This is a genomic window from Mucilaginibacter antarcticus, assembly GCF_042686155.1.
Classification (GTDB): domain Bacteria; phylum Bacteroidota; class Bacteroidia; order Sphingobacteriales; family Sphingobacteriaceae; genus Mucilaginibacter; species Mucilaginibacter antarcticus.
In genome coordinates, this window is sequence record NZ_JBHUON010000008.1 from 1 (window position 1) to 184429 (window position 184429).

Annotated in this window: 126 protein-coding genes and 1 tRNA gene; 50 read left to right on the plus strand and 77 right to left on the minus strand. The window is 44.0% G+C overall.

The annotated features are described in order from the left end of the window. Positions 1–128: 128 nt before the first annotated feature. A complete protein-coding gene (locus tag ACFSYC_RS08400; RefSeq protein ID WP_377125658.1) occupies positions 129–1703 on the minus strand; it encodes a trypsin-like peptidase domain-containing protein in 1575 nt (524 codons plus the stop codon). A 190-nt stretch (positions 1704–1893) separates the two neighbouring features. Between ACFSYC_RS08400 and dapF the strand changes: the two genes are divergently transcribed. From dapF to ACFSYC_RS08425, 5 genes are all read left to right on the plus strand, one after another. Continuing rightward, positions 1894–2679 (plus strand): diaminopimelate epimerase, encoded by a 786-nt coding sequence (dapF, locus tag ACFSYC_RS08405; protein ID WP_377125661.1) that lies wholly within the window; start codon positions 1894–1896, stop codon positions 2677–2679. A 117-nt stretch (positions 2680–2796) separates the two neighbouring features. Further along, positions 2797–5688, plus strand: a complete 2892-nt coding sequence (locus ACFSYC_RS08410) for a DEAD/DEAH box helicase (RefSeq protein ID WP_377125664.1) — start codon at positions 2797–2799, stop codon at positions 5686–5688. Positions 5689–5800: 112 nt separating this feature from the next. Further along, a complete protein-coding gene (locus tag ACFSYC_RS08415; RefSeq protein ID WP_377125667.1) occupies positions 5801–7255 on the plus strand; it encodes an SDR family oxidoreductase in 1455 nt (484 codons plus the stop codon). Further along, entirely contained in the window at positions 7252–8196 is a 945-nt protein-coding gene (locus ACFSYC_RS08420; RefSeq protein WP_377125670.1) for a TIGR01777 family oxidoreductase, read from the plus strand. Before ACFSYC_RS08415 ends, ACFSYC_RS08420 begins: the two co-directional genes overlap by 4 nt. Before the next feature lie 35 nt (positions 8197–8231). Further along, entirely contained in the window at positions 8232–9539 is a 1308-nt protein-coding gene (locus ACFSYC_RS08425; protein ID WP_377125673.1) for a cryptochrome/photolyase family protein, read from the plus strand. A 13-nt stretch (positions 9540–9552) separates the two neighbouring features. Here ACFSYC_RS08425 and ACFSYC_RS08430 read toward each other — a convergent pair whose 3' ends face one another. From ACFSYC_RS08430 to ggt, 4 genes are all read right to left on the minus strand, one after another. Next, complete coding sequence (locus tag ACFSYC_RS08430) at positions 9553–10473, minus strand: FKBP-type peptidyl-prolyl cis-trans isomerase (protein WP_377125676.1); 921 nt, start codon at positions 10471–10473, stop codon at positions 9553–9555. Positions 10474–10555: 82 nt separating this feature from the next. After that, positions 10556–11092 carry an FKBP-type peptidyl-prolyl cis-trans isomerase gene (locus ACFSYC_RS08435; RefSeq protein WP_377125679.1) on the minus strand — a complete coding sequence of 179 codons (537 nt, stop codon included), beginning with the start codon at positions 11090–11092 and terminating at the stop codon, positions 10556–10558. Between the two features lie 87 nt (positions 11093–11179). Next, positions 11180–11626: a MarR family winged helix-turn-helix transcriptional regulator gene (locus tag ACFSYC_RS08440; protein WP_377126014.1), complete on the minus strand. Its 447-nt coding sequence runs from the start codon at positions 11624–11626 to the stop codon at positions 11180–11182. Positions 11627–11686: 60 nt separating this feature from the next. Beyond that, entirely contained in the window at positions 11687–13363 is a 1677-nt protein-coding gene (gene ggt, locus ACFSYC_RS08445) for a gamma-glutamyltransferase (RefSeq protein ID WP_377126017.1), read from the minus strand. A 116-nt stretch (positions 13364–13479) separates the two neighbouring features. Here ggt and ACFSYC_RS08450 point away from each other — a divergent pair, with 116 nt between their 5' ends. Then, positions 13480–13977 (plus strand): hypothetical protein, encoded by a 498-nt coding sequence (locus ACFSYC_RS08450; RefSeq protein WP_377125682.1) that lies wholly within the window; start codon positions 13480–13482, stop codon positions 13975–13977. 100 nt (positions 13978–14077) lie between these two features. Here ACFSYC_RS08450 and ACFSYC_RS08455 read toward each other — a convergent pair whose 3' ends face one another. Beyond that, positions 14078–17821, minus strand: coding sequence for a S8 family serine peptidase (locus ACFSYC_RS08455; RefSeq protein ID WP_377125684.1), 3744 nt, complete (start codon positions 17819–17821; stop codon positions 14078–14080). Positions 17822–18236: 415 nt separating this feature from the next. Between ACFSYC_RS08455 and ACFSYC_RS08460 the strand changes: the two genes are divergently transcribed. The 3 genes from ACFSYC_RS08460 to ACFSYC_RS08470 all read left to right on the plus strand — a co-directional run bounded on the left by ACFSYC_RS08460 (position 18237) and on the right by ACFSYC_RS08470 (position 30245). Beyond that, positions 18237–23360 carry a T9SS type A sorting domain-containing protein gene (locus tag ACFSYC_RS08460; protein WP_377125687.1) on the plus strand — a complete coding sequence of 1708 codons (5124 nt, stop codon included), beginning with the start codon at positions 18237–18239 and terminating at the stop codon, positions 23358–23360. 20 nt (positions 23361–23380) lie between these two features. Further along, on the plus strand, positions 23381–23578 hold the full coding sequence (locus ACFSYC_RS08465) for a hypothetical protein (RefSeq protein ID WP_377125690.1): 198 nt from the start codon (positions 23381–23383) through the stop codon (positions 23576–23578). 118 nt (positions 23579–23696) lie between these two features. Further along, positions 23697–30245 carry a putative Ig domain-containing protein gene (locus ACFSYC_RS08470; RefSeq protein ID WP_377125693.1) on the plus strand — a complete coding sequence of 2183 codons (6549 nt, stop codon included), beginning with the start codon at positions 23697–23699 and terminating at the stop codon, positions 30243–30245. A gap of 49 nt (positions 30246–30294) precedes the next feature. Here the strand turns inward: ACFSYC_RS08470 and ACFSYC_RS08475 are convergent, their stop codons facing one another. Continuing rightward, positions 30295–31035, minus strand: a complete 741-nt coding sequence (locus ACFSYC_RS08475) for a DUF4136 domain-containing protein (RefSeq protein WP_377125696.1) — start codon at positions 31033–31035, stop codon at positions 30295–30297. Between the two features lie 218 nt (positions 31036–31253). Between ACFSYC_RS08475 and ACFSYC_RS08480 the strand changes: the two genes are divergently transcribed. Continuing rightward, positions 31254–32543, plus strand: coding sequence for an HAD-IB family phosphatase (locus ACFSYC_RS08480; protein WP_377125699.1), 1290 nt, complete (start codon positions 31254–31256; stop codon positions 32541–32543). A 3-nt stretch (positions 32544–32546) separates the two neighbouring features. Here the strand turns inward: ACFSYC_RS08480 and ACFSYC_RS08485 are convergent, their stop codons facing one another. From ACFSYC_RS08485 to prfB, 7 genes are all read right to left on the minus strand, one after another. Beyond that, positions 32547–33023 carry a universal stress protein gene (locus ACFSYC_RS08485; RefSeq protein ID WP_377125702.1) on the minus strand — a complete coding sequence of 159 codons (477 nt, stop codon included), beginning with the start codon at positions 33021–33023 and terminating at the stop codon, positions 32547–32549. 373 nt (positions 33024–33396) lie between these two features. Then, positions 33397–34302 (minus strand): alpha/beta hydrolase, encoded by a 906-nt coding sequence (locus tag ACFSYC_RS08490; protein WP_377125705.1) that lies wholly within the window; start codon positions 34300–34302, stop codon positions 33397–33399. 14 nt (positions 34303–34316) lie between these two features. After that, on the minus strand, positions 34317–35249 hold the full coding sequence (locus tag ACFSYC_RS08495; protein ID WP_377125708.1) for an alpha/beta hydrolase: 933 nt from the start codon (positions 35247–35249) through the stop codon (positions 34317–34319). Positions 35250–35268: 19 nt separating this feature from the next. Next, a complete protein-coding gene (locus ACFSYC_RS08500) occupies positions 35269–36024 on the minus strand; it encodes a LytR/AlgR family response regulator transcription factor (protein ID WP_377125711.1) in 756 nt (251 codons plus the stop codon). A 10-nt stretch (positions 36025–36034) separates the two neighbouring features. Continuing rightward, a complete protein-coding gene (locus ACFSYC_RS08505) occupies positions 36035–37774 on the minus strand; it encodes a sensor histidine kinase (protein ID WP_377125714.1) in 1740 nt (579 codons plus the stop codon). Positions 37775–37804: 30 nt separating this feature from the next. Beyond that, positions 37805–39229, minus strand: a complete 1425-nt coding sequence (locus tag ACFSYC_RS08510) for a TlpA family protein disulfide reductase (RefSeq protein WP_377125717.1) — start codon at positions 39227–39229, stop codon at positions 37805–37807. Between the two features lie 233 nt (positions 39230–39462). Continuing rightward, positions 39463–40552, minus strand: a protein-coding gene (gene prfB, locus ACFSYC_RS08515) for a peptide chain release factor 2 (protein WP_377125720.1) whose coding sequence is annotated in 2 segments (ribosomal slippage) — positions 39463–40491 and positions 40493–40552 — 1089 coding nt in all. Because the reading frame shifts where the segments join, the coding sequence is not laid out codon by codon here. A gap of 163 nt (positions 40553–40715) precedes the next feature. On the opposite strand from prfB, the gene pgi reads away from it, so the two are divergent. Continuing rightward, a complete protein-coding gene (pgi, locus tag ACFSYC_RS08520) occupies positions 40716–42362 on the plus strand; it encodes a glucose-6-phosphate isomerase (RefSeq protein WP_377125723.1) in 1647 nt (548 codons plus the stop codon). Between the two features lie 83 nt (positions 42363–42445). Here the strand turns inward: pgi and ACFSYC_RS08525 are convergent, their stop codons facing one another. From ACFSYC_RS08525 to ACFSYC_RS08545, 5 genes are all read right to left on the minus strand, one after another. Further along, positions 42446–43528, minus strand: coding sequence for a glutaminyl-peptide cyclotransferase (locus ACFSYC_RS08525; RefSeq protein ID WP_377125726.1), 1083 nt, complete (start codon positions 43526–43528; stop codon positions 42446–42448). Continuing rightward, the gene (locus ACFSYC_RS08530; RefSeq protein WP_377125729.1) at positions 43525–43899 is read right to left on the minus strand and encodes a YraN family protein; all 375 of its coding nucleotides are present in this window, start codon (positions 43897–43899) and stop codon (positions 43525–43527) included. The genes ACFSYC_RS08525 and ACFSYC_RS08530 overlap by 4 nt, the downstream gene beginning before the upstream one ends. Continuing rightward, entirely contained in the window at positions 43899–45827 is a 1929-nt protein-coding gene (gene dnaG / locus ACFSYC_RS08535) for a DNA primase (RefSeq protein ID WP_377125732.1), read from the minus strand. Before dnaG ends, ACFSYC_RS08530 begins: the two co-directional genes overlap by 1 nt. Before the next feature lie 348 nt (positions 45828–46175). Next, positions 46176–46589 carry an EamA family transporter gene (locus tag ACFSYC_RS08540; RefSeq protein WP_377125735.1) on the minus strand — a complete coding sequence of 138 codons (414 nt, stop codon included), beginning with the start codon at positions 46587–46589 and terminating at the stop codon, positions 46176–46178. A gap of 224 nt (positions 46590–46813) precedes the next feature. After that, positions 46814–47683, minus strand: coding sequence for a DMT family transporter (locus tag ACFSYC_RS08545; RefSeq protein WP_377125738.1), 870 nt, complete (start codon positions 47681–47683; stop codon positions 46814–46816). A gap of 185 nt (positions 47684–47868) precedes the next feature. Here ACFSYC_RS08545 and asnS point away from each other — a divergent pair, with 185 nt between their 5' ends. Together asnS and ACFSYC_RS08555 are read left to right on the plus strand one after the other, a co-directional pair. Continuing rightward, a complete protein-coding gene (asnS, locus tag ACFSYC_RS08550) occupies positions 47869–49305 on the plus strand; it encodes an asparagine--tRNA ligase (protein WP_377125741.1) in 1437 nt (478 codons plus the stop codon). A 257-nt stretch (positions 49306–49562) separates the two neighbouring features. Then, positions 49563–52820, plus strand: a complete 3258-nt coding sequence (locus ACFSYC_RS08555) for a S41 family peptidase (RefSeq protein WP_377125744.1) — start codon at positions 49563–49565, stop codon at positions 52818–52820. Between the two features lie 97 nt (positions 52821–52917). On the opposite strand, the gene ACFSYC_RS08560 is transcribed toward ACFSYC_RS08555, so the two are convergent. The 6 genes from ACFSYC_RS08560 to ACFSYC_RS08585 all read right to left on the minus strand — a co-directional run bounded on the left by ACFSYC_RS08560 (position 52918) and on the right by ACFSYC_RS08585 (position 60812). Next, a complete protein-coding gene (locus ACFSYC_RS08560) occupies positions 52918–53844 on the minus strand; it encodes a hypothetical protein (protein ID WP_377125747.1) in 927 nt (308 codons plus the stop codon). Positions 53845–53959: 115 nt separating this feature from the next. After that, positions 53960–55144: a M20 metallopeptidase family protein gene (locus ACFSYC_RS08565; protein ID WP_377125749.1), complete on the minus strand. Its 1185-nt coding sequence runs from the start codon at positions 55142–55144 to the stop codon at positions 53960–53962. Further along, positions 55137–55613: an SPOR domain-containing protein gene (locus ACFSYC_RS08570; protein ID WP_377125752.1), complete on the minus strand. Its 477-nt coding sequence runs from the start codon at positions 55611–55613 to the stop codon at positions 55137–55139. The genes ACFSYC_RS08565 and ACFSYC_RS08570 overlap by 8 nt, the downstream gene beginning before the upstream one ends. Before the next feature lie 107 nt (positions 55614–55720). Then, the gene (secA, locus tag ACFSYC_RS08575; protein WP_377125755.1) at positions 55721–59032 is read right to left on the minus strand and encodes a preprotein translocase subunit SecA; all 3312 of its coding nucleotides are present in this window, start codon (positions 59030–59032) and stop codon (positions 55721–55723) included. Between the two features lie 150 nt (positions 59033–59182). Beyond that, positions 59183–59983, minus strand: coding sequence for a hypothetical protein (locus tag ACFSYC_RS08580; RefSeq protein WP_377125758.1), 801 nt, complete (start codon positions 59981–59983; stop codon positions 59183–59185). A 13-nt stretch (positions 59984–59996) separates the two neighbouring features. Next, positions 59997–60812, minus strand: a complete 816-nt coding sequence (locus tag ACFSYC_RS08585) for a hypothetical protein (RefSeq protein ID WP_377125761.1) — start codon at positions 60810–60812, stop codon at positions 59997–59999. An 82-nt stretch (positions 60813–60894) separates the two neighbouring features. Here ACFSYC_RS08585 and purD point away from each other — a divergent pair, with 82 nt between their 5' ends. Beyond that, complete coding sequence (gene purD / locus ACFSYC_RS08590; protein ID WP_377125764.1) at positions 60895–62169, plus strand: phosphoribosylamine--glycine ligase; 1275 nt, start codon at positions 60895–60897, stop codon at positions 62167–62169. Positions 62170–62255: 86 nt separating this feature from the next. Here purD and ACFSYC_RS08595 read toward each other — a convergent pair whose 3' ends face one another. From ACFSYC_RS08595 to ACFSYC_RS08635, 9 genes are all read right to left on the minus strand, one after another. Continuing rightward, on the minus strand, positions 62256–63080 hold the full coding sequence (locus tag ACFSYC_RS08595) for a DUF4349 domain-containing protein (RefSeq protein WP_377125767.1): 825 nt from the start codon (positions 63078–63080) through the stop codon (positions 62256–62258). Between the two features lie 229 nt (positions 63081–63309). Then, positions 63310–64212: an ATP synthase F1 subunit gamma gene (atpG, locus tag ACFSYC_RS08600; protein WP_377125770.1), complete on the minus strand. Its 903-nt coding sequence runs from the start codon at positions 64210–64212 to the stop codon at positions 63310–63312. A gap of 119 nt (positions 64213–64331) precedes the next feature. Next, positions 64332–65909: a F0F1 ATP synthase subunit alpha gene (atpA, locus tag ACFSYC_RS08605; RefSeq protein ID WP_377125773.1), complete on the minus strand. Its 1578-nt coding sequence runs from the start codon at positions 65907–65909 to the stop codon at positions 64332–64334. A 37-nt stretch (positions 65910–65946) separates the two neighbouring features. Beyond that, positions 65947–66492 (minus strand): ATP synthase F1 subunit delta, encoded by a 546-nt coding sequence (atpH, locus tag ACFSYC_RS08610; protein ID WP_377125776.1) that lies wholly within the window; start codon positions 66490–66492, stop codon positions 65947–65949. Positions 66493–66573: 81 nt separating this feature from the next. Next, positions 66574–67080 carry a F0F1 ATP synthase subunit B gene (atpF, locus tag ACFSYC_RS08615; RefSeq protein ID WP_377125779.1) on the minus strand — a complete coding sequence of 169 codons (507 nt, stop codon included), beginning with the start codon at positions 67078–67080 and terminating at the stop codon, positions 66574–66576. Positions 67081–67167: 87 nt separating this feature from the next. Continuing rightward, positions 67168–67374: an ATP synthase F0 subunit C gene (gene atpE, locus ACFSYC_RS08620; protein WP_377125782.1), complete on the minus strand. Its 207-nt coding sequence runs from the start codon at positions 67372–67374 to the stop codon at positions 67168–67170. Between the two features lie 45 nt (positions 67375–67419). Continuing rightward, on the minus strand, positions 67420–68547 hold the full coding sequence (atpB, locus tag ACFSYC_RS08625) for a F0F1 ATP synthase subunit A (RefSeq protein ID WP_377125785.1): 1128 nt from the start codon (positions 68545–68547) through the stop codon (positions 67420–67422). A gap of 32 nt (positions 68548–68579) precedes the next feature. Next, complete coding sequence (locus ACFSYC_RS08630) at positions 68580–68960, minus strand: hypothetical protein (RefSeq protein WP_377125788.1); 381 nt, start codon at positions 68958–68960, stop codon at positions 68580–68582. Next, positions 68953–69192, minus strand: coding sequence for an AtpZ/AtpI family protein (locus ACFSYC_RS08635; RefSeq protein WP_377125791.1), 240 nt, complete (start codon positions 69190–69192; stop codon positions 68953–68955). The genes ACFSYC_RS08630 and ACFSYC_RS08635 overlap by 8 nt, the downstream gene beginning before the upstream one ends. A 71-nt stretch (positions 69193–69263) precedes the next feature. Here ACFSYC_RS08635 and porW point away from each other — a divergent pair, with 71 nt between their 5' ends. The 3 genes from porW to uvrC all read left to right on the plus strand — a co-directional run bounded on the left by porW (position 69264) and on the right by uvrC (position 76311). Further along, positions 69264–72185, plus strand: coding sequence for a type IX secretion system periplasmic lipoprotein PorW/SprE (gene porW / locus ACFSYC_RS08640; protein WP_377125794.1), 2922 nt, complete (start codon positions 69264–69266; stop codon positions 72183–72185). After that, positions 72182–74419 (plus strand): penicillin-binding protein 1A, encoded by a 2238-nt coding sequence (locus ACFSYC_RS08645; protein ID WP_377125796.1) that lies wholly within the window; start codon positions 72182–72184, stop codon positions 74417–74419. Before porW ends, ACFSYC_RS08645 begins: the two co-directional genes overlap by 4 nt. 83 nt (positions 74420–74502) lie before the next feature. Continuing rightward, a complete protein-coding gene (uvrC, locus tag ACFSYC_RS08650; RefSeq protein WP_377125799.1) occupies positions 74503–76311 on the plus strand; it encodes an excinuclease ABC subunit UvrC in 1809 nt (602 codons plus the stop codon). Between the two features lie 104 nt (positions 76312–76415). Here uvrC and porN read toward each other — a convergent pair whose 3' ends face one another. The 11 genes from porN to ACFSYC_RS08705 form a co-directional block, all read right to left on the minus strand. Continuing rightward, positions 76416–77402 carry a type IX secretion system ring subunit PorN/GldN gene (porN, locus tag ACFSYC_RS08655; RefSeq protein ID WP_377125802.1) on the minus strand — a complete coding sequence of 329 codons (987 nt, stop codon included), beginning with the start codon at positions 77400–77402 and terminating at the stop codon, positions 76416–76418. A gap of 19 nt (positions 77403–77421) precedes the next feature. Further along, positions 77422–78951, minus strand: a complete 1530-nt coding sequence (porM, locus tag ACFSYC_RS08660; protein ID WP_377125805.1) for a type IX secretion system motor protein PorM/GldM — start codon at positions 78949–78951, stop codon at positions 77422–77424. Positions 78952–78996: 45 nt separating this feature from the next. After that, a complete protein-coding gene (gene porL / locus ACFSYC_RS08665; RefSeq protein ID WP_377125808.1) occupies positions 78997–79806 on the minus strand; it encodes a type IX secretion system motor protein PorL/GldL in 810 nt (269 codons plus the stop codon). A gap of 47 nt (positions 79807–79853) precedes the next feature. After that, entirely contained in the window at positions 79854–81200 is a 1347-nt protein-coding gene (porK, locus tag ACFSYC_RS08670) for a T9SS ring complex lipoprotein PorK/GldK (RefSeq protein WP_377125812.1), read from the minus strand. A 264-nt stretch (positions 81201–81464) separates the two neighbouring features. Next, entirely contained in the window at positions 81465–82223 is a 759-nt protein-coding gene (locus tag ACFSYC_RS08675) for a uroporphyrinogen-III synthase (RefSeq protein WP_377125815.1), read from the minus strand. A gap of 24 nt (positions 82224–82247) precedes the next feature. Further along, entirely contained in the window at positions 82248–83183 is a 936-nt protein-coding gene (locus tag ACFSYC_RS08680) for a DUF4271 domain-containing protein (RefSeq protein WP_377125817.1), read from the minus strand. Between the two features lie 117 nt (positions 83184–83300). Beyond that, on the minus strand, positions 83301–84110 hold the full coding sequence (locus tag ACFSYC_RS08685) for a hypothetical protein (protein ID WP_377125820.1): 810 nt from the start codon (positions 84108–84110) through the stop codon (positions 83301–83303). Between the two features lie 87 nt (positions 84111–84197). After that, positions 84198–86264, minus strand: a complete 2067-nt coding sequence (locus tag ACFSYC_RS08690; RefSeq protein WP_377125823.1) for a hypothetical protein — start codon at positions 86262–86264, stop codon at positions 84198–84200. 37 nt (positions 86265–86301) lie between these two features. Next, positions 86302–87276 carry an ROK family protein gene (locus ACFSYC_RS08695; RefSeq protein ID WP_377125825.1) on the minus strand — a complete coding sequence of 325 codons (975 nt, stop codon included), beginning with the start codon at positions 87274–87276 and terminating at the stop codon, positions 86302–86304. A gap of 12 nt (positions 87277–87288) precedes the next feature. Beyond that, a complete protein-coding gene (locus ACFSYC_RS08700) occupies positions 87289–88671 on the minus strand; it encodes a sugar porter family MFS transporter (RefSeq protein WP_377125828.1) in 1383 nt (460 codons plus the stop codon). 67 nt (positions 88672–88738) lie between these two features. Beyond that, entirely contained in the window at positions 88739–89764 is a 1026-nt protein-coding gene (locus ACFSYC_RS08705) for a LacI family DNA-binding transcriptional regulator (RefSeq protein ID WP_377125831.1), read from the minus strand. Between the two features lie 123 nt (positions 89765–89887). Here ACFSYC_RS08705 and hemW point away from each other — a divergent pair, with 123 nt between their 5' ends. The 3 genes from hemW to ACFSYC_RS08720 all read left to right on the plus strand — a co-directional run bounded on the left by hemW (position 89888) and on the right by ACFSYC_RS08720 (position 93106). Then, positions 89888–91009, plus strand: a complete 1122-nt coding sequence (gene hemW, locus ACFSYC_RS08710; RefSeq protein ID WP_377125834.1) for a radical SAM family heme chaperone HemW — start codon at positions 89888–89890, stop codon at positions 91007–91009. A 457-nt stretch (positions 91010–91466) separates the two neighbouring features. After that, a complete protein-coding gene (locus tag ACFSYC_RS08715) occupies positions 91467–92009 on the plus strand; it encodes a fasciclin domain-containing protein (RefSeq protein ID WP_377125837.1) in 543 nt (180 codons plus the stop codon). Between the two features lie 221 nt (positions 92010–92230). Beyond that, positions 92231–93106, plus strand: coding sequence for a carbohydrate kinase family protein (locus tag ACFSYC_RS08720; protein WP_377125840.1), 876 nt, complete (start codon positions 92231–92233; stop codon positions 93104–93106). A gap of 60 nt (positions 93107–93166) precedes the next feature. Here ACFSYC_RS08720 and ACFSYC_RS08725 read toward each other — a convergent pair whose 3' ends face one another. Next, complete coding sequence (locus tag ACFSYC_RS08725; RefSeq protein ID WP_377125843.1) at positions 93167–93448, minus strand: GNAT family N-acetyltransferase; 282 nt, start codon at positions 93446–93448, stop codon at positions 93167–93169. Positions 93449–93640: 192 nt separating this feature from the next. On the opposite strand from ACFSYC_RS08725, the gene ACFSYC_RS08730 reads away from it, so the two are divergent. The 7 genes from ACFSYC_RS08730 (at position 93641) to ACFSYC_RS08760 (ending at position 100916) form a co-directional block, all read left to right on the plus strand. Then, positions 93641–96448 carry an outer membrane beta-barrel family protein gene (locus ACFSYC_RS08730; RefSeq protein ID WP_377125846.1) on the plus strand — a complete coding sequence of 936 codons (2808 nt, stop codon included), beginning with the start codon at positions 93641–93643 and terminating at the stop codon, positions 96446–96448. Positions 96449–96459: 11 nt separating this feature from the next. Further along, the gene (locus ACFSYC_RS08735) at positions 96460–97230 is read left to right on the plus strand and encodes a GLPGLI family protein (protein ID WP_377125848.1); all 771 of its coding nucleotides are present in this window, start codon (positions 96460–96462) and stop codon (positions 97228–97230) included. 152 nt (positions 97231–97382) lie between these two features. After that, complete coding sequence (locus tag ACFSYC_RS08740; protein WP_377125851.1) at positions 97383–98216, plus strand: ABC transporter ATP-binding protein; 834 nt, start codon at positions 97383–97385, stop codon at positions 98214–98216. Further along, complete coding sequence (locus ACFSYC_RS08745; RefSeq protein WP_377125854.1) at positions 98213–99058, plus strand: TlpA family protein disulfide reductase; 846 nt, start codon at positions 98213–98215, stop codon at positions 99056–99058. The genes ACFSYC_RS08740 and ACFSYC_RS08745 overlap by 4 nt, the downstream gene beginning before the upstream one ends. Before the next feature lie 6 nt (positions 99059–99064). Next, positions 99065–99847 (plus strand): hypothetical protein, encoded by a 783-nt coding sequence (locus ACFSYC_RS08750; protein ID WP_377125857.1) that lies wholly within the window; start codon positions 99065–99067, stop codon positions 99845–99847. Between the two features lie 3 nt (positions 99848–99850). After that, on the plus strand, positions 99851–100237 hold the full coding sequence (locus tag ACFSYC_RS08755) for a GntR family transcriptional regulator (protein ID WP_377125860.1): 387 nt from the start codon (positions 99851–99853) through the stop codon (positions 100235–100237). Further along, the gene (locus tag ACFSYC_RS08760) at positions 100224–100916 is read left to right on the plus strand and encodes a hypothetical protein (RefSeq protein ID WP_377125863.1); all 693 of its coding nucleotides are present in this window, start codon (positions 100224–100226) and stop codon (positions 100914–100916) included. The genes ACFSYC_RS08755 and ACFSYC_RS08760 overlap by 14 nt, the downstream gene beginning before the upstream one ends. Before the next feature lie 87 nt (positions 100917–101003). On the opposite strand, the gene ACFSYC_RS08765 is transcribed toward ACFSYC_RS08760, so the two are convergent. Next, positions 101004–102248, minus strand: coding sequence for a sugar MFS transporter (locus tag ACFSYC_RS08765; RefSeq protein ID WP_377125866.1), 1245 nt, complete (start codon positions 102246–102248; stop codon positions 101004–101006). 225 nt (positions 102249–102473) lie between these two features. Between ACFSYC_RS08765 and ACFSYC_RS08770 the strand changes: the two genes are divergently transcribed. After that, positions 102474–104375 (plus strand): hypothetical protein, encoded by a 1902-nt coding sequence (locus tag ACFSYC_RS08770; protein ID WP_377125869.1) that lies wholly within the window; start codon positions 102474–102476, stop codon positions 104373–104375. An 81-nt stretch (positions 104376–104456) separates the two neighbouring features. Continuing rightward, a complete protein-coding gene (locus ACFSYC_RS08775) occupies positions 104457–106691 on the plus strand; it encodes a glycoside hydrolase family 95 protein (protein ID WP_377125872.1) in 2235 nt (744 codons plus the stop codon). Positions 106692–106718: 27 nt separating this feature from the next. Here ACFSYC_RS08775 and ACFSYC_RS08780 read toward each other — a convergent pair whose 3' ends face one another. Then, positions 106719–107114, minus strand: a complete 396-nt coding sequence (locus ACFSYC_RS08780) for a GxxExxY protein (protein WP_377125875.1) — start codon at positions 107112–107114, stop codon at positions 106719–106721. Between the two features lie 258 nt (positions 107115–107372). On the opposite strand from ACFSYC_RS08780, the gene ACFSYC_RS08785 reads away from it, so the two are divergent. From ACFSYC_RS08785 to ACFSYC_RS08815, 7 genes are all read left to right on the plus strand, one after another. Beyond that, on the plus strand, positions 107373–108467 hold the full coding sequence (locus ACFSYC_RS08785; RefSeq protein WP_377125878.1) for a carboxypeptidase-like regulatory domain-containing protein: 1095 nt from the start codon (positions 107373–107375) through the stop codon (positions 108465–108467). A gap of 1 nt (position 108468) precedes the next feature. Next, entirely contained in the window at positions 108469–109575 is a 1107-nt protein-coding gene (locus ACFSYC_RS08790) for a carboxypeptidase-like regulatory domain-containing protein (RefSeq protein ID WP_377125881.1), read from the plus strand. A gap of 30 nt (positions 109576–109605) precedes the next feature. Further along, positions 109606–110724 (plus strand): carboxypeptidase-like regulatory domain-containing protein, encoded by a 1119-nt coding sequence (locus ACFSYC_RS08795; protein WP_377125884.1) that lies wholly within the window; start codon positions 109606–109608, stop codon positions 110722–110724. A gap of 147 nt (positions 110725–110871) precedes the next feature. Beyond that, positions 110872–112017 carry a putative sensor domain DACNV-containing protein gene (locus ACFSYC_RS08800; RefSeq protein WP_377125887.1) on the plus strand — a complete coding sequence of 382 codons (1146 nt, stop codon included), beginning with the start codon at positions 110872–110874 and terminating at the stop codon, positions 112015–112017. 136 nt (positions 112018–112153) lie between these two features. Beyond that, positions 112154–113305: a TlpA family protein disulfide reductase gene (locus ACFSYC_RS08805; protein WP_377125890.1), complete on the plus strand. Its 1152-nt coding sequence runs from the start codon at positions 112154–112156 to the stop codon at positions 113303–113305. A 79-nt stretch (positions 113306–113384) separates the two neighbouring features. Further along, entirely contained in the window at positions 113385–115136 is a 1752-nt protein-coding gene (locus tag ACFSYC_RS08810) for a sensor histidine kinase (protein ID WP_377125893.1), read from the plus strand. Beyond that, positions 115133–115876, plus strand: a complete 744-nt coding sequence (locus ACFSYC_RS08815; protein WP_377125896.1) for a LytR/AlgR family response regulator transcription factor — start codon at positions 115133–115135, stop codon at positions 115874–115876. The genes ACFSYC_RS08810 and ACFSYC_RS08815 overlap by 4 nt, the downstream gene beginning before the upstream one ends. Before the next feature lie 84 nt (positions 115877–115960). Here ACFSYC_RS08815 and ACFSYC_RS08820 read toward each other — a convergent pair whose 3' ends face one another. The 4 genes from ACFSYC_RS08820 to ACFSYC_RS08835 form a co-directional block, all read right to left on the minus strand. Beyond that, positions 115961–116386 carry an SRPBCC family protein gene (locus ACFSYC_RS08820; RefSeq protein WP_377125899.1) on the minus strand — a complete coding sequence of 142 codons (426 nt, stop codon included), beginning with the start codon at positions 116384–116386 and terminating at the stop codon, positions 115961–115963. A 21-nt stretch (positions 116387–116407) separates the two neighbouring features. Further along, entirely contained in the window at positions 116408–116851 is a 444-nt protein-coding gene (locus ACFSYC_RS08825; RefSeq protein WP_377125902.1) for an SRPBCC family protein, read from the minus strand. A gap of 32 nt (positions 116852–116883) precedes the next feature. Then, complete coding sequence (locus ACFSYC_RS08830) at positions 116884–117216, minus strand: ArsR/SmtB family transcription factor (protein ID WP_377125905.1); 333 nt, start codon at positions 117214–117216, stop codon at positions 116884–116886. A gap of 277 nt (positions 117217–117493) precedes the next feature. After that, positions 117494–118285: a basic secretory protein-like protein gene (locus ACFSYC_RS08835; protein ID WP_377125908.1), complete on the minus strand. Its 792-nt coding sequence runs from the start codon at positions 118283–118285 to the stop codon at positions 117494–117496. Positions 118286–118488: 203 nt separating this feature from the next. On the opposite strand from ACFSYC_RS08835, the gene map reads away from it, so the two are divergent. From map to ACFSYC_RS08850, 3 genes are all read left to right on the plus strand, one after another. Beyond that, positions 118489–119253: a type I methionyl aminopeptidase gene (gene map, locus ACFSYC_RS08840; protein ID WP_377125911.1), complete on the plus strand. Its 765-nt coding sequence runs from the start codon at positions 118489–118491 to the stop codon at positions 119251–119253. 285 nt (positions 119254–119538) lie between these two features. Next, positions 119539–121734, plus strand: a complete 2196-nt coding sequence (locus ACFSYC_RS08845) for a hypothetical protein (protein WP_377125914.1) — start codon at positions 119539–119541, stop codon at positions 121732–121734. A 327-nt stretch (positions 121735–122061) separates the two neighbouring features. Then, positions 122062–122592, plus strand: coding sequence for a hypothetical protein (locus ACFSYC_RS08850; protein ID WP_377125917.1), 531 nt, complete (start codon positions 122062–122064; stop codon positions 122590–122592). Between the two features lie 379 nt (positions 122593–122971). Here ACFSYC_RS08850 and ACFSYC_RS08855 read toward each other — a convergent pair. Next, a tRNA-Ala gene (locus tag ACFSYC_RS08855) sits at positions 122972–123045 on the minus strand. A gap of 236 nt (positions 123046–123281) precedes the next feature. On the opposite strand from ACFSYC_RS08855, the gene ACFSYC_RS08860 reads away from it, so the two are divergent. Both ACFSYC_RS08860 and ACFSYC_RS08865 read left to right on the plus strand, forming a co-directional pair. Beyond that, entirely contained in the window at positions 123282–124604 is a 1323-nt protein-coding gene (locus tag ACFSYC_RS08860; RefSeq protein ID WP_377125920.1) for a PAS domain S-box protein, read from the plus strand. Beyond that, positions 124601–125395 carry a sensor histidine kinase gene (locus tag ACFSYC_RS08865; protein WP_377125922.1) on the plus strand — a complete coding sequence of 265 codons (795 nt, stop codon included), beginning with the start codon at positions 124601–124603 and terminating at the stop codon, positions 125393–125395. The genes ACFSYC_RS08860 and ACFSYC_RS08865 overlap by 4 nt, the downstream gene beginning before the upstream one ends. A gap of 47 nt (positions 125396–125442) precedes the next feature. Here ACFSYC_RS08865 and ACFSYC_RS08870 read toward each other — a convergent pair whose 3' ends face one another. From ACFSYC_RS08870 to ACFSYC_RS08910, 9 genes are all read right to left on the minus strand, one after another. Then, entirely contained in the window at positions 125443–127005 is a 1563-nt protein-coding gene (locus ACFSYC_RS08870) for a sensor histidine kinase (protein WP_377125925.1), read from the minus strand. Between the two features lie 238 nt (positions 127006–127243). Next, a complete protein-coding gene (locus ACFSYC_RS08875) occupies positions 127244–128071 on the minus strand; it encodes a PAS domain-containing protein (RefSeq protein WP_377126020.1) in 828 nt (275 codons plus the stop codon). Positions 128072–128379: 308 nt separating this feature from the next. Continuing rightward, positions 128380–130161 carry a RagB/SusD family nutrient uptake outer membrane protein gene (locus ACFSYC_RS08880; protein ID WP_377125928.1) on the minus strand — a complete coding sequence of 594 codons (1782 nt, stop codon included), beginning with the start codon at positions 130159–130161 and terminating at the stop codon, positions 128380–128382. 24 nt (positions 130162–130185) lie between these two features. Continuing rightward, complete coding sequence (locus ACFSYC_RS08885) at positions 130186–133485, minus strand: SusC/RagA family TonB-linked outer membrane protein (protein ID WP_377125931.1); 3300 nt, start codon at positions 133483–133485, stop codon at positions 130186–130188. A gap of 239 nt (positions 133486–133724) precedes the next feature. Further along, complete coding sequence (locus ACFSYC_RS08890; RefSeq protein WP_377125934.1) at positions 133725–134537, minus strand: hypothetical protein; 813 nt, start codon at positions 134535–134537, stop codon at positions 133725–133727. A 35-nt stretch (positions 134538–134572) separates the two neighbouring features. Continuing rightward, positions 134573–135616, minus strand: coding sequence for a PorP/SprF family type IX secretion system membrane protein (locus tag ACFSYC_RS08895; protein ID WP_377125937.1), 1044 nt, complete (start codon positions 135614–135616; stop codon positions 134573–134575). After that, the gene (locus ACFSYC_RS08900; protein WP_377125940.1) at positions 135568–136539 is read right to left on the minus strand and encodes a T9SS type B sorting domain-containing protein; all 972 of its coding nucleotides are present in this window, start codon (positions 136537–136539) and stop codon (positions 135568–135570) included. Before ACFSYC_RS08900 ends, ACFSYC_RS08895 begins: the two co-directional genes overlap by 49 nt. A gap of 20 nt (positions 136540–136559) precedes the next feature. Next, complete coding sequence (locus ACFSYC_RS08905; RefSeq protein ID WP_377125943.1) at positions 136560–137249, minus strand: hypothetical protein; 690 nt, start codon at positions 137247–137249, stop codon at positions 136560–136562. A gap of 36 nt (positions 137250–137285) precedes the next feature. Next, positions 137286–138389 carry a hypothetical protein gene (locus tag ACFSYC_RS08910; protein ID WP_377125946.1) on the minus strand — a complete coding sequence of 368 codons (1104 nt, stop codon included), beginning with the start codon at positions 138387–138389 and terminating at the stop codon, positions 137286–137288. A gap of 504 nt (positions 138390–138893) precedes the next feature. Between ACFSYC_RS08910 and ACFSYC_RS08915 the strand changes: the two genes are divergently transcribed. The 3 genes from ACFSYC_RS08915 (at position 138894) to ACFSYC_RS08925 (ending at position 143548) form a co-directional block, all read left to right on the plus strand. Continuing rightward, a complete protein-coding gene (locus ACFSYC_RS08915) occupies positions 138894–139919 on the plus strand; it encodes a LacI family DNA-binding transcriptional regulator (RefSeq protein WP_377125949.1) in 1026 nt (341 codons plus the stop codon). A gap of 114 nt (positions 139920–140033) precedes the next feature. Beyond that, positions 140034–142631, plus strand: coding sequence for a glycoside hydrolase family 38 C-terminal domain-containing protein (locus tag ACFSYC_RS08920; RefSeq protein ID WP_377125952.1), 2598 nt, complete (start codon positions 140034–140036; stop codon positions 142629–142631). 41 nt (positions 142632–142672) lie between these two features. Then, positions 142673–143548: a sugar phosphate isomerase/epimerase family protein gene (locus ACFSYC_RS08925; protein ID WP_377125954.1), complete on the plus strand. Its 876-nt coding sequence runs from the start codon at positions 142673–142675 to the stop codon at positions 143546–143548. A 543-nt stretch (positions 143549–144091) separates the two neighbouring features. On the opposite strand, the gene ACFSYC_RS08930 is transcribed toward ACFSYC_RS08925, so the two are convergent. After that, entirely contained in the window at positions 144092–147379 is a 3288-nt protein-coding gene (locus tag ACFSYC_RS08930) for a glycosyl hydrolase (RefSeq protein ID WP_377125957.1), read from the minus strand. Positions 147380–147846: 467 nt separating this feature from the next. Between ACFSYC_RS08930 and ACFSYC_RS08935 the strand changes: the two genes are divergently transcribed. Next, the gene (locus ACFSYC_RS08935) at positions 147847–153186 is read left to right on the plus strand and encodes an Ig-like domain-containing protein (protein WP_377125960.1); all 5340 of its coding nucleotides are present in this window, start codon (positions 147847–147849) and stop codon (positions 153184–153186) included. 810 nt (positions 153187–153996) lie between these two features. On the opposite strand, the gene ACFSYC_RS08940 is transcribed toward ACFSYC_RS08935, so the two are convergent. The 9 genes from ACFSYC_RS08940 to ACFSYC_RS08980 all read right to left on the minus strand — a co-directional run bounded on the left by ACFSYC_RS08940 (position 153997) and on the right by ACFSYC_RS08980 (position 165820). Continuing rightward, positions 153997–155172, minus strand: a complete 1176-nt coding sequence (locus ACFSYC_RS08940) for an MFS transporter (protein WP_377125963.1) — start codon at positions 155170–155172, stop codon at positions 153997–153999. Between the two features lie 120 nt (positions 155173–155292). Next, positions 155293–156108 (minus strand): phosphatidylinositol-specific phospholipase C/glycerophosphodiester phosphodiesterase family protein, encoded by an 816-nt coding sequence (locus ACFSYC_RS08945; RefSeq protein ID WP_377125965.1) that lies wholly within the window; start codon positions 156106–156108, stop codon positions 155293–155295. A 238-nt stretch (positions 156109–156346) separates the two neighbouring features. Continuing rightward, a complete protein-coding gene (gene recA, locus ACFSYC_RS08950; RefSeq protein ID WP_377125968.1) occupies positions 156347–157360 on the minus strand; it encodes a recombinase RecA in 1014 nt (337 codons plus the stop codon). A gap of 108 nt (positions 157361–157468) precedes the next feature. Then, complete coding sequence (gene nth, locus ACFSYC_RS08955; RefSeq protein WP_377125970.1) at positions 157469–158230, minus strand: endonuclease III; 762 nt, start codon at positions 158228–158230, stop codon at positions 157469–157471. 98 nt (positions 158231–158328) lie between these two features. Further along, positions 158329–158520, minus strand: a complete 192-nt coding sequence (locus ACFSYC_RS08960) for a hypothetical protein (RefSeq protein WP_377125972.1) — start codon at positions 158518–158520, stop codon at positions 158329–158331. 176 nt (positions 158521–158696) lie between these two features. Further along, positions 158697–159470 carry a GLPGLI family protein gene (locus tag ACFSYC_RS08965; RefSeq protein WP_377125974.1) on the minus strand — a complete coding sequence of 258 codons (774 nt, stop codon included), beginning with the start codon at positions 159468–159470 and terminating at the stop codon, positions 158697–158699. Positions 159471–159475: 5 nt separating this feature from the next. After that, positions 159476–162133 carry a TonB-dependent receptor gene (locus tag ACFSYC_RS08970; RefSeq protein WP_377125977.1) on the minus strand — a complete coding sequence of 886 codons (2658 nt, stop codon included), beginning with the start codon at positions 162131–162133 and terminating at the stop codon, positions 159476–159478. A 103-nt stretch (positions 162134–162236) separates the two neighbouring features. Next, positions 162237–163019, minus strand: a complete 783-nt coding sequence (locus tag ACFSYC_RS08975; RefSeq protein WP_377125980.1) for a GLPGLI family protein — start codon at positions 163017–163019, stop codon at positions 162237–162239. An 8-nt stretch (positions 163020–163027) separates the two neighbouring features. Continuing rightward, positions 163028–165820 (minus strand): TonB-dependent receptor, encoded by a 2793-nt coding sequence (locus ACFSYC_RS08980; protein WP_377125983.1) that lies wholly within the window; start codon positions 165818–165820, stop codon positions 163028–163030. 122 nt (positions 165821–165942) lie between these two features. Between ACFSYC_RS08980 and ACFSYC_RS08985 the strand changes: the two genes are divergently transcribed. Together ACFSYC_RS08985 and ACFSYC_RS08990 are read left to right on the plus strand one after the other, a co-directional pair. After that, positions 165943–167049 (plus strand): toxin-antitoxin system YwqK family antitoxin, encoded by a 1107-nt coding sequence (locus ACFSYC_RS08985; RefSeq protein ID WP_377125986.1) that lies wholly within the window; start codon positions 165943–165945, stop codon positions 167047–167049. Between the two features lie 23 nt (positions 167050–167072). Beyond that, on the plus strand, positions 167073–167498 hold the full coding sequence (locus ACFSYC_RS08990) for a hypothetical protein (RefSeq protein ID WP_377125989.1): 426 nt from the start codon (positions 167073–167075) through the stop codon (positions 167496–167498). Here ACFSYC_RS08990 and uvrA read toward each other — a convergent pair. Then, positions 167495–170377, minus strand: coding sequence for an excinuclease ABC subunit UvrA (gene uvrA, locus ACFSYC_RS08995; RefSeq protein ID WP_377125992.1), 2883 nt, complete (start codon positions 170375–170377; stop codon positions 167495–167497). The genes ACFSYC_RS08990 and uvrA overlap by 4 nt on opposite strands. Before the next feature lie 331 nt (positions 170378–170708). On the opposite strand from uvrA, the gene ACFSYC_RS09000 reads away from it, so the two are divergent. Together ACFSYC_RS09000 and ACFSYC_RS09005 are read left to right on the plus strand one after the other, a co-directional pair. Continuing rightward, the gene (locus ACFSYC_RS09000; protein WP_377125995.1) at positions 170709–171293 is read left to right on the plus strand and encodes an RNA polymerase sigma factor; all 585 of its coding nucleotides are present in this window, start codon (positions 170709–170711) and stop codon (positions 171291–171293) included. 164 nt (positions 171294–171457) lie between these two features. Beyond that, positions 171458–177334 carry an alpha-2-macroglobulin family protein gene (locus ACFSYC_RS09005; RefSeq protein WP_377125998.1) on the plus strand — a complete coding sequence of 1959 codons (5877 nt, stop codon included), beginning with the start codon at positions 171458–171460 and terminating at the stop codon, positions 177332–177334. Positions 177335–177598: 264 nt separating this feature from the next. On the opposite strand, the gene ACFSYC_RS09010 is transcribed toward ACFSYC_RS09005, so the two are convergent. Both ACFSYC_RS09010 and ACFSYC_RS09015 read right to left on the minus strand, forming a co-directional pair. After that, complete coding sequence (locus ACFSYC_RS09010; protein ID WP_377126001.1) at positions 177599–179866, minus strand: aconitate hydratase; 2268 nt, start codon at positions 179864–179866, stop codon at positions 177599–177601. A 198-nt stretch (positions 179867–180064) separates the two neighbouring features. Beyond that, on the minus strand, positions 180065–181633 hold the full coding sequence (locus ACFSYC_RS09015; RefSeq protein WP_377126004.1) for a serine/threonine-protein kinase: 1569 nt from the start codon (positions 181631–181633) through the stop codon (positions 180065–180067). Between the two features lie 231 nt (positions 181634–181864). Between ACFSYC_RS09015 and ACFSYC_RS09020 the strand changes: the two genes are divergently transcribed. Then, positions 181865–182095, plus strand: a complete 231-nt coding sequence (locus tag ACFSYC_RS09020) for a hypothetical protein (protein ID WP_377126007.1) — start codon at positions 181865–181867, stop codon at positions 182093–182095. Between the two features lie 72 nt (positions 182096–182167). Here ACFSYC_RS09020 and ACFSYC_RS09025 read toward each other — a convergent pair whose 3' ends face one another. Next, positions 182168–184153, minus strand: a complete 1986-nt coding sequence (locus ACFSYC_RS09025; protein ID WP_377126009.1) for a DUF3732 domain-containing protein — start codon at positions 184151–184153, stop codon at positions 182168–182170. Further along, positions 184153–184429, minus strand: a 277-nt coding sequence (locus ACFSYC_RS09030) for a hypothetical protein (protein WP_377126011.1), incomplete at its 5' end; no start/stop codon positions are given. The genes ACFSYC_RS09025 and ACFSYC_RS09030, both read right to left, overlap by 1 nt.

Here is a 184429-nt window from a genome sequence, read left to right on the forward strand (position 1 = left end):
ACAAGATAAATATTTGATATTCAGATATCTATATCAAATAAAACCAAATCCTTCAAAACAAAAAAGTCGGAAGATTAATCTTCCGACCATGACTGGCAATGAGCCGGCTTTTTGCGTTTAAATTAATCTTATCTGGTTAACTGAAACCTGTTGTTAAAAGCTACCCCATCGGCATCACGGCCACTGATAAGTATTTGGCCATCTCTGATGCTGCTCATCGCTTTATCAACGTCTTGGATAGAGTTAATAGGTTGTCTGTTTATGCTCGTGATCACTGAACCTACTGACATTTCCAAATCGGCAAACATACCACCGGGGCGTATCTGGGTAACCTTAACACCACTGTTTACACGTAGCTGTGCTTTCTCTGTTGTAGTAAGCGGAGTGAAACTTGCGCCTAACTTGTTGTATAGCTCAGCTGTAGACTTTGTACTGGGAGCTGCGCGCACTTCTTCCGCATCAGCTTTAAGGGTAATGGTAAAGTTTTTCTCTGCACCGTCACGTAAAACACTTACTTTGATCTTATCGCCAGGTTGTAAACGACCAACACGCTCTTGTAAGTCTGACGACTCAAACACCGGCTTGCCTTCTACTTTGCTTATAACGTCGCCCTTAAGCAAACCTGCCTGTTCGCCCCCACTGCCTTTTAATACTTCGTTAACATATAAGCCCGAATTAGCTTTGATGTTTAATTGCTCGGCAGCATCAGGGTTAAGCTCGCGGAATGATACACCTATATAACCGCGTTTAACCGCACCATACTTCTGTATATCATTTAACACTTTGCGGGCAAGGTTCATCGGTATAGCAAAACCATAACCTTCGTAAGAGCCGGTGTGCGAAGCTATGGCAGAGTTAATGCCTATTAATTCGCCGGCAGTATTTACCAATGCGCCGCCGCTGTTACCCGGGTTGATAGCAGCATCGGTTTGTATAAAAGACTCAATCCCTTTACTTACACGTGCCTGTTCTGGCTGCGCTTGTCTGCGCATACGGCCCCCAAACGGATTAGCATTTTGTTCATCGTCTTCGCCACCTTCTGATCTGCCCAATATACCAATGCCACGGCCCTTAGCACTCACAATACCCGCGGTAACTGTTGATGTTAAGTTAAAAGGGTTACCAACTGCCAACACCCACTCGCCCACCCTAACATCGTCAGAGTTGCCCATTTTTATAACGGGCAGATTACTGCCTTCAATTTTTATCAGGGCCAGGTCTGTATTTGGATCTGTACCAATTACTTTAGCCTTAAACTGGCGGTGATCATTTAGCGTGATTTCGATTTTATCGGCCTTAGCTACCACGTGGTTATTGGTTACAATATATCCATCAGGCGAAATAATAACACCCGATCCTGATGCCATTTGCGGCTGGGCCTGGCGCTGTTGCCCACGCTGGCCAAAAAACTCTTCCATCAATCGCTGCGCCTGGCTTTGTTCAGAACTCACACTCGCTGACGCATTGTAAGTGGTACGTATAAATACAACGGCTGGTGTTACCGCCGCCGCCGCTTGTGTAAAATCAAGCTGGCCTGCCGATGACATAATAGCAGGTGCCATTTTGTTGTTTGCAAAGTAAACTTCCTGCTTCTCATCAAGGCTCATGTTGCTGGCATACTTGTTTTCAACCAGTTTGTAGGTACCCAGCGCCATGGCGCCACCTACAATTGCTGTTAGTAAGGTTAAACCTATCTTTTTCATATTACTTTTAGATTATTTAATCTCTTGAGTTTATAACTACTTTTGCTATTCAAATTTAATACCATTAAGACGGTATAAGCAACAATAAGTTATTGTAAGTTATGTTAAAAAATGTTAAAATTAAACATACGGGCGTCGGGGATGTTTGGCCGACCAATTGCCTTATTACTGTTACAAATAATAAAACATCGTGAAATTGCATTTTTATAAATATCAGGGAGCCGGCAACGACTTTATTTTAGTTGACAACCGCCAAAAGATTGTTAATCACCACAATGCACAGCTACTAGCGCAATTATGCGACCGCCGTTTTGGTATTGGTGGCGATGGTATTATGTTTTTGCAGGCTAAAGAAGGGTATGATTTTGAGATGGTTTACTATAATGCCGACGGCCAACCAAGCAGCATGTGCGGCAACGGCGGGCGCTGTATTGTAGCCTTTGCAAGATTTCTTGGTGTAACTGGCCAGGAGACTGAATTCCTGGCAGTTGACGGCCCGCACCATGCCAAAATTTCAGAAACTGGCGATTGGGTGAGCCTGCAAATGATAGATGTAGATACTATTCATAAAGACGCTGATGCTTACGTATTAAACACCGGCTCGCCGCACTATGTGGCTTTTGCAGATAATTTGCAGGATAAAAATGTGTTTGCTGATGGTCATGCTATCCGTAACAACGACACTTATAGAGCTAACGGCATCAACGTAAACTTTGTCGAACCACACCGCGAAGGATACTTTGTGCGCACTTTTGAACGCGGTGTAGAAGATGAGACTTATGCCTGCGGCACCGGAGTAACGGCCGTAGCCTTAGCCATGGCCAAACATTACAACAAAACCGGCAGCATTGAAACACCTATAAAAGTATTAGGCGGCGATTTGAATATCCGATTTAACTATGATGGTAATGCCTTTACCGATATCTTTTTGGAAGGGCCTGCTAAGTTGGTGTTTGAGGGAGATCTGGAGATTTAAGCTTTCACCTCTATTGTTAATAATTATTTAACGTCATACGTTTTTTATTAAGACAAATTCTGTTTACGTTTGAATTTTTTCTCGTCCTAGCTTCTCTTATATTTTCTTCAGAAGCTTATGTTACGCGTTGATAGTTCAAAACCTTGCCAAGTAATATACTCAATTGCCCGGCACGAGTATCTGGGCTATGTTATTGAGCCACACGTAGTACAGCTAAATCCAAATGGCGAATTTTCGCTAACCCACCAACGTCTTTTTTCAAATACAGCTACCGAGTTTGCACCCTGCATAGATGAAACAGACATCAAACTCATCAAACTATTAGAGGAAATTGAGCAGGGCCATGTCATTAAAAAGTTTCATAAAAAGGCTATCCGTCCTTCGGAGTTTTTCTCGAAGATATTTAATGATCAGCTTTTTGAAGTCATACGCCCTAAAATTGAGAAGCGCATGGCAGACGCGCTTAACTTGCTTGATAATAAACAGATATACCTCATGAGCAAGGAGGGCTATCCCGCGGAGCGGAAGTTAAAGATAGCCGACAAAATAACGACTGTACTCTTTCACTTTAGGCGCGACGCAGAGGAGATTCGCTACTTCCCTACCCTTAAATACCAGGGCATGCGGATCGAGTTTATGTTTAAAAATGCCGAGATCATTTGCAACCACCCCGCCTGGATGTTAATGGACGATACCCTTTATTATTTCGACAAAGAGATTGAGGGCAAAAAACTGCTTCCGTTTTTAAACAAAAGGTACATCGCCGTCCCACGATCGACAGAAAGACCATACTTTGAGAAATTTGTCGCCCCACTGATAGAAAAGCACAACGTTTACGCCGAAGGTTTTACTATAGATACCGAAAAACATGAGGCTACCCCTGTGTTGAAACCCATTTATGTTGAGGGAGGCACCTCGCAGCTGCAGTTGTACTTTAAATACGCCGGTTACATTTTCCCTTACGGGGATGGCCGGCATATTTCTGTACGGATGGATGTAGATGGCGATAACTACACGTTTCACCGCATAAAACGCTCTGTAACCTGGGAAAAAAACAAGTTGACGCAATTAGAGGGATTGGGCTTGCAGACTGCGTCATCCTTATTCCAAAATTTGGAGGTGATACATCACGATGACGACACCAACCAGTCGCATTCTATATTTGAATGGCTCAATCAGCACCACGATCAGCTACTTGCCCAGGGCTTCGAAATTGAACAACCCGAAGGACAGAAACGCTATGTTTTTGGCACCAGCAAAATAGACCTTGAGGTGAGTGAAGATAACGACTGGTTCGACATTAATGCCTTTGTCTATTTTGGGCCATACCGCATACCGTTTATCCAGCTAAAGAATCATATCCTTAACCATAAAAAGGAGTTCACCCTGCCGTCTGGCGAAGTAGCTATTATACCTGAGCAGTGGTTTGCGCAATACGGTAACCTGCTACACTTTAGCGAGGGTGGCGACCAGATCAAACTTCGCCGCCATCACCTGGGCCTGGTTAACGACCTTGCCGGCGAAATGGCCGAGGTTACCATGACGCGCAAGCTGCAAAAGCTAATGGACTTCGAACAACTGGACGAGGTGGCTGCCCCAGAGAACTTTGCAGGCAGCCTGCGGCCTTATCAGCAGGCGGGTTACAACTGGTTCCACTTTTTAAAGAACTTCCATTTTGGTGGTTGTTTGGCCGATGATATGGGTTTGGGTAAAACCATACAGACACTATCGCTACTGCAAAAACACAAAGAAGATACCGAGGCCACCGGCGCAAAAGCCACATCGTTGGTGATTATGCCAACATCGTTGATTTATAACTGGCTTAACGAGGCAAAAAAGTTTGCACCACAATTAAGGCTAATGGTGCATACCGGCACATTCCGTTATAAGTCTGCAGAGGTTTTCAAAAATTACGATGTGGTCATTACCACGTATGGCATCAGCCGCATAGATATAGAATTACTTAAAGGCTACTATTTTGATTATGTAATACTGGATGAAAGCCAGAATATTAAAAATCCATCATCTAAATCATTCCAGGCGGTTAAGCAGCTAAAGTCCAGATTTAAGCTGATACTGAGCGGTACACCGGTAGAAAATTCGGTGAATGACCTTTGGACACAGATGTCGTTCATCAATCCCGGCTTGTTAGGTACCCAGCAATATTTCATGAATGAGTTTGTAACGCCTATTGAGAAAAAGAAGGACGAAGAAAAGGCCCGCAAACTACAGGCATTGATAAAACCCTTCGTGCTTCGCCGTACCAAAGAACAGGTAGCAACTGAACTACCGCCGAAAACCGAAAACTTGTTTTACTGCCAAATGAGCGAAGAACAGGCATCTGTTTACGAAGAGGTAAAATCAGAATACCGCAACGAGTTGTTAAAAAGCCTGGAAGACGGCACATTTGCCAAAACGCAGATACAGGTATTGCAGGGGCTTACTAAGCTACGCCAGATAGCCAACCACCCCTACATGATAGACCAAGACTATGAAGGCGACTCGGGTAAATTTGAAAACGTTACGCATACGCTTAATACTGTATTAGAAGGTGGGCATAAAGTGCTGATATTCTCGCAGTTTGTAAAGCAGTTAAGCATATACCGCAAACACTTTGACGAGAAGCGCATACCCTATGTATACCTTGACGGCGCTACCCAAAACCGGGGCGATGTGGTGAAGCAATTTCAGGAAGATAAAAACACCCGTGTGTTTTTAATCTCCATAAAAGCCGGTGGGGTGGGCCTTAACCTTACCGAAGCGGATTACGTTTTCATACTTGACCCATGGTGGAACCCGGCCGTTGAGCAACAGGCTATTGACCGTACGCACCGCATCGGCCAAACCAAAAACGTATTTATCTATAAGTTTATCACCAAAGACACCGTCGAAGAAAAGATCCTGGCTTTGCAACAACGCAAGCTCAGCATGTCCCGCGCGTTGATCACTACCGAGGATAGTTTTATTAAGTCTCTGTCGGCGGACGATATCAGAGAAATATTGGGGTAATGTGGACGCCTGAACAGACGCTGTGTTCGCAACTGAAAACATTTAGAGTTGCAGGTTGTATAACCTTCATCTCAAATTAAAACACCCTACCCTTGTTTTATGTTACTCCTGCATGAAAGTACTTCTTGCAGGCGCTAACGGCTACATCGGCACACGGCTCATCCCGGTTTTGCTGGAGAAAGATCATGATCTGGTGTGCCTGGTGCGTGACAAGCGGCGCTTTGATTCACAGAGTGATTTCAGCGACAAGGTAAGCCTGATAAAAGGGGATTTGCTGAAAGAAACCACGATCGACGCTTTTCCGAAAGATATTGATGTGGCGTATTACCTGGTGCATTCTATGTCGCAGGATAAAAACTTTGCTGAGTTGGAAGCAAAATCTGCAGAAAACTTTGTGAAGCAGTTGGACAAAACCCATTGCAAGCAGGTTATCTTTTTGAGTGGTATCACTAATGACGATAAGCTTTCAGAACACTTAAAATCGCGCCGGCATGTAGAGGATGTGTTGCGCGAGGCCAAGGCAGAGCTTACCGTTTTGCGGGCGGCTATTGTTATTGGCTCAGGCAGTTCATCGTTCGAAATCATACGAGACCTTACCGAAAAGCTGCCTGTCATGACGGTTCCTCGCTGGGTGCACACCAAGTGTCAGCCAATCGCTATCCGCGATGTATTGGGCTACCTTGAAGGCGTAATGGATAACAAAAAAGCCATAGGTAAAACCTTTGATGTTGGTGGGCCTGATGTTTTGAGCTTTAAAGATATGATGTTGGGGTATGCCAAAGCGCGTAAGCTAAAAAGACGGTTTATTACAATACCGTTCTTGTCGCCTAAATTGTCATCCTATTGGCTATACTTCATTACCTCGGTAAGTTATTCGCTGGCTCAGAGCTTGGTTGATAGCATGAAGAACGAGACCATCATGAAAAACCATGACATTGATGCTGTTGTTAAACGTAAATGCCTTACCTACAAAGAAGCGCTTGAATTGGCTTTTGAAAAAATTGAGCAAAACTCTATTGTATCCAGCTGGCGCGATGCCTTGAACAACGGCTACCTCACATCTGATTTTATGGACCAGATAAAAGTGCCGCAACATGGCACTGTGAATTATAAGGTAAGTACCGACATTGATAGCGATACTAAGGAAGTGTGGGACAATATTATGGCTATCGGCGGTGCCCGTGGCTGGTACTATTGGGACTGGATATGGCGCATTCGCGGGTCTATTGACCGCATAGTGGGCGGCGTTGGCTTACGCAGAGGGCGTACCAGCAATATCACCATATCTAACGGCGATGTAATTGATTTTTGGAGGGTGTTATTGGTTGATAAACCTTGCAAGCGCCTGTTACTATATGCCGAAATGAAATTACCGGGCGAGGCCTGGCTGGAGTTTAAAATAACCGAAGAAAAAGGTGAGAAAAAGCTAAGCCAAATTGCTACTTTCAGGCCCAATGGCTTATGGGGACGTTTATACTGGTACACCATGTTTCCGTTCCATTTATTTATATTTAAGGGGATGGCTTTGCAAATTGTAAACTTTAAAATACTACCTGCTAAAAAATGAGCAAGCATATATTATTAACGGGCGGCACAGGTTTAATAGGTCGTAAACTTACCGAAGCCCTATTAAGCAAGGGCTACCAGGTTAACCATCTAAGCCGCAGCCCCGGCAAACACCCGGGTGTAAGTACTTTTTTGTGGGATGTTAACAAAAACCAGATAGACGATAAAGCACTTAACGGCGTAGATACCGTTATACACCTTGCGGGCGCCAATGTGGCCGAAGGGCGCTGGTCGCAAAAACGTAAAGAGGAGATCATTAAAAGCCGGACTAAATCCATCGCCCTCATTTATAATACCTTAAAAAATCGCGCTCACAAGGTAAAAACAGTGATTTCAGCATCGGGCACGGGCTATTATGGCGACCGTGCCGACCAGCTGCTTCCTGAAGACAGCGCGCCGGGCACAGATTTTTTGGCCAACGTTTGCCTGCAATGGGAGCACGCCGTTGATGCCGGCGAAAGCTTTGGCCTGCGCATTGCAAAACTACGCACAGGCGTAGTGCTTGATGCCAACGGGGGCGCACTAGTGAAAATAGCCGGCCCTGTTAAGTGGGGCGTGGGCGCCCCCCTGGGCAGCGGCAAACAATGGATGCCATGGATCCATGAGCAGGATGTTATTGACATGTACGTTTACGCGGTAGATAATGACACTATTAGCGGCGACTACAACATGGTTGCCCCACAGCCTGTCACTAATAAACAGCTCACCCAAGCTATAGCTAAAGTGTTACACCGCCCCCTGTGGTTGCCTGCCATACCTGCCTTCGCGCTTGAACTTGCACTTGGTGAAATGAGCGCCATGGTATTAAACAGCACAAAAGTATCGGCACAAAAAATTGAAGATGCCGGGTTCAAGTTTAGTTACCCTACATTGGTCTGGGCGTTAACAGGTATTTACAGCCCAAACCAAACCTTCCCCGGTGGGAGTCTTAAACAAACATAATGCAGTCTGTCTTACCGCAGAGATTAGAGAGCTGAATGAATAATAAAACAACCATCTTCTGGTTCAGGCGCGATTTGCGATTGGATGATAACGCGGGGCTATACCGAGCTTTAAAAAGCGACAACCCCGTATTGTGTCTTTTCATTTTCGACCCGGCGATACTTGACCAATTGGATGACAAGCAAGACGCCCGCGTGACCTTTATTTATGATACTACAAAAAATCTGCAACAGGAGCTGGAAAAGCATAACAGCAGCTTGTTGGTATTGTACAGTACGGTTGAGATGGCCTGGCAGCAAGTTTTAAAAGATTACGATGTTGCAGCCGTATATACCAATCATGATTATGAGCCTTATGCAAAAAAACGCGATGAAGCTGTGGCCGAACTTCTAACAAGACACGGTATCAGCTTTAATACTTTTAAAGATCAGGTAATTTTCGAGAGAGCCGAAATAACTAAAGATGATGGCAAACCCTATACTGTTTTTACACCATACAGCAGAAAATGGAAACAAAAGCTGAACGATTTTTATCTTAAATCATACCCCACCAGGATATATTTGAAGCACCTGCTTAAAACGGCTCCGTTACCTATGCCTACCCTACAAGACATCGGATTTAAACGAAGCCTACAAACTATTCCCGATAAAAATTACGAACCCTATATTATTGACTACGCTGCAAAGCGCGACTATCCGGCTATAAAAGGCACGACACGCATAGGTATCCACTTGCGTTTTGGCACCGTGAGTATCCGCAAGGCGGCCACTTATGCGAGTGAGGTGCACGAGAAAACTTGGCTCAATGAACTGATATGGCGGGAGTTTTATATGATGATCCTGCACCATTTTCCGCAGACGCAAGATCATGCCTTTCGCCCCGAATATGACCGTATCAAATGGATCAATAACGAGAAGCATTTTGAAGCCTGGTGCCAGGGCAAGACCGGTTACCCGCTGGTTGATGCCGGCATGCGTGAGCTAAATGCGACCGGCTTTATGCATAATCGCGTACGTATGTTAACAGCCAGTTTTTTAAGTAAGCATCTGCTGATAGACTGGCGCTGGGGCGAACGTTACTTTGCCTCTAAATTGTTAGATTATGAAATGGCCAGCAATGTTGGCGGCTGGCAATGGGCAGCGGGCTCGGGCACAGACGCGGCGCCATATTTCCGGATATTTAGTCCGGACGCGCAGACTAAACGCTTTGACCTCAAAATGGAGTACATAAAAAAATGGGTTCCTGAGTATGCTGACTTCAGCAAGTATCCAAAACCCATTGTAGATCACGCCTTTGCGCGCGACCGTTGTTTGAGCGCTTTTAAAGAAGCTTTGAGTAAATAAATATAGCCAATTATTAGTTAACGGCTATTACCTGCACTTCAAACCTGATAATGCTGTTTGCAGGTATAGCCCCATTTGCAACCTTGCCATAAGCTTTTGCCGATGGTATAATAAAAGTAATTAAAGAACCTGCCGTGGCATGTTTCTTTAAACCCGCACGTACACCTGCAATTAAACTCGGTATTTCAAGCACTGTACCGCCCGCATTGTTATATTGGTCTACAATAGTACCATTAAGCAATCTGGCGGTGTAGGTAACGCTTATAGTGCTATTTTCTGTAATAGGCACCGTACCGGTTCCGGGGGTGCGTATGTTATAAAAGTAGCCATCGGGGTCTTCAAATACTGACGAACCCAGGTTACTGTTGGCAATAAATTTCTGTATGGCAATTTTATCATGCTGCGCCTGATTATCAACAACATGGATATACAGATCAAGACTCTGGTTTCCTGCTATACGGCCTGCAGAAACCGAGCTACTGCCTGAACCTGCACCGGCAACCCCATAATCCAAACGCGACGGAATAATTACCCGTATACTGCCGCCTTTGCGTTTTAACAGATCATGCACAGCTCGTTGCACACCTATAACGCCAAAACCGAGCGGAAAGCCAGTATTGGCAATCTGCCCAGCAAAACCCTGGTAATGATTAGCTACGGTATCTGTCGACGCATATTTTCCGTCTATACTTTGTACAGTGTAAACTATAGCAACATTATCAGAATATTCAATCGGCGCCCCTATGCCCGGCGAGATAGTTTTGTAAAACATCCCGCTTGTATCGCGCGTTAAACCACTTACCCCATTAACTGTCATGTATGTCTGTATCTGCTCATCATCATACTCATTTAGTGTAAGCTCGTTTTTGTCTTTACGACATGATGCCAGGGCAATTACTGTAAAAAATAAAAATGTAAAAGTGGTTTGTTTCATTTTGTAATATATATTTAGCATAAGCTGCTATTGCAACTTTTACGCTTTAAAAGCTTATTTATTTCATCCCTAACGGGATAGTTTAATTTTTTATATCAAATAGCTCAATCTCAAAATCAAGCACCGCGTTTGCCGGTAACCCGTTTTTAAAATCAAACGCTAAGCCTAATTGTGGCTGCGCAGCCGGCCCATAAGCATAACGCGATGGTACCAGTAATCTTACAACGCCTCCGCGTTTAGCTTTCGGGATACCTAATTGCCAACCCAGTATAATGGTCTGCAAAGCAACCTCGGGATGAAAATCATTTGTTTGTGCAAACAGCTTTCCTGTGGTTAATAACCTGCCCGTGTAACCTATTACCACCCTGGTTGATCTGGTAAACAAATCATTACCGCTGCCCGGAGTAACCGTAACGTAATAAACACCAGAGGTATCTATTTTCGTTGCCTTCAAAGTTGGATTAGCCGCCAGGTAGTCGGCTACTATTTTATCATCTATAACTTTTTGCGCATTGTAAGCCGCCACCCCACTGTCGTTTGACTTGCCACAACCAGCTACAAAACAAGCTAAAAACAATATAATTAATGCCGCCTTATTCATATCACTTCCAAAGGGCAAATTTATTCTTTTATAATTCAAAAACAGCAGCTTAACATTTTTTAACACTTTAAAAAACGAAGGGTTAATTAACAAGGGCTTTATAGACTATTTATCAGGGGTTTCGGGCTTGTAATTTAGCGTTAGCTGATTGATTTTTTTTAGCATATCAATCAGGTACTGCTTATCAGCCTCATTAATATGGGCGTTAAGATAATTATTAAACTCTTTTACCACAGCGCGTGCCTGTTGGCGCTTTTCTTTACCTAATGTGGTTAAGTATATTTTTACAGATCGCTTATCTCCCTGGTTTGATTCGCGGTATATCAGTCCGGTTTCTTCCAACTGATTGAGCATACGGGACAAACTGGTTGATTTTAGCCCCAACAAAGCGGCAGCTTGCGACACTGTTGTACCCTCAGTCTCGTCGATATTAATAAGCAGATAGCCGATGGATTGCGTGATGCCAAAATCAGTTACCAGGGCGTTATAGCGGTTTGCAACGGTTTGCCACACTATTTTTAAAAAATAGTCAACGGTTTCCTGATGTTTTATGTGCGATGGCATATTAAAAACTAAAAAGTTCTACTACGCAAGTATACAAATTTTACGACACTACCAACCCATTGCGGCGTCATCACCGCGGGGGTCGGCACCGCCGCTATAGCCCTTCCCGGTTTTTAAAATAGCATCCACCCGTCCAATAACGCTGTTATCTTTTATCAGGTAACCTTTCTTTTCCAATTTAATCCGGGTATCGGTACTTAGGGCGCCCCGCTCGCTATCTACCTGTTCTGGCAGCCATTGGTGATGAAAACGTTTGGCGCTAACCGCTTGCTGTACCTCCATATCAAACTCTATAACGTTTAGTATAGTCTGATAAACCGATGTTATGATGGTTGATCCGCCCGGTGTACCTACCACCATAAACAGCTTGCCGTTTTTAGCAACAATAGTTGGCGTCATAGACGATAACATGCGTTTACCCGGCTGTATGCTATTGGCTTTGCCGCCGATTAGGCCGTACATATTAGGTATGCCCGGTTTTGAACTAAAGTCATCCATTTCGTTATTTAGTAAAAAGCCCCCACCGCCGACAAATATTTTTGAACCATAGCTACCGTTTAATGTAGTGGTAATAGCAACGGCGTTGCCCGCTTTGTCTACTATAGAAAAGTGTGTGGTTTGGTCGCTTTCATAACCTTTAAAAATACCTGGCTGTATGCTGCTGCTTGGCGTAGCGGTATCCCAACTAAAATTGCTCATACGTTTTTTTATGTATGTGGTTTGCAATAAGCTATCAACCGGCACTTTATAAAAATCAGGGTCGCCAAGATATTTAGAACGGTCAGCATATACCCTGCGCTCAGCCTCAACCATTAATTGCACGGTCGAATCAGCGTTAAATCCCCACCTGCGTAGCGGATATTTCTCTACCGACTTTAAAAGCTGCATCAATGCTATGCCACCACTTGATGGTGGCGGCATGGTGATAATAGTATAGTCTTTATACCTTCCGGTTATAGGTTTGCGCCATATAGAATGGTAGCTGGCAAGGTCGGCTTTTGATATTAGCCCATTTCCCGTCTTCATTTCGGCAACTATCGCGTCGGCAGTTTTACCAGCATAAAAGCCTGCACGGCCCTTGTCTCGTATTAGTTGAAGCGTTTTAGCCAGGTCTGCCTGCACCAATATATCACCGGCAACCCAGTTTGTGGCCTTAAGCAAGTAATTTTTACCGGGATTGCTCTTAATAAATGTGTTACGGGTGCTGTTTAGTTCGTTAGCCAACCTATCTGTCACTTTAAACCCATTGGCTGCAAGGTTTATAGCAGGCTGTACCAGGGTGGCCCAGGGTAACTTGCCAAATTTTTTATGCGCCGACACCATACCGTCTACCGATCCGGGCACGCCCGAAGCCGCGGGGGTGGCAAGGCTCATATTGTTAATGATATTGCCGGCGGCATCTAAATACATATTGGCAGAAGAAGCACTTGGTGCTTTCTCTCTAAAATCAAGCGTACCGGTAAGCCCGGTTGCCGCCCTGTAAACCATAAAGCCACCACCCCCAATATTGCCCGCAGACGGATGCACGACAGCCAGCGCAAACTGTACTGCTACGGCAGCATCTACCGCGTTGCCGCCTTTCTTCAAGATGTCTAGGCCAACCTTGCTGGCATCCGGGTAAGCGCAAACCACCATTCCGTTTTGGTAGCTTTTGCCGGGTATTTGGGCAGGTAAAGAATGGGTTAATACAACGCCAATCAACAGAAAAACAAACCTTTTTTGCATACTCATCAATATCGTTAACAAGTAACTAAGCTAAAAAATATCAGCTTCATTTTATCAAACTCCGGCGGCAAATCTTTGTTAATAGCATAATTAAGATATCACAACGTTATACTATCATGAAAACATCAACTTATAAATTACTTATTACAGCCATTTTGTTTTTAGGTGCTTCGCGATTACAGGCACAGGATTATAAATGGGCGGCCGGCCTAAAGTTTGGCGGTTACGAAAATGGCATCTCGGGAAAGTACTTTATTGACAATGCTACCGCCCTTCAAGGCCTGATAGGTTTTCGTGACCATGGCGTGGTATTTACCGGCTTGTACGAAAATAACCACACCGCTTTTGAAGTGCCTGAGCTTAAATTTTATTACGGTTTTGGGGCGCACATAGGTTCTGCAGGACAGGGCATTTACCGCACATTTAACGGCAGCGACCGCTTTTACGAACGCCCGCAACTACTGTTAGGCTTAGATGGGGTTGTTGGCCTTGAATACCAGATCCCCGAAACACCAATTGCCGTAAGCGTAGACCTTAACCCCCGGATTGAGGTGGCTAAAGGTCCGTTTCTTGACCTGGCACCGGGACTGGGTATTAAGTATACATTTAAGTAATAGGACTACATTTTAGATTTAATAAAGGCTCTCTTTAAAGTAACGAGAGCCTTTATTGCTTTTACGCAAAAGGATATTGGCGAGCTATTGCCAGGCGGTATCAACGCATCACCATAACTTTCTTACTGTAAATTTTACCGCCAAGCGCAACTCTAACCATATAAATACCGGGTGCATAACCGGTTACATTAATAACTGTACTAAAATTGCCTTTAGCTGCATTTTGCGTTTTGCTGTATACCACCGCCCCTTTTGGGTTTACTAATGAAAGCGTTAAAGTGCCGACTGATGGTATTACAAAAGCTACGTTAAGATCATTATTTGCAGGCACCGGGAAAGATATCAAGCCAATTTCATTTTCAGATGTTGGTCTTGGCCCCGCCAGCGAATAAGCATAACTATCAGACAAAGCTATACAGCCTGCTCCGCTGCTTACACCAACCTGGTAATTGCCACTTTGCTGGGCGGTGTAGTTTGGGTTTGTTGCACCCGTAATTGGCTTACCATCAAGGTACCACTGATTACCGTTAGCAAAATTAGATGACAGTACCTTATCCACCTGCGTTACCAATGGTTTTGATAAGGTAATCGCCACCTTAACTGCCGATGCACAACCTGCACTTTTTACATGCATATCATAAAAGTAGTAGTAGTAGCCTTTATAAAATGCAGTATCGGTAGCAGGCGGATCAGGAGTGGCGCCATTACCTGTTATACTAAATATACTACCCAACTTAAAGGGATAGCCACTTACCCCACCATTGTTTCGATACACTGTTACCTTGTCATCAAAAACCGGGGTAATAGTGTATTTGCCTGCCGCCGGTAATGTTAAATTAAGCTGATAAACCCGCCCCTGATCATTCACATCATCCGCTTGCGGGCCTGCTGCCGGGGTTGTACGGGTGGCAGTAGCATTGATAGTTGTGCTTGATACTATTTGTCCGCTGGCATTGGTAACGTTAAAGGTTAATACGCCGGCATTCCCAATATATAATCGCGCGCTTTGTATAACCATGGGCACGGCAGTATAAACGTCTACCCCTGGTGTAAACTGATTATATCCACCTCCGCCAAACACTTTTTTATTAGCCGGGCCTACAGTGCCGGCAAAATCGTTTAACCCGGCGTAAAAAGTATTATTGCTTGGTGCAATAGCTGTAGTTACCGATGATCCGTAAGCCAATGGTATCAGGTCGGTACTGTTTTTATACCAAAACAATGTACCATCGCCTTGGCCCGACAGTAAGTATTGCTTGCTGTTATCGCAATAAAGTGCTGCCAGATTTGCCGGCACCGGCGCAACAAACACAGCTATGTTTTGTACAAATTGATTATTAGCAATTATTGCATCACTTGCCAGGTTGGTTGTTGCGGTGATAGTGTAAGTAGCTCCGGGTACAAAGTTAAACGGTGTAGTCAGCGTAAAGTTATCTTGCTGCAGCGGAGTCAACGCGGGTGTATAAATTTCTGTTATAGTGGTTACTGTATTGTCGGCAGCTTTTATGGTAACGGTTACCAGTACATTGCTTATAGGTGCCCCGCCAAAGTTTTTAACCGTAACAGTTACTAACCCCTCGCCGCTACAAACCCCTGTGATTTGCGGATTGACGATAGCTGCAATACCAGCATCTGTGTTCGACTTTGTGAATTGTACCCGGTAATCCTGGGTTTCGCCTTTGGCATACGTACCGCAGGCTTGTATAGTGGCGGCGTCGCCGGTTTCTGTAAGTACCACGCGCATCAGGCTATAATTACCCGGTGTTACAGTACCCGGCACCGTAATATTTGCTGTCGCGATGCCGGTGCCATTAATTATGGCGGTGGTGGCTACCTCTTCTGTAGCTTCAAAAATACCATTGCTGTTCCAATCAATAAATACCTTAGCCGCTTTGTTAAAGTTTACACCGCAGGTACCAAGCGTTAAACTTAAAGGGTAGGTTCTGCCTTGCTCCAAAATAGCAGTTTGAGCGGTGTAATCGCTATATGAGGTGCAACCCGGCGCCGGTGTATTGTTAATATTAGCCAAGGTTAGGTTGTTTATACGCGAATCGGCAGTTGATGTTGGTGCCGACGCGCAGTAATTAGCACCTCCAATCCCACTAACAATCAGCGAGTAAGCTTGCACGCCGGATTGTAAGGCACCTTTATGGCTCACTGTAATAGTATAAGTCTTACCTGGCGTTGCGTTAGCAATAAAAACTTGCTCAACGTTGTCGCGAATATTGTCACCCCGGGTTGCCGCAACCGATGGATTTAGAACGTCAAGCACCCATGGTAACGATGTGGTTGTACCATCATTTATGCGGATGTCCAGGTCATTAACCAACTTTGGTACACGGCTGTTTATAGTGCCATCAGCAGTAGGGGTGCCTTGTGGGTCTGTCCATACTATCGTGGCCAACAAAGGCCCATCGCCTGACGCTGTAATAGTAAATGTTTGTGTTTGCGCCTGTGTAAGATTATTCTCTTTTACAAGGCTTTTTAAATTGTTATTGGTAATCAGCTCGGTTGCCCTTGGCATATTTAACAAGCCCCACCCATATGTGTAATCGGGCCCGGCGTTACCGCCATCGATAGCGGTATGGCAAGCCAGACCTTTTAAAGTTGCGGCACGCATAAAAGCGCCGTTATTTTTTTGGGCGTAATGTTCCTGTAAAAGCAGTAAGGAACCGGTAACGTTTGGAGCCGAAAACGAAGTGCCGCTTAACGAACTGTAGGCCGTATTATTAGTTATAGCCGTTGAAAGCACATTTACCCCATCGCCAACAACGTCTGGCTTGATCCGCCCATCGTCTGTTGGCCCAAGGCTACTAAAACTGGCTATTTTAACATCGGCCCCGCCTGAGGGGCCATTTGGTATTGCATTTATTGCCCCAACTGTTAAAATATTTTTTGCGGTGCTTGTATTTGGCGTAGTATCGTAGCTGTCGTTACTGCTTATACCAACGGGGCGGGCTCCTTTATTTACAAATGTTGGATTGGTGCGGCTTGCATAACCCCAATAAGTGCTACCCACAGCTGGGCCGGTTAACCCACGGCTATTGCCCGATGAGGCAACTATTAAATAGTAGGGTGCGTTGTACGATATCCTATCCCATGACTGTGCACGAGAGTCATAAAATCCAAAAACGTAGTCGACAGAGTCGCCTGGCAAGCCATACCATTCCCAGCGGGCTTGCGGCGTATTATAATCCCAGCCGGCAAAATCGCCATAGGAGTGGTTAGACAATAATAGTGTTGATGCCGTCCGATTCATTTCGGCTATATCATTATTAAAACTAAATGATAATAATGAGCCCATATTAAATGCCATGCCCTGCGCCTGCGGGTTAACACCCTTTGATATCATTACGCCAGCCACGTGTGTAGCATGATCTGCAATAGCGGCGGTGTCCTTTAGCTGGATGCTTTTACCTGCAAACTCTTGGTGAGCATTATAAACCCAGCCTTCGTCCCATATAGCCAGCCGGTTTACTAAAATATTGCTTGATCCGGTTAAATTTAATCCGGTTGCGCCCCCCGGTTGTACCTGGTTGGTGCCGGTGGTAGCCGCTGCCGGGGTATTGCCAAATGATGTCAAGTATCGTGGAAAGCCTAACTTATCCATTCCCCTCAGTACAGCTAGGCCTCCGTTGCTGTTACGTCGCCTTACCGCCCATCCACGTGCTTTGGCTTGTGACAGCGCCCTTTGGTAGCCCCTAGTATACACAGTATCTGCAATCTGGGCGATATTGTCAAGCTCTTTTTTTTGTTGGGTAGAAACTAACGCTCGTTGTCCAAAAGCGGTAGCAGCACTAATTATCAGGCAGCACAAAATCGCCCCACGGTAAAGTTTACTCATTTATTATATACTGTAGATTTTCAGGATGGTATACCAATACAAGTTTCAACAATTTAGTTGGCTTTGTATAATTTTTTCCCATTAATCAGCCGCACTTCCTGCGCTAACTAAAAGTTATTTAATATTTCTTAGAGCCTGTGTGTTTAAGCCTGTTCATTTTATTCTCAATATTTAATTTTGCAGGAAAATATAATGACTTAAAGTTAAACAACAATTTAACACGGGGCAAACAATTCCCAAATAGGGACATTTATTGCACGTGAGGGATTGATAACACAAACATCAAGCCTAGGGGAAGTATTCTTTTAACCGTTTTGTTCGTATATAATAATGAATAACACTATAATATTTGGTTTTACGCTATAAATGATTGAATATCACAATAATTGCTTCATTCTAATATCTGCCGATTGCTTTGAAAAATCCGAAACTAAAAATTGTTCTTGCATTAACGTTTCTTACCCTCGCTTTTGGGGCGGGGAATAAAAGCTATGCGCAAGTCACTATTGGCACGCTAACTGGCAACCTACAGGCTACCGCTATTACAGCAGGCCAATCTCAAGTTTGCATGATTGGTTTTAGTATAACCACAACAAGTACGGTTACTTTCAAAAAATTTACACTCGGTTGGAATAATAGCACGGCTCAATCGCATTTAGCCAATGGTACTATTGTCAGGTATCCGGCCGCCACAACCAGCTACACTGCGGGTACCGGTACCGTTGTTGGTAATGTTACATTTAATGGTGGCGTTATAACCGTTGACAATTTTACCGAAACTATTGCCAGCACAACTTATAATTATTTTTTGGTGGCTGATAACGTTTATTCAAGCGGGTCATATGATTATAACGGCCAGATTTATATAAACGGCACTTTTGCTACCGACATAAACAATAATACTTACGCACCCGCCACTAGTAACTATCGTAACTATACATTTAATCCGTCAGCGGCGCCATATCCTTTAACTGTTGCGGTGCCAACCACCCCTAACGGATTAACAGCCACCAGTACTGCACTAACTGCCAGTAGCACCAATTTAGTAATGTTTGAGTTTAGTATTACTAACAACTCATCAACTGCTTACACCTTATCTACATTAAATGTTAATAGTACGCTTGCCAACCTGTCAAGCTATTTTACCAGTGTCAGGCTCTTCAACAATACTACTAACACGCTCCCATCATTGGCTGGCGCATCTAATAGCGGTACTGTAGGTTCATCAGCATATGCAAATTTTGCTGGTTTAGGATTTTCGTTACCTGCCGGGGCGACCAGGTTTTTTTGGGTAGTAGCTAATAGAACCGCTGGTGGTACAGTGCCGGTAGACATACAATTTAAGCTAGAAGATTTTCAGAGCACAAACGCCTTGGTAGCTTCAAGCCCCTCTGCCAACTACAACACCTTTACAGCGTTTGGACCTACTTACAATATTAACGCATCAAACATTACCTTAACAAACTTAACCGGAGGGGTACAGACCGGAACCATCACTCAATTACAAACCGCCGTGGTTTTATTTGGTTTTCAGGTTACGTCGAGCGCTGCGGTCACTATATCTACGCTAAACATCAACAGTAACGGCACACCGGGAAGTTACTTTGGCGGAACCGCCAGGCTGGTCTCTAATACAACCAATACCTACGCTACAGGTGTAAAAACTACAGCGGGTACCGTGGTTTTTAGTGGCAATTACGCAACTGTTTCCCTAACCGCTGGCAACACTGTTACAGCGGGGGGCAGCCAGTATTATTTTTTAGTTGCCGATAATATCAACGGTGCAACCTCAACTACTATCGCTTTTAATTTTACCAGTGGTCAAAGCTCAACCGCAATTACTACCAGCTCGCCTGTTTCAACATTTAACACGTTTACCGTTACCGGCAGTACACTTACCCTGCCATCGCCAGGTTTCATTGTCAGTAGCGCAAACGCAGTCGGCAACGGCATTACGCAGGGCGCCTTAGTCAGCGGGCAAACAGATATTGTTTTATTTGGATTTGGAGTAAAAAGCTTTGGTACTACTAATAGTATCGGGCAATTTAATATTAAAACTTCTGGTGTTGAAAATCAGCTGTTCAGTACTGGTCGTCTTTATCGTTCAACCACCGCTAATACATTTAGTAGTGCATCGCTGGTTTATAGCGGTGCTTCAGTAAATATTGGAGGGGGTGGATATGTGGTCTGTACTGTTACCGAGACTATACCTGCAGGCAGCACCTATTATTATTTTTTTGTAGCCAATTGCACCAACACAACTTATCAGGCCTACAGTAATTATAGCTTTGATTTTGTAAGCGGGCAGGGCACGGCTGCTATTATCACCAGTCCTTATGCGCTATACAATACTTATAATATTGCAGGTACCGATTACGCTATAGGCGGGGTTTATGATTGGGTAGGAAGTAATAGTACTGATGTCGCCACCGCGGCCAACTGGAGAGTGAATGGCGGTACTCCCGGCTCAGCGCCTTCTGATAAAGAATTGATAAGAATTGGGGTAGTAGCTTACCAGGGATCAGCGTTACAACCATCATATATTTCTGGCCCGGCAGCAAGTGCCGCGCGTATCCAATTTGGCAGCAATAACAATCCGGTACTTACGCTCGGATCTTCTATTACTGGCGTCACCCTAACTAATGGTTTCGCTGTCGACGCAAATTCTACAGCTACCATTACGACAGCCAATCCTACCGCCGCGACTATTACTCTTCCGGCTACGGCTCAATCGGTATTAGGGACCGGTTCAACCCTCAATTATAACGGAATTTTATCTGTAGCGGGCACCTTAAGTTTGGCTACCGGCAGTACTTTAAATTTAACTACAGCTAACGGCAAACTGAGTAATGCATCAGACATTACAACGGCGGGCACTATAACTGTTGCGGGCCAGTCATCCAACTCAGGCACCATTAGCCAAACGGGTACAAATGCGGTAACTTTTTCAAGCACTGGTGCATTTGCCAATTCCGGCAACATAACGCTTGCCGGCACCGGGACATTTAGCATCGCCGGAGCGTTGACAAATACTGCCAATATCACAAAATCAACAGCGGGCAATATGAGTTTTGCCGCGATAACAAACACATCGCCTGGTACTATTACTTTAGGCAGTGGCACTAATAATATTACCGGCGCTGTTACCAATGCCAGCGGTGCAAGCTTTACTTTAGGCAGCGGTACTACAACCTTTTCTTCGACGATTAACAACACCGGGGCGTTTGACACAGGTAGCGGAAACGCTACTTTTACCGGCGCGTTAACTAACAACTCTGGTGGAACCCTAAATCTTGGTACGGCAGGCATTAAAGATCTTAACGGGGCATCGTTTCCAAATGCAGGCGCTGTAACAATGTCTGGTGGTACGGCAAACATTGTGGCTACTACTTTTAGCAACGCGGTAAGTACCGGTACATTTATTGCCAGTGGTGGTACGGTTAATTTTGACCGCGCCGGCGCTCAAGCTATTAATAATGCTAACACCACTACTCCGGTTACCTTTAATAACCTAAACATTACTGTAAGCGGCACAAAAACTTTAAACGGTGCCGGTAAATTTGTTATTCTTAGCAGTGGCACAATAACGCTGGCAACAACCGGCACAACTATTTTCAATCCGGGCACTGCTTTACTTACACTCAACTCGGACGCCGCCGGGTCTGCTTCTTTAGCAACGTTGCCTACCGGTACAAGCATCACCCCTGCGGCTACAGTGACGGTACAACGCTATATGACGGGCGGAACAGCGGCTTACCGGGGTTACCGTTTACTTTCATCGCCTATTAATAGCGGTGGCACAGGTTTTTACGACCTTTCTTACCTTACCAATGCCAACAGTGGAAGCTATCTTACGGGCGCAACCTCGGGTGGTTTTGATGCCACAGGTAATCCCACACTATTCCTGTATCGCGATGATAAGACTCCGGACAATACTTCATTTCTTACGGGTAATTATCGCGCTATAACTAAAATAAATAATGCTCCCTTATATAACATAGGTACTATAGACGGGACAATTAATTTACCTGTGGGGACTGGTGTATTGTATTTTTACCGGGGTAACTCAAGTACAAATGCGGCAATTACGCCAGCAAGTTTAACATTTTCAAGAACAGGGCGATTAAACACAGGAAACATAGCTGTAAAATTTTGGCCTACCGGTGCCACTGGCCTTAGTAATGCTACCGCTACAGGTAATGCTGCTGTTAAAGGGTTTAATTTAATTGGGAACCCTTATGCCAGTTCAATAGACTGGGATCAGTTTGGGACTAATATTACTGCATCTAATGTTAGTAGTACTATGTACATATACAATCCGCAAACAAAAACTTATGCCAGTTATACTGCAGGTGGCATTAATCCCGGAACCGGCTGGAATAGCGGAACAGCGAACTCTGATATTATTCCTAGTGGTCAGGGCTTTTTTGTAAAAGCAACGGGGACGTCCCCAACATTAACATTTACAGAAGCTGCTAAAACATCCTCTCAGCAAGGCAGTGCAAACAATTTATTGCTTTCAGCAGCAACACCAACCATTGACCATCGATACCTAAGAGTATACTTAAAAAAGGACTCGCTTAATTACGAAGATGCACTTGTTGAGTTTAAGAATAACACCACAGCTGCTTATGTTGAAAGTGAAGACGCCGTTTATTTAAGAGGCAATAACACTGCAAGTCTTGCCAGCAACTCTGCAGACAATGTAGCTTTAGCCTTAAATGTATTACCTTTCCCTAAAGTAAGTCAAACTATTCCACTGATTGTTAGGGTACCTGCTGCCGCAGCAGCGTATGAGTTAAACTTAAACCAAATTGTTAACATCCCTGATATGTTTGACATATGGCTTTTAGATAAATTCAACAAGGATTCCCTTGATTTCAGAAATAACCCAACTTATAGTTTTCGGACAACATCTGATACGTCATCATACGGAAGTACACGCTTTAAGTTAGTGCTGCGTATAAACCCAAACAAAGCCGTGCGCTTATTAAGCTTCACTGGTCAAAAAGGCACCAATGCGGTAAATTTAAGCTGGACAACTGAAAACGAAGAAAACCACACGCAGTACAGCCTGGAGCGCAGCATTGATAACGGAAAATCATACCAGGTAATTGATGTGGTAACGTCAGCCAAATTGGGCGCTTATGATGATCTGGACCCTTACCCTGCTAAAGGCCTTAATCAATATCGTATAAAACAAATCGATATATTGGGCAGCGTAAGCTACTCGCAGATCGTTAGTATAATGTATACACCTAATACTACTTTTAGTAACTTGGCCAATAATTTAATCAGTTTGTACCCTAACCCGGTAACTAGCACCTTAAACTTGGCAATAACCCCTGCTAAAGATACCGCTGCCACTTACAAGATAACTATTATTAATAGCATCGGCGTGTTAGTACAATCGGTTACAACAAACAATGCTGCCTGGCAAGGCGATGTAAACAAATTAATGCCAGGCACGTATTTTGTACAAGTATTTAACAGCAAAGACAATACTGTAATTGGCAAAAGCACGTTTATTAAACTTTAATAAAAGAGAGAGAGCAGGAAATGAAAAAGGGATTACAGATAACGTTATTTTTTTTACTAATTAACATCACAAACTTATTTGCCCAAGGCCCCGCACCTTGCAATGACGGTGATCCTGATTTAAATTGCCCTATTGATACTTGGGTTGTTGCCTTTGCGGCTATTGTTTTAATCATTACTTTATTACATCTTCAAAATAAGAAAACTGTCGCCCAATAATTACATAGTGGTTAACGATTTTCTTAAAGATTAACAATATCCATTTTCTTAAGGTTTTTCACTTTAAATTGGTGTAATCCAACAATTTAAAGTAAATTTGGCTACCTACTTTTAGCCGTTGAAAAAGCTCATTAAACCTTTTCTCACTGTTATCGCTCTTCTATGTGGTAACAATTTATTTGCTCAAGTTCCAATACTAACCTATAACACGCCGCAAACGCTGGGTGTTGGCTATACAACTTTACCGTCATCGCCTACGAATACTGGTGGGGCTATACCTGCCACAAATTATAGCGCTGTAAGCACCCTTGTGTCGTCGGGGTTAAATAACCCGCGGGCTATTGCTTATGACGGAACGGGCAATTATTATGTTGCCGATTATGGCTCAAACAAAATTTTAAAAGTAACCGCGGCTGGCGTGTTAAGTGTGTTTGCAGGCAGTGGCACTGCAGCTGTAACTAATGGCACTGGTACAGGCGCATCCTTCTCAGGACCATCAGGCATAGTTTACCTAGGAGGAAATTTATATGTTACAGATTATGGCGGGCATACCATACGCAGAATTGTTGTTAGTAGCGCCCTGGTAAGTACCATAGCAGGTGCCTCGGGTATAACTGGCACAACAAATAATGCTACAGGAACTACAGCCAGGTTCAATCAACCTTATGGCATAACCACAGACAACACCAATTTATATGTAACAGAGTTTGCCAGCCACACTATAAGAAAAATTGTTGCAACAGCCCCTTACGCTGTAACATTACTAGCCGGGTCTGCAGGCTTACCAGCAGAAACAAATGGAACCGGTGCAGCCGCCAGGTTTACGCAGCCAACGGGCATTTTTTACGACGGCACCAATCTATTTGTGGCCGATTATACGGGTAACACCATACGTAAGGTTACAACCGCTGGCGTAGTTACTACTATTGTAAGCACCGGTTTAAATTTACCGGTGGATATAACCGCCGACAAAGCGGGTAATTTATTAATTGCAGATGCAGGAAGCCATACTATAAAAACATGTACCAATACCGGCGCATCCTTTTTAACGCTGGCCGGAAGCGGCGCCGCCACCGAAGCTGATGGCGTTGGTACGGCCGCCCAGTTTAACACGCCCTTTTGCCTGACTAATGACGCTAGCGGCAATATTTTAATTGGAGATTACATTTCGGCTTCATCAACTATAAGGAAAATGACCTTAACAGGTTACACCATTAGCCCGGCTTTGCCGACCGGACTAACCCTTGATAGCAGTACCGGAATAATAAGCGGAACGCCTATAGCAACATTAGCCGCTACTAATTACACTGTTAAAGGTTACAATTCTTCAGGCAATTCAACCGGGACTAACAATATAAACCTTACTATAGTTGAGCCGCCTAGTATCATCGGATATGGAGGTACCGGTAGTCCTTATCTCTTATCTTTAAACAAGGCTGTTACTTTAACGCCGGTTAATACGGGCGGTGCCGTACCGGCAACAGTTTACAGTACGGTTTCACTTTTTGCCGGCAGTGCAACAGGCGTTACGGGAACAACAGCCGGAGGGGCAGGCACTACTGCACGATATAACAACCCTACCGGTATAAGCGTTGCCGGCAACACCTTAAATTACGTAACTGACAAGGGGAACCATGTTATACGAAAACTTGTTGGAACCACTACGGGTACACAAACCACCTATGCCGGCACCATGAGTAGCCCGGGCATGTCAAACACTACATTGGGTACCTTCCGTTCGCCGGCCGGGGTTACATCAGATGCCTATGGAAATTTATATATTGCCGATTCGGCCAATCACGCGGTGCGTAAAATAAACGCGTCGCCGTTTGCTGTAAGTACTCTGGCTGGTAATGGCGCTAGTGGAAGTACAGATGCCGCCGGATTGTCTGCCAGTTTTAACGGACCCAGGGGCATTGCTATAGATGCCGCAGGCGACTTGTATGTGGCCGACAGGCTTAATAATAAAATCAGAAAAGTTACCGCCGCAGGTGTAGTTACAACTTTTGCAGGCAGCGGCGCATTAGGCAGCACAGATGCAACGGGTACGGCGGCCAGCTTCAATGCACCGGTAGGGGTGGCTGTTGACGCAGCGGGCAATGTCTATGTAGCTGACAGGGGAAGCCGAAAAATACGAAAAATAACCCCTGCGGGTGTTGTTACTACAATTGCAGGTAGCGGCACAGCCGGCGCTGCAGATGGAGTTGGTGTCGCCGCAACCTTTACTGCACCTAACGGTATAGCAATTGACCGTGGCGGCAATTTGTATGTAAGCGATGGCGGTAATGCAACCAGTAACCGTATCAGGATGATTGATCCATCTGGTACCGTAGGCACCATTGCCGGCAGCGCCACATCCGGATTAGCCAATGGCGTTGGCACTGCGGCTACTTTTAAAGCACCTGCCGGGTTATCTGTCGATCCCGTTAGCGGCAATATATTTATAGCCGATGCCGGCAACAACCAAATCAGAAAAATAATTGGTACCGGTTACTTTATCACCCCAACCCTACCCACAGGTTTAACCTTTAGCAGCACTACCGGGATAATATCAGGGACGCCTACAACAGTTACTGCCGCGGCAACTTACACCATCACAGCCTTTAACGTGGCTGGCTCCTCATCAATTCAAATCAGTATTGAAACTGACAATACAGAACCCAATATAAGTTACGTATCACCCGTAACCTACGCAACCAGCTCAGCGATTACAAGCCCCACTCTTGACAATACAGGCAGCCCTGTGTCTGCAACCTTTGGCTATAGCGCCACTTCTACACAACCATTGACAGGTGGCATATTCAGCGGGCCCAGACGCGGGGCTGTCGACGCCAGTGGCAATATTTACGTGGCCAACTTTACGGGTAATACCATAAGTAAGTTTACAGCGGATGGTGTTTTGATAAGCAATAGTTACGGCACGGGGGCACCAGCTCTTAACAATCCGGCCGGGATTGTTTTTGACTCAAACAACAATATGTTTGTAGTAAACGGCGCTGCTGCTACAGTTTATAAATACGACGCCAGTGGTGCTTATCAGTCAACCACTACAATCCCGGCCGGCGGCACAACCACCGGTATTTGTATAGATGGATCAAACAATTTATATGTTACAAGTACCAATGGCGCAACTTATCGGGTATTCAAAATAACCTCCGGCGGGACGGTATCCTCATACGTAACCACTACCACAAATTTAAACAACCCAGTTGATATCAGCATTGATGCTACCGGTCAGCTTTACGTGCTAAATTCAGGCTCGGGCGCCATATACAAATATGCGGCTGTTACACCGGGTGCCGGAACCAGCTTTGCTACCGGACTTACAGGATCATTGGCGTTAAGGGTTGATGCTATTAACAGCTATCTTTACGTGTCAGACCTGACTAATACTCGTATCCTGGTTTACAATACATCGGGTGGGGCATCAATTGCAACCATTAACAGCGTTACTAACTGCCGTGGTCTGTTTCTTGACGGAAAAGGCAGCATATACGCGTCCGACTTTACCAATAATGTAGTTAAAAAATACACGCCAACAGGTACGTTTTTCCTCAATAAAGCACTACCATCAGGTTTAGTATTAAGTAAAACCACCGGTGCTATTACCGGCCCCACTAACGCAACAGTAGCTACCGCAGCAGATTATACGGTAACAGCCTGGAATAGCTATGGCGGCGGTAGCGCAATTATTAATATTGCAGTTCTTAACGCCAAAACCTGGTCAAGCACGTCAAGCACTAGCTGGTCAACAGCAGCCAATTGGACTGGGGGCGTACCCGGAGCAGCTGATTTAGCGGTTATCGGATCTACTGCTACAAACCTGGTTGTGCCCTCAATATCCGCAGCCGGCACTACATCTGTAGGTTCTATCCAATTTTTAAATACGGCCAACACAGCGCCCGGCATTACTGTAGCCAGCGGCTCAACATTGGCGGTAAACGGCGACATTACTTTTCAAAGCACAAAAGCAACCAACCTACAAGCTAATATAACGGGCGCCGGTACGATAACTGCCAATAACATCATTGTAACTAATAGTTTTAGTGCCGTATCATACAGTATAACGTTAGCCTCGACTGTAGCAAACCTAACATTGAGCGGGGATTTAACCCTTAACTCTTTGTTCCCTACCTCCGGCAATTTAGACGATGCCGACTTTAGCTTAGGTGGCACCGGCATTTTAACAGTCAAAAACATCATTACTAACAATGTAAATGCAGGCAATACCCCCGTGTTTTCTGTAGGTAACAATACCACTTTAAATTTAATGGGCGCCAGCGCGTTGTCCGGTCTGTCGGCTACCGGTACCAACACCCTAACTATCGGCACAGGCACAACCATTGGTTATACGGGTAGTAACAATCAGGATGTGTATGTTGACCTGGCCATACCGAGATCAACATTGACATCGGGTATCAGTTACGCTAATATCGCCTTTGGTGGCAGCGGTATCAAAACGCCGCTTGGGGACATAACAAACAATTTGAACATCAGTGGCAACATTAATAATACGCTTACCAGCAACGCTACAGATACTTTCCTAGATCTGACCAATACTAACGTAAACTTCACAGGTGGTACCCAGGCCTTAGCTGCAGGAGCCGGCACAGGCACCACGCTGTATAATACCACTGTAAGTGGCGGTGGTACTAAAACGATGTCTGGCACGGGTACAGGCATTTTTACATTGGCAAGCAGTAGTAAATTAACGTTATCGGGCAGTAGTACGCTGGCAAGTGGTAATGTTTTTACTTTAGCATCAGATGCGACGGGGTCGGGCACCATACCAACCATACCAAGTGGCTCCAAAATAACGGGCACAGTTACGGCACAGCGTTTTGTAACCGGTGGTGGCAGCTTGCTTTATAGAGGATATAGACTGTTCTCATCTCCGGTATCAGACATAACATCCGCTGGCGCCGCCCCCTATCCATATTACAATTTAGCTTATTTAACCAGCGCCGCGGGCAGCAACACGGCTACAACCGGCGTTGCCGGCGGCGGATTTGACGTCGTAGGTAATCCAACTATCTATCTTTATCGCGAGGACGTAATCCCCTCAAACCTGTCATTTAATTCGGGTAACTACAGGGCTATTACTAAAATAGACAGCTCGGCTAAATATATTTTAAAAACAGTCGATGCCGCAGCTTTCAAGATGCCGGCAGGTGCAGGGTTTTTATTTTTTAACAGAGGTAATAATACCACTAACCCCGGAACCCCGCCACAGGATAATGTTTTAAAACCATCCGGTTACTTAAATCAGGGCCAGATAATAGTAAAAAACTGGGTAACCAACACCGACGGTTTATCTTTTAATAGCGCAAACGTTGGCGACGCCCGTTATGACATACAGGGCTTTAACCTGGTTGGAAACCCTTATCCTAGTTCTATCGATTGGAACAAGGCTTATAGTGGGACAATGAGTACCGGCATTTACGCACCTGATACCGACCAAACCATCTACATACTAAATCCACTCACTAAAAATTACGACGCTTATATAAATACCAGCTCCACTGGCGGCGTTGGGCAAAATGGGATTACAAATATCATTCCGCAGGGACAAGGATTTTTTGTTAGAGCAACCGCAAATACGGCACAGTTAGTATTTAATGAGGATGCTAAGGTTACTGACCAGCCTGATATCTTATTGTTAAATAATGCTATCGCCCGGAAAAGTTCTCGCTTACGTTTACAGTTAGTGAAAGACACGCTTAATAAAGACGAAACCATATTACAATTTGACAATAACGCCCATACTGCTTATATAAAAAATGAAGATGCACCATATTTAAAAGGTAGCGGGGTTGTAGGCTTGTCAAATATGGCAAGCAATAAAATTGCGCTTGCTATAAATCAGTTACCTTTCCCTAACCAATCTCAAAGCATTTCTTTAAACGTCAGGGTTAATACCAGCGGGGCTTATCAGCTGAAGCTTAATGAGATCCTTAACATTCCGAATGTCTACGAAGTTTGGCTGATGGATAAATTCAAAAACGACTCGCTCGATTTAAGGAAATATGCGGTTTACAGCTTTAATACTACCACCGATACAGCAAGCTACGGAGCAAACAGGTTTAAGCTTGTTATAAGGCCTAATAATACGCAGGCCGGGCACTTGGTGAGCTTTACCGGCAATATAGAAAATAAGCAAGTAAGACTCCATTGGACCGCAGAAAACGAAGGCGAATTAACAACGTATATACTACAGCGCAGTACAGATAATGGCATAACCTTTAGCACTTTAGATAGTTTAACGTCTATAGGAATAGGTACTTATGATGATTTGGACCCCTATCCTGTTACGGGCATAAATAAATACCGCCTTAAACAAATAGATTTATTGGGTAATGTTACCTATTCTGAAGTATTGACCTTTGTTTTTACCCCGTCTAATCCTAATCCTACTGGCAACGTTTTGGTTTATCCAAACCCGGTAAAACATCTTTTGGTCGTAGCGATAAAACCGTTCAACAATAAATCTGCTACTTACAACATTGTAATTACCAGCAACATGGGTATTGTTACTAAGAAAATAACCACCAATAACCCTATATGGTTGCAAGAGGTTTCCGGGCTACTACCGGGTACTTATTTTGTTACGGTGACAAATAAGTCTGACGGCATTTTGGTGGGCCGTACAAGTTTCATTAAAATATAATAAAACAGGGTTAAGCTTTAAGGCTTAACCCTGTTTTATTTCAGAATCTTTATATAGAAAGATTAGATGCCGGAGATATATTGCCACGGCGGTTACGCCTTTGCGGACGGCCATAATCTTGCGGGCCTCCCGCCGGTGCTGCGGATGATGGAGCCAGGCTCAATTGCTCAAGTACGCCTGCAACAACCTCTGGCAGCGCTTCCAAATTCTTCTTATCGTTCTTATTAACTTCTCCCACCCCAAAGCCACGCCACACAATCTTTCTGCTACGACGGTCTATCAGGTCAATAATCAAAGTTCCTTCTTTGTATTGTTCGCGGCTGGCAGTCATACCTCCATACATAAAAGGTGAGCCATATGCATAGTAATACGGGCGATAAAAACCACCCCAGCCCATGCCCATGCCGAAACCACCGCCCCAGCCCATGCCAAAGCCGGGATAAAAACCACCATAGTAACCTAAGCCCCCGCCATAAGTGGGGTAATAATACGTGCGATTACCCGCCCCAACAACGCTGGAATAGCTTATAATCAAATCAGGATCTCTTTGTGTTAATGTTAAACCCTTCTCTTTTAATACTACGGTAGCGGCATCTTTAATTGTCGCATCGGCGGCCAAATTATTGGCAGCCTTATCTACGCTACGTACGGGCGGCATCCAGGCAAAGCTACGGTAATTACTTAAATTTGTGCGGTTTAATCCGGCAACATAATAGTTATAACTAGTACCGCACGATGATAACGCGGCAAAAAACAAAACACCAAAGGCTGCTAAAATCAATCTTCTCATGGCTACTTATCCCCTTTTTGTTAGTTAGACGAACGTTGCTGTAAAAGGTTTAACACCAATTTAAGTTTTTAGTAATATATTTTTTATAAAATGTGATATTAAAATAACCAAAAAAATCAGCAGAAAATTGCAAATTTGCGGCAACAACAAATAAGATTAAATAGGTCTGCGTCTCCACAATACTAGGTTGACGCAAATTTTTGACAGGTTTTGACGACATGAGCCAATTTTTCATTATAGATTTTGACAGTACCTTTACCCAGGTTGAAGCATTAGACGAGCTCGCCAGGATATCACTAAAAAATCATCCAGACAGGGAGCAAATATACCAGCAGATAGAAGACCTTACCAACGCATCGATGGAGGGTAAACTATCATTTAGTGAAAGCCTTGAAAGCCGCGTTAAACTGTTACAAGCCAACCGCGAGCACCTGAAATTGCTGATAAGCCACCTCAAGAAAAAGGTATCTATATCCTTCTCACGTAACACCATATTCTTTAAAAATCATCAGGACGAGGTATTAATCGTGTCGGGGGGGTTTAAGGAGTTTATTACCCCGGTGGTTACCGAGTATCATATCAAAAAAGAAAACATATACGCCAACACCTTTAAATTCGACGACGAAGGCAACATCGTAGGTTACGACCGCGAGAACCCGCTATCAAAAGAAGGTGGTAAGGTAATATTGTTGAAAGAGCTGAAGCTTGAAGGGGACATCTACGGCATTGGCGATGGTTACTCTGATTTTCAGTTGAAGGAATCGGGGATGATAAAGAAGTTTTTTGCTTTTACCGAGAATATTGAGCGCAAATCTGTAACTGAAAAAGCCGACCATATTACCCCCAGCTTTGATGAGTTTTTATACATTAACAAGCTGCCCAGGGCCATATCATATCCCAAAAACCGCATTAAATGTTTGGTGATAGGTAATATCGAAGAGGACGCTTTAACCCAAATGCAAAAGGAAGGCTATAATATACGCCAGCGGGATACGGTTGAGGACAAGTACCTGGAAGAAGCAGGGGTATTGCTTTGCGACGAGGATAACCAACCTACAGCCGAACAGTTACACAACGTTGGCAGGCTAAAGGTAATTGGCTGTTTTGGCAAGGTTAGCCGTAAACTGGCAGAAGCCGCCTGCGAAGCAGGGATCATTGTTTTTGACGACCCAAAGCACAATCCGCGGAGTGATGACTTTTTGCCTAAACGTGTTATTGCCTTTATGAACGAAGGTAAGACGCACACCAGCTGCAACTTCCCTGATTTGCAACCGCCGCGGGTTAACAATGCGCACAGGCTGATACATATCCATAAGAACGTGCCGGGGATACTGGCTAAAATTAACGACGTATTTGCGCGTCACAACATTAACATCGTAGCCGAGTTTTTGGTAACTAACGAACAAATAGGCTACGTAATAACCGACGTTAATACCGGCTATGATACCGAGGTGCTTGAACAGCTAAAAGCCATAGCGCATACGATTAAGTTTAGATTGCTGTACTAGTCATTACTCCTCGTCCTCTACAAAGGGCACTACCAGTACTGGTATTTCCGATTGGCGCACTACCGTTTCGGCAATGCTGCCCATGAGCAGACGGTCGAAACCTGAGCGGCTGTGGGTGCCAACGACGATCATGTCTGCCCCAAACTGTTTGCTGCACTCAATAATGCCGTCGGCGGTGTCGCCAAACTCGCTGTAGTTGATTACTTCAAGGCCTTTGCCAAACTTCTTTACGGTATTTTCAATAAGGGCTTTTGACGCGTCGTTTTGAACGTCCATAATGCCGGCGGTATCGGCCATGGTGAAGTCGGCAGCCCCCGTTAGCGGGTCGGCAGTGTTGTTATAGGGCATCACCATTGGTACAACCATATGTACCAGGGCCACTTTGGCGCTAAACTTATGGGCGATATCAAAGCCGTATTTTGCGGCGTTCTCGGCATATTTACTATTGTCTATCCCTATAAGGATCTTCTTGATCAGCATGATTGTAATGGCTAGTGTATCAATATAAACAAACTAAGGGCAATATGTTTGGAGCTAAACATATGCTATTAAAGAATAGTTGATACGCGCCCAGGCACGCTTGTTTCACGCTTGTGTGCAACAAATGAAACAAGTGAAACAACATTTTGATTCAAAATGCTAATAATTAGCCACTTACAAAAATCGCGTGAAACAAAATGAAACAAGATTTTAACTTAAATTATTGAATTTCAATTAATTACAAATTGACACAATTATCCAAAATGAAACAACTTTTTCGTCAGGGTTATTACAGGTAAAATTTCTTTATCTCTTTAGTTATCAGCTTGTTGAAAAATGGAATTATACCTTATGAAACAACCTTATAAAAGCGTTAAAACCCGTTAGTAGCCAACCAATGCTTGCACCAGTCAAACCATTTATCGGGGCTTTGGCGGTTATCTATACCGAAGCCGTGGCCTCCTTTTTGGTATAAGTGCATCTCGGTTTTTACCTTGTTTTTAACCAGTGCGCTGTAGAACAAAACGGCGTTCTCTATGGGTACAGTACCATCATCCTGCGCCATAATGATAAGCGTTGGCGGGGTATTTTCCGTTACTTGTTTCTCGTTACTGTACAAATCAACCATAGCCTGGGTTGGAGTTGTACCTATCAGGTTATCTTTTGAGCCCTGGTGCGTTTTATCGCCGAAGGTAATAACCGGGTACATCAGTATAGCAAAGTCAGGGCGCAGGCTGATGTTATCTTTATTAGGGATAAGCGCGTCTTTATAGTGCGTTTCGGCAGTCGAAGCCAGATGGCCGCCAGCCGAAAAACCAATGATGCCTATCTTTGCAGGATTGATCCCCCACTCGCCCGCGCGTTTACGCACCAATTGCGTAGCAGCCTGAGCGTCTTGCAGCGGACCGATAGTTTTGTCAATCATTATTGCATCGCTTGGCAACCGGTATTTTAAAATGAAAGCACTTATGCCAATTTCGTTAAAAGCTTTGGCAATATTAACCCCCTCGTTTTGCATGGAAAGGCCACCGTATCCCCCACCGGGGTAAATAATTACGGCGGTACCGGTAGCCTTGGCTTTGTCTACCAGGTAAGGCAGCAAAACGGGATCGGTTACTTTAAGGGCCCAGTCTTTTGTAATGCTCTCCTTATAATCAGCAGGCGCGGGTTTTGAGTTTGGTACACCGCCAGGGTATAGTTTAATAGGCGCAACATCCTGTGCAAAAGTTACCGCCGTAGTAATCGCGATAGCAAAAGCGGTTGATATAAATTTTCTCATTTTTTCGTGGGTGATTATTTTGTTGTCGATGCTACCAAGAGTCCGTTAGCGTCAAGCCAGCCGTTGCACCAGTTAAACCAAAGCTCTTTACTTGTCTTGTTGATCAAGCCAAAGCCGTGCCCACCATTCTGGAACAGGTGCATCTCTGCTTTCACTTTGTTTTTAATCAACGCTTCATACATCAGCAAAGCATTTTTAACAGGTACACCACCGTCATCGGTAGCGTGTACAATAAAGGTAGGCGGCGTATCAGTGCTTACCTTCAACTCGTTACTGTAAAAATCTATTTGTTCTTTAGACGCGCCTTTACCCAGCAAAGCTTCTTGCGACCCACGATGCGCGTAATCGCCAAAAGTTATTACCGGGTAGGCCAATATCATAAAATCAGGGCGAACACTAATGCCTTTGTTATCAATGACAGGTTTATTAAAGTGCGTGCCTGCCGTTGAAGCCAAATGGCCACCCGCTGAGAAACCAAGGATACCGATCTTATCAGGGTTAATGCCCCACTCAGCCGCCCGTTTTCTGACGATCAGAATCCCTGTCTGGGCATCCTGCAATGGGCCGATAGATTTATCCACCATGATCAAATCACTTGGCAAACGGTATTTTAGTACAAAGGCGGTAACACCAATTTTGTTAAACGCTTTGGCTACATCATACCCCTCGTGTCCGCTGGCTAAAATGCCGTAACCGCCGCCGGGGCAAATAAGCACGGCGGTGCCGTTGGCCTTGCCTTTATCCGGAAAAAACGGAATAAGCGCCGGCTTGCTCACTTTTGATATATGATTATCGGCCGATGTTGCCTCTACATAAGTGGCCGGGGTGGGTTTAGCGTTTATCACGCCATCAGGATATAACAAAATATCAGGCGCGCTGCCGCGGCCCTGGGCAAACGAGGTTAATACTATAGCCATTAACAGCAAAGTAAGCGAGACAGATCTCATAAATAAAAGGTTTATACAATTATAAGCTTTTATTCAATTCGTCGCGTATCTTATCCTTGTTTTGGCGCGAGATCGGGATCTTGTTTTGGTTGGTAAGCAGCAACATGCCCCCATCCTCTTTTAAATAGCTTTTAACAAATTGCTTGTTAACCAGGTGCGATTGATGGGTGCGTAAAAATCCGTGGGGCGCTAACAGTTCGGCAAACTCTTTCAGGGTTTTGCATACCACAATTTGTTCGCCGGTATTCAGGTAAAATGCAGTGTAGTTGTTGTCAGCCTCGCACCTTATAATGGTATCTACCTTAACATAAATAATCTCTGTAAGCGTAGGCAGCGCAATTTTAGGCACTTCGCGCTGGCCGGTCTTTATATAATCAAGCAGGTTATCAATATTATGGTTGCGCTTTTTAGCGACAATCTTTTCCTTGGCTTTATCTATCGCCTGCTTAAACTCGGTAATGTTGATGGGTTTAAGCAAATAATCCAAAGCCGAAAACTTGATGGCCTGGATGCCATACTGATCAAACGCGGTAATAAATATCACCTCGAAATTAACCGCGGTAAATGCCCGTAACAAATCAAAGCCCGACGCTCCGGGCATTTGAATGTCCAGAAAAACCAGATCGGGCTGATGGTCTTTTATGGCAGCAATTCCGTCGGCAACGTTAAACGCCGTTGCCAGCACCTCAACTTCCGGGCAATAAGTGCCGATGATAGCCTGCAGATTCTCTACATTATTCGGCTCGTCATCAACTATAATACCGCGTATATTCATGATCTGCAATTTACGATATCCAGTTGGAAAGTGTAATGGTTACCGTAGTACCGTCGCTACCCGATTGGATGTCCAGTTTGGCGGGTTGCTGCTTATACACTTCATTAAGCAGCTGTATCCGCTCCTCGCTTAGCTTTAAGCCAAATGAGCCTGCAGGTTTGGCATCTTTGGTTTGTTTAAACCCCGGGCCGTTATCGGTAATCAAAAATACCAGGTCGTTATTCTGTCTGTTTATCAAAACGCTTATTAGTCCACCTTCGCGCAGGTTTGATACCCCATGCTTTACAGCATTCTCCACAAAGGGCTGCAGCAACATAGCCGGCACTTCCATGTTGGCTACATTTACCCCATTGGCTACATTTAGCTCATACTTAAAGCCAAAGCGCAATTGCTCCATTTGCAGGTAGTCGTCCAGTATTTTCACTTCATCTTCAAGACTAATCAGATCGTGCTCACTGGTGTTAAGTACCTTTCGGGTAAGGTCCGCAAAGCGGCTAAGGTAATTATTGGCACCTTCCAAGTCCTTTTTATTTACCAGGTTTTGGATCGATGTAAGCGCGTTAAACATAAAGTGCGGGTTAAGTTGAGCGCGGATGGACCGTAGTTTTAAATTGGTGTTTTGCCTGGCTTGGGTAGACTTTACCAGGCGGGCATTTGCGTTACGCCTGTATACCCAAAAGACAATAACGATAATAAGCAAGCCCCCCACTACATAGAGCAATATTTGCCTTACGGGGATCTTTCTTTCTATAACCGGCAATGGTTTCACCAGTATATCAAGATAGGCATCCTGTCCTTCTATCCGGTTGTTCCATGAGTCAACCGGGCGAACGATAGCAACGTATTTTCCCGCTGTCAGATCACACAAGTTAAAGCTGAAAATATCATTTGTTTTGTCCTCTTTGGCCTTAGCCACCTGTATTAACTCATTGCCGTTTTTTTCAAAAAGTGCTACATCGTATGGTATTCCACTATGATGTTGCACAGACAGGCGTATAATGCCTACACCGCCTTGAATAAAGCTAAGATTTGATACCATTTTGGTTATTGAATCATGGTCGTTGTCAAATGCCAGCGACTTCCTTAATCCGCGAAGCGAGTCCGCCTCGGCCAATGGCGGCGCACCAATGGAAAAGCCGGTGATATATGGTTTTAGGCTTTCGCGCCAATCAAAAACCACCCCATCTCTATCATTGTAATTATTGGTATTAACCACCTCAATTAGAACCTGCTTATCAGGATAGTTAAACCTACCTAGAAAACCATGTGGCTGTTTCTGCCCGTAGATCTGCGACAACTTAACCGGCGACCAGTGAACTACCTCTAAACTGTCATTTAACACTATGCGGTAGCGATAATTAGCGACATTAGATTGAATAATGCCGAGCGCTATTAACGTTGCTGCAGAACCGTCAGAAATTCTGAAAGCAGGATAATTTTTAGCGCCGTAATTAATAGCCGATAAATTATAATTGCTTAATTTGGGGTTAAGTTTCACCCCCAGCATAATTGATGATTTCAGCCTCCCGTTAAACCCCTGACCGTTGATTTCAAAAGCTTTTTCAACCTTATCATCAGGAAAATAATAACCGGCATCGCCTTCGCTTAATAGCGGATCAAACCGTATGGGCTCTACTTCAAAGCGAATATTGTTGCCAAAATTTGCCCGACGATAAATTTGAGTTACTGGTTGCGCCAAAGCTTGCAATCCTGTAATGCAAAAAAGAAATATGATAAAGTTTAGCTTCATGACGTTACATTTAAAGGTACTGCCTAATTATTAAAGTTTGATTAAAGCACTTAATTTATTCATCAAGTCTTCCCCACGCAAGTCAAGCGCTATGATCTTGCCTGCAGGGTCTATTAAATAACTGGTTGGATAGCTGTTAACACTATATCCTGTTATGTCGGTGCCTTTTGTATTGGTTTTAATAGTTGGCCAGATCATGCTTCTATTATTTATTAACCTTTTGGTTATGCTTTCATCGCGCTCGTCCAGCACGCCTACTATTTCAAATTTCGAGCGGTCAAACCGTTCATAAGCAGCTTTTAAATTAGGAAATTCGGCTATGCAAGGTGCGCAAGAGGTCGACCAAAAATCAACAAATACGTACTTTCCTTTCAAGTCGGCAGTTGATAACATAGCTATATCTTTCGCCAGCGGATTTATATTAACCCCCTTAATATGGGGCGCCAAAAAACCTGCCTGACTGGAGAAAATATTTTTATTTTTTGTTGATGAATGAGGTTTAGCAGCAATTTTTGAGTTTGCCGTGGCAGAAGTTGAAAAGCCTGATAAGTCGTCGCCGGTTAACGTAATTTTATTGCCATTGTCGGCATAACCGCTAAACCGGAAGTCTGTATCGCCTATGCTTACCAACTGATCAAGTTTAATACCGCGGCCGTTTGGCGCGCTCGTGAAGTTAGGCACATCAGGCATAATCCAAATGGTTGACTTAGAGACCTCTGTTTCTGTAATTATAAAAAACGGTTGGCCCTGGTAATTAAACTTTACGTATCTAAATTCCGGGAAAGAAAACATTAGTTCTATTTTCTCACCGTCGCTGCGGCGTTTGTCACTCTTTAGGAGCACGCGCAATTTTTCGTTCTTTATTACTTTCTCTTCAACATACTCAGTGTAAACAGGCACGGCTACTTCCGGATCTACCATAAAGGAGTTCATTGTTACGGGCCTTAATACATCATCGCCAAAATCGCCATTGTTATCTACGTCAATTATACAAACCAGGTCATTGGCGGCGTTGTAGCCTGCCATCACAGAAATGCCACACTTAATAGGCTTTCTGGACAATTTTATCGTATCGGCAAGGTTCCATCGCTGCGTGGCAGCATTTTCCATAAAAAACTCTTTACTAAAAATCCCTTCGCAATAGTTTTGGTAATAAAACTGATACTCATTAAGTCGGTAATAATATGAAACTGCATTGCGCAGGCCGGTAGGTCTATTTTTAATTTTCGGATAGCCTTTATACTGGCCCTCATTACTATAAGCATCAAAGGTGCCTATACCAAAAGACGTACTTCCTGAAGGACCGATACCGGCAATTTTTTGCAGGCTAAAAGTTATAGTTGCTTTTGGGGTGTTTTTAGTTACAATATTCTTTTGATAGTCTGCAGACTGGCCGCTGGCCGATAAGGTTAATATGCTGGCGCATATGAGGGTTAATAAGGTTTGCTTTAACATGGCTTATAGGTTTTGTTACTAGTTAATAATTAGTAACAAATATGGCCGTGTTAATAACAGGCATCAACTTGCAATGAGTGGATAACAGGTGCGGGTGAGAATTTGGGGAGCCCCACACAACCATTCAGCCCCACCCAACCCTCCCCGGAAGGGAGGGCTTAAAAAAGCAAATTAAAAAGTCTCCCCTACCGGGGGAGATTTAGAGGGGGCTTACAGTGGAGATTCAATGAAGACTATTTATCTCCACCAAACTCCATCAGATAAGCTTTCAGAAAGTCATCCAGGTCACCATCAAGCACCGCGGCGGCGTTTGATGTTTCGTGGTCGGTACGTAAGTCCTTAACCAGTTTGTAAGGGTGCAGTACGTAGTTACGGATCTGCGATCCCCATTCTATTTTCTTTTTGTTGCCTTCAACTTTATTGCTGGCTTCCTGGCGCTTGCGCATCTCAATTTCATACAACTGCGATTTTAGCAAGCGGATAGCATTTTCTTTATTTTGCAGTTGCGAGCGCGACTCCTGGTTCTTTATAATAATGCCGGATGGCTTGTGGTATAAGCGCACAGCGGTTTCAACTTTGTTTACGTTTTGGCCACCGGCACCGCCTGCCCTAAAGGTTTCGAATTCTATATCCGCGGGGTTAACGTCAATCTCTATGGTATCATCAACCAAAGGATAAACATACACCGATGCAAAAGAGGTATGTCGTTTAGCATTAGAGTCAAACGGCGAGATGCGTACCAAGCGGTGTACACCGTTTTCGCCTTTTAAATAGCCGTAAGCAAATTCGCCCTCCAGCTGCAGCGTAACGGTTTTTACCCCTGCCGACTCACCTTCCTGAAAATCTTGCTCAGACACCTTGTAGCCGTTCTTTTCGCCCCACATTATGTACATCCGCATCAGCATGGCGGCCCAGTCGCAGCTTTCGGTACCACCTGCACCGGCTGTTATTTGCAGCACCGCGTTAAGCTGATCCTCTTCGGCCGAGAGCATGTTTTTAAACTCCAGCGCCTCCACCACTTTTATGGCCGCGTCATATTGTTCCTGCAGTTCGGCTTCGGTAGCATCGCCACTTTTAAAAAAGTCGTACATCACCCCGGCATCATCAATTACTGATGACACTTTTTGAAATTCGTCTGTCCAAACCTTTTTTGTTTTGATGGATGCCAGCACCTTTTCGGCGTCTTTGGGGTGGTCCCAAAAATGTGGTCCTACAGTTATTTCCTGTTCAGCATGTAAGGCATCAAGTTTCTTGTCGATGTCAAAGATGCCTCCTCAGGGACGTTAGTCTGTCCCTTAAATCCTGGATCTGTTCTTTAGTCATGGCAGCAAATATAGTAATCCCAAGCAATATAGCGATGGATTTGAAACCATCGCTAATAGCAGAATGCCGATTGGGCCTGATCTTATGACCGCAATGTCAATAGTTGAAAAATATATAGGCGGGTTGATATTAAATTCTATTTTTGCTTATAAAACTCAAAACTATGTTGCCTTCAATAGATTTTACCACTACCCAAGCTTACAAATATTTAACAGACCACTATATTGATGTAGTGGCCGAAAGCCTTAAGGGCCTTTTTGACGCCGATGCGAAGCGTTTTGCTAAATTCTCTGTACAGTTTGAAGATATTTTGCTCGACTACTCAAAAAATCGCATTACCGACGAGACACTTGCGTTATTAATGCAACTGGCTAAAGAGTGTAAGCTTGACGATGCCATACAAGCCATGTTTAGCGGCGAAGTAATTAACGCTACCGAAGGCCGCCCGGTATTACACGTTGCTCTGCGTAACCAAAGCAACACCCCGATATTGGTAGACGGTAAAGACGTTATGCCTGATGTAAACGCTGTGCTTGACCACATGAAAGAGTTTAGCAACGCTATCATCTCCGGCTCGTGGAAAGGTTATACCGGCAAAGCTATTACTGATGTGGTTAACATCGGCATTGGCGGATCTGACCTTGGCCCGGTGATGGTTACTGAAGCTTTAAAATCATACAAAAACCATTTAAACCTGCATTTTGTATCAAACGTTGACGGCACACATATTGCCGAAACGCTGAAAGGTTTAAATGCCGAAACGACATTGTTCCTGATCGCATCTAAAACATTTACTACGCAAGAAACCATGTCCAACGCCCACAGCGCACGCGACTGGTTTATTCAAAATGGTGGTAAAGACGGGGATGTTGCTAAGCATTTTGCGGCCCTGTCAACTAATGCTGATGGTGTAAGCAAGTTTGGCATAGATACCAAAAACATGTTTGAGTTTTGGGATTGGGTTGGTGGCCGTTATTCATTATGGAGCGCCATTGGTTTGTCTATCTCTTTAAGCGTTGGTTTTGATAATTTTAAAGAACTGTTAGCCGGCGCGCACGCTATGGATAACCACTTTAAAACTACCCCTGCCGAAGAGAATCTGCCGGTAATACTTGCACTTTTAGGCGTTTGGTACAATAACTTTTTTGAGGCCGAAACCCAGGCTATTTTACCATACGACCAGTATATGCACCGTTTTGCTGCCTACTTTCAACAAGGAGACATGGAAAGCAACGGCAAGTATGTAGATCGCAACGGTAAAAAGGTTGACTACTCTACCGGCCCGATTATTTGGGGCGAGCCTGGCACCAACGGCCAACACGCTTTTTACCAACTGATACACCAGGGTACCAAACTGATCCCTTGCGATTTTATCGCTCCGGCGCAATCGCACAACCCGCTGGCTGAGCATCATAAAATGCTGATGTCAAACTTCTTTGCACAAACAGAGGCCCTGATGAACGGCAAGAGCCGCGAAGAGGTAGTTGCTGAACTAGAAAAAGCCGGCAAATCAAAGGAAGAAATTGACACCTTGGCACCGTTCAAGGAGTTTGAAGGCAACCGCCCTACCAACTCCATATTAGTGAAACTGATTACCCCGCGCGTGTTAGGTTCATTACTAGCCATGTATGAGCACAAGATATTTGTACAAGGCATTATATGGAACATATACAGCTTTGACCAATGGGGTGTTGAGCTGGGCAAGCAATTAGCGGGCAAGATTTTACCTGAGTTGAAAGATGACACAACTATTAACAGCCATGATTCGTCAACTAACGGATTGATTAACCAATACAAGGCTTGGAGATAAACCCGATCCGGTATATACAAGAAAGCCGCTTAGTAATCTAAGCGGCTTTCTTGTATAAGGTGATTGGTTATTCTAACCTTCGGTTACTTTCTTACAAATTCAACCTGGTATAGCCATGGCCATTTTTTACCGGTAACAAAAAAGCGTTTGCCTTTTGCATCGTAAGCAATGCCGTTTAACACATTGTTTTCACTGTCGAAATTTTTGGGGCGCTCCTGGTAAGGCCACAGATTGGCCATATTAACAGACTGCTCAACAGCGCCATTTTTAGGATTGATTACTACAATGTTGTCGTAAGTATAAATATTGGCATATATCTTTCCGTCAACATACTCCAGTTCGTTGATCTGCTCAACAGCTCCTCTACTATCAAACACGTCTATGAAACCTGTTTGGCGATAGTCGTTTTTATCAAGGAACCAAATGCGATTGGTACTGTCATCAAGATAAATTCTTTGTCCGTCAAACGTAGCGCCCCAGCCCTCAACACCTACGTTGTTATTAAATTGTCTTTTAAGTTTCAATGTCTTTTTATCAAACACAAAGCCTACTTTTTCGCGGTAGGTAAACATTACTATTTCGTCGCCTACAATAGCAATGCCTTCGCCAAAGTATTTGTCGTCCAGCTTGGTTCTCTGCAACACTTTGCCTGTAGCCAAATCTACTTTACGTATTTCTGAATGTTCTTTTTCGCCTGTGCTCTCGTATAAAACCCCATCCTCGTAAATCAACCCTTCTGTGTAGGCCGAAATATCGTGCGGGTATTTTTTGATAACCTTATAAGTTAAAAACTGGGGTGGCGCGCCTGCCTTAAGGTAAATATCAGCCGATACGCTCTTAACCTTGCCACCTTGGTAAACCTTTGCAGTTAGCGAGCGGGTACCCATCTTTAGGGTGTCAGAGTTGATGTATGCGTACGATGAGTCTTTTACCGACGTTACACGTACAGAGTCTATCAGGTAAACTACCGAATCGACAGCTAACGATGCCGGGTATTTCACCATCATTTTAACCGTGTCGCCGGTGCTGTAATTGTATCCCCTTGGCGAGTAAAGCAGGATGTCGGCGCTATCTGCATTGTCTGCTATAGATGCAGCGTTTTTGTCTTTACAGCTGTAAACCGTAAATAATAGTGCCGTTAAAAATAATATTGATCTGGTTTTCATAATAAGTCTGCGGATGGCCAAAAGGCATCCTCAATATGGTTTATTTTATAGTTAGTCTCGCTTTTAAATAATATGGCTATAATGTCAAACCGCACCTCGCCCTGGTGGTTCATCAGGTAAATATACTCGTCCGCAGCTTTAACCAGCAGTTTTTGTTTCCGGTTGTCAACAAAATCCTCCGGTTCGCCAAAACCATTGCCGCTGCGGGTTTTTACCTCGGCAAATATAATAACCTTGTCTTTATATGCAATAAGGTCAATCTCGGCTTTTGCATGGCACCAGTTTTCGTCAAGTATCTCGTAACCTGTCGCTTCAAGGTGAGCTTTTGCAAGGGCTTCGCCGCGGCGGCCAAGGTCGTTGTGGCTAGCCATTATTTAATAATGACCGATCCCAGGTAATCAGATATGGTTTTCTCCACCTTTTTCATACGCATGTATTGGGTAAGCAATATGTCCTGATCCTCATCGCTGGTTGCTTTTTGCAGCTCATCACGCAGGTTGTCCAGCATCTTGCCCACCTTATGCATCTTTAGGTGAAATATAGCACCCAGCACCGTACCCTTCATATTGTCCTGCTCATCGTTCACCAATATTTTGTGCATCTCGTACCAGTTTTCGCTTAGCGTGTAGCGTGTGGCTATTTGCGTTACTGCCAGGTCTACAATTTCTTTATCTTGTTGATGTATAAAGTACTGATCCTCTGGCAATACCCCATTTTCTACTTCTTTGCCATACAGCTCTATGAAGGTTTTTATCGTTGGATGCTCAAAATCCACATCGCCCAATTCGGCTATCATAAAGGGGCCGATATAAGTATTGGCTATGCCATCCCAGTCGATCATTTTATTGCCATACAGTAACAGGACCCGCACGATCTCTTTTTCTTGCGAGTATGTTTCCGTTGGCTCTTGTACATAATCTTCAACCACGGGATAATCATCAACAGGTGTTATCATTTCCCTGCCGCCCGAGTATTGCTGACCATCTTTTTTAGCCTTGGCCTGGCGCATCTTGTTAAGCTCGGTTAACAGGGCGCGTTCATCAATTTTCAGGATGGAACTACATTCCTTGATAAATACTGATGCCTTTATCGAGTCGGGTATCTTTGCAATACTTTCGACGATATCCCGTATCACTTCCGATTTCTTGATAGGATCATTACCAGCCTCTTTCAATAATAGGTTGGCTTTATAGAGTATAAAGTCTTTCTTATTATCCTCAATATGCTTTTTGAACCCCGCGGTACCCATTAGCCGTACGTACGAATCAGGGTCATGCCCATCCGGGAACAGCACTACCTTAACGTTAAGGCCTTCTTCCAGGATGATGTCTAATCCGCGCAGTGACGCTTTTATACCTGCCGCGTCGCCATCATATAATATGGTGATGTTTTTAGTTAGACGGCCTATTAGCCTAACCTGTTCAACCGTGAGAGATGTGCCCGACGATGCCACCACGTTCTCTATCCCGGCCTGGTGTACCGATATTACGTCGGCATAGCCTTCAACCAGGTAGCAATTATCTTCGTCCCGTATAGCCTTTTTGGCAAAGTACAGGCCGTAAAGAACGTTTGATTTATGATAAATCTCACTCTCGGGCGAGTTAACGTATTTAGGTACGTTCTTATCGCTCTTCAGCGTGCGTCCGCCGAAGGCAATAACACGACCGGTAAAGTTATGGATGGGAAACATTACCCGGCCGCGGTAACGGTCATACAGCGTACCGTTATCACGCTTTACAGAAAGGCCGCTTTCGGTTAAAAACTCTTCCTGGTAACCTTGCTTTATGGCCTGACCGGTAAACGCCTCCCATTGGTCGGGCGAGTAGCCCAGCTCAAACTTCTTGATGGTATCGTTGCTAAAACCACGCTCTTTAAAATAGCTAAGGCCAATTGATTTACCTTCGTCAGTATCTAACAGACTTTCATGAAAAAACTTGGCAGCGTACCCGGATACGATCATCAGGCTCTCGCGGCGGTTGTCTGCTTCGCGATCCTCGGGCGCATCAATGGTTTCTTCAACCTCGATACTGTATTTTTTGGCCAGCCATTTTAGCGCTTCGGGGTAGGTAAACTTCTCCAGCTCCATTAAAAAGGTAACGGCGCTGCCCCCCTTGCCCGATGAAAAATCCTTAAAGATGCCCTTAGCCGGCGACACCGTGAACGACGGCGTACGCTCGTTAACAAAGGGTGACAAACCTACAAAGTTGGCACCCCGTTTCTTCAAATTCACAAATTCACCTATCACCTCCACAATGTCTGTGGCTTCCATAATGCGGTCGATAGTTGTTTTTAATATCATGCGTTTTTAAGAGGGTACAAATGTAGGGCAATTATGCTTTCTCTCTAAATTTAAAGAACTGTTAATTTACAAATTATTTATTTCGTTAAGAGCACGTGTGGACTAAGCTTTACAAGTTTATATTGAGTATATGTTTTTGTTTGATTTCTTTATCAATTTTATCGTATCCAATTGCTTTCGTCAGATTTTGAAGGGACTTTAGCGTTTCCAAAAATCGCCCGATTCGGAAGGCAGCGGACTTAGCCTGACGCTGGCCGGCAGATCTGCGAGAACTATGGATTAAAATTAACCTATAGCATGGAGCAGGACCTGCATACTTTTACCGTACTTTTTTCGAGTTCCTGCAATTCAGAATATCAGCACCAGTGTCCCGCCCATGATCATTACCGCGCCGATCGCGGCCTTTAACGAAACTGTTTCGTTTAAAAAGACGGCGGAAAGCACGATGGTGAGTGCCACGCTCAGTTTATCGACCGGTGCTACCTGCGACACTTTGCCAATCTGTAAAGCTTTGTAGTAAAAGATCCAGGAGAGACCCGTAGCCAGGCCGGACAGAACCAGAAAGACCCAGCTATTTTTGGATAGCTGGCCTATCCCTTTTTCTTCACCGCGGGAGATCGTGATCCCCCAGGCGACAACTAGTATAACCACTGTCCGGATAGCCGTGGCGAGGTCTGAGTTAACATTATTTACACCGATCTTAGCAAAGATGGCCGTTAAGGAAGCGAAAAACGCGGAGAGCAGGGCATAGATCCACCACATAAAAATCGAATTAAGGTTATTAAACGTATCAAAGATGACAGCTGATATTGGAGACAAGTTGTACTTAGTTCAGCGAAGTTAAAACAACGGCTCCAGTTTTTTTACAGAATTAACTTTTAGCTTAGCTCCGTGCGTGTGAAAACCTAATTTTTCGTCACCCGACTTTTCGGGTGTACAATTTGATCCAGATTATTCACCTTCATAACATCAAAATCCAACAATATTCAGGACGAGGAATGAGCAACGGTCTGCTTCAGCTTCAAAAACGTCATTCCTATCCCAGCCAATACCACCACACTCCCTATAATTTCTTTTGTTTCAAGACTTTCATGTAACAACAGCGCTGCCAATATCCCGGTAGTAACTGTTTGGCTCAACAGCGCGATAGATACTTTGGTAGACTCTAATTTGCTGATGGCATAATTGATGGTGATCCATCCGGCCAGTTGGCAAATAATGCCCATTCCGGCAAAACTCCACCAGGTTTTTGCATTAAAATGCAGTAAATTATCGCCTAAAAACACACATAAAAGCAGCAAAAACACGGTAGAGCACAACATGCTGTAAAACATAAAGGGCAACGTCGCTATGCGTTTTAAAACATCTTTAGATACCAGCATATAAACGGCGTAAAGCATACTGGCCGCAACGGCCAGTACAACGCCTAAACTAAATTGCAATTGCATTACCTGGTTTATACCTACCAAAATAATCATACCCACAATGGCAATGCCGGTGCCCAACCAAAACAACCAGCCTGATTTTTTACGGAACAGCAAGTAGCTCAACAAGCCCACCCAAACGGGCGCCAGGTTAGCCAGCAGGGTTGACACCGTAGCGCTTATCATTTTTATAGAAACGTTCCACACCGTTACATCACAGGCGAAGATCAATCCGCCTAACAGCGCCAGCAGCATATCTTTTCTGGCCATTTGTAAGTTGCCCTTATATAAGCAGTATGGCAGCAAACATACCCAGGCACATGCAATACGGTAAAACCCGCAAACCGCAGGCGTAGCCTCTGCCCATTTAACAAATATGGGCGAAAACGAAATAAACAGTATGCCTATTACCAGGCTCAGTTTGGGGTTCATGGTTGTAAAATTAGTTAATATTTAGCATGCCTCGGCGGGGCGTCGCCCTAATGCATTCGAAGGCTATGTGTAAAGGCCGCCCGCCATGCTTCGAGTGCCTTAGCAAGGCACACCTTTTTTGCATTATTTACCAAGCAACCTAAATCAAATAATTGTAATTTAGCCGCTCTAAATTTTTTACAACAATGAGCCAGCGTATTAAGATCAATACATTATTGCAAAGCACACAAACAGATGTGGATGTAACCGTAAAGGGGTGGGTTCGCGCCTTCCGCCAAAACCGTTTTATTGCTTTAAATGATGGATCGACCAATAATAACATTCAGATTGTTGTTGATTTTGAAAACACCGACCCTGCCCTGCTAAAACGCATTACCGTGGGCGCTGCAATCAGCGTCTTTGGTAAGCTTATCGCATCGCAGGGTAAAGGCCAAACCGTTGAGGTTATTGCCGAAACCGTTGAGATATTAGGCGACTGCGACCCGGAAAAATACCCCATCCAGCCCAAAAAACACAGTCTTGAGTTTTTGCGCGAGAATGCTCACCTGCGTTTCCGCACCAATACTTTCGGCGCTATTTTCAGGGTGCGTAACACCTTGTCTTTCGCGGTGCACCAGTTTTTCCAGGAGCGTGGTTTTGTTTATTTGCACACCCCTATCATTACCGCAAGTGATGCCGAGGGCGCGGGCGAAACTTTCCATGTTACCAACTTTGACCTAGCTAACACGCCACGTACCGAAACAGGCGAGGTTGATTACAAGCAAGACTTTTTTGGCCGTGCAGCTAACCTTACCGTATCCGGCCAGTTAGAGGGTGAGCTTGGCGCTATGGCCTTGAGCGATATTTACACGTTTGGCCCTACCTTCCGTGCCGAAAACAGTAACACTACCCGCCACCTGGCCGAGTTTTGGATGATTGAGCCGGAGATGGCCTTTGCAGATATTACTGACAACATGGATACTGCCGAAGCTTTACTGAAATATGTAATTGCTTACGCACTTGATAAAAACAAAGACGACATTGAGTTTTTAACGCAGCGTTTGCTGGAAGAAGAAAAGCAAAAACCACAAAACGAGCGCTCAGAAATGAGCCTGACCGAAAAGTTGCAATTTTGCTTAAGTAACGATTTTGAGCGCCTTACCTACACCGAGGCTATTGATATTTTAAAAGAATCGACACCAAATAAAAAGAAGAAGTTTCAATACCTGGTTGAAGGCTGGGGCACCGACCTGCAATCAGAACATGAGCGCTATTTGGTAGAGAAACACTTTAAAAAACCGGTGATCCTGACGGACTATCCTAAAGAGATCAAATCCTTCTACATGCGCCAAAACGACGACGGCAAAACCGTTGCCGCTATGGATATCCTGTTCCCGGGTATTGGCGAGATCGTTGGCGGCAGCCAGCGCGAAGAGCGCCTGGAGAAATTGGAAAACCGTATGGACGAGATAGGTATACCGAAAGACGAACTTTGGTGGTACCTAGACACCCGCCGTTATGGTGGCTGCCCGCATTCGGGCTTCGGTTTAGGCTTTGAACGTTTGGTACTGTTTGTAACGGGGATGGGTAATATCAGGGATGTGATCCCTTTCCCAAGGTTCCCGAAAAACGCGGAATTTTAAGCAATCGTTATTGTCATTTAAAGCAAAGCGAAGAATCTTCTAAACGCGGTAAGCAGGCTTACGATTCTTCGCTATGCTCATAATGACAATCTCGCGCTAATGAGTTACCTGTCGCTGCCATTGGCCATTACGTAAAAGGCTTGCTCCCGCTCAATTGGGAGTGCTTGTAATCCTATGTAGAACTATGGAAAGCTATATCTGGCATCTTGCCAATTTCCCTACATTTCCCTATCTTACGCCTTGAAATTAACTTATCAATGAAAAAATTCTCCCTGATCATTTTGCTGATCGGTATCGCTACATGCCGATCATTTGCGCAAAGCCCTGCTTTGTTTATGCAGCAACCCGCTATCTCGCCCGATGGCAATTGGATAGCTTTTGAGTACAAAGGCAATCTTTTTAAAGTTGCCGCCACCGGCGGATCTGCTGTGCCGCTAACCATCAACAATGCTTACAACGGTTACCCTATCTGGAGCCATGATAGCAAAACAATCGCATTCGCGTCAGACCGTTATGGCAACTTTGATGTGTATACCATTCCGGCAGAAGGCGGCAGCGCTAAAAGGTTAACATTTGACTCTAGCCGCGATATACCGTTCGAGTTTACGGGCGACGATAAAACGCTTTACTTTGGCAGCCGCAGGCACGATGTAAGTACATCAGTACGTTTCCCGGGCGATGCCTATTTTACCAAGTTATATAAGGTAGCCGCTGCGGGTGGCCGTAGCTTTATGGTGAACCCTGCCGGCACCGATTTTGTGCACTTTAACAAAGCCGGCGACAAGTTTATTTACCAGGATGGCAAGGGATATGAAAACCCTTACCGTAAGCACCACACCTCGGCCGTAACCAAAGACATTTGGATCTACAACACCAAAACCAACGCTTACACTAAAGCGTCAACCTATATTGGCGAAGACCGCGAACCAATATGGGGCGACGGAGGTACTTTTTATTACCTGAGCGAGCGTAATGGCAACCAAAACCTATACAAATCATCAGAAGCTGATGTTACCAAAATAACCCAGATCACCAAGTTTGACAAAAACCCGGTGCGTAACCTGTCTCGTGCTGCTAACGGCACCTTTGCGTTTACGCAAAATGGTGACATCTACACCCTAAAAGAAGGCCAATCGCCACAAAAAATAACTGTTGCGGTTAATGCTGATTTCAACAGCGACCAAATACAAAACATTGCTGCACGCGGCGCGTCTGACATGGCCGTATCGCCGGATGGCAAAGAGATAGCCTTTGTTTACCGTGGCGAAATCTTCGCCTCGTCGGTTGAAGGTGGTATTGTTAAACGCATTACCAATACCCCATACCAGGAACGTATGATAGAGTTTTCTACCGATGGCCGCAGTATCATCTACTCGGTAGAGAATGAAAAGTCATGGGATATTTATAAAACCAGCATTGCCAGCAAAAGCGAACCGTCTTTTTATGCCGCTACTACCCTAACTACCGAGCCTATTATCGCTACGGATAAGGACGAGTTTCAGCCGATACCATCGCCTAATGGCAAAAAGATAGCCTACCTTGAAGAGCGTAATGTTATCAAGATTTATGACATTGCCAGTAAAAGCTCCATAGCTGTATTACCCGCCGGCGTTAACTTTTCGTATTCAGACGGTGATCAAAATTTCAGATGGTCGGCAGATAGCAAATACCTACTAGCGCAGTCTACCGAGACCAATGCTTTAGGCAGCAGCGAGATTGTTTTAATTAAAGCTGATGGCTCAAAGGGACGCGTAAACCTTACCCAAAGCGGTTTTAACGACGGCAACCCACAATTCGGCATGGGCGATAAGATGATGTACTGGACAAGCGACAAGCAGGGCATGAAAAACCTGAGCCGCGGCGCGCAAGGCGATATCTACGCTAAGTTTTTTGATAAAGACACCTGGGACAAGTTTAACCTAAGTAAAGAAGACCTGGCTATTAAAACCGAGATAGGCAAGCGCGATTCTATTGATATTAAAAAAGCACAAGCCAAAGCCGACAGCATAGCGAAAGTCAAAAAAGAGAAGGTAAAACCTGCGGCCATACCTGAATTTGTGCCTGACCTGGATAATTTAGACGAGCGTACCGCGCGTTTAACGCTTACGTCGTCCCGAATTGGCGACTCTAAATTGTCAAAAGACGGTGAGAAACTTTACTACCTGGCGGCATTTGATAAGGGTTACAACCTTTGGGTGCTATCAACCCGGACTAAAGAAACCCGTGTACTGGCAGAGATCAACGCGGGCGGCGGTGGTTTGATTATGAGTAAGGACGGTAAGTCGTTATTCATGATGTCGGGCGGTGGCGCAATGAAAATTGATGTGGACAATGGCAAGGTTACGCAAATCCCCATTGCAGCTACCTACACCCTTAACGCCGCGGCAGAGCGCAAATACATTTATGAGCACATTGTTAAACAGGTGCCTAAAAAGATGTACGACCCTAAAATGCAGGGCGTAGATTGGAAGTATTATAGCGACACTTACGAGAAGTTGCTACCACACGTAAATAACAATTATGATTTCCAGGTACTGTTAAGTGAGCTTTTGGGCGAACTGAATGTATCACACACCGGCGCTAACTACTCGCCTGTTTTGCCTGAGGGCGACAGGACAGCGGCTTTAGGTTTACTGTATGATGCCGCCAGCAATGCTAATGGCTTGATCGTGCGGGACATTATCACAGGCAGTCCGTTTGATATTGCCAAGAGCAAAATGCGTAAAGGCTATGTTATTGATAAGATAGACGGCGTGCCGATAACCAATGATGAAGATTGGGCAAAACTATTGAACGGCAAGGCCGGTAAATACACGCTGATTACTTTTCATGATCCGGCTGGCAAAACCGTTTACAACGAAACGGTTAAACCAATTGCAGCCGGTGCAGAAACCGGTATGCTATACGAGCGCTGGGTTAAAAAGATGGAACAGCTAACCGACAGCCTGTCAAAAGGCCAGGTAGGTTATGTGCACGTAGAGGGCATGAACGAGGCCAGTTATCGCAGCACGTTTGATAAAGTACTGGGTAAAAACCTAACAAAAAAAGCGCTGATTGTCGACACCCGCTTTAACGGTGGCGGTTGGTTGCATGATGATTTGGTGACTTTCCTGGGTGGTAAAAAATACTTCTCTTTCCGCCCGCAGGGTGAAGCTACCACAGGCGGCGAACCAGGCAATAAGTGGACAAAACCAAGCTGTGTACTGATGAGCGAGGGCAATTATTCGGACGCTTTTATGTTCCCGTATGCTTACAAAGCATTGGGCCTGGGCAAACTGATAGGTATGCCGGTTGCCGGTACAGGCACCGCTGTTTGGTGGGAAAACCTGATTGATAATTCGCTAACCTTTGGTATCCCGATGGTAGGCAGCTGGGGTATTAACGAAACCCACGCTACTGAAAACCACCAGATAGAACCTGACATACGGGTGCCTAACGACTATAACAAAGTACTAACCGGCACCGACCAGCAACTAGAAGCCGCCGTTAAAGAAATGCTGAGCCAGATAAAGTAGGCCGACTATTTCAAAGCACAAAAGCCACGCAGTGCGTGGCTTTTGTGCTTTGAAATGTTTTTGTCATTGCGGGAACGAAGCAACGACAAGTAAGTTTCTACTTATGATAATCCTTATGCAAGATCAAAAAGCTGGAACGCTCTTCTTTATGCAGCGGTATATCCCAATTACCCTGATAGCTCATTTTTGCAGGTAATAATTCACCATTGTAGGGCACCAGCTCAATATTCATTTTCACGTTAAAGTCGACAAAGATATTATCAAACCTCATATCAACATAGCGGCCCAATATTTTAAAGTCGCGCATATCAAATATGGTGGTAAGCTCGTTAATCATCACGTCGCTATCAGATGTACTTGATTTCCTGATCACCTTAAACCGATAAACAGGAATGGTATCCAAATATTTACCACGGGCGAACTCATACCTGTAAAACTGCCGCATATCGCTGCTAAATATTTCTGTTTTGCTGCTTATAAAAGGGATACCCGGAACCCGGCGACCCGGCGAGAAGATAAGTGTTTTAGCCTTGGCTTTGTATGAGCCATTTTTGCCGCCGCCGCCGCCTTCAAACGGATCTGCAGCAGAGAATTCAGATTTATAGGCGTTATCAAAAATGTAGTCAAACATTTCGACGGTATAAAGGTCATATTTGCCGTTCTTTTTGTAAATCTTGCCTTTATCCTGCTTAAGTAAATATTCGGTTTTGGGCTTACCGTTAACGATACTGTGTCTAATCCGCCTGTGTATCTCACCCTCTACTTTATTATTTTTATCATAGGTATAAATGTCGTTAGCGGCGGTGAAACCATAGCGTTTCATATTACGGAAAGCTTTGTAAAAGCCGGTATCAGCCAAAACCGCGTCAATAAAATCCTGCGCGTTAAGTTTGTGCGAGCGAATGTTAACCGGCGAGTCGATCACGATCGTCCTGATGGTATCCGGGTTGAAACGGACATCCTGCGCTTTGGAGCTGAAAGCTGAAAGCAAAAGGAGGAAAGCAAATAGGAGTTTTCTGTTCATGGATGTGCTGTTTGTCATGTTGAGGACCGAAGCATTTTCTACGGCCGACAATAACCGTCTTTCAAAGGTATAGATTCTTCGCTTTTCGCTCAGAATGACAACTGTTTTTGAATCACTAATTACCCAATTGTTTGACGGCCAAATAGGCCATTAAACCAATACTTTGCTCTAAAGCAGTTTCTTCAATATCAAATGTTGGTGTGTGTACCGCTGATGTAATACCGCGGCTCTCGTTACGGGTACCCATGCGGTAAAAGCAAGCATCTGCAACCTGCGAGTAGTAAGCAAAGTCTTCAGCAGCCATCCAGATATCCAGGTCCTCTACGTTTTCTTTGCCTAAGTAATCCTCCGCGTGTTGACGAACAGCGGCCGTTAGCTTGGGCTCGTTGATCAGGAAAGGATAACCCCTCATGATATTAAACTCGCAGCTGCCGCCCATGCTTTCTGCAATACCTTCGGCCATTTTTTTCATCTTGATGTGGGCCTCGTCGCGCCAGTTTTCATCCAAGGCGCGGAAAGTGCCTTCCAGTTTTACCTCATCAGGTATAACGTTGGTAGCACCATTGGCTATCACCTTACCAAATGACAAAACAGTAGGATTAATAGGGGCCGACATACGGCTTACGATCTGTTGCAGCGCCACTAAAATATGGGCGGTAATAAGCACCGGATCTATATTATTATGAGGTTGAGCGCCGTGGCCACCCTTACCCCTCACCGTTACATAAAGCTCATCTGTCGAAGCCATGTACTGCCCCGAGCGGAAACCAAATTTGCCCGCATCTATTAAAGGCATTACGTGCTGGCCCAATACGGCCTGCGGTTTCGGATTTTCTAAAACACCCTCTGCAATCATTAAGCTTGCACCGCCGGGCAGGCGCTCTTCGGCAGGTTGAAATATCAGTTTAACTGTACCGCCAAACTCGTTTTTTAACTGCGTTAATATTTTTGCTGTGCCTAATAATGATGAGGTATGCACATCATGTCCGCAGGCATGCATTACGCCTTCGTTTTGTGATTTATAGGGCACATCGTTAACTTCTGTAATAGGCAAGGCATCCATATCAGCACGCAGGGCTATTACCTGGTCAGACGGCTTTTCACCTTTAATTAAAGCAACCAAGCCGTTGTCGGCCATACGCTCCCACCCAATACCCAGCTCGTCCAGCTTTTTAGCAACAAATGCCGATGTTTCTACCTCCGCAAAAGATAGTTCAGGGTGGCTATGCAAGTGGCGGCGATTGGCTACCACTTCATTATAAAGCCCTTTTGAAAGTTCTTGTATCTGTTGCTTAATCATCTGTCGCTGCTATTTTTGGTGGGTTAATTTTAGCCCTTATTATAAAAAGACCTGTGTAAGCGCCCTTAAGTTCCTGCATCATTCTGTCCGCCTCTAATCGTGTCCTGAAATCGCCGGCATGTACCTTATAGTTGGGTGCCGAATAGCTGATGTAGGTACGCATCCCTGCATGCTCATTAATAAACTGCTCTTGGGTAGCAAACGCGCTTTTACGGTTTGGCCCGTTAAATATTTGCACGCGGTAACCGTAGCTTGATGTGCCCGCGCCACCTGATGATACAGCAGGAGCAGAAGAACTACCGCCGCTAACCTTTAGCGTCGCCCGGCGGGCTGCAAAGCTGTCTATGCGGGCATCTTTTATTATCTCAACCGTACCACGCGTGGTTTGCGCCCGTGCTATCATCGGCATAAAAAAAAAGCACCCGGTTATTAGGCTGAAAATGGCTTTATAAACGGGTGCTTTTGTCATTGTTGAAACTCTTTATGTCATTGCGAGCGATAGCGTGGCAATCTCACGCATGCAATTCATCACTGCAAAGTTCGCGATTGCTTACTTCCGCGCAAGGCGAGATGTATTTACGCCTGGCCTATGCCATGGCAGCTTTTATATTTTTTACCGCTACCGCAAGGGCAAGGGTCATTTCTGCCTATTTTTTGCTCAACACGTACCGGCGATTGTTTTTGCAGCTCGCGGGTGTCCTCAAAATCAGGTAAACCGCTACCGTCGCCGGCGAGTTCTGGTTTTGACGTACGCATGTTACGCATATCAGTTTTAGGTTGCGGGCGCGCTTCCTGCACCTCGTCTGGCGCTTGTTGAGCCGCTATACCACCTCTAAATAAGAAACTAACAATCTCTTTGTTTACACTAGCCAACATAGCGCGGAACAGGTTAAAGGCCTCAAACTTGTAAACCAATAACGGATCCTTTTGCTCATACACCGCGTTTTGTACAGACTGCTTTAACTCATCCATCTCGCGCAAGTGCTCTTTCCACGAATCATCTATCAGTGCCAGCGTCACGTTTTTCTCGAAAGACTTGATCACCTCCACACCATTATTGTCAACCGCCTTTTTCAACGGAACGGCAATTTGGATAGAACGTACACCATCTGTAAATGGCACTACAATGTTTTCGATAACGTTACCACGGGTGTTATAAACGTCTTTCAATACAGGGTCGGCTTGTTGTGCTATCGCTTCTGATTTACGTTTGTAAAATTCAGTTACATCCGCAAATACACGATCAACCAAATCATTCAATTTAGCACCTACAAACTCATCCTGGCTAATCTCCATATCAACAGAGAATAAGCGGATAACTTCTAAACGTAAACCTTCAAAGTTGTTTTGTTCTTTATACTCAGTAACTACGTCTTCAACAACATCAAAAATGGTATTGTTCAAATCCACGTCTAAACGCTCGCCAAACAGGGCGTTTTTACGTTTAGTGTAAACTACGGTACGTTGCGAGTTCATCACATCATCATACTCTAACAAACGTTTACGGGTACCAAAGTTGTTTTCTTCTACCTTTTTCTGCGCGCGTTCTATCGAGTTTGAGATCATAGAATGCTGAATCACTTCGCCTTCTTCAATACCCATACGCACCATCAGGTTTGAGATACGCTCTGATCCGAATAAACGCATCAGGTTATCCTCTAACGATACAAAGAACTGCGAAGTACCTGGATCGCCCTGGCGGCCTGCACGACCACGCAACTGTCGATCGACACGACGAGACTCATGGCGCTCGGTACCTACAATGGCTAAACCACCGGCTTCTTTAACACCTGCACCCAGCTTAATATCCGTACCACGACCAGCCATGTTGGTAGCAATGGTTACGGTACCTGTCTGACCGGCTTCGGCAACTACGTCTGCCTCCTTCTGGTGCATTTTGGCGTTCAATACATTGTGTTTGATACCGCGCAGTTTAAGCATGCGGCTCAACAACTCAGATATCTCTACCGAAGTTGTACCCACCAACACCGGGCGACCGGCTTGCGTAAGTTTAACAATCTCGTCGGCAACGGCATTATATTTTTCGCGTACGGTGCGGTAAACCAAATCCTCCAGGTCCTTACGGCTGGCAGGTGTGTTGGTTGGTATCTCAACAACGTCAAGTTTATATATTTCCCAGAATTCGCCTGCTTCTGTAACTGCAGTACCCGTCATACCGCAAAGCTTGTGGTACATACGGAAGTAGTTTTGCAAAGTTACGGTAGCAAAGGTCTGCGTAGCATCCTCCACCTTAACATTCTCTTTAGCCTCAATAGCCTGGTGCAACCCGTCAGAGTAACGACGACCATCAAGCACACGGCCGGTTTGCTCATCAACGATCTTTACTTTGCCATCGTCAAGGATATACTCGGTATCTTTTTCAAATAAAGTATAAGCTTTTAGTAACTGGTTAACCGAGTGGATACGCTCTGATTTGATAGAGAAATCGCGCATCAGTTCGTCTTTCCTGGCGATTTTTTCATCTGCAGGCAAGTCGGATTTTTCGATAACCGCAATCTCTGTACCCACGTCAGGCATCACAAAGAAGCTAGGATCTTCGCCTGATGCGGTGATCAGCTCGATACCTTTTTCTGCCAGCTCAACCGAGTTTTGTTTCTCGTCAATAGTAAAGAAAAGCTCCGCGTCAACTTTGTGCATCTCGCGGTTCTGATCTTGCATGTAATGGTTTTCAGCCTTTAACAAAAGCTGCCTGTTACCACCCTCGCTCAAAAACTTAATTAAGGCTTTGCTTTTTGGCAAGCCACGGTAAGCACGCATTAAGGCTAAGCCGCCATCTTCGGGACCGGTTTTACCATCAGCAAAAGCTTTTTTAGCTTCGTTTAAAACACCGTTTATATAAGCTTTTTGCGCGTTAACCAAACGCTCAATGCGTGGTTTCAAATCATAAAACTCGTGCTCATCACCGCGTGGGATAGGGCCTGATATGATTAATGGTGTACGGGCATCGTCAATTAAAACCGAATCGACCTCATCCACCATGGCAAAATGCAGCTTGCGTTGTACCAATTCTTCGGGGCTACGTGTCATGTTGTCACGCAGGTAGTCAAAGCCAAACTCATTGTTGGTACCAAAAGTAATATCGGCCAGATATGCAGCGCGGCGCTCTTCGCCATTTGGCTCGTGCTTGTCAATACAATCAACAGATAAACCGTGGAACTCATACAATGGGCCCATCCACTCAGAGTCACGACGTGCCAGGTAGTCATTCACCGTTACAATATGCACACCCTGACCGGCAATAGCGTTTAAGTAAGCAGGCAGCGTAGCCACCAATGTTTTACCCTCGCCGGTAGCCATCTCAGATATTTTACCCTGGTGCAATACGGTACCGCCAATTAGCTGCACATCGTAATGAACCATGTTCCAGGTTACCTGGTTGCCGGCAGCGGTCCAGGTGTTATGGTGAATGGCTTTATCGCCTTGAATAACAACATTTGATTTTGTAGCAGCAAGCGTGCGGTCAAAATCTGTTGCTGTAACCTCTATAGTTGGGTTATTGGTAAACCTGCGGGCAGTTTCTTTAACCACTGCAAACGCTTGGGGCAGAAGATCTAACAAAACAACTTCCAGCGCTGTATCTCTATCTTTTTGCAGTTTATCCAGTTGCGTATAAAGCTCAACTTTCTCCAGCATATCCATATCCTGATTGCCTTCAGTTTGCTCTTTTATCGCTTTAATTTCATCGTCGATACCGGCTAAACCTTCGCTGATGGTTTGTTTAAAAGCTATGGTTTTGGCTCTAAGCTCATCGTTAGTCAGTTGGTCAAGTTTGGCATACTCTGCCTTTATTTTTTCAACGATAGGCAAAATAGCCTTAACATCGCGGTCTGATTTGCTTCCGAAAAGCTTACTTATAAAATTTAGCATATTTAGTTTTATCTGAATTGCAGCAGTTCAATAATTAAGCCACTGTAATTTTAAAGTCATTATGACAGTAAAGGTAAGGTTTTGAAGCCAAAGGTTAAAGGGAAAAGGGCTAAAGGTTGGCTATTTGTGGTAGGTGATACATAGCTATTGTTACTTCCTGTAAATAATAGTTCGGTCATATATTTGACTAAGCCTGCCGTTATAATACATTTTACGTATCAGCCAATTATGCTTGTTGTCAAACTTTGGATAGATATAAGTGTACGTAACCATAGTTTTCGTTTCGCCGAAATCAAGATAAACTACCTGTTTGATTAGATTCCCCTTGTCATACGTAAACACAGACTTGTCCTCTTTCAAGGTTACCTGACTAACTTCGACATCCTCTGTACAATTATTGTCTTTGTCGTATTGGTATTTGTGGTGATATTCTAACTTTCCGCGAGTATCGTAACTTTTTGTCTCAATTACATTTCCTTCTTTGTCTAAGGATAGCTTAGCTACTGTGACCAATGCCTTGTTTGGCTCGTAATAAGTTTTTACTTCTATAAAAGATGCGAGCGGATTTAAAGCATGCACATATTTATAGCCTGGGCTGCCCCCTGAGTCATAATTTATTTTTTCCAGTAAATTGCCTTTATCGTTGTAGCTATAGGCAGTCCTTACAGGTAGGTTGCCCTTTACTATAAATCGTTTTCTAGTTTCGTAATCATAAGACCGATTTTCTATTAAATGACCGATTTTGTCATATAAAGACACAGCCCGGGTATCAATTGTGGTATTGGTAGAGTCATCATTTTTGATATGAATTTCATTTTGAACAATAGAATCCACACCACCTTTGATGTTCCATGATTTTAAGGTGTAGGAGTACAACATTTGGCCAAAGCATGAGTTGCTAATTAAAGTAACTCCGCAAACTAAAATGCCTTTTAATAATTGGCGATACATAAGCAAATTTGAATTATTTACGATAGGTTATTTCTCGCTCAACAACACCCGCTAACTTCCCTTCCGAGTAGATATTCTTCACCAGCCAGTTATGCTGCTTGTCAAACTTGGTGTATTTATAATCCACGGTACTGGTAACTTCGGCACCTGCTCCGGCATAATAAACGTCTTTAATCAAATTTCCTTTTTTGTCATATGTATGTGTCCATCTTCTGTCCTTTGGCGTAATATTGATGTGATGTTCCGTCGCTTCAATCCGCTCTCCGTGAGCATTGTAGGTGGTGGTAAATCTTGATATTAACTTCTGTGACGTATCAGAAGTGCTCCGTTCAATAACATTGCCTGCTTTATCTTGTCTAATTTGTGTTACTGATAACAACACATCGCCTGGCATTCCGTATCGCTTAGCTTCAATTAAGGTATCGTTTTTATAACTATACACCTCTTTCACAAAGCTACTTTTACTTCCATACGTATCTCCATGGTAAATAGTCATACCAATAAGCCGTCTATCTATATCGTAGTTATTGATTATTCGAAGCTGGATGCGATCCGGGGCGGTTGGTTGTTGCTTAACCGATGTAGTATACATGTCTTGATGGCCCAATTGCCCGTCTTCGTTGTATGCCAACCCTAGTTTATATTTATTTTGCTTTGATTGATCTTTGCCGGTATTTGTAACAGCGAAGCCGTTTATTATAACGGAATCTATCTTGCCATGAACGGGTGCCCAAGCCGGATTTTTACCATCACTGTATTGCGCAAAACAGATGCTGCAGGATGCCATAAAAACCAGACAAGCTAATGGTAATTTGAATGATAGGTTCATTAATATTTTGGTTAAGGTTTGGCTTAAACGATATGAATTTATAAATATTACATCCTACCTCCAAATAATTATCTTTGCCGCCATGAATATCCTGATACTCGGTTCAGGCGGAAGGGAAAGCGCCTTCGCCTGGAAACTTGCCCAAAGCCCAAAATGCGACAAAATTTTTATTGCCCCCGGCAATGCCGGTACCGGAGCCTATGGCACCAATCTAAATATTGGTGTTAACGATTTTGAAGGCATTAAGCAAGCGGTGCTAAACAATGGCATCAACCTGGTTTTGGTTGGCCCCGAAGAACCATTGGTGCGCGGTGTTCATGATTTCTTTTTAGCAGACGATCAACTAAAAGGCATCCCGGTTATAGGCCCGCAAGCCGAAGGCGCACAACTTGAAGGCAGCAAGGATTTCTCTAAACAATTTATGACCCGCCACAACATCCCGGCGGCAGCATCGCAAACTTTTACTGTTGATACTTTGCAACAGGGTTTGGCCTACCTGCCAACCATTGGCTTACCGATAGTTTTAAAGGCGGACGGTTTAGCGGCAGGCAAAGGTGTATTGATTTGCGCCACGCTTGAAGAAGCGCAGCAGGAGTTAAAAGAAATGCTTACCGAAGCTAAGTTTGGCGCTGCCAGCGCCAAAGTGGTTATTGAGCAGTTTTTACAAGGCATTGAGCTATCGGTATTTGTATTGACAGATGGCGACAACTATAAAATATTACCATCGGCGAAAGATTATAAGCGCATTGGCGAGGGCGATACCGGGTTAAATACGGGTGGCATGGGTTCGGTTTCACCGGTTCCGTTTGCTGATGAGGCTTTTATTAAAAAGGTTGAAGATCGCATTATCATCCCAACAGTTAATGGACTGAAACAAGATGGCATCCCCTACAAAGGCTTTATCTTTATTGGCCTGATGAACTGCGGTGGCGACCCCTATATGATTGAGTACAACTGCCGCATGGGCGACCCTGAGACTGAAAGCGTACTACCCCGCATTGAAGCAGATTTGGTCGACCTACTGTTAGGCGTTGCCAACGGCAATTTAAATGAGATAGACTTTTCGGTATCTAACCAGGTTGCTGCAACGGTAGTTTGCGTAGCCGGTGGTTATCCCGGCGAGTACCTAAAAGATAGAGTAATCAGCGGTATTGATAACGTCCGCGGATCATACGTTTTCCAGGCAGGCACCACGCAACGGGGTGAGGATATTTTAGCCACCGGTGGCCGCGTGCTAATGGTTACCGCCCTGCGCGACAATATGTTCGACGCCCTGCAACAAGCTACCGCCGATGCCAGCCGCATTTATTATGATGGTTGTTATTTTAGAAAAGATATTGGGTTTGATTTGCTCTAAGAACAACTTTTGTCATTGCGATTACTAAGTTCCCCCGCAATGACAAACAACAAAAGGGGCCTTGCAATCTGCAAGGCCCCTTTTGTTTAAACCACGGCTTTCACAACTTTTCGTTTCCGTCGATAACAAATCACGGCATACCACAGCCCTCCTATCGCCAAAATAAATACCCATAAGTTTAACAGGCCAACCATCACATCGCCAAAAACACGCCATCCGTTTGATAGTGCTAAGCCAATGCGCGTACTAACCGGAGTATTATAAGCACCAAGGTCATCGTTTACTATCACCTCTGCGTGAACGGCATTGTTCTCGTATAAATTCAGGGAAAGTGTACTAAAGTAAGCAGCCTGATCGGTACGCATATTGGCTATTTTCTTATCTACAAATTCGTCTTTTAAAGCCAGTAAAGTGTCCGCGCCGGCTTGGGTAAGTTTTATTTTACTGCGTACTTTTGCAGACTCCTTTCGGTTCTCGGCTTTCAGCTCGGTTTCGGCATAATCAATGGTACGATCTTCAATGTCCAGTTTACGGGCATCAACATAAATACCTAAATGATTGAGCGAATCCATAAACGGCTCCAGAAATTGGGTTGGCATTTTCAGGGTCAGGTCGGCGGTTCTGTTAAAAACTGTAAGTCTTTTTACTGAGTCGTCGCTTAATTTTAAATCCTGCTGGCTTATTGTGTTAGCCTGCTGGTTATTATGTGTCACCATCCCACCGCATTCCAGCGTTAGCTTTGAGATTCTCTCGGCAACGCTTTGCACATCCTTTACCTTAATGCGCATATCCGCTGTTTTAACCAGTTTTACGCTGTCCGTTATTGCTGACTCTGCAGAATAATTTCCGCGTCCTTTACATGCGGCAAGCATACCAATGCCGGCCAGCATAATTAAAATTTTTGCTTTCATAATGTTATGATTAAAAGGTTTTTTGTCCTTTGGTACCGGCCGGTAATTTTAGGTTGTGTTTTTATATTGATACCGCAAAGAGGTTAAAAGTAACCCTGTGTAACATAAATAATTATTTAAGGACAACTGCCATGCGGAGACGTAAGGGCATTGCGTCTCTACGGACTGCATCCAAACAAAAAAGGCCTCCCGTTGCCGGAAAGCCTTTATGATATTTTGTAAAAGGATATTATCCGGCTAATGCTGCCGCGCCGCTCACAATCTCTGTAAGCTCGGTAGTAATAGCTGCCTGACGTGCCTGGTTGTATGAAAGTTTAAGGGCTTTCAACAGGTCGCCTGCGTTCTCGGTAGCTTTATCCATTGCAGTCATACGGGCACCGTGTTCTGATGCTACCGAATCTAATACGGCGCGGTATAACTGGATCTTGATGTTTTTAGGGATCAGCTCCGCAACAATTTCTTCTTTTGATGGCTCAAGGATGTAATCAACCTGTTGGTTAATAGCACCTTTAGTATCTTTAAATTGCTCAGCTTTAGCTTCAATTGGTGGTACAGGCAACAATTGTTCGGTGATTAAAAACTGTACAGCTGCGTTTCTAAAATGGTTATAAATAACCTCGACACGGTCATATTTGCCTTTCAAAAAGCCATCCATGATAGACTCGGTAACGGCAGAAACTGTGTTGAAGTTTAAATTGTTGTAAACCTCGTTATTGTTACCAATAACGTTGTATTTACGACGCTCATAAAACTCCTGTGCTTTTTTACCAATAGCAACTATAGATACATTACCTGCCTGTAGCTGCTCGCTGTATTTCTCGGCAATAAGGTTGTTTGCAGTTTTAATAACGTTAGCGTTAAAAGCACCAGCCAAACCACGGTTTGAGGTAACAGCTACTACCAATACACGCACAGGCTCGCGCTGTTGTAAAAACGGCGAAGAGCCATCCTCTAAACTTGCTGACAAGTTTGACAATAGATCCTTTAGCTTGTTTGCATACGGGCGCAATTGTACAATAGCGTTGGTAGCACGTTTCAACTTAGCCGCCGAAACCATTTTCATAGCTTTGGTGATTTGCTGCGTTGACGATACCGACGATATCCTGTTTCTTACTTCTTTTAAATTAGCCATTTATCGGATGTGCAAATTTGCATATGTGCAGATGTGCAAATTAATTTGCTTGTATTGTATCAAATGCGCGGTTATACAGGTCATCTGCACATCTGCATATCCGCACATTTGCGTATTATTTAGTTGTAACTTGCTGACAGTTCTTTAGCAACTGTTTCAAGTACACTTGTTAACGAATCGTCAAACTTACCTGCTTTTAAGCCGGCAAGTACTTCAGGGTGACGTTGCTCTAATTGCGTGGTAAATTCTGCCTCAAACGCGCGTATTTTATTTACCGGCACATTACGCATTAAGTTTTTAGTACCTAAGTAAATAATTGCCACTTGTTTTTCAACCGATACCGGTGAGTATTGACCTTGTTTCAAGATCTCAACGTTACGGGCACCTTTGTCTAACACGTTTTTAGTTGAAGCATCAAGATCCGAACCGAATTTTGAGAAAGCCTCTAACTCGCGGTATTGTGCCTGGTCAAGTTTCAAAGTACCTGCCACTTTCTTCATTGATTTGATCTGCGCGTTACCACCTACACGAGATACCGAGATACCTACGTTAATAGCCGGACGAACACCTGCGTTAAACAAGTTCGACTCCAGGAAGATCTGACCATCAGTAATTGAAATTACGTTGGTTGGGATGTATGCTGATACGTCGCCTGCTTGTGTTTCAATGATAGGTAAAGCAGTTAATGAACCACCGCCTTTAACGATATGACGGATAGACTCCGGCAAATCGTTCATCGCTTGTGCTATCGAGTCGTTAGCGTTGATTTTAGCAGCACGCTCCAATAAACGACTGTGCAGGTAAAATACGTCACCAGGATAAGCCTCACGGCCTGGTGGGCGACGTAATAATAAAGATACCTCACGGTAAGCTACAGCTTGTTTTGACAAGTCATCATAAACGATCAAACCCGGACGACCTGTGTCACGGAAATACTCGCCGATAGCTGCACCTGCAAACGGAGCAAAGAACTGCATGGTGGCAGAGTCTGAAGCGTTAGCGGCAACAATGATAGTGTATGGCATAGCGCCTTTTTCTTCTAACGTACGAACGATGTTTGCAACAGTAGAAGCTTTTTGACCACAAGCCACATATATACAGATAACCGGTTTGCCGGCATCATAAAATTCTTTTTGGTTGATGATGGTATCGATACAAACCGCAGTTTTACCTGTCTGACGATCGCCAATAACTAACTCACGCTGACCGCGACCGATAGGGATCATCGCATCGATAGCTTTAATACCTGTTTGTAATGGCTCAGTTACCGGCTGACGATAGATAACACCCGGAGCTTTACGCTCTAAAGGCATTTCATAAGTTTCGCCAAGTATAGGGCCTTTACCGTCAATAGGGGTACCTAAAGTATCAACAACACGGCCTAGCATACCCTCGCCTACTCTGATAGAGGCGATCTTTTTGGTACGTTTAACGGTGTCACCTTCTTTAATTTCGTCAGACTGACCTAACAATACAACACCTACGTTATCTTCTTCTAAGTTCAAAACGATACCTTGCAGGCCGTTATCAAACTCAACCAACTCACCTGATTGTACTTTTGTTAAACCATAAACGCGTGCAATACCGTCACCTACCTGTAGTACGGTACCCACTTCTTCTAATTCAGATTCTGACTTAAAACCGGCTAATTGCTGACGCAAAATTGCCGATACTTCGTCTGGTCTTACCTCTACCATTGTTTTAATTTATTTAGAGTTTGTTTGTTATTGTAATTTAAACTGCCGCTGTGGCAAAATTTTTCTTAATCTTATTAAGGCTGGTTTGTACGCTGGTATCTAGCTGTCTGTCGCCAACGGTTAATACAAAACCACCTATTAATGACGGGTCAACTTTAGTTTCAAGCACTACCTGGCCACCAATAGCCGCTTTAACTTCGGCAAGCAAAGCTTGCTGGTTAGTTGCAGATAACGGAGTAGCAGAAACCACCTTAGCTTTAGTGATATTATTTTTACGGTTGTACAAGTTAATAAACTCGTGCGCGGTGCCATTAACAACTTCTCCACGGCCTTTATTAATTACCAGCTTAAAAAAAGCTATCGTTAGCGCATTTACTCTCGAAGCAAATATTTCAGTAAGAATATTAAGCTTCTTAAGGTGAGACACCATAGGGTTGCTTAACACCGCCGCTAATTGCGAATTCTCTTTTAAAGTTTTGGCAAAGAAAACCATATCGTTGTTAACCGCTTCCAGAACATTTTGCTCTTCTGAAAGATCGATCAATGATTTGGCATATCTTGATGCTACCGCTAATTCTGACATATTATGTGAATAGTTAGTAGTGAGTGGTGAGTGGCGAGTGGTGAGTTAACTACTCACTATTCACAGCTCACCATCCACCATTTACAATTTAACTTCTTTTAATAACTGGCTTACCAGTTCGTCTTGCTTATGTTGATCTTCTAGTTGTCTCTGCAATACCTTTTCAGCAATTTGCAATGACAAGGTAGCAACCTGATTTTTAACGTCAGCCATAGCTATCGCTTTTTGGTTGTTAATCTCAATACGTGCCATTTCAATCTGGCGTCCTGCTTCTTTCTGTGCGGCTTCTTTGGCTTCAGCAATAATGCTATCTTTAACCTTTTTAGCTTCGCTCAAAATAGCGTCACGCTCAATACGGGCTTGTTTTAACAAAGCTTCGTTTTCGCTGGTTAAGCGGCTCATTTCTTCTTTGGCAGCTTCAGCTTTTAAAAGGGCGCTTTCAATTGAACGCTCGCGCTCGTCAATGGCACCCATAATTGGTTTCCAGGCAAATTTTGCCAGCAAAAACAATAAGATCAAAAATGCTACTGTTGACCAAACAACAAAGCCTAAATGATCATTCAATAAACCGTCAAATAATTCTTCCATTATAACTTTAAAAAAATCTTGATACTTTAACTTTTAAATTAAGGCCTGCCGCCAATCGCTGCAAGCCTTAATTTTTTTTAAGGCAAATTATTTGCCTAATAACGCAACTACCACACCGAATAAAGCAACACCTTCTACAAGGGCCGCAGCGATGATCATTGCAGTTTGGATTTTTGCAGCAGCTTCTGGCTGACGAGAGATACCTTCCATCGCTTTACCACCTACTTGACCGATACCTATACCAGCACCGATAACCGCTAAACCTGCACCTATTGCAGCAATACTTCCAGTCATTTTGTTAAAATTAAAAGTTAAATATAAATTATTGTTATTTACTAATTAGTGGTGATGATCTTCAACCGCTGTACCTATAAACAGGGCTGTTAACATCGTAAAAATAAAAGCCTGTAAAAATGCTACCAAAAGCTCCAACACGTCCATAAACAACACAAAGGCAACAGACACAGGTGCGATAAACATCGACTTAAATATAAAGATCAAAGATATTAAGCTTAATACAATAATGTGGCCTGCAGAGATATTTGCGTACAAACGTATCATCAATGCAAATGGCTTTGATATTACACCAATCAATTCCACAGGGATCATGATAGGGTACAACCAAACCGGTACATCTGGCATAAAAATGTGTTTCCAGTAATATTTGTTAGCGCTAAAATTAACCACTAACAATACTATGGTTGACAGCACAAACGTCATTAATATATTACCGGTAACGTTAGCGCCACCCGGAAAGATGGGTATTAAGCCCAGTAGGTTGTTTATCCATATAAAAAAGAATATGGTAAGCAAAACAGGCATATAGCGCTGGTAACGGTAACCTATGTTAGGCCGTGCAATCTCGTCGCGCACAAAAACAATAATTGGCTCAATGAATGATTGTAATCCCCTTGGCGCTTTACCAACGGTTTTTTTGTATGCAGATGCAACGCTGATAAATATTACCAGTAATAATATACCGGCTATCCATAATGCTACAACGTTTTTGGTGATAGAAAAATCGTATATCTTATAAGATGTAGCTTTATCTACATTACCTGCAGCGTCAACAACTCTTATTTTATCTTCAACCAACTTATAGGTATAGTATTTACCCTGGTAAGCATCATGGCCGTGATTGAATTTACTTGATGAGAAAAACTCGGTGCCTTTATCCGTAAATAATATTACCGGCAAACCTATAGATACATCACCAAAAACATGCCATGAGTGGGCATCGCCAATGTGCTCTAAAATGGCAGTAGTAGGGTTAAAAACTTCATCGTGACCGGTCGCTGCAGCTCCGTGAGCTTCGGCAACTTCATGATGAGCGGCGTGCGTGGTATCCTCTGTTGCAACAACAGCCGTTTCCTGATGATTTTCATGTTGTGCAGCAAAACTGTTACAAGCGAAAAATGCCAGAAAAACGCCTAAAACGACACCTGAGGCTAATTTTTTTAAGTTCAAAATATGGCTTAAATACATCTAAATAAAGTTTTTTACCTTAAATTTTGGTTGCGCAAGTTACGCAACAAAATATAAATTTCAAAGCCCGTATTTAAGAAATATAAATACATAAAATTAAGCATAAATATGGGCTTGTCAACCTTGTTAAACATCACATAAATCAGCACAAAAACAAGGCATGCCAGCAGCTTAAAAACCGTTGCGCCCATAAAAACCTGCGTATACGTTTCAGGATCGCGTTTTTGAGCCATCAGTACCCCTATTACGGCCGCCAAAGTTAACCCGCCAACAAAGGCAAATAATAACCAAAAGCGAGGTATTATCCAGCTATTATTACAAGTTAATGTTAATGCCAGCGGCGGCATAGCCAATACAATGGTAAATATCAAAAAGGGTACAATTTTTTTAACCATTATTTCGGCTTACAGATCTGATAACTAAATACAGGGAGACAAAAACACCGATAAGCGACAGCACTGCCGTTACCCATTTGGTATCATGAGCGGCATTCTCGTCAATTTTGTACCCTACAAACGTAAACACGCCAATAATCACCATCATTTGAAAGCCAAGGCCCGCGTACTTTGCATAAGTGCTTGTGTTTTTAGCTATATCCTTTACTTCATTTTGTTCATTTTCCGGCATGCACAAATTTATTAAATCCTATTGCATAATGTTTAGTAATTTAGCTTGCTTTTGTAATTACTTTTTTAGCCTTGAAGAGCATCAGGAAATCTGTCATAAACAAGCGTAACTTTTGCTGGGGATTAGTGGGGGTATTACTTTCCGCCGGCTGTTCTTTTCAGAAAAAATCGGGCTTTAACCGGGTTATGCAAAACTTAACCACGCATTATAATATACTCTATAATGCAAATGAGCTGCTGCGTTTAAAGCAGGAAGCCTACGCCATATCATCTTTAGACCAATATGGCGACATACTAAGCGTATACCAGGATACTATAACACATACCGACGCTGCCGACAAGGATCTTGAAGCGGTAATTACCAAAGCGAACACCATTATAAGCGAAAAAGAGCAAAGCAAATACGGTGGCGATGCTTATTTACTGTTGGGTAAAGCCAACTTTTTAGATGGTAAGTTTTTTAACGCCGTCGAGTTTTTTAGCTACGTAATACGCTCCTACCCCGCAGATTTTAAGCTGACGCAGGAGGCTGCCGCCTGGAAAGTACGAGGGCTACTCTACCTAAATAACTACAAAGAAGCTAAAGAGACTTTAGACTCGGCCTTTGTAAACCCCGACTCTACTAAATACAAGCATTTTAGCGGCGCGGTGTACGCCGCGGCACTGCAGTACGACATTAAAACGCAAAATTATGCCGACGGAATAGCAGCTGCAAATAATGCGATAGCCTACGCAGATACCAAGTTGCAAAAATTGCGCTGGACGTTTATTTTGGCGCAGCTGCAGGAGCTAAACAACCAAAATGCGGACGCGCTGGCCAACTATAAAAGCCTGGCAAAAAGTAACGCGTCGTTTGAGATGGCTTTTAACGCTGAGCTTAACCGGATAAGGATTGAAGAAATGCACAATGGTGTAAAGGTAAACCGCGTTACCGTTTTGCTAAGTTTATTAAAGGATGAAAACAACAACGAGTTTAACGACCAGATATATTACCAGGTGGCACAACTATACGCCGCCGATAAAGACGTGGACAACGCGCTGCAATATTATAAGCTATCGGCAGCTAAAAGCCTGAAGAACCAAAACCAAAAAGGATTGGCTTACCTGCGCATTGCCGATATTAACTTTAACACCAACGGAGATTATGTAGCAGCCAAAAACTACTACGATAGTACACTGTTGGTTTTGGCGACAACTTACCCCGGCTACCAAGCTATTAAAAAGAAAGGCGAGAACCTGCAACTACTGGTTGACCAGTTTGAAATTATAGCGCACGAGGATACGCTCCAACTGCTGGCCAAAATGGACGAGCCAACCCGTTTAAAAACCATGGACGATATGGTTGATGCGCGCATTTTGCAACAAAAGGTTTCAATCGCAAACAGCACAGCCGCTGTACTTGCCACCGCCTTGGCAAATGCAGGGGGTCCAACATCCGGCAACCCAACTACCGGCAATAACTTTTACTTTTATAACGCTGCCGCGGTAAGCAAAGGGCTAAACGAGTTTAAGCGCCGCTGGGGCAACCGTAATTTGGAAGACGACTGGCGCCGTAGCCGCCAAACCGCGGTTGCAAATGTGGTTGGCGGCTCGCCTGCAAGTGCCGGGGCTGCTGATCCGGATGCAGTGCCGGGCGACCTGCGCAAATCTTCGACGGATATTGCGGCCGGCAACTATCGCCAAAGCTTGTTACAAAACCTGCCGCTAACGCCGGTATTAATGGCACAATCTAACACGCGGACATATAACGCTTACCTGGAGATAGCGAACTTTTACCGCGATGTTTTGGAGGATAAAAATGAGGCTATCATTAACTACGAACTTTTGTTGACCAAATATCCCGAAGACAGGGGGAAGGCACCTATCTATTATAGCTTGTATCGTTTGTACGCTGATAAAAATCAGGCTAAGTCTACCGAGTATAAAAACCGGTTGCTTAAAGAGTTCCCTGAAACACTTTACGCCAAGGTGATCATTGACCCGGATTATAGCAAAAAGATAAGCGACAGCGACGCGCAATTTAACGAAGCATATAATAAGGTGTACGCCTTGTACAGCCAGCGCCAATACAGCCAGGTTATTACTCAAACGGATGCCTTGCTGCAATCATACCCGGGCAACAAAATGCTGTCGCAGATCTACTATTTAAGGGCGATAGCCAATGGCCACCTACAAAAGGTTGAGCCGTTCCGCGCCGAGCTGCAGCAAATAGTTAGCACCTACCCTAACGACGAGTTAGTGACGCCACTGGTTAAAGAACATTTAGCGTATGTTGACGCCAACAATATCCAATTAGCTACGCAAACTGTAGCTATTACGGATACCGATACTTCGGGCCTATACTTTTCGCCCCCGGTAGAGTACCAGAAAGACGCCGTGTTAAACCGTGGCCGCACATTTGCCGCAGTGCAAGTGATACAAACCCCGGTGACTAAACCTGTAGAAAAGCCCGGAGCAATACCCATCCCACCACCGGTAATTAAACCGGCTGCACCTGCGGGGAAAGATTCTGTAGTTAACAACAACGTTGTAGCAGCGCCGCCGGTAACCAAGCCGGTAGATGTTACCGCACCCGGGCAGGAGCCACAAGTTGTTATCCCCCCAAAAAGAACAGTGTCAAACTTGTTTAATGAGCGCGACAGCACCGACTACTATTTTGTGGTTAATGTAAATACAGGTACAACAGATCTGTCATCTTCGCGTTTTGGGATTGGGCAATTTAACCGCACCAAGTACCAGGGGCAAAACATCGCGCACAAATTAAAAAACGCGGGACCTGATAATCAACTGATTTACGTTGGGCGGTTAACCAGCTTGGCGGCTGCTAAAGCGTATGCCCGCAATATCATCCCGCTAATGCCTCAAATAATGAAGCTACCTGCCGATAAATACAGTTTTTTCATCATAACCCAAGAAAATCTGGATAAATTAGCCGGTCAGAAATTACTGGATGAGTACATTTATTATTATCAACAAATCTTACTGAATCAATGATCGTTAAATTATCTCAACAAGATATAAAAAGATACAACTGGTACATCTGGCGGTTCGTCATCGCATGCTTCGCATTTGTTGTTATACTGATTGGCCTTACTACCTTTGGCGCATTTGGTCCGCTACCTTCGCTACGCGAGCTGGAAAACCCTAAAAGCGATCAAGCCTCAGAAGTCCGATCTTCAGACGACCAGGTATTGGGTAAATACTACAGCAAAAACCGCTCAAGCGTTCCTTACAGCAAAATATCGCCAAACGTTCTCAATGCTTTAGTGGCAAAAGAGGACAATCATTTCCTGTCACACTCGGGGGTTGATTTTTGGCGCACATTTTCTATCATCCCTTATAATTTAATAGGTAAACGACAGGGTGCCAGTACTATCACCCAGCAATTAGCCTTAAACCTTTTTAGCGACGAAGAACGAGCGCGCAACCCGGTTAAGCGCCTTTTTCAGAAACTAAAGGAACTTATTATCGCTATCCGTATTGAGAAACATTATACTAAAGAAGAGATCATCACTATGTATTTAAACACGGTTGATTTTGGATCAAACACCTTTGGCATATCCGCTGCGTCAGAAACATTTTTCAATACCACGCCGGATAGGTTAACGCCTGATCAGGCTGCTACCATTATACAACTACTAACAGCGCCTACAGCAAACTCGCCAATACGCAATCCAGAGCGCGCGCTTGCCAACCGTAATTTTACACTGAGCCGTATGGTACAGGAAGGTTTTTTGGGTGCCGATGAAGCTGAAAAAGCAAAAGCAAAACCACTGGGGCTTAACTATCATTTAGTGAGCCACACCGAAGGTTTGGCACCTTACTTTAGGGCGGTTGTAAAAGAAGATATTAAAAAGATTTTAAAAGAAATACCCAAAGCAGACGGGAGCGCCTATGACCTTGACCGCGACGGACTGAAAATATACACCACGGTAAACTATAAAATGCAGCAATACGCCGAAGACGCCCAGCGCGAGTGGATGCGAAAATTGCAGCATCAGTTTAATACCGAGTGGAAAGGTGTTAAGCTATCAACACGCATCAAAAACTATAAGCTACTGATAGATCAGGGGATGCGCCAGTCTGACCGTTACAGGCAATTAAAGCTGGAGGAAAAGTCGGACGAAGAGATTGCCACAAATTTTAATACGCCTGATATGGTAAACCTGTTTACCTGGAAAGGCAATATTGATACCTTAATGAAGCCTATCGACTCTATCGTATATTGCCAAATGTTGTTGCGCAATGCCATGATGAGTATGGACCCTACAACGGGTTATGTTAAGGCATGGGTAGGCGGTATCAATTTTGAGCATTTTAAATACGATCAAGTAAAAAAAGGCGCACGCCAGGTTGGCTCAACAGCTAAGCCTTTTACGTATGCAGTCGCGATTGAAAATGGTTACTCCCCTTGCATGCAGGTTGATAATGTGCCGGTAACTATTACAGGTTACGGTGATAAAGATTGGACACCTGGATCATCATTAGAAGAAACTGTACCAGGCAGGATCACTTTACGAACAGCCCTGGCGCGCTCGCAAAACTGGGTAACAGCTTTTATTATGAACGAGGTGAAGCCCGAGCCTGTAGCCAATTTAATTAAAAACATGGGGGTACATACAGATGTTCCGCCTTATCCAAGTATTTGCCTGGGCGCCTTTGATGCTACGGTAATGGATATGACCGCGGCCTATTCGGCCTTTGCTAATCATGGCGTATGGACAGAACCAACTTATTTATTACGTATTGAGGACAAAAACGGAAACCTGATTTATAGCAAGACCCCAAAAGTTAAACAGGTAATGAACGAACAGGTTGCTTACGTAATGGTGGATATGATGAAAAGTGTAATAGACGCCGGTACAGGCTGGCGCATGCGCGGCACCTATAAATTAACTAACCCCATAGCCGGCAAAACAGGCACTACTAACGAAAACTCTGATGGTTGGTTTATTGGTATGACCCCTAACCTTGTAACTGGCGTTTGGACAGGTTGCGAAAAACGCGACTTCCATTTCAGAACCACTCATAGCGGCCAGGGTGCCAACTCGGCGTTGCCGGTCTTTGCGCTGTACATGCAAAAGGTATATGCCGACTCATCGTTAGGGATAAAACCTAATATCGATTTTGAGCTACCCAAGCAACCGCTTACTACAGCGCTTAATTGCGACGCGTATAGTGATGAACAAAAAGGAACCAACGAAGTTGAAAAGAAGCTAAGTTTTTAATCCGAAAGATATAAATAACGTCATTGCCGGGAACGAAATTGAGATCAGTTTGTTCTTTGCAGTGACGTTGGCATTTAACAACAATGAGTAAATTCGATTACAAAGCAGCTATTCAGAACATCCCTCATAAACCTGGTATTTATCAATACTGGAACGAGGAGAACGAGCTTATTTATATAGGCAAGGCTAAAGATCTGCGCAATCGTGTTACCTCGTATTTTGTAAAAGATACCAACGTAAATGCCAAAACGCGGGTACTTGTATCAAAAATACGGAACATTACATTTACCATTGTTGATACCGAAGTTGATGCCTGGCTGCTGGAAAATAGCCTGATAAAGAAGCATCAGCCCCGCTACAATGTGATGCTTAAGGATGACAAAACTTATCCGTGGATCATCATTAAAAACGAAAATTTCCCCCGCATATTCTGGACACGCCGTATTGTTAAAGACGGCTCTAAATACCTTGGCCCATACGCATCTGTGAGTATGATGCATGCGATTTTGGGGTTGATAAAAGAAACCTACCCCTTACGTACCTGTAACCTTGCGCTGAGCCGCCATAATATCGACGCCGGCAAGTTTAAGGTCTGTTTGGAGTATCAACTAGGTAACTGCAAAGGCCCTTGCCAAAACTACCAGACAGAAGGCGACTACGATAACAGCATAGAAGAGATTAAAGATATCCTAAACGGCAAAATAGGCGCCGTGGTGCGCAAATTAAAGGCTGAGCTTGATGGTGCTATCAGTACCATGAACTATGAACTGGCACACCGTTTAAAGCGCAAGTTTGACCTGCTGGAGAATTATCAAAGCAAGTCGACCGTTGTCAACTCATCTATTACTGATGTGGATGTTTTCAGCATCGCCTCCGAAGAAAAAATAGCCTTTGTGAACTTTTTGAAGGTAATGAACGGTACCATCATCCAAACCCAAACTATTGAGCTTAAAAAGCGACTGGATGAAAGCGATGAGGAACTGTTAGAGCTGGCTATAGGCGAGTTTAGAACACGTTATAATAGTACATCTAAAGAAATTATCGTACCGTTTAGCATTAACGTAGATGATTCTAATTTAAAGTTTACCGTGCCAAAACTGGGCGAAAAACGTAAGTTGTTAGATCTGTCGCAAAAAAACGTGCAGTTCTTTAAAAAAGAGCGCATTGACCAATACGAAAAACTGAACCCTGAGATCCGCACAGAGCGCTTGCTTACGCAGATGATGAAAGATCTGCGCATGAACCAGCTGCCCCGCCATATTGAGTGTTTTGATAACTCCAACTTCCAGGGCAAATACCCGGTGTCGGCTATTGTGGTGTTTAGGGACGGCAAACCGTTTAAAAAAGATTATCGTCACTTTAACGTTAAAACCGTTGAAGGCTCTAATGACTTTGCCACCATGGAAGAAGCCGTGCTGCGGCGATACCGCCGTGTGCTGGACGAAGATACCGGCTTGCCACAGCTGATTATTATTGACGGTGGCAAGGGCCAGCTATCATCAGCAATGAAGAGTTTAAGATTATTGGGTATAGATAAGCAGGTAACCGTAATCGGCATCGCAAAACGCCTGGAAGAACTATATTATCCCGGCGATCAGTATCCGTTGTATCTCGACAAAAAATCAGAAACGCTAAAGGTTATTCAATATCTGCGCGACGAGGCTCACCGCTTTGGCATCACCTTCCACCGCAAGAAGCGCGACAAAGGCACTTTAGCTACAGAGCTTGAACTGATAGAGGGCATTGGCAAAACCACTGCAGAGAAGCTTTTAAAATACTTTAAATCTGTCAAGAAGATCCGCGAAGCGGATGAAGTTACACTGCTTGAAGTGGTGAACCTGAAACAGGCCAAAGCAATCATCGGGTATTTTAACGGTACTGATGTAATTTAATTAAAAGGTAAAATTCAAAATACGTTTAGACGAATGCCTTAAAGCAAAAAAGCCAAAACCTGCTAAGATTTTGACTTTTAAATTTTTGAATTCGACTTACCTACTTAGTACTGCCACAAATTAAGTTCCCAGTCCATAAGGCCTTTCTTAATTCGCTCAGCCTCGTACAGCCTGTCTATACCTTCAGCGTAATCACGGATACGCTCGTCCTTGTCGTTTGATTCTTTAACGATGTATGATGCAAATAAACGTTTAAGGAAAACATCATCAAGACTTAAATTAGTAGCATCGTTGTTATGGTTAAACGCGGTTTTTGTAGCTAATATTTTGCGTGCGTCAAGGAAATATATCCAGAATGCCGGTTGATAATCTAATGTAACCCCATCGCCTGCGTTTGGCCTAACCATAGGTGCTATGCCTATAATGCGTGGCTCCCATACAGACCGTTGTTTGTCAAATATCCAGTCTTCTTTAATACGAAACTTAATAACACTATCGGCCTGAAAATCACTTGCAGCCATACGGGTGCCTGTTTTTTCGCCATTTGCATTAAAAATATCAACTCTTGAGCTGTCCGATAACTTAAGTTTAGCTTGCTCTGCAGTAAGCCTATTACTCCAACCCGAGTCGCCGTTAGGGTCATCTTTAGTTGGGGTTGGATCAAACGCGGTTAATTCACCAGTGCTTATAGCATCCATTAACGCATCAATTAACCTGCCTTTTGGCGATGCCATAAACTGGTTCATTTTTTCGCGCAGGTCTATCTCGCGCCAAATACGTTTTTTATAAATAATATCAGCCTGACGAACCTGATGATATGGTGTTGGTACAGCCTTTTCTATGTCAGTCGTTACGTAATAGCCGTCTGTCAATTTCTCAAAAGGCTTTATAGTGTCAGGTTTTAAAGCCGTGTTGGCCACGGCTGGCACTAAACTAGTACCTGTCGATTGTTGTGCACCGGCGCTTCCAACCTGGGTTGGTGCCGCTACGCGCTTTTTGGTTACAGGCTTTTTTGTAGCAGCCCTTTTTGCTTGCGCAAAGGTACCAAGGCTAGCCAGGCAAAGTGCAACTATTACAAATCCTTTTTTCATATCTCTATCTCAACTAATATTAGTTAACCGTAAATATAATATCGTCCAAACCGCGCTGACTGCCGTCAGGGCCAACGGCCATGATGTCTCTAAATACAACGGTAGATCCCGGCACTACATTGTTCATTGCTGTACGTATTTGACCGCTTATTTGATTACCTGTACCGCTAACAATCTGTGCGTCCTGGCGTGGTCTGATAATTACCATCGTAAAACGGGTAACGTTAAATTTAGCGTTAAACTCAAAGTTTTCAAGGTTAGCAAAAATGGCCTCTTGCGCCTTTATATTAGCAGCGCTGATCTTACCACCAGATTTACCGGCTAACTGCGCTTTAGGGTCAGGTATACGTTTTACCCTGAACTTAGTTGATCCTAAAACCATTACTCTACCTTTAGATACCTCGCCCGATACATTCACCGTAGCGGTACCCATGTTACTTACCGTAACCGTATAACCATTGCCTGACGGTGTTATGTTACCACCGCTCATACTCACTCTCAGATCTTTTTTGGCAATGCCCGGAGCCGATATAGAAACTGGGTTAGGTACACCAATATACAATACGTTCATCGCATCAGGCGATACAACGGCTGATGGACGGGCTACTGTGTAGCTAGCACTTACCTGCTTAGTATCAGTAGTTCCATCAGTCTTTTTATATGTTATTCTACCAATCCAAGTATAAACACCTTCTTTACTTGCTACGACTGTATATTTTCCCTTTCCTGATTCCACTGGCAATGGAGAACCATTAGCTGTAATAGTAGGATTAGATCTAGAGTCAGATGCTGTAAGAAAAACCTCTGCCGTGTAAGGTTGACCCACTAAAACGTAGCTTGTTGGCGCCACGGCAACCGCATTAAACTGGTCTAGGTTTACAACAGCCTGATCAACTTCTCCTAATATCTTTTTTACAATTTCGTTTTCGGCATTTTTTGCATCAGCCTGTATCTTGGCTAATGTAGTCAGCGAGGCGCCTAATGGAATACCATCGCCAAAGTTGGCCTCTTGCCAGGTCTTTTTCACATCACCATGTTTAGGCGGATCTACAGCGTTCAACGAAAAATTAACACCTGTTCTTTCTTTCTCAGATAGTAGGCCTAATAACTTATCGCGTGTATCATCAATCAGCTTACGCAACTTGTCGGCTTTTTTTTGCTGCACCATAATCCGTGGAGATATATCCAGATCATCACGGGCATTAACATCATTAATCTCCGGGTTAATACCCCCGCCCTCTTTTATTAACACTGCTTTAAGCTCTTCTATGTATTTATCAAGCTCTGCTGCAACGCGGCTAGCCTCTTTAGCTTTAGCATATACAGGCTTAGCTCTTTCGGGCTGCTCTTTAAGCTTTGTTTTCTCAAAAGCAGAGTAGGTATTATCAATACCGGTTATAACGTTCTTGCGCGAGCTATCCAGACTGTTTGTGATGTTTCTAAAAGCATCGAGCAAACTATCCGGAACATTCATCGCTACAAGGCCCAAAAGTACAAGGTATAAAATACCTATCATCCGTTGCCTTGGGGTTTCTTTACCTCCAGCCATGCGCTATATATCTTTTTTAAATTTTAACCTATTTAACTAACTGAATTATGCTTGGCGCGGTTGGTTCATTGCGGTTAGCATATTACCGTAAACAGCATTTAACGACGACAAGTTTTTAGCTAAGCGCCCTACTTCGTCTTTAAACTGTTTTGAATCTTCTAACGATTCGTTGAAATTGTTCATCGTCAACGAAAGGTTTTGATAAAACTTGTTCATTGATTTTAAATGCGCGCTCGAGTCTTGTAACTCCAATTCGTACACAGCATTTAAAGCAGAAAGGTTTTTAGCCAGACTGTTAACCTGGTCATGATAAGCTTTTGAAGCAACGTTGGTATTAGCCAGCTCTAACAGGTTGCCCGATGCTCTTTCAAACGATGTTGTCAGTTTATCATAGCTCTGCGTGGCCTCTTTTACTTTAGTAGTGAAAGCCATAGTAGCTTCGCCGGCGTCGGTTACTTTTGATATCGAGTTTACCTTATCACCAAAAGTTCTTAAACCATCTGCAAGGCTGGTTATTAATTCAGGGCCGATCTTTGCATCGGTCATCATTTTATCAAGTGCTGCTGTCTGCGAAAAGTTATTATTGCCTGTACCAACTGATCTTTGTGATGTTTTTGGTAATTCGCCATTATAGTCATGCGCCAATTCAGGATAGGCTCTTGTCCAGTCAATTTCTGCGTCTTCTCTTTGAAATCCTAACAATAAAAACAACAATGCCTCTACAGTTAAGCCACCTGCAATAAAATACGTAGCACCCGGCCAGTGCAATATTTTAAACATCAACCCCACAATTACTACCGCGGCACCCCACGATACAACATTCCCAATTCCGTATGATTTTTTTTTGCCAGCCATAATTTTTAATAATGGTTATATAATAAAAGTTATAAGATTTTGTTTGATTATCGTTTGTCCCTTAGATCGCGGCCCTGGAAGTGGGTTACGCAACGGAAACCTATGTATGATTTTGCGCTATCCTGGTACTCATAAGCGCGTACAGAGTTTTGCAGAAAATAGCCAACGTCTTTCCATGACCCACCACGTATAACCTTACGTTTTGCAACCTCCGGATCGCCTTTTTTTGCTTCGTAGCTAAACGTAGGCGCAAGGTCATTCACAAATGTTGATGCCGACGCGTCGTAAGCAGATTGTGTCCACTCGGCTACGTTACCTGCCATATTGTACAGGTTAAAGTCGTTAGGGAAATAAGATCTCACTTTGACAGTATAAGCGCCGCCATCGTCAGAATAGTTACCGCGGCCCGGTTTGAAGTTGGCCAGCAAACAACCTTTAGCGTTTTTAATGTAAGGGCCACCCCATGGATATGAAGTACCTACCCTGCCACCACGTGCAGCATACTCAAATTCCTGCTCGGTTGGCAGCTCATAAGGCGAGCGGTGTGGTAAACGTCTTGAGTCTTTGTAGGCATCATTGTAACGTGTGCGCCAGATAGTAAAGGCGCGTGCCTGACGCCAGGTAACACCTACCACAGGGTAATCACGAAATGATGGGTGAGAAAAATAACCTTCAACCATTGGCTCATTGGCAGCGTATGAAAAATCGCTTAACCAAACCAGCGTATCAGGATATACCGATACGGTATCGCGCAAAATAAAGTCCGACCGGCGCGCCTTTGGGTTATTTCTGTTATTAGCAGCCTCGCGCAATAAAGGCATGGCGTAATTGTATTTTAATAAACGTACATCAAGTTCATTGCGATCAAAGATACGATCGTCGTCTTTGTAGTACATTTCCTGTAGCCTGGTAGCATTAGCACTTGGAGCACCGCGTTTTGCACTTGCAGCAAAAGGGGGGTTCTGTTTAGCATATTTCCAGTCTATGTATTTTTTCCCGGTTGGGTTTGGTGCCGCGGCGCCTTTCCCTGTAGCGCCAAGATAATACTTAGGGTCATTTAGATAACTAACTATAGCGATAGAATCTCGCACCCAGTTAACAAACTGCCTGTACTGGCTATTTGTTATCTCTGTTTGATCCATGAAAAATGCGGGAATGGTAACTTGCCTGGTTTGAGAAATTTGAGCAAAAGTAATATCCTGATCGGTTTGACCCATTAAGAAGGTTCCCAACGGAATATAGGCCATACCTACGGGTATTTCAGAAGGAGCTGATCTGGCAGCTACACCTAACACCTCTCCCCGGTCCGCCCCGCCACCTTTGCCGCCAAACAGGCCGCAACCGCTTATTGTAATGGTACCTAAAACTCCTATTAAAAAGTATATATGCTTCATGTTTTACAAATCAAACCTGGCTATAAGTTATAACACAAAATGACCTCCGAATATATAAAATTTGTACCATCAAAATTGCAAAAAATGTCTTTTTATTAAAATACTAAACATTTTTTAAACTTAGACGCAAATTTATTAATAAACGCTGGTAGATTATAGCATCAAATTCCTCTAAACTAATTAGTTAAACCATTTAAGGTTTCTATTAATTGTTTATACGGTAATTAACGCAAAATGTTGCAAGAAGGTTTAAAAAAAAGCTAATTATTTATTTACCTGCTTACAATATTGCTCAATGGCCATAGTCATTGACGGCGCAGCCGGCGTTGGGGCCGGAATATCTAAAAGCAAACCTGCCTCAATCACAGCCTTGTGCGTGGTGGCACCAAAGGCGGCTATACGGGTATTGTTTTGCTTAAAGTCTGGAAAGTTTTTGTATAATGATTGTATACTTGAGGGGCTGAAAAAGGCAATAATATCGTAAAACACTTCGGCCAAATCGCTCAGATCGCTGCAAACGGTACGGAACAGTACGGCAGGCGTAAAATCGTAACCGTTTTCAAGCAAAAATTTCTGGGTTTCTTCGGCAGCCACATCAGAGCAAGGGTATAAAAACTTCTCGCTTGCGTGCTTTTTCAACACTTCGGCCAAATCTGTAGCTGTTTGTTTGCCAAAAAAGATCTTACGTTTGCGGTACTGGATGTATTTTTGGAGATATAATGCAATGGTTTCAGACAGGCAGAAATATTTCATCTCTACCGGCACTTCAAAACGCATTTCTTCGCAAATACGGAAAAAGTGATCTGCAGAATTACGGCTGGTAAAAATAACAGCAGTAAAATCAGCAAGGCTTATCTTATCCTTTCTGAAATCCTTGGCAGGTACACCTTCAACATGGATAAAAGATCTGAAATCAATTTTCAGGTTGTGCTTTTTAGCAAGTTCCGCATACGGATTCTTATCGCTTTCGGGTTTCGGTAAAGTAACTAAAATACTTTTAACCTTTTTCTTTCTATCTTCCAATTCCGTGTGTAATAAACCAAAAATTTAAATATTCAGCGCCTTAAATAATATCAAAACGGGGCAAATTTCGAGGGCACAAAGATAGATAAATAAATAAAATTTATGAAATCGAAAATTAGAAATTATATTAACGCTGCTGCGTAAGTATAACCAGGTAAAGATTACAACTATCAGCGATACTGCTGCTATCAATAAAACAGGTACAAATTGAGCTGCCAGTAAGGTAAAACACACCGTAACCGGCAAAAACACAAAAGCGATATTGAAATAGGTTAAATAAAGCACTGATACATACTCTGACACCATTTTCTGAATATCAAATATGAAGCCTATGGCCCGTAACAGCAAAAACTTAACCGCGAAAAACAGCAAAATAACCACAGAGAATGATGTAAACAGTCTGAAACCGCTTACGCTGTAATACAGGTTTTTATAAGCAGATAGCTGGTACAAAAACAAACCAAACGTTGCGCCAAACAGCAAAAACAGGCCTATAAAAGCCCAAAAATTTATCTGGGTATCGTCTTTATTGGTTTGTACCAGTGCGCGTTTGCTATAAAATGACAATACTACATACCGCAAATCCTTATGCATAGCTAAATTTAGTATGGCTGTATAAAGCAACAAGCTTATCACCATTAAAATTACCCATGGGTCGCGCGGGGGGCGCATGTGGCCGTTACGAAGGTTACTTTTTGATTTAAAAGGGATATCCAGAAACTGGAAACCGCTGTACATGTGGTCTTTAATGAACTGTGCCGCCGCTTGGCTGGTCATGGTCGAATCGGGGTAGCGGATGAACTGCATGGCCACCGAATCACGCATAAACCGCTCGCGGGCCTGGGTAGCCAGTATTACCGAATCAAGCACCTGGCCGCTGTTGGCCTGGGCGGGGGTAATAATGCGGCGGGGGCGGGGCGCTACCGAATCAAGTTTTTCCTGCGCCTGCGCTGCAAACATGCAATTTATCAGCAGAAGGAAACAAAAAATAGCACGGCGCATACACTTTCGTGGGTTATCTTTGCAAAAATATCCTAATTTTTCAGGTTTTAGGCAGATGGGCCAAAAATACGTTGCTTACCGTGTTTCTTTATTGGGGATGGCCGCGGTAGCAGGCTTGCGTAATGATTTTTTTGAAAGATAATCTGCTAATTGCTCAATCTTGTCGGTGCCGATGATATCTGCGCCGAAGGTTACTTGCGCATCCCATGCCTCCTGCGTATCAGGTGCACCCCAAAATCTTACCAGTTTACCGGTGTTTACATGGACGCTGTCTACCGTTTTCTTTAGCCTTTTGTAATCGGCATCCGGAATTGCACCCACTCCTTTCCACGCCGACCATTTTTCAAAGTTAAGGCTCACCTGCCCTATCCGTGCCCATTGCGCGGGATCATGGGGATACATTAGGTCATCATCAAACCAAAACATCGATGCGTACTTATAGAAATTGGCACCCTGCGGTCGGTTACCGCTGATCAGGATCTTTAGCCGTCCTTTCAGGTTATCCCTCGTCATCAGGTAAGGCTCCAGATCATTTAGTGCTTTTTCAAGCTTGGGAAGGGTTTTGTTATAATCGTCTTTGATATCTACCAATAAACATAGCTGACGCAGGGTGTCTCGTTTAAGAGCGTACAAAATGGGGTCGAGGTACATACCCTTCAACGAACGTTCTTTAAACAGTTGCTTGCTGCTGTGCGATACCAGCAACTCGCCATCTACCAAAAATATATCAGCCTCAATAGAATTATAGCCATTAGCCAGCGCCTTGTAAAACGGGCTATTGTTAGCATAATCATTATGCGAATGGGTGTACCGCGCCTGACCAAATGCACTAACCGACGAACACATCGCGACAGCAAAACAAACTATTTGAGCCCTTACTTTCATGCCGATAAAACTAATCTATTTTGGCAAAAGTTAAATTACGATTGGGTTAATTATTTATCACATGTATATACGGCCAGCTATGCCTTCTTAATTTTTAAGCGCCGCTATTTTAACATTTTTAATTCCAGTGCCTTCCGATCTAAAAAGCAGCTTTTCTACTTTTAAATCCGGGCGAAAAGCGATCATGGTGCGCTGTCCGGCAATCTCGGTGTCTACCTGCGAGCCACCGAATTTAGCGCTGTACTTTACAATGATGCGCACTTTGAAAGGTTTATCGGTGCCCTTCAAATTTTCAATAGCGTAATTACGCGCCCCACTTGGCGAACCACCCTCGCGCAACGACTTCTCTGATCTTGAGAAAGCATCAAGCTGCCCTCTACCGTATTGGGCTTTATTTGCCCTCGGGCTAACCTGCACCTCGCAAGCCTGATTATCACCATCTTTCCCAAAAAGCAACGCGCCGAGTTTTCCTTGAACGTCCGTACCGGGTTCAACATCAAAGCTAAGCAGGAAAGACGACGACCCTGTGCTAAACGTGGAGGTTTGCTTTATTTGAGTAGCTAATGATCTTGCTTTTTGGGTAGCCGGAATGATCTCTTCCATCCATTTAGTACCTATTCTGCCATCGGCAGACTGGATCATTTCATGTATAACCAAAGAGCCGCCCCAGCCCGCAATAGGGATCCACCCGGCTAGTACGAAACGGCCATTTTTTATCTGGGTTACGGCCGGCACATTCATCCCGTTATAAAAATCTAACCCCGCTTTAACGCCGTTTACAAACTGGTCTTCGGGCGCGCTGGCCGGTTTAGACCAATAGCCCGTAAATCCGCCTATTACATAATCGTAATTCCCCCAGCGGAAGAAGAAGGTACAATCGCCTCCCGGCGGGAAGTTTGGATTGACAGAACGCCAGCCACCGACGATAGATTTTGACTCCCAAGTCCCTTTAGCGCCATAGTTAGCCAACATGCGCAAACGGCCTTCAGGATCGGTATATACACTTGGGTTTTCGCAAGGGTGAAATAAGATCTTTGTCTTTTCGAAATTACTGATGCCATCCTGGCTAACAGAATAGGTAGACCCTGCGGGATAGCCTTTCAGCGTATCATAACGGAAAGAGCCGGTAAAACCGTTTTTATTGTAATAATCCCACTGTAAGGGCAAGGTAGTTAACTCTTTAGGGTAGATGCGCGTAGTATGTAACCCGTAGCTGATACTCAGTTTATTATCGAAAATAAACGGTGTACCCGTGCCCATCGTTTCCCATTGTGCCTCTATTGGTGTGGCAGCGTCATGCTCTGTCCAGGTTTTAAAGTCTGTTGTTGACAGGTGCTCAAAATAGTGCCCTCCCTTGCCAAATTTGCTGGCATGGCCACGGCGGTCAAACAGATAAAACACGTGATAGCGCCCCTGATGATAAAACGTCGCGACATCGCCTACCCAGCTGTTGTGGCCTTGTGGTGTCCAATACTGAATTTCGTTAGCCGTGCGGGGTCTGCTTAAAACGACTCTTTGAGGTTCAATGCCGGGGAAGATAATCTCGGCGCCGGAAACCAATGAGGGATTGATCTCCCAGCTGCTTTGTTTCCCCCACTTTGGGTAGCCTAAAGCAAAATCGTTATCCAATAACTCATTGTCTACATACAAAGTCCACCTGACGCCCGAGAAATGGAGCACAACGTCATGCTGCCCGCTAGGTTTTGCCAACATGGCTAATGGGATGCCTATCGGCATATCGTGGCCCTTAGGCTCGGTAGGAGGATAAAGTTTAAGCGCTGCTTCCAGTACCGGCACAGAACCATCAGCCATTGCATAAGCGGGATAGTTTTGACGTTTCTTATCCTTTGGGTCATGCTGAAATGTGGTAAGATTAAGCACTCCCGGGATAGTAAGAAGATTTGTAGCTGCGGTTACTGCTTTTAAATTAACCCTCATTTTTATGGTAAAGCTGCTGCTATCAAACGGCGCCGTAAAGGTGGCGCTTGTTTTTTGTGATGACAATGTGCTTAATGCAATACCACCGGCAAAACGCCAGGGCGAAGCATTTAACAAAAGTTGCACAGGCTTTTGCTTTTGAGCGTAAGCCGTATAAGGCAGGCTGGCCACAGCTGTCAATATTGCTAAAGTGTATTGAGCTACTATCTTTTTCATGTTTATAATGAAGGTTGTTGTTTTAACTGATTAACTGTTAACGCTGGCTCCGGCTCATTGCCGCTAAGCTGAGCGCGGCTATATCGCCTATATTTTCGCCCAAACCGGCGGGGACGATCCTGCAGACCTGGCGCGCGCCAATGTAGGCCTCGCGCTCAATCACCTGCATCATGCGGGTATCTAATAACGATTTTGCCCTGCCGTAAATGCTGCCCATGATAATAACTTCAGGATTTAGGATATCTATCAGTAATGAAAGGCCTCGGCCGAGGTATTCGGCGCAGGTGTTATAAATGCTTATCGCCAGGTCATCGCCCCTGTGGGCAGCTTCGGCTACTATTTTGGCGGTAAGTTTTGGCAAATCATCCAGACTACCGCAAAACGATACCTTTTCACCCACCTGCAACCGCTCGCGCACCATAATTTGCGCTAGTTGCGCTATGCCGCCACCACTAGCCCACCCCTCAAATGACCCGGCTTTACCAAACCCTACCGGCCCCATGTCTGACAAGCGCAGGTGCCCCACCTCGCCGGCGAAATCTGATGTACCCGAGTAGAGTTGCCCGTTTAATATCAAGCCCGCTCCCATACCGGTACCAAAGGTTAAAAAGATCACATTTTCACAGCCTCTGCCGGCTCCGTATTTCCACTCGGCAACAGCGCAGGCATTGGCATCGTTTTGCAAAAGCGCAGGGCGGCCAAAGCGCTCTTCGGTCATCTGTACAATGGGGATGTTATCCCACCCTGGCAAATTAGGCGGCGATAATACCAGGCCCTTCTTACTGCTAAGCGGACCACCGCAACTTATGCCAATGCCCTTCAGATCAGCGTTCTTTAAGTTGTTTTTGGCAAGCAAATTTTCGGCAGCGGCAAATAGCTGCTCAATCATATCATAGGGCGGTTGTGTGGTGGGCATGGCTACCTTGTCGATGATTTCCATCGGGCCGTCACCCTCCGACCGGCCAATTATTACGGCGCATTTTGTGCCGCCTATATCAAATCCTAATAACATATTTGTTGCTTATTATAAGTCTCGTGGGCTGCCGCCTTTGCGCCAGTGTTCTTCAATCTCTTCCAGCGATTTGCCTTTGGTTTCGGGGATATAATGCCGTCCCCACAGCATCCCCAAAAAGCAAATACCTGAGTATAAAAAGAAGGTTGCCGACACGCCAAAGTTGTTTACCAGTTTAAAGAATGTGAACGCAATAATGGCGTTAAAACCCCAGTGCGCCAACGAGCCAATACTCATGCCCACACCCCTGACATTTAGCGGGAACACCTCTGATATAAGTAACCAGCCCAAAGGCGCCAGGCTAATGGCAATAAAAATGATGTAGCAAACAATGCTTAACACAGCAAAGACAGGCAAGCTTGCACCCAGCGCCTCTTTAAAGTAAAAGCATGCACCTAACATAGCCAACGAGGGGATCATGCCCCAAATACCGATCATATATAACTTACGTCGGCCAACTTTATCTAACAAAATAACCGACACAAAGCAGGCCAGCACGTTAACCGTGCCGATGATAATAGCCGGAACGATAGATGCTGTGTTGCTAACAATGCCCGCCATTTTAAATATGATTGGCGAGTAATAAATGATAGTATTTACGCCAGAAAATTGCTGAAAAAAGAAGATACCAATGGTGATGATCAACGCAGGGCGCAGCCATGGTTTTAGTATTTCGGCACTGCCGGTTTGGTTCTGTTCGGTAAGCTCAATGTCGCGTTTAAGGTCCGACAGCGTTTGGGCTATGAGATCAGGATCTTCGACTCTATTCAGCACAGCTTCGCCCTCCGCCCAGCGGTTTTTACTAATAAGCCAGCGCGGTGTTTCGGGTAAAAAGAACATACCGACGAGCAAAATAAGTGCGGGGAATAATCCCACAAAAAACATCCAGCGCCATGATTCAAGGTCGGCATCATTGCCCAGCCAATAGTCCGTAATGTACGACACGAGGATCCCGATAGTTATCATCAGCTGATTGAGCGTAACCATGGCGCCCCGGCGGCGCGTGGGCGCAATCTCGGCAATGTACATAGGCACCACAAACGAGGTAATACCAATAGCGATGCCGATAACAACCCGCATCCACATTAAAAACACAATGCTGTTGGCATAGGTACAGCCTACCGCGCCAATGGCAAATATGACAGCGTTGATGATGATCATTTTTTTGCGGCCCAAATAGTCTGACAGTTTGCCGCTGGCTATAGCGCCTAGTACCGCGCCCAGCAACACGGTAGTGGTTACCCACTCCAGGCTGGCATCGCTTAGTTTCCAATACTCTTTCATAAAGGGCAAGGCGCCCGATATGACGCCGGTATCAAATCCGAACAGCAACCCGCCCGTAGCGGCTACAATGGAAATGAGCAAGACGTTTGACCTTGATTTGGTTGGTTTCATTTCTTCTAATTTTTGGTTTATGGTGGTTTTATCTAGCTATCTATTAATACGAAATGCACTTCAAAAATCATTCTCTACATGAGCGACCAACTACAAGCTCAGAAATGCAATGTGTTGCGTCTTTGACTTCAATATTTGTCTTATGATGATCTATCTGCTCCATTAACTTATTAACTGCCGCCTGCCCCATTGCCTCTAAAGGTTGACGTAAATGGGTTATAGGTGAATAAAAAAGATCAAAGGCTTCCGACTCATCAAAACTCATTACCGATAGTTGCGACGGTACTTGTACTCCCAATTTGTTCAAGTATTTTAAGCCATTAATGGTAAGAGTATCAGTAGCAAAAAATGCGGCATCGCAGGGTTCAGTATGGTTAAGAATGATGTCTAACCCGTGTTGAATATCCTGTACCCTATCAGCGCTGTCAACCTCTTGCAGCCAATGCTTTTTAAAACCTAGATCATGATCTTTAAGCGCATCCAGGTAACCCTGGTTACGCTGCTGTAAGTGATAAAAGCTGGTTTGATAATTGAAAAAAGCGATATGCTGATGTCCTTGTTTAATGAGGTGTGTGGTACCATCATAAGCGGCTTTATAATTGTTTAGAGCGATGTGATTGACCGGCACCTCCGGGAAATATCTGTCTAACAACACAAAAGGCACACCCCACTTTTGCAGCATCTTTATTTGCTGCTGCGATTTTTCTGTAGGCACCAATATTAAACCATCCACCTGCCTGTTAACAAGCGCGTTAACCAGCTCTTCGAAAGTGTCGTCATTTTCATTTGAGCTACCAAACAGCACGGTGTAGTTTTCCTTTTTTGCTTCGGCTTCAATAGCGCGGGTAATGCCGGTACTAAATCGATAATTAATATCGGCCACCACCAAACCAATAGTATTGGTTTTAAGCATCTTAAGGCTTTTGGCAATTTGGTTAGGACGATAGTTCAACTCTTCGGCCGCTTTCTTGATCTTTGCGGCATTGTCTTTACTCACTTGTTTCTGCTCCGCTTGCCCGTTTAAAACGTAAGACACCAGGGCAATAGACACACCAACGTGCTCAGCAATATCCTTGAGGCCTACTTTTTTCATGAAACGCTTTTAATAATTGGTTGATCAAATTTATCACTTTAAACGTTTAAAGCAAATTAAAATCAGGATTTTATTCGCATTTTCACTTATCCGCATATCTTCACTTTGTACTACCTTTGCGTCATGGTCGGCATCTACATCCACATTCCCTTTTGCAAACAGGCTTGCCATTATTGCGATTTTCATTTCACAACTTCCTTAAAATATAAGGACGATTTACTGCAGGCGTTGGTTAAAGAGATCCAACTGCAAAAAAACTACCTGCAGGGCCAAACTATTAGCACCATATACTTTGGTGGTGGCACACCATCGGTTTTAGCTGCCGCAGATATCAACCTGTTACTGGATACCATCACCGGCTTACATACTGTTACCGCTGACGCCGAGATTACCCTCGAAGCCAATCCGGATGATTTGGACAAAGCCAAACTGCATGATCTGCGTCAAACTGCCGTTAATCGTTTTAGCATTGGCATACAGTCTTTTTTTGACGATGACCTGCAATGGATGAACCGCGCGCACCGCAGCCAGGATGCCGAAGCATCGGTAAAGCGCGCGCAGGATAACGGCTTTGAAAACATCACCGTTGACCTGATCTATGGTTATCCCTTATTGACAGACCAAAAATGGAAATACAATCTTGACAACGTTTTTGAACTGAATGTGCCACACGTATCAGCGTATTCCATGACCGTTGAGCCGCAGACAGCCCTCGCGTCCTTTATCCGCAGTAAAAAACAACCTTCCATGAATGAGCAGCAAAGCTCTGAGCAATTTTTAATGCTAATGGATGCCATGCAAAGCAAAGGCTTTGAGCATTACGAAATTTCTAACTTTTGTAAACCGGGGTATTACAGCCGTCACAATTCAAACTATTGGCGCGGGATAAGTTATATAGGCATCGGGCCATCGGCACATTCGTTTAACGGTACCAACAGGCAGTGGAATATAGCTAACAATGCCAAATATATCCAGCAGATTTATGCCGGCACACTCCCGGCCGAGGTAGAAGAACTGACGGAGACGAACCGCCTGAACGAATACATCATGACGTCCTTACGCACTAGCTGGGGGCTTGACCTTGATCATTTGAACGGCATAGCCGGCGGCACCGCGGCAATGTTGAATAAAGAAGCACAAAGCTTCCTCGAGCGTGGCTGGATCAGTCAGCTTGATAACAAATTTTACCTTACCAAAACCGGCAAACTATACGCCGACCATATTGCGGCCGAGCTGTTCTTCTAAATATTCCTAACAGGACTAAGTAGGATATAACTGTTTAAAACCAAGCACTTACTTGAAACGTATTTATATAACAACGCCACATAAGGCGCTAGTTTTAAGAATGGCGGTCTCCCAAGCTTGTCCGGAGTAACACCTGGGGCAACCATCTTAAAATTATTAGCGTAACGTGGCAAACGTATTTAACCCAAACAAATTTGTGGTTATGCGGTAAGCGGATTGCTGTGTTCGTTAGCAGATTCGGTAACCGTAACTACAAATAACGTTACCCTTTAACAGGGGAAACCCGGTTGCCTGCAGCGCCGGGTTTTTTTATTTGCCTCTGACAAGCCACATACGGGAACAGGCTGCATATACGTGGTTTAACAATCAACGATTTATGTAGTTATCACCGCCAGCTATAACTACTATAAAACCGCAAATGGCCAATTGAGCGTACCTCTCTGTAAATATCAAAAACATGAAAAAAATCATCACCTGGACGCTTGCCTTAGTAGCTATTGCAACAACGTCTAACCTTTATGCACAAACTAAAATGGTTGGCGGCGCGGCTATGTACCCAACAAAAAACATTGTAGAAAACGCTGTAAATTCAAAAGACCATACTACGCTGGTAGCTGCTGTTAAAGCAGCCGGACTTGTAGAAACATTGTCTTCGGCAGGGCCGTTTACTGTTTTTGCGCCTACTAATAAGGCATTTGGAAAGTTGCCAAAAGGAACTGTAGAAACACTGGTAAAACCAGAAAATAAAGCAACGCTAACCAAGATATTAACCTACCATGTTGTTGCAGGTAAAATGAGTTCTGCTGATCTGTTGGCTAAAGTAAAAGCCGGCAAAACTGAATTGACTACCGTACAGGGTGGTAAGCTTTGGATTAAAGCAGATGGCAGCAAACTTTACCTGGTTGACGAAAAAGGGGGAAAATCATGGATTACTATTGCTGATGTAAATCAAAGCAATGGCGTTATTCACGTAGTAAACACAGTATTAATGCTTAAATAATCAGGCGGTTTAAGCATCCTAATATCACAACAAACATTACCTTTAAAATTGAACCCGGTTGCCATGGCGCCGGGTTTTTATTTGTCGCGATCGTAAAAGGGACTATTAAGGGGCGCATAGGGGCAAGCCATGGTAAGCTTTATTGGCATTGTCATAACATTAAGTTAATATACTATTCTAAAAAAACATCATAGCTTTGCCATCCGAAACGGATCGATCTTATGAAAAAAAATATACTTTGTTTTGGTGAGGTTTTATGGGATGCTTTTGGCGAGCAGAAAGTTGCCGGCGGCGCTACCATGAACGTGGCTTTCCACCTGGCTCAGCAAGGCGCCGGGGTTACTTTTGCAAGCAGCCTGGGTACGGATGCATCAGGCGACGAGATGGTCGACTTTTTACAAGATAACGGCCTTAGCACAGACCTAGTGCAACGCGACAAGACCCTGCCAACATGCGAGGTTACCGTGCAACTTGATGAGAAACAACAGGCAACATACATTATACCACAACCTGTATCTTGGGACGGCATAAAAACTACGCCGGCGCTTAACAAATGTGCTAAAGCCGCTACTGCTGTGGTGTTTGGCAGTTTAACCGCCCGCGAAGCTACCAGCCGCAATACTTTACTAAATTTATTGGGCGAAACCAAAGCACTTAAAGTCTTTGATGTAAACTTACGCCATCCACATTATACACTGCAAACCATACAAAACCTTGCAGCCGTAGCCGATGTAGTAAAGATGAACGAAGAAGAGGCCGACCTGCTTATCACCAGCAAAAAAGGCGACCTGAAAGATAAAATAAACGAGTTTAGAAGCAAATACCACGCGCAAACCATTTGTGTAACCCGTGGCGATAATGGCGCCATGGTTTGGCATGACCACGAATTTTTTGAACACCCGGGCTTTACGGTAGATGTTGTAGACACCGTAGGTGCCGGCGACTCTTTCCTTGCCACCTTTATTATTGGTCTGCTTAACAAAACACCTATGCAACAAACTTTAGAGCGTGCCTGCGCCGTTGGGGCCTACGTAGCCAGCAAACGCGGCGCTACCCCAAGATATGTTGACGGGGTTGTAGATTTGATGAAGAAGTAGCTATCAGCTAAATATCCAAAAATAACAAAGCCGGGTCTACAATGATCCGACTTTGTTATTTTATGCCCTCAATCGCTCCCACTCCGCGTGGCGTTTCAAATAAGCTTGAATGTAAGTGCAGTAAGGCAGCATTTTAAAGCCGTTTGCCTCCAGATATTTAAAAGTTTTTTCAACCAGCGCGGCAGCCACCCCGCGGCCCTCCAGCACCGGTGGCACTTCGGTGTGTACCAGGTAGTATTTATCTTCCTTTATCTTGTAATCAATAAAGGCCCGGTGGCCATCAACAAATATTTCAAAGTTGTGTATGGCTGTATTATTATTTAGTGCGATGTCTTCAAACATGGTATAAATATATAAAATCATCGCGCAGGCAACAATATTCAATGTTCAATAGTACTGATCCGCTCGTGTAACTTTCTGCTTAACCGGTCATCTAACTGCTGCCCTTTAAGTGTTAAAAAACGTTAACAGATGTTAAATTTCAAAATCCACTAACTTTTTAGTTTTACCTTTAGCCCTATCTAAAACCTCATAATGAAACCCACAATTATTACGCTCGCGCTGCTGATGCTTTTTGCTGTTAACGGCTACGCGCAAGACAGCTATAGTATTAAAGGGCTCGCGGTAGATACTGCCGAAAAGAAGAGCCTTTTTAATACTTCTATCATGGTGATCAGTGCTAAAGACTCGGTATTACAAAAGTTTACCCGCGCCGGTGCCGACGGATCTTTCGCTATAAAAAATCTAAGCCACGGTAAATTTATTGCAGTGATGAGTTACCCCGGCTATGCCGACTATTCTGAAGATATTACACTTGATGATAAAAGCCCAGTGCACGATTTTGGCAAAGTTGGCATGACCTTAAAAGCCCGCCTGCTACAGGACGTTATTGTTAAAGCGCGTGCTATCCCCATAAAAATTAAAGGAGACACCACCGAATTTAATGCTAAAGCCTATGTTATACAACCTAATGACCGCGTGGAGGACCTAATTAAACAGTTCCCCGGCATCGAGGTGGACAAGGATGGTAAGATTACCGCGCAGGGCAAAACCATTGAAAAAGTATTGGTTGATGGCGAGGAGTTTTTTGGCGATGACCCTACCCTGGTTACCAAAAACCTGCGTGCTGACATGGTTGACAAGGTACAGCTGTATGACAAAAAAAGCGATCAGGCCACCTTTACAGGCATAGACGACGGGCAAAAAACCAAGACGCTTAACATCAAGCTCAAAGAGGATAAAAAAACCGGCTACTTTGGTAAGGTTGAAGCCGGCACAGGCACCCGCGACTTTTACCAGGGCCAAGGCATGTTCAATAGCTTTACTGCAAAACAAAAGTTTTCGGCCTATGGCATAGCCAGTAACACCGGCAAAATTGGCTTGGGTTGGCAAGACCGGCAAAAATATGGCGAAAGCAACGTTCAGGTAGATGACAACGGCGGCATCAACATGTTTTTTAGTGGCGACAACAGCGGCCTTGACTCTTTTAACGGCAGCTATGACGGGCGAGGTATTCCAAAAGCCTATAATGGCGGTTTGCATTACGATACTAAGTGGAACGGTGATAAACAATCGCTGAACACCAATTACAAAATAGGCCGGTTAGACGTTAACGGAACAAGCAATAACTTAACACAAAATAACCTGCCCGGCGGCCAAATTAACACGAATGAAAATCAATCTTTCAAAAATTCCATTTTTAGGCACAAGCTCGATCTTAATTACACGATAAAGCTGGATACGGCATCGACATTAAAAATATTTGCCGATGGCACCTTTAAAAACGCTAAAACAAGTACTGATTTCTCTAGAATTGGCCGTCGCGGACCGGCAGGTAATGATACTTTGCTTAATGCCAGTACGCGCACAATTAACAATGATGAGCAAAGCCGTTTGTTTAACGCAAGCCTGGCTTACACGCATAAATTTCAAAAAAAGGGCCGTACAATTTCTGCAACTTTTAACACAAGTATTAATGATGAAAAAAGCGAGGGTTTTCTGAAATCTGCAGCAACCTACTACAACACAAAAACAGGGGCCATAGACAGCCTTGTGCGTATTGACCAGCTAAAATCTGATGCGATAAAAAACAATGTATTCAGCTCAAACATTGCTTACACAGAGCCGCTTTCCAAAAAGCTATCCTTAATGCTTAACTACAGCATTAACACCAATAACGGCAGCGCCGACAAGCGATCATTTAATAATACGGGGGCAAGTTACACCGTACTTGATACCGCCTTTAGTAATTTTTTTACGCTTAACCAACTTTCCAACCTGGTTGGGCTGTCTCTTAATTTTAAGGGAATCAAACAATCATTTAATATAGGTAACCGGGTGTCCGACGTGTCATTTAAACAGATCAACGAGTTTACAGGCAACACCTTTAAAAGGCATTTTCTTAACTGGAACCCTAATGCAAACTACTCGTACAACTTTAGCCAGCAGCGGTCGTTATATGCATCATACTGGGGCAATACACAGCAGCCCTCTATTGACCAGATACAGCCTGTTAGGGTAAATACCGATCCGCTGAATATCTTTTTGGGTAACCAAAGCCTAACACCATCGTTCAGCAACCGGTTCAGTATCAGTTTTTATGATTATAAGGTACTTTCAGACCAGTATATCAATTTCAGTGTAAGCTATAACTTTACCAGCAACCAAATCATCAATAGCTCTGAAACTGACGCGGCCGGCAAAAGTATTACACGGTATGTTAATTTAAGTGACAAAACACCTAACGGCTACAATTTCTGGGGATCATATGGCCGCAAAATAGGTTTTTGGGACCTGTCGGCCGGATTAAACGTTAATGGTAACGCCAGCAACAGCTACTCATACAATAACAATGTCTTAAACAAGGGCTCAAACGCCAATTACAGTGTCCAGCTTAGTTTGAATAAATATGTTAAAGACAAATTTGATTTTTGGGTTAACGCCGGACCAAGCTATAGCATCAGTAAGTCGACGCTGCAAATGTTTGGCAATAGCAACGGGCGCGGCTTTAGCACCTCGGGTGGGGCATCTGTTTATTTGCCGTTTAAATTTAAATTATCAGGCGACGTAGATTATACCTATACTGCGCCTACTGCTACCTTTGGCAGCGATCTGCGCCGTACAATAGTTAATGCCAACATCAGCAAATCGTTCTTTAAGGCCAACGCGCTTAAGCTCATGGTTTCCGGTAACGATTTGCTAAATCAAAACGTAGGCTTTAACCGGAACGCTTATGGTAACATGATCACCCAAAATACTTATACCACCATACAACGCTACTTTATGTTTACCGTTACCTGGGATTTTAACCACATGGGCGGCGCAACTGCGGCAGCTAAATAAATTAAATGAGGATGAAAAAGATTATATATATAGCCTTTACGCTGATGCTGTTTACAGACACCAGCATGGCCCAAACGAGGTTTGTAAAGAGTGGTACTATCGAGTACGACAAAAATATAAACATGTATGCCTTACTACAGCGCGAGGTAAAAGCCAACGACGAAAATAGCTGGGCCAAGGCAGCGCTGGAGAGCTATAAAAAAACGCATGGGCAGATAAAGGTGGTAAAAAGCACCTTAAAATTTAGCGATAACAAAACGCTGTTTACGCCGATTGAAGAGGAAGAGCGCCGCGATTATTATTTTGATACACCCATGGCCGATCAGTTAAATACTACGTATACTGACATTGCTACAAGCACCCGCCTGAGCCAGAAAAAGGTTTTCGAGGAGCAGTTCCTGGTGTCAGACAGTACCGCTAAGATCAAATGGAAAGTTACCGGCGAAACCCGCGAGATATTGGGCTACACATGCCGCCGCGCAAACGGGTTAATACTCGATTCAATTTACGTAGTCGCCTTTTATACCGACCAGATCCCCGTATCCGGCGGACCAGAGTCGTTCAGCGGCCTGCCAGGCATGATACTCCAGGTGGCCCTACCGCACGAAAATGTGTCGTGGTTAGCCACCAAGGTTACCGATACCGCCTTGCCTGCCAATGCCATCGCTGCACCCAAAAAAGGCAAGCCGCTTACCAAAAAGCAGTTTCAGGACAAATTGAAATCGGCCATGAAAAACTGGGGCGAGTATGCTAACTCCTACTTAAAATCTTTGCAACTATAACGTCCCTACATCTAAACTACCTAAGAAAAAACGGGAAGGCAGCATAAACGTGCTGCCTTTTTTGCGTAATTAGATTTTTTTAACAAATAATTTGGAAATGTAATTTACTTGCCTACATTTGTAGTGTACTATTTAACTAATACACTAAACCAATGATAGAAATAGCTCAATTAACTTTTGGATACGGCAAGCAGAAATTGTTTAACAACTTAAGCCTATCATTAAAACCCGGACATATTTACGGCCTGTTGGGTATAAACGGCGCCGGCAAGTCTACATTGCTAAAAAACATTGCGGGGCTGGCTTTCCCGTGGTCGGGCACCTGCACGGTAAACGGCGTGAGCGCTTCCGAGCGCCTGCCCTCCTTTTTACAAGAGTTATTTTTTGTTCCCGAAGAGGTTTACCTGCCATCAATCACTGCTGCACAGTTTGCCAAAAGCACCGCGCATTTTTATCCTAAATTTGACCGCAGGCAGTTTAATCAGCTATTAAGCGACTTTGACGTACCAACAGACAGGGCGTTAACCAAATTATCATACGGGCAACAAAAGAAGGCGCTTATAGCATTCGGATTAGCAGCCAACACATCACTGCTAATTATGGACGAGCCTACCAATGGTTTAGATATCCCATCAAAATCCCAATTCAGGAAAGTTACTGCGTCGGCGCTGACGGATGATCGCTGCATGATCATATCAACCCACCAGGTGCGCGATCTGGATAATCTGATAGATAGCGTACTCATACTGCATAACCAGCAAATAGCGGTGGCGCATAGTATTGATAATATTGCCGATAAGCTAAACTTTAGCGTACTGCCATCAAACGCTACTAACTACATCTATGCCGAAGAAAACCTTAACGGCCTGCATGCCATAACTCAAAATACTAATGTCGACTACACCAAAGTAGACATGGAATTGCTGTTTAACGGCATAGTGAGTAATACAACAGGCCTTACAGAAATTTTAAACGCAAGCAAATGATAAGGTCCGTATCATTTTGGCTGGCTGCCTTATTGCTGGCTGCCATCCCCTTGCTGGTAATGGATATACCGAAGCATTATATTGACTGGACCCGCGAAGTTCATGACGAGATGATAGTAACGGTGCATAACCAATACAACCTGTCTAAGGCCGAGAAAGGCGACATCCTGGATAACATCCTCGATGCCAATAAAACGCTGATGGCAAGCATGTATTTGAAGAGTTTCGGCGGAGTGATATTATTGTGCCTGAGCATTTTCTTTTTTGTGCGACACGGAAGACAGCGAAGTGGGTCCTTGCTAAAAACATCAGGGATTGTTACACTGCTGCTATTACTTTCAATAAGCCTGAAGGTGTATTCCTGGACGGCATTTTCGGGCAATGCCAATGTGCGTTTGCTGGATCTATCCGCAAGCGACACCTCCCTAACAGCCATACACCAGGCACATTTTAAGGGCAAAGTAGTGTATGTAGATTTTTGGGGCACCACCTGCGGGCCATGCCTTGATGAGTTTAGAAACTTTACCAAGCCGCTCAAATCAGCTTTTAAAAACCGTACAGATATCGCATACTTCTACGTATCAGGCGGGCATAAGCTAGTGTGGAAACAGCAGTTGCAAAAACTGGATATAGAAGGCTCGCATGTATTTTTAAATCAGTTAGACTATGCCCGCATGTATCGCAAAGCAGTAAAAGGCAATGAAAACACCTCAATTGCTATGCCTCGATATGTGATCATTGACAAAACTGGAACGATAACAGACACCGATGCCCCACGCCCCAGCGACAAGGACAAGCTGATATCAAAACTTAACAAATACCTAACCGACACTATAAATTGATAAGACATGAATAATACTTTTAACCTGACACGCTTTTTAAGCTACTTTAAAAAGCACACTATTGATAACGGTAAAACCTACCTGCTATCCACGGCGGTATTAGTGGGTATTCTTGCCTTGGCACTCCTTTTTGTAGTAGCCACCGGCACAGGGCATTTATCTACAGATTGGCAAATGACGGTTCTTATGTTTTGCGTACTGTTTGGCGGCAGCGTATTTGCCAGCCTTACGTTTGCAGACCTGAGCGATAAACGTAAAGCTATTCCGGCTTTAACCCTGCCCGTGTCTAATCTTGAAAAATTTCTTGTCAGTTGGATCTACACCTATGTTATCTTCCTGCTGGTATCTTTCGGGGCATTTTACCTGGTTGATGTGGTAGCAGTATGTTTTAGTAAGCCCAGCACTTACTTTGGGGAAACAAAATTACTTGACCTAACTAATCAAGCGACACCTGGAACCCTGGTACTTGGCGTATTTACCCTGTTTCATGCATTTGCATTTTGGGGTGCTATATTCTTTACCAAGCTGCACTTTATTAAAGCATCTTTTGTGTTTTTTATCTGCTTGATTGTGCTTACGCTGCTTAATAAAGGCCTGTTATTCAGCCTTAGCGACAACCATATTAGCCAGCACATGTTAATGAGCGGCGTACAAATAAGTGAAAATGGCCGGACCACCTATTACGTACCTGACACCCTGGTAATCAACTTGATGCCTGTGGTGTTTATAATCTGTGTGTTCATACTTTGGGCCAGCGCATATTTCAGACTTAAAGAAAAACAGGTATAACCCATGAACTTTAAAGACAAAGAGGCCATATACCTGCAGATAGCAGATTATGTGAGCGAACATATTACCCTTGGCAAATGGCAGCCCGAAGAGAAGATCCCTTCGGTGCGTGACCTTGCCGCGGCTTTACAAGTAAACCCTAATACCGTTATGCGTACTTACGAACATTTACAACAACAAGAGATTGTGTTTAATAAACGCGGCCTTGGGCTGTTTGTGGCAGCCGACGCGCTAACCCGCGTTAAAGCCGCCCGTAAAGAGCGTTTTTTACAGCAGGACCTACCCGGCTTTTTCAACAGCCTTTACCTGCTGGATATTAACCCAGAAGAAGTGTTAAAACATTACGAACAGTTTAAAAAATCTAAAACCGCCCAAAATGAAAACAAGTAATAAATTGTTGATTGCGTTAGTATTGATTGCTGTAGCTTACAGCATTGCAAATGCTTTCGCGCTAAAAGCCGAGTATTTGAAAGGTGATTTCAAAAGCCGCTTTTTTGGCATGAACAAGGTTAGCCTTGCCGGCTTTGATGCTGTAGACAATAATGTAGCTAATGCATTGGATGTGACAGTTGAGTATGGCAATGAATACGCCGTATGGATTGATAAAAAAGCCATTGGCGACGTTACGTTCAGCAAAAAAAACAAAACGCTAAGTATTGACTTTAAACGTGATGACGTGCCCGCCTACCGAAATAGAATTCTGATTATATGCCCCGGCTTAAGTTTATTAAAATCGGGATATAAGTCTCTGATGGGAAAAGATGGTGGCGCGATAACTACTGTCAGAGGGTTTACGCAGGACAGCTTGCTTGTGCGGATAAACAATGCTACCCAATTGCGGCTGGATTCTAATAACTTAAAAAAACTCGATGCGCATATAAATGCAGGCGAGTTAACCCTGACCAAAACTAATAAAGTTTCTATAGGCGATTTCAATGTACAAAGCGACCCCTATAACCACCTGACTATCGAAGATGCCGAGATAGAAAAAGCAAATTACAACTTTGCTGGTGACGCTAAAATCTCTTTAACCGGTAGATCATTAAAGCTGTTGACCGCGAAACAATAAGAACCTAACACCTAACTACCTTTATCAAAAAAACCCCGTCGCCACAATTGTGGGACGGGGTTTTGTATTATTTTTAAAAAACGCCTGCTAAGCAGTTTGAACGCCTTTAACTTTATAGAATTTGTAAGCAAACATAAAGATCACCGCGTAGCAAATAATAGGCATATAGTATGCAGTTGCCACGTCATGATTAGCAACCTGGCCCATAATGAACGGGAACACCGCGCCACCGACAACACCCATCGAAATGAATGATGAAGCTTTTTGAGTATGGTGACCCAAGTTTTTTAAACCTAAGCTAAAAATGGTTGGGAACATGATACTGAAGAAGAAGTTGATCATCAATAAAGCTACGTATGAGGTCCAGCCTAATTTTTGCGCCACAATAATGCAGCATACAATGGCGCCTGCAGAAAATATAGCCAACAGCTTATTTGGTGCCATAACGGTCATTAGTGATGTGCCCACTATACGACCCAGCAACATCATGCCCATAAACAAGCTCATAAAATAACCTGCTTTTTCATCACTAAAATGCATTACACTGGTACCGTAGTTAATAAAGTATGCCCAGGTACCGCCTTGTGCCGCTACGTTAAAAAACTGCGCCACACATGCCCAAACAAAGTGGCTGTGAGAGAATAATGATTTTTTAGGAGCAGTGTCAATATTCAATGCTGCCGGATCCTTCGAGTCTGTAGATGCGTGAGGGTCTGTAAGCGTTGGTATTTTTAGAAATACAAACGCGGCTGCAATTAACAGCACCACAATGCCTATAGCAACGTATAGTGTTTTTACAGAGGTAAGGTCGGTTGATTTAACGGTATCGCCGCTTAGTAAAAAGAAAGCGCCAATAGTGGGGCCAATAATGGTACCCACTGCGTTAAACGTTTGCGCAAAGTTTACACGCAAGTCGCTTTTACGCTGATCGCCCAATGCTGCTGCAAAAGGGTGAGCAACGGTTTCCAGCGTTGCCATGCCACAGCCAACTATAAATAATGCTACCCTGAAAAATGTAAATGACTCAGCATTGGCTGCAGGTACAAATAAGAACAAACCCGAGGCGAATAATACCAGGCCTAAAATAACGCCGGGCTTATAGCCATACTTTTGCATAAACATCCCTGCAGGGTAGCTCATCAAAAAATAAGCGCCAAAAACAGAAAACTGTATAAGGCCCGAATCGGCGATGGATAAATTTAATACGTTTTGAAAGTGCTTGTTCAACACGTCGCTCATAGCGTGCAGCACACCCCACATCAGGAAAAGCGAGGTGACGAAAATAAAGGTGATAACGAATTTCTTCTCGGTAAAGGCTATTCTTTCGGCCATTGGTTTGGTGATTAAATGTAAATACGTAGCGTCGGGCTTGTGCCTTGGCTTATAGTTGGTTAATTAAAGTTCAACAGTTAAAATTGGTTGTGTCTATCGCCCGGTATGGCATTAAATTATTTAGCGTAGCCAAAAAAACAAATTTTATTGATGATAACCTAATAAACGCCGTATAAAATATTTGATGCAAACGCTACATTTGATGCAAACGATACCGTTGCCTTTATGAGAAAACTCACTACGCTGATCAGCTTACTTGCTGTTTTATGTTATGCTGATATAGCCTACAGTCAAACCAAAAAACTGCCACCTATTGGCCTTTTTGATCTTGACTTTACCCTGCAATGGCAGCGCGGCGACCAGCAGGCTATCAACCGGGCGTGGGATTATCCGCACACCCTTGCGTCTTTACAGGGCATTGTAAACCGCAACATGCCGCAATTGTATGTTCTGCTTGTGAAGAATGGCAATGCCGACATTGACCGCTACTGGTGGAGTAAATACCGCGCCCCCGGCAAATGGCTGGCAGGCCGCGATACAGTGGTTTATAAAACCGTAGTCGATGTGATATCGGCCTACAAAAAACAGATAAAAGGCGCTGTGGTGTATGATCCCGCTGTGGCGGCGACGAGCAATCTGGCATCATCCGTTGCCGGGGTTGAGGATCTGATCGTAGTGCGGTATGACACCGACCCTCAAAGCCTCTATTCGCAAACCATTACCCGCGGACCGAAGATTCCGGTGCGCATTAGCTTTATCAATAAAGATGGATCATCGCTGTTTACCGGCAGGGGCACTATCCCCGGCACTACCCGCGCCAGCAGTGGTTTGGCTAAGAACGATGCCTACCTGTGGTTTTTAGAAAAGTACATGAAAACCGGCAAGGTAAATACCAAATACGGCGCGTATTATATTGATCAGCAATGGTTGAAAAATCCGGGCGCGGCGGGACGCAATCATCATACCCTTACCAATCACGACTTCTTTATTAGCCGTAAAGGCTTCTTTTTCGACTTGAGCCCCTGGGCCGATGAAGCTGCGACAGATGACCCAAGCCAAACGCCGGGCACCGACGTCAATACCTTAAAAGAGCTGCTACTCACTGCCTACAACCAAAACAAAGGTAAGGCATACGCCTACCTTGGTGGTTTCCCGCCCTGGGCCTTTAAGTATACTAAACATGCCAAAGGCAGCCATGAAGATGTAGCTACCGAGTGGGAGTACTCGCGCATTATAAGCGCCTACAACGCATTTAAAGACGCAGATGCTATTGGCTATGGGGCGCTGGCAAACGCGTCCTTCTGGCAGCATTTTCCGCTTAAAAAAGAGTACAAGCAAGACTGGGTAACTAAAGAGCAGCTCACCAAAAAAGGCTATCTAAATACCGACGGTAAAATAGATTACAAAGGACGCAACTTCATCATTTTTTATGTGGGTGATTATGATGCGTCATCGTGGTTATCTCAGACCACACCAACCCTATGGGACGACCAAAATCGGGGTAAACTACCACTAATGTGGAGTATAAGCCCGGTACTGGCCGAGCGTGTACCCATGGCGATGGACTACCGGCGGGAGTCGGCCACCGCTAATGATTATTTTGCTGCCGCGGATAACGGTGCGGGTTACCTAATGCCGGGCATGCTGCAAGCGCCAAGACCGCTATCGGGCTTGCCGGATGGGTTGGACGCCTGGGCGGCGCACAACAAACCCTATTACAAACAATGGGGATTAACGATTACCGGTTTTATCATTGACGGGCAGGCGCCGGGATTGAATCAAAAAGGGTTAGACGCCTACGCCTCTTTTAGCCCTAATGGCATCATCCCCCAAAAAGTGCCATTGACACTGCTGCATGGTAATATGCCCGTGCTAAGATCAGACGCGGATGTAAACGAGGACCCTGTACAGGCTGCCAAAAATATCGTCGACAGGGTGCATAAACGTGGCATACCGTTCCACTGGTTCCGTAATATTCTGAAAAGCCCCACTTGGTACGTTAAGGTAATGGAAGAAGTGAAAAAGCTTGACCCTACTATTGAACTGCTTGCCGCGCCAGATTTTTTTGAGTTGTATCGTACTTACCTCAAAGAAAACCCGGATGCGGCGCAGGGCAAAATACGGTAATATAATGCCTAAAAGGTTGAATAGACGTAGGCTATGGTCGGTTAGTTTTGTAAAAGCCCCCGTCGCTGTCAATTGTAAAATATGAGATTGCTCAACCAGAAATATTTAGCTGTAACTACCGCGCTGTGTCTTTTCATCAGCATACAGCATACCTATGCTCAAAAAATGTGGGACAGCAAGCCCGCCAAAACATGGATGACCGACGCCTACCCCATTGGCAACGGCCGCATAGGTGGCATGGTGTTCGGTGGCATTGGGCAAGAACGTATTCAGGTTAACGACAACACCCTATGGACCGGCAACGAAACCGACCGCGGCGCTTACCAGGCCCTGGGCGACCTGTTTGTTTACTTTAACGCCGACACTGATGTACCGGCTGATTATCGCCGCGAGCTTGACCTCAACCGCGCCATCAACACCGTTAGCTATACACATAAGGGCATAAAATACAAACGCGAATACTTTTGCGGTTTCCCCGACAAGGTTATAGTGATGCGCCTTACGGCTGATAAACCCGGCGCACTTACGGGTGCGGTAAGATTGAAAGATGCGCATAACGCGCAACCCTCTGCCGGGGGCAATCACGTTACCTTTGCAGGAAAACTAGGCAACGGTATGCAATACCAGGCCACGGCACTGGTTAAAAATGAAGGCGGCACCATGAATGTTGATGGTGGACAGATCAACATACAAAAAGCCAATGCTATAACCATACTGTTTACCGCCGCTACAGATTTTAATAATAGCCGCGCTACCAACTGGCGCGGCGAAGCACCGGCACCAAAAATTGAGCGGATACTAAAAGCTGCTTCTGTTAAGCCCTATTCGGTTTTACTGGCAAACCATATTAAAGATTATCAAGGCCTTTACGGCAGGGTACATATCAATCTGGGTAAAACGGAAGCTACCACGGCAGCGCTGCCAACCTTGCAAAGGTTGTTGAATTATAAAAAACAGTTCGATCCCGAGTTGGAGAGCCTGCTGTTTCAATATGGAAGATACCTGCTGATCGGATCATCGCGCAAGGGAGGCTTGCCCGCCAACTTGCAGGGACTTTGGAATGAGAGCAACAACCCGCCCTGGGGCTGCGATTACCATACCAACATTAACATACAGATGAACTACTGGCTGGCCGAGCCTACCAATTTAGCCGAATGTCATTTTCCTTACCTTGACCATATCAACGCCATTAGAGAAATCCGTAAGATCAACACTCAAAAACAATATCCGGGGGTACGCGGCTGGACATTGCGTACTGAAAGCAACCCCATGGGCGGCGAAAGCTATTTATGGAATACGCCCGGTAGCGCCTGGTATGTTCAAGACCTTTGGGAACATTACGCCTTTACTAAAGACCGTCAATATCTGAAGGACTTTGCCTACCCCATCATCAAAGAGATCGTCGAATTTTGGGACGATCATTTAAAGCGCCGCGCTGATGGTTCGCTGGTATCGCCACTGGGCTGGTCGCCGGAGCATGGGCCTACCGAGGATGGTGTAACCCACGACCAGATGATTATTGAAGATCTGTTTACTAACTATATAGAAGCCGCAGATCTCCTGGGCATAGACAAAACCTACCGAGACCATGTGGCCAATATGCTGGCACACCTGCTAAAACCAAAAATAGGCAAATGGGGTCAGCTGCAAGAGTGGGAAACTGATCGGGACGATCCAAAAGATACCCATCGACACATTTCGCACCTGTTTGGTTTGCACCCGGGCCGTCAGATAAGCACTATAAAAACGCCCGAACTGGCACAAGCCGCTAAAATAACGCTTGCTGCCCGCGGCGATGCTTCTACCGGCTGGTCAATGGCCTGGAAGGTAAACTTTTGGGCCCGCCTGCAGGATGGCGACCATGCGCATACGATCATCAAAAACTTTATCAGCCCGGTAGGCGGCAATGGTATTGATTACAACGAAGGCGGGGGCATTTATGCTAACCTGCTTTGCGCTCATCCACCGTTTCAAATTGATGGTAATTTTGGCTACACCGCCGGCGTAAGCGAAATGCTGCTGCAAAGTCAAACCGACGAGATCCAGATACTTCCCGCCCTGCCCAAAGCTTGGCCAACCGGCAGCGTACAAGGCCTCCGTGCGCGCGGCAATTTTGAGATTACAGACTTGCAATGGAAGAATGGTAAGTTGAGTAAATTGATCATCAAATCGATATCAGGTGGCGAATGTAAACTGCGGACATTGAATGCCGTGAAAGCGGGACAGGCAGGTGTTAAGGCAATATCGGGCGACAATGACTTTAAGTATCGTTTTAAAACAGTGGCGGGTAAGAGTTATATATTTAGTGTGAACTAGGATTAATAGGATTAAAAAATTATAGGATCACTTTTTGTAGCCGGCATTGTCGGGATGTTTGGTGTTGAATATTTTTTTGAACTCCATGCTCCTGCTGCCAAAATTTATCAATAAGCCTATGGGCAAATTGTATGCTTCCAAATAGTTCATGGCTTGCGCCATGTGTAGATCGTTAAGTGACGTTACGGCTTTCAACTCAACCATTATCATATTTTCAACAAAGAAATCAACACGTCGGGTGCCAATTTCAATTCCGTCGTAATAGATAAGCATTTCCATTTCGCGCGCGTAGTTTAAATGCTGCTTATTCATTTCAATCGCCAGCGCCCTTTGATATATCACTTCCTGAAAACCACTGCCTATTGTTGAATGAACTTTCATGGCGCAGCCTATAATGGTGTGAGTAAGGTCTTGATGTTGCATTTTTAAAAGTATAAAATTTTGCAATCCTATAATCTTCAAATCCTATAAATCTTAGTTTAAACGACTGCTTGTAAAGCTTTAATGAAAATACAGACTGGTGTAGGCGCCTTATCAGACTTGGAAATATATACAATCTGCAATCTTATCATCTTTCAATCCTAAAAATCCTAGTTCTATCCCGACGTTTAAGTCAGAAAATCCCCCCAAATTTGCAGCAGGTTATACAATTGGTTACATTTAACTCCATAACCTGTCCCAATGAATCCTTTTTGTCGCATATTATTATTTGCACTATTTTTCAGCAATGCAACCGCCTGGGCAAGTGCGCCGTATTTTATAGCCGGCAAGGTTGTTGACGAAAAGGGCGCAGTTGTAGCGGGGGCTACAGTTTTTATCAGCGGATCGCAAAAAGTTACCGTGACCAATGATGAAGGCAGGTTCATTTTTAATAGCATAGACGCGGGCACCTACCACCTCTCGGTACAGATGCTGGGCTATAACTCCCTTACACAAAACGTAATGGTGCAAACGGAGTCGGTTAACCTTAATCTCACACTTAAAGTTAAACCTATTGTGCTTAATACCGTAAATATCGGCGGCGACGGCAATTGGGCCAAAAACTACGAGCTATTTAAACGACACTTTTTGGGCATAACGCCCAATGCTCAACATTGTAAAATACTTAACCCCGAAGTAATAAGCTTTGGCACCCAGGGTAAAAAACTAACTGCCGAAGCGGATGAATTACTAATTATTGAAAATAAGCTGCTTGGCTACCGTATCCGCTACCTACTTAAATCGTTTAATTGTACCCCGGCAATGCATACTGCCAGTTACGACGGCGACCCGATATTTGAGCCACTACAAGGCACAGACGCCGACAGCACAAACTGGGCAGCTAACCGGCTAAATACTTATAAAGGATCGCTTATGCATTTTCTGAGGGCTGTATACACCAATTCTGTTTTACAAGAGGGCTTTATTGCCAACCAGTTATATGTGCTTAAAAACAGTTTCGGCAACTTTCACGCAGACCCTCGACCAGTTAAATTTGATACTATCGTTAACGTGCTTGATACATCTTTTGTGGCAGCGAAATTCAACTCGCTTTATATTAATTATGACCCTAAAAAAGCGGCCGAGCTGGCTACCATGTCTGCAGATTCGGTAAAAAAACGTTTGATCATGAGCCCAACAGGTTCTGTTTTAAACCTGTATTTAAAAGAAGCGGTTATTGACCGCCGTGGCAATTATGTAGATTATCGCACCTTTTTACTACAGGGACTTTGGGGGCGTCGCGGCCTTGCCGATCAATTGCCGTTTGAGTATCAGCCAAACATAGCAACTAAATAATATGCGTAGATATTTATTATTCGTACTAATATCTGTCATTAGTTTTAATGCCTTTTCGCAAAACAGGTATAATATTACAGGTATAGTTAAAGATGAGACAGGTAAACCTGTAAAAAGCGCCACGGTATTTATCAGCGGCAGCGAAAAAGTGACCATATCGGCCGAAAACGGATACTTTAGCCTGGGCAATCTACTACCGGGTAATTACCAGGTTTCGGTGAGTATGCTGGGCTACGCATCGCTCACAAAGCCTGTTATGCTGCAAAATAAACAGGTTGATATTACCTTAACACTAGCAACACGATCAATTGTACTAAGCACTGTTAAGGTTGGCAGCAAAGGTGCCTGGGCCAAAAACTATTCGGTTTTTAAAGAGCAGTTTTTAGGGCAAACACAAAACGGCAGGCAATGCATAATTTTAAACCCCGAGGTGCTAAGCTTTGGCACCACCAACACCACCTTGAACGCCGAAGCAGAAGACTTTCTAATCATAGAAAACAAACGCCTTGGCTACCGCATACGCTATCGTTTAAAATACTTTAATTACCAGGTAAACAGCCAAAACCTGGGCTACGACGGCGAGGCTAGTTTTGAGCAAATGGACGCTAAAGCCAACCCTAAAAACGAATGGGCGCAAAACCGGCTCGAAGCCTACAATGGTTCGTTGATGCATTTTTTAAGATCAGCTTATAACAACAGTGTTTTAAAACAAGGTTTTTTAGCTTACAGGGTTAATAAAGAAAGCACCAGGTTCACCATGGGGGCGGGTAAGTATACCGAGCTGGCTATTGACAAACGCCCAATTAAGTTTGATACGGTGGTTACGATCATTGACGACTCTTTTATATCGCTTGCGGCTACACATTTGTATGTTACTTACAACCCTAAGGCAGCAGCTAAAGTTAAAACATCGCTTGATGTGCCCAAGCTTGATGTTACTACGCTCGATGACGGATCAACCCTGAAATTTTATTTAAATAAAGCCATTATTGATAGCCGCGGTAGCTACGCAGATTATCGCACGTTTTTAATTAAAGGTGATTGGGCCAAAATTAGGATTGGCGATAAGTTGCCGTTTGAATACTCACCCATCGCCATGCCCAATTAACTAGTCAACCATCATTATCACCTCAACCGCATGAGAAGACAAACCCACTTAATCAGTTTACTTGGTACAATACTATGCGTGTTGCTCAACACTTTTACAGGCTATGCACAAAAAAACCTGAGCATCGGTGGCAATGTCGTTGACGCTAAGGGCGCCCCCTTAAAAAGCGCAACTGTTTTTCTGAGCGGTACAGAAAGGTTCACCATGGCCGATGAGGACGGAAAGTTTATCTTCAATAACATCACATCCGGCACTCACCAGTTGTCTGTAACCATGATGGGCTATATGCCTTTTGCGCAAAATATCATTATAACAAATCAGCCGTCATACTTATCGGTACCACTAAAAATTAAGCCCATAGCACTAGCCGAGGTTACTATAGGAGGCAAAAACAAATTCGATGCAAACTTTAAATTATTCAGGGAGGTATTTTTAGGCACATCAGATAACGCAAAAGCCTGCGTAATACTTAACCCCTCTGTGATCAACTTCACCACAAAGAATGACATACTGATAGCCGACGCTGATGATTTTCTGGTAATTGAAAACAAACCGCTTGGTTACAGGATACGCTACATGCTTAAAAATTTTGGTTACAACAAAACAACCGACATTGTACTGTACGAGGGCGAAACCAGCTTTGAACAATTGCCCGGGACCGATAAAATGAAGAAAGAATGGGCAAGCAACCGCCTTAAGACTTATAAAGGCTCGGTAATGCATTTTTTGCGTTCGGTTTATCGAAACAGGGTTAGCCAAGAGGGCTTTATAGTGAACAAGTTGTATAACAAGTTTTTTGTACCAGCTGGCAAAAAGTCTGTACCAATGGTAGCTATTGACTTGCGCCCTATAAAGTTCGATACCTTGGTTAATATCATAGATGATTCGCTGGTGTCTTTTAAGTTTAGTCCGCTGTATGTGGTTTATAATCCGGCAAGGGCAGGTACATCACCTTTAAAAAGCACTTTACCTGTAAGAAAAAGCATTGAATATAATGGCAATGAGTCCTCAACCGTTAAATTATTTTTATCCAAGGCTATCATAGATAGCCGCGGTAGCCATTCAGATTACCGGGACTTTTTTATCGAGGGCAACCTGGCCCAAAAACGCGTGGGTGATCAACTACCATTTGAATATCAACCGAACTAAGATTTCAAAAATTTTAATTGCATTGTAAAATATTAGGTTATTTCCAGTTTAAGATTTATAGAACACTGAGCGTTCTATAAATCTTAATAACTTTACCGGAAGGCCATCAGAATTTAAGTCCTGATATTATCCTACAAATCTTAGTTCATGCTGTCAGAATCAACCTACATAGCCGCACGTATAGTAGCGGGAACCATTGAAGCACACTTTGCCAAACACCTGGCGGCTGCACGGAAATGGGGTGCGGCCAATTTGGGTCTGGAGCCACCCGCGCGCATTGTTGAAGCTATTATTGACGTAGCATTTTGGGCCAGCTTACGCAAAGAAGAGGGTCGCTCGCCACAAATTTCTATATCGCTGCTACAGCCGCACCAGGCAACACAGCCCTTGGTTTTTGGCAACCGCGTACGCTTAACCCCACATAACTTAACCAAACTTGCCCCGGCAGTTGAAAGCCCCGGCATACACCTGGGGGTTTGGTATGAGGATGATGAAATTTATGTTTGGGGTACAACCCTGGCCATACCAGGCATTTGCTTTGTGCTTGAAGTGGTTGAGCCGGGCTTGCTGGTGATAAAACACAGCCGCGCCGATGGCTTTGGTAAATTTATTAACATAGCCGTTTTAAAGGGCGATGACATAAAGATAATTGACGATCAGGACGCCGGTTTACTGGATTGCCCTGCTTTATACACAACGGCACCCAACGGAAACTTAGCCAAACTGTTTGTAGACGGCAATGTAAACCTGATGGTTGAGCTGGCTTCGGCCATGCGCGCGCATCAGCGCGGTGGGTTGGTGCTTATAGTACCCGATGGCACCGAGCATTGGAAAAACTCCATTGTACAACCCATGAGTTACCCAGTTATCCCGGCGTTTAAGGGCATAACCAAACTCATTAAACAAGATAAATGCGAACGCTCAAAAACCGACTGGCAGGAAGCTTTACTTAAAGCCATAGATATAGTTGGCGGCTACACAGCGATAGACGGCGCAACCATTGTAAGCAGAAACTACGAGCTGCTGGCATTTGGCGCAAAGGTTGCCCGTGCGGATATGAGCATGCCGGTTGAGCAAATTGTTGCAACCGAACCTGTTATTGACGGCACCCCGAAATTAATGCATCCTGCCCAAAACGGCGGCACCCGTCACCTGGCCGCTGCCCAGTTTGTGTTTGACCAGCGCGACGCCATTGCCCTGGTAGCGTCGCAAGACGGTAAGTACACCATCTTCGCATGGTCTGCCCAGTTGGATATGGTTAGGGCGCATAGAATTGATATTTTGCTACTGTAAGCAATAGGTTGACAACTTTTTAAAAAATGTCAGACCTGCAAATTTATTCCATATTCAAATCCATTCCTACCAAATTCAGTTATTGATAATAAACCGGGCGTTCGGCCAATCATTTTTGTTAAAAATCAAGACAAAAATGAAACGAACATTTATTACCTTATTTCAAGTCTTAATTATCAATTACTGCTTTGGGCAGTCTGTTGATACTGCCGCTGTACATATACTGCATCAATCGTTCGAAAAATTGGCGGCTATCAAAGATCTTAGCTACAGCGTTATCAAAAACGACACGATGGTTAGGGCGGGCCGACAAACCCAGTTTACCAAAACTGAAGTGCAGGGAAATATTAAAAAGGACAGCTATCAACATTTCCGCTTTTATGATGGCGCCGAATGGCTTGTCCGTAACGATACCGTTTACAATAAAGGATCAGGCTCGGCGGCAATTACCTACCGCACCGGTTGGACAGAACACGAAATATTAGCCTACACACCCCAAGTAATCTTAGGAGCTAAGCCGCAGACATTAACAAATGATAATGCGTCATTAAAATTTTTCTCCGTTGCCGGAGATTTTTATGTGATTGATATTATTTTCAACATGAACTACAACTCTACCGAAGTTATAAGCAAACGTTACTTTACCCGTATCTGGATCAACAAAACAAATTTGCTGCCCACAAGGCGATTGATGTATTCAAAACGGTTAGAAAGCGGTAAAGAGGCGATTGATATATACGATTTTAAGTTAACCATTAACAATCCGGGTATAGATGGTTATAATCCATCACAATTCTTTATCGCTCAAATAAGCAAACAACCCGAACCTGAAACTTTAAAGCCCGGCGACTTTGCGCCAAAATTTTCAGCAACGGATGTACGGACGGGTAAGCCCATATCCCTGGCGGCCTTGAAAAATAAAGTGGTAGTGCTCGATTTTTGGTACCTATCGTGCATGCCATGCCGGGAGTTGATGTCCAAGATGGAGCGTTTACACAACCAGTTTAAAGGCAAAGCCGTAGCCATCATTGGCATCAATTTCACCGACACCAGTCCTAAACAAATCAACAAGTATTTGAAAAGTAAACAGATTACTTATCAGCAATACTATAAAGCGCAGCAAGCAAAATTAGACTTCAAAGTTTACGCAGCACCCACTACTATGGTAATAGGTAAAGACGGTAAAATAAAATGGATTGAAGTTGGTATGGCCGAGGATACCGAATCTCATTTAGCGCAGGCCATAAAAACAGAATTGGCAATAAATATTAAGCAGCATAATTATTAAGCAGGGTATGAACACATTTTTTAATAATTTGTGCCCTATCTGGGCAAATAGGGTCAACAGTACAGCCGATACTAATTTTATGAGACTAAATATCTGCATATTCATACTCACTATCTGTCAAAGCGGGTATGGCAATCAAACCAAGCAATCTGACCAAACCCGACCCCTTCCGTTTTCTTCAGTCGAAATAAAAAAGACTATTAATGGCGCAATCTGCGATAGCTGTAGGGTAGACAATTTTTTGCATGCCGAACCTGATTTTAGTTACGTAGTTATAGGAACGGGACACACACCTAATCGGTTTAGTCCACTACTACAAAAGATCAAGGCAGCCTATGCCAACGATGGCTTAAATACAGCTATCCATCTCATATCAACCAAAGAAATAGACATTGCATTTTTGCCAAACGCTGTAAGGCAGACCGGCAAAATGGTACAACTTTACAGAAATTTTGGGGGCGATGAATATAGCAATCTGGAATTTGAAGCCGCCCAAAACGGTAAAGTAATTGAGCAATCGACCCAGCTATCAACACTGGGCAAAATTGAAAACTATATCATTTTCGGCAGGAAGATGATAGGCGATCAAACTGTATCAGTACGGTGGCCGCAAACCTACCACGCCGGACACTATCAGCTGGCAGTTAACGATACATTAAAGGTCACTATAAGAAATATCAACACCAAACGTGTAGTGAAGGTTATCATCTTTATTCGCCCCCCGGATATGGCTACCAACTTTTGGTATTATCAGCTGAAGTTAACAGGCAACAACTTTAGCAATAACCTGCAACGTATTCTCAATACCGTGGAGCCATCAAATATTAGCAGCGGCGACACTACTACCATGTTTGAGAAAGATGATCAGGCTATTGGCATATTAAAATATAATAACTTAGGGTCAAATGAAACACTACAATATTCATTTGAAAACAAGCCAGATACATGGCAGTTAGCCAGATCTGACAATCCGGACCAGGGTACTTTTATGGTTTTGGGTAGTGAGCTGCAAGCGGGTAAATATCAAGACATATACTTGCGGTATACAAGCCAACCCGAAACCATACACAAAATAACTCTTTTGGTGAAGGCCCGGCCGTTTCAAATGCCGTGGGGGACGATAGCGCTAATTAGCACGCTCTTGCTTATTACAATTGGCGTAGTGACCTATACGTTACATATCAGAAGCAATAAAAAGCTTGCTGAGCTAAAAAGGAAAAGTGAGGATACCGAGACACGTCTTACATTATTGAGCGGCCAGTTAAACCCACACTTCCTTTATAATTCGCTTAATGCTATACAAGGCACTATTAACAACGGTAATCCGGAGCGTGCGAATGCCTACATCGGTCATGTCGCTAAATTTATGCGTGATGTGATGGATAACGGCAAAAAAGAATTCCTGTCGCTACGCGAGGAGCTTGCCATTGAAGAAGATTATTTAAAACTTGAGCAACAAAGGCAGGCGTTTACTTACGCCATAACAATTGCGGCAAACCTCGACCCTTTATTGATAGATTTCCCACCCCTGTTATTGCAACCTGTTTTAGAAAACAGCCTTAGGCATGCTTTTGCCACCAACCATACCAACCCTATGTTGAATGTAAGTATCTTTAAAGAAAACGCTACGCTTTATGTTGAGGTTAGCGACAACGGCAATACCAGCTGGGATACAGAGAAGGCTAAAGAAGGACATGGCCTGTCGCTTACAAAGAAACGGTTGGCAGTATATAACGATAAACTGGAAGCGATGCCCATAAAAATGCAGATAAAATATCAACCCGGAACAGGTACTATAACTACATTTAGCTTTAAAAACTGGTTTGCATGAGTAACCTTACCTGTTATATTGTAGACGATGAACAGGGCGCTATTGATGCCTTACTGGCGCTGCTGCAACGATATTGCCCCCAACTGACAATAACAGGCAGTGCTAAATCGGTTGAATCAGCCTTAGTACATTTAACTGTCCATGCTACTGACATATTATTCCTGGATATAAAAATGCAGCAGGAAACCGGCTTTGACCTTTTAAAGCAGCTACCGGCAAATAGCGCTCATATCATTTTTGTAACCGCTTATGACGAATATGGTGTGCAGGCCATCAAATTTTCTGCTACTGATTACTTATTAAAACCTGTGATACCCGAAGAATTGATTGCCGCAGTATACAAGGTTGGACAACACAAAAGCATACAGGCCGAACAGATTGCTATGCTGCTACAGTCATACCAACATCAGCAATTTAATACACAGAAGCGGATAGCACTTGCAGATCAGCATGAGGTGAGGTATGTGCTTATTGATCATATCATTTGCTGTAAGGCAGACAATAGCTACACCAGTTTCTATCTGCATAATGAAATCCGGCCTGTTGTTGTCTCCAAATCCATTGCTGATTATGAACAGATACTGTCTTTGTATGGCTTTGTGAGGATCCATCAGTCCTGGCTGATCAACAAAAACCATATAGACTCTTTTAAAAAGGCGGATGGTGGTTACCTTATGATGAATAACAAAATGAGTGTACCGGTAAGCAGGCAACGCAAACATTTGCTGAAAGACCTTTAATTATAATTAAAAGAGACTCACCGCAACGTTGTAGCGGAGAAACTTACGAAGTATAAAAGCTTCGTAAGTTTAACTTCCAAATACCTATTTGTCTAAAAACTCCATCAAACCTTTGCCGGTAATGTAAGTCCAGCCTTTGCTGAAGCTTGCTGTGGCGAATGATGGGTTATCTTGAGGGAAAGTCTCCAGCCCTGTATGAGTAAGCTTAAGGCGGGTTTTACCCCCCTCGTCAAACAGCTCCCAGGTAACTACAGACTCGCCGGGAAACTCCTCGTAAGTCCAGGTGTGGGCCAGTTTGTTGGGCGGGGTAGCTTCTGTAACCACGCAACGGTGCCAAAAGGTTACGCCCTTGTCAGTGCCGCTAAAGCGAAAGGCAAAGCCAACCTCGGGTTTAAAATCATCCAGTTTAAAATACCACTGTTTCAATTTTTCGTTGTCGGTTAGCGCGCTCCATACCTTTTCTATGGGCCAGTTATAAGTTTGTTCAATTACAAATGGTTGTGCATTCATTTTTCTTTTTTTTAAAGGTGATTAATGAGATATGATTATTTTATCCTCCACAAAATGTTTTAAATCGGTACCGGCGATTTGTGTCCAGCCGGCATTGTAGTTTGAAGTAGCGAAAAACGGATCGTCTTGCGGGAAGGTTTCTAAACCTGCATGAGTTAATTTGAGCCTTGTTGTATCGCCCTCGGCAAACAACTCCCAAGTTACCGTCGACTCGCCCGGATAGCCTGCGTAATACCAAGTGTGCACCAACTTTTTGCCTTCAACAACTTCTTTCACCTCGCAATGGTGCAGGTAAAGCCTGCCACCGTCCTGGCAAGTAAAGCTAAATTTAAAACCTACTTCGGGCTTAAAGCCGCTCAGGTCAAAATACCATTGTTTGAGTTTCTCTATATCCGTTAGGGCCTGCCACACCCTATCCACCGGGGCGTTGTAGGTTTGTTGCATAACATAAGGTGCTCTTTCCATAATCGTTGTGTTTATATATTTTTCTTAGTTTTTTACATCTCTTTCTGATCGTTTTGCTCGCTTTCCAAATCTAAAAACGCGCCTAAAGCATCCAGCTTTTCGGTCCAGAATTTTTGATAACGGGCGGTCCAGTCGGCCACTTCTTTTAGTTTGCCAAAGTCGGCTTGGCAGTAGTTTTCGCGTCCGCGGCGTTTTATGGTAACCAGGCCGCACTCCGTCAATATCTTCATGTGTTTTGATATGGCTGGGCGGCTTATGGCAAACTGTCCGGCTACGTCATTAACGTTAAGCGCCTTATGCGCCAGCATGCCAATAATCGCTCTGCGGGTGGGGTCGGCAATGGCTTGAAATACGTCTCTTCTCATATACTAAGACCAGCAATAAGTAACCGATCGGTTACGAATATAAGGTAACCGATCGGTTACGCAACAATTATTTTAAATTTCTTTTGATTGCCTGACGTTAACATTAAAAGAGGAAGTTGCAGGTAAGAACCTAAACCGCGTTTTAGACAGGGATATCGTCAAAAAGATCGGCTATGGCGACACGATAAAAGGGATCAACTTCGAGATAAAAAATAATCCATAACAGAAAGCCCCGGAATAAATCCCGGGGCTTTCTGTTATTATAAAAAGGTATAGGTTAGCTTTCTTTTGTAGCAACGGCTACGTAATCTGTCCAAAGTTCGTCAAGTGTCTTGCCTGTGTATTCTTTCCAGGCATCGGCAGTATAGGTATGGCTGCGTAGTTTGCTATCCATAGTTGCCACTACTCCTTTTTTAACATTCTTTTCTATCCAAAGCAAAAACTTAGCGGTAATGCGGTATGACTTTGTATAACCTTGCGCGTTAGGGTCTTCGCCCGGTTTGTTAGGGTCGGGCCTAATGCCGGTGCCCTTAGGCAGGGCCCATTTGGCACCTTCATTGTCGACACCATACACAGCGCGCACGTAATCAGCAATTCCTTCGGTTAGCCACCCCACGCCTTGAGCGCCGCCCTGGTAGCTTTGTACTATGTGCATTACTTCGTGGGTCACCACATCAATATCAGTTGGTTTTTTCAGCATCCAGCTGGGTTTGTAGCGCACAACCGTGCCGCCTGTGGCTGCAACACCAGTGTAGTTACGGTCAATCCAAAATACTACTCGTTTTGCTGTATTAGGGTTAAAATCTTTAGCCTGCGCGGGGTAAACCTTGTAAAAGGTCTCAATCATACGTTTTTTTATATCAGCGCCTTCGGCCTGAAAAGTAGTATCGTTATTTACAAAAATCAAAGTATATCCATTGCGGGTGGTCGAGTCTAATGACAAGTTGGGCGCTTCGCTCCAGCTTTGGCGGCGCTGACGCGGTCTTTGCCCTTGTTGCTGTTGAGTTTGCTCCTGGGCCAGCGCGTCAATTGCGCCCATTAGGCACATCATGATTAATAATTTTTTCATTGTTAGGTATTTAAGGGGTAATACAACATGTAATCAGTTAATAATCAAATATAATCCATATCGCCCCCGTCAACAACGGCACTTATGTAACAATATTACGCTAATACGCCGGGCTGTAATGTCCCTCATGATTCATACGCTGACGTTAGATCAACTGTCAAGTTTTTAATTGCTAATTTCGCAATAGAATAAAGAACAACAACATGTCTATAACTACCGAGGACGAAAGAAGAGGAATGCAGCGGGCCAGCGATGCTGTAGCCATTACCCTGAGAAAGATGCGCGAGTTTGCCAAACCCGGCATGTCAACCCAAGAACTTGATGAGTATGGCGGCCAGTTGCTTGAACAAATGGGCGCAAAATCAGCTCCTAAGCTAACATACGGCTTTCCGGGATATACCTGTATAAGTGTTAACGAAGAAGTAGCGCACGGTATACCATCAGCTGATAAAATTTTGAAAGATGGAGATTTAATAAACATCGATGTGTCGGCTGAATTGACCGGCTATTGGGCCGACAATGGCGGATCATTTGTTTTAGGCGACGATATCTACGGCCACGGCAAACTGGTAGCGGCATCTAAAGAGATCTTGAAGAAAGCCATTAGCAATATTAAAGGTGGTGTGAAAATATCAGAGATAGGCCGGCTGATAGAAACCGAAGCCAGGAAAGCCGGCTACACTGTTATAAAAAATCTTACCGGCCATGGTGTAGGCCGTAGCCTGCACGAAGAACCGCACGAGATTGCTAATTACTGCGACAGGTACAACACCACTCGCTTTAAAAAGAACACTGTAGTGGCTATAGAAACATTCATTTCAACCAAGTCGACGATTGCCGATACCCAAGCTGACGGCTGGACGCTAAGTGGTAACAGAGGTGGCTTTGTTGCGCAGCACGAACACACCATTATGGTAACAGGTGGCAAACCGGTAATATTTACCGCAGAAAATGGAATTTGGGATTAAAGAGCTTGAGCGCGAATAACAGAAAGAGCTTCACAAACGGTGAAGCCTTTTCTGTTTGGTGGAGAACATCGTTATCACTTTTGATATTCCACAATGCCCAACATCATTTTGATGCTTAATAGCAAAAAAGTTACCGCACAAAATAATTATTGTCTGACTAACAAAGCCAGGTGTATGACGCTGACAGTTTTAAAAAAGTTTGCGCTTACCTGTGTGTTTTGCGTATTCATTGTTTGAATAGCGCATTTGTGCTAAATTAGGTGTTATTACTACATAAACATTCTAATGAAAAAACTGATTTGCGCCCTCGTCTCCCTTGCTCTCGGCCTAAACGTTTCGGCGCAAGTGCCGGATAAAAGCTGGTGGACCTTCACCTATAATGAAAGGGCCTCAGCCGACACCAGCCTGCTTAACCTACGCTACCTTAACGAGCGCGTTGCGGGCGAACATGGTTTTATTAAACTGAGTAAAGATGGTAATTCATTTACGGACGTTAAGGGCAAACCTATGCGTTTTTGGGGCACCAACGCAGGCAGCCTGGCGCAACAGTTTAATGATAGGCAATTAGATAGCCTGGCCCGCTTCCTTGCTAAAATGGGCGTAAATATTGTCCGTTACCATGGTGATATTAACGCCAAGGGGAAGGGGACCGGGTTAACCGACGTGGATACGGTGGAGATTCGTAATATATGGCGCTGTGTGGCTACGATGAAAAAATATGGCATCTATACCATTATTTCGCCGCTGTGGCCGGCCAACGGCCATATGGGCGGCTGGATACCTGCGGAATGGGGGATTGACGGCTATTCGGGACGAGACGATATGTGGGGGGTGTTATTTTTTAACAAACGGCTTCAACAGGGTTATAAGGCCTGGATGAAATACCTGTATACTAAAACAAACCCGTATACGGGCATCCCACTGAAGGATGAACCCGCAGTTGCCTTCATCCAGATAGAAAACGAAGATTCGCCTTTGTTTTGGACGATGAGTAATGTGAAACCCGAATTGAAGCAAATGGTGGGCGCTCAGTTTTCGCAATGGTTGATAAAGAAATATGGCAATTCGGCAGGTATTAAGGATACGACGGACCTGATCCCTATTTACGATTTTACCATACCCGTAACCGCACGCACTAATCCCCGGCTGCACGATCAGACGGAGTTTTATACCGAAACCCTGAAGGATTTTTACGACGATTTGGTACATTACCTCCGCACCGATGTGGGTTGTAAGCAATTGATCAATGGTAATAACTGGCGCACGGCGGCGCAAAGCCGAATGCTTGATTTGGAACGCTGGGCCAATAGCGGGCCGGAGGTTATTGCTGTGAACCGTTATTTCGATCCGCAGCATATCGGGCCTAGTGCCAATTGGCGGGTGGATCCGGGCGACTTTTACGGTTCGCCATCGGCGATTAAAAATCCGGGCGATTTGCCTGTGAATATCAAGCACGTTTCGGGCCACGCCACCGCAGTTACCGAAAGCGGCTGGAATTTGCCCAACCGTTATCAAACTGAAGGCCCGCTACTGGTGGCGGCGTATGGAGGCCTTACCGGTTTGGACGCTTATTTTTGGTTTACGCAAACGGCAATAGGCTATATGGCCAACCCGTATTTTACCTTCCTTAAGGTGCATGGGCAACATCCTTTAAACCGTTGGAGTATATCAACTCCCGGCCAGCTGGGCATGTTCCCGGCCAACGCTTTAATTCAGCGCCTTGGTTATGTAAAAGAGGCTAACATACTGCAAGAGCAGCGCACTATGAAAAGCATGCTGAATCGCGATGTGCCACCTATTTTTGAGGAACAGGCCTTTGACCCTAACCGCGATTTTGTTGTGAGCAATAATAAGGATCAGGCCCGGTTTTCGCCGCTCACCTTCCTTGCCGGAGGGGTGGTTAGCACTTATAACAGTGCAGCCGACACTGTAAAATTAGCAGCCGACCTGAATAAGCTGATTGATACCAAGTCGGGCAAAGTGATATCGATTACGGGGGAAGAGCGGCTGGATTACCACACAGGTATCTTTACATTGAATACCCCTAAGGCAAAGGCTGTATCGGGCTTTTTAACCACGGGTAAAGAATTTGTCCTGGGCAAGGTAACCATCCAGTCGGACAATGAATATGCTACCATCGAACTGGTGAGTATGGACGGCCTTGAAATCGGTAGATCGAAAAAAATATTATTGCAGGTAGGTACTATTTTCCGCCCGACGGACTGGGCCGAGGAACCCGCCACAGTTACCGACAGAAATAAGAAGGAATTGATCGGTATGAAGGTAATTAATACTGGAAAAATGCCCTGGTTAGGGATGCCGGCCTCGGGGAGTATCAGCATCAAAACCAAGGTGATCAAAAAGGCAACGCAATTGGATGCAGCTGGTTACGCGGTCAGGAAGCTAGGCTTGTCCGTAGCTGGTGAGTCGGTAAGTTTAAAACTCCCGACTGATGCTTTTTATATTTTGTTGGAGAAGTAGTAGCTTTATTTTACTTGCTTGCTGTTGTTTTGATACTGACCTAATATGAGAAAGAACGTTACTAAGCCAACCAATGTCGACAGCGCTATAAGCCAAATGAATGCACTCGAATCAGAGCACCCGGACATTGATGTATCAGGTAGATGCATTTACACCTACATGAAGGTTTACCCAGGTTTGCGTATTGCCGAGAGTTGTCGGAAGATTATAGTTCAAGTGAATTGCCATTTTTGTAGCAACACTGGCAGCAATCACCTGCGTAATCGATAGCTACTTATAACGCAAGTAATATTGGATTTTTATTTACCTTGGTTCTGTAATCATCACATGAGAAAAAAGGGAACCCATAAGCCATTTATTTATTATGATAGCTTAAAACCATGGGAGAGCGTTTGCATGATATTGTATGCTATTGTAACGATATGTGTAATTTTGACTCTTGTTTTCGCCCAACCGGAAACCAAACAGACCACTATGGTAATGTACATAGTGCTATCGCAGTTTGGTATGTATTTTGGGTTGTACACTTCATTACGCAATTTTAAGGCTTACCTGCTTTGGTTATCCTTCGGTATAGTGCATTTGATACTTTTCTTTTGTTTCAAGGGAAATCCTACTATTGAAATGTACCGTGGGAGCCCGACCGTGGGACTATTAAATACCATCATACTATTGATGCTCTTTCAGTTTCTTAGATACCTTAGTTTAAAATTCCAGAACCGGGAGTTTGTAGCACCTGCTAAAGGTGGCGGGCCAGATTTGTTTGAAAACAAAAAGGTAACCTTTGCAGATTTTGTAATCTTTGTAATCTATATGGGTTCATGGCTTGGTCTTTCGGTGTTATCCCTATCAATGTAACACAATCAGAATATAATTTTAAAAGACTTAACCAGAATGACGATTGACCCTATTGAAGTAGAAGCAAGGTTACAAGTGTTGGCAATGAACTTTAGCAATAGCTACTTTCCATGCGTAGCCGAGCACTACCAACAGTATTCAAAAACAGCAATGTGGTTGACGAGATGGAAGTTTTGGACGAGTTGAGTATTAAACTGACTAATAGACTACAGACAACAATCACAAAAAAAAGACCGTCTATCTCGAAGGAATTATTTTGCGCTTAGCAATTATGCAGAGATTGCTACTTATATATGACTAAGAGAAGTGTTGTACCTATGTTGTACCTGAAAAAAAACAGGCTTTTAGATATACACCTAAAAGCCTGGTAATCAGATTGTGGAGAATATCGGAGTCGAACCGATGACCTCTTGCATGCCATGCAAGCGCTCTAGCCAGCTGAGCTAATCCCCCTTGTTACGGATGGCAAAAGTAGTAAAAAGATGGAGATTTGAAAATTATATCGTAAAAAGTTGCTTCTACCCTAAGGATTATGGAAGTCATAATCTAACTTGCTTTAAATCAATTCGGGATGGATGTAACTTTTAATAAGCGCAGAACTTTTGGTCCATTTGAATGTTCTCAAAACCAGAGGTTTTTTTCTTGCCAATAAATTACTTATTTCGTAGTAAAACTTCATATAGCCAAACATGTCTGGGACGAAACGACCATCCGATGAAACACTGCAAGCTTTGGAAACGGCGCCAAACATGTATCTTATTCTGTCTCCTGAGTTGCACATTCTTACGGCAAGCGACTTGTATCTTAAAGCGACGCAAACCGCCCGCGAAGCGATAGTAGGCAAACACGTTTTTGAGGCGTTCCCGGATAATCCAGAATTGCCTGACGCTGACGGGGTACAGAATATAAATGCTTCACTTCAAAATGTTTTACGAACAAAAAAGGAAGATCACATGCGTGTGCAACGCTATGACGTACCTGATGTGTTAAGACCGGGGAAGTTCATTCAGCGATATTGGGACCCGTGCCATACACCTGTACTTGATCAGGAGGGCGATATCTCCTATATCATTCAGTTGGCAACAGACGTCACTGATAAGATCCTGGCCGAACAAGCACTCTATAAAAGCAATATGGAACAGGTTGAGACGACAGAACAGATCAAGTCGCTTAATACTGAACTTCTGGCAACGAATGTAGAACTACGCGACACACAGCAAAAACTTACTCTTTTAAATTCAAAACTTGAGGAGCGCGTCGCAAAACGGACACAGGAGCTTAAACGAGCAAATGAAGAACAAGCTGCTATCAACGAACGGGCGGCGGCAACAAATAAAGAACTTACAGAGATCCAGCAGCGCTTGATAGAGACGAATCGAGAAGTTTCGGCAATAGCAGCCAGACTGCGCATATCTGTGGAATCTACCGGACTTGGCTCATGGGAGTATAACCCTACAACCGGAAACCTGTTCTGGTCTAAAGAATGCCGGCAGATATTCGGATTAACCGAAGAACAAGAGGTTGACTTCGACACGTACACCCGACATATTCATCCCGACGACCAGGAATGGGTGATAAGGCGCATCAGCGAGACTCTTCAACCTGATTCCTCGGGCAAGCATGAATTGACGCATCGAATCCTTCGTTTTGACAATAATGAACTAAGATGGGTCAAGGCAAAAGGTACAGTAGAGTTTGAGCAAGGGGTCGCAACCTGTTTTTTGGGAACAGTTCTAGACATTACGGAGTTGAAGCAGGTTGAGGAAAAGAGTGCAAGACTTGCAGCAATTATCACTTCTTCAAGTGATGCGATCATTGGGAAGACGCTAGATAGTGTGATAAGCAGTTGGAATGACTCGGCTGAACGGATGTTCGGTTACACAGCTTACGAAATGATTGGCGAAACGATATACAAACTACTCCCATCAGATCGGCAGGACGAGGAGCCAATGATAATTTCAAGGATAAAAAATGGCGAACGTGTTGACCATTTCGAACCGTACGGCAGATGAAGGACGGACGACTTATTGATGTATCATTAAGCATCTCGCCTATTAGGGACACTAATGGCAAGATAATAGGAGTTTCTCAGATAGCGAGAGACATCTCTGAACGAAAGCGGGACGAGATACGTAAGAACGACTTTATCGGGATGGTTAGCCACGAACTGAAGACACCATTGACTTCACTTACGGCTATTATGCAGGTGTTGCATAAAAAGTTGAACAACACAGACGATCGTTTTGTCCCCGATGCACTAGCTCGCGCTAACCAACAGTTGAAAAGGATGGGCAACCTGATCAATGGCTTTCTAAACGTTTCCAGACTAGAATCAGGGAAGATCGTAATCGAGAAACGTTTATTTATCATGGAGGATCTGATCAAAGAGGTAATTGCAGAAATCAACCTAACGGGAGCTACGCATATGATTGAACTTCCGCGGTGCGACAAAGTAGAAGTATTTGCGGACCGGGACAAGATCAATTCAGTGGTGACTAACTTACTTAGCAATGCAATTAAGTATTCGCCTAAGGCAAGCCAAATAACTATCACCTGTGAACAAACGCAGGAGGAACTGCTCGTGAGCGTCAACGATGAAGGGTTAGGTATGAAGGCGGATGATTGTGAACGAATTTTTGATCGCTACCACCGCGTGGAGAGCGATGACACGCGACATATATCTGGATTTGGAATTGGGCTTTATCTGAGCGCTGAAATAGTTAAACGGCATGACGGACGAATTTGGGCAGAGAGCGAGTTAAGCAAGGGCTCTACGTTTTATTTCAGTTTGCCGCTTGGCTGATAATTTAGTCTATTAACCCGTAAGAAAGATCGGATATTTCCCGGCATTTAAAAAGGCAAAGTAAAGCTAAACGTAGAACCTTTACCAGGTATGCTTACCACATCAACAGTTCCGTTATGTAAATTAATAATTTCATAACATAGATATAAGCCGATGCCAAAACCAGAAATATGGTGTTCCCTCACATCCTCCGAACGGTAAAAGCGGTCAAAAACTTTGTCAATTTCGTTTTTAGGAATACCAAAACCCTGGTCCTTTACACGGACGGTTACTGAGGCATTGTCGTAAACGTAGGTAATGGTTACAGGCATTCCCTTTTTGGAATACTTGACTGCATTGCTCATCAGATTAACCAGCACATGTTCGATCTTTTCCTTGTCTAAGTCTATGTATATAGCATTTGCGTCTTCTAAAACAATTTCCACACCCGCGTTCAGTACGCGAAAGTCTGCGATAGTTGACTCGATAAGCTGCCGTAGTTCTGTCCGCTGTAAGTTTAATTCAAACTTGCCACTCTCTAACCTCGCCATATTCAAAAACCCGTTGATGATGCCACTCATTTTCAAGATCTGTTTTTCGGAGTTTAGCAATGCAGATCTCGTAAATTCATCGACTTGTGTGCCTTGTTTTTTCTTTAGCAATTGGATATAACCCTGCAAGGACGTAAGCGGTGTTTTTAGCTCATGACTCGCCATGCTGATAAAGCCATTGCGCAGCTGCTCTTCAGTCTTTCTATCAGTGATGTCTAGTACGGATCCTATAAATCTTTGCGGCTGGCCAGCTAGATTGAAATACACTTTGCCTTTTGCACGAACCCATCGCAACTTAGCATCAATAACCCCGACTGTACGATACTCAACATCATAATCACCGTTACTTTTAGAAGCATCAAACAAGTTACTAATTAGTTCTACCACCCTTTCTTTGTCATCAGGGTGAAGGCCGGTAAGGAAGTCGTGATCATATGTTACTTCCTGTTCATGACTAATCCCAAACAATTCCCGACACCGACTGTCCCATTCCATAGTGCCCTTTATTAGGTCCAGATCAAATGTACCGAGCTGTGCGGCATGTTTTGATAGGCTAACCTGCTCATATGCTCGTGCAAGTTCGCTGGTCCGTTCCGCAACTTTTGCTTCGAGTGACGAATTGACTTCCTGCAACACAAGTCTAGCTTCTTCAATTTCGCGCTCCTTTATCACATGCGACGTAATATCGTTAGTGGTCGTGAGCAGAAAAGATGGTTTGTGGGCGTCCCCGCCGATGGGGGTAATTTCGAGTTGCCACCATTTCTCTACCATACCGTTACCGTCTATTGCGCCCATATCATACCTGAATGGCTGCATTAAAATTGTTTGATTAGTGGTCTGCGCTTTGGTAAGTGCGTCCAATAATAATTTGCCCCCATTACCTCCCGCTTCGGTTGGATCAAACGTCTCCCATACGGATTTTCCTGAAATTTCTTTCCCCACCAAATTGGTTGCCACCTTGTGTGCATCGTTACTGATCACTATTGTAAAGACAGGGGCATCAGCATGTACAATGATGCGTGGCACCGGCGAATTAAAGAGCGCTTTAAAAATTGGATCCTGCAGAATTCCTATGGGCATCTAAAAGTAAAAAAGGTTACCCGTAAAGTTAACAATTAAAAGCTATTAGGTTATTCAACGCATCCTTATACTTATTCCTTTACGGAGTGACTTATAATACGAATCATACATTTACAATTCTTTCAATTTAGAATAACGTAAATGATTATCCCGAAAAGGGAACCACTACAATCGCTTATCTAATCATCCCTTTAATCCTGCTGTTCAAAAATGCTTTCCAAAAATGGATAAGCCATTTCTATTGCCGGAATAGTAAATGCAAACTGGGTACCCACCTTGTCTTTAAGCGTATTGAGTTTATCAACTGGGCCGCATGTTCAATGAGTTGGCCGTTTTGTTTTTCGATCTGAATCTCGTTATTTCGCAGTTCGGTAATATCTTGCATTGCCCCTATCATGCGTATGCCTATCCCATTTTCATCGCGAATCACAAGGCCTTTATCCAGCACAAAGGCATACTCGCCATTAGCTTTTTGGAAACGGTACTTTTCCGACCAAAATTTCATTTGGCCATATTTAACCGGCTCCGGGTACAGCACTACCCGTTCCCGGTCTTCGGGGTGCACATGTTGAGCAAAAAACCGCATATCGCCAATATTTACCCCCGGCTTATGCCCGAACGACTTTTTAATGTTGCGCGAATAATACACCTCGTTGATCTCTAAATTCCAATCCCATATAATATCTGTAGTTGCTTCCGTTACATATTCAAAACGCTCGATGCTCCGCTCAAGCGAGCGTAACGTTTTCGATTCTGTAGTAGCATACTTGAATACTACCATTATGCAATGCTGCCCCACGTAGTTAATGGGGTAGCCTATCATTTCAACCTTAATAGCTTCGCCACTTTTTTTCAAGTAGGTCCAGGCACCTAGTGTTCCCACATTTTCGTTAATAGGCTGCTCATTTAACACTTCGGCCAAACGAACCATTTCATCGGGTGCACAAAACTCCAATATAGTTAAGTCGCAAAACTCGTTCTCGTTATAGCCGTATAGGTTTGAAGCCATTTTATTGGCATTTAAAATAGCCAAAGACCCGGTAGCGTAAATGACAACAGGAAGCAGGTTTGAATAAAAAAGGACTTTGTAATTTCTGCCTGTTCATTGAGTGCTACGCCCGCGCCTTGTTCCCAGGTTAAGTCGCGGACGGTGCAAAACATCATTTTATCTTCAGATATCCATGTTGCCGACCAGGATAGCCGTTTAACCGACTCGTGTATTCCTATGCTTCTATTTTTGAACTCAACAATATTGGCTCAATATTTACCATCACAAAAGACGGAGATCACCCTCTATTAAACACAAAAGCGATTAAAACAAAAGCCCCTTTGCTGTAGCAAAGGGGCTTTTGTTTTAATCGCTTAATCTAATATTTATTCCCAACCCGGGTTTTGAGGTTTAAGGGCAGGGTTACGTTGTAAGTCATTCAACGGAATTGGATAATAGTAATTTTTGTCGGTGAATTTTCTTGGAATCTCGTTCATCCAGATCAACTCGCCCGACGTACCGTTTTTTAACTGTTGCGAGTTGGTCGTAGTACCAATCTTTGCTGATACATCAACATAAGTAACGCCGGCAACTGCTGTGGGGCGTGTGCCCTGGTAAAATGCTACATCCAGTATGCCATCCTCATTTAAATCCAAAGGGGTGTTTAAGGCCGGTACGTAAAAACCGTTCCACTCCTGCTGCATTAAGTCGCCACGTTTCCAACGTAACAGATCGGCAAAACGCAAACCTTCTAAGCTTAGCTCGATACCACGCTCCCTGCGGATTTCCAAAATAGTTGCATCACTAATATCAGGGAAGTAATTGGCAACCAGGTAGGGGTCGGCGATTGTTGGTTTCGTAGATAAACCGCCTGTAATACCGCCCCTGGCCCTTAAAACACCAATAGTGGCAGCCCATTCTGCATCTGTCAAAGTTCCCAATTCGGCTTTTGCTTCGGCAAAGTTTAATAACATCTCGGCGTAGCGGAATAAAGCAACAGCATTAGTGTTTAGCGCACCTGCATCGTAATAGGTATCATCTAATGTCCATTTTATTGGCTGGTAGCCTGTAAAGGTATATGAAAATACTGGTGGAGCCGGCGCTGCAATTCCATTTGTGGAGCGTTTGTAATCGCCCATGCGTATAGTTTGTTTTAACCTAACATCGCGGTTTTTAACCTCGTCCTTAAATAACATGGTTTGATAACCCGGGGTATTGGTAAACGGCGTACCATCAACCTTTAAATACGTGTTGATAAAGGTACGGGTAAAGCTTGCCTTGGCACCGTAGGTGCCGCTGGTCCACCACCAATTAGCTTCGTTTAAAACCGCTAAGTTTACATCGGCAAGGGCAGCTTGTATTACCTCTGCAGCCACCGGGGCATTGCTGGTAAATACCTGGCGATAAGATGCACCTACACCACCCGTGGTATTAATACTGTAACCCCCGTTTTTTATAAGCAGATCTGACGACGATACCGCTTCGGTTAACCATTTTTCGGCAGTGGTAGTCAAGTTCAACTCGGTATGATATTTTCTGAATGTACCTTCAAACAAACAAACCCTTGATTTAAAAGCGTAAGCAACCCATTTGGTTACTGTAGTACGGCTTGCATCATTACCAACCGGTAAATTGGCGCAAGCGTAATCTAAATCGGCCAGTACCGAGTCCATAACCAGGCTCCTGCTATCACGTTTGGCGTTAAGCGTAACGTTGTCTTCGTAGTTTATTGGCTTATTTATCCATGGCACATCGCCAAAGCGCTTTACTTTATCCATGTAAAAGTAAGCACGGAAATAACGCGCCAAACCCAAATAGTTTTTGCGGATATTTACCGGCACATCAGGGTTTGTGCAATTTTCTATGAAGTAGTTAATGTTACGCAAATCTGACCAGCTCCAGCCCGAGCTGTTGTTGGCGCCAAAGGCACCTTCGCGAATAAAATCGGGCACTTGTTTTACAGCCAGGTAATCTGACATTGCATCCTGCGAAGTTGAATTTTTAGGCAAAAAGCCCATGTTGTAAAATGAGTTGGTATACAACTTCAATCCGTTTTCGGTACCAAAAACAGCCTCTTTGGTTGGTGTGGCCTTTGGTTCCTGATCCAGCTTTTTACAGGCTGCCAAACTAAGGCAAGCCAGTAAAATTAATATATAGTGTTTTTTCATTTTGATCTTTATTTAATATTTGGTTTAGAAACCTATGTTTAAGCCAAAAGCATAGCTTTTAAGCATCGGATAGTTATAACCGTCGCCATTTGTAGAGCCCGAGTTTATGTCCTGGTCTGTCGGTACCGCATTTTCTACGTCGATAGTGTTTTTAACAACCTTGTACATTGGAGAATAAGTGAACAAGTTTTCGCCGGAGAAGAATACTTTAGCGCTACGCATACCAACTTTATTTACCCATTTTGTGGGCAAGGTGTAACCTACCTGGATATTTTTCATACGAATGTAAGCTACATTTTGTAGGTAACGTGTTTGCGCTATACCCAAAGTACGATCTGTATTACTTGATGCGGCACGCGACATAGTACGCGGGAAGTAAGCGTTGGTATTTTGAGGCGTCCACATGTTATCTAAATGAAATTTAGGTATGTTGTTATATGGTCTGTTATACTGCCCCCAAAACATCTCAGTCTCGGTGCTTGGATACCATTGCTGTTTGCCCACACCCTGGAAAAAGGTAGAGAAAGAAAAGTTATGCCAGTTAGCACCCAAAGTAACCCCATAAGTGTAACGCGGAGCAGAGTTGCCAATAATTCTTCTATCGCCGGACTTACCTACTTTGTTCTCTCCCCTGTTGATAAAACCGTCACCGTTTACATCTCTTAATTTGATATCGCCGGGAGCCCATACACCTGTTGGCGAAGCGCGCATTTCAGGGCTTTGCTTAGCATGAGCTGCAATATCAGCAGCGTCTACAAAAAAGCCCTCTGTTTCGTAACCCCATATTTCGCCTAAAGTCTGACCTTCGTAGTAGTCGGTTATTAGTTTATCAGGGTTTTGGTATTTGTTAATTTTAGTGATATTGTCAGCCAAAGTCAATCGTACGTTGTAGCTAAATGGCTTGGTATTGTTACCAATTTTGTCGCTCCAGGTAATTGATGCTTCCCAACCGCGAGTGGTTAAGTCGGCATAGTTACCTTTGGGCCTATCTGCACCAAACACGGCCGGCGGTGTTAAGCCAAGGGTAAACATGTTGGTAGTTTTACGGCTATAAATATCGCCAGTAAAATTTAACTTACCTCGAAGTAAAGATATATCTAAACCTAAGTCGGTAGTTGTCGACGTTTCCCAAGTTAAGCCGTCAGGCAATACAGCAGGGTTACGCGTTGTTTGTGGCCTGCTGCCGTTTAATATAACACCAGACTGGCTAAGACCAAATATCTCCTGGAAAGCATACGAGTTAATGTTACCGTTGCCTAATGACCCGTAAGACCCGCGTAATTTCAAATCAGATATTATTTTGTCTGACACTTTCCAAAACGGTTCGTTATTGATTCTCCAACCGGCAGATACTGACGGGTAAAATGCGTAACGTTGGTTTGATGGGAATTTTGATGAACCATCATAACGGCCATTTACCTCAACCAGGTAACGATCTTTGTAAGCGTAGTTTAATCTTGAAAAACCACCAAGTATAGCCCACTGCTCATAACCACCGCCGGTGGTAGTTGCCTGACCAAGCGCAAGGCCTAAATCTGTAGCATCGTCAAAAATAATACCGTTACGTTGTATAAATATCCTGTTATAGGTTGATTGCTCGTAGTTGTAACCAGCCATTGCCTTAAAGTAATGGTCTTTATTAAACGTATTTTCAAACTCGGCAAATATGTTGGTTGCCAGGTAACGGGTGTCGCGGTTATCAAAAGACAGATCATTGGTTGTTGTACCTACATACGATATTACACCCTTAGTGTTGCTGTAAGGCACCTGCACACGTCTTTGATTTTTGTCGTTTGCTGTGTTACGGAACGTGAAGTCAGCATTAACGCGGAATTTATTATTGAAGAAACTGCTTCTTAAACCGGTTATGTTTCTGAATACTTCTTTACGGGTATCAAAACCATTTTTCCCGTACATAAAATCGCCAATCGTATAAGCAGATGCAAAAGTGTATGTTCCGTCAGGGTTAGTTAACGGCATGGTTGGTTTACCTTCGTCAGCAATATTTCTCCATATACCACCACCTTCGCCCACGTTTATTGGGTTATGGTAGTTCATCATAGAGTAATCAGCATTATTCTCGATACTTAACCATGGAAATACCTGCACAGTACCGCGTGCACGAATATTTTTCATGCTGTAATCATCGCTGTTATATCTAAATAAACCTGCCTGATTTAATGACCTTGCAGATACCAAAAACGTAGCCAAATCGCTGCCGCCGCTTACCGACACATTGTTTTCAAACGATGAGGTGCGGTCTTTGTACAAGGCTTTGTAGTAGTCCGTGCTTCCGTAGTAGGTGTATTCTCCCGTTGTTGGGTTTACCTCAACCTGGTTATATGGCTGGCCAGATTCTTTTCTCTTTTTAAATTCGTCAAGATAAGCTTGCGAGAATTTCTGTGTTTTATTAGCGTTTTGCGGAAAAGCGCCGTCGCCGTTAACAAACGCTTCGGCAAACATTTTGGCCCAGGTGTAACCGTCGGTTACAAAGTCTGGTCTGGTTACCGGCGCTTTAAGCGCGTAGTTTGATGAGTACGATACGCTGGTGCGGCCTTTAACTCCTTTTTTAGTAGTGATCAATACCACACCGAACACGCCTCTGGCACCATAAATAGCGGCTGATGCAGCATCTTTTAAAACCGAAACATTCTCAATGTCGTTTGGATTTAGCAGACTTGGGTCGCCTTCAAAGCCATCAATCAATATCAAAGCATTGCCCCCCTGACCAATAGAAGTGGCACCCCTGATGTTGTAAGCAGGTGATTGCGTTGGTTTGCCATCGCCCATCCGCAGGTTTAAGTTGGCAATTTGACCTTGTAACCCTTGAGTAAGGTTTGTTATAGGCCTATTCTCTAAACTCTTTGCCGATATCTGATCAACAGCACCTGTAGCATTAGCCCTTTTTTGCGTACCGTAACCAACAATCAGCACCTCGTTTAAGCTGCCCGTTTCGCCTTTCAGGATTACGTTTACGGGCGTATTCTCGCCGGCTTTTACGGTGATCTTGCTTAAAGTAACTGTGGTGTATGATATGTACGCTACAGTTATATCATAAGTACCTGCCGCTACGTTTAGTTTGAAAGTACCATCAGCTCCGGCAATTACAACCTGGTTAATGCCTTTAACGGTAATAGTCGCGCCGGGCAATGTCTCGCCTTTTTCGTCCACCACCTTACCGGTTATTGTACCAGTTTCTTGCTGGTAGAGCGCCGTGCTCAGCCTGGCAACGGTAACTGCTTGCACTGTGTTTACACTTGCGTATAAAAATGCAAAGCAAAAGCACACCATTACCTTAAAGTTAAACAGTAAAGTTTTTTTCATTTTCAATTAAATTTTAGTGAAGGGGGTTAATTGTGTTATCATTTATTCTGACCGCTTAGAACGGGGCAAAATTATTTAAGCTATATGAAGCCCATGTTAACCTACCTTAATGAATAGAATTGAAAATGATGGTGTAAAGCATACACCAAACAAAAGATCGGTCGGGTATTTTACCAATAAGCCTTGTAGAAAAGGCGTTTACGTTAAATTACAGCTGAAATTGGAATATTAAGCCAATGTTATCCGGCAGTAACCTGTCCTGAAATCATGTTTACAATATAGATTTTTGTCTCGCTGTTTAAATTGATCAGTACACGGGCCCTTCTGTTGCTTAAAAAAGTAATACTGCCATAAAAGTTATTGTCAACCTTAATTGTACCATCAAGATTGTGTATCCCGGCGGTAAAGCCCGCCTCACCCTGCACCACATCGGCTACGCCGCTGCTGATATCGACCCTAACGCCTTTTAACTTATAGTAAATGTCAGAGTTGTGGTATTGCGCATTGGTGCGCGCCTGATTAAATAATGAAGCATGCGAAGAAAAACTGATACTACCCTCTACCGAGGACAGCTTATACGTTTGATCTAAGGCCTTTACAAAATACTTTTGAGTAAGCTTATAATTGGCCTCGTAAAGATCGCGATTTACAGCGTTTGCAATACTGTCGTCAAGCACGTAGCTATCTAATACATTATTGGTACAGCCGTAGGTAAACCTATAATGCCCAAAATAGGTCTTCACCGTATCAGACACCGTTTCGCTAAAGTTATAGGTGGTATCTATAAACATCCCGCAGTACGGGTTTAGGGCGTTAGCTTTGCGTTTTTTTTCAACCGGAATATAATTTAAGGGTGACTTTATACCATCATTAATATTTGCCCCACCATATTGGCCGGACAATGACCTATACAAGCTCACGGCCATTTGCTTGCTCATTTCCGCGGCACTTAAGTTGCCGCTGGCTGGGTCTTGTATACTTTTTTTGCAGCCTGTTTGTATGCACCCCGTGGCTATCAACATGATTGAGATATATTTTGCAAAGTATTTCATAACAATATTGATTTAGCATAAGTAATTAACCTGCTTTAAAAATAACACTTACGGGTGGGGTCGTTAAACCTTGAGCGTGAGCTGCCATTATTTTTTATTAAAAAGCCTATCGACAATTCGTGCGAACCGTAACCAACGGTATTTAATTTGTTCATTGAATAATCAAAGGCATAGCCTATGCGCAGGTTTTCGGTGGCAAAAAATTCAACTATGGCAACCATTGCGCTTGATGTTGGCAGGCCCTTTTGCAAATTGGGCTTATTGTAAAGCGGTATGGCTGTACGATAAGTAGTGCCCAGCCACAGTTTTTCGTTCAGTAAAAAATAAGCGTTGATATCCATGCTAGTCGGCGCCGTAGGGGTATCTTTTATTAATATAGATGGCCTGATCTTGGTATCGTTATTCAAATCAAATATTGCCCCTGTTGTAAAATAGTAATGCGGCATAGGCACTGGCACACCCAGCGAGTTAGCGTTTTGTTTGTTGCGCATATGTTGAGGCAGCAAGTTATCTGCAGATGCACCTATAAAATACTTGTCACTGGTATATAAAATACCCAAACGCGCATCGGGCAATAAAAAGCTCTGGTTACCTGTTGGGATAAAGTTATCGCCGGCTTGCACCGCGTTAAGCCGGGTGCCGTCAATGCCCGATTGCACTATCCCGGCGCCTATACCAAACGCCAGCCTTGAGTTTTCATCGTCGCCCACCTGTATGCGGTAAGCGTAGTTGCCGTAGGCTGCAACGGTGCGTTGCGCCCCTATCTGGTCGCGCTGTAACAAAAGGCCCAGCCCCACTTTGTCATCAGCAACCGATCCATCAGCAGCTATGGAGGTTGTTTGCGGGGCTCCGTTAAGGCCCGTCCACTGCGAGCGGTGAAAAGCATTTACAAAAAAATCGCTTTTGTAGCCTGCATAAGCCGGGTTAACGTATAAGCCGTTAAACAAGTACTGGCTAAATTGCGCATCCTGCTGCGCTTGTACACCTAAAAAAGATGCAATTAAAACAAAAGTTAAGATCAGTCTCTTCATCATATCCTCGTTCTTAGTAGGGTCAAATAGCCTTTGTAGGAATCCCATACACCGGCCTTATTTTTGGCGCGCAACACGTAGAAGTATGTGCCTTCTATCATGCCCTGGCCATCCCAATCATTCTTATAATTTGTTTTTTGATATATTGTATTTCCCCAACGGTTAATTATGGTAAGCTCGGTATCAGTGTATGTTTCAAGTCCAGGTATCACAAAGGTGTCATTAACGCCGTCTCCATTTGGCGTAAACACATTTGATATTACCAGCGGGTAAACCTGTTGCACGGTTTGGTCAATGTTGTTAGCCATAATTGGGTCTGTCTCTTTACCCTTAATATTCACAACACTTTCTACCATGCCCGGCGTTAGCACTTTTACCGTTACCACCAATTTGGTTGGCATGTTATTATTAATCTGGTTAATATTCCAGGTTAGTGTACGGGTAACAATGTCATACTTCACCAAATTGTCGTTACCCGGCTGCGGCAGGTATACCAGGTTGGGCGGTATTACATAACTTACCTGCACGTTTGTGCCCGGTATAGGGCTGTTATTATTGGCAGTTAATATGTAAGTAAAACTGTCGCCCGGCGATGCCTTTGGGTTTGATGACAGTATACTTACCGCTAAATCAACCACCGTATCTGGCTTTGCTACGGGCCCACCTTTAGTATTCACTACAATCCGCACGCCGTCTGACGTTTCTGACGGGCAACCTTCCATGTTAAAAGCCACTACAGAATATATACCAGCTGTGCTTGCAGTATAATCTTTAGACATGGCGCCGCTTATTCTGACACCGTCTTTATACCATTGGTAAGCAGCAACATTTTGAGCGGCGCCATGCAGCACAATAGTAGCCCCCTCGTTGATAGTAAATGTAAGGTACCCGCCTGTTTGAGTTTGCGAGTAAGCCTTACTATTTATTATCAACAACGCGCATAAAACTATTAGTCTGCACAGTTGCTTCATTAGTGTTGCCGCAGTATCAATTAGTTAGCTGCAATGGTTGGTTTTGATGGTAACGGCGTAATTACAATGTCTTTTGTATTTGTTGCCGGGCAGCTTGTGTTAAGCGTATAAGTAACAGATACACCGTAAGTTAATGTTGCCGGAGTAGTCTCGCCGGTTACGTTGTAAGTGCTTGAAGTAGCGCCGTTAATAGCAACTCCATTTTTACTCCACTGGTAATTAACTGTGTAACCCGTGCCAGGCGTAACATTTGCAGTTAAAAGGGTCTCGTTAGTAGCAACACCGCACATAGATGATGTTGGCGAAGTGATAGCTACACTTAATGTTGGCAATACATAAACCTGAAACACATCAGACACCGGCGAGCTACAACCGTTTGCATTCTCTGTTACTACCACGTAGTTGTAGTAACCTGCAGCTGTTGATGTTTCGGTGTAAGTTCTGCCGGTAATGGCAGTTACTTCCTGCTTGTTACCGTTAGCGTCAATTTTGTACCAGTGGTACTTGGCAAAGTCAACAGTGCCATCTTGCGGTGCCGACATAGAAATCGTAGATCCTGCGCAAAGCACTTTTGCAACAGCTGCTGCAGTTGCAGGTGGCGCTGTTGTAGCATCACTTGGTCCGGGCGTTACCTGGGCCGAGGCAACCGTTACAATTGTTACCATCAAAGCAGTCAGGAATAGGTTTAGGGCTAGGAAACGTTTTTTCATGGTGTTATTATTTAATTATTGGTCTTAAATAGTTATTTATAGTGATGAGATATTGGGTTTTTGGGGGTTTGGGGTTACGGTGACCGTCGTTTGTACAGGTAACGAAGTACAGCCAGTTACCTTGTTTTCGGCGGTAATGCTGTAAGTGCCGCTTTGTGTAATCACTGGGCCATTTACATTGGGAATTATATTACCATTGCTGTCTTTAAAAACATAAGTATATGTGGCCGCATCGTATCCAACAATAACTTTTGACAAATCATAATTTAGGCAAGCCGTATTGGGGCCGCTCAAAGTCAGCACCGGGATAGCGTTAAATACAACGAACAAGTTTTTACGATAAACGGGGGCAAAAACAATATCATCCACTGCGAAATCATTACCGCTTGTCGCTATATTTTGGTTAACCAGCGCTATGGGTAACGCACCACTGCGGCTGCCCGAGTTCCAGGTGGCGGTAAAATATTGCCAGCTGCCGGTAGTTGCCGTCGGGTTAATTGTACTACCCAGCGGTACCCCATCAATAGAAAACTGCAATTGTGCAGGGTTTGCCGGGTGCGCGGCTGTAGCCCATGCCGAAAACACATAATCTGTATTAGGCTGCACGTTAATATTCTGCGTCCAAACAACTACATTAGCTGTCGCCGATCCGTTAACGATAAGCATGTTACCGCTCCCGGTGGTATGATCGCCGAATGATGAAAAGTTGGTATGGATGTTATTAGGGTTGGTATTAATAGTGTAAGTACCTTCAGTGCTTAAAACCCCGCAACAACATCCTGCGCAAACGCTGGCGCTGCTTTTATAACTGTATGCGCTAGTAAAACCACGTGTGTTTGAGTTAGTTGTTGCCGCAGAAAAATCGCCATTAGTTACTACATTGGTGCCCGTAACCTGCCACCAGTAATTGCCACCTGTTGAAACCGGTAATGAGTTGCCACTTGTACCATTATTCCAAGTGGGGGTACCATAGCCTGCGGGAATGTTACTGGTAGTTAGCGTAGTGCTTGTGCCGCAAACCTTTACGGTATCAGTTATGACAGCAAATATTGGAGCATGGGCAGTTATCCCGGTAAAAGATATACCGGCTATCCCTGCAAGCAAAACACCAATAAGTACAATCAATCTTTGGGGCGACATCTGCGAAAAAGCATCCTTGCTTTAATTAACAAGTAAGCCGTTTTACGCACGCATTCGGGAAAGTGTTACAAGAGTTAAAAGTTAAACGGTCAAAATTTCGTCATAGTAAATTATTTTATTGACCTAAAAGCTTAGCAATAAGTAGTTAAAGTGGTACACCAGTCCAGACACGCACTATAGAAATCTAATAATCAGTCGATTGAATTTTTTAAAACCATTTGTTTTACGCTTTCCAGAAATGTGGATAACTAATAAAAAAATCTTTTTTGGCTTTTAAAAGGCCACATCCACTTGCCCTAATTTATTAACTCGCAATTAATAATTATTTTTTAGGCGATTATTTTTGTCGAGAAGTTAGATCTGCAAACATATTGTGTGGCGCACCGATTGCCGAAAATTTTTAGCCGAAAAACTGCAAACTAAATCAGTACTTTTAGCACCTTAAAGCAAATTAACGTATGCCTTATATTTGGGCTTCGCAGATTTTGCAATATGCCATAACCTGTGAAGAAAAGACTGTCCATTGCTGATATAGCCGAAGCGCTCAATATTTCTAAAACCTCGGTTTCCTTTATTTTAAATGGCCAGGCCGAAGAGAAGCGTATCAGCAAAAAATTGGTGGATAAGGTTGTCCAATATGTAGAAGAGGTGGGTTATAAACCCAACCTCTTGGCCAAAAGTCTCCGCACAGGCAAATCAAACACCATTGCTTTAATGGTCGAGGATATTTCAAACCCTTTCTTCGCCAGCATTGCCCGCTTAATTGAAGACCGCGCGTATCAGAACGGCTACCGCATTACCTATTGCAGCACCGATAACGATACTGCCAAAACCAAAGACATGATTGGCATATTTCAAGACCGCCATGTGGACGGTTACATCATTGCGCCGCCCGAGGGGATTGAAGATGACATCCTCAGCCTGCAAAAAAACAACCTGCCCGTTGTGCTTTTTGACCGCTACCTGCAACACGCGGATACAGACTACGTAATAACCGATAACAAAGCCGGCACTCACCAGGCTACCAACATGCTTGCCAAAAACGGCTATAAAAAAATAGCCTTTATAACTTTTGCCAACCCGCAGGTGCAAATGCGCGACAGGTTGCAGGGCTACCTGGATGCTATTAAACAAAACAACCTTGAACACTTTGTAGCCGAGGTACTTTTTTCGCGCAATGACCAGGATATCACCAAGCCCATATTAGATTTTTTGAATCAACACAAACAGCTTGACGCGGTGGTATTTGGCACTAACCATGTTGGCGCCTGCGGCCTGAAAGCTATTCAGCAATTAGGGTTAAAAGTGCCTGATGATTTGGCAGTGATATCTTTTGATGATTACGATGTATTTCAGCTACACTCACCCCCTGTTACGGCTATCGCGCAGCCCATTCAACAAATTGCTAATCAGGTTATCAATTTACTGTTAAATAAGCTTAACGGTGCGACGGATATTTTGCAGACGCAGCAAATAGTAATTCCCGGTCAACTACATATCCGCAGTTCATCAGCAGCTAAGATTAGCTAATTTGTAACAATTTTGAAACCGCGTTTGCTAAATTGATTTAGTAGCTTTACTTTCGGGCTTTTATAACCAATCAATTAACCCGCATTTATTTTTTTACCGACTATCAATTTGGCCATGCGAAAAAAAACAGTGTCGAACATTTTACTGGCCTTCAGCCTGTTAATTACAAATACGGCTATCGCGCAGCAAAAAGCTTATATGATAGACGGCTACCATGGCGGTTTCTGGGGCCATTACCCAACCAACTACACCAGTTTTATTGTCGATCAAATGAAGGCGCATCCCGACTGGAAGATCAACATTGAAATTGAGCCCGAAACCTGGGACATGGCCAAAGCAAAAGATGAGAAAGGCTATAATGAGTTCAAAGCGCTCTTTGCCGACCAGCACATCGCGAGCCGACGGATAGAGTATGTAAGCCCGGCTTATGGGCAAGCTTACATGTATAACGTTAGCGGCGAAAGTGTAATACGCCAGTTTTCTTACGGTATTGAGGCGGTTAAACAACATTTTCCTACCGCGGTATTTACCACCTATTCGTCCGAAGAGCCTTGTTATACCAGCGCGTTGCCGCAGATCTTAAAGTCGTTTGGCTATAAGTACGCAGCGCTAAAAAACCCCAATACTTTGTGGGGTGGTTATGTGCGCGCCTATGGTGGCGAACTGGTTAATTGGATAGGCCCCGACGGTACCGCTTTGGTAACTGTACCCCGGTATGGCATTGAGGCATTAAAGCCAAATTCGACCTGGGAAACCATCGGACATAGCAACAACCAACCTTTTATAAACGCGGCTTTTAATGCCGGTATTAAAAACCCCGTAGCCATGACCTTGCAGGATGCCGGATGGAAAGGCGGCCCGCTCATGGGGGATGGCAAAGGCGGTTACCAGCCTACCGAATATCGTACCTGGACAGATTACGTAGATAACTCCTCTATAAAAACCCCAACCGAGAGCTGGAAATTTAGTCAGGAAGATGTTCAAACCAGCTTGGTATGGGGGTCGCAGATTTTGCAGCGCATAGCCCGGCAAGTGCGTGTGTCCGAGAACAATTTGGTGATGGCCGAAAAGCTGGCTGCTATGGCAAGGGTGTATAAAAATGCCCCATGGCCAAAAGCCGCGCTTGATCAGGGCTGGACGAGACTGCTACTGTCACAACATCATGATTGCTGGATAGTCCCTTACAACATTGGGCAGGGCAATACCTGGGCTGACAAGGTGGTGACGTGGACAGGCATCACCAATAAAAATACGGATAGTGTTGTAGTAGCCTCGACGGCTGCAATGATAGGTATAGGGAAGTCTGATGTTCTACATATAAAGGTATTTAACACCCTGAGCATAAAACGTAGCGAGATGGTGACCGTAGACATACCTAAAGGCTGGGGTAGTTATGTAAAAATAAGTGATCAAAATAATCATGCGATTTCTAACCAGATTTTAAAAAACCGGAAAATAGTATTCAAAGCTGAGGCACCTGCCTTAGGATATATAACATATTCAGTAAAGCCGAATGCGCCGGTAAGACCAATAGCTTATAAGTCAGTAATGCCTTACGGATTTGCGCGGGTAAGTAAGATAGCGCATAAGTACAAAGTTGAGACCGACCTATACACCGTAATCATCGATCCAGCCAAAGGCGGAACCATAGAAAGCCTTATCGCCAGAAAATTAGGCAATAAAGAGTTTGTAGACAAAACAGATGACCGCCGGTTTAATGAATTACGCGGAAATTTTTTCAAAGACGGTGGCTTTAAATCAAGTGCAGATAACGCTGCCGAGGTGACGATTTTAGAAGAGGGACCGGTGCAGATTAAGCTACAGGTTAAAGGCTCAATTTCTAATAATCCATTTACACAAATACTTACTTTCACCCAAGGGCAAAAACGCATCGACGTAAGTTTAAAGATAGACTGGACCGGCAACCAGGGCATTGGCAATGATTACCAGCAAAACAAATACGATGCTATATCATTACGTAAAGCGTTTTATGATGACAGGGATAAACTACTAACATTGTTTCCACTTAACCTTAAAGGCCAAAAAGTTTACAAAAACGCACCGTTTGATGTGACCGAAAGCAAGCTGCAAAACACTTTTTTTAACAGTTGGGATAGTATCAAAAATAACGTGGTGCTAAATTGGGTTGACATTACCGACGCCAACAACACTTACGGCATGGCCATGCTTACAGACCATACCACAAATTATGCGCACGGTACCGATTACCCCTTGGGTTTGGATGTCGCCTACTCGGGTGTTGGCCTTTGGGGACGCAACTATTCGCTTAAATATCCTACCGAAATGAATTATGCCTTAGTGCCGCACGCCGGTAAATGGGATAAAGCAGGGATATGGACCGAGAGCACGCAGTTTAACGAGCCTTTGAAGGCCGTAGTAACGGAGGGTACTCCGCAGGTGGGTGAGTGGTCGCGCTCGTTGGTTAACGTATTAGGTAGCGGGCTTGAAGTTTCGTCAGTTACAGTATCCGGCGATGATTTGTTGATACGGTTATTTAATGCCGAAGGCGATAATCAGCCAAAAAAAATAACACTTGATGGTCTTGCTACTAAAGCCGAACTTGTAGCGCTTAACGGCGATGTAATTCAAAAACTGGCTATTACCAAAACAACAACTGCAACAAGTGTAAATGTGGCTATGCCAAGGTTTGGGTTACGCACGGTTCGGTTTAGCGGTATAAAAAGGCTTTGATAACATGTATAAAAACAATAACCAATTATAAAAATCAATCAATGAAAATTAACAAAACCCTTAGGCTGGCGTCAGTTGCCGCCTTGTGTTCGCTTTTAATTTTAGCAGCCTGTACGGCTCAAAAAAGCGGATCGGCCAAAACAAATAACCCTGAAGAAAAACTAGGCTGGAAACTAGGCTCGCAAGCTTACTCTTTTAACCGTTTTACTTTTGCCGACGCTATACGTAAAATAGACAGCTGTAACTTACGCTACGTTGAAGCTTTCCCGGGCCAGAAAATTGGCGGCGGTTTGCAAGGCAACATGGGCCCGGATATGGACGACGCTACCCGCAAAGCCGTATTGGCTATGCTTGCAGCTAAAAATGTAAAGTTGGTAGCCTTTGGCGTAACCGGTGCCAACAACGAAGCGGGCTGGGTTAAACTATTTGAGTTTTGCAAAGCTATGGGCATAGGCACCATTACCTCTGAGCCTAACGAAAAAGATATCCCGCTACTATCAAAATTGGCAGATCAGTACCAGATCAATGTTGCTATACACAACCACCCGAACCCATCACACTACTGGAATCCGGATATCATCCTTAATGCTATTAAAGGCCAGAGCAACCGCATCGGCGCCTGTGCCGATATCGGTCACTGGACCCGCTCAAACCTTGACCCGGTTGAGTGCCTTAAGAAATTAGAAGGCCATGTACTGCACTCACACATGAAAGACCTTAATGAGATTGGCAAGAACGGTCATGACGTACATTGGGGCGAGGGCGTATCAAACATAAAAGGTGTAATTGCCGAACTTAAACGCCAGGGCTTCAAAGGCGCACTATCTGCCGAATACGAGTACAACTGGCTAAGCAATAGCCAGGACATCGCAGCCAGCGCAGTAAATTTCCGCAGGATGGTTGCGGAGACTAAATAGAACCGGGAAAATGGGCTAAAATGAGACCGGGTTGTCCACTTCTATAGGTAGATAACCCGGTCTTTATGTTTGCAAATGTGCCGAAGATGGACCCAATCTCCCCCATCATTCGTTTTGTTTCACGCGTGTGTGCAACAGATGAAACAAGTGAAACAAGATATAGGACTAATCTGTTGATTATTAGTGTATTACAAAAACAAAGTGAAACAAAAAGAAACAAGATTTTTGGTTAAATAGTTGATATAAAACTACTTGTAAAACAGCCAAAATGCGCTAAATGAAACAAGATTGTTGGTAAAAATGGAATATCTAACGCTACAAACATGTCATTTCCGCCCTAGCGAAAGATCTTTTGTCTGGCCTGTCAGCGACCCTCCACGTACAAATTTCCGTTCCACACATCGCAGTATCCTCTTCGAGAGACACTGCGAGAACTTCATCCTGTATCTCGTCCTAAAAACTTTTTTGTCTCCGCAGCATCTCCTGAAAGGGACCCTGCCATTTATGGCTCCGAACTTTAATGTGTTAGCATATCCAGTCTATCTATAGATCCTTACTAAGCTTAATACTTACCGGCCCAATTAACCCGCTGCTGCGCAAAGCCGCGCTTTTTGATGGGCCGTTTATTGTCCAGGTTTTGCGTTTAGCTTCGGGCTGGCCGGCATCATAAACCAGGCGGTTATACCAGGTGCCGGTTACTTCTATCTTCAGTTCGTTTTTGCCGTTTATTAGGTTACTACCCAAGTTTAAACGGTACGGGGCGCACCATAGCGTGCCAAGTAGTTTGCCGTTTAAGGTTACACGGGCTATCATGTCGGCCCTGCCTAAGTCAAGCATGTTGTTTGTACTTGGGTCAAGTTTGTCTATATTAAAACTTGTGCTATAAATAGCCGTGCCTGAAAATGCTTTACCTTCCGTAGACGTGTCCAGATCTTTCCATGGTATTAGTTCTGTTATTTGTACCGATCTTGGCGCATCCCAACCGCCCGGGAAAGCCAGGCTCCACGGCTCGGTTAATGGGATAGTAGCAACCGTTTTGCTTTGCGATAGTTTAGCGGCTACCGTTTGTGCTTTATTATGGTTAAACACTACAAAGCATGCCCCCGCCTGCGCCAGATCTAAAGCTACTTGCGTACGGCCATTTTTTACCGTGCCAAATATCGGCTTGCTGGTACCCATTACCGGATCCCACAGCTCAATGCTGCCGGTGTTTTTAAAGTCTATCGTTCCGTTAAAAGCCTGTCCTTTAGGTGCAGTGACGAAGTACCAGTCGGCGCCTTCTGTACGGCGGTGGGTCCAAAGCGCGTTGTCTGTAGTAACATCGGGGGTCATTTTTAACAGGTTCAACGCGTTGGCCAATGTAGTACCGGATATGATGACGCCTTTACCTATTTGGCGCAGGCCTTTTGCATTGGCGCTCCAAATGGATTTTACCGCGCTGTTAAAGCGAGCCTGGGCATTGGCGCCTCCGCTAAGTGTTACTATGCTTTTTGGTGCATTGCCGACAATGGTCGCCCCGGAACGGATCAACGCGGCCAGTTTCTCAAGCGTTTGTGGCAGCATATGCGTTGTCTCCGGCAGCCATAACACTTTATATTGAATACCTTCGGGCGTAACCAGCGCGCCATTATTGACCGATAAACGGTTTAGCAACACATCAGGGTTACAGTAATCATATTTATATCCCGCAGGGAAAAGCGCATTTTGATCAGGCTTGTGATCTATCTCATCGCCCAGGTACCATAACACGTCACTTACTGGTTTACCACGTTCCAGCATATAGCTTAAGCGGGCAAAATAGCTGTTAAAAGCGGGCATGTGCTGCCACCAGGTTTGCCCGCGCAAAAATGGCGTACCAATGCCCGCGCCAAAGGATGTGCCCGGTTTAATTGAATCATTAATTGGGTTGTGCGTGTAGGTATGATAAACCAAATGCGTTACCCCTTCAACACTGTTTACGTTGGCCACATCCTTAAGCATTTGCCACTGCTCGTCCCAGGTTAACTCAAAAGATGTAAACGCCTCGGCTGCCAAACGCGGCTTACCATAAATGCGTGCTGCGGACGCGGCCGGCTTTACGGGCTTAAAGTTTAAAGTGCCGACATAGCCATTAGAAAATGGCTGCCAAAACTCGCACATCGGTACATCGGCAAACTTATAGTATTCTAAAATATCTGTCGGCGTAACATCACCGGCAGCGGTTTCGTAGGATACAGACAGGTGGTTGCCTTTGGCCAATTGCGCCATGCGCCCAAAAAACTTGTGGGTGTGCAAATCATTTATGGCACCCCGCCAATCATGCAGAAAACGGAATGTAGTCTCCTGATCTTTTAGCACATACCCAAAAACCGCGGGCAGCCATTTACGCAGCGGATAAGTGGTAATGCGGGCAAATTCGGACTCCATATTGTTGGTCCAGGTTTGTGTTTCGCACTCCCAACTGTCCATCAGCATCCCGGTTAACAAGCCACCGTCAAGCGGACCGCCACTGCCCGATAAACGGCCTATGTAGCCCGCAAAATGCGCGTCGGCACCTGCTTCTGATAGTTTATCACATTCCCAGCCTGTACCTTCGGGTGGGGCGGGGCCATTCTTTTTACCGGTATTGACATGCCCTATGCGCAGAATTGTCCAGTTGCCAATAGGGGCGGTCCACTTAATGTTACCCTGGGCGTCAACCATTTTGGTAATGTCAACTATCCGGGCAGGATCAATGTAGCTTTTGGCAGATTGTGCGTAGGTTGTACCGCTGCGGTCAATTTTGCGCAGGGTCCAACCGGCTTCGGCTTCCCAGTTATTTTTGCGCGCGGCTGTAAAAAAGCGGATGTAATTAAGCTGCATATCATGCTTGTTCTCAATCCACACCTTAAATGTTTTTGCACCCTTTACTTCAGGCAAAGCTAATGACAGCGGCCTGTTATCCTGCCAATTGGAGGCGGGGATATCATCATTTAAAATCTCTTTAATTTTGCCATTAGGCAGTATCGCTTGAACTTTTACTTTAACACCTGGCTCATAGATCCACGCGTGAATAAAGCTGTTTACGCTGGGCAACTCTATAGTCCGTACGGTAACTGTATCCGCAAAGTTAATTTCTACCCAATATGGATCGCTACCGGCGGCAGGCTTTAATCGCACGGCTTTTGCTGGTAAATTAACCAATAAGTCGGCCCACTTTACGCCTTCGCTGCCTTTGACAGAAACCGGGAAAAGCGGCAAACCGGTATCATCGGCAGGTGTCGGGAAAGTTAAGACGGTGATGTCTTTATAATCGCGCCAATCTTCTTTACTTGGCTGGGGTTGTTCTAAATGCTGGCTGATCAGTTTACCGCCTTTTACGTCGGTGCGGCTCCAGGCCAGGTGACGCATGGCGTTTGTAGGTGTTATCCATGGGCCGCCGGCCATTGCCCAACCCGGGCAGTTTTGCATGGTAAATTTTAGCCCCAAGCGCTTGCATTCAAGGGCGGCATGCTTAACAGCATCTTCCCATAACGGGCTTAAGCAGGTTATTTGCGGCTCAACACCCGGCCACGGACCGCCAAACTGGCCATGAAATAATTGTATGCCCGAGATGCCTGACCGGGCGATAGCTTCCAGATCGGCAGTGATCCCCTTTTTAGACACGTTACCACCAATAAAGTGGAACCAAGTTTCAGGGTAATATACTTTTTGTGGCGATTTAAAGGCCGTTGCGTCATAATTGCCAAACTTGCGGTTAAGTTCTTCTTTATCGGGCACTGTAGGTGCGACTTGTGCCAATAGCGGCAATACATTAAAAATGGCTAGCAAAGCCGCGGCTAGTGCAAGGCTGGAAGGTTTTCTCAAATTCATTTCGGTACAATCAGTTAATTGCCGTAAACCTGAACGGATCAAAGACCCACATCTTCAAATTATAGCTGGCATTGATGGTTCACAATTGGTTTGCCTGTAAGAGTTATGCAAAGGGGGCCTTTGCAAGCTGCTTATAAGCTTAGCTAAGCTATTGCAAATAAAGAATAAAACTGTCCCCTACTGTCCGCCACATGCATATCAATAAAGTGCAACCTTTGCGCGTTGTATTTTAGGAAGCAAATGCGACTAAAATTAGGATCGGCCCACGGATAATATTTGTAAAGGATAGGTAAATAATATACCAGCCAAAAAACAACCTTAAAACAGTACTTGCAGCCTAGTTTACGTATAAAGATATAGTAAAACAAAATATCCCAAATTTAGTTAACTGATAAAAAGCCAATTCAATTCAAGATAAAACGTGACGTTTCGCGCGATTGATAGTCTTGATTTGGTAGGTTCATTATATGAAAAATAAGCTTATTGTTTTTCTTTTACTAATATCATTTAATCGCGCGTACAGCCAATGTACGCTAAATGCAACTTTAACTACACCTAACCCGGTGGTTTGCTCGGGTTCTCCTATTTATTTAACAGCTACGCCATCCGGCGGGACCGCTCCCTTTAACTACGCCTGGAGCAGTGGCGAAAGCGGTGCGGTTATCAGCGTAAATAAAGCCGGCACCTATACCGTAACGATCACTGATGCGCAAAACTGTTCAGTTGTAAAAAACATAGCTATAACAACAGGTACAACACCCACGCCACCGGCACTTGATGATGCTATAGCTTGCCCGGGCTCATCTGCCACTTTAAAGCCCACCGGGCCTGGCGGAACCTACCAATGGTATGACGAAAACGGCGTTTTTAAGTTTACAGGCGACACTTACGTCACTCCACCTATTACAGCTAAAACCGTATTTTATGTAGAAACCACTATTGGGGGCTGCACCAGCGCGCGCGCCCTGGTTACCGTCTTCCCCATTACACCGCCGAATGTTGCAGGTGGCAGCACGTGCCCCGGCTCATCTGTTACACTGAGTGCCAGCGGCGCTGGCAATTATGAATGGTTTGATGGCAGCTCCCGCGTTGGCACCGGGCCCAGTTTTAACACCCCTGCGCTTTTTGCCACCAAAACCTATCACGTTGTAGGCACAACTGCAGGTTGCGTTAGCACCCGCGTACCGGTAGTGGCCGAAGTATTAACCCCGCCTGACGCACCAACTATAGTTGGTCCTGCCAGCACTTGCAGTGGTACCTCGGTAACATTATCGGCAACAGCGCCGGCCAATGCAATATTTGAATGGTATACGCAGCCAAACGGGGGTACGCCTCTTATTTCAAGCCCGGTATATACCACGCCCATTTTATCCTCAACCACCAGATATTACGTACAAGCCACAGTAGGCAACTGCGTTGGTGCCCGGCGAGAGGTTATTATAACCGTAAACCCAGTGCCGGCCATACCTAATGTGGCGACAGTACCTCCGGCATGCGCGGGCAGCCAAGCTACATTGGCCGTTACATCGCCACTTGCCGGGGGCATTTATCGCTGGTATGCCACCAGTACCAGCACCACTATATTAGATAACACACCTACCTTTAGGCCGGTGGTTACTTCATCGACCCCATTTTATGTCGAGGTAGAAGTAAATGGCTGCACCAGTACCCCGCGAAGGCTGGTTGCTGTTACAGTTAACCCGGCTACCACAGCGCCAACAGTTACCGCAGTGCCCCCTGTTTGCGAGGGGCAAACGGCTACGCTTACAGCAACCGGGCTTGGCGGCAACTATAGCTGGTACGATGTTGAAACCGGCGGCACACCCTTACTTGCCAATAGCCCTATTTTTACAACACCCGCACTGACGTCAACAAAAAGCTTTTATGTTGAAACAGCAGCAAATGGCTGTACCAGCAGCCGTACAGAAGTAATAGTTACCGTTATTAATAAACCTTTACAACCAACAGTATCAGGTAATTTAGCAGTATGCTCCAACTCGGGCACAACTTTAACAGCAACTGGCCCGGGCACTAGTTTTGAGTGGTTTGACGCGGCTATTGGTGGTAATCTGGTAGCAAGCGGAGCTACTTTTAATACGCCTGCATTGCCTGCTAACAGAAGCTACTTTGTACAAACATCTGCCAATGGCTGTTCAAGTACGCGTACCCAGGTTGATATTTTGGTTAACCCTACTCCCGGCGCGCCGACCGTTACACCCGTGGCACCAGTTTGTGCCGGCAACACTACCACGCTAAATGCAAGCGGGGCGGCCACTTTAAGGTGGTTCGGGGCGGCATCAGGCGGCCCGGTTTTGGGTACAGGGCTATCTTTTACAACGCCAACTTTAAATAGCAACACATCGTATTGGGTCGAATCATACAATGGCACTTGTTCAAGTCAGCGCGCGCCCATAAACATCACTGTAACATCTACCGGCAATCAGTTTCAATATGAGTCTGCTACCTATTGTAAAACAAGCACTAACCCTGCCCCTACCATAACTGTCCCGAATGGCACCTTTAGTGGCCCGGCAGGTTTGGTGATAAATGCCAACACAGGCGTAATTGATATTGCGGCAACAACGCCCGGCATTTATGATATAGTTTATACCAATGGCTGCACGCTCACTACAGAAAGAGTTGCCATTGTTGTAACTACCGATGCTACATTTACCTATCCCGCTGCAATTTATTGCCAATCAAATGCCAATCCATCGCCCGTTTACCCAAGCACGGGTAGCGCGGGCAAATTCACTGTATCACCAGCGGGTTTAGCCTTCAGAAATATACGTTCAGGGATTATTGACCTTGCTGCAAGCGCACCTGGTAATTACATTGTAAAAAACACTATAGATGCGGCCAGTGGTTGCCCGGAAGTTTCGGCTATCTTTAATATTCGGATTGATCAAAGGGTTATTGTAACTGCCGGGCCTAATCAAACTATCGCACAAGGTGATGACGCACAACTGGCGGGTAGCATTGGCGGGGCGGTAACAACAGGTACATGGGCTACCGCCGGCACAGGCACTTTTTTACCAAATAACAGCACCTTAAACGCTGTTTATCGACCCGGCACCGGCGAAAGCGGGCCAATTACACTCACCTTAACCTCAGCAAATCCGGGCACTGCATGCGGCGCGGTGTCTAATACGGTTGTAATTACTTATAATGCCAAACCGGGCAACCCAACCTTCTCCGGCCCCGCCACTGTATGCCAAAATGAGGTCGCTACACTAACCGCTACCGGCCCCGTAGCCGATACCTACAAATGGTATACGGTTGCCAGTAACGGCTCGGCCGTATTTACAGGTGCAAGTTTTACTACACCTGCTTTAAGTACAGCCGGCGTTAATACTTATTATTTAGAGGCTATAGTAAATAACGTACCCAGCAATCGCACACAAATTGATATAACCGTTACTGCAAAGCCATTGCCGCCTGTGTCAAACGCCGTTGTTAACACATGCTATGGCAGCTCGGCAAGGTTAACGGCCACTTCGCCATTGCCCGCAGGTGTTATAACATGGTACAGGACCATAAGTGGGGGCGCGCCTGTTTTTACCGGCTCTGTTTTTGACACCCCAACGCTTATAGCCAATACCACCTATTACGTACAGGTTGCAGCTGGTAGCTGCGGTAGTGACAGAACCAAAGTTGATGTAATTGTAAAGCCCATGCCGCATATTACCAGCGTAGCCCGAGACGAAACCTGTAACGGGGCGGTAAATTACCTGATCACTGCCGACCAAACAGGCACTACATTTAATTGGAGCCGTGTACCAAGACCCGAAATAAGCAACGCTGACGTAACCAATCAGACAAATTCAACGATATCAGAAACGCTGATAAATACAACTGGCGCAACTGTTGACGTTACCTATCGCATAACCCCAATTTTTAACGGTTGCAGCGGTGAGGTTTTCGACTATGTGGTAAGAGTGTTTTCTACACCGAAGGTTGTTAGCCTCCCGCCCGCCCCAATTTGCAGCAAACAAATCAGTACAGGCGGCTTTTATACCATTTTGTTTAACACCCCTATTACTGAAGTAAGTTGGACCAGGCCCGCCATTGCCGGCATTAGCAACCCAGCAGTGACTAATCAGCGCAGCCCTACATTGTATGAAAATTTAGAGAACACATCCACCGCGCCTATTACGGTAACCTACATTTTTACGTTTAGTAGTCCTGACTGCCCTACACCAACAACCTACCCGGTGAATGTTATAGTTAACCCTAAAGTTACTATCAATAGCCCATCTAACGGCGGCGAAATATGCAGCGGCAGCGATATAGTGTATGACATCCGATCAGACGTATCCGGGGCAAACTATATCTGGACACGACGAGACGACCCACGCATTATCCCGGCGCCTACGCCAACCACAGCTAATCGTATTGCCGAAGCATTAACCAATATATCAGGCGGGTACGTTGATGTTTTTTATGATATAGCCGCTACCACAGGTTGCCAAACACCGTTTACCTATAAGATAACTATTAAACCCCAACCTGCCCAACCGCAGGCATTTACCAACGCGCCAATTTGTGTAGGCAGTACTTTATATCTGATACCAGGACCAGTAGAGCGAGGCAGCACCTATAATTGGACCGGCCCAAATGGCTATACGTCAGACCTGGCACAAGCCTACATATCAAACGTTACCAAAGCCGCCAGGGGGGTATATACCTTATATATAAGCAAAAACGGCTGTACAAGTATTGGCGGACAAACTAACTTTGTCGAAATTAACGATAAACACAGCGCTAATGCAGGCGGCACCTTACTAGCCTGCCTAAACGCCACATCTGTACAATTAAAAGGCGAGATAGGCGGCGGATCAACAACCGGCCAATGGGGTTTGGGTACAGGTACCGGATCTTTTCCTGATCCGGCAAACCTAACGGGCTTGTACATTCCCTCAGCAGCTGACAAAGCTAAAGGCGAAATAACACTTATTCTAACCTCGACCGGACAAGACGATTGTTCCCGGGCATCTGATGTATTGACAATTAAGTTTACCAGACTGCCGGGCACTGATGCTGGGCCCGACCGTGCGGTTTGCAACCAAGATCCGGCCATTGTATTAGAAGGAAAAATGATATTGGCCGGCAATGGCAGGTGGACAAGCGCAGGCACCGGTACATTCTCATCGCCTATACAGACAAATGGCGCCGCTAGTCCCACGTACTCGCCCAGCCCGGCAGATATAGCAGCCGGCAAGGTTACGCTAACGCTTACAGCCGACAATATGACCGACGATTGTTACATACCTGTAGATCAAGTGGTACTAACACTGGAACCGCCTGTCAAAATAAGCGCCGGGCCTACAAAATACTTATTACCAGGCAATACCACTCAGCTTACCCCAACGGTTAATGATCCTAAAGCAACATATACGTGGTCGCCGGTTACGGGATTAAATGACCCTACCCTAAAAAACCCAACAGTTACCGGGGATGTAACCCGCATTTACACACTGGTGGTTCAGGATGGGCTTGGATGTACTACCGAACCTTCAAGCGTGCAGGTAATTATATCGCCAAAAATAGAATTAACAAATGCGTTTACACCCAACAACGACGGTATTAACGATACCTGGGAACTCACCGGCTTAATTGCTTACCCTAATGCAGTGGTTGACATATTTAACCGCCACGGCCAACAGGTTTTTCACACAATAGGATATACAAAATCCTGGGATGGCACCTTTCAAGGCAAGCCTGTGCCAATGGGCACCTATTACTATATTATTGACCCAAAAATGTATGGTTTAAAATATAGCGGCAATGTAAGCATTGTAAAATAATACCGAACAACTGATTATAAACAGCAGGGATGTCTATATCCATGTGACGAAGGTATTTTTGTGGAAATGATTTTGGTATATAAAAAAGGCTTAAAACAAGTAAGGTCCCTGATGGGCAGGGACCTTTACTAAACCAATTATAAACCTAAATTATGAGAAGACTATTTTAAAAAGCTCTTGGAGATAATCTCTCTCCGTTTGCATGGTGTAAAGATAACACTATCTTTTTAATTGTGCAAATTATTTTTTGTAATATTAATGTCAAATGGATTACATCACCTATCATAATGATAAAATAACATTTAAAACCTTATAAATGTGCTAACAATGTTAAAATCAAATCAATTTAAAGTTAACACGGAGCATTGTTACAAAAAAAACCTTCACAGAACAAACATGACCCAAAAATACGACTATATCCATCTAAAACGTCAAAAAAAAAGTCATATTTAACATATTTTAACTATTAGCCATGGTTTTAAACCTCAGTTTAAAGTCTTTTTAATAGCATACCGTTTAAAAATCGCTTTTATGATCCATTATTAACATAATGGATCATAATTTATCATTGACCGTTTGATGTTTAAACAACATTTTTTATAAACATCAATGAACTTAGCCTGCAATCAAAAATGGTTTCATTTTTGTAACCGATAATTAGATATATGCCAGCAAAAAATGTTACAACTCCTTTAAATAATACTACCCACACCTTTAATATTACCCGCACCAAAGCCGGGCAGGTATCCAAATTTACGCAAATGAGTTACGCAATAGGGAGGTTCTTTCTTGTCCCGCTGGCAGAGATGTTTAACCGCGCTTTTTATCTTCGGACATCAGGTATGAAAAGCCTGCTGCTAACAACATTGATCCGGTAACAAAAAGCGCTATTGGCAAGGTAAATTGCTGCGCTAACAGACCCAAAAGTGCTGGCCCGGCCAGCTGCCCCGCGTAACCTATTGTACTCATAATTGATACCGCGCTTGAGCTGGAAACTTCTTTCATGCTACCCGCTGCACTAAAAAACACCGGGACTATGTTGGAAGCGCCAATACCAATTAAAACAAATCCAAGCAACGTTACGGACATCCAGGGCGCAAACAGTATACAGCTATAGCCTGCAAAAGCAATTATACTACCGGTTACAACAACCATTTTACTACTAAACCTGGATACTATTTTGTCGCCAAACAAGCGCATAACAGCCATGGCAACCGAGAAAAAAGCGTAACCCAAACCTGATAACGCTTTGTCTACTCCTTTATAATCATGCAGCAATAATGCTCCCCAATCAAGCATTGCACCTTCCGACAAAAACGCTACGAAACACATGGCACCTAAAAAGATAACTGTACTATTAAGCCAGGCCGGTTTTTGATCTTTATTTTTAACATCTTTGAGCGGCGGCTCGGTAAGTGATTTCTCTTCGTCACTCTTTAAAAGGGATGAATGCTGGCTAAAGGTTAAAGCCAGTAAGACAACCGATACCGTAAGTGCTCCAAAAACCGGTTCTAATCCTAACCTGATCAACATTGCAATTAGCAAAGGGCCAAGCAAACCCCCTACACTAAACAAGCCGTGAAGTGATGACATAATAGGTTTACCCAAATGGTTTTGGATAACGGCGCCGTGATTATTCATGGCCACATCTATACAGCCTATGCCTGCACCAAATACAAATAAGGCAGGCGCCATAGTAGCCCAGGTAGCAAGCAGCAGCAAGGTTGGTAAGCTAAAAGCAATTATCAGGGCTGATACGACCATAACCAGCCTTGAACCAACACGGTTAATAAGCCAGCCCGCAAAGGGCATCGCACAAATGGCACCAGCGCCTAAAAAAAGAAGTAACAGACCAAGGCTGCTATCATTAAGTTGTAAACGGTCTTTAGCAAATGGCACCATTGGCGCCCAACTTGACAGGGCTAGCCCGCATACCAGGAAAAACATTTTAGTGGCCCGGGTAGCGGGCTGCAGGTTATTTGTCATAATGCACCGAGGTAGATTAGCGCAAAACTATGGATTATCACCCTAACCACCCCGTAAAATTTATGACGATGTTGAAGTTTTAAAGCGTGGACGCAATGGATAACTGGTGTTATATTATTATCAGTTATTCTGAGATACCAGGAAATTCTTTAACGCTACCAGCTTATCCGTGTTGATCAAATCTACACCACAGTTCAGTATTTCTTTCCAAACGGCCTGGTTATCCGGCGAAGCCCACAGCCTAACCTGGTCGCCATTTTTATGGGCACGGTCAACATATCTTACCAAACGCGCTTTTTCGGCGTTAGGCATCCTGCCACTACCTTTCCATTTTATCAATTTTGAGTATTTGCAGCTAGCCATTGTAGACACGTTGGCAGCAGTGTCCCGGTTAACCTTTCGAAGGTCCTCGTCTATAAACGCCAGGCGGGTCTTTTCGCTTTTAACTTCACGATACGGTTTGTGTCCTGATAATACAATAGTAACGGCACGCTTGGTAACAACACCGCTATCATAGCTGGAAAGAATGTCTCTATATTTTTCTAAAAGGGGTTTTAAAGCTTCATAGGTACGTTTACCATCAGTTTTGATATCTATCATCAAGGTTACAGGCTTATTGTAACCTTCGTAAACGTTACCGTTATACTTACAGGCAAGCGCTGCTAACGGGGCTAAATATAAGCTCTCTAAGGTGCGTTTTCCTTTAAAAAAAGGGTTGATGTGGGCTACAACCAACTTGCCGTTAAATAAAAACACATCGGCCTCTATGTTTGTGTAACCATTTGCCTGTGCTTCGGCAAGGGGGCGCTTATGACGGTAGTCGTTATGGGCAAACGCATTTGCCAGCGTTACCATTTGGGCCTTTACGGCAATACTTAGCATAAGGAACGCCAAAAGTATTGACGTTCTTTTTAGTTTGAGTTTAAAAAAGGGCATTAAATAGGGGTATTATAAAAATGTATCATTCCTGTTACAGATCATAAATGTATGACCTAGGAATGACATTTAAAAGCGTTTCCAAAAATTTAATCATAAGTTGTTTTATAGTTAACTTATACGCAAAATTGCTATCAAGGTTGTAAAATGTATTAACAAAAAAGCCCCGTCGATTTCCGAAGGGGCTTTGTATTAAAGGTTTACCAGGACCTTTCTATAACGGTCCAAAGAACTAAAACTATTCTGTTTCTTCAACCAGTTGGTCGCCGCTAACTTCAGCTCGGATCTTGACTTCCAGCTCTTCCATTAATTCAGGATTATCCAGTATCAGTTGTTTAACCGCATCGCGGCCCTGGCCTAAACGGGTTTCCCCATAGCTAAACCACGAACCGGCTTTTTTAATGATGTTGTGCTCAACGCCCAAGTCAATAATCTCGCCTGCTTTAGATATACCTTCCCCAAACATAATGTCGAACTCGGCAATACGGAAAGGCGGAGCCACCTTATTTTTAACGATCTTAACCTTAACCCGGTTACCAGACACCTCGTCACTATCTTTAATTTGGGATATACGACGCACGTCTAAACGTACCGAAGCATAAAATTTCAAAGCGTTGCCACCGGTTGTAGTCTCGGGGTTACCAAACATAACGCCGATCTTTTCGCGCAACTGGTTGATAAATATACAGCAGCATCCGGTTTTGCTAATGGTACCGGTTAACTTACGCAAAGCTTGCGACATTAAACGTGCATGCAAACCCATTTTAGAATCACCCATCTCGCCTTCAATCTCTGCCTTTGGCACTAAGGCCGCTACGGAGTCAATAACAAGAATATCAATAGCGCCCGAGCGGATAAGGTTATCAGCAATCTCTAAAGCCTGCTCACCGTTATCGGGTTGCGAGATCAAAAGATTTTCAACATCAACACCTAATTTTTTAGCATAAAAACGGTCGAAAGCATGCTCAGCATCGATAAATGCAGCAATGCCGCCTTTCTTTTGTGCTTCGGCTATGGCGTGGATGGCCAGGGTTGTTTTACCTGATGACTCCGGACCATATATTTCTATAACCCGGCCTTTAGGCAAACCACCAACACCCAAAGCGATGTCAAGGCCTAATGAACCTGTTGATATCACCTCTATAGGTTCAATTACAGAGTCGCCCAGTTTCATGATGGTACCTTTACCGTATGATTTTTCTAACTTATCAAGTGTAAGTTGTAGTGCTTTTAATTTATCTGCGTTGCTCATCTTTTAATAATATCTTTAGCAAAAATAATAATTATTTTTTAAATATACTAATATTTTTAGTATTTATTTTTGTACTGTATATAAACGTACTTATAACTAAACTCAGTGTCAAATATTCTTATCAACACTGCGCTTTTTCAGCTCTTTGCTAATCACATTTAATGATTTTCTGAGCTTAGCGTCTTTGGCTTTTTTCAATCGTAACGCTTCAGCTTTTAGTAAAGCCTTTTTGGTATTGTTACGCTCATAATATCGGCAAAACCACGTAAGCGGGCAAATTTCGCATTTGGGGCTGCGGGCTACGCAGATATATCGGCCATGTAGTATTAACCAATGATGCGCCACGGCCAGGGTTTCATTAGGCAGAAACTTTACCAATTGTTTTTCAACGGCCAAAGGAGTTGTCGCATTTGTGGTAAGCCCTATCCTATCTGCCACCCTAAACACGTGCGTGTCAACAGCTATGGCTGCAACATCATACACTACCGATGCTATTACATTAGCCGTTTTGCGGCCAACGCCGGGCAGTTTCTGTAATTGATCAATGTCCGCAGGGACTACCCCGCCAAAATCACCGGTAAGCATTTTAGCCATGCCTACCAAATGTTTTGCTTTGTTGTTAGGATAACTCACGCTACGGATGTAAGTGAACACCTCGTCGCTGTTTGATGCTGCCAGGCTATCTGCATCAGGGAAACGGGTAAACAAGGCAGGTGTTACCTGGTTAATACGCTTATCGGTACATTGTGCAGACAGTATAACCGCCGCCAGCAACTCATATGGATTGGTGTAATGCAGTTCTGTTTCGGCCTCGGGCTGATGCTTTGAAAAATAATCAACAAAGTGTTTATAGCGTTCCTGTCTGAGCATGTTTAAAATTTGTGTAAACGGCACGCAAAAGTAAAAAAAAGTCCGGTGATGAAATTTAATTCATCACCGGACCTGAGGTTTTTTACAACTAACCGTTACTACCGCAAACCTTTTGAGTAATCAAGAATATTGCTGATAGTTTGAAGTTGAGGATTCTTTTGCAGAAGATCCAATTGAGGGCGTAGCGAATGATAAAAAATCAATTCGTCCGCTTCAAGGTTTTCTTTTACGCTTTCTTTCATCACTTCATTTTGGTTAGTGAGCTCATTCAAAGTAGAGGTTTCACCCATAAGCTACAAGTTTTTTATTTGTTGTTATATGTGTATAAACGACACTAATTTGTATTTATTTTATCAAAATGAAAATTAAATGAAATTTTCTTGCAGGTTGATATTCTTGAGAATGAGGACAGTCAGGCAATATTCTTTAACAACGAAAAAGGTCACTGTTTTAGTGCCCCTTTGCTTTATAAAGTATATCCTTTTAAATAATATCGGCCCAACTCGCCGGCCTGGGCAAGGCCTTTTAGCAATTCTGCGTACAGGCTTTTATAATCAACCGGAGTGCCTTTTTTGGGCGGCACCAGCTTTTTGGGGTCAGCAGGCATTTCGGTAACTTTCGTTGCCACCCAGCTAACGTTATCGTGCGGCAGGGCCAGCTTAAGTATCATTCCGGGTAATCCATTAAATGATTCCGGGCCGCCCGACACATGGATATCATCGGTGTAAAAGGCCACCACATAAATCGAATCAAGCATCAGTCCGTTAGCCCTCCTGCAAGGGTACCCGGCAACAACCTGCGTTTCATCGGTCAGTTTCCACTTTATTTTCCGGATAGTATCTTTTACTAATAAAGTTTTCTCGGCATATTCTTTTTGTATGGTAACAGCATTTTTGTCAAAATCACAAAAGACGGTATTAGGCTGGCTTACAATCGGCTGATCATAAAACCAGGGGATAGCTTTTGCCGGTGGTATCGGCGTATAAAGCGATACTCCATTACCAAATATAATCGTGCTTTTTAATTTCAAAAATTGTGGCTCGGTACGCAAATACTGCTCATAATAAGGTTTGTTCTCACCAGCAAATTCTTTGGTGAGTTTCTTTTTCATCAGCGCAAACATGTTGTTGCTTTTTTCAAACTCAATTACCCCGCTTATAATAAAATGCTTGCTTTGGGCAACTACCGCCTCTGTCTGCAAAAGCAATAATCCAAATATCAATTTTAGCACGTATTTCATGATGTTTATCTTTGTAATGATTTACCAAACTTGCTAAAATCCCAGGTTACCATCAGCATAAAGTAGCGGCGTATAGTATTATGTCGTTCTTCAACAAAGTTATCCTGTGTACCGGTGCGGCTATAACCTGTATTTTGATTAAACAAATCATTGCCGGATAGGATTACTTTAAGCGTTTCTTCTTTAAAGAAATTTTTGCCCAGGTACACCTTTAACAACACGCGATGAAAATCATCAGCAAACACCTGGTTTTTGGCAGTAAACTCATAACTAGCTTCATCACCTATATAAAAGTTAAATGGCAGTTTACTAAAAAGATTTAAATGCGCAAAGTAACCCCGCGTGTTGTTGTTAACCGCTTGTAATGAGCTTGAGTTAACTGTGTAATTTATCCCCAGATCAAAATAATAATTATAACCAGGCTTACTGTTGCTTATGCTGATGCCCGGGTTATAAGTGGTAGATTTAGTTGTGTTTAACTGACTGTTGATATAGCTATAATACGTACTGCCATCAACTGTTAAACTTGGGCTTAACAAAAAAGCCTGTTTAGTGAGGCGACCATAAAACTCCACATAAACGTTCCAGTTGGTGGGGCTTTTTTCTTTAAGATTGGTCCATTGATAAGTATTTATACCTGATATGGTATCAGTAATACGGTTTCTTAGGATAGCATTCAGTCGCGTTGAATAGTTCACCCTGAAATTCATGCCCTGATCTGCACTGGACCGGTAAACCCTATAGTTTAAATTAAAGGAGTTGTTAAACTCTGGTTTTAAGACAGGGTTACCAATGGTAATATTTAATTGATCTGTATTTTGACGTAAAGGTTGTATTTGTGTTATTGATGGCTGGCTGGTATTGCCGTTATAATTAAGGGTTATCGAAGCAGCTTTGGTAAGCTGGAAATAAAGATCAGCATAAGCTCTCCAGTTATCAAAATGCCGGGTAAGCATGGTGTCTACTAAATGGTCAGTTTGTTTAAAACTTGTCGCTGAATAACTTCCGCTAACATTAGCCGTGACCTTGTTTTTGCGGTAAACAGCAAATAGATTATAGCTGCTGCCTGATTTTCTGGTACTGAAATCGCTGCTGAATGTTGGGTCAAACACATCGTAAATGTTAGCCGCTGATTTGTTGTATGACAAGGTGCTTTGATTTGTATTACCACCCGAAAGCCCATAAGTGGCCGTTGCGGTAAACCCCTTAAATAATTGATCTGAAAAACTAACACTAGTTGAGAAATTATTACTGTTGCTAATGTAGGGTTTGTATTGATTTACAACGGTACTGTCAATCCGTATGCCCTGGTCGTTATATAATCTTAAAACAGAACTAACATAATCCTGGCTTTTTGACTCGTTAAAGAAACCGGACGCTGATAATCCTATACTTCGCCCTGGTTTTGCCAATCGCTTAGTTAATCTCACAAAGGTATTAGCAAACCTATTATTATTTTTACCATCAGTTTTATTGCTATTATCATTAAGCATAACCCCGTTTGCCCGGTGAGTATCTGTATGCCCCAGTGTCTGAGATTCGCTATAAGCGTCGCGGCCATTTGCTGATAATGACACAGTTGTTGTAGAGTCAATTTTGCTATTTAAAATCAGGTCGGCGACTTGATATGAGTTATAGTCGTGGGTCGTCCTGTCCTGCAGGCTACGGTTATAATTGCCCGGCTGGTTATTTTGGGTAAGCGTGTTTCCGATAATGTTATTGTCAACAGCTCCGGTTTTGTAATCGGCGTTTACAGATTGCTTGTCGGTGTTCCACTTGCCATCATAATGCAAACCACCATCGCGGTTTTTAGGCGCCCCGGCATCGCCACCGGTATTATAGGCATTACCGAACCCCGATATTTTTTCTTTGGGATTAAATTTATTAAAAGACAATTTGCCGATGTAATAATCGCCGGCACCATAGCCAGCCTCGGCCTTGCCAAATATGCCGCGGCGTTTATCTTCACGCAGCTGCAGGTTAATTGTTTTTACTTTAACACCATCCTCTACACCGGTTTGCTTGGCCTCGGTGCTTTTGTCGTTATAAACCAACACGTTGCCAACCATGTCAGCCCGTACCATTTTTGATACCAGCGTTGGGTCGTCGCTGTAAAACTCCTCGCCATCAACCAGGATTCTTTTCACCTCCTCGCCCTGAAAGATAATGACGCCGCTCTGGTTAATGCGCATACCGGGCAATTGCTTTAATAAATCATCAACCTTAGCATTTTTCTGGGTGATGTATGCCGCTGCATTAAACATAGTCGTATCGCCTTTAATTTTCATAGCTACCGCTTTTGATTTGATGATTACCTCGTTCAGTAGCATAGCCTTTGATACCAGGACCAACTTTCCAAAATCATGAACAGGCTTCGCAGCATCTAACTTAAAACTTTCGCTATAGTCGGCGTAGTCAGCATAATTTACCAGAAGCATGTAGCTGCCCGGCTTTAAATTGTTAATGGCGAATGCTCCTTTGCTTGTATAAGTGAATTTTTGCAAAATGGAGTCTTTAGCGTTAACAACGGTAACGGTAGCCCCATCAAGGTTGGCTTTGCTTGAGGTGTCGGCTACAATACCCTTTACGCCATTGTTGCTTTGAGCATAAGCGGTAAAGGTGAAGCAACACCAGAGAATTGAAATTGTGATAAGGTTTTTCATAAGGTGGTTTATGCAAATAATGTGATTATTGGCGACATGAATATTGGTTTATCAACTTCGAAAACAACATCGGATCAACCAATATCTTGTTTCACTAAAATGCCTATAAAACATATCCCTTCATAAAAGAGCGCCCTATCTCCCCCTTGTCTTTGTATCTCTTCATCAATTCAATCAGCAGGCCTTTGTTATCTATTGGAGTTCCCTTTTTGGGTGGCACAAGCTTCTTAACGTCGGCAGGTGCTTCTGTAACCTTGGTTGCATACCAAGTTATATTGTCATGCGGCAGCGCTATACCCAAAATCATCCCCGGCAAACCGTTAAAAGACTCCGGCCCGCCTGATACGTGGATCTTATCGGTATAAAACGCGACGGCATAAACAGAATCAAGCAGCAAGCCATTGGCCCGACGGCAGACGTAGCCTGCTATTTCGCGGGTTTCATCGGTTATCTTCCATTTTATCCGCCGCAGGGTGTCTCTTACCGAAAAGGTTCTTTCAAAGTATTCTTTTTGTATGGTGCTTTGGCTTTTTGTAAAATTGTTAAACACAATGTTAGCCTGATCAACCAGGGGTTGGTTATAATAATCAAATATGGGTTTAGCCAGCGGCTTAGGCGTAAATAAGGATGTGTTGTTACCAAAGATAAGCGAGCTATACAGTTTTAGGTATTGTGGCTCGTTTTTAAGGTAATTATCATAATGCGGCTTGTTTTGATTATAAACATAAATATTGTCCTTTGGTATTTTTTTACGCATCAGGGTGTACATATTAGCCGTTTTTTCGTACTCAATAATTCCGCTTGTTATGGCGCGGGTACTTTGCGCAAATGTTAGGCTACCCGGTATAAGGCATAAGCCCAGTATTAATTTAAATATCGTTTTCATAACCCCTTTTACTTTTTGGTTTGTGCTGGTTTACTAAACTTGCTAAAATCCCATGATACTGACAGCATAAAATACCTCATAATGGTGTTGTTACGGCTTTCTGTGAAGTTGTCGGCAGTACCAGAACGACGATAGCCCGTATTTTGGTTAAACAGGTCATAGCCGGTTATCGATACTTTTAGGCTTTCATCAGCCAGGAAGTTTTTACCGAAATTAGCCTTCAATAACACGCGGTGAAAATCGTCTGTAAAAACCTGGTTCTTTGCAGTAAATTCATAACTACCATCTGTACCTATATAAAAGTTAAATGGCAGCTTGGTATACAGGCTTAAGTTTGAGGTAAAGCCACGGGTATTATTATTTACCTGTTGCTGCGACGACGCATTAGCGGTATAATTAAAGTTAAAACCAAAGCTATAAGAGTAGTTTTGTTTGCTTTTACTCACCCTTGCCCCCGGGCTGTAGGTAATTGAACGCACCCTGTTAAGCTGGTTATTGACGTAATTATAGTTGGTACTGCCATTGACACTAATTGATGGCTCAAGCGAGAACTCAAATTTTGTTACTTTACCGTACGAGCCAAAATACAGGCGCCAGCCTGAGTTTTGATTGCCTTGCAGGTTAATATATTGATAAGTATTAACGCCGGCAGTATCGGTACTTCTGTTGCTAATAATAGCATTAACGGTGTTTGAATAACTAGCGTTAAAACTATAACCCGATATGGAAGAATCATAATAAACGCGATAGCCTAAACCATAAGAACTATAGAACTCGGGCTTCAAATTCTGATTACCCAACTGAATGTTTAACGGGTCGCTGTTTTGCCTTAAGGGCTGCAACTGGTTAATTGTTGGCTGAAAGGTATACCCGTTATAGTTAGCGTTGACAGACGAAGCCCGTGTTAGCTGATATCTGAAATTAGCATTGGGATTCCAGTTGATAAAGTTTCTTTGAATAACAGCATTTGCTTTGAGCGCTGCAGCTATAAAATTATCGGTTTGCTTCAAGTCAACATCGGTTACTGTTAAACCTGCGTTTATGTTCAGCTTTGGTTTACTATAACCCAACCTTAAATTGTAAAGGTTTGTAGACGTACTGGTGCTAAAATCATTGCTAAAACGGTCGTCGAGCTGATCATAACCATTGCCAGACTTGTTGTAAGAAAGCTGCTTATTATCATTATTACTCCACATTAAACGGTAACCGGCAATTAGATTTAATGCCGGTGATAAAGGCTCGGTATAATTAAAGCCTACCCCCACGCTGTTATTATTGGCATTAGCTGGCTTGTACTGATCAATTATCGAATCTTTAAGGAAGTTACCCTGAGCATTGTAGGTACTTAAGTTTGATTTTAGATATTCTTCGGACTTTGATTCGCTATGAGTAGCGCTGCCTGATAACGAAATACTGCGTCCCTTTTTCTTTAATCGCTTAATGTAATTCAATGATAAAGATCCGTTGCTACGTTCGTCACTCCTATCAATGTTTCTTTGATTGGTATTTCGCAAAAATCCGTTCGAACGCAAAGTTTGAGTGTTTGCGTCGCTTTGGTCATCACCGCGCGAAGTTGCTGTCCTAACGGTGGCGTTCAGGCTTGATGTAGAGTCGATAACGGTTGTAAAAATAGCGTCGGCGTTATTGGAAAAATCATAATTATGCGACGTATTTTTTGATATTGATGTATTATAGTCATTGCCCGGCAGGGTATTACGGGTAATACTGCTGCCTACATTGTTGATATCTAATGCGCCTATTTTGTAATTGGCATTAATGGTTTGCTTGTCTTTGTTCCATTTTGCATCATAATGTAACCCGGCATCTTTTGCTTCTGGTATACCAATGCCATTGTAGCTGCCACCGCCGCTACCTGAGAGAATACCGGATACCATCCCATCACTAAAAAAAACACCGTTAACACCGCTGCCAAACTTTGTGTTATCGTTACCGCTTAAACCAACCTTGCCGGTGTTTGACATATTGCCGTAAACAGATATCTTTTCCTTAGGGCTAAATTTGTTAAACATGGCCTGGCCGGTATAAAAACCACTGTTACCTATTTCGCCCTGCAGCTTGCCAAACACGCCTTTCTTTTTATCGTCCCGGGTTTCAAGATTAATGGTTTTAATTTTTACGCCATCTTCAATACCAGTTAATTTAGAGGTCTCGCTTTTATCATCGTAAACTTTAACACGGGCAACCATATCAGCACGTACGGTACGGCTAACCAATACCGGGTCATCGCTAAAAAACTCATCGCCATCAACCAGTATGCGTTTAACCTGTTCGCCTTGAAAAGTGATTTTACCATTTTGGTCTACATTCATGCCTGGCAATTGCTTTAACAGATCGTCAACCTTGGCATTTTTCTGCGTTTCAAAAGCCGACGCGTTAAAAATCGTTGTGTCGCCTTTTATTTTAATGGCGGCTGCCTTGCCCAATATCATCACTTCGTTCAGCAATTTAGATCGCTCTATCATGCCGATGTTTTTAAAGGTAACAACCGGGTGCGCATCGTCAAGGGTAAAGGCTGCCGAGTAGTCCGCATAGGTATCATTTGTTATCAGTAACAAATACTTACCCGGCTTAAGGTTTGTAAGCTCAAAAGCACCTTTGTTACTGTAGGTAAACTTTTGTAGTAAGGAGTCTTTGGCGGTGAGCACCGTAATGGTGGCATCGTCAAGCAAGGCTTTAGATGTGGTGTCTGTAACTGTGCCTTTAACACTAAAATTGCTTTGCGAAAAAGCAGAAAAGGCACAGCAACAACAAATTAGTGTAATTGCGATAAGGGGTCTCATAAGGTGGTTTATAAACCGAATGTAAAAACTAAAAATGTAGTTGCAAAATATATTTTTGTAACATTATTGGTGAGGATCAATTATTTACTAATTTGTGGTCATTAAAACCGAAGAACCTTATCATGAAATTGCTCCTAGCTTTGCCCCTGGCCGTTATACTTTATAGCTCAACCACCCAGGCGCAAAACGCCCCACGCCGATCTGTACATTTTGATTTTATTAATAAAGACAGCATCAACCTATCCCTAAACAAAGATTTCGATTTGATTGAAGACAGCTGCAGCCTGGTAAAACGCTATGCACATATTGATATGCGCATACACAAATTTGTAGGTAAAGTAAAAGATGTAAGCCGTGTTGACCCTAACGTAATTGTAACCGAAGGTAACTATAATACCGAAGGCCAAAAAGATGGTCCGTTTATCACGCATTACCTAAATGGCCAACTACAGGCCAAAGGCAATTTTAAAAAAGACAAGTATGATGGGAAATGGGAGCTTTTTTATGACGACGGCCGACCCAAACTAACTTTTGAGGCGAGCGATAACGGTATAATTATTACCGACACATGGGATGAAAAAGGCAAACAGTTAGTAGAAGGCGGCAAGGGCGTTTACTCAAGCTCCGGCTCTCTGTTTTGGAAAGGCAAATTACTCAACGGCAAGCCGGATGGCACCTGGACCGCTCAATATGCGAGCGATAAATCAAGAGAGTTAGCATCTGAAAAATTTACTGCTGGTGTGTTTACCAAAGGTAAGTCGCCTGTTGGCGAGTATACAGACGCATCGCGCCTTGAGCTGGTGCCAAATACCCTGCTGCAGTTTGTTAGGGCCGAAGCATTGAAAGTTTCGGCAGTAGGCTGCAATCCGGTTACCAAAACAGGCACCAGGGGAGTAGAGTACAAACATGGCATACCTGCTTATTCTAATGCACTAGTAGAAGCAGTGGCTGCATATATGTATTATATTGATGTGGCACACTTTACCAACAAATTCACCATCGAGGGCGAGATAAACGAAGCCGGGTATATTACAAACATGAACTGCCAGGACTCGTTTAACCAACAGATCTCAGGCGGTTTAATTAACTGCTTAAAACAAGCCCCGGCCCTTGAACCAGCTACCATAAACGGCAAGCCGGCTAAACAAAAAGTAAGCTTCGTATTTACCTTCGCGCAAGGCGCCTATCGATTTAATTATAGGTTTGGTAGTGTGTTTGAGAAGAAGTGAGAGGAAATTGATAATTTGCCGCTATGAAGAAGCATCTCCTTTCAACCACACTGATAATTATTGCGCTGAACATTTCTCTATTAAGTTGCACACTAAAACTGAAGGAAAGCTTTGTAGCTGAAAACAAAAGGATATATATAGAACAATGGGGCAATTATTTTCCTAAAGGCTTTCACAGCATGATGGGTGATAATTATCAAGGTGTATTAGCTTTAGGTGATGACCAATTTATTTTTGATGCGAGATCACCCTCAAAGTATTGGATGCCATATATAAAACCCTTTAAAATTTTTCGTCAGCAAATAAAAGACATCGAAATCTCAGAGCAAAAAAGCTTTAAAAAACGAAAATTAACAATCATATTGGAAAATGATAAAAAGGCCGAATTTTTATTAAGCAACGGCGAACAGTTTTATAAAGAAATGAAATCGTGGCTTGCAAAAAACTAAGCAAAACGCTCCTTTAAAAACTTACCCGTATAACTACTTTTAACTTTAATCAAATCTTCAGGCAGGCCTTCAAAAATAACTTTACCGCCTCGATCGCCACCTTCGGGACCGATGTCTATTACCCAATCCGCGCATTTTATAACGTCCATATTGTGTTCTATCACAATAATGGTGTTGCCATGTTCTAGCAGCGCGTCGAATGATTTAAGCAGCTTTTTGATATCCGCGAAATGCAAACCTGTGGTAGGTTCATCAAAAATGAACAAGGTTTTATGTGGATTATTCCCCTTAACCAAAAACGACGCCAGCTTGATCCGCTGTGCCTCGCCACCTGACAAGGTGTTTGACGATTGCCCCAATTGCACATAGCCCAGGCCGACGTCCATCAACGGTTTTATTTTAGCAATGATCTTTGGTTCGGCGGCGAAAAACTCCAGCGCCTCTTCAATGGTCAGGTGCAGCACCTCGGCTACATTTTTTTCGTTGTAAGTTACGTCAAGGATATGCTGTTTAAAACGGTTACCGCCGCAGGTTTCGCAGGTAAGGTAAATATCTGCCATAAATTGCATCTCTATCTTCACCTCGCCCTCGCCCTGGCAAACATCGCAACGGCCACCCTCGACGTTAAAAGAAAACGCCGATGGCTTCAGTCCCGCCGCCTTAGCAACCGGGCGGGCAGCAAACAGGTTACGAATCTCGTCCCAGGCTTTAACGTAAGTAACCGGGTTTGAGCGCGACGAGCGGCCTATCGGGTTTTGATCAACCATCTCCACCTGTTCTATCTTGGCATAATCGCCCTCGATAGCATCATAGCTGCCGGTTTGTTCGCCGTTATAATTACCCAGCGTTTTCATTAGCGCAGGCGCCAATATACGCTTCACCAAACTCGTTTTACCCGATCCTGACACGCCGGTAACCGCCGTAAATACACCAAGCGGAAACTTAGCGGTAACATGCTGCAGGTTATTCTCGCGGGCACCCTTTATTTCAATAAAGTCGTGCCATTTGCGGCGGGTGGCGGGGATAGCAATCTGTTCTCTGCCGCTCAGGTATTTGCCGGTTAGGCTATGTTCGTCTTTTATAATTTCGGCATAAGTGCCGCTAAATACCAGCTCGCCGCCGTGAGTGCCGGCTTCGGGGCCAATATCAATTACGTGGTCGGCAGCTTTCATAATCTCTTCTTCATGCTCAACAACCAGTACGGTGTTGCCCACATCGCGAAGAGATTTTAGCACAGTTATTAACCGCTCGGTATCGCGTGGGTGCAGGCCGATGCTTGGCTCGTCTAACACATAAATAGAACCCACCAAGCTGCTCCCCAACGAAGTTGCCAAATTTATCCGCTGCGACTCGCCGCCCGATAACGTGTTTGACAACCTGTTCAACGTTAAATAACTTAAACCAACATCGTTTAAAAAACTTAACCGGCTGGTGATCTCTGCCAGCAAACGTTTGCCGACAATGATATCCGTTTCATTTAAAACTAACCCCTGGAAGAAGCCCAGCGCGGTATCTAACGGCATCAGCACCACATCGGTTATCGAGTGCTCGTTGATCTTAACATACGTAGCATCCTGGCGCAGGCGGCTACCTTTACACTCAGGGCAGGTAGTTTTGCCACGGTATCGCGACAGCATAACCCTGTACTGAATTTTATAGGTTTGCGCCTCCATCTCCTTAAAAAACTGGTCAAGACCACGGAAATATTTATTACCGGTCCACAACAGTTTTTGCTCCTTTGCAGTAAGCTGATTGTACTGGCGGTGTATCGGGTAATCAAATTTAAGCGAGTGCTTTACTAACTCATCGTTCCACTCGCGCATCTTCTCGCCACGCCATGGGGCAATAGCGCCCTCGTAAACGGTTTTGCTTTTGTCGGGTATCACCAAGTCCTCATCAATACCAATCACTTTGCCATAACCCTCGCAGCGCTTACAGGCGCCATAAGGGTTATTAAAGCTAAAAAAGTTCGGCGATGGCTCTTCAAATCTTATTCCGTCAAGCTCAAATCTATCGCAGAAAAAGCGTTCTGCCCCCTCTAAATCTCCCCCGGTTGGGGAGACTTTTTGATCAGCTTCTTCAAAAGCCCTCCCTTCCGGGGAGGGTTTGGGTGGGGCTTGATACTGCACGTAGCAATCGCCTTTACCCTCAAAAAACGCGGTTTGTATCGAGTCGCCTAAACGGCTGACGGTTTCGTCGCTATTGTCTTTAGTAACACGGTCTACTACAATTCTCAGCCCATGCTCTGTGGTCAGGGTGCTCTCTTCAACAGCTTCGTCCTCCAGTAAGGCCTCAATTCTCGAGATCTTACTATCAAACTCCACCCTTACAAAACCTTTTTGCATCAGCACCGCCAGCTCCTCTTTAATGCTGCGGTTATTGTGCGGGTGCAGCGGGCAAAGTATAGTTGCAGGCGTACCATCAGGCAGCGTCATAATGAAATTGATCACATCAGTAACACTATCCTTTTTTACCACCGCGCCAGATACCGGCGAAATAGTTTTACCAATGCGGCTAAACAGCAGTTTCAGGTAATCGTAAATCTCGGTAGATGTTCCCACGGTCGACCGCGGGTTTGAGGTAATTACCTTTTGCTCAATGGCAATAGCCGGGGCTATGCCTTTAATATAATCTACATCGGGCTTATTCATGCGCCCCAAAAACTGGCGCGCGTAGCTAGACAAGCTTTCCACATACCTGCGCTGGCCTTCGGCATACAAGGTATCAAACGCCAGCGACGATTTGCCAGACCCACTCATGCCGGTTACTACAACCAGCTTGTTTTTAGGTATGGCCACATCAATGTTTTTAAGGTTATGTACCCTGCTGCCTTTAATAATGATATGCTTTTGCGGATCTTTATCTGCTTCTTTAATCATGTAGTGTATCGTAAATCTGTAGGCGGCTAATTATCGTATGTTAAATTAATAAGCCGTTAGACATTAAACCTTTACAGGCAAAAATCATCTAACGGGTAACACCAATAATTGAACCGTTTTTTCCGAAGCGCAAAAATCCTAAAATTTTTAGCAGTATCCAAATAACATTAGGCTGCTGGTAATAATTTGACAGAAAAAAATTATTTGCTTTTTAATCCGGAATTCGTTTTATTTGGTGTAACATTTAATTAACAACCCCTAAGGAGGATCCATATCGATTAGAAGCTATACTTAACTATTTATTTAAACAAAGTTTAAAGTAAACGCTTTTATGGATTTTCAATTGCAAAGTGATCAGGATTTAATCCATCTTTATGTCGGTGGCGACGAGAAGGGATTAGTGGAGTTGGTGCGACGTTATAAATCAAAAATTTACACTTCTATTTATCTGTTGGTTAAGGATGAACACCTTGCCGAAGATATTTTTCAGGATACGTTTATTAAGGTAATTAACACGCTGCGCAACGGCAAATATAACGAAGAAGGTAAATTTTTACCCTGGGTGAGCCGCATTGCCCACAATTTGGTGATAGACCATTTTCGGCGCGAAAAACGTGCGCCAACCGTGAATACCAGCGAAGACTTTGACATATTTGAAGTGCTGGGCGAATACGACGAAAGTACCGAAGACCGCCTGGTACGCGAACAAACACATAAGGACCTGAAGACCCTGATACAACTACTACCAAGCGAACAAAAAGAAGTATTGATTATGCGGCACTTTGCCGACATGAGCTTTAAAGAGATAGCCGACATTACCGATGTTAGCATAAACACCGCCCTGGGCCGCATGCGTTACGCGCTGAACAACCTGCGCAAAATGATGCAAGTAAAAGAGCTGAGTTTAAAGAACTAAGATTAAATAACGAGTAATTATGTAAAGAGGCTCACCCTTCCCGATTCCAACGGGAAGAGGTGGCCTCTTTTTTTATGTCGTATAAGTCTGTTTTCCACCAAAATAGTTCTTCCTATTCTATCCGGAAAGTTGTAGTATTGATTACCTGCTATAAACCTTTCTAAATGAAGAGATTTTTACTTCTTTGCCCCCTGCTGTTTCTTGCGTTATTGGCTTGTGCGCAAAAGCCCCTTACCAATAGCCGCATTAGTAGCTACTACACTTACACTTATAAGTTAAATGATGTAAATACCCAACTATTTATATCCGGCAGACAAGCGCAAATTAAAGAGGAATCGTTAACTGAGGAGGTCGCAAAATACCCTACCGATCATCCTGAAAGTCCCATACTACCCCCGGGTAATTATGTTAAAGTATTAGCAGTTAAAAACAAGTTAGTTTATAAATTGATACAGCAGCATACCGCTAACTTAATGCTGATGAATGGCGGTAAAGATGTTGCTTTTGTACTGATGGACGCCGATGGCAAAGAAATTACCGATGCCGAAGTTTATCGCAACCATAAGCACTTAGTATTTGACAAGCACACAGAAACCTACCACATTGTCAGATCAAAAAAAGACAGTATTTACAAAGTAGTATATAAGGGTGTAAATAACTTTTATAACATTGGCCAGCCTAAACCTTTTGTTTACAGGAATTACAACAGCACGCCACGGCAAAAGCCCCTGGCCATTTTGTGGCGAAAAATAAAGAATATTTTCAGCGGCGGCGCAGCGCCGGTGCGCGACAATTATACGCAGCGCCCAACGCCAAATCCGGGTTTTATGGTGTTTAATAAGCCTAAGTACCGGCCTGGCGACACCGTAAAATTCAAAGCATTCATCCTGCAAAAAAAATCAAACCTGCCGGTAGAAGACCAGCAGTTGATTGTACGGATAAAGGAAAACTATCGCGAGGACGGCAAAATAATAGGCATTGTTAAAGCTTACCGCAAAGGCGGGTTCGAGTTTCAATTCAAGGTAGATCAGGACAGCCTTGAGCTTGATCTGGACAGTCGTTATATCATCAGCCTGGAAACGATGGAGAGCCTGAATTACGACCCAAAGAAATTTCCGGATAATAAGAACCAATGGGAGATCATTTCAAAAAGAACACTTTACCAGGAAGGCTTTTTTCAGTATGAGGACTACAATTTAAAAAGCAACCAGTTAAATGTGCGCGTTGACAGGCGCGATGGATCGCCGGGATTGCCTTCGTCATTGTATTTTAAAGCTACAGGGGATAACGGACTCAATATTACCGACGGCCGCGTAATTTTACAGTTGCAAACCGGATACGTTACCGGCTATGGCGACAAAAAGGTATTTGTGCCCGATACTTTATGGCGGCATGAATTACCGCTGGATGTTGTGGGCGAAACAAAGCTCGTTGTGCCTGATTCTATTTTCCCAAAGGCTAACTTAAACTATCAGGCAAAAATAACACTACTTAACAGCGACAATGAAAGCCGCGAAAAAGGTGAAAGCCTAACCTGGAGCTATCTAACCAATACTATTAAAGCCGAGATTGAGAACGACAGCCTTAAAATCGATTACCTCATCAACGGCAAATCCAGGCCTGCCACAGCGTGTCTTACCCGCATTAACACCGGCAATGACACTACTAAAGCGCTGCAGGTAAACCTGCCCGCGCAGCTGGCCGTTGGGCCTATCACCGCTGCATTTATAGTTAAGGTTGACAGTATCTCTAAATCAATTTATGTAGCCGGTGGCGATAAAATCCTGGTAAGCAGTTTCAGATCGACGGATTCGTTGTTTATTAATGTCAATAACCCGCGCAACATTAAGCTCTGGTATACTATTTATGGTGGTAATAAAATAGTTGAGCAGGGATCTGCAACCCAACTAAACTATCGTAAACCTATCAGGCACTCAGGTGATATTTCTCTGAGATTAAACTATGTTTGGGCCGGCCAGCCACAGCAGCGCGACGAACAAGTACCACTGCTGGATAAGTTCCTGCACATTAACGTTAACCAACCATTAACAGTTTATCCCGGCCAGCAGGCGGATATTGAGATTGATGTAAAAGACCACCAGGGCAAGGCCGTTGCAAACGCAGACATTACCGCCTATGGCATTACCAAAAAGTTTGAAAACTACCAAAAGGCGTACGTACCCTATCTGGGTAATACCTTTAAGTACCGCAAAACCAACCCACGATTGCAACTGAAACAACTAGCCGACACCGGCCGGATAAAACTCAATTGGCAACACTGGGCCAAAGGTATGGGGCTTGACAGTATTAGCTATTACCGCTTCACCCATCCGGATAGCGTGTACACTATTACCGAACCCAACCCCGGTAGCATTACCCAGGTGGCGCCATTTGTGGTAGAGAATGGCGAGATCCTGCCTATCCATATGCTGTCTATAGATTTAAGGCCGGTATATTTCAGCCAGTCTGATGATTTACCCAGATACAGTTTTTACACCTATTACGGCAAGCATACGCTAACATTACGCACGCGCAACAAAGTGATAACCCTGAACAATGTAGAGATCCCCTTTGGCAAAAAACTCATCCTATCGGTTAATTCAGATCCCCTACAAAACCCCAAGCTGATTTACCAAAACATGCCCGATACGCTCACTAAAAGCGAGCAGATATTGATCAATAGCTACACCATAGCCATTGTACCAAACTTTAATCAAAGCATGGCTACCCTGCGCCAGGACGACAGGACCTTTTTAATAAACCATAAGTTTGACTACAACAGCTACTACAACCGTAAAAATATCGTGGTGGGCCCGCTGGCTGACAAAAATACCAACCTCCAAATTAAGGGTGGCTCATCAACAGACTTCTACAGCGAAGGCGGCTATACCTTTGAGTTTCAGCCGGGCCTGATCAAACAAAAGTCATATCCTGCCAACCCGCCCTACATCAAAAATCTGAATAAACTGCAAGGCGCCACAGACTATCGGCAGTATCCCCTCACCTGGATGGAAACTGAAGATATGTGGAAAGAATACCTGATCACCCGTAACCGGAACGGCTCTGGCGGTTCAAGGTACTTTGCCGGCGGCGGCAACCTCATTATAAGCCACGGTAAATTGGCCGATGGTAAGGTTCCCTACATTAAACACATATTGGTATTTAAACATACCGAACCCGACTTTATGCAGTTGCTTACCGGCATTTACACGCATTTAGGCACCTACGCCCCGGGCAAATACCGGGTAATGTGTATCCTTAAAGACAACAGCTATTTCCTGATGCAAAACCTGGATGTCAGGGCTGCGGGCACCAATTATTTTGATGCCGGGACGGTTAAACCGCTCCCTGCCGATAGCGTAAGTAAAAGCATTGCCGATATGCTGGCCATCCCTTACGTTGGCTATTTGTCTGAAGAAGGTGTGCAACGCATAAAAGCCATCTTCAATGGTAAATATATCGACCCAAAAGCACTTATAGGCTATATGACCGGCTATGTATACGATGCCAAAACAGCCGAACCATTAACCGGCGCCGCAATATCTGTACAAAACACCGGCTTATATACCGAGGCCGACATTAAAGGGCACTTTAAGATCAAAGTACCGGCAAGCGGAATATTAAATATCGGCATGCAGGGCTATGTGCCACAAAGCCTGGCTATAGTGGCCGGTAAAAATGTAACTGTCAACCTGAGCACAAGCGGTAATACCTTAGGCGACGTTGTTGTACGCGGCTATGTTAAACGCAACCGCGACCAAACTACCGGGTCGTCGTACATCATTACCGGTAAAGAAGTGCAGGATAATCCCGTTGGCAATGTAGAACAACTGCTGCAGGGTAAAGTAGCGGGGCTTAATATCCAAAACAGTACCGGCGCGCCGGGTATGCGTGGTACGGTAAACATTCGTGGCCTGTCATCTGTGTTTAAAACTGATGAGGTAATGTACGTGGTAGACGGCGTCAGGCTAAACGGAAAAAGCTTTCTGCCTGCCGACGATATGATAGCCAGCCGGTCCATGCTAACCGGTGAGGCCGCCACCGCGCTTTACGGGGCCCTGGGTGCCAATGGCGTGGTCATCATCACCACAAAAAATGGCGAAGCCGCGCAAACCTCGTCAACCTTGCGCCATAATTTTTCTGATTACGCCTACTGGCAACCCAAGCTTACAACCGATGCCGAAGGCAAGGCCAAGTTTAAAGTAACCTACCCGGACGATATTACCGCTTGGCGCACCTTTGTTATCGGCATAACCGACAAGCGCCAAACCGGCACTGCCGAGGGCGAAGTAAAATCGTACAAACCCATTAGCGCTAACTTCGTGTCGCCGGTGTTTGCGGTTAGGGGCGATAGTTTTTCTGCCCTGGGCAAAGTGCTTAACTACACTACCGATACCATACAGCTTAACCGCAAATTTAACTACAACGGGCAACTACTGGCCGATGGTAACATCAGCCTGCAAAACTCGCGACTTGATACTTTTAAAATGGTTGCTGCCGGTACTGACAGCCTGACCTTTGAGTATAGCATTAAGCGCAACAACGGCTACTTTGACGGCGAACGCCGCCAGATCCCGCTGATGGAGCAAGGCAGCCTGGAGACTAAAGGATCATTCGATGTGTTAGAGAAAGACACCACCATTACCCTGCAGGCCAGTGCTAACTTAAAGGAAGCTACCGTACGTGCGGAAGCATCGGCACTGCCAACCCTGCTTGACGAGACTGAGCACCTGCGCACCTACCAATACCTGTGTAATGAGCAGCTGGCATCAAAACTAAAAGGCTTACTGGCCGAGAAGCAGATTCTCGCCTATTTAAAACGACCATTTAAATGGGACGCCGACATTAATGACATTATTAAAAGGCTTTTGGCAAACCGCACCAGCCAGGGCACCTGGGGCTGGTGGAAAGACACCGACGAGGAACTATGGATAAGCGCCCATGTTATGGAAGCACTGCTTACCGCTAAAGAGCGTGGCTATACGGTAAACGTATACACCCAGGCTTTAATAAACTACCTGGTGGCCCGCATTGCATCAAATAAAGATGCCGACCAGCTCACCATGATAACCTTGCTGCAAAAGCTTAACCCCAATGCCGATTTAAAAGTGTTTGTTACCGATTACGAGAAAACCCTTGACCCTAAAATACCCTTAAGCACCATTAATAAATACCGCCTTATGCATACCCGCCAATCGGTAGGTTTGCCGGTGGTGATGGATAGTTTGCTAAAGGACATGAAACGTACCATGTTTGGCAACGTGTACTGGGGCAAAAGCAGCTATTATTTGTTCGACAACAGCATACAGCAGAGCCTGCTGGCCTACCGCATTATCAAGAAAGACGGCAAGCAACCGCAACTGTTAACCAAGCTGCGCAACTACTTTATGGAGCAACGCGCCGATGGGCACTGGCGCAACACGTACGAGTCGGCGCAGATTTTGGAGGTTATTTTGCCCGATATGCTGGTTGATGGTCAGCCACCCCGCCCGGCACAGTTAGTTATCAGTGGCGATAAGCAAGAGACGGTGACTAAGTTCCCTTACACTACCACGCTGGCCGCGGGCGCCAAATTAAAGATTGCCAAAACCGGCGACATGCCCGTCTACATAACCGCCTACCAAAAGTTTTGGAACCCCGACCCGCAAAAGGTGAGCGAGAACTTTATAGTTGATACCAAATTCACTAAAAACCAAAGCACCATTACCGGCGCCAAAGGCGGCGAAACCATTTACCTGACCGCCGAAGTTACTGCAAAAGCCGATGCCGACTTTGTGATGATAGAGATTCCTATCCCCGCCGGTTGCAGTTACGAAAACAAGACCCAAAGCTATTACTATGGCAACGAGATACACCGCGAATACTTTAAAGACAAGGTGAGCATATTTTGCCGCAAGCTAAAGGCCGGCAAATACCAATACCAGGTACAACTAACGGCCCGCTACAGCGGCAACTACCACCTTAACCCCGCCAAAGCCGAAATGATGTACTTCCCCGTTTTTTATGGCCGCGAGGGAATGAAGATGTTTAAGGTAGACTAGACGGAGTAGAGCATTGGAAAGTAGCCATTATTTTATTAGTGAGGCTTCCAATCTTTTTTTCCTTTCCGTCCGCAACCCCACCGTACAAAATGGACTCCCGGACACCAAAGAGCGATGTCATGAGCCGTCGAACCATAAGCGCGCAAGCCTTTACCCGCCACCTTCGACAAGCTCAGATGACACCAATTAATCAATCCCCACAAACAAAAAAACGCCCCGACCAATGGTCGAAGCGTCTCTATATAATATCAAAAGCCCTAAAAGCTAAACAGCCTGGTTGCGACGGATAATATTCAGCGCGCCACCTGCTTTAAACCATTCAATTTGCTGTGCATTATACGTATGGTTTACCGCGAAGCTGTCAACCGTGCCGTCCTGATGGTGCAGTACTACAGTTAGCTGTTTGCCCGGGGCAAACTCGGTTAAGCCGGTAACGTCAATTTTGTCATCCTCCAATATCTTGTCGTAATCGGCAGTGTTATCAAAGGTGATGCCCAGCATACCCTGTTTCTTCAGGTTAGTCTCATGGATCCGCGCGAACGATTTCACCAATATCACCCGCACACCCAGGTGACGGGGCTCCATAGCCGCATGCTCACGAGATGAACCTTCGCCATAGTTTTCATCACCCACTACGATACTGCCAATGCCATGCGCTTTGTAGTCGCGCTGGGTAGCAGGTACCGGGCCGTATTCGCCTGTTATTTCGTTTTTAACGCTGTCGGCAGTGTTATTAAAGTAGTTAATGGCGCCAATCAGCATGTTGTTACTAATGTTATCCAAATGGCCGCGGAACTTCAACCACGGGCCTGCCATACTGATATGATCCGTAGTACATTTACCTTTAGCCTTGATCAATAGTTTAAGGCCGGTAAGGTTGGTACCCTCCCAAGGCTTAAACGGATCTAATAACTGCAAGCGCGACGATGTAGGGCTAACCAACACCGTAACCTGACTGCCATCTTCGGCAGGGGCCTGGTAACCGGCATCTTCAACGGCGTAACCTCTAACCGGCATTTCAATACCTAAAGGCTCGTCCAGTTTTACCTGTTCGCCGGCCTCGTTAGTCAGGTAGTCGGTAAGTGGGTTAAAGGTAAGATCGCCGGCAATAACCAAAGCAGTAACCACCTCCGGCGACGCTACGAAAGCGTGCGTGTTAGGGTTACCGTCCTGCCTTTTGGCAAAGTTACGGTTAAAGCTGGTGATGATAGAGTTACGGCGCGTAGGGTCGTCAGTATGACGGGCCCATTGGCCAATACATGGTCCGCAGGCATTAGCCAGCACCACACCACCCATTTTGCCGAAGGTATCCAGGTAGCCATCACGGTCAACCGTGTAGCGCACCAGTTCAGACCCCGGGGTAATGGTAAACTCGGCCTTAACTTTCAAGCCTTTGCTGATAGCCTGCTCTGCAATAGAAGCCGAACGGGTAATATCTTCGTACGATGAATTGGTACATGAACCAATTAAGCCAACCTCTAACACTTCGGGCCAGCCATTCTCTCTAACCGCCGTAGCAAATTTCGAGATCGGCCATGCCAAATCAGGCGTAAACGGGCCGTTAATATGCGGCTCCAGTTCGGTAAGGTTAATTTCAATCACCTGGTCAAAATATAGCTCAGGGTTGGCGTAAACCTCAGGGTCGCCGGTTAGGTGCTCGGCTATGGCGTCGGCAGCATCGGCAATCTCGGCACGTTGGGTACCGCGCAAGTAGGTAGCGATTTTTTCGTCGTAACCAAATACCGATGTGGTAGCACCAATTTCGGCACCCATATTACAAATGGTACCCTTACCCGTAGCAGAAAGCGACTGCGCGCCCTCGCCAAAATATTCAACTATAGCACCGGTACCACCCTTAACGGTAAGTATGCCGGCAACTTTCAAAATAACATCTTTAGCGCTGCTCCAGCCGCTTAGCTTGCCGGTCAGCTTAACACCAATCAGTTTCGGGAACTTCAGCTCCCATGGCAGGCCCGCCATAACGTCGCAGGCATCGGCACCACCAACGCCAATGGCTATCATACCCAAACCACCCGCGTTAGGCGTGTGGCTATCGGTACCAATCATCATACCACCCGGGAAAGCATAGTTCTCCAGCACTACCTGGTGAATAATACCCGCTCCGGCTTTCCAGAAACCAATACCATATTTATCACTTACCGACGCCAGGAAATCATAAACCTCGCGGTTAACGTCCACAGCAGTATGCAAATCTTCTACAGCGCCAACTTTGGCTTGTATCAGGTGATCGCAATGCACGGTACTTGGCACCGCAACCTGCGGACGGCCCGCCTGCATAAACTGCAACAGCGCCATTTGCGCGGTAGCATCCTGCATAGCAACACGATCCGGTGCAAAGTCGACATAGTCAACACCGCGGCCGAAAGCCGTTTTAGCATCGCCCTCGCTTAAGTGAGCGTATAATATCTTTTCGGTTAAAGTTAGGGGTTTACGCGTTGCCGTACGTGCAGCAGCCGTGCGGGTGCTGTAGCGGGCGTAAACCTTTTTGATCATATCTAAATCAAAAGCCATTTTGAGTAGTATTTTAAGTAGTAAAGTAATAGAAGCCTGCGGACATTAAGCAATAACTATGCTTAAAATATGCAGGTGCCGCGAATTTACAAAATATAACACTTAATGAGAAACGGCGTTTCGGGCAAACGCTATTTGGACAGGTTCTAAATAAATACTGTTTGCCGGGATGTGCGTATATACAAATGGGATTTCGTTTTATTCACCAACTTTGATCAGATTCTTTTTATTCAGCCAACCCTTGCTTACCTCCCCCTGTTCATTTTTATAAATCACGTATATGTAACCGTTTTGATCATCTATAGCCGTTAGGCGGGCATTATTCCAGCGGTTAATATTAGCCTTTCTGACACTGGCTTCATCAGGGCGGTCATGAAAATAAGCGTATGTTGAAAACAGCGTAAACTTTTTACCTGCGTCGCTGCTTTTAGTAGCAGTGGCACCAGGCTCAACTGTTTTTTTAACAACGGGCTTTGTTATTAAAGGAGTGCTTTTTTTAACCGGTGCTTTTTCTTTTTTTGTAACAGTTGCTTTAACCGGCTCTTCACTTTTAACAGTTGCTTTAACCGGCCCTTCGTTTTTAACAGTAGCTATCGGTGTGGTTGCTGGTTGTGATGAAAAAAGCAAGCGCCCTGCAAATGCGCCGCAACCTAACAGCAATAATCCTATTCCAAACATTGCTGCTTTCGGCATCCCCACTTGGGGTTTTTTATTTCCGGTGCTAGCAAGTGTTGTCTCCAGTCTGGCTATCTCCTGATGCAGCATTTTAACTTTATTTTGTTCCTCAGCAAGGGTAGTCTGTAAGCTTTCATTCACATTCTCCATTACCAATGCCCTCTCGGTATCGTTTTTTATGGCGAGGGCGCTATTCTGCAGCAATATGGCCTGTTGTAGTTCCATGCCGTCAGCATAACGGTCCAAGGGTTTTTTCTCCAGGCATTTGCTAACCAGTTGCAATAACCATTCGGGCAACTGCATTTCCCTTTCTTTCTTTTCTTCGGGCCATTCTGGCGGTAGGTTTTGCCTACGTGTTTCCAGCAGGTCCGGAACCGGCATTTCTACATGCGCGATCATTACGTTGTTGCGTGCCGAATTACCGTTATCTGTTAAAGGGAAGGGGACGACGCCGGCCACCAACTCGTACAAGATGATTCCGTAGCTGTATACGTCCGACTGGGGAAGCAAATTGCCCTCATTCTGTTCGGGGGCCATAAATTCAACGGCACCGGCATTTTTAAGGCTGTCGCGACGCTGTTCATCAGACATGATAGCCAGGCCGAAATCCAGTAATACATAATTACCGGTGTGGATATTAAATTTAACATTGTTGCTTTTAATATCGCCATGTTTAACCGATACCTTATGGCAATGTGCCAGGGCGCTGGCCAGCTGGTTAGCCACCTTTATAATTTCCGGGATAGTAAATATTGGGTCATGGGGCTTTTTTAATAATTCTCCAAGATCCGGCCCTTCAATAAATTCCATCTCGATAAAAGGGAGCGAACCGCTCTCGGTTATACCCGAATTTAAAATTTTAACCACATGCGGCGTAGGGTCTTCGTTAACCTTTTTTAGCTTCTCAACCTCATTAGTAAAATCTTTAAAGTTCTTATCGTCCTCGCTTTCGGTATGGATAGGGGTAGGAAGGATCTTTACTGCTACAAAGATCTCTCCAATACGGCGGCCTTTGTAAACGGAGCCCTGGCCGCCTGTACGCAGGGTACCCAGGTTTTCAAGGCCGGCAGTAATCGTAAATGTTTTACCCATCAGTAGCTGTTTATGCTCATTATGTAACGGTGCTACAACTAAATAGTTTGTGTTTTTGGAAAGGTAAGCAAAACAAAATAAATGGTGTTGCAGGGATGTGCGTATATGCAGATATGCAAATGCGTTTGGCAGAAGCTAAAGCAAGGCCCGTGCTATTCCCGGGGCCGACACCTGGAAACATATTTTTAAACATTGCTTTATTTACTAATATTTTTAGCATAATTTTGTAGTATGCCACGCAAGTTTAAAAAGATTTATTTTGTTGTTGAAGACAACCACATATTCAGCAAGTACAACTATTTTTCTATCGAAACCTATCACGACCGGGCGACGGCCGAGCGGATCTGCATTACCCGCCAGCAACAAGCCATTACCGACGCGCAACAATATTCTAAAAAAGACAAACCCATACCGCAGTTTAAGGTACACGCTTTTTATTTAGTGCATGAGAGTTTGTTTTGAGGAGGGGAGCGGGCCGGGTACGCCCCTGATTTAGGACGCTAGATACTCCTGCCAATGTGGAGAGGAATCAAATCAATCTAACCAAGATTCGGGAATCAACGCGCGATCATTGGTGTCAGACTCATCTTCTCGCCACCTTTTAAGCCTGACAACATGTTCATATCCCGTCCATGCATAGTCCCCCACATGTTCTAAAACAATAATTTGCAACCCTCCCTTTGTTCTTTTAATGGCACTATTAAGAGCCTCAAATATCCTACCTACCCGTATACTATCCTCACTTTTATTAATGCTTTCCTGATCTGTCTCTGGAAAATATACCTGTGTAGGTTGATCTAAAAATATAAAGTTGGGGGTTGGGTGATTTTTACAACTTAAAAAAAATTCATGAAAAGCTAAAATCGTGGCAATATGATAAGCCATAAAATTAGAACCACTGCCTATTTCATATAGCGCGTCGGTTCGACCTGTTTCAGATATAAATGTTAATGTTAAATCCTTTTCATTAAACTGTATAATCTCCTGGTAATTCTCAGCTTTAAAAATTTCGGCATAGAATGAAATTGCATCGGTAATTTTTTTCTTTGCCCTTTTAACTTTATTAAATACTACATCCTGATTAATTTGATCCGATATGAACTGCTTCCGTTCTTCTAAAGCTTTAATTTTAGAAAGCATAATTTGATCGTCAGTTGATCTATCATAACTCGATAATTCAGTTTCAATTTTACCGGCAAATCGGTAGATAGAATTTACAGTATTTAATTGCTGACTCTCGTCATTACTACCTTTCTTTAAAACGTCTAATTCTTGTCTAACTTCATTTAGCTTTTTAATGACTATTTGAACACCAGAGATTAACTTTCTGTGCTCCGAACGCAAAACCGCGCCATTATCGTTTAATTGAACCCCCTTTGAAATAATCTGATTATTTGCCTTTATAAGGGTTTCGATGTACTTCTTCCCATTATTATTTATTGACAAGCAAAAGGGGCATTGTTCTTCATGTTTAGCAATTAGTTGATTGAACCAGCTACTAGTTTTAAGACGAGCATGTTGATGGAGAAGATCATCTCTATAACCTGTATTACTATCTATAAGTTTCTTTAATAGTTCCTGCCTATGTTTCAGGTTTTGAAGTTCATGAGCCGTATTTAACTCTAATGTCGTCAATTCAGAAATGCGATTGGATGTTTTAGTTACTGCATCTAAGGGCATTTGAAATAAATTCATATCATTGACTTCTTCGGGAACTCTCTTTAATTTTATTATAAAGTCTTCGGTTTTCCAATCATCTTCCGGATATGAGTACTTTTTTAACAAGCCAAACTCTTTCGCTTGCAGATAAAAACCCCTTAACTGGCCAATCAATTTGTTAAACCCGCGTTGTTGTTTTTCTAATTCTTTAGTTAAGTCTTGTAATTCACGGTCTATTAGTTTCGATTCCTCTTTATATTCCAAATACTGATTATCGACCGCCTGCAGGATATAACTGAATAGATTAATAAGTTTTTGTCGGTGAGCCATTGAATCTGTTCGATAAAAAAGACTTACTTGATTTGCTATGATGTATTGAGGTTGAAATATGAATGAGGTAAAGTCACGAAAGCTAGGATGCGAATCAAATCCCGATTTACTATCAGACTCACCGACACTCACATCTGTCAATCCCGCGATATTATTTAGTCTTTTTTTTACTTCATTTACATTGCAATTACTATTTATGGTTGAAGGCACAGTTAGATCGTTCCCTTCACGCAAAAACATATCGCCAGATGAAATATGATCCCCTGGTTCTTTCCGTGCAATAATTATTTCTTGTTCATTGCTTAATATCAGGTGTATTCCGAACCATTCCGTATAAATCCTAATCTTTCCTGTCGGTATTCTACATTTTCCACTACCTAAACAATAATCTACTATCGCTATCAAAGCCGATTTTCCCTTCTCACTTCCTCCGGTTATAACGTTGACTTTGTGTAAATCAAATTCTATTATCCGGGTTTCCTTATGTTTATCTTTAGGTATAAGAAATATGGATTTAATTCTGAATTCCATTAGAATTGAAGATTAAAGTAGAGTAAAATTTCTGATTGGTTAAATTGTCCAAACCAAGCGCCGATACGCCTAGAGGTATTGATTATATTTAAATATTCTTCGTTTTTGATGTTTCCTTTAACTTTTTCAGGAAGGGATTTAGCCTTGGGAACTATTAATCCCAATTCGGTATCATAAGTTGGATATACCGCTGATATTGACCACCCAATTCCGGCGGAATGTGACCAGTGATTCCGCGTCAAATTGACCACCCCATTCCGGGGCAAACTGACCAGG

Coding starts and splice junctions, on each gene's coding strand:
- ACFSYC_RS08980 (WP_377125983.1), bottom strand. CDS start 165,820: ATGAGACCCCTTATCGCAATTACACTAATTTGTTGTTGCTGTGCCTTT.
- pgi (WP_377125723.1), top strand. CDS start 40,716: ATGTTGCCTTCAATAGATTTTACCACTACCCAAGCTTACAAATATTTA.
- ACFSYC_RS08725 (WP_377125843.1), bottom strand. CDS start 93,448: ATGTTTGAAGACATCGCACTAAATAATAATACAGCCATACACAACTTT.
- purD (WP_377125764.1), top strand. CDS start 60,895: ATGAATATCCTGATACTCGGTTCAGGCGGAAGGGAAAGCGCCTTCGCC.
- uvrC (WP_377125799.1), top strand. CDS start 74,503: ATGAGTAAATTCGATTACAAAGCAGCTATTCAGAACATCCCTCATAAA.
- ACFSYC_RS08685 (WP_377125820.1), bottom strand. CDS start 84,110: ATGAAAGTAAGGGCTCAAATAGTTTGTTTTGCTGTCGCGATGTGTTCG.
- nth (WP_377125970.1), bottom strand. CDS start 158,230: ATGCTCAGACAGGAACGCTATAAACACTTTGTTGATTATTTTTCAAAG.
- ACFSYC_RS08595 (WP_377125767.1), bottom strand. CDS start 63,080: ATGAAAGCAAAAATTTTAATTATGCTGGCCGGCATTGGTATGCTTGCC.
- ACFSYC_RS08525 (WP_377125726.1), bottom strand. CDS start 43,528: ATGAAAACCAGATCAATATTATTTTTAACGGCACTATTATTTACGGTT.
- ACFSYC_RS09015 (WP_377126004.1), bottom strand. CDS start 181,633: ATGGGTAAAACATTTACGATTACTGCCGGCCTTGAAAACCTGGGTACC.
- ACFSYC_RS08975 (WP_377125980.1), bottom strand. CDS start 163,019: ATGAAAACGATATTTAAATTAATACTGGGCTTATGCCTTATACCGGGT.
- ACFSYC_RS08755 (WP_377125860.1), top strand. CDS start 99,851: ATGAACTTTAAAGACAAAGAGGCCATATACCTGCAGATAGCAGATTAT.
- ACFSYC_RS08715 (WP_377125837.1), top strand. CDS start 91,467: ATGAAAAAAATCATCACCTGGACGCTTGCCTTAGTAGCTATTGCAACA.
- ACFSYC_RS08775 (WP_377125872.1), top strand. CDS start 104,457: ATGAGATTGCTCAACCAGAAATATTTAGCTGTAACTACCGCGCTGTGT.
- ACFSYC_RS08510 (WP_377125717.1), bottom strand. CDS start 39,229: ATGTTAAAGCAAACCTTATTAACCCTCATATGCGCCAGCATATTAACC.
- ACFSYC_RS08740 (WP_377125851.1), top strand. CDS start 97,383: ATGATAGAAATAGCTCAATTAACTTTTGGATACGGCAAGCAGAAATTG.
- recA (WP_377125968.1), bottom strand. CDS start 157,360: ATGAGCAACGCAGATAAATTAAAAGCACTACAACTTACACTTGATAAG.
- ACFSYC_RS08960 (WP_377125972.1), bottom strand. CDS start 158,520: ATGGGTGAAACCTCTACTTTGAATGAGCTCACTAACCAAAATGAAGTG.
- hemW (WP_377125834.1), top strand. CDS start 89,888: ATGGTCGGCATCTACATCCACATTCCCTTTTGCAAACAGGCTTGCCAT.
- ACFSYC_RS08900 (WP_377125940.1), bottom strand. CDS start 136,539: ATGAAGCAACTGTGCAGACTAATAGTTTTATGCGCGTTGTTGATAATA.
- ACFSYC_RS08475 (WP_377125696.1), bottom strand. CDS start 31,035: ATGAGAAGATTGATTTTAGCAGCCTTTGGTGTTTTGTTTTTTGCCGCG.
- ACFSYC_RS08920 (WP_377125952.1), top strand. CDS start 140,034: ATGCGAAAAAAAACAGTGTCGAACATTTTACTGGCCTTCAGCCTGTTA.
- atpH (WP_377125776.1), bottom strand. CDS start 66,492: ATGTCAGAATTAGCGGTAGCATCAAGATATGCCAAATCATTGATCGAT.
- ACFSYC_RS08845 (WP_377125914.1), top strand. CDS start 119,539: ATGAAAAAACTGATTTGCGCCCTCGTCTCCCTTGCTCTCGGCCTAAAC.
- ACFSYC_RS08945 (WP_377125965.1), bottom strand. CDS start 156,108: ATGCCCTTTTTTAAACTCAAACTAAAAAGAACGTCAATACTTTTGGCG.
- ACFSYC_RS08645 (WP_377125796.1), top strand. CDS start 72,182: ATGATCGTTAAATTATCTCAACAAGATATAAAAAGATACAACTGGTAC.
- ACFSYC_RS08415 (WP_377125667.1), top strand. CDS start 5,801: ATGAAAGTACTTCTTGCAGGCGCTAACGGCTACATCGGCACACGGCTC.
- ACFSYC_RS08890 (WP_377125934.1), bottom strand. CDS start 134,537: ATGAAATACTTTGCAAAATATATCTCAATCATGTTGATAGCCACGGGG.
- ACFSYC_RS08680 (WP_377125817.1), bottom strand. CDS start 83,183: ATGTTTGCAGCGCAGGCGCAGGAAAAACTTGATTCGGTAGCGCCCCGC.
- ACFSYC_RS08885 (WP_377125931.1), bottom strand. CDS start 133,485: ATGAAAAAAACTTTACTGTTTAACTTTAAGGTAATGGTGTGCTTTTGC.
- ACFSYC_RS08815 (WP_377125896.1), top strand. CDS start 115,133: ATGAGTAACCTTACCTGTTATATTGTAGACGATGAACAGGGCGCTATT.
- ACFSYC_RS08810 (WP_377125893.1), top strand. CDS start 113,385: ATGAGACTAAATATCTGCATATTCATACTCACTATCTGTCAAAGCGGG.
- ACFSYC_RS08765 (WP_377125866.1), bottom strand. CDS start 102,248: ATGGCCGAAAGAATAGCCTTTACCGAGAAGAAATTCGTTATCACCTTT.
- atpF (WP_377125779.1), bottom strand. CDS start 67,080: ATGGAAGAATTATTTGACGGTTTATTGAATGATCATTTAGGCTTTGTT.
- ACFSYC_RS08895 (WP_377125937.1), bottom strand. CDS start 135,616: ATGGGATTCCTACAAAGGCTATTTGACCCTACTAAGAACGAGGATATG.
- ACFSYC_RS08860 (WP_377125920.1), top strand. CDS start 123,282: ATGTCTGGGACGAAACGACCATCCGATGAAACACTGCAAGCTTTGGAA.
- atpG (WP_377125770.1), bottom strand. CDS start 64,212: ATGGCTAATTTAAAAGAAGTAAGAAACAGGATATCGTCGGTATCGTCA.
- ACFSYC_RS08970 (WP_377125977.1), bottom strand. CDS start 162,133: ATGAAAAACCTTATCACAATTTCAATTCTCTGGTGTTGCTTCACCTTT.
- porM (WP_377125805.1), bottom strand. CDS start 78,951: ATGGCTGGAGGTAAAGAAACCCCAAGGCAACGGATGATAGGTATTTTA.
- ACFSYC_RS08690 (WP_377125823.1), bottom strand. CDS start 86,264: ATGAAAAAGATAGTAGCTCAATACACTTTAGCAATATTGACAGCTGTG.
- ACFSYC_RS08465 (WP_377125690.1), top strand. CDS start 23,381: ATGAAAAAGGGATTACAGATAACGTTATTTTTTTTACTAATTAACATC.
- ACFSYC_RS08790 (WP_377125881.1), top strand. CDS start 108,469: ATGCGTAGATATTTATTATTCGTACTAATATCTGTCATTAGTTTTAAT.
- ACFSYC_RS08425 (WP_377125673.1), top strand. CDS start 8,232: ATGAATAATAAAACAACCATCTTCTGGTTCAGGCGCGATTTGCGATTG.
- ACFSYC_RS08505 (WP_377125714.1), bottom strand. CDS start 37,774: ATGAAGCTAAACTTTATCATATTTCTTTTTTGCATTACAGGATTGCAA.
- ACFSYC_RS08800 (WP_377125887.1), top strand. CDS start 110,872: ATGCTGTCAGAATCAACCTACATAGCCGCACGTATAGTAGCGGGAACC.
- map (WP_377125911.1), top strand. CDS start 118,489: ATGTCTATAACTACCGAGGACGAAAGAAGAGGAATGCAGCGGGCCAGC.
- ACFSYC_RS08430 (WP_377125676.1), bottom strand. CDS start 10,473: ATGAAACAAACCACTTTTACATTTTTATTTTTTACAGTAATTGCCCTG.
- ACFSYC_RS08735 (WP_377125848.1), top strand. CDS start 96,460: ATGAAAAAGATTATATATATAGCCTTTACGCTGATGCTGTTTACAGAC.
- ACFSYC_RS08805 (WP_377125890.1), top strand. CDS start 112,154: ATGAAACGAACATTTATTACCTTATTTCAAGTCTTAATTATCAATTAC.
- ACFSYC_RS08420 (WP_377125670.1), top strand. CDS start 7,252: ATGAGCAAGCATATATTATTAACGGGCGGCACAGGTTTAATAGGTCGT.
- ACFSYC_RS08850 (WP_377125917.1), top strand. CDS start 122,062: ATGAGAAAAAAGGGAACCCATAAGCCATTTATTTATTATGATAGCTTA.
- ACFSYC_RS09025 (WP_377126009.1), bottom strand. CDS start 184,153: ATGGAATTCAGAATTAAATCCATATTTCTTATACCTAAAGATAAACAT.
- ACFSYC_RS08555 (WP_377125744.1), top strand. CDS start 49,563: ATGAAAAAATTCTCCCTGATCATTTTGCTGATCGGTATCGCTACATGC.
- ACFSYC_RS08985 (WP_377125986.1), top strand. CDS start 165,943: ATGAAATTGCTCCTAGCTTTGCCCCTGGCCGTTATACTTTATAGCTCA.
- ACFSYC_RS08705 (WP_377125831.1), bottom strand. CDS start 89,764: ATGAAAAAAGTAGGCCTCAAGGATATTGCTGAGCACGTTGGTGTGTCT.
- ACFSYC_RS08580 (WP_377125758.1), bottom strand. CDS start 59,983: ATGTATCGCCAATTATTAAAAGGCATTTTAGTTTGCGGAGTTACTTTA.
- ACFSYC_RS08700 (WP_377125828.1), bottom strand. CDS start 88,671: ATGAAACCAACCAAATCAAGGTCAAACGTCTTGCTCATTTCCATTGTA.
- ACFSYC_RS08870 (WP_377125925.1), bottom strand. CDS start 127,005: ATGCCCATAGGAATTCTGCAGGATCCAATTTTTAAAGCGCTCTTTAAT.
- ACFSYC_RS08760 (WP_377125863.1), top strand. CDS start 100,224: ATGAAAACAAGTAATAAATTGTTGATTGCGTTAGTATTGATTGCTGTA.
- ACFSYC_RS08585 (WP_377125761.1), bottom strand. CDS start 60,812: ATGAACCTATCATTCAAATTACCATTAGCTTGTCTGGTTTTTATGGCA.
- asnS (WP_377125741.1), top strand. CDS start 47,869: ATGAGCCAGCGTATTAAGATCAATACATTATTGCAAAGCACACAAACA.
- ACFSYC_RS08485 (WP_377125702.1), bottom strand. CDS start 33,023: ATGCTGATCAAGAAGATCCTTATAGGGATAGACAATAGTAAATATGCC.
- ACFSYC_RS08910 (WP_377125946.1), bottom strand. CDS start 138,389: ATGTCGCCCCAAAGATTGATTGTACTTATTGGTGTTTTGCTTGCAGGG.
- ACFSYC_RS08695 (WP_377125825.1), bottom strand. CDS start 87,276: ATGTTATTAGGATTTGATATAGGCGGCACAAAATGCGCCGTAATAATT.
- ACFSYC_RS08820 (WP_377125899.1), bottom strand. CDS start 116,386: ATGAATGCACAACCATTTGTAATTGAACAAACTTATAACTGGCCCATA.
- porK (WP_377125812.1), bottom strand. CDS start 81,200: ATGAAGCATATATACTTTTTAATAGGAGTTTTAGGTACCATTACAATA.
- secA (WP_377125755.1), bottom strand. CDS start 59,032: ATGCTAAATTTTATAAGTAAGCTTTTCGGAAGCAAATCAGACCGCGAT.
- ACFSYC_RS08490 (WP_377125705.1), bottom strand. CDS start 34,302: ATGAGAAAATTTATATCAACCGCTTTTGCTATCGCGATTACTACGGCG.
- ACFSYC_RS09005 (WP_377125998.1), top strand. CDS start 171,458: ATGAAGAGATTTTTACTTCTTTGCCCCCTGCTGTTTCTTGCGTTATTG.
- ACFSYC_RS08540 (WP_377125735.1), bottom strand. CDS start 46,589: ATGTGGTGGATCTATGCCCTGCTCTCCGCGTTTTTCGCTTCCTTAACG.
- ggt (WP_377126017.1), bottom strand. CDS start 13,363: ATGCAAAAAAGGTTTGTTTTTCTGTTGATTGGCGTTGTATTAACCCAT.
- ACFSYC_RS08635 (WP_377125791.1), bottom strand. CDS start 69,192: ATGCCGGAAAATGAACAAAATGAAGTAAAGGATATAGCTAAAAACACA.
- dnaG (WP_377125732.1), bottom strand. CDS start 45,827: ATGATATTAAAAACAACTATCGACCGCATTATGGAAGCCACAGACATT.
- ACFSYC_RS08830 (WP_377125905.1), bottom strand. CDS start 117,216: ATGAGAAGAGACGTATTTCAAGCCATTGCCGACCCCACCCGCAGAGCG.
- porN (WP_377125802.1), bottom strand. CDS start 77,402: ATGAAAAAAGGATTTGTAATAGTTGCACTTTGCCTGGCTAGCCTTGGT.
- ACFSYC_RS09020 (WP_377126007.1), top strand. CDS start 181,865: ATGCCACGCAAGTTTAAAAAGATTTATTTTGTTGTTGAAGACAACCAC.
- ACFSYC_RS08925 (WP_377125954.1), top strand. CDS start 142,673: ATGAAAATTAACAAAACCCTTAGGCTGGCGTCAGTTGCCGCCTTGTGT.
- ACFSYC_RS08630 (WP_377125788.1), bottom strand. CDS start 68,960: ATGGTTAAAAAAATTGTACCCTTTTTGATATTTACCATTGTATTGGCT.
- ACFSYC_RS08965 (WP_377125974.1), bottom strand. CDS start 159,470: ATGAAATACGTGCTAAAATTGATATTTGGATTATTGCTTTTGCAGACA.
- ACFSYC_RS08880 (WP_377125928.1), bottom strand. CDS start 130,161: ATGAAAAAACACTATATATTAATTTTACTGGCTTGCCTTAGTTTGGCA.
- ACFSYC_RS08780 (WP_377125875.1), bottom strand. CDS start 107,114: ATGCAACATCAAGACCTTACTCACACCATTATAGGCTGCGCCATGAAA.
- ACFSYC_RS08545 (WP_377125738.1), bottom strand. CDS start 47,683: ATGAACCCCAAACTGAGCCTGGTAATAGGCATACTGTTTATTTCGTTT.
- ACFSYC_RS08865 (WP_377125922.1), top strand. CDS start 124,601: ATGAAGGACGGACGACTTATTGATGTATCATTAAGCATCTCGCCTATT.
- ACFSYC_RS08990 (WP_377125989.1), top strand. CDS start 167,073: ATGAAGAAGCATCTCCTTTCAACCACACTGATAATTATTGCGCTGAAC.
- ACFSYC_RS09000 (WP_377125995.1), top strand. CDS start 170,709: ATGGATTTTCAATTGCAAAGTGATCAGGATTTAATCCATCTTTATGTC.
- ACFSYC_RS08940 (WP_377125963.1), bottom strand. CDS start 155,172: ATGACAAATAACCTGCAGCCCGCTACCCGGGCCACTAAAATGTTTTTC.
- ACFSYC_RS08530 (WP_377125729.1), bottom strand. CDS start 43,899: ATGGCTAGCCACAACGACCTTGGCCGCCGCGGCGAAGCCCTTGCAAAA.
- ACFSYC_RS08455 (WP_377125684.1), bottom strand. CDS start 17,821: ATGAGTAAACTTTACCGTGGGGCGATTTTGTGCTGCCTGATAATTAGT.
- ACFSYC_RS08795 (WP_377125884.1), top strand. CDS start 109,606: ATGAGAAGACAAACCCACTTAATCAGTTTACTTGGTACAATACTATGC.
- ACFSYC_RS08500 (WP_377125711.1), bottom strand. CDS start 36,024: ATGAATATACGCGGTATTATAGTTGATGACGAGCCGAATAATGTAGAG.
- ACFSYC_RS08825 (WP_377125902.1), bottom strand. CDS start 116,851: ATGGAAAGAGCACCTTATGTTATGCAACAAACCTACAACGCCCCGGTG.
- ACFSYC_RS08905 (WP_377125943.1), bottom strand. CDS start 137,249: ATGAAAAAACGTTTCCTAGCCCTAAACCTATTCCTGACTGCTTTGATG.
- ACFSYC_RS08410 (WP_377125664.1), top strand. CDS start 2,797: ATGTTACGCGTTGATAGTTCAAAACCTTGCCAAGTAATATACTCAATT.
- ACFSYC_RS08935 (WP_377125960.1), top strand. CDS start 147,847: ATGAAAAATAAGCTTATTGTTTTTCTTTTACTAATATCATTTAATCGC.
- ACFSYC_RS08495 (WP_377125708.1), bottom strand. CDS start 35,249: ATGAGATCTGTCTCGCTTACTTTGCTGTTAATGGCTATAGTATTAACC.
- ACFSYC_RS08770 (WP_377125869.1), top strand. CDS start 102,474: ATGAGAAAACTCACTACGCTGATCAGCTTACTTGCTGTTTTATGTTAT.
- ACFSYC_RS08570 (WP_377125752.1), bottom strand. CDS start 55,613: ATGACAAAAGCACCCGTTTATAAAGCCATTTTCAGCCTAATAACCGGG.
- ACFSYC_RS08730 (WP_377125846.1), top strand. CDS start 93,641: ATGAAACCCACAATTATTACGCTCGCGCTGCTGATGCTTTTTGCTGTT.
- ACFSYC_RS08400 (WP_377125658.1), bottom strand. CDS start 1,703: ATGAAAAAGATAGGTTTAACCTTACTAACAGCAATTGTAGGTGGCGCC.
- ACFSYC_RS08785 (WP_377125878.1), top strand. CDS start 107,373: ATGAATCCTTTTTGTCGCATATTATTATTTGCACTATTTTTCAGCAAT.
- ACFSYC_RS08745 (WP_377125854.1), top strand. CDS start 98,213: ATGATAAGGTCCGTATCATTTTGGCTGGCTGCCTTATTGCTGGCTGCC.
- atpE (WP_377125782.1), bottom strand. CDS start 67,374: ATGACTGGAAGTATTGCTGCAATAGGTGCAGGTTTAGCGGTTATCGGT.
- ACFSYC_RS09010 (WP_377126001.1), bottom strand. CDS start 179,866: ATGGCTTTTGATTTAGATATGATCAAAAAGGTTTACGCCCGCTACAGC.
- ACFSYC_RS08480 (WP_377125699.1), top strand. CDS start 31,254: ATGAGCCAATTTTTCATTATAGATTTTGACAGTACCTTTACCCAGGTT.
- ACFSYC_RS08450 (WP_377125682.1), top strand. CDS start 13,480: ATGAAAACATCAACTTATAAATTACTTATTACAGCCATTTTGTTTTTA.
- uvrA (WP_377125992.1), bottom strand. CDS start 170,377: ATGATTAAAGAAGCAGATAAAGATCCGCAAAAGCATATCATTATTAAA.
- atpA (WP_377125773.1), bottom strand. CDS start 65,909: ATGGTAGAGGTAAGACCAGACGAAGTATCGGCAATTTTGCGTCAGCAA.
- ACFSYC_RS08560 (WP_377125747.1), bottom strand. CDS start 53,844: ATGAACAGAAAACTCCTATTTGCTTTCCTCCTTTTGCTTTCAGCTTTC.
- porL (WP_377125808.1), bottom strand. CDS start 79,806: ATGGCTGGCAAAAAAAAATCATACGGAATTGGGAATGTTGTATCGTGG.
- ACFSYC_RS08835 (WP_377125908.1), bottom strand. CDS start 118,285: ATGAAAAAATTATTAATCATGATGTGCCTAATGGGCGCAATTGACGCG.
- ACFSYC_RS08930 (WP_377125957.1), bottom strand. CDS start 147,379: ATGAATTTGAGAAAACCTTCCAGCCTTGCACTAGCCGCGGCTTTGCTA.
- ACFSYC_RS08565 (WP_377125749.1), bottom strand. CDS start 55,144: ATGATTAAGCAACAGATACAAGAACTTTCAAAAGGGCTTTATAATGAA.
- ACFSYC_RS08750 (WP_377125857.1), top strand. CDS start 99,065: ATGAATAATACTTTTAACCTGACACGCTTTTTAAGCTACTTTAAAAAG.
- ACFSYC_RS08720 (WP_377125840.1), top strand. CDS start 92,231: ATGAAAAAAAATATACTTTGTTTTGGTGAGGTTTTATGGGATGCTTTT.